This window comes from Geothrix campi (assembly GCF_024609265.1).
Taxonomy (GTDB): Bacteria; Acidobacteriota; Holophagae; order Holophagales; family Holophagaceae; genus Geothrix; species Geothrix campi.
The window spans coordinates 1,543,505-1,767,174 of the sequence record NZ_JANHMP010000001.1 but is presented as its reverse complement, the minus strand read 5'-3'; the positions used below and the strand labels follow the sequence as shown (position 1 = coordinate 1,767,174).

Annotated in this window: 206 protein-coding genes, 8 tRNA genes and 2 riboswitches (1 of these 216 cut by a window edge); of the genes, 99 read left to right on the top strand and 115 right to left on the bottom strand. The window is 66.3% G+C overall.

Annotation, left to right across the window (positions count from 1 at the left end):
* On the top strand, positions 1–717 hold the 3' portion of the coding sequence (locus NOV65_RS08185) for a prephenate dehydrogenase/arogenate dehydrogenase family protein (protein WP_257305699.1). 333 nt of this gene lie to the left of the window's left edge; only the last 717 of its 1,050 coding nucleotides appear in the window; its start codon lies beyond the left edge, outside the window; its stop codon occupies positions 715–717.
* On the opposite strand, the gene NOV65_RS08180 is transcribed toward NOV65_RS08185, so the two are convergent.
* The 18 genes from NOV65_RS08180 to NOV65_RS08095 form a co-directional block, all read right to left on the bottom strand.
* Positions 699–1,748 (bottom strand): RNA polymerase sigma factor, encoded by a 1,050-nt coding sequence (locus tag NOV65_RS08180; protein WP_257305697.1) that lies wholly within the window; start codon positions 1,746–1,748, stop codon positions 699–701. The two genes, NOV65_RS08185 and NOV65_RS08180, sit on opposite strands and share 19 nt — an antisense overlap.
* Before the next feature lie 62 nt (positions 1,749–1,810).
* The gene (locus NOV65_RS08175) at positions 1,811–2,290 is read right to left on the bottom strand and encodes a QcrA and Rieske domain-containing protein (RefSeq protein WP_257305695.1); all 480 of its coding nucleotides are present in this window, start codon (positions 2,288–2,290) and stop codon (positions 1,811–1,813) included.
* The gene (locus NOV65_RS08170; RefSeq protein WP_257305692.1) at positions 2,287–3,237 is read right to left on the bottom strand and encodes a metallophosphoesterase; all 951 of its coding nucleotides are present in this window, start codon (positions 3,235–3,237) and stop codon (positions 2,287–2,289) included. The genes NOV65_RS08175 and NOV65_RS08170 overlap by 4 nt, the downstream gene beginning before the upstream one ends.
* A gap of 126 nt (positions 3,238–3,363) precedes the next feature.
* Positions 3,364–4,065, bottom strand: a complete 702-nt coding sequence (locus NOV65_RS08165; RefSeq protein ID WP_257305690.1) for a DUF2461 domain-containing protein — start codon at positions 4,063–4,065, stop codon at positions 3,364–3,366.
* Between the two features lie 361 nt (positions 4,066–4,426).
* On the bottom strand, positions 4,427–4,519 hold the full coding sequence (locus NOV65_RS08160) for a Fe-Mn family superoxide dismutase (protein ID WP_257305687.1): 93 nt from the start codon (positions 4,517–4,519) through the stop codon (positions 4,427–4,429).
* 158 nt (positions 4,520–4,677) lie between these two features.
* Positions 4,678–5,256 (bottom strand): Fe-Mn family superoxide dismutase, encoded by a 579-nt coding sequence (locus NOV65_RS08155; protein ID WP_257305684.1) that lies wholly within the window; start codon positions 5,254–5,256, stop codon positions 4,678–4,680.
* 195 nt (positions 5,257–5,451) lie between these two features.
* A complete protein-coding gene (locus NOV65_RS08150) occupies positions 5,452–5,895 on the bottom strand; it encodes a Dps family protein (RefSeq protein ID WP_257305682.1) in 444 nt (147 codons plus the stop codon).
* 9 nt (positions 5,896–5,904) lie between these two features.
* Positions 5,905–6,468 carry a DUF3501 family protein gene (locus NOV65_RS08145; protein ID WP_257305680.1) on the bottom strand — a complete coding sequence of 188 codons (564 nt, stop codon included), beginning with the start codon at positions 6,466–6,468 and terminating at the stop codon, positions 5,905–5,907.
* On the bottom strand, positions 6,461–6,934 hold the full coding sequence (locus NOV65_RS08140; RefSeq protein WP_257305679.1) for a rubrerythrin family protein: 474 nt from the start codon (positions 6,932–6,934) through the stop codon (positions 6,461–6,463). Before NOV65_RS08140 ends, NOV65_RS08145 begins: the two co-directional genes overlap by 8 nt.
* Positions 6,935–7,101: 167 nt before the next feature.
* Positions 7,102–7,581: a HugZ family pyridoxamine 5'-phosphate oxidase gene (locus NOV65_RS08135; RefSeq protein ID WP_257305677.1), complete on the bottom strand. Its 480-nt coding sequence runs from the start codon at positions 7,579–7,581 to the stop codon at positions 7,102–7,104.
* Between the two features lie 59 nt (positions 7,582–7,640).
* A complete protein-coding gene (gene bla, locus NOV65_RS08130) occupies positions 7,641–8,507 on the bottom strand; it encodes a class A beta-lactamase (RefSeq protein ID WP_257305675.1) in 867 nt (288 codons plus the stop codon).
* Between the two features lie 68 nt (positions 8,508–8,575).
* On the bottom strand, positions 8,576–8,767 hold the full coding sequence (locus tag NOV65_RS08125) for a hypothetical protein (RefSeq protein WP_257305673.1): 192 nt from the start codon (positions 8,765–8,767) through the stop codon (positions 8,576–8,578).
* Positions 8,768–8,818: 51 nt separating this feature from the next.
* Positions 8,819–9,298, bottom strand: coding sequence for a YaiI/YqxD family protein (locus tag NOV65_RS08120; RefSeq protein WP_257305671.1), 480 nt, complete (start codon positions 9,296–9,298; stop codon positions 8,819–8,821).
* Positions 9,295–9,828 carry an NADPH-dependent FMN reductase gene (locus tag NOV65_RS08115; protein WP_257305668.1) on the bottom strand — a complete coding sequence of 178 codons (534 nt, stop codon included), beginning with the start codon at positions 9,826–9,828 and terminating at the stop codon, positions 9,295–9,297. Before NOV65_RS08115 ends, NOV65_RS08120 begins: the two co-directional genes overlap by 4 nt.
* Positions 9,828–10,052 carry a hypothetical protein gene (locus NOV65_RS08110; protein WP_257305667.1) on the bottom strand — a complete coding sequence of 75 codons (225 nt, stop codon included), beginning with the start codon at positions 10,050–10,052 and terminating at the stop codon, positions 9,828–9,830. The genes NOV65_RS08115 and NOV65_RS08110 overlap by 1 nt, the downstream gene beginning before the upstream one ends.
* Entirely contained in the window at positions 10,049–10,435 is a 387-nt protein-coding gene (locus NOV65_RS08105) for a DoxX family protein (protein ID WP_257305665.1), read from the bottom strand. The genes NOV65_RS08110 and NOV65_RS08105 overlap by 4 nt, the downstream gene beginning before the upstream one ends.
* A gap of 76 nt (positions 10,436–10,511) precedes the next feature.
* A complete protein-coding gene (locus tag NOV65_RS08100) occupies positions 10,512–10,811 on the bottom strand; it encodes a YciI-like protein (RefSeq protein ID WP_257305663.1) in 300 nt (99 codons plus the stop codon).
* 152 nt (positions 10,812–10,963) lie between these two features.
* The gene (locus tag NOV65_RS08095) at positions 10,964–11,428 is read right to left on the bottom strand and encodes a GyrI-like domain-containing protein (protein WP_257305661.1); all 465 of its coding nucleotides are present in this window, start codon (positions 11,426–11,428) and stop codon (positions 10,964–10,966) included.
* A gap of 240 nt (positions 11,429–11,668) precedes the next feature.
* Here NOV65_RS08095 and NOV65_RS08090 point away from each other — a divergent pair, with 240 nt between their 5' ends.
* Positions 11,669–12,565: a CPBP family intramembrane glutamic endopeptidase gene (locus NOV65_RS08090; protein WP_257305659.1), complete on the top strand. Its 897-nt coding sequence runs from the start codon at positions 11,669–11,671 to the stop codon at positions 12,563–12,565.
* Positions 12,566–12,575: 10 nt separating this feature from the next.
* Here NOV65_RS08090 and NOV65_RS08085 read toward each other — a convergent pair whose 3' ends face one another.
* The 6 genes from NOV65_RS08085 to folE form a co-directional block, all read right to left on the bottom strand.
* On the bottom strand, positions 12,576–12,890 hold the full coding sequence (locus tag NOV65_RS08085) for a hypothetical protein (protein WP_257305657.1): 315 nt from the start codon (positions 12,888–12,890) through the stop codon (positions 12,576–12,578).
* A gap of 26 nt (positions 12,891–12,916) precedes the next feature.
* The gene (locus NOV65_RS08080; RefSeq protein ID WP_257305655.1) at positions 12,917–13,558 is read right to left on the bottom strand and encodes a CatB-related O-acetyltransferase; all 642 of its coding nucleotides are present in this window, start codon (positions 13,556–13,558) and stop codon (positions 12,917–12,919) included.
* 21 nt (positions 13,559–13,579) lie between these two features.
* A complete protein-coding gene (locus NOV65_RS08075) occupies positions 13,580–13,999 on the bottom strand; it encodes a hypothetical protein (RefSeq protein WP_257305653.1) in 420 nt (139 codons plus the stop codon).
* Between the two features lie 241 nt (positions 14,000–14,240).
* A complete protein-coding gene (locus tag NOV65_RS08070; RefSeq protein ID WP_257305651.1) occupies positions 14,241–14,462 on the bottom strand; it encodes a hypothetical protein in 222 nt (73 codons plus the stop codon).
* Positions 14,463–14,672: 210 nt separating this feature from the next.
* Positions 14,673–15,851: a hypothetical protein gene (locus tag NOV65_RS08065; RefSeq protein ID WP_257305649.1), complete on the bottom strand. Its 1,179-nt coding sequence runs from the start codon at positions 15,849–15,851 to the stop codon at positions 14,673–14,675.
* Positions 15,852–16,332: 481 nt separating this feature from the next.
* Entirely contained in the window at positions 16,333–16,896 is a 564-nt protein-coding gene (gene folE, locus NOV65_RS08060; RefSeq protein ID WP_257305647.1) for a GTP cyclohydrolase I, read from the bottom strand.
* Positions 16,897–17,368: 472 nt separating this feature from the next.
* Between folE and purM the strand changes: the two genes are divergently transcribed.
* The 3 genes from purM to NOV65_RS08045 all read left to right on the top strand — a co-directional run bounded on the left by purM (position 17,369) and on the right by NOV65_RS08045 (position 21,507).
* Positions 17,369–18,403, top strand: a complete 1,035-nt coding sequence (gene purM, locus NOV65_RS08055; RefSeq protein ID WP_257305645.1) for a phosphoribosylformylglycinamidine cyclo-ligase — start codon at positions 17,369–17,371, stop codon at positions 18,401–18,403.
* Positions 18,404–18,562: 159 nt separating this feature from the next.
* Positions 18,563–20,317, top strand: coding sequence for an NAD-dependent malic enzyme (locus tag NOV65_RS08050; protein WP_257305644.1), 1,755 nt, complete (start codon positions 18,563–18,565; stop codon positions 20,315–20,317).
* Between the two features lie 110 nt (positions 20,318–20,427).
* Positions 20,428–21,507: an acyltransferase family protein gene (locus NOV65_RS08045; RefSeq protein WP_257305642.1), complete on the top strand. Its 1,080-nt coding sequence runs from the start codon at positions 20,428–20,430 to the stop codon at positions 21,505–21,507.
* Here NOV65_RS08045 and NOV65_RS08040 read toward each other — a convergent pair whose 3' ends face one another.
* A complete protein-coding gene (locus NOV65_RS08040) occupies positions 21,508–22,950 on the bottom strand; it encodes a helix-turn-helix domain-containing protein (RefSeq protein WP_257305640.1) in 1,443 nt (480 codons plus the stop codon).
* Positions 22,951–23,103: 153 nt separating this feature from the next.
* Here NOV65_RS08040 and aceA point away from each other — a divergent pair, with 153 nt between their 5' ends.
* Complete coding sequence (aceA, locus tag NOV65_RS08035; RefSeq protein ID WP_257305638.1) at positions 23,104–24,378, top strand: isocitrate lyase; 1,275 nt, start codon at positions 23,104–23,106, stop codon at positions 24,376–24,378.
* A 26-nt stretch (positions 24,379–24,404) separates the two neighbouring features.
* Here aceA and NOV65_RS08030 read toward each other — a convergent pair whose 3' ends face one another.
* Positions 24,405–25,298: an alpha/beta hydrolase gene (locus NOV65_RS08030; RefSeq protein WP_257305636.1), complete on the bottom strand. Its 894-nt coding sequence runs from the start codon at positions 25,296–25,298 to the stop codon at positions 24,405–24,407.
* A gap of 90 nt (positions 25,299–25,388) precedes the next feature.
* Between NOV65_RS08030 and frr the strand changes: the two genes are divergently transcribed.
* The 32 genes from frr to NOV65_RS07870 all read left to right on the top strand — a co-directional run bounded on the left by frr (position 25,389) and on the right by NOV65_RS07870 (position 56,975).
* On the top strand, positions 25,389–25,964 hold the full coding sequence (frr, locus tag NOV65_RS08025) for a ribosome recycling factor (protein WP_257305634.1): 576 nt from the start codon (positions 25,389–25,391) through the stop codon (positions 25,962–25,964).
* A 4-nt stretch (positions 25,965–25,968) separates the two neighbouring features.
* Positions 25,969–26,742 carry a TSUP family transporter gene (locus NOV65_RS08020; protein WP_257305632.1) on the top strand — a complete coding sequence of 258 codons (774 nt, stop codon included), beginning with the start codon at positions 25,969–25,971 and terminating at the stop codon, positions 26,740–26,742.
* Between the two features lie 80 nt (positions 26,743–26,822).
* Positions 26,823–27,110, top strand: coding sequence for a hypothetical protein (locus NOV65_RS08015; protein ID WP_257305630.1), 288 nt, complete (start codon positions 26,823–26,825; stop codon positions 27,108–27,110).
* 111 nt (positions 27,111–27,221) lie between these two features.
* Positions 27,222–28,607 carry an OmpP1/FadL family transporter gene (locus NOV65_RS08010; protein WP_257305628.1) on the top strand — a complete coding sequence of 462 codons (1,386 nt, stop codon included), beginning with the start codon at positions 27,222–27,224 and terminating at the stop codon, positions 28,605–28,607.
* Between the two features lie 23 nt (positions 28,608–28,630).
* Positions 28,631–29,368: a 23S rRNA (guanosine(2251)-2'-O)-methyltransferase RlmB gene (gene rlmB, locus NOV65_RS08005; protein ID WP_257305626.1), complete on the top strand. Its 738-nt coding sequence runs from the start codon at positions 28,631–28,633 to the stop codon at positions 29,366–29,368.
* Positions 29,369–29,524: 156 nt separating this feature from the next.
* Positions 29,525–29,611, top strand: a tRNA-Tyr gene (locus NOV65_RS08000).
* A gap of 48 nt (positions 29,612–29,659) precedes the next feature.
* Positions 29,660–29,735 (top strand) — tRNA-Gly (locus tag NOV65_RS07995).
* Positions 29,736–29,809: 74 nt separating this feature from the next.
* Positions 29,810–29,884: transfer RNA gene (locus NOV65_RS07990), tRNA-Thr, on the top strand.
* Positions 29,885–29,936: 52 nt separating this feature from the next.
* On the top strand, positions 29,937–31,130 hold the full coding sequence (tuf, locus tag NOV65_RS07985; RefSeq protein ID WP_257305625.1) for an elongation factor Tu: 1,194 nt from the start codon (positions 29,937–29,939) through the stop codon (positions 31,128–31,130).
* Between the two features lie 32 nt (positions 31,131–31,162).
* Entirely contained in the window at positions 31,163–31,312 is a 150-nt protein-coding gene (rpmG, locus tag NOV65_RS07980; protein ID WP_257305623.1) for a 50S ribosomal protein L33, read from the top strand.
* Between the two features lie 54 nt (positions 31,313–31,366).
* Positions 31,367–31,442: transfer RNA gene (locus tag NOV65_RS07975), tRNA-Trp, on the top strand.
* Between the two features lie 69 nt (positions 31,443–31,511).
* Entirely contained in the window at positions 31,512–31,706 is a 195-nt protein-coding gene (gene secE, locus NOV65_RS07970) for a preprotein translocase subunit SecE (protein ID WP_257305621.1), read from the top strand.
* A 13-nt stretch (positions 31,707–31,719) separates the two neighbouring features.
* A complete protein-coding gene (nusG, locus tag NOV65_RS07965; protein ID WP_257305619.1) occupies positions 31,720–32,358 on the top strand; it encodes a transcription termination/antitermination protein NusG in 639 nt (212 codons plus the stop codon).
* A gap of 165 nt (positions 32,359–32,523) precedes the next feature.
* Positions 32,524–32,955, top strand: coding sequence for a 50S ribosomal protein L11 (gene rplK / locus NOV65_RS07960; protein WP_257305616.1), 432 nt, complete (start codon positions 32,524–32,526; stop codon positions 32,953–32,955).
* Between the two features lie 135 nt (positions 32,956–33,090).
* Entirely contained in the window at positions 33,091–33,783 is a 693-nt protein-coding gene (gene rplA, locus NOV65_RS07955) for a 50S ribosomal protein L1 (RefSeq protein WP_257305614.1), read from the top strand.
* Between the two features lie 10 nt (positions 33,784–33,793).
* Complete coding sequence (rplJ, locus tag NOV65_RS07950) at positions 33,794–34,282, top strand: 50S ribosomal protein L10 (RefSeq protein WP_257305612.1); 489 nt, start codon at positions 33,794–33,796, stop codon at positions 34,280–34,282.
* Positions 34,283–34,337: 55 nt separating this feature from the next.
* Positions 34,338–34,715 carry a 50S ribosomal protein L7/L12 gene (gene rplL / locus NOV65_RS07945; RefSeq protein ID WP_257305610.1) on the top strand — a complete coding sequence of 126 codons (378 nt, stop codon included), beginning with the start codon at positions 34,338–34,340 and terminating at the stop codon, positions 34,713–34,715.
* Between the two features lie 370 nt (positions 34,716–35,085).
* Positions 35,086–39,480 carry a DNA-directed RNA polymerase subunit beta gene (rpoB, locus tag NOV65_RS07940; protein ID WP_257305607.1) on the top strand — a complete coding sequence of 1,465 codons (4,395 nt, stop codon included), beginning with the start codon at positions 35,086–35,088 and terminating at the stop codon, positions 39,478–39,480.
* A gap of 42 nt (positions 39,481–39,522) precedes the next feature.
* Entirely contained in the window at positions 39,523–43,746 is a 4,224-nt protein-coding gene (gene rpoC / locus NOV65_RS07935; RefSeq protein ID WP_257305605.1) for a DNA-directed RNA polymerase subunit beta', read from the top strand.
* Between the two features lie 114 nt (positions 43,747–43,860).
* Positions 43,861–44,838 (top strand): GumC domain-containing protein, encoded by a 978-nt coding sequence (locus NOV65_RS07930; protein ID WP_257305604.1) that lies wholly within the window; start codon positions 43,861–43,863, stop codon positions 44,836–44,838.
* Between the two features lie 2 nt (positions 44,839–44,840).
* A complete protein-coding gene (locus NOV65_RS07925; RefSeq protein ID WP_257305602.1) occupies positions 44,841–45,584 on the top strand; it encodes a sugar phosphate nucleotidyltransferase in 744 nt (247 codons plus the stop codon).
* A 2-nt stretch (positions 45,585–45,586) separates the two neighbouring features.
* Entirely contained in the window at positions 45,587–46,087 is a 501-nt protein-coding gene (locus tag NOV65_RS07920; RefSeq protein WP_257305600.1) for a dTDP-4-dehydrorhamnose 3,5-epimerase family protein, read from the top strand.
* Between the two features lie 239 nt (positions 46,088–46,326).
* Positions 46,327–46,722 carry a GxxExxY protein gene (locus NOV65_RS07915; RefSeq protein WP_257305598.1) on the top strand — a complete coding sequence of 132 codons (396 nt, stop codon included), beginning with the start codon at positions 46,327–46,329 and terminating at the stop codon, positions 46,720–46,722.
* Positions 46,723–47,347: 625 nt separating this feature from the next.
* A complete protein-coding gene (gene rfbD, locus NOV65_RS07910) occupies positions 47,348–48,196 on the top strand; it encodes a dTDP-4-dehydrorhamnose reductase (protein ID WP_257305596.1) in 849 nt (282 codons plus the stop codon).
* Between the two features lie 156 nt (positions 48,197–48,352).
* Positions 48,353–49,354, top strand: a complete 1,002-nt coding sequence (rfbB, locus tag NOV65_RS07905) for a dTDP-glucose 4,6-dehydratase (RefSeq protein WP_257305594.1) — start codon at positions 48,353–48,355, stop codon at positions 49,352–49,354.
* Between the two features lie 38 nt (positions 49,355–49,392).
* Positions 49,393–50,499 carry a DegT/DnrJ/EryC1/StrS family aminotransferase gene (locus NOV65_RS07900; protein WP_257305592.1) on the top strand — a complete coding sequence of 369 codons (1,107 nt, stop codon included), beginning with the start codon at positions 49,393–49,395 and terminating at the stop codon, positions 50,497–50,499.
* 8 nt (positions 50,500–50,507) lie between these two features.
* Complete coding sequence (locus NOV65_RS07895; RefSeq protein WP_257305590.1) at positions 50,508–51,239, top strand: WbqC family protein; 732 nt, start codon at positions 50,508–50,510, stop codon at positions 51,237–51,239.
* Positions 51,240–51,441: 202 nt separating this feature from the next.
* Positions 51,442–51,891 (top strand): GNAT family N-acetyltransferase, encoded by a 450-nt coding sequence (locus NOV65_RS07890; RefSeq protein ID WP_257305588.1) that lies wholly within the window; start codon positions 51,442–51,444, stop codon positions 51,889–51,891.
* 258 nt (positions 51,892–52,149) lie between these two features.
* Positions 52,150–53,682 (top strand): lipopolysaccharide biosynthesis protein, encoded by a 1,533-nt coding sequence (locus NOV65_RS07885; RefSeq protein ID WP_257305587.1) that lies wholly within the window; start codon positions 52,150–52,152, stop codon positions 53,680–53,682.
* Positions 53,683–53,844: 162 nt separating this feature from the next.
* Positions 53,845–54,816, top strand: a complete 972-nt coding sequence (locus tag NOV65_RS07880) for a glycosyltransferase (protein WP_257305585.1) — start codon at positions 53,845–53,847, stop codon at positions 54,814–54,816.
* A gap of 128 nt (positions 54,817–54,944) precedes the next feature.
* Complete coding sequence (locus NOV65_RS07875) at positions 54,945–55,952, top strand: EpsG family protein (RefSeq protein WP_257305584.1); 1,008 nt, start codon at positions 54,945–54,947, stop codon at positions 55,950–55,952.
* 93 nt (positions 55,953–56,045) lie between these two features.
* Positions 56,046–56,975, top strand: coding sequence for a glycosyltransferase family 2 protein (locus NOV65_RS07870; RefSeq protein ID WP_257305582.1), 930 nt, complete (start codon positions 56,046–56,048; stop codon positions 56,973–56,975).
* A 41-nt stretch (positions 56,976–57,016) separates the two neighbouring features.
* Here NOV65_RS07870 and NOV65_RS07865 read toward each other — a convergent pair whose 3' ends face one another.
* The 5 genes from NOV65_RS07865 to pnp all read right to left on the bottom strand — a co-directional run bounded on the left by NOV65_RS07865 (position 57,017) and on the right by pnp (position 64,757).
* Positions 57,017–58,318: a right-handed parallel beta-helix repeat-containing protein gene (locus NOV65_RS07865; protein WP_257305581.1), complete on the bottom strand. Its 1,302-nt coding sequence runs from the start codon at positions 58,316–58,318 to the stop codon at positions 57,017–57,019.
* A 167-nt stretch (positions 58,319–58,485) separates the two neighbouring features.
* Complete coding sequence (locus NOV65_RS15605) at positions 58,486–59,157, bottom strand: glycosyltransferase (protein WP_425250845.1); 672 nt, start codon at positions 59,155–59,157, stop codon at positions 58,486–58,488.
* Positions 59,158–60,155: 998 nt separating this feature from the next.
* Positions 60,156–61,115: an NAD-dependent epimerase/dehydratase family protein gene (locus tag NOV65_RS07860; protein ID WP_257305580.1), complete on the bottom strand. Its 960-nt coding sequence runs from the start codon at positions 61,113–61,115 to the stop codon at positions 60,156–60,158.
* 27 nt (positions 61,116–61,142) lie between these two features.
* Positions 61,143–62,321: a glycosyltransferase family 4 protein gene (locus NOV65_RS07855; protein WP_257305579.1), complete on the bottom strand. Its 1,179-nt coding sequence runs from the start codon at positions 62,319–62,321 to the stop codon at positions 61,143–61,145.
* 261 nt (positions 62,322–62,582) lie between these two features.
* Positions 62,583–64,757 carry a polyribonucleotide nucleotidyltransferase gene (gene pnp / locus NOV65_RS07850; RefSeq protein ID WP_257305577.1) on the bottom strand — a complete coding sequence of 725 codons (2,175 nt, stop codon included), beginning with the start codon at positions 64,755–64,757 and terminating at the stop codon, positions 62,583–62,585.
* Between the two features lie 553 nt (positions 64,758–65,310).
* On the opposite strand from pnp, the gene NOV65_RS07845 reads away from it, so the two are divergent.
* The 5 genes from NOV65_RS07845 to NOV65_RS07825 all read left to right on the top strand — a co-directional run bounded on the left by NOV65_RS07845 (position 65,311) and on the right by NOV65_RS07825 (position 70,822).
* Positions 65,311–66,420 (top strand): glycosyltransferase family 4 protein, encoded by a 1,110-nt coding sequence (locus NOV65_RS07845; RefSeq protein ID WP_257305576.1) that lies wholly within the window; start codon positions 65,311–65,313, stop codon positions 66,418–66,420.
* Between the two features lie 56 nt (positions 66,421–66,476).
* A complete protein-coding gene (locus NOV65_RS07840) occupies positions 66,477–69,215 on the top strand; it encodes an SLBB domain-containing protein (RefSeq protein ID WP_257305574.1) in 2,739 nt (912 codons plus the stop codon).
* 63 nt (positions 69,216–69,278) lie between these two features.
* A complete protein-coding gene (gene queD / locus NOV65_RS07835; protein WP_257305573.1) occupies positions 69,279–69,626 on the top strand; it encodes a 6-carboxytetrahydropterin synthase QueD in 348 nt (115 codons plus the stop codon).
* Between the two features lies 1 nt (position 69,627).
* Positions 69,628–70,128, top strand: a complete 501-nt coding sequence (locus tag NOV65_RS07830; protein ID WP_257305572.1) for an LEA/WHy family protein — start codon at positions 69,628–69,630, stop codon at positions 70,126–70,128.
* Between the two features lie 13 nt (positions 70,129–70,141).
* The gene (locus NOV65_RS07825) at positions 70,142–70,822 is read left to right on the top strand and encodes an HAD family hydrolase (protein ID WP_257305571.1); all 681 of its coding nucleotides are present in this window, start codon (positions 70,142–70,144) and stop codon (positions 70,820–70,822) included.
* A gap of 3 nt (positions 70,823–70,825) precedes the next feature.
* Here NOV65_RS07825 and NOV65_RS07820 read toward each other — a convergent pair whose 3' ends face one another.
* The 6 genes from NOV65_RS07820 to panB all read right to left on the bottom strand — a co-directional run bounded on the left by NOV65_RS07820 (position 70,826) and on the right by panB (position 76,085).
* On the bottom strand, positions 70,826–72,355 hold the full coding sequence (locus tag NOV65_RS07820; RefSeq protein ID WP_257305569.1) for an Rne/Rng family ribonuclease: 1,530 nt from the start codon (positions 72,353–72,355) through the stop codon (positions 70,826–70,828).
* 378 nt (positions 72,356–72,733) lie between these two features.
* Entirely contained in the window at positions 72,734–73,132 is a 399-nt protein-coding gene (panD, locus tag NOV65_RS07815) for an aspartate 1-decarboxylase (protein WP_243295665.1), read from the bottom strand.
* A 103-nt stretch (positions 73,133–73,235) separates the two neighbouring features.
* Entirely contained in the window at positions 73,236–73,772 is a 537-nt protein-coding gene (locus NOV65_RS07810) for a hypothetical protein (protein ID WP_257305568.1), read from the bottom strand.
* Between the two features lie 13 nt (positions 73,773–73,785).
* Entirely contained in the window at positions 73,786–74,154 is a 369-nt protein-coding gene (locus NOV65_RS07805; protein ID WP_257305567.1) for a hypothetical protein, read from the bottom strand.
* 133 nt (positions 74,155–74,287) lie between these two features.
* Entirely contained in the window at positions 74,288–75,169 is an 882-nt protein-coding gene (gene panC / locus NOV65_RS07800) for a pantoate--beta-alanine ligase (protein ID WP_257305565.1), read from the bottom strand.
* A 52-nt stretch (positions 75,170–75,221) separates the two neighbouring features.
* Entirely contained in the window at positions 75,222–76,085 is an 864-nt protein-coding gene (panB, locus tag NOV65_RS07795) for a 3-methyl-2-oxobutanoate hydroxymethyltransferase (RefSeq protein ID WP_257305564.1), read from the bottom strand.
* 450 nt (positions 76,086–76,535) lie between these two features.
* Between panB and NOV65_RS07790 the strand changes: the two genes are divergently transcribed.
* From NOV65_RS07790 to NOV65_RS07780, 3 genes are read left to right on the top strand one after another with little or no spacing between them, the layout of a single operon-like run.
* Positions 76,536–77,702 carry a polysaccharide biosynthesis/export family protein gene (locus tag NOV65_RS07790; RefSeq protein WP_257305563.1) on the top strand — a complete coding sequence of 389 codons (1,167 nt, stop codon included), beginning with the start codon at positions 76,536–76,538 and terminating at the stop codon, positions 77,700–77,702.
* A 3-nt stretch (positions 77,703–77,705) separates the two neighbouring features.
* A complete protein-coding gene (locus NOV65_RS07785; protein WP_257305562.1) occupies positions 77,706–78,167 on the top strand; it encodes a low molecular weight protein-tyrosine-phosphatase in 462 nt (153 codons plus the stop codon).
* Positions 78,164–80,347 carry a polysaccharide biosynthesis tyrosine autokinase gene (locus NOV65_RS07780; protein WP_257305560.1) on the top strand — a complete coding sequence of 728 codons (2,184 nt, stop codon included), beginning with the start codon at positions 78,164–78,166 and terminating at the stop codon, positions 80,345–80,347. Before NOV65_RS07785 ends, NOV65_RS07780 begins: the two co-directional genes overlap by 4 nt.
* A 60-nt stretch (positions 80,348–80,407) precedes the next feature.
* Here NOV65_RS07780 and NOV65_RS15550 read toward each other — a convergent pair whose 3' ends face one another.
* From NOV65_RS15550 to NOV65_RS07685, 18 genes are all read right to left on the bottom strand, one after another.
* Positions 80,408–83,845 carry an ATP-binding protein gene (locus tag NOV65_RS15550; RefSeq protein ID WP_341849959.1) on the bottom strand — a complete coding sequence of 1,146 codons (3,438 nt, stop codon included), beginning with the start codon at positions 83,843–83,845 and terminating at the stop codon, positions 80,408–80,410.
* A 79-nt stretch (positions 83,846–83,924) separates the two neighbouring features.
* Positions 83,925–84,812, bottom strand: a complete 888-nt coding sequence (locus NOV65_RS07765; protein WP_257305559.1) for a protoheme IX farnesyltransferase — start codon at positions 84,810–84,812, stop codon at positions 83,925–83,927.
* A gap of 173 nt (positions 84,813–84,985) precedes the next feature.
* Positions 84,986–85,939: a cytochrome c oxidase subunit II gene (coxB, locus tag NOV65_RS07760; protein ID WP_257305558.1), complete on the bottom strand. Its 954-nt coding sequence runs from the start codon at positions 85,937–85,939 to the stop codon at positions 84,986–84,988.
* A 7-nt stretch (positions 85,940–85,946) separates the two neighbouring features.
* Positions 85,947–86,273: a cytochrome C oxidase subunit IV family protein gene (locus tag NOV65_RS07755; protein ID WP_257305556.1), complete on the bottom strand. Its 327-nt coding sequence runs from the start codon at positions 86,271–86,273 to the stop codon at positions 85,947–85,949.
* A gap of 10 nt (positions 86,274–86,283) precedes the next feature.
* On the bottom strand, positions 86,284–86,886 hold the full coding sequence (locus tag NOV65_RS07750; protein WP_257305555.1) for a cytochrome c oxidase subunit 3 family protein: 603 nt from the start codon (positions 86,884–86,886) through the stop codon (positions 86,284–86,286).
* Positions 86,883–88,502 (bottom strand): cytochrome c oxidase subunit I, encoded by a 1,620-nt coding sequence (locus NOV65_RS07745; protein ID WP_257305554.1) that lies wholly within the window; start codon positions 88,500–88,502, stop codon positions 86,883–86,885. The genes NOV65_RS07750 and NOV65_RS07745 overlap by 4 nt, the downstream gene beginning before the upstream one ends.
* Positions 88,499–89,365, bottom strand: coding sequence for an SCO family protein (locus NOV65_RS07740; protein ID WP_257305553.1), 867 nt, complete (start codon positions 89,363–89,365; stop codon positions 88,499–88,501). Before NOV65_RS07740 ends, NOV65_RS07745 begins: the two co-directional genes overlap by 4 nt.
* Positions 89,362–90,072, bottom strand: a complete 711-nt coding sequence (locus NOV65_RS07735) for a c-type cytochrome (protein WP_257305552.1) — start codon at positions 90,070–90,072, stop codon at positions 89,362–89,364. Before NOV65_RS07735 ends, NOV65_RS07740 begins: the two co-directional genes overlap by 4 nt.
* On the bottom strand, positions 90,069–91,214 hold the full coding sequence (locus NOV65_RS07730) for a hypothetical protein (RefSeq protein WP_257305551.1): 1,146 nt from the start codon (positions 91,212–91,214) through the stop codon (positions 90,069–90,071). The genes NOV65_RS07735 and NOV65_RS07730 overlap by 4 nt, the downstream gene beginning before the upstream one ends.
* Positions 91,211–92,353: a quinol:electron acceptor oxidoreductase subunit ActD gene (locus NOV65_RS07725; RefSeq protein ID WP_257305550.1), complete on the bottom strand. Its 1,143-nt coding sequence runs from the start codon at positions 92,351–92,353 to the stop codon at positions 91,211–91,213. The genes NOV65_RS07730 and NOV65_RS07725 overlap by 4 nt, the downstream gene beginning before the upstream one ends.
* Entirely contained in the window at positions 92,346–93,752 is a 1,407-nt protein-coding gene (nrfD, locus tag NOV65_RS07720; RefSeq protein ID WP_257305548.1) for an NrfD/PsrC family molybdoenzyme membrane anchor subunit, read from the bottom strand. Before nrfD ends, NOV65_RS07725 begins: the two co-directional genes overlap by 8 nt.
* Positions 93,742–96,747 (bottom strand): TAT-variant-translocated molybdopterin oxidoreductase, encoded by a 3,006-nt coding sequence (locus NOV65_RS07715; RefSeq protein WP_257305547.1) that lies wholly within the window; start codon positions 96,745–96,747, stop codon positions 93,742–93,744. Before NOV65_RS07715 ends, nrfD begins: the two co-directional genes overlap by 11 nt.
* A 4-nt stretch (positions 96,748–96,751) precedes the next feature.
* Entirely contained in the window at positions 96,752–96,946 is a 195-nt protein-coding gene (locus NOV65_RS07710; RefSeq protein ID WP_257305546.1) for a hypothetical protein, read from the bottom strand.
* 17 nt (positions 96,947–96,963) lie between these two features.
* Positions 96,964–97,527: a cytochrome c3 family protein gene (locus NOV65_RS07705; protein ID WP_257305545.1), complete on the bottom strand. Its 564-nt coding sequence runs from the start codon at positions 97,525–97,527 to the stop codon at positions 96,964–96,966.
* Positions 97,528–98,036: 509 nt separating this feature from the next.
* Positions 98,037–98,660, bottom strand: a complete 624-nt coding sequence (locus tag NOV65_RS07700) for a Maf family protein (RefSeq protein ID WP_257305543.1) — start codon at positions 98,658–98,660, stop codon at positions 98,037–98,039.
* Positions 98,657–99,157: a GNAT family N-acetyltransferase gene (locus NOV65_RS07695; RefSeq protein ID WP_257305539.1), complete on the bottom strand. Its 501-nt coding sequence runs from the start codon at positions 99,155–99,157 to the stop codon at positions 98,657–98,659. The genes NOV65_RS07700 and NOV65_RS07695 overlap by 4 nt, the downstream gene beginning before the upstream one ends.
* Positions 99,157–100,659: an apolipoprotein N-acyltransferase gene (gene lnt, locus NOV65_RS07690; protein WP_257305538.1), complete on the bottom strand. Its 1,503-nt coding sequence runs from the start codon at positions 100,657–100,659 to the stop codon at positions 99,157–99,159. Before lnt ends, NOV65_RS07695 begins: the two co-directional genes overlap by 1 nt.
* 2 nt (positions 100,660–100,661) lie before the next feature.
* Positions 100,662–101,429, bottom strand: coding sequence for a TrmH family RNA methyltransferase (locus NOV65_RS07685; protein ID WP_257305537.1), 768 nt, complete (start codon positions 101,427–101,429; stop codon positions 100,662–100,664).
* A gap of 83 nt (positions 101,430–101,512) precedes the next feature.
* Between NOV65_RS07685 and NOV65_RS07680 the strand changes: the two genes are divergently transcribed.
* From NOV65_RS07680 to aat, 5 genes are all read left to right on the top strand, one after another.
* A complete protein-coding gene (locus NOV65_RS07680; RefSeq protein ID WP_257305535.1) occupies positions 101,513–103,627 on the top strand; it encodes an OPT family oligopeptide transporter in 2,115 nt (704 codons plus the stop codon).
* 104 nt (positions 103,628–103,731) lie between these two features.
* Complete coding sequence (locus NOV65_RS07675) at positions 103,732–104,073, top strand: PqqD family protein (protein WP_257305534.1); 342 nt, start codon at positions 103,732–103,734, stop codon at positions 104,071–104,073.
* 289 nt (positions 104,074–104,362) lie between these two features.
* The gene (locus tag NOV65_RS07670; protein WP_257305533.1) at positions 104,363–104,680 is read left to right on the top strand and encodes an ATP-dependent Clp protease adaptor ClpS; all 318 of its coding nucleotides are present in this window, start codon (positions 104,363–104,365) and stop codon (positions 104,678–104,680) included.
* Complete coding sequence (gene clpA, locus NOV65_RS07665; RefSeq protein ID WP_257305532.1) at positions 104,673–106,922, top strand: ATP-dependent Clp protease ATP-binding subunit ClpA; 2,250 nt, start codon at positions 104,673–104,675, stop codon at positions 106,920–106,922. Before NOV65_RS07670 ends, clpA begins: the two co-directional genes overlap by 8 nt.
* Positions 106,904–107,590, top strand: coding sequence for a leucyl/phenylalanyl-tRNA--protein transferase (gene aat / locus NOV65_RS07660; RefSeq protein WP_257305531.1), 687 nt, complete (start codon positions 106,904–106,906; stop codon positions 107,588–107,590). The genes clpA and aat overlap by 19 nt, the downstream gene beginning before the upstream one ends.
* Before the next feature lie 375 nt (positions 107,591–107,965).
* Here aat and NOV65_RS07655 read toward each other — a convergent pair whose 3' ends face one another.
* From NOV65_RS07655 to NOV65_RS07635, 5 genes are all read right to left on the bottom strand, one after another.
* Entirely contained in the window at positions 107,966–109,054 is a 1,089-nt protein-coding gene (locus NOV65_RS07655; RefSeq protein ID WP_257305529.1) for a metallophosphoesterase, read from the bottom strand.
* Positions 109,055–109,057: 3 nt separating this feature from the next.
* Complete coding sequence (locus NOV65_RS07650; protein ID WP_425250844.1) at positions 109,058–111,649, bottom strand: cation-translocating P-type ATPase; 2,592 nt, start codon at positions 111,647–111,649, stop codon at positions 109,058–109,060.
* A gap of 220 nt (positions 111,650–111,869) precedes the next feature.
* Entirely contained in the window at positions 111,870–113,141 is a 1,272-nt protein-coding gene (gene ftsZ, locus NOV65_RS07645; RefSeq protein ID WP_257305527.1) for a cell division protein FtsZ, read from the bottom strand.
* A 36-nt stretch (positions 113,142–113,177) separates the two neighbouring features.
* Positions 113,178–114,392, bottom strand: a complete 1,215-nt coding sequence (gene ftsA, locus NOV65_RS07640) for a cell division protein FtsA (RefSeq protein WP_257305526.1) — start codon at positions 114,390–114,392, stop codon at positions 113,178–113,180.
* Positions 114,393–114,485: 93 nt separating this feature from the next.
* Positions 114,486–115,268 carry a cell division protein FtsQ/DivIB gene (locus tag NOV65_RS07635; protein ID WP_257305524.1) on the bottom strand — a complete coding sequence of 261 codons (783 nt, stop codon included), beginning with the start codon at positions 115,266–115,268 and terminating at the stop codon, positions 114,486–114,488.
* Between the two features lie 88 nt (positions 115,269–115,356).
* On the opposite strand from NOV65_RS07635, the gene NOV65_RS07630 reads away from it, so the two are divergent.
* From NOV65_RS07630 to NOV65_RS07620, 3 genes are all read left to right on the top strand, one after another.
* Positions 115,357–116,604, top strand: coding sequence for an RNA polymerase sigma factor (locus NOV65_RS07630; protein WP_257305522.1), 1,248 nt, complete (start codon positions 115,357–115,359; stop codon positions 116,602–116,604).
* 83 nt (positions 116,605–116,687) lie between these two features.
* Positions 116,688–117,095 (top strand): YciI family protein, encoded by a 408-nt coding sequence (locus NOV65_RS07625; protein WP_257305520.1) that lies wholly within the window; start codon positions 116,688–116,690, stop codon positions 117,093–117,095.
* 157 nt (positions 117,096–117,252) lie between these two features.
* Complete coding sequence (locus NOV65_RS07620) at positions 117,253–117,885, top strand: dihydrofolate reductase family protein (RefSeq protein ID WP_257305519.1); 633 nt, start codon at positions 117,253–117,255, stop codon at positions 117,883–117,885.
* A gap of 57 nt (positions 117,886–117,942) precedes the next feature.
* Here the strand turns inward: NOV65_RS07620 and murB are convergent, their stop codons facing one another.
* Both murB and NOV65_RS07610 read right to left on the bottom strand, forming a co-directional pair.
* The gene (murB, locus tag NOV65_RS07615; protein ID WP_257305517.1) at positions 117,943–118,836 is read right to left on the bottom strand and encodes a UDP-N-acetylmuramate dehydrogenase; all 894 of its coding nucleotides are present in this window, start codon (positions 118,834–118,836) and stop codon (positions 117,943–117,945) included.
* Positions 118,837–118,860: 24 nt separating this feature from the next.
* Positions 118,861–119,442: a TetR/AcrR family transcriptional regulator gene (locus tag NOV65_RS07610; RefSeq protein WP_257305516.1), complete on the bottom strand. Its 582-nt coding sequence runs from the start codon at positions 119,440–119,442 to the stop codon at positions 118,861–118,863.
* A gap of 89 nt (positions 119,443–119,531) precedes the next feature.
* On the opposite strand from NOV65_RS07610, the gene NOV65_RS07605 reads away from it, so the two are divergent.
* From NOV65_RS07605 to NOV65_RS07595, 3 genes are all read left to right on the top strand, one after another.
* Positions 119,532–120,449, top strand: coding sequence for an oxidoreductase (locus NOV65_RS07605; protein ID WP_257305515.1), 918 nt, complete (start codon positions 119,532–119,534; stop codon positions 120,447–120,449).
* A gap of 97 nt (positions 120,450–120,546) precedes the next feature.
* A complete protein-coding gene (locus tag NOV65_RS07600; RefSeq protein ID WP_257305513.1) occupies positions 120,547–121,608 on the top strand; it encodes an MBL fold metallo-hydrolase in 1,062 nt (353 codons plus the stop codon).
* Positions 121,605–122,264, top strand: a complete 660-nt coding sequence (locus NOV65_RS07595) for a Rossmann-fold NAD(P)-binding domain-containing protein (protein ID WP_257305512.1) — start codon at positions 121,605–121,607, stop codon at positions 122,262–122,264. Before NOV65_RS07600 ends, NOV65_RS07595 begins: the two co-directional genes overlap by 4 nt.
* Here the strand turns inward: NOV65_RS07595 and NOV65_RS07590 are convergent.
* Entirely contained in the window at positions 122,251–122,730 is a 480-nt protein-coding gene (locus NOV65_RS07590; RefSeq protein ID WP_257305510.1) for a methylated-DNA--[protein]-cysteine S-methyltransferase, read from the bottom strand. The two genes, NOV65_RS07595 and NOV65_RS07590, sit on opposite strands and share 14 nt — an antisense overlap.
* Positions 122,731–122,747: 17 nt before the next feature.
* On the opposite strand from NOV65_RS07590, the gene ruvX reads away from it, so the two are divergent.
* On the top strand, positions 122,748–123,185 hold the full coding sequence (ruvX, locus tag NOV65_RS07585) for a Holliday junction resolvase RuvX (protein WP_257305509.1): 438 nt from the start codon (positions 122,748–122,750) through the stop codon (positions 123,183–123,185).
* A 20-nt stretch (positions 123,186–123,205) separates the two neighbouring features.
* Complete coding sequence (locus NOV65_RS07580) at positions 123,206–124,081, top strand: NAD(P)-dependent oxidoreductase (RefSeq protein WP_257305507.1); 876 nt, start codon at positions 123,206–123,208, stop codon at positions 124,079–124,081.
* Between the two features lie 46 nt (positions 124,082–124,127).
* Here NOV65_RS07580 and NOV65_RS07575 read toward each other — a convergent pair whose 3' ends face one another.
* Positions 124,128–124,778 carry an ABC transporter ATP-binding protein gene (locus tag NOV65_RS07575; protein ID WP_257305506.1) on the bottom strand — a complete coding sequence of 217 codons (651 nt, stop codon included), beginning with the start codon at positions 124,776–124,778 and terminating at the stop codon, positions 124,128–124,130.
* Complete coding sequence (locus NOV65_RS07570) at positions 124,775–126,001, bottom strand: ABC transporter permease (protein ID WP_257305505.1); 1,227 nt, start codon at positions 125,999–126,001, stop codon at positions 124,775–124,777. The genes NOV65_RS07575 and NOV65_RS07570 overlap by 4 nt, the downstream gene beginning before the upstream one ends.
* Before the next feature lie 56 nt (positions 126,002–126,057).
* Here NOV65_RS07570 and hflX point away from each other — a divergent pair, with 56 nt between their 5' ends.
* From hflX to NOV65_RS07550, 4 genes are all read left to right on the top strand, one after another.
* The gene (hflX, locus tag NOV65_RS07565) at positions 126,058–127,248 is read left to right on the top strand and encodes a GTPase HflX (protein ID WP_257305504.1); all 1,191 of its coding nucleotides are present in this window, start codon (positions 126,058–126,060) and stop codon (positions 127,246–127,248) included.
* Between the two features lie 118 nt (positions 127,249–127,366).
* Entirely contained in the window at positions 127,367–127,774 is a 408-nt protein-coding gene (locus NOV65_RS07560) for a MarR family winged helix-turn-helix transcriptional regulator (protein WP_257305503.1), read from the top strand.
* A 12-nt stretch (positions 127,775–127,786) separates the two neighbouring features.
* Positions 127,787–131,011, top strand: coding sequence for an efflux RND transporter permease subunit (locus tag NOV65_RS07555; RefSeq protein ID WP_257305502.1), 3,225 nt, complete (start codon positions 127,787–127,789; stop codon positions 131,009–131,011).
* Positions 131,008–132,111, top strand: a complete 1,104-nt coding sequence (locus NOV65_RS07550; protein WP_257305500.1) for an efflux RND transporter periplasmic adaptor subunit — start codon at positions 131,008–131,010, stop codon at positions 132,109–132,111. Before NOV65_RS07555 ends, NOV65_RS07550 begins: the two co-directional genes overlap by 4 nt.
* Here NOV65_RS07550 and NOV65_RS07545 read toward each other — a convergent pair.
* Both NOV65_RS07545 and NOV65_RS07540 read right to left on the bottom strand, forming a co-directional pair.
* A complete protein-coding gene (locus NOV65_RS07545) occupies positions 132,093–132,614 on the bottom strand; it encodes a DUF4149 domain-containing protein (RefSeq protein ID WP_257305499.1) in 522 nt (173 codons plus the stop codon). The genes NOV65_RS07550 and NOV65_RS07545 overlap by 19 nt on opposite strands.
* Positions 132,615–132,651: 37 nt before the next feature.
* Positions 132,652–133,053: a type II secretion system protein gene (locus tag NOV65_RS07540; RefSeq protein WP_257305498.1), complete on the bottom strand. Its 402-nt coding sequence runs from the start codon at positions 133,051–133,053 to the stop codon at positions 132,652–132,654.
* An 84-nt stretch (positions 133,054–133,137) separates the two neighbouring features.
* Here NOV65_RS07540 and NOV65_RS07535 point away from each other — a divergent pair, with 84 nt between their 5' ends.
* Positions 133,138–133,620: a DinB family protein gene (locus NOV65_RS07535; protein ID WP_257305496.1), complete on the top strand. Its 483-nt coding sequence runs from the start codon at positions 133,138–133,140 to the stop codon at positions 133,618–133,620.
* Positions 133,621–134,076: 456 nt separating this feature from the next.
* Positions 134,077–134,415 (top strand): hypothetical protein, encoded by a 339-nt coding sequence (locus NOV65_RS07530; protein ID WP_257305494.1) that lies wholly within the window; start codon positions 134,077–134,079, stop codon positions 134,413–134,415.
* 291 nt (positions 134,416–134,706) lie between these two features.
* On the opposite strand, the gene hppD is transcribed toward NOV65_RS07530, so the two are convergent.
* The 4 genes from hppD to NOV65_RS07505 all read right to left on the bottom strand — a co-directional run bounded on the left by hppD (position 134,707) and on the right by NOV65_RS07505 (position 141,024).
* Positions 134,707–135,816 (bottom strand): 4-hydroxyphenylpyruvate dioxygenase, encoded by a 1,110-nt coding sequence (gene hppD / locus NOV65_RS07525; RefSeq protein ID WP_257305492.1) that lies wholly within the window; start codon positions 135,814–135,816, stop codon positions 134,707–134,709.
* A gap of 179 nt (positions 135,817–135,995) precedes the next feature.
* Positions 135,996–139,067, bottom strand: coding sequence for a translation initiation factor IF-2 (gene infB, locus NOV65_RS15435; protein WP_306671951.1), 3,072 nt, complete (start codon positions 139,065–139,067; stop codon positions 135,996–135,998).
* A gap of 57 nt (positions 139,068–139,124) precedes the next feature.
* Positions 139,125–140,453 carry a transcription termination factor NusA gene (gene nusA / locus NOV65_RS07510; protein ID WP_257305491.1) on the bottom strand — a complete coding sequence of 443 codons (1,329 nt, stop codon included), beginning with the start codon at positions 140,451–140,453 and terminating at the stop codon, positions 139,125–139,127.
* A 1-nt stretch (position 140,454) separates the two neighbouring features.
* Positions 140,455–141,024 carry a ribosome maturation factor RimP gene (locus NOV65_RS07505; RefSeq protein WP_257305490.1) on the bottom strand — a complete coding sequence of 190 codons (570 nt, stop codon included), beginning with the start codon at positions 141,022–141,024 and terminating at the stop codon, positions 140,455–140,457.
* A 180-nt stretch (positions 141,025–141,204) separates the two neighbouring features.
* Here NOV65_RS07505 and folD point away from each other — a divergent pair, with 180 nt between their 5' ends.
* Complete coding sequence (gene folD, locus NOV65_RS07500; RefSeq protein WP_257305489.1) at positions 141,205–142,119, top strand: bifunctional methylenetetrahydrofolate dehydrogenase/methenyltetrahydrofolate cyclohydrolase FolD; 915 nt, start codon at positions 141,205–141,207, stop codon at positions 142,117–142,119.
* Between the two features lie 14 nt (positions 142,120–142,133).
* Here folD and NOV65_RS07495 read toward each other — a convergent pair whose 3' ends face one another.
* A complete protein-coding gene (locus NOV65_RS07495; RefSeq protein ID WP_257305487.1) occupies positions 142,134–142,892 on the bottom strand; it encodes an SDR family NAD(P)-dependent oxidoreductase in 759 nt (252 codons plus the stop codon).
* Positions 142,893–142,938: 46 nt separating this feature from the next.
* Here NOV65_RS07495 and NOV65_RS07490 point away from each other — a divergent pair, with 46 nt between their 5' ends.
* Positions 142,939–143,247 (top strand): 4a-hydroxytetrahydrobiopterin dehydratase, encoded by a 309-nt coding sequence (locus tag NOV65_RS07490; RefSeq protein WP_257305486.1) that lies wholly within the window; start codon positions 142,939–142,941, stop codon positions 143,245–143,247.
* Positions 143,248–143,322: 75 nt separating this feature from the next.
* On the opposite strand, the gene NOV65_RS07485 is transcribed toward NOV65_RS07490, so the two are convergent.
* The 10 genes from NOV65_RS07485 to NOV65_RS07435 all read right to left on the bottom strand — a co-directional run bounded on the left by NOV65_RS07485 (position 143,323) and on the right by NOV65_RS07435 (position 154,700).
* The gene (locus tag NOV65_RS07485) at positions 143,323–143,769 is read right to left on the bottom strand and encodes a hypothetical protein (protein WP_257305485.1); all 447 of its coding nucleotides are present in this window, start codon (positions 143,767–143,769) and stop codon (positions 143,323–143,325) included.
* A gap of 34 nt (positions 143,770–143,803) precedes the next feature.
* Entirely contained in the window at positions 143,804–145,624 is a 1,821-nt protein-coding gene (locus NOV65_RS07480; protein ID WP_257305484.1) for an RluA family pseudouridine synthase, read from the bottom strand.
* 133 nt (positions 145,625–145,757) lie between these two features.
* On the bottom strand, positions 145,758–148,571 hold the full coding sequence (locus NOV65_RS15430; RefSeq protein ID WP_306671950.1) for a M16 family metallopeptidase: 2,814 nt from the start codon (positions 148,569–148,571) through the stop codon (positions 145,758–145,760).
* Between the two features lie 69 nt (positions 148,572–148,640).
* Positions 148,641–149,246, bottom strand: a complete 606-nt coding sequence (locus tag NOV65_RS07465; RefSeq protein WP_257305483.1) for a uracil-DNA glycosylase family protein — start codon at positions 149,244–149,246, stop codon at positions 148,641–148,643.
* A 2-nt stretch (positions 149,247–149,248) separates the two neighbouring features.
* Positions 149,249–150,199, bottom strand: a complete 951-nt coding sequence (locus NOV65_RS07460) for a carbohydrate kinase family protein (protein WP_257305481.1) — start codon at positions 150,197–150,199, stop codon at positions 149,249–149,251.
* Positions 150,196–150,786: an isochorismatase family protein gene (locus NOV65_RS07455; RefSeq protein ID WP_257305479.1), complete on the bottom strand. Its 591-nt coding sequence runs from the start codon at positions 150,784–150,786 to the stop codon at positions 150,196–150,198. The genes NOV65_RS07460 and NOV65_RS07455 overlap by 4 nt, the downstream gene beginning before the upstream one ends.
* A 16-nt stretch (positions 150,787–150,802) precedes the next feature.
* Complete coding sequence (locus tag NOV65_RS07450) at positions 150,803–152,851, bottom strand: M13 family metallopeptidase (RefSeq protein WP_257305477.1); 2,049 nt, start codon at positions 152,849–152,851, stop codon at positions 150,803–150,805.
* 142 nt (positions 152,852–152,993) lie between these two features.
* Positions 152,994–153,389: a LysM peptidoglycan-binding domain-containing protein gene (locus NOV65_RS07445; RefSeq protein ID WP_257305476.1), complete on the bottom strand. Its 396-nt coding sequence runs from the start codon at positions 153,387–153,389 to the stop codon at positions 152,994–152,996.
* A 112-nt stretch (positions 153,390–153,501) separates the two neighbouring features.
* Positions 153,502–154,446 (bottom strand): DUF4126 domain-containing protein, encoded by a 945-nt coding sequence (locus NOV65_RS07440; protein WP_257305474.1) that lies wholly within the window; start codon positions 154,444–154,446, stop codon positions 153,502–153,504.
* A complete protein-coding gene (locus NOV65_RS07435) occupies positions 154,446–154,700 on the bottom strand; it encodes a GlsB/YeaQ/YmgE family stress response membrane protein (RefSeq protein WP_257305473.1) in 255 nt (84 codons plus the stop codon). The genes NOV65_RS07440 and NOV65_RS07435 overlap by 1 nt, the downstream gene beginning before the upstream one ends.
* 158 nt (positions 154,701–154,858) lie before the next feature.
* Here NOV65_RS07435 and NOV65_RS07430 point away from each other — a divergent pair, with 158 nt between their 5' ends.
* Positions 154,859–155,251, top strand: a complete 393-nt coding sequence (locus tag NOV65_RS07430; RefSeq protein WP_257305472.1) for a YidB family protein — start codon at positions 154,859–154,861, stop codon at positions 155,249–155,251.
* A gap of 12 nt (positions 155,252–155,263) precedes the next feature.
* On the opposite strand, the gene NOV65_RS07425 is transcribed toward NOV65_RS07430, so the two are convergent.
* On the bottom strand, positions 155,264–155,821 hold the full coding sequence (locus tag NOV65_RS07425; protein ID WP_257305471.1) for a hypothetical protein: 558 nt from the start codon (positions 155,819–155,821) through the stop codon (positions 155,264–155,266).
* 299 nt (positions 155,822–156,120) lie between these two features.
* Here NOV65_RS07425 and NOV65_RS07420 point away from each other — a divergent pair, with 299 nt between their 5' ends.
* Positions 156,121–156,351: a hypothetical protein gene (locus NOV65_RS07420; RefSeq protein ID WP_257305470.1), complete on the top strand. Its 231-nt coding sequence runs from the start codon at positions 156,121–156,123 to the stop codon at positions 156,349–156,351.
* Between the two features lie 17 nt (positions 156,352–156,368).
* Here NOV65_RS07420 and NOV65_RS07415 read toward each other — a convergent pair whose 3' ends face one another.
* The 13 genes from NOV65_RS07415 to NOV65_RS07355 all read right to left on the bottom strand — a co-directional run bounded on the left by NOV65_RS07415 (position 156,369) and on the right by NOV65_RS07355 (position 175,942).
* Positions 156,369–157,730 carry an aspartate kinase gene (locus tag NOV65_RS07415; RefSeq protein ID WP_257305469.1) on the bottom strand — a complete coding sequence of 454 codons (1,362 nt, stop codon included), beginning with the start codon at positions 157,728–157,730 and terminating at the stop codon, positions 156,369–156,371.
* On the bottom strand, positions 157,727–158,662 hold the full coding sequence (gene metA / locus NOV65_RS07410; RefSeq protein ID WP_257305468.1) for a homoserine O-acetyltransferase MetA: 936 nt from the start codon (positions 158,660–158,662) through the stop codon (positions 157,727–157,729). Before metA ends, NOV65_RS07415 begins: the two co-directional genes overlap by 4 nt.
* Positions 158,663–158,676: 14 nt before the next feature.
* Positions 158,677–159,981 (bottom strand): O-acetylhomoserine aminocarboxypropyltransferase/cysteine synthase family protein, encoded by a 1,305-nt coding sequence (locus NOV65_RS07405; protein ID WP_257305467.1) that lies wholly within the window; start codon positions 159,979–159,981, stop codon positions 158,677–158,679.
* 124 nt (positions 159,982–160,105) lie between these two features.
* A riboswitch (SAM riboswitch) is annotated at positions 160,106–160,214 on the bottom strand.
* 125 nt (positions 160,215–160,339) lie between these two features.
* Complete coding sequence (locus tag NOV65_RS07400; RefSeq protein ID WP_257305465.1) at positions 160,340–161,506, bottom strand: chromate transporter; 1,167 nt, start codon at positions 161,504–161,506, stop codon at positions 160,340–160,342.
* A gap of 71 nt (positions 161,507–161,577) precedes the next feature.
* Positions 161,578–165,000 carry a methionine synthase gene (gene metH / locus NOV65_RS07395; RefSeq protein WP_257305462.1) on the bottom strand — a complete coding sequence of 1,141 codons (3,423 nt, stop codon included), beginning with the start codon at positions 164,998–165,000 and terminating at the stop codon, positions 161,578–161,580.
* A gap of 1 nt (position 165,001) precedes the next feature.
* Positions 165,002–166,663, bottom strand: coding sequence for a bifunctional homocysteine S-methyltransferase/methylenetetrahydrofolate reductase (locus NOV65_RS07390; protein WP_257305460.1), 1,662 nt, complete (start codon positions 166,661–166,663; stop codon positions 165,002–165,004).
* Between the two features lie 66 nt (positions 166,664–166,729).
* Positions 166,730–166,833, bottom strand: a riboswitch (SAM riboswitch).
* A gap of 53 nt (positions 166,834–166,886) precedes the next feature.
* Entirely contained in the window at positions 166,887–168,320 is a 1,434-nt protein-coding gene (locus tag NOV65_RS07385; RefSeq protein ID WP_257305459.1) for a glycosyltransferase family 2 protein, read from the bottom strand.
* A complete protein-coding gene (locus NOV65_RS07380) occupies positions 168,317–169,372 on the bottom strand; it encodes a HEAT repeat domain-containing protein (protein ID WP_257305458.1) in 1,056 nt (351 codons plus the stop codon). Before NOV65_RS07380 ends, NOV65_RS07385 begins: the two co-directional genes overlap by 4 nt.
* Before the next feature lie 108 nt (positions 169,373–169,480).
* On the bottom strand, positions 169,481–169,885 hold the full coding sequence (locus tag NOV65_RS07375) for a response regulator transcription factor (protein WP_257305457.1): 405 nt from the start codon (positions 169,883–169,885) through the stop codon (positions 169,481–169,483).
* Positions 169,886–169,907: 22 nt separating this feature from the next.
* Entirely contained in the window at positions 169,908–171,605 is a 1,698-nt protein-coding gene (locus NOV65_RS07370) for a tetratricopeptide repeat protein (RefSeq protein WP_257305455.1), read from the bottom strand.
* Entirely contained in the window at positions 171,602–173,800 is a 2,199-nt protein-coding gene (locus tag NOV65_RS07365) for a hypothetical protein (RefSeq protein ID WP_257305454.1), read from the bottom strand. Before NOV65_RS07365 ends, NOV65_RS07370 begins: the two co-directional genes overlap by 4 nt.
* Positions 173,801–173,984: 184 nt before the next feature.
* Positions 173,985–174,947, bottom strand: coding sequence for an alpha-ketoacid dehydrogenase subunit beta (locus tag NOV65_RS07360; RefSeq protein WP_257305453.1), 963 nt, complete (start codon positions 174,945–174,947; stop codon positions 173,985–173,987).
* Complete coding sequence (locus tag NOV65_RS07355) at positions 174,944–175,942, bottom strand: PLP-dependent cysteine synthase family protein (RefSeq protein ID WP_257305451.1); 999 nt, start codon at positions 175,940–175,942, stop codon at positions 174,944–174,946. The genes NOV65_RS07360 and NOV65_RS07355 overlap by 4 nt, the downstream gene beginning before the upstream one ends.
* 103 nt (positions 175,943–176,045) lie before the next feature.
* On the opposite strand from NOV65_RS07355, the gene NOV65_RS07350 reads away from it, so the two are divergent.
* The gene (locus tag NOV65_RS07350) at positions 176,046–177,260 is read left to right on the top strand and encodes an amidohydrolase family protein (RefSeq protein WP_257305450.1); all 1,215 of its coding nucleotides are present in this window, start codon (positions 176,046–176,048) and stop codon (positions 177,258–177,260) included.
* Positions 177,261–177,534: 274 nt separating this feature from the next.
* On the opposite strand, the gene NOV65_RS07345 is transcribed toward NOV65_RS07350, so the two are convergent.
* Positions 177,535–178,650 (bottom strand): outer membrane protein assembly factor BamB family protein, encoded by a 1,116-nt coding sequence (locus tag NOV65_RS07345; RefSeq protein WP_257305449.1) that lies wholly within the window; start codon positions 178,648–178,650, stop codon positions 177,535–177,537.
* Positions 178,651–178,663: 13 nt separating this feature from the next.
* Positions 178,664–178,942, bottom strand: coding sequence for a cupredoxin domain-containing protein (locus tag NOV65_RS15600; protein ID WP_425250843.1), 279 nt, complete (start codon positions 178,940–178,942; stop codon positions 178,664–178,666).
* 392 nt (positions 178,943–179,334) lie between these two features.
* Here NOV65_RS15600 and NOV65_RS07340 point away from each other — a divergent pair, with 392 nt between their 5' ends.
* Positions 179,335–181,017: a DNA repair protein RecN gene (locus tag NOV65_RS07340; RefSeq protein WP_257305448.1), complete on the top strand. Its 1,683-nt coding sequence runs from the start codon at positions 179,335–179,337 to the stop codon at positions 181,015–181,017.
* 45 nt (positions 181,018–181,062) lie between these two features.
* Here the strand turns inward: NOV65_RS07340 and NOV65_RS07335 are convergent, their stop codons facing one another.
* From NOV65_RS07335 to der, 3 genes are all read right to left on the bottom strand, one after another.
* Positions 181,063–183,492: a M4 family metallopeptidase gene (locus tag NOV65_RS07335; RefSeq protein ID WP_257305446.1), complete on the bottom strand. Its 2,430-nt coding sequence runs from the start codon at positions 183,490–183,492 to the stop codon at positions 181,063–181,065.
* 387 nt (positions 183,493–183,879) lie between these two features.
* The gene (locus NOV65_RS07330) at positions 183,880–186,579 is read right to left on the bottom strand and encodes a cyclic nucleotide-binding domain-containing protein (protein WP_257305445.1); all 2,700 of its coding nucleotides are present in this window, start codon (positions 186,577–186,579) and stop codon (positions 183,880–183,882) included.
* A gap of 118 nt (positions 186,580–186,697) precedes the next feature.
* The gene (gene der, locus NOV65_RS07325) at positions 186,698–188,278 is read right to left on the bottom strand and encodes a ribosome biogenesis GTPase Der (protein ID WP_257305443.1); all 1,581 of its coding nucleotides are present in this window, start codon (positions 188,276–188,278) and stop codon (positions 186,698–186,700) included.
* A gap of 115 nt (positions 188,279–188,393) precedes the next feature.
* Here der and NOV65_RS07320 point away from each other — a divergent pair, with 115 nt between their 5' ends.
* Complete coding sequence (locus NOV65_RS07320) at positions 188,394–188,738, top strand: hypothetical protein (RefSeq protein ID WP_257305441.1); 345 nt, start codon at positions 188,394–188,396, stop codon at positions 188,736–188,738.
* Positions 188,739–189,096: 358 nt separating this feature from the next.
* On the opposite strand, the gene NOV65_RS07315 is transcribed toward NOV65_RS07320, so the two are convergent.
* Positions 189,097–189,173 (bottom strand) — tRNA-Asp (locus tag NOV65_RS07315).
* A 19-nt stretch (positions 189,174–189,192) separates the two neighbouring features.
* Positions 189,193–189,268 (bottom strand) — tRNA-Val (locus NOV65_RS07310).
* Positions 189,269–189,463: 195 nt separating this feature from the next.
* Here NOV65_RS07310 and NOV65_RS07305 point away from each other — a divergent pair.
* From NOV65_RS07305 to NOV65_RS07270, 8 genes are all read left to right on the top strand, one after another.
* The gene (locus tag NOV65_RS07305; protein WP_257305439.1) at positions 189,464–189,976 is read left to right on the top strand and encodes an ATP synthase F0 subunit B; all 513 of its coding nucleotides are present in this window, start codon (positions 189,464–189,466) and stop codon (positions 189,974–189,976) included.
* A gap of 1 nt (position 189,977) precedes the next feature.
* Positions 189,978–190,745 (top strand): ATP synthase F0 subunit B, encoded by a 768-nt coding sequence (locus NOV65_RS07300; protein ID WP_257305438.1) that lies wholly within the window; start codon positions 189,978–189,980, stop codon positions 190,743–190,745.
* Positions 190,742–191,284 (top strand): ATP synthase F1 subunit delta, encoded by a 543-nt coding sequence (atpH, locus tag NOV65_RS07295; protein ID WP_257305436.1) that lies wholly within the window; start codon positions 190,742–190,744, stop codon positions 191,282–191,284. The genes NOV65_RS07300 and atpH overlap by 4 nt, the downstream gene beginning before the upstream one ends.
* Positions 191,285–191,320: 36 nt before the next feature.
* Positions 191,321–192,889, top strand: coding sequence for a F0F1 ATP synthase subunit alpha (gene atpA, locus NOV65_RS07290; RefSeq protein ID WP_257305435.1), 1,569 nt, complete (start codon positions 191,321–191,323; stop codon positions 192,887–192,889).
* 4 nt (positions 192,890–192,893) lie between these two features.
* Positions 192,894–193,775, top strand: coding sequence for an ATP synthase F1 subunit gamma (atpG, locus tag NOV65_RS07285; RefSeq protein ID WP_257305434.1), 882 nt, complete (start codon positions 192,894–192,896; stop codon positions 193,773–193,775).
* A 119-nt stretch (positions 193,776–193,894) separates the two neighbouring features.
* Entirely contained in the window at positions 193,895–195,316 is a 1,422-nt protein-coding gene (gene atpD / locus NOV65_RS07280; RefSeq protein ID WP_257305433.1) for a F0F1 ATP synthase subunit beta, read from the top strand.
* 60 nt (positions 195,317–195,376) lie between these two features.
* Positions 195,377–195,799: an ATP synthase F1 subunit epsilon gene (gene atpC, locus NOV65_RS07275; RefSeq protein WP_257305432.1), complete on the top strand. Its 423-nt coding sequence runs from the start codon at positions 195,377–195,379 to the stop codon at positions 195,797–195,799.
* A gap of 93 nt (positions 195,800–195,892) precedes the next feature.
* On the top strand, positions 195,893–196,252 hold the full coding sequence (locus tag NOV65_RS07270; RefSeq protein WP_257305430.1) for an Hpt domain-containing protein: 360 nt from the start codon (positions 195,893–195,895) through the stop codon (positions 196,250–196,252).
* Positions 196,253–196,259: 7 nt separating this feature from the next.
* Here NOV65_RS07270 and NOV65_RS07265 read toward each other — a convergent pair whose 3' ends face one another.
* Positions 196,260–197,021: an MBL fold metallo-hydrolase gene (locus tag NOV65_RS07265; protein WP_257305429.1), complete on the bottom strand. Its 762-nt coding sequence runs from the start codon at positions 197,019–197,021 to the stop codon at positions 196,260–196,262.
* A gap of 78 nt (positions 197,022–197,099) precedes the next feature.
* Positions 197,100–197,672, bottom strand: coding sequence for a hypothetical protein (locus tag NOV65_RS07260; RefSeq protein WP_257305428.1), 573 nt, complete (start codon positions 197,670–197,672; stop codon positions 197,100–197,102).
* Between the two features lie 102 nt (positions 197,673–197,774).
* Between NOV65_RS07260 and NOV65_RS07255 the strand changes: the two genes are divergently transcribed.
* Positions 197,775–198,818 (top strand): tetratricopeptide repeat protein, encoded by a 1,044-nt coding sequence (locus NOV65_RS07255; RefSeq protein ID WP_257305427.1) that lies wholly within the window; start codon positions 197,775–197,777, stop codon positions 198,816–198,818.
* A gap of 84 nt (positions 198,819–198,902) precedes the next feature.
* Positions 198,903–199,781: a phosphoribosylaminoimidazolesuccinocarboxamide synthase gene (locus tag NOV65_RS07250; RefSeq protein ID WP_257305426.1), complete on the top strand. Its 879-nt coding sequence runs from the start codon at positions 198,903–198,905 to the stop codon at positions 199,779–199,781.
* Positions 199,782–199,821: 40 nt separating this feature from the next.
* Here NOV65_RS07250 and NOV65_RS07245 read toward each other — a convergent pair whose 3' ends face one another.
* The 4 genes from NOV65_RS07245 to NOV65_RS07230 all read right to left on the bottom strand — a co-directional run bounded on the left by NOV65_RS07245 (position 199,822) and on the right by NOV65_RS07230 (position 204,458).
* Positions 199,822–201,087 (bottom strand): M16 family metallopeptidase, encoded by a 1,266-nt coding sequence (locus NOV65_RS07245; protein WP_257305424.1) that lies wholly within the window; start codon positions 201,085–201,087, stop codon positions 199,822–199,824.
* Positions 201,084–202,754: a M16 family metallopeptidase gene (locus NOV65_RS07240; protein ID WP_257305423.1), complete on the bottom strand. Its 1,671-nt coding sequence runs from the start codon at positions 202,752–202,754 to the stop codon at positions 201,084–201,086. Before NOV65_RS07240 ends, NOV65_RS07245 begins: the two co-directional genes overlap by 4 nt.
* A 28-nt stretch (positions 202,755–202,782) precedes the next feature.
* Positions 202,783–203,688 carry a DUF4097 family beta strand repeat-containing protein gene (locus NOV65_RS07235; protein WP_257305421.1) on the bottom strand — a complete coding sequence of 302 codons (906 nt, stop codon included), beginning with the start codon at positions 203,686–203,688 and terminating at the stop codon, positions 202,783–202,785.
* Positions 203,689–203,804: 116 nt separating this feature from the next.
* Entirely contained in the window at positions 203,805–204,458 is a 654-nt protein-coding gene (locus NOV65_RS07230; RefSeq protein WP_257305420.1) for a LacI family DNA-binding transcriptional regulator, read from the bottom strand.
* A 32-nt stretch (positions 204,459–204,490) separates the two neighbouring features.
* Here NOV65_RS07230 and NOV65_RS07225 point away from each other — a divergent pair, with 32 nt between their 5' ends.
* The 4 genes from NOV65_RS07225 (at position 204,491) to yihA (ending at position 207,306) form a co-directional block, all read left to right on the top strand.
* Positions 204,491–204,628, top strand: a complete 138-nt coding sequence (locus NOV65_RS07225) for a hypothetical protein (protein WP_257305419.1) — start codon at positions 204,491–204,493, stop codon at positions 204,626–204,628.
* A gap of 68 nt (positions 204,629–204,696) precedes the next feature.
* Positions 204,697–205,869 carry a thiolase family protein gene (locus NOV65_RS07220; RefSeq protein WP_257305418.1) on the top strand — a complete coding sequence of 391 codons (1,173 nt, stop codon included), beginning with the start codon at positions 204,697–204,699 and terminating at the stop codon, positions 205,867–205,869.
* Between the two features lie 89 nt (positions 205,870–205,958).
* Positions 205,959–206,645 (top strand): cell division ATP-binding protein FtsE, encoded by a 687-nt coding sequence (gene ftsE / locus NOV65_RS07215; protein WP_257305417.1) that lies wholly within the window; start codon positions 205,959–205,961, stop codon positions 206,643–206,645.
* A 73-nt stretch (positions 206,646–206,718) separates the two neighbouring features.
* Complete coding sequence (gene yihA / locus NOV65_RS07210; RefSeq protein ID WP_257305416.1) at positions 206,719–207,306, top strand: ribosome biogenesis GTP-binding protein YihA/YsxC; 588 nt, start codon at positions 206,719–206,721, stop codon at positions 207,304–207,306.
* Here the strand turns inward: yihA and NOV65_RS07205 are convergent.
* Positions 207,303–208,373 (bottom strand): VanZ family protein, encoded by a 1,071-nt coding sequence (locus NOV65_RS07205; protein ID WP_257305415.1) that lies wholly within the window; start codon positions 208,371–208,373, stop codon positions 207,303–207,305. The two genes, yihA and NOV65_RS07205, sit on opposite strands and share 4 nt — an antisense overlap.
* A 167-nt stretch (positions 208,374–208,540) precedes the next feature.
* Here NOV65_RS07205 and NOV65_RS07200 point away from each other — a divergent pair, with 167 nt between their 5' ends.
* Positions 208,541–209,290: a cytidylate kinase-like family protein gene (locus NOV65_RS07200; protein WP_257305413.1), complete on the top strand. Its 750-nt coding sequence runs from the start codon at positions 208,541–208,543 to the stop codon at positions 209,288–209,290.
* A gap of 216 nt (positions 209,291–209,506) precedes the next feature.
* Here the strand turns inward: NOV65_RS07200 and NOV65_RS07195 are convergent.
* Both NOV65_RS07195 and NOV65_RS07190 read right to left on the bottom strand, forming a co-directional pair.
* Positions 209,507–209,581 (bottom strand) — tRNA-Glu (locus tag NOV65_RS07195).
* A gap of 17 nt (positions 209,582–209,598) precedes the next feature.
* Positions 209,599–209,673, bottom strand: a tRNA-Gln gene (locus NOV65_RS07190).
* 109 nt (positions 209,674–209,782) lie between these two features.
* Here NOV65_RS07190 and NOV65_RS07185 point away from each other — a divergent pair.
* Both NOV65_RS07185 and NOV65_RS07180 read left to right on the top strand, forming a co-directional pair.
* Positions 209,783–210,712 carry a GGDEF domain-containing protein gene (locus tag NOV65_RS07185; protein ID WP_257305412.1) on the top strand — a complete coding sequence of 310 codons (930 nt, stop codon included), beginning with the start codon at positions 209,783–209,785 and terminating at the stop codon, positions 210,710–210,712.
* Positions 210,713–210,786: 74 nt separating this feature from the next.
* The gene (locus tag NOV65_RS07180) at positions 210,787–211,263 is read left to right on the top strand and encodes a DMT family transporter (protein WP_257305411.1); all 477 of its coding nucleotides are present in this window, start codon (positions 210,787–210,789) and stop codon (positions 211,261–211,263) included.
* Positions 211,264–211,590: 327 nt separating this feature from the next.
* Here the strand turns inward: NOV65_RS07180 and NOV65_RS07175 are convergent, their stop codons facing one another.
* Positions 211,591–211,851: a hypothetical protein gene (locus tag NOV65_RS07175; protein ID WP_257305409.1), complete on the bottom strand. Its 261-nt coding sequence runs from the start codon at positions 211,849–211,851 to the stop codon at positions 211,591–211,593.
* A gap of 110 nt (positions 211,852–211,961) precedes the next feature.
* Between NOV65_RS07175 and NOV65_RS07170 the strand changes: the two genes are divergently transcribed.
* The 9 genes from NOV65_RS07170 (at position 211,962) to NOV65_RS07130 (ending at position 219,914) form a co-directional block, all read left to right on the top strand.
* On the top strand, positions 211,962–212,774 hold the full coding sequence (locus NOV65_RS07170; RefSeq protein ID WP_257305408.1) for a DUF4097 family beta strand repeat-containing protein: 813 nt from the start codon (positions 211,962–211,964) through the stop codon (positions 212,772–212,774).
* Between the two features lie 287 nt (positions 212,775–213,061).
* A complete protein-coding gene (locus tag NOV65_RS07165) occupies positions 213,062–213,907 on the top strand; it encodes a retropepsin-like domain-containing protein (RefSeq protein WP_257305406.1) in 846 nt (281 codons plus the stop codon).
* Positions 213,908–214,070: 163 nt separating this feature from the next.
* The gene (nrfH, locus tag NOV65_RS07160) at positions 214,071–214,568 is read left to right on the top strand and encodes a cytochrome c nitrite reductase small subunit (protein WP_257305405.1); all 498 of its coding nucleotides are present in this window, start codon (positions 214,071–214,073) and stop codon (positions 214,566–214,568) included.
* A gap of 72 nt (positions 214,569–214,640) precedes the next feature.
* Complete coding sequence (locus NOV65_RS07155) at positions 214,641–216,131, top strand: ammonia-forming cytochrome c nitrite reductase subunit c552 (RefSeq protein WP_257305404.1); 1,491 nt, start codon at positions 214,641–214,643, stop codon at positions 216,129–216,131.
* Between the two features lie 178 nt (positions 216,132–216,309).
* Positions 216,310–216,990, top strand: coding sequence for a hypothetical protein (locus tag NOV65_RS07150; protein ID WP_257305402.1), 681 nt, complete (start codon positions 216,310–216,312; stop codon positions 216,988–216,990).
* 16 nt (positions 216,991–217,006) lie between these two features.
* The gene (locus NOV65_RS07145; protein WP_257305401.1) at positions 217,007–218,173 is read left to right on the top strand and encodes a M48 family metallopeptidase; all 1,167 of its coding nucleotides are present in this window, start codon (positions 217,007–217,009) and stop codon (positions 218,171–218,173) included.
* Between the two features lies 1 nt (position 218,174).
* The gene (locus NOV65_RS07140; RefSeq protein ID WP_257305400.1) at positions 218,175–218,768 is read left to right on the top strand and encodes a hypothetical protein; all 594 of its coding nucleotides are present in this window, start codon (positions 218,175–218,177) and stop codon (positions 218,766–218,768) included.
* An 80-nt stretch (positions 218,769–218,848) separates the two neighbouring features.
* Positions 218,849–219,439 (top strand): hypothetical protein, encoded by a 591-nt coding sequence (locus NOV65_RS07135; protein WP_257305399.1) that lies wholly within the window; start codon positions 218,849–218,851, stop codon positions 219,437–219,439.
* A gap of 31 nt (positions 219,440–219,470) precedes the next feature.
* Positions 219,471–219,914 (top strand): hypothetical protein, encoded by a 444-nt coding sequence (locus NOV65_RS07130; protein ID WP_257305398.1) that lies wholly within the window; start codon positions 219,471–219,473, stop codon positions 219,912–219,914.
* Between the two features lie 93 nt (positions 219,915–220,007).
* Here the strand turns inward: NOV65_RS07130 and NOV65_RS07125 are convergent, their stop codons facing one another.
* Together NOV65_RS07125 and NOV65_RS07120 are read right to left on the bottom strand one after the other, a co-directional pair.
* Positions 220,008–221,066, bottom strand: a complete 1,059-nt coding sequence (locus tag NOV65_RS07125; RefSeq protein ID WP_257305397.1) for a helix-turn-helix transcriptional regulator — start codon at positions 221,064–221,066, stop codon at positions 220,008–220,010.
* 85 nt (positions 221,067–221,151) lie between these two features.
* Complete coding sequence (locus tag NOV65_RS07120; RefSeq protein ID WP_257305395.1) at positions 221,152–221,775, bottom strand: class I adenylate-forming enzyme family protein; 624 nt, start codon at positions 221,773–221,775, stop codon at positions 221,152–221,154.
* Positions 221,776–221,911: 136 nt separating this feature from the next.
* Between NOV65_RS07120 and NOV65_RS07115 the strand changes: the two genes are divergently transcribed.
* Complete coding sequence (locus NOV65_RS07115) at positions 221,912–223,573, top strand: DUF4382 domain-containing protein (protein ID WP_257305394.1); 1,662 nt, start codon at positions 221,912–221,914, stop codon at positions 223,571–223,573.
* The last annotated feature ends 97 nt before the right edge of the window (positions 223,574–223,670 follow it).

Sequence of the window (223,670 nt, the reverse complement as noted above, 5' to 3'; positions counted from 1 at the left end):
GGGCCCGTGAGCCTGGCCCGGGCCGAGCGGCCGCTGCGCGTGGTGCTCTGTCCTTCGTCCCATCATCCCGCCGCTGCTGACCGGGTGCAGGCCCTGTTCGAGAGCCTGGGCTGCGAAGTGCTGCGCCAGAGCCCTGAGGACCACGACCGGGTCATGGCCACCACCCACGCACTCACCTTCTTCATCGCCAAGGGCCTGCTGGCCGTGGGCGCCGGGGCCGAGCTGCCCTTCACGCCGCCCTCCTTCCACGCCATCGCCCGCACGCTGGAATCCGTGCGCGAGGACGCCGGCCACCTCTTCGCGGCCCTCCAGAACCAGAACCCCTTCGCCAAGGGAGCTCGCGAGGGCCTGTTGGAGGCCCTCTCCGCCATCCACCAGACCCTGGCGGAAGCCGTGGCCGAAGGCGCGGACGAGCAGCAGCTGGCCATCCCCAGCCTGGGGGAGCGGTCCCCGATCCTGCAGGAGACCCGCGACCACATCGACGCCCTGGACCAGGAGCTGGTGGCCCTGCTGGCCCGCCGCACGGAGCTGGTGCTCCGCGCCGGCCGCGCCAAGGCCGAGCTGGGCCTCCCTGTGCACGATCCCGAGCGAGAGAGCAGCCAGCTCCAGGCCCGCCGCGCCTGGGCCCAGGAAGCAGGCCTGGACAGCCAGGGTGTCGAGGACGTCTTCCGCGCGGTGCTGCGGGCCTCACGGTCCGCTCAGGGCGCCAAGGGCTGACTGCCCTCACCCGCCCAGGCCACCACCAGGGTGCCTGCGGGCCGATCTCCGGGCTGGGCTTCGCGGGTGATGCGGAGCTCCAGCGGCCAGGCCTCCGCCAGCCAGGGGGCTTCCAGGATCTGGAGGCCCTTCCCCTCGTGGTCGGGGCCCTGGAGGTCCAGATGGCGCCAGCCGGAGGCGGTCCGCACCCACAGTACAAGGCGCTCCCCGTCGGGGGCCGGCGGGAAGTGGGACAGGGTCAGTACGGCGATCCGGGCGCCGGGGGCGCTACGGTAGGCGGCGTGGAGGCCGGCCTCCGCGGCGGCCGCCCCGGGCGGCACCAGGCGCAGGACCTTCGTCTGGCTATCCGCCAGCAGGTGGATGGCCTCCTGCCCCAGGGCATCCCGCATTGTGTGCCGCTGATAGATCCAGGTTCCCGTGACTCCCACGGCGGTGGCCAGGATAGCCACCAGACCGCCCAGGTGCCGCTCCAGGATCCGAAGGCCGCTGCGGATCCGCGTCTTCGCCGTGCCCAGGGGGACCTGGAGCGCCCGGGCCACCTCCTCGTGGGTGAGATCGGCGAAGAAGGCCAGCCGCAGGGCTTTCCGCTGGGGCTCCGGCAGGGCGGCCAGAGCCTCCGCCACGGCGTCTTTCTGGTACTCCCGCCACATGGCCTCGTCGGGCAGGGGATCCTCCGCCGACAAAGCCACCTGCTCGAGCAGGGGATCGCCGGAGGACTGGGGTCGCCGGGTACGGGAGCGCAGCTCGTCCAGCATCCGGTGCCGGCTGATGCTCAGGAGCCACGTGCGGAAGGATCCTTTGGCCGGGTCGAACTCACCGGCCTTCCGCCACACCGCCAGGAAGGTGTCCTGCACGACCTCTTCGGCCGCGGCGCGGTCCAGCGAGCGGCAGGCCAGGTGGAACACCAGGCTCGCATAGCGCCGGTGCAGCTGCTGCAGGGCCTCCTCCCGCCCTTCCCGGACCTGCTGGACGAGGATCGCGTCCTCCTCGCCGAGGGGGCTGGCAGGGGAAGGGGGGACCGGGGCGGTCATCGTGGCTTCATCCTCTTCCCTCACGGGCCCCTGGGCCAGTCCCGGTGGGCCCGGAATCCGGGTCAAAGGCGGGTCTCGGGAGGCACGGTGCTGGCGGTGTCCACCAGCAGCAGCCCCTGGGGGTCGGTCTCCTTCACCTCCAGGTGCCGCAGGTGGCGCTTGGCCGGCCCATGCGTGACCTCGCCATGGCCGTCGTACTCGCTGCCGTGGCAGGGGCAGGCGAAGCCGGTGGCGCCTTCCGAATGGACGATGCAGCCCAGGTGCGTGCAGATGCCGGACAGGGCGTAGATCCCGCGTTCGTCCGCCATCAGGAAGAACGCCCCGAGCCGCCGGTAGTCCAGCACCTTGCCGGGCGTCAGGTCCGCCCGCGTGGCCTCGGTGAGCTTCAGTGGGTGGGGATCGGGCGGCAGCTCCGGCGGAGCGGGCGGCTGCGCTCCGCCCGGGAGGGCCGCGCCCGCCAGCAGGAAGCCGAGGGTGGCGCAGAAGGCGCGTCGCGGGTGGACCGAGGCATGGGGCGGGCCGTCGGGGGGCTCCGTCCTCATGCCGGCGCCCCCGCGCCCTTCAGCGAACCGGCCAGGGGCTTCTCGGCCAGCACCTGGAGTCCCTCACCACTCTTCAGCTGGGGCTGGGTGTGGATCTGCCGGAAGCCGAGGCCCCGATAAGGATGGGCCGGGTCCCAGGGCACCGGCGCCCGCTTGGGGGCGGAGCCGGGGGCCGGCAGAGGGAAGATGAGCGAGGTGGCTGCGTGGTGCTGGATGTGGCCCGTGCGGTGGTGATGCTCCTGGTGGATGTGGCCGTAGAACACCGTCACGAAGCGGTGGTCCTTCAGCAGGTCCAGGGCCTTCTGGCCGTCCGTGGTGGCCCAGTCCCAGTCGGGATAGAGGTCGAAGAGGGGCCGGTGCGCGAAGATCACCAGGGGCTCGTCCTTGGGCGTGTGGCTCAGCTCCCCCGCCAGCCACTTCAGCTGCTCGGCGCCAAGGACGGAGCCCACCTGGGAGACGTTGTCCAGGGCGATGAAGTTCACGCCCCGGTGCGCGAAGGCGTAGTGCGAGACCCCGAAGGCCTCCCGATAGGCCTCGCCGCGGTCTTCGGCCGCGTCATGCTCCCCCGGCAGGTAGCGGATCTGCCGGACCCGCAGCCGGGCCGCCTGCTGCTTGAACTCCGCCATCCGCTTGCGGCGGAGCAGCGGATCGTCCGTGTCGTGGGTGAGGTCGCCCGTGAAGATGACGAAATCCGGCTGGGGATCGAGGGCATTCACCGCGTCGATGGCCTTGCCCAGGGTTCCGGTCGCATCCGGGTTGACCTTGGGCCCCTCGAAGCCCCAGTGCGTGTCCGACAACTGCACCCAGTAGAAGTCCGAGGCCGCTGCACCGGCCTTGCTGCCCGTGGGGCCGAGCGCCTCCGCGAAGCCCGGCAGTCCCGTGGCGAACACGGCGCCACCGATGCCCATGACCTTCAGGAACGTGAGCCGATCCATCTGCGAAGCCATGCACCCCCCTCCCGGGCCCGGCCCGGCGATCCGTCCGCCCGATGGGGGACACAGAGGGATACGCCGGCTTCCGGCATCTGGATGTCGGGGGAGGTGAACTGAAGCTGGGCCGAACCGTCCTTCCAGCTACCAGGGCAGGTCCAGGGCCTTGCACAGGAAGGCGACGAGGGGAGCGGCCTGCCGGCAGGCGGCGGCCACCTGCTCGACGAAATCGGGCGCCAGCACCTGGGCATTCGTGAACCCGGTGGAGGTGTAGAAGTCCTTGAGCTTGAGGTCCTCCGCGCAGGGATGGTCGGGATCGAAGCCCTGGGGAACCCGCTTGAGCGCGTCGCCTTCGATCTCCAGACCGGACTTCCGGAGGGCCTTCCAGGCCGCAGGCTTGGCGGCGATGGCCTTACGGACCTTAAACAACGCATCGGGATCCGGGTGCCAGAGGCCGCCGCCCGCGAAGCTGCCGCCCGGCTCCAGGTGGAGGTAGAAACCCGGCCCGTGGACGCCGCCGGCCTGCGCGGTCCGGTGGGGGAAGTGGGCCGCGACATGGGTCTTGTAGGGGGTCTTGTCCTTGGCGAACCGCGTGTCGCGGTAGATCCGGAACATGGAGCCGCCCGAGGGCCGCGGGTCGGCGATGAAGTGGCGGCTGAGCGACGCCAGCGGGCCGCTGAAGGCGGCGATGAGTCGCAGCATGGGCTCCCGGGCCTCGGCCTCGTACCGTGCCTTGTTCTCCAGGAACCACGCGCGCTCGTTGTTCGCCTTCAGGTCCTTCAGGAACCGGAAGAGGCCGGGTCCCAGCGGGTTTTCCAGTCCAGAGGGAGTCATCTTTGCTGCCACGTCGCCTCCGGGAGGATGCCATCAGGTTACGCCGAAAAAAAGGCGGGCCCCCGATCCGGGGGCCCCAACCGCGAGCACGCGTTGAGAGGCGCCGAGACGCCTGCGCGCCTTACTTGTCGAATCGCTTGGAAACCTCGCTCCACTTGATGTTCTCGACAACGGGGCCCCCTCCGCGAGCCAGAGGCGAGCGGGAGGACACGCCGGGGGCGTGTCCGATCGGGGGGTAGTCCCGGCCTCGAGGTACTTCGCGCGGGCGGTGCCAGCGGGGCCCCGTCCGTGAAGCCGAGCGAAGCGAAAGCTGAACGGGAGCAGGCCCCTTGCGGGGCCTGCGATCCGGGGGGCCATGAGGCCCGCTCGAGCCTTACTTCCCGAAGCGCTTGCTGACTTCGCTCCACTTGATGTTCTCGACGAAGGCCTCGAGGTACTTCGCGCGGGCGGTGCCGTAATCCACCATGGAGGCTCCGCCTCCGCGAGCCCGCAGGGCGAGTGGGAGCACAGCGCGGGGCGCTGTGCGTCAGGCGGAGGTGTGCGACGGGAAGAAAAAAGGCGGGCCCCCGAACCGGGGGCCCAACCGCGAGCACGCGTTGAGAGGCGCCGAGGCGCCCGCGCGCCTTACTTGCCGAAGCGCTTGCTGACTTCGCTCCACTTGATGTTCTCGACAAAGGCCTCGAGGTACTTCGCGCGGGCGGTGCCGTAATCCACCATGAACGCGTGCTCCCACGAGTCCAGTACCACAAGCAGGTCCTGCTCGATGGGCAGGCCCAGGTGGTGCTCGGCCACGAAGTAGGTGTGCAGCTTGCCGTCACGGCGGTTGCGGGTGAGCAGCGCCCAACCGGGGCCGCCCATGGCGGTGGCCTTGAGGTCGGCCAGCACCTTGTCCTTGCCGCCCACTGCGTCCAGGGCGGCCTTGAGGCCCGCGCTGATGTCGCTGTCGGCGCCCAGGTTCTCGAAGTAGAGCTCGTGCAGGAAAGAGCCGTTGAAGGCCACGGCCTCGCGTCGCTTCAGTTCGCTGTACTCGTTGTAGGAGTAGTTGGGCTTGGTGTTGTCCGCCGTCGCCAGGCGCTCCTCGATCTCGTTCAGCTTGGTGACGTAGCCCTTGTAGAGGCCGAAGTGCTGATCCAGCTGGGAGTCGCTGAGCCCCTTCAGGGCGCCACCCTTCAGGTGGTCATAGTTCTTCGCGGTGTAGGCCATGGCATCTCCTTGGCAGCGCTGAGCGCGGATGATTAGTTTACTGAAAAAGTCGGAAATTGGATGAAACAGGCACAATGTTCAGGTGCGGGTCCGGTATCAGACGCGGTGGCCGGGCTTGGCCTGGACACTGCGTGGGGGTGCACGAGGGGGGACGCAGAGGACGCGAAGCGTCCGGGCGGTCCCCCCTCGTTTAGATCAGCCCAGCATTTCCCGCAGGAACCAGGCTTCCTTCTGGTGGACCTGCACGAAGCGGGTGAGGAGGTCGGCGGTACCGGGGTCGCCAGCGCCATTGGCCAGCTCGATGCCCTCGTGCATGAGGGCGATGGTGGCCTCCTCGTTGGCCAGGGCCTCCTTCAGCATGGCTTCGGGATCCAGGCGGGCGGAGGGGTTGGAGATGTCGGCTTTGGTCTGGGCCTCGATCTGCGCGGGGGCGTGGAGCGGCACGCCACCCACCATGCGGATGCGCTCCGCCAGCTCGTCCACGGTGCCGTCGGCAGCGGTGTAGAGGTCCTCGAACCGCAGGTGGTAGTCGCGGAAGTGGGGGCCGGTGACGGTCCAGTGGTAGCGCTTGGCGTTCAGGGCCAGCACGAAAGCGGTGGCCAGCTCGGCATTCAGGTGGTCGACGACGGAACGGTTCATGGCTTCTCCTCAGGAAGGCCAGGCCACCCAGGCAGCCGGCGCGGGCCAGCGGCCGGGGGCCTCGGCGTGATTGGAGACGAGGGCGGCGATGGTGCGGCCGTCCGGGATCAGGTAGCGCAGGGCCAGCACCGAGGGCAGACGGTCATCCGGTCCGGCGGTGCCGCGGTCCACGGCGGGCGGCACCAGGGAACCATCCAAAAGCTCCAGCCGCAACTGGTCCGGGAAGGTGTGGAGAAGCGCCAGGCGGCGATCCCGCACCTCATCCGGAAAACCCAGCATCAGCGTGGCGGCGATGCTGCGGGCGGCACCTTCGCGCCGGGGCGCCAGCACGGCGAAGGAGGCGCGGGCTTCGGCCAATTCGTCCGCTTCCACCGTGTCCGGTGTCTTGCCCTCGGCCCAGAGCGTTTCGATGATCTGGTCCTCCACGCTCTCCGTCGTTTCCGGCTGGAAGGTGATGCCCTCCGAAAGCTCCAGCCGCAGGGCCGCCTGGCGCGCCAGGAAGGCCTGCCGGGCCTCGAAACGGGCCCGCTCGGTGGCGGGATCGAAGGCGAGCGTCACCGGGTGCTCAGACATGCTTCGCGATGTCGGCGGCAGGTTCGGCGAACGCAGGCTTGGAGCCGGCCTGCAGCTTGGTGAGGGCCTCCTGGAAGCGGCCGGCGTGGAAGCGCTCCACCTTGGCCAGGGTCTCGAACCAGGCGGCGATCTCGCCGTAGCCCTCTTCCTTCGCGAGACGGGCGAACTCGGGGTACATATCCGTGTACTCGTAGGTCTCGCCTGCCACCGCGGATTTCAGATTGGTGAGGGAATCGCCCAGGGGCAGGCCCGTGGCGGGATCGGCGGCCTTCTCGGCCAGGAACATCAGGTGCCTCAGGGCGTGGCCCGTTTCGCCGTCGGCGCTGTGCTTGAAGAGGTCGGCCACTTCCTTCAGGCCTTCCTTCTCCGCCACCTGGGCCATCCAGGTGTAGCGGCGGTTCGCCTGACTCTCCCCGGCGAAGGCGGCTTTGAGGTTCTGGTGGGTCTTGGAATCGATGAAGGACATGGGATCTCCTCGTGGGCCGTACTCGGCGGCATCAAGGTAGAGCCATCCTCATGCCAAAGCAATAAGTCAAATCATTGAATAAATTCTGTAAATTCATACAGCCTCCGCCCCAGAAGAATCCCGACCGGCCGAGAGTCGGATTCGCGATATGCCGAGAGGCTGCTGCGTCAGCGGAGGCTGGAAAGGCTGGAGGCGATCTGGGCGGCATCCAGGCTGAGGGCCCGGCCGAAGCCGAGGACCAGACGCCCGGCCGTCGGCCGGATGAGAAAGAAGGAGAAGTCCCCCAAGCCAAGGGTCATCTCCGCTTGCGGGAACCGAGCCAGGTACGCCACGGCCGCCGTCTCGTGGCGATCCGAATCCCTGGGGATCTCCTCGGCCTCACCCTGCACGGTCACCCGGGGCAGGGCCAGGGGATCCTGCCCTTCCTCCGGCGGCACCATGAGCATCAGGCTGACCCGGATTTCCGCCAGCAGGTCGCGGGTGTGCTGGGCCAGGCGGCTCACGTGGATGAGGAAGCCCGAGCCGTCCGGCGCCGGGATCACCGGGGCCATGGACACGTAGGGGGCGCCGTCGTGCAGCGTACCCAGGGAAGCCACCGGGAGGCCGGTCAGCAGGGCATGGAGCGCGGCTTCCGTGTTCGGGTCCATGGGCGGACTCCTTCCAGGGCAGGGCAATCCATCATCCTCCATCTTCCAGCAGAGGGAGCCTAGTCCTTGAATTCGGCGGCGACGATGCGTCCCACCTCGGCCAGCACCGCGTTGCGGGCCTCCATCGGAGCGGTGGAGCCGGTGTAGTAGACCGCGACGAAGACCGGCGCCCGGTGGGGCGGGCGCAGGATGGCCACATCGTTCACGGTGCCGAGTTCCCCCGAACCGGTCTTGTCCCCGATGACCCAATCCGTCGGCAGGCCGGCCCGGATGCGGTTCTGGCCCGTGGTGCAGGCCGCCATCCAGCCCTCGAGGCGTTGGCGCGAGGCAGGGGTCAGGACCGGGCCCAGCAGCAGGGCCCGCAGGGTATTCACCATGGCGGTGGGTGTGGTCGTGTCCCGGGGATCATTGGGCAGGGCGGTGTTCAGCGCGGGTTCCGTGCGGTCGAGGCGCGTGACCGGATCACCCAGGGCGCGGGCGAAGATGGTGATGGCGCCAGGGCCGCCGAGGGTCTGGAGCAGCAGGTTGGCGGCGGTGTTGTCGCTGACCTCCACGGCGGCGGCGCAGAGGTCCGCGATCGCCAGGTTGCCCTGACCCACATGCGCCGTGGTCACCGGTGCGTACTCCAGCAGGTCCGCCTGGCCGTAGGAGAGGCGTCGGTCCAGGCTCTCCCGGCCCGCATCCACCCGGGCGAGCACGGCGCCCGCCAGCAACACCTTGAAGGTGCTGCACAGGGGGAAGCGCTCCCTGCCCCGGTGGTCCAGGCGGCGGCCCGAGCCCGTATCGAGCACGGCCACGCCAAGCCGCCCCCCGGTGCGGGTTTCCAGGGCCGCCAAACGGGCCGCGGCAGTGGGAACCGGCCCACTTGGCGCAGCCGCCTGGAGAGGCAGGATCAAAAGGACGGCCGCGAGCACGGTCCAGGTCATAGGGCCCCCGTAAAGGCTTCCCTTCTACCACGACACCGGGCGCTCGACTCCGGCTGAAAGGCGGCGGTCTACTCGGGCAGCTGGCCGCCCTCGGGGGTCTCGTCCTGACCATCAACGCCTTCCTGGTCTTCGGAGTCCGGAATGTCGTTGCCCAGGGCGTCTTTCTTCAGCGCCTTCTTCTGCAGCTTCTCTTCCTTCTTCTTCTGGCGCGCCAGGTCCTTTTGCCGCTTCTCGAAGTTGTAATTGGGCTTTCTGGCCATGGCGAGTCCGATCATGAAAAAGGTGGAAGCCGATCCAGCCCGTTTCTTAGTCTACCGCCTCGTCCGCCGGAGTGCCTGGATCAGGTCGTCCAGGCGTTGCAGGAAGGTCGAGCGGTCCCGGGCGGTGAAGGGAGCGGGGCCGGTGCCCATCTCGCCCATGGCGCGCAGGTGCGTCATCAGCTCGCGGCTGGCCAGGGCATCACCGATGGAGTCGGGCGAGTAGACCCGGCCCTTGGCATCCAGGGCTCGGGCCCCCTTCTCGAGGCAGCGGGCGGCCAGGGGGATGTCCGCCGTCACGGCGATATCCGAGGCCGTGATCTGTTCCACGATCCAGTCGTCGGCCCCGTCGAACTGCCCCTTCGCCACCACCACCGATTCGAACAGCGGGTTGCGGGGAACCCGCAGGGGCGCGTTCGACACGAGCAGCACCTTCAAGCCGCAGCGCGTGGCCACCCGGAAGATCTCCTCCTTCACCGGGCAGGCATCCGCGTCCACGAAGATGCGGATGGCGGGTGAATCGGCGCCATTCACGGGGTCATCCCGGCGGCGATCAGGGCCTGCATGGCGGTCTTCACCCGCGCTGCCTGGGCCGGATCCGCCAGATGGCCTTCAGCGTCCAGGCTGGAAGCGGCCAGGGTGAGGCAGAGCGCGGCCTCGGGCACTACCCGCGCCGACATCACCTCCAGGGTGTGGGCCAGCGAGGCCTGGGCCTTGGCGCCCCCTTCCGGCGAGGGCGAGGCGCTCCAGGCCGCCGTGGGCTTGCCCACGCAGGCGCCCGAGGAGACCACCCACTCCAGCAGGTTCTTCAGCACCGCGGGCATGGCGTGGATGTATTCGGGCGTGCAGACCAACAGCGCGTCCGCCGCCTGGATGCGGGTGCGCAGATCGGCCACCGGTTCCGGGGGCGGGTCGATATCCCGCTCGGGGCTGAAGTGGGGCAGGTCATCCAGGCGTTCCCAGAACTCGAAGGTGCAGTCCGGCGCCAGGCGGGCCGCTTCGCGGAGCAGCCGCGCGTTGAGGGAGCCGGCCCGCAGGCTGCCAGACAGGGCGAGGATCCGCATCAACCTTTCCGCCGCCAGAGGAGCACCGTGCCCACCGCCAGGGAAGCGATGGCTGCCCAGACGGGGATGCGTACGGTGTCCTTCTCCTTCAGGGTGAATTCCAGGGGGCCCAGCTTGGCATCGTGGGTGCCCTTCGTGTAACTGAACTCGGGCCAGATCAGGGCCGCGGCACCCAGGGCGATGAGGGCCAGGCCCGCGAGGGATTTGAGGGTGGCGGCTTTCATGCCGTCTTGTCCAGGCACCACTTCACGCCACCCCGGGCGGCCACGAAGAGGAACACGAAGCAGAACACCACCGCCAGCTCACCCTTGTTCACCGCGGGCCAGAAGGCGGCGCCGAACTGGAACTTCCAGTGGAACTGCATGTAGGCCACGGCCATCATACCGCTGCACAGGAAGGCGGCCAGCCGGGTCTGGTAGCCCAGCAGGATGGCCAGGCCGCCCAGCAGCTCGATCACGCCGCCGATCCAGATCTGCGAACCCATCGGGGGCCGGAAACCGCCCAGCACGCCAAAGAGTTTCTGGGTCCCGTGGAAGGCGAGCAGCAGGCCCGCCACGATGCGCAGCAGGGCGTAGGTGTGGTCGGTGTACTTCTCAAGCCACGACATGCGGGCCTCCCGGGGCGGATGTGGTGACATTTTGCCCAGATCCAACGTGGAAGGAAGTCGCCAAGGTGCTTCAGCCCTAGACATGCATGGGGGCGCTGGCCTCGGCGCCCACCACGGTGATCCAGGGGCGCACCCCCCAGCGCTGCACCAGACCGTGCAGGACGTAAGGGTCCGCCGCCGCGAACCGCTGGGCCCCGGCCGGGGAGTCGCCCTGGAAGAGCAGGACCACCATGTCCACCGGGTCCGCGACCGCTCCGTCCAGCAGCAGTTCGCCTCGGTGATGGGCCTCCCAGGCCAAGGCCAGATGCTCGTTCCGGAACTCTGCGCGGCGTTCCACAAAGTCCCGACCAACCTCGTAGATCAGGAGGAAGTGCATGGACGTACCTCAGAAGAGGGAAGGGGCCTTTGGGAGCGCCACCATCACGAACCAAGGATGGGGCCAAGCTGCTCGACGCGCCCATCGTATTTTTCCATGACCACCCGCCTCGGGCATGAGGTAGCGGGCTTCACCGAAGAAGGCCGGTGCCTTCAGGGGAGCAGCGGCCGGATCAGCTCCGTGCGCCAGGCCGCGGAATCGGGACCTAATTCCGGGCCGGTGGCGTAGCACTCCCACAGGTCTCGGGCCGGGGTGCGCCCGGCCGCCGCCAGCCAGGCGTCGAACTCGCCCCAGGCGGAGCTAAGACCCTCGTAGCCCCCGTGGTAGTTGGTCCGCGCCACTGTGCCGGCGGGCCACTGGCCGGGTTTCACGCGGCCCGCGGGCATCACCGGCGAGGGGATGGGCACGCCGATCTCGAAGTCGAACACATCGGCATGCATCCGGAAGTGGTGGGAGAACACTGGGCCCGTCGGGACGATGCCCTGGGTCGTCAGCGTGGCCAGCAACTCCTGGATGCCGGGGCCCATGACCTGCTGGATCGCCGACCGGGGGATCAGGAAGGGAATGACCGCCGTCGCCTGGGCAGTGACCTGGACGATCTGCGGCTCGTCAAGCATGGGACCTCCGTCGGGGCCAGGACGGCCCGGGCAGGAAGCATAGGGCCGGAGGCCCTGCGGGGAAAGTCAGGAGATCTGAACGGGGTTTGATTTACCCCCGAACGGTCGCCCCGAGTTCGCCGCTTCGGTGCGAAGGGTTCCGGATGCAGCTGGATGGCCCGTTCGCCCAAGGACCTTCCTCGAACGTCCGTAAACGATCTCCGGCTGAGGGCGTAACTCAGCCTCAGCCCGGAGTTCAGCATGAAGACCTTTTTTTTCAATGACGCCAAGGGCCTGCGCAACGGGTGGTGGGTGCTCATCTACCTGGCCATCCTGGTGGCCTGCATCGGCGGGTTCCAACTCCTGGCTCCGGTGCTCAAGCGGTTGGGCGTCCGCAACGGGGATTGGGTGGTGGGCCTGCTCTTCCTGTTCTCCCTGCTGGCCGCCTGGATCTGCACCCGGCTCCGCCGGGAACCCTTGTCCAGCACCGGCTGGCAGGTGAACCGCCGCTGGGTCTGGGAAGTCGCCTGGGGCACGCTGTTCGGAGCCGGGGTGATGCTGCTGGCGGCCGGTCTGCTCTGGGCGGTGGGAGGCGTCACCTGGGAGCTGGATCCTGCCCGCAGTTACCGGGCCCTGGGCCTCGGGTTCGCGCTGTTCGTGCTCGTGGCGCTGTGGGAAGAGAACCTGTTCCGGGGCTTCCTCTTCCAGCGCCTGGTGGACGGCCTGGGGGCGTGGCCCGCCCAGGTGATCCTCGCGCTCTTGTTTGCCCGGGCCCACTGGGGGAATCCTGGCATGCATGGCGCCACCAAGGCCTGGGCCACCCTCGACATCGCCCTGGCCGCGGTTTTCCTGGGGTTGGCCTATCTCCGAACACGCAGCCTGGCCCTGCCCATCGGCATCCACCTGGGCTGGAACTGGACCCAGGGCAACGTGCTGGGATTCGGCGTCAGCGGCACTTCGGTCCAGCACGGCTGGGTCCACCCGGTCTTCCAGGGGAAGCCGGAATGGATGAGTGGCGGCGCCTTCGGTCTGGAAGCCAGCCTCTTCGGTGTGATCGCGGTGCTGGTGGGCATCCTCCTGCTCTGGCGGTGGCAGGGCTCGGCCGGAGCGCGCGCCGCTGACCCGATGCCGGAACCCCGGCGCTCCGAATCAGCCTGAGGCGGGGGCCTCAGCCCTTGGAGCCGGGGGCCTTCCGGGCGGGCTTGCGGCGGCGCTCCGGCTTCTTCGGCTTGGCCGGCTGGGTGGCGCTGTCGTAGAGGCCCTCCAGACGGATGGCCTTGGCCGAGGTGTCCGCCGCCTTGTGGATCTCCTTGAGCACCGAGGCCACCAGATCCAGATCCGCCGCATCGCCCTTCAGCAGCTCCTGGAAGGCCTTGGACTTCAGCTCCTCCAGCCGCTTCGACTGCCGCTTTCCCGCCGCCCAGTTCAGCAGCTTGGAGAACAGCTCATAGCCGAGCTTGAGTTCAGGGGTGGGGAGGGACATGGGGCCATGGTACCGGAAGGCGTTGGTCAGCGCTTGTCCACACAGGCCATCAGGGCCGCCAGGCCGGCGCCCACGATGGCGTCCAGGTTCCGGGTGATCATCTCCACGGGCCAGTCCCACCAAGCCAGGGCCTCCAGGGCGGCGATGGTGGCGTCGGGGAAGCGCGTCCGTAGGGGCTTGGCCGGGTTCCCGCCCACAATCGTGTAGGCCGGGACATCGCCCACCACCACGGATCGGGAGGAAATGATGGCCCCGTTACCGATGCGCACGCCGGGCATGATGAGCGCATCGTAGCCGATCCACACATCGTTCCCCACCACGGTGTCGCCCTTGTAGGGCAGATCGCCGGGCCGGGGCGCTGCCGTCTCCCAGCCTCGCGAGAAGATGTGGAAGGGGTAGGTGGAGAAGCCGGAAAGCTTGTGGTTGGCGCCGTTCATGATGAAGCGCACGCCACGAGCCAGGGCGCAGAACTTCCCGATGATCAGCCGGTCCCCGATGAAAGGGAAGTGATAGAGCACCTGCCGCTCGAAGCCCTCCGGACCTTCCGGGTCGTCGTAGTAGGTGTAGTCCCCCACGACGATGAGGGGGTTCGAGATGAAATTCTTGAGGAAGCCCACCTGCGGGAAGCCCGGCAGGGGGTGCGGGTTCGAAGGGTCGGGGCCGTGCATGGGGCTCCAGGGGAAGGGCGGTCAGGCCGGGCCGGTCTGGAACAGGCGGCGCGTGCCCGGAAGCAGCAGGTAGATGGCCTGAAGCACCAGGACCAGCACCAGGAAGGCCAGGATCCAGGGCAGGGCGGCGGGCGGGGGATCGACGAGGAGGTAGGCGAATAGGCGGGCCTGCCCTGCGGGTCCGGTCACCGCCACGGTGGTGTACAACGCCTCCCCGGCCAACAGGATCTGGACCGCCAGAGAGGCCAGGGTGAGCCAGCGCGCCCACCGGATCCGTCGCAGCAGCCCGAGCCCTAATAGAAGGGAACCGATAGACACATCCATGCTGGGGCGGTGCTGGAGGAAGGACAGGGCCGTGCCCGCCAGGCTGAGTGCGCCCTGGACGAGCAGGAACCCGGCCGTGAGCCTCAGGGGCCAGGGAAGCTTGGGGAGCGTGGGCATAGGAGGCCTTGGGGCAGAAGGCTGAAGGGCCGAGGTGGGAGCTGCTGGGCTAGGGGGCTACGGCCAGGGAAGAGTCGGGGTTACCTTCCCCCTGATTCTACCTCTCGAAGCGAAGCGACATCCGGCCTCCGGTACGAAAGGTCGCAGCTCCCAGGCATCCACGGCCTTGTTCGAACACCACCGAAGCACGGACAGCCATGTCCTGCGACTTCTCGATGACCACGAACCTCGGGAAGGAGGTTCAGACCCGCTGCTGGTTGATGAGCTTATCGCCCAGGCTGGTGCCGAACCGATCTTTCACCGTCGCGCGGCTGTTGATGGTCTGCGTGTTGAGCTCGTTCATGGAGACCTTCCAGTAGGGCTTGAACAGGTCCAGACCCGCCTTGTAGTCCCCGCCACGAAGCTGCGTGGAGCAGCTTTCGACGAGAGTTTTAGTCTCGTATAATATTATGAGTTTACACACCTTCCCTTGGTCTATCGCGATCAAGACGGCGGCCAAGAGGAGTCACGGGATAGCTTTGATTGGCATCATTTCCCCTTTTAATATCAATGGATAACACCCCAATTTACATGTGGCGGCCGGCGGACGTCGAACACGGGAAACGTCAATTGCCCTGAGGGTCAGGGGCGGCGCTGGGTGTGGATTTTTAGGTGGGGTATTCTGATTCACTCATCAGCGCTTTCGCCCTCGCGGCCGCGTGCCGGAGACCCGACGGATCGCTGCATTCCAGCTCCGGCCGTGCAACTCAGGCATGATTGCCAATGCCCGGTGAGCGAACGCGCGATGCAGGGAGGGGCTGCTCTTCGACACCACCTCTAGGATTGTCGTGAGGTCCCGCAGGTGCTGAGTCGATAACGGCTGGTCGGGTGCGGATAGCACGCCAGGGAGTGCGGCGAACAACCGGTCCACGGCGTCACGCACCGCTGGATCGCCTGCGGCAATGCGAATAACCTCCGGGATACCCCTCCGCAACGCCTGCCACCATCGCTCCAGGCCCGGAAGAGTTTGGTAGTCCTTGGCCCGGAAGTCGCGCATGGCGGCGAGCGCGCTCGCGTGGGTATCGCCTCCGCCGATCAACCGCGAGAGCGCGTCGGCGGGGCAGGGGACAACGCCAGTGAAGGACCCTGAGATATCCCAATCCCCATCACCGGACTCATCCCCGGACCATCGCCGAGAGAACTCAATGACAGCGTTCGCAGCGAAATCATCGTGGTTGGCTGTCCAGACCTCGCTGCCAACGGTGTCGTCGTTATTTCCGAACGTGCCGTACCAGAGGAGCTGCCAGCCCGACATGGTTCCCTTGATTGCGTCGTGGACCATGGAAGCCGCGGTGTCTTTGACGGTCTGGATGGCGGCGTCGATTTCTTCCTTGGTTGGTGCGTGCGTGGCGTGCTGGAAGCCCGCAGCCACCTTCGCTACAGCGAGTTGGATGGAGTTCACGAGCGCGTTGTAACCGGTGTCGGCAAGGTCATCCGGCCAGCCGTCCTGCTCCATCAGTACGACGGCGACTCCGGCGATGCCAGGGAGGTCGTCTCCAATCAACCCCTTGATTACAGGGTCATTGATTGGGATGGGTTTCAGAGTGTTTTGCCACGTGCCCAGCGACTCCGGCACAGGAACGTCGTCGCCCGCGTCCACATCGGTGTCGCCGAGGTTGCCGTGGTGGCCGTTGCGGAATTCGATTACCGGGAAACCGATGAGCCCCGAACCGGTCTCCACGGCATAGCTGTCGCCGTCGATCTTGAAAAAGATGGGCCACAAATAGGGCTCGGCGTTGCCCCAACCATCGCCCTCGTCATAGCAGTGGACGTTTTGTAGAAAGATTTTCAGGTTCAGTGTCGCTCTTGCCATGGCTGCCCCCAGGAATGTTGAGGAAGAACATGTTGACCCATTTACCTAACGGAAGAAGTTGACCGGCTAAGGCCCTTGCACATGGTCCGGTTGAACGAGGGGTTGGACATGTCGGTGTTTGTTTGGGTGATGCAGTGAGGCGCCGAACAACATGACAATGAGGAGTAGAGTGCGCACGAGGCACTCGAAATGTACGGATCTCAAGCTCGGGTGGGGTAGAAACGGCTGAACGGTGGTTTTTAGGGTCCCAATGGATTGGAGTGGTTCTATCCAGTTCGAGAAGTACGGGCGATTAAGAGGGGCCAAGTGGGGGGGGGGTTAACCGGCAGGGCGAACGTTCGCACCTTCCCCGCCACCTTTGAACCCGACGAATACACTTAGCGTAAAGAACTGCCCGCCGTGAGGATCGGAAAAGAGGGCCCAGCGCACCTCAGTCCTGTCGACGCGAGTGCGCGGATTTGACCAGGATCGCGGGTTTGGCTCAACCTCGGAACGCCCCTGGCGGATTGGCTTCCCAGCTTCCGCCCATCAGGGTGGTGCGCACGGGGACGCCCGGGGTCTTCACGCCGCGATGGGCCATGCAGGTGTGGACGGCGACGAGCTGGACGCCCCAGGCGGCGGGGCGGAGGTGGGTCTGGAGGGCGTCGGCGATCTGCTGGGCCATGCGCTCCTGCACCTGCAGGCGCCAGGCGTAGGCCTGCACCACGCGCACGAGCTTGCTGAGGCCCACGGTGCCGCCCACGCCAGGGAGGTAGCCGATGGTGGCGTGGCCCTCGAAGGGGGCCAGGTGGTGCTCGCAGGTGCTCACGAAGGGGATGCGCTCGAGGATGACGGGGACGGGGGCCAGGTCACCGGGCAGGGGCTTCAGCTCGGCGCCCAGGTCCACCCCGTAGCCGGCCAGCCGCTCGGCCCAGAAGTCCGCCACCCGCGAGGGTGTGTCCTGCAGCTCCGGCGCGTCCGGATCCTGCCCCAGGCCCCGCAGCAGGGCGCGGACGGCGGCCTCGGAAGCGGCGCGGTCGAAGGACGGGATGCGGGAATCAGCCATGGTCCGGTCAGTCTACGCCTGGGCTCGGCGCCGGAGGAGGAAAGGCTGGAACCGCGAATGGCGCGAATGGGCGCGAAAACAAAAGCCAAAAGAGAAAAAGCTGTTTTTCCACCGATTTCAGTGATGAAGAAGGCTCTCGTCCCAACGCAGCATGGGCTCATGGGGGGTGGGGGGGGGGGGGGGGGGGGTGGGGGGGGGGGGGGGGCCCCCCCCCACAGAAGCGCCGCGGGGGCGGGGGGGGGGCCCCGGCCCGGCTCTTTTGGGCGGGGGCCCCCCCCCCACCCCCCATGACTTCCGGCGAGGCCGGAAGCCGCCTGCGGTGGGCCCATGCGGGACGCAGCCGAGGCGCAATCACCGTCAATCACCGTGCATCAGTGGCTAAAATGCCTTTCCTGGGAATGGACCGCCTCCCAAGGTTTGGCCTCGGACTCGAAAGATCCCTGTGGGATCATGGGGGATTCGGGAGTTGGCGATGAGCGAGAAGGTCAGTTACGCGTCCAGCGGCGTGGACATCAACCGCCAGGACGAGGCCCTGAAGCGCATCAAGCCCCTGGTGAAGGCCACCAAGACTCCCGGCGTCCGCAGCGACATCGGCTTGTTCGGCGGCCTCTTCGACGCCCGGTTCCCCGAGGCCAAGCCCATCCTCGTCAGCAGCATGGACGGCGTGGGCACCAAGATGAAGGTGGCCCGGCGGGCCGGCATCTGGGATACGGTGGGCCAGGATCTGGTGAACCACTGCATCAACGACATCCTCGTGCAGGGTGCGCGACCCCTCTTCTTCCTGGACTACATCGCGGCCCAGCAGCTGGAGCCCGAAGTCATCGAACAGATCGTCAAGGGCATGGCCACGGCCTGCAAGAATTCCGGCTCGGCCCTCATCGGCGGCGAGCTGGCAGAGATGCCTGGCGTCTATGCCGAAGGTGAGGTGGACGTGGCCGGCACCATCGTGGGCGTGGTGGACGAGGCGGACCTGCTGCCGCGTCTGGACGCCATGGCCGAAGGCGACGTGCTCATCGGCCTGCCCAGCTCGGGCCTGCACACCAACGGCTACTCCCTGGCCCGCAAGGTCTGTTTCGAGCTGGAGAAGCTCGACGTGCAGGACACCCTGCCCGGCACGGACCGCACGGTGGCGGACGCCCTGCTCGCCATCCACCGCAGCTACCTGGCGCCCGTCATGCCCCTGGTGAAGGCCCACCAGCTGGTGGCCATGGCCCACATCACCGGCGGCGGCCTGACCGACAACATCCCCCGCGTGCTGCCCAAGACGCTGGATGCCGAGATCGACACCGCCAGCTGGCAGATCCCGGCCCTCTTCAAGTTCCTCATGGCCAAGGGCGGCCTGGGCATCGACGATGCCCGCCAGGCCCTGAACCTGGGCGTGGGCATGGTGCTGGTGGTGAAGCCCGAGCTGGCCGGCGACGTGTTGGCCCACCTCCACGCCGACGAGGAGCCCGCCTGGGTGCTGGGGCGGCTGGTCAAGGGCGCGGGAATCGTTCGCTACCGTTAGATCGTCAATTGTTGGCCCGGCCCGAAGCCGGGACGCATATTGGGGCGTTGCCCGGGTTTCCGGCCGCCTCTTCCTGTCCGCGGAAAGGCTCTCCGAGAGGGGCGGATCGCCTGCATGGCCCGTGCCATGGAGGAGCCCTGTCCCGGCGGAGGAGGTCCTATGGAACGCTTTGGTGTGGAGTGCGAACCCAGTGGCCGGAAGCGTCTGGCCGTGCCCTTCCGCGGGGTGCGGCTCCTGCGGAACCCCATGTACACCAAGGGGACGGCCTTCTCCCAGGAGGAGCGCATGGCCCTCGGCCTGGAAGGCCTGCTGCCCCACTCGGTGACCAGCATGGAGCAGCAGGCCCGGCGGGTGTATGCCAGCATCCAGCGCAAGCAGGATCCCCTGGAGAAGTACATCGGCCTGGCGGCCCTGCAGGACCGGAATGAGCACCTGTTCTACCGGGTGCTCATCGATCACATCGAGGAGTACCTCCCCATCGTCTACACCCCCACCGTCGGGCGGGCCTGCCAGGAGTTCAGCCACATCTTCCGCCGGGCGCGGGGCATCTGGATCACACCGGAGCACCGCGGCCACATCGCCCAGGTGCTGCGGAACGCGGCCTTCGACGACATCCGGCTCATCGTGGTGACGGACAACGAGCGCATCCTGGGCCTGGGCGACCAGGGCGTGGGCGGCATGGGCATCCCCATCGGCAAGCTGGCCCTCTACACCGCGGCCGCGGGCATCCCGCCCTGGCAGACCCTGCCCGTGAGCCTGGACGTGGGCACGGACAACCTGGATCTGCTGGACGACGAGTTCTACCTGGGCTGGCGCTCACGCCGCCTGCGCGGCCCCGAGTACGACTCCCTGGTGGACGAGTTCGTGCATGCGGTGCGTCAGGTCTTCCCCAAGGCCCTGCTGCAGTGGGAGGACTTCAAGAAGTTCAATGCCTTCCACCTGCTGGACCGCTACCGGAAGGTGCTCACCAGCTTCAATGACGACATCCAGGGGACGGCGGCGGTGGGCGTGGCGGCCCTGATCGCCGGGGCGCGGGCCACGGGAACGCCACTGCGCCGGCAGCGGATCCTCTTCCTGGGGTCCGGCGCTGCGGGCATCGGCATCTCCCGCCTGGTACGGTCGACGTTGCGGCGGGAGGGCCTCGAAGGGGAGGACCTGGTGCTGGCCATGGCCAACCTGGACGTGCAGGGCCTCCTGGTGGAGGACGATCCCAGCCTGGATCCGCTGCAGCGGGACTTCGCCTGGCCAGTGCTGCTGGCCGAGCGCATGGGCCTGGGCCGCGGCCAGAAGCGGGATCTCCTCTCCGTGGTGAAGGTCTTCAAGCCGACCATGCTCATCGGCACCTCCGGCACCGCCGGCGCCTTCACCGAGGAGGCCATCCGCGAGATGGCCGCCCAGGTGGAGCGGCCCGTGGTGCTGGCCATGTCCAACCCCACCAGCAAGGCGGAGGCGAAGCCGCGCGATGTGCTGGCCTGGACCGAAGGCCGGGCCCTGGTGGCCACCGGCAGCCCCTTCGACCCGGTGGCGTACGAAGGCCGGGAATACCGCATCGGCCAGAGCAACAATGTCTTCATCTTCCCGGGCGTGGGCCTGGGCGTCCTGGTGGCCGAGGCCTGCGAAGTCACCGATGGGATGTTCGCCGCCGCCGCCCGGCAGCTGGCCGAGGAGGTCCGACCGAAAGATCTGTCGGTGGGGAGCCTCTTCCCCTCCGCCAGCCGGATCCGGGAGGTCACGGCCCACGTGGCCGCGGCGGTGGTGCGGGAGGCCCGGGAGATGGGCGTGGCGGTCCGGCCCCTGGCCGACGAGGACATCCCCGGCGCCATCGCGGCCGCCATGTGGAACCCCTGCTACCTGCCGGCGGACCCCGCCCCGGAGCCCGCCCATGAGCGGCACCAGGAGGCGACGCTGGCCTGAGGCTGGCTTGAACCTAGCCTGAACCTGGCTTGAAGCTGGCCTGACCGCACCCACCGGACGGTGGCCAAGGCGGGTCATCGGTGGTCCACTGGCTCATCACCCAGCGGAGGATGGTCCTGATCAGCGCGCCCGTGGAACCCCGTCCCACCCGCTTCGGCCTGCTGGATCCCCTCCGCGGGATTCTGGCCCTGTGCGTGGCGGTGTACCACCTGGGCGTGTGGTTCAACATCTCGCAGTCGGGCGGCGGCGCGAACATCGCCATGGCACGCCTGGGGAACTACAGCGTGTCGGGCTTCTTCGTGCTGAGTGGCTTCGTGCTGTTCCGCACCACGCCCTGGAGCCGCGTCCGGAAGGAGAGGCCGGGCCGCTTCTGGCTGCGACGCTTCCTGCGCTTGGCGCCGGTGTTCTATCTCGTCTGTGCCCTGAACGTGAGCCTGGGCCTGGGCATGGGGCCCGAGGTTTCCCTCCGGTTCATCCTCGAGAACCTGACGCTGACCTTCGGGGCCATCCATCCCAACCACGCATTGGTGACGGGCGGCTGGTACGTGGGGCTGGTGGCCCTGCTCTACTTCGCCTACCCGCTGCTGGCCTGGCTGCGGGAGAAGGCTGGGCCCCGGGGTGGACTGGTCTTCCTCGCCGCCCTGGCCCTGGGTCTCTGGGCCTGGAGCCTGCCTTCGACCCTGCACGGCGTGATGGGACAACCTCTGTGGAACCGCTTCCACACCTACGTGCTGGCCCCCAACCAGGTGTTCCTGCTGGCCTGGGGCGCCCTGCTGGCGGGACTCCACGCCGGCACGGAGAAGCGTCTGGAACCCAAGCTGGCTCTGCTGCTGGCGCTGCCGCTGGTCTGGCTGCTGATCAAGCCCACGCCGCGGTTCTTCGATCACCTGGCGGCGCTCACGGGCTGGCTGCGCTACGGCTACCTGCTGGCGGTGACGGGCCTGGTGGCCCTGGCCGCCTTCACCCGGGACGGCGAACCCGGCTGGTTCGGGAAGCAACTCACCCGCCTGGGCGCCTGGAGCTACGGGATCTACCTGCTGCACCCCTTCACCATGAAGCTGGTGGCACCGCAGGTCTCGGGCCTTCCGGGCTTCAGCCTGGCGCTGGGGCTGGCCATCCTCGCCGCCTGGGCCGTGCACCGGTGGATCGAGGAGCCCATGGGGAAGCTGGGGCGGGGCGCGAAGGGCTGATCAGCTCCCGCCGACCCGCGCGTAGAAGCTGGTGCGGCGGAGGTTCTCCTCCACCTTGAAAGCCTGCTGCAGGGGCGGGAAGGCGCGCTGCTCGCAGTCCGTGCGCTCGCAGAGGCGGCAGGTGACGCCCACGGGGATCGGCGGCTGGTCCAGGCGCAGGCCGTCGGCGTAGATCAGCTCCTTGGCGTGGCCCATCTCGCAGCCCAGGCCCAGGGCCTGCATGGCGTGCTGGCCGCGGTAGCCGCCCGTGTCCTTCTGGATGGTGCGGGCGATGCAGAAGTAGCGGCGGCCGTCGGGGAATTCGCTGATCTGGGTGCGGATGAGGCCCGGCGTGAGGAAGGCCGCGTGGGCGTTCCAGCGGGGGCAGGCGCCGGAGAAGCGGGCGAAGCGGATGCCCGAGGCGGAGAAGCTCTTGGAGATGTTGCCGGCGATGTCGATGCGCAGGAAGTGGAAGGGCACGCCTTCGGAGCCTGGCCGCCGCAGCGTCGTCAGCCGGTGGCAGACCTGCTCGAAGCTGGTCTGGAAGCGGCGGGCCAGGATGTCGATGTCGTAGCGCTCGGCCCGGGCGGCCCGCAGGAAGCGCTCGTAGGGCATGAGCACCGCCCCCGCGAAGTAGTTGGCCAGGGCCACGCGCGCCAGGGCGCGGGACGCGGGCGTGCGCAGCAGGGGGTGGGAGGCCAGGTGGTCCAGCAGGTCGCCGTGGTCCAGCAGCGCCAGCTGATGGGCGAGCTGGAAGGTGCGGCTGCGCTGGGGCAGCAGCTCCGAGAGGCTGAGGATCCGGCGGTCGGGGTCGTAGCGGCGCAGCAGGCCGGGCCCCTCGGACACGCGGTGGACGCGGATCTGGACGTTCCGGGCCTCGAAGGCCGCCGCCAGGGCCGGGTAGGGCTGGTCCGCATCCAGGCCGGCGCTGGTCCAGAGCTCCTCCGCCGCGGTCTCCAGCTCGGGGAAGTGGTTCATGGCCTGCTGGATGAAGTCGCCGACTTCTTCAGACGGGAGCCGCGTGGCCTCGGGGTCGAAGCCCTGCCCGTCGCTGAGCTTGGCGGCCAGGGTGTCCAGGCTGTCCTGGGCGTGCTGGTAGGCCCGGTACAGCTCGAAGACGCCGCGGGCCAGCTGGGGGTTGTTCTGGACCAGCTCGCGGACGTCCTGGGCCTGGAGGCCGTGGGATTCGAACAGCGGATCGCCGAAGGCCTCCATGAGGTCGTCGGACAGGCGCTGGTCCTCCTCCGGGGCGAGGGCCTTGAGGTCCAGCTTGAACTGCTGGGCCAGCCGGATGAGCAGGGGAGCCGTGAGGGGCCGCTTGTTTCCCTCGATGAGGTTCAGGTAGCTGGGGCTGATGCCCAGCGATTCCGCCAGTTGCACCTGACTGAGCCCCTCCTGGCGGCGGAGGAGGCGGATCTTGGCGCCAAGGCGGGCGGCGGGCTTGCTGGGAGCGGCGGAGGGCATGGGACCTCGTTTACATCAATTTACAAAATCAATGGAGAGAATTGACAGAAATTTTCAGTTCAACCCCTATCAAATCAGCTGTTCATTGACTCACCAAAGAATAGGTCAATCTTTGACACAACGCCACCCCCCAATCCCACCACGAGGTGCCTCATGACCCCCAAGTTCCCCATCCCGCCCATCGAGGACGACTTCGCGGCCCACCGTTGGGAGGGCATCACCCGGCCCTACGGTCCCGAGACCGTCAAGAAGCTCCGCGGCAGCCTCCGCATCGAACACACCCTTGCCAAGCTGGGGGCCCGCAAGCTCTGGAGGCTGCTCCAGAACGACGAGCCCACGCGGGCTCTGGGCGCCCTCAGCGGCGGCCAGGCGGTCCAGATGGCCAAGGCCGGTCTCAAGGCCATCTACTGCTCCGGCTGGCAGGTGGCGGCGGACGCCAACCTCTCGGGCCAGACCTACCCGGACCAGAGCCTCTACCCCGCCAATTCGGTGCCCGCCCTGGTGAAGCGCCTCAACGGTGCCCTCCAGCGGGCCGATCAGATCGAGCACGGCGAGGGTGGCGTGAGCCGCGACTGGTTCCTGCCCATCGTGGCGGACGCCGAGGCCGGCTTCGGCGGCCCCCTCAACGCCTACGAGCTCATGAAGGGCATGATCGAGGCCGGCGCCTCCGGCGTCCACTTCGAGGACCAGCTCTCCAGCGAGAAGAAGTGCGGCCACCTCGGCGGCAAGGTGCTCATCCCCACGGGCCACTTCATCCGCACCCTGGTGGCGGCCCGGCTGGCGGCGGACGTCATGGACGTGCCCACCCTGATCATCGCCCGCACGGACGCCGATTCCGCCCGCCTGATCACGTCGGACATCGACGAGCGCGACCGGCCCTTCCTCACGGGCGAGCGCACCCCCGAGGGCTTCCACCGCATCACCGGCGGCGTGCAGATGGCCATCGCCCGCGCCAAGGCCTACGCGCCCTACGCAGACCTGATCTGGTGCGAGACTTCCACGCCCGATCTGAAGGAGGCCCGGGAGTTCGCCGAGGGCGTCCACGCCGCGTTCCCCGGTAAGCTGCTGGCCTACAACTGCTCGCCCTCCTTCAACTGGAAGAAGAAGCTCTCGGACGAGGAGATCGCCACCTTCCAGCGGGAGCTGAACGCCATGGGCTACAAGTTCCAGTTCATCACCTTGGCGGGCTTCCACAGCCTGAATCACGGGATGTTCGAGCTGGCCAGCGCCTACCGCACCGAGCACATGACCGCCTACGCCCGGCTGCAGGAGGCCGAGTTCGCCGCCGAGGAACGCGGCTACACGGCCACCAAGCACCAGCGCGAGGTGGGCACGGGCTACTTCGACGAAGTCGCCCAGGCCATCAGCGGCGGCCTGGCCTCCACCCTGGCCCTGGTGGGCTCCACCGAGTCCCAGCAGTTCCACTAGGCCTTGGCGGAATGGCTGCGGGCGCCCTACTTCGGGGCGTCCGCGGCCTTCTTGTCGGCCATGGTCTGGTCGTTGATGACGCCTTCCGTCGCACGGGGGCTGGCTGCGGAGGCCCTGGCAGGGGCTTCGGAGTACCGCTTGCCGGTGTGATGGTAGGTGAGGTACTCGCCGAAGTAGACGGCCATGAGATCAGAGCAGTCCTTGAAGTAGGCGAACCCGTGGGCGTCGCCGTCCTTCAGATCCACCGCCACGCCGGGCAGGTCCTTCACGACCTGGGCGTTCTCGGCGGCGTCCTTGTCGCCACTGGAGGCCAACACCAGTACGGAGGGCCGGCTGCGGAGCACGGCGCCCTTCAGGCGGTCCCGGGCGCTGTCGCCAAAGGCGGCGGTGCCGGCGGGGCTGAGGCTGAGGACCGCCAGGGGCTTCACTTCCGGGGCGGCCAGGAGCACCGCGAAGGCGCCCACGCTGGAGCCGGCCAGGCCGATGCGGCGGCCGTCCACGCCGGGCTGCTTGCGGAGCCAGACGGCGGCCTGGGCCAGGTCGGCAGGAATCTTGTCGAAGCCCACGGCCGTGGCCGAGGATGCGAAATTGGCGGTGACCCGGGTCTCAGTCCCGTCCTTCATGACGCTTTCCCCGTGGCCGCGCAGGTCCAAGGCCAGCACGCCGATGCCCCGGGCCAGGAGCCTTTCGGTGAGGGGGGCCCAGCCTGTGCGATCAGCGTTGAACTGATGGGCGAGGATCACCACCGGCACCTTGGCCTTGGGCTTGGCGGCGGGCAGGGTGAGCGTGCCCCGGAGGGCGAAGCCGTCCGCGCTGGTGAGGGCCATGTCGGTGGAAGAGGGCGCGGTGAGTGGCGCGGCGGGCAACGCGGCGACCATGGTCATGGCCGCGAGAGGAGCCAGCAGGCGGGTTGTGCGCATGGGGACCTCGGAGAAGTGCCCCACTCTAGCACGCATGGAACCATGCATTCCTAGGGTATAAAAGAGATCTCAAGCGATTTCGAGGTGCCCATGTCCGCCCAGACCCCCGACGCCATCCTGCAGGAAACCAAGCGCCGCATGCATGCGTCCGTGGAGGCGCTCAAGAAGGAGATGGCCACCATCCGCACGGGCCGGGCCAACGCCAGCCTGCTGGACAACGTGCATGTGGAGTACTACGGGTCCATGGTGCCCCTGAACCAGATGGGCACGGTCTCGGTGCCCGAGGCCGGGATGCTGGTGGTCACCCCCTTCGACAAGAGCGCCATCAAGGCCGTCGAGACGGCCATCCTCAAGTCCGACCTGGGCATCAACCCCGGCAACGACGGCAACGTTATCCGTCTGCCCATCCCCATGCTCACGGAGGAGCGCCGCCGGGAGTTGGTGAAGGTGCTCCACCGCCTGGGGGAGGAGATCAAGACCGGTGTGCGCAACATCCGCCGGGACGCCAACGAGGATGTGAAGAAGCTGGAGAAGCTCAAGGAGGGCCACATCTCCGAGGACGCCGCGAAGAAGGCCCTGGACGACATTCAGAAGCTCACCGACGTCCACACCAAGGAGATCGACGAGGCCCTGAAGCACAAGGAAGCGGAGATTTTGAAAGTTTGAGGTGGTGATCGGCTTTCCCACCCTCGCCCTCCTGATGCTCGCCGCCCTGCTGGCGGGGTTCATCGATGCCGTGGTGGGCGGAGGCGGGCTCATCACGGTGCCGGCCCTCATGATCGGGCTGCCCGCAGGCACACCGCTGCCCACTCTGCTGGGCACCAACAAGGTGGTGGCGGTCACGGGCACGACCATGGCGGCCGGCAAGTTCGTGCGCTCCGGCGCCCTCTCCTGGCGGGAGATGGTGGTGCCGGTGCTGGCCTCGGCCCTGGGGGCGACGGGCGGGGTCTGGCTCACCTATCGGGTGCACGCCGACTTCTTGCGGCCGGTCATGCTGGGCCTGCTGGTGGCCATGCTGGCCTTCACCCTGCTGAAACCGGAGCTGGGCAGCCTGCACGCCCCCCGGTACGGCCTGCACCACCAGCGGGGTCTGGCGGCCCTGATCGCGGCAGCCCTGGGCTTCTACGACGGGTTTTTCGGCCCGGGCACGGGGTCGGTGCTGATCTTCCTGTTCGTGGCGGTGCTGGGTTTCGACTTCCTGCGGTCCTCGGCCCTGGCCAAGAGCGTGAACTGGGCCTCGAACCTCACGGCCATGACGCTCTTCGTGTGGCAGGGCAGCTGGATCCCCTCCGTGGCCCTGAGCATGGCCGCGGCCAACGGGGTGGGGGGTTACCTTGGCGCCCACGTGGCCCTCAACAAGGGCAGCCGCTGGGTGCGGGCCGTCTTCATCAGTGTGGTGGGGGCGTTGATCCTGCGCCTGGGCTGGCAGGTGCTCCTGGGCTAGCGGGTGCTCCTGGGCTTGGCCCCGGCGGGGACCTTGAACGGGGCATTCCAATTCCCCGGGCGGCCGCCTAGGCTTATGCGATGCCCTCCCGCCCCCGTCCCTTCGCCTGGGACGTCCTCATTCGAACCTTGAGATTCTTCTACCTGCTCTGGGGTGGGATGCTGCTCTCCACGCTGGCCTTCTACGGGCGGCTGAAGCTTCCCCAGGCCTTCTGGCACTGGCCGGAGCTTTGCCGCGCCTTGATGGGCCCCTGGGGGCGGGCCCTGGCCCTGGGTTTCGGGCTGGTGATGTGCCTGGCGGCCCTCCTGGAGGTCTGGGAGCTGGTGGACCGGCTGCTGGTGCGGTTCATGGGGGAGTCCGAACACTGAGCCAGAAACGCCGCTTGGTGAAACCGGCCCTTTTGGCGATCCTGGAGCCTTGGGCTTGAACCCTTCCCGGGTTCGGGCCATTCAAGAAGCGTGTCTCGGAGGCGTGGCGATATGGCGCAGGCAGTTCGTGGAGTGATCAAGGCAGGACTGATGCTGGGCGCCACCGCCCTGCCGGTGGCAGCGCAGAGCCTGGCCCTTCCGGCCGCCGATCCCGTCGGCATCGCCCGCAGCGGGGCCCAGGTGGCCTATGGCTACAGCCTGGAGGCGGCCACGGCCAATCCCGCCCTGCTGGCCTCGCTCAGAGAAAAGACCAGCTTCTACCTGACCATGGGGATGGAGTTCGCCTCTTCCCAGCAGAGCCTGGAAGCGAACCAGCACACCTCATACAGCTTCGACCGCAACCGCGTCATCGGGGGCTTCGGCCTGGCCGTGCGCCAATCGCCCACACTCACCTTCGGGTTGAAGCTGGACGAGCCGTACCTCCGCCACGGCAGGCTCCTGGACAACGCCCCCAGCCGGTACCTGGGCGACGGCATCGATCTGTCCGCCCATCGCCTGGAAGGGCAGGCGGCCTGGGCCCTCAATCCCAACATGTCCTTTGGCCTGGGCCTCGGCGTGGCCAGGCTCAGCTTCGAATCCAGCAGTGTCATGCGCCTCGGCGTGCCCCTCAACGCGCTCATCGATCCCTCCCAGCCGATCTCGGCGACCAATCCCGTGGAGGGCCTGGTGGAGCAGCGGGTCGCCCAGAGCGGGAACAAGGTGGTTCCGAGTTATTCGCTGGGCTTTCGCTGGGCCATCAACCCGCGCTGGACGCTGGGCGCTGCGCACCAGTCCGGCCTGAAGGGCGACCTGAACTTGCAGGCCGGGTTCCGGGATCCCAGCCTGGGCCTCTACGGCAACGATGGGCTGAGCCAGCCCCTGGTGGGGACCGCCCCCCGGGCCGCCGCGCTGCTGGGGGCTTCGACGGCCGTGGTGGCCGGCTCGAGGACGCTGGAACTGCCCTCGCAGACCACCATTGGGTTCCGCCATCGGGCCCATCCCATGGTCACGTGGGAGGCGGATCTCCGCTGGACCTCCGGCGGCCTGCAGGTGCCCGCCTTCGCCAGTGTGAGCACCCCTTCGGGCCTGGTGACGGCCCCTGCGGAACTGCCTCGTGGCAAGGGCCACTTTGGCGTCAGCGCCTCGGCGGAAGTCGAGCTGGGGAAGTACTGGACCTTGCGGAGCGGCCTCGCCCTTGAGCAGGGCGCGGTGGAGGAATCCATGATCGAACCCATGCTGGGCGGAGCGCGGACCGCGGCCTTCTCCATCGGCGCCGGGTACAAGATCTGGGGCGGAGAGCTGAGCATCGGCTACCAGTACCGCCAGAGCGAGGACCACGACACGAGGCGCCTGACGGGAGACTGGGCCGCCTCGGGCTTCGAGCCCACGCCCATCAACCGCGTGAAGGTGGAGGGCATGGGGCATCTCATGGCCATCGGCTATCGGAAGACGTTCTGATCATGCCTGGGCGGGAGCTCTAGATGCGCTACCTCGGTCCCCACGCGTGCGAGGAGGCCCTGGCCAGGGGTGAGCTCCACACGGTCTGGATCGCCCCCGCCGCGTTCGGACGCCTGGCAAAGTTCATCGCCGAGGCCCGCGGCGCGGGTGTGGTCATCCACCGCGAACCCATGGAAGGCCTCGATCGCCGGGGCCAGGGGCAGCGCCACCAGGGCGTGCTGGGTGAAGGCGGACCCTTCGCCTACGCCGAGTTCGACGACATCGTCACCCGCCTCAAGGCCAAGGGTGAAGCCGCGCTGGTGCTGGCTTTGGACGGCATCACCGATCCCCACAACCTGGGCGCCATCCTGCGCTCCGCCGCTGCCGCCGCGGTGGATGGCGTGATCCTGCCCGAGCGCCGCTCGGCGGCCGTGAACGAAACGGTGGTGCGCGCCAGCGCGGGCACAGCGGGTCGCGTGCCGGTGTGTCGCGTGGTGAACCTGGGCCGCACCCTCGACGACCTGAAGGAGGCCGGGGCCTGGATCTACGGCCTGGCCGCGGGCGAGGGGAGCCGCGACTACCTGCGGGAGCCCTTCGACCGCGCCACGGTCCTGGTGTTGGGCGCCGAAGGGGAGGGCCTGCACCTCAAGATCCGCGAGCGTTGCGACGGCCTGCTGCACATCCCCATGCCCGGAGGCATCGAGAGCCTGAACGTCTCTGCCGCCGCGGCGGTGACGCTCTTCCGAGTGCTGGCGTGCCGTACCCGGGAAGTTTCCCCTTGAGGCACTCCTGGACGCGTGATATCTTTCGAGTTCCCTGTCAGGAAAGCCCTGCCTCGCAGCGCCCCTGACACGGAGCCCCGGCAGGGGTTCCGAGGGGGGTTTTCCGGGTCTCCCGGGAAACATTGACAAGCCCCGGGAGGGGCGACGGACAAGCATGCCGAGATGGCCGAGTGGTTAATGGCAGCAGACTGTAAATCTGCCACGCATCGCGTTACGGAGGTTCGAATCCTTCTCTCGGCACCAGTCCTCCGGGCACCCCGGAACTCTGGAACCTGATCTCGGGTTTCCACCGCGGGAATAGCTCAGTTGGTAGAGCGTCAGCCTTCCAAGCTGAATGTCGCGGGTTCGAACCCCGTTTCCCGCTCCACCCTCCCCGTCCGCCGAATTTCGGCTGACGGCAAGGCACCCCCGCCGCGTTCCACCACGGCGGGAAGGTTCAAGGCCCACATAGCTCAGTGGTAGAGCACTTCCTTGGTAAGGAAGAGGTCACCGGTTCAAGCCCGGTTGTGGGCTCCACCCTTCGCACTGTCCAACCTTCATTCTCTCTTCCACCTTCCAGGAGGCACCCGTGGCCAAAGAGAAATTCGACCGTTCCAAGCCCCACGTCAACATCGGCACCATTGGCCACGTGGACCACGGTAAAACCACACTGACCGCAGCCATCACCTTCATCCTCGCGAAGAAGTTCGGCGGCGAGACGAAGTCGTACGACCAGATCGACTCCGCGCCCGAAGAGAAGGCCCGCGGGATCACGATCAACACCGCCCACGTCGAGTACCAGACCGAGAAGCGCCACTATGCCCACGTGGACTGCCCCGGTCACGCCGACTACGTGAAGAACATGATCACCGGCGCGGCCCAGATGGACGGCGCCATCCTCGTGGTCGCCGCCACCGACGGCCCCATGCCCCAGACCCGCGAGCACATCCTGCTGGCCCGTCAGGTCGGCGTGCCCTACATCGTGGTCTTCATGAACAAGATCGACATCGCCGATCCCGAGCTCGCCGAGCTGGTCGAGATGGAGATCCGCGACCTGCTGTCCTCCTACCAGTACCCCGGCGACGAGATTCCCATCATCAAGGGTTCCGCCCGTCTGGCCCTGGATCACGCCGAGACCCCTGAGCACCCCGACTGCGCCTGCATCCTCGAGCTCATGGCGGCCGTCGACGCCTACATCCCCGATCCCGTCCGCGCCATCGACAAGCCCTTCATCATGCCCGTCGAGGACGTGTTCACGATCACCGGCCGCGGCACCGTGGTGACCGGCCGCATCGAGCAGGGCATCGTCAAGGTCGGCGAGGAAATCGAGATCATCGGCCTCAAGGACACCGTCAAGAAGGTCGTGACCGGCGTCGAGATGTTCCGCAAGTCCCTGGATCAGGGTCAGGCTGGCGACAACGCCGGCATCCTGCTCCGCGGCGTGGAGCGCAAGGACGTGGAGCGTGGCCAGGTGCTCGCCAAGCCCGGCAGCATCACCCCCCACACCAAGTTCAACGCCCAGGTGTACGTGCTGACCAAGGAAGAGGGCGGCCGCCACACCCCCTTCTTCAACAAGTATCGTCCCCAGTTCTACTTCCGCACCACCGACGTGACCGGCTCCATCGAGCTCGAGGCCGGCCGCGAAATGGTGATGCCCGGCGACAATGTCACCCTGACGGTTGAGCTGATCCAGCCCATCGCCATGGACAAGGGCCTGAAGTTCGCCATCCGCGAGGGTGGACGTACCGTGGGCGCCGGCAACGTGGGCGAGATCCTGGCCTAAGCCAGAACCGCCCTCCGACTTAGGAGGTCCAGATGCGCGACATCGTTCACCTGCAGTGCCAAGACTGCAAGCGCAAGAACTACAGCACCACCAAGAACAAGAAGACCACCACGGGCAAGCTTGAATTCAACAAGTTCTGCCGCTTCTGTGGTGGGTATAAGATTCACCGCGAGACGAAGTAGGTCTCCGGTCGAGGGGTTTCCCACCCGGCGCTACCAACAGCCGGGTGGTCCCACAGGGGAGTAGCTCAGTTGGTAGAGCAGCGGACTCCAAATCCGCAGGTCGCGGGTTCGAAGCCTGTCTCCCCTGCCACCTTCCCGGCCCCGGCGATACAGCCCGGGGCCAGGTTTTTCTCACCGAATCCTTTCCGCGGGGTCCATCGTGATTGGCGCCATCAAGCAGCAGGCCAGGGATCTGTTCGCAGAGCTCGACCGAGTGGACTGGCCCAGCAAGGAGAAGGTCCTGAGTTCCACATGGACGGTGGTGATCGTCTCGGTCTTCACCGGCGTCTACCTGTGGGCCGTGGATTGGGTCTTCGCCAAGGGCTTCGCCTATTTCTTTTTGAAGACGCGTTGAGCCGGAGTCAGCCATGACCGATCTCATGAGCACTCCCCAGGACGCGGCGATCATCGCCGAGCCTCAGGGTCGCGAACTCAAGTGGTTCATCATCCACACCTATTCCGGCTACGAAGCCAAGGTGATGGAGCATCTCCGTCAGCGCATCAAGATGGAAGAGCGCGATGCGAACTTCGGGGACATCCAGATCCCCGAGGAGACCTACGAAGAGATGAAGGTCGACGCCAAGTCCGGCAAGAAGGAACGCGTCGTCAAGAAGCGCAAGTCGTTCCCCGGCTACCTGCTCGTGCAGATCCAGGTGGAGCGCAAGTCCGGCGGCTCCGTGGAGATGGCCGACGCCGACTGGCACCTGGTGCGCAACACGCCCAAGGTGACCAGCTTCGTGGGGGCCAACAAGAAGCGGCCCACGCCCCTGACGGACGAGGAAGTCCGCCAGATCATGCACCACACGGAAGAGACCCAGGAGAAGCCCAAGCCCAAGTACCACTTCGAGAAGGGCGAGAAGGTCCGCATCATCGACGGCCCCTTCGCCAACTTCGAGGGCGACGTGGAGGAGATCCACGAGGAGCGTTCGACCATCAAAGTCATGGTCACCGTCTTCGGCCGTTCCACCCCGGTGGAGCTGGACTTCATCCAAGTGGAGAAGAGGTAGGAACCCATATTTCCTGAAGACTTTCACAAGTCTTTCAGGTAGACTTTCACGTCCCGGTCCGTCTGGACCGGGACGTTTTCAACCCGGCTGGGCGATCCAACAGATCCCCACCCTACAAGGCGGACGTCGCCGGCATGCGCCGGAATCCTCCGCGGGAGCAGACCCATGGCAAAGAAGATCACTGGCTACATCAAGCTGCAGCTGCCCGCGGGCGAGGCCACTCCGGCGCCTCCCGTCGGTCCCGCGCTGGGCCAGCACGGCGTCAACATCATGGAATTCGTGAAGCAGTTCAATGCGAAGTCCGTGGGCTCGGTGGAAAAGGGCACGACCCTCCCCGTGGTCATCACCGTCTACGCCGACCGTAGCTTCAGCTTCATCCTGAAGACCCCGCCCGCCGCCGTCCTGATCATGAAGAAGCTCGGCCTGCCCAAGGGCAGCGCCACGCCGAACAAGGACAAGGTCGGCAAGATCACCCAGGCGCAGCTCGCCGAGATCGCCAAGGTGAAGATGCCCGATCTCACCGCCGGCAGCCTTGAGGCCGCCATCCGTTCCATCGCCGGCTCCGCCCGCTCCATGGGCGTCGAAGTCATCGATTAATGCCGATCTTGTTCGCGTGGGTCCCAGGCCCACGCGACGTTCTTTCTTGCTTTTGATTTTGTTGGAGAGCCGCGCCGTGCGGCGATCCCGGTCACCGCGACCGTCATCGCGGGAGATTGTTCGAATGGAGCCAATATGGCAAAACCTGGAAAGAAGTACCGGGCTGCCGCGGCCAAGATCGAAGATCGCCCCTACGAGCTGAAGGATGCGCTCACTGTCGTGAAGGACGCGGCTTACGCCAAGTTCGACGAGACGGTTGAAGTGCACATGCGGCTCGGAGTGGATCCCCGCCACGCGGACCAGATGGTCCGTGGCACCATCGTCCTGCCGCACGGAACGGGCAAGACGATGCGCGTGGCGGTGATCGCGGGTGGCGAAAAGATCAAGGAAGCGGAAGCGGCGGGCGCCGAGATCGTGGGCGGGGACGAGCTGGTGGAGAAGATCGCCGGCGGCTTCCTCGACTTCGATGCCCTGGTCGCGACCCCCGACATGATGAAGGGCGTCGGCCGGCTGGGTAAGGTGCTGGGTCCCCGTGGCCTGATGCCCAACCCCAAGACCGGCACCGTGACCTTCGACGTGGTCAAGGCCATCAAGGAGATCAAGGCCGGCAAGGTGGAGTACCGCGTCGACAAGACCGGCATCATCCACGCGCCCGTGGGCAAGCTCTCCTTCGGTGTCGAGAAGCTGGAAGAGAACGCCAAGGCGCTCATCGATGCCGTCCACAAGGCCAAGCCCGCCACGGCGAAGGGCAAGTACGTGAAGACGATGTATATCGCCTCCACGATGGGCCCCTCGGTCACCCTCAACACCTCAAGCGTTGAGAAGTAGGAGGCCGACCATGGAAAAGAATCAGAAGTTCGCCGAAGTCGCCGTGCTCAAGGAAACCTTCTCGACTGCCACCTCGGCTGTCGTGATCGAATTCCGGGGCCTCGTGGTGGGCAAGGATACTGCCTTCCGCAAGAGCATCCGCGAGAGCAAGGCTCAGTACCGTGTCAGCAAGAACACCCTGCTCCGCCTGGCCGTGAAGGACACCTCCTTCGCCGCGCTGGGTGATCACTTCAAGGGCGCCAGCGCCGTCGCCACCACCAGGGAAGATGTCATCGCCCTGGCCAAGGCCGTCAATGGCTTCCTGAAGGATAATCCCGCTGCCACCTTCAAGGCCGGCATCATGGATGGCAAGCAGATCGACGCCAAGCAGCTCCAGGTTCTGGCTGAGCTGCCCAGCCGCGAAGTGCTGATCGCCAAGCTGCTCTACCTCATGACCTATCCGATCTCCGGTCTGGCGGTCGCCCTCGAGGGCATCCGCAAGCAGAAGGCCGGCGAGTAAGACGCACCCTCAACCCCGAATCCAAAACCATTCATTTTGCATGTAGGAGACCATCATGGCTCTCACCGCTGATCAGCTCATCGCTGAAATCGAAACCATGACCGTGCTCGACCTGGCCAACCTGGTCAAGGCCCTCGAGGACCGCTTCGGCGTGTCCGCCGCCGCCATGGCCGCCCCCGCCGCTGGCGCTGGCGCCCCGGCCGCCGCTGCTGAAGAGCAGACCGAGTTCAACGTCATCCTGACCGACGCCGGCGCCAACAAGCTGAACGTCATCAAGGCCGTCCGCGAGATCGTCGCCGGCCTGGGCCTGAAGGAGGCCAAGGATCTCGTTGACGGCGCTCCCAAGGCCGTCAAGGAAGGCGTCGCCAAGGACGAGGCCGCCAAGATCAAGGAAAAGCTCGAAGCCGCCGGCGCCAAGGTCGAGGTCAAGTAGTTCCTTTTCCTGCACTAACGCAAAGCGTAGGGTGCGTCCCGCACCTTGCGCTTTGCGGTTTTGTCTGGACATGGTACGATTATTCCTTCCGCCCGATCCCTCGGGCGGTCCCGCCACCTTTAAAGGCCCCTGGTTGCGAAACGCCTTCCGCCGCAGCGCCAATCACCTTGTTGGGCCGCTCCCTCCACCTACGGGTGACGGGGTGGCCTTCGGTGTGCATGCCTGTCTGGTTCGCGTCGCCGACCTCTGATCCCTTCCCCGGGGCCGTGGCTCTGGGGGCACCGCCGTCTTTGCTCAAGGCCCGCAGCATAGCCTGATTCCGCCGCGTGCCGTTCATAGAAGGTTCCGCCAACTTCATCTGGAGCGAACCATGAGTGTTCAGCAGAACATCTACCGCCAGCGCCACAACTTCTCGAAGATCCGGTCCCTGGTCCCCATTCCGAACCTGATCGACATCCAGAAGCGAAGCTACGACGAGTTTCTCCAGATGAACCTGCTCCACAGCGAGCGGGAAACGCGCGGCCTCAAGGCCGTGTTCGAGTCCATGTTCCCCGTGCACAACGGCAAGAACCCGGACGGCACCGACGCCACCCTCGAAGTCGAGTTCCTCGACTACACCGTGGGCCACTGGGCCTGCAAGTGCGAAAAGTACCTGGGCCTCGAACACCTCCGCACCGCCTGCAAGCAGTGCGGCCACAGCATCGTGTCGGACCACCCGAAGGATCCCACGGTGGACTGCCCCAAGTGCGGCACCCGCAACAAGAACGCCGCCACCATCTGTGACGTGTGCCAAGAGCCCGTCTCGATGAAGCAGAAGATGGGCATGGACGAGTGCGTCGAGCGCGGCGCCACCATGGCCGCCCCCCTGAAGATCCGCGTGCGTCTCAACCAGTTCGAGAAGGACGACAAGGGCAACCGCCGCTTCAAGCAGAGCCAGGATTCGGAGGTCTACTTCGGCGACCTGCCGATCATGACCGACCGCGGCACCTTCATCATCAACGGCACCGAGCGCGTGATCGTCAGCCAGCTGCACCGCAGCCCCGGCGTCTTCTTCAGCATCGCCTCCGACAAGAGCCTCTACAGCTCCCAGATCATCCCCTACCGCGGTTCCTGGATCGAGTTCGAGCTCGATTCCAAGGGCCTGCTCTACGCCCGCATCGACCGCAAGCGCAAGTTCCTTGGCGCCACCTTCATGCGCGCCCTCGGCCTGTTCAATGAGGACCTCGGCTCCAACGAGGCCATGCTCCGCCACTTCTACGCTCCCGCCACCTTCTTCCTCAAGAAGGGCAAGCTGAGCGTGGCCCTAAGCGATCTGCTGGCGGGCCGCAAGCTCGGCGAGGCCGTGAAGCACCCCAAGACCAAGGAAGAGATCCTTCCCAAGGACAAGAAGATCACGCGCCGCGTGCTCGAGCAGATGGAGAAGGCCGGCATCAAGGACGTGCCCGTGGAGCGCGAGATGCTCGATGGCGCCGTGCTGCTGCAGGACATCGTGAACATGGGCACCGGTGAAGTGCTCATGGAAGCGAACGAGCCCTTCCTCCAGACCCACCTCGAGATGTTCCTGGCCAACGACATCCAGTCCTTCGACGTCTGCTTCCCCGAGGCCGACCTCACCGGCAAGGTCTTCTCCGAGACCCTGGCCAAGGATCACACCGAGGACAGCGAAGAGGCCGCCAAGGAGCTCTTCAAGAAGATCCGGCCGGGCGAGCCCGCCACGCTGGAATCCAGCAAGAAGCTGCTCTTCGGCATGTTCTTCGACCCCCAAAAGTACGATCTCAGCAAGGTGGGCCGCCACAAGATCAACGCCAAGCTGGGCCTGGGCACCGACCTGGATTTCCGCACCCTGGGCACGGACGACTTCGTGAAGACCGTCCACTACCTGCTGCGTCTGAAGAAGTACGACACCACCCGGCAGGACATCGGCGAGATCGCCCCCGTCCGCGCCGATGACATTGACCACCTGGGCAACCGCCGCGTGCGGTCCGTGGGTGAGCTCCTGGAGAACGGCTTCCGCGTCGGTTTGGTGCGCGTGCAGCGGGCCATCAAGGAGAAGTTCAGCATCGCGCAGGATCCCAACAGCCCCCTGCAGGCCCACGACCTCATCAACAGCAAGCCGGTCATCGCGGCCATGAAGGAGTTCTTCGGCAGCAGCCAGCTCTCCCAGTTCATGGATCAGACCAACCCGCTGTCCGAGATCACCCACAAGCGCCGCCTGTCGGCCCTCGGACCGGGCGGCCTCAGCCGCGACCGCGCGGGCTTCGAGGTGCGCGACGTGCACACCTCGCACTACGGCCGCATCTGCCCCATCGAGACGCCTGAAGGTCCGAACATCGGCCTCATCAGCTCGCTCTCCTGCTACGCCCGCATCAACGAGTTCGGCTTCATCGAGAGCCCCTACCTCAAGGTGGAGAACGGCCGCATCGTCCACTTCGCCAAGGTCACCAGCGTGGGCGACTCCAAGTTCGGCTACATGGACGTGGTCCGCCTCGACGACCTGGAAGCCGAGAACAAGAAGCTGGCCAAGGCCGGCAAGCGCGCCGCCAAGTTCGAGATGCACGCCTTCTACCTGTCCGCCTGGGAAGAGGACGAGCACGTCATCGCGCAGGCCAACGTCCCCGTGGACGCCGATGGCGCCATCCTCGACGAGGACGTGACCGTCCGCGTCGCCGGTGAGACCAAGATCCTCACCCGCGACAAGGTCACGCTCATGGACGTGAGCCCCAAGCAGGTGGTCTCCGTGGCCGCCTCGCTCATCCCCTTCCTCGAGAACGACGACGCCAACCGCGCCCTCATGGGCGCCAACATGCAGCGCCAGGCCGTGCCCCTCATCCGCACCGAGGCCCCCATCGTGGGCACCGGCATGGAATATGTGGCCGCCAAGGATTCCGGCGCCTGCGTCGTGTGCCGCCGCTCCGGCATCGTCGAGACCGTGGATGCCAACCGCATCGTGGTGCGCGTCGAGGACGATCCCGAGACCGAGGGTGTCGAATCCGGCGTGGACATCTACACCCTGGTGAAGTTCGCCCGCAGCAACCAGAACACCTGCCTCAACCAGACCCCCCTCGTGAAGAAGGGCGAGTACGTCACCGAGGGCCAGATCCTCGCCGACGGCCCCTGCACCGATCACGGCGAGCTGGCCCTGGGCCGCAACCTCGTCGTGGCCTACATGCCCTGGCGCGGCTACAACTTCGAGGACGCGATCCTGATCTCCGAGCGCGTGGTGAAGGAAGACCTCTACACCACCATCCACATCGAGGAGTTCGAGGTCCACGCCCGCGACACCAAGCTGGGCCCCGAAGAGATCACCCGCGACATCCCCCAGGTCCGCGAAGAGGCCCTCAAGAACCTCGACGACAGCGGCATCATCCGCACCGGCGCCACCGTGCGCCACGGCGACATCCTGGTGGGCAAGGTCACGCCCAAGGGCGAGACCATCCTCTCTCCCGAGGAGAAGCTGCTCCGCGCCATCTTCGGCGAGAAGGCCAGCGACGTGAAGGATGCCAGCCTGACCGTGCCCCCGGGCATCGAAGGCACCGTGGTGGACATCAAGGTGTTCACCCGCAAGGGCCAGGAGAAGGATCTCCGCACCCAGCAGATCGAGCGCGACCAGATCGCCAAGTGGGAGAAGGATCTCTCCGACGAAGAGCGCATCATCCGCGCCGAGGCCAAGAAGAAGATCGTGGCGCTGCTGAAGGGCAAGGAGCTGTCCGAGGCCCTCACCGACGACAAGGGCCAGAAGGAGCTGCTGCCCAAGGGCAAGAAGCTCACCCAGAACATGCTCGAAGCCGTGTCCTACCACCGCTTCCGGCAGATCTCCGTGGCCGCCGGCAAGAGCCGCATCGAGACCGAAGTCCTCGACATCCTCGACAAGACCGAGAGCCAGCTCAAGGTCCTGCGCAACATCCTCGACGAGCGCATGGAACGCCTGCTCAAGGGCGACGAGCTCATGCCCGGCGTCCTCAAGACCGTGAAGTGCTACGTGGCCGTGAAGCGCAAGCTGCAGGTCGGTGACAAGATGGCCGGCCGCCACGGCAACAAGGGCGTGGTCAGCCGCATCCTCCCCGTGGAGGACATGCCCTACCTGCCCGATGGCCGCCCCGTCGACATCGTGCTGAACCCCCTCGGCGTGCCTTCCCGTATGAACATCGGCCAGGTGCTCGAGTGCCACCTCGGCTGGGCCGGCAAGACCCTCGGCGTCCACTTCTCCACGCCCGTCTTCGACGGCGCCCGGGAAGCCGACATCAAGGGCTTCCTCACCCAGGCCTGGGAGAAGAACAACAAGCTGGGCCCCGATGTCACCGGCAAGACGATGCTGTTCGACGGCATGACCGGCGAGGCCTTCGAGCAGCCCGTGAACGTGGGCTGCGTCTACATGCTCAAGCTCCACCACTTGGTGGACAACAAAATCCACGCCCGGAGCATTGGGCCCTACAGCCTCATCACCCAGCAGCCTCTCGGCGGCAAGGCCCAGTTCGGTGGCCAGCGCTTCGGCGAGATGGAAGTCTGGGCGCTGGAAGCCTACGGCGCGGCGCACGTGCTGCAGGAACTCCTCACCTACAAGTCCGACGACATGCACGGCCGCACCCAGATCTACCAGGCCATCATCAAGGGCGAGACCATCAAGGATCCCGGCCTCCCCGAGAGCTTCAACGTCGTGAAGAAGGAACTCAACGCGCTCTGCATCGATGTCGAGATGCTCACCCGCGACGAGCTGGATCCAGGCCTGGTGGAGGAAGAGCCCGCGGCCTTCTCCATCGAAGGCTGATCTCCTTCCGCTTCCGTTCCCGACGAATCCTGAGAGGTCACCATGTATCCTGAGCAGCAGAACATCAACGCCTACGAGTGCATCCGGGTGTCCCTGGCCAGCCCGGACAAGATGCGCTCCTGGTCCAAGGGCGAAGTCACCAAGCCCGAGACCATCAACTACCGCAGCCTGAAGCCCGAGCGCGACGGCCTCTTCTGCGCCCGCATCTTCGGCCCCGTGAACGACTGGGAATGCCTCTGCGGGAAGTACAAGCGGCAGAAGTTCAAGGGCGTCACCTGCGACAAGTGCGGCGTCGAAGTCACCAAGAAGTCCGTGCGCCGCGAGCGCATGGGCCACATCGCGCTGGCCAGCCCGGTCAGCCACGTGTGGTTCTTCAAGGGCGTGCCCAGCCGCATCGGCTACCTGCTGGACATCCCCCTGAAGGATCTGGAGCGCGTGCTCTACTTCGAGGCCTATGCCGTCACCGAATCCGGCGGCACCCCCCTCAAGGAAGGCGAGATCCTCAACGAGGACAAGTTCCGCGAGGCCCGCAGCATCCACGGTGAAGGCTTCAAGGCCCAGATGGGCGCCGAGGCCATCAAGGAACTGCTGAAGCAGGTGGACATCGAGGCGCTCACCATCGAGCTCCGCGACCTGATGAAGAAGGAAACCTCCAGCCAGAAGCGCAGCAAGGTCGCCAAGCGCCTCAAGGTGGCCGAGTCCTTCCATCGCTCCGGCAACAAGCCCGAGTGGATGATCCTCGACGTGGTGCCCGTGCTGCCCCCCGAGCTGCGCCCCCTGGTGCCCCTCGACGGCGGCCGCTTCGCCACCTCCGACCTGAACGACCTCTACCGCCGCGTCATCAACCGCAACAACCGCCTCAAGAAGCTCCTGGAACTCAAGGCCCCCGATGTCATCGTGCGCAACGAGAAGCGCATGCTGCAGGAGGCTGTGGACGCGCTCTTCGAGAACGGCAAGCGCGGCCGCCTCCTGCGCGGCGTCAGCAACCGCCCCCTCAAGTCCCTCAGCGACGCCCTCAAGGGCAAGCAGGGCCGGTTCCGCCAGAACCTGCTCGGCAAGCGCGTGGACTACTCGGGCCGCTCCGTCATCGTGGTGGGCCCCGACCTCAAGCTGCACCAGTGCGGCCTGCCCAAGAAGATGGCGCTGGAACTCTTCAAGCCCTTCATCTTCAATCGGCTCGAGCACAAGGGTTTCGCCGCCACCATCCGCCAGGCCAAGGAAATGGTCGAAGAAGGCCGTCCTGAAGTCTGGGATGTGCTGGAAGAGGTCATCAAGGACCACCCGGTCCTGCTGAACCGCGCCCCGACCCTGCATCGCCTCGGCATCCAGGCCTTCCAGCCTGTGCTGGTCGAAGGCAAGGCCATCCGCCTGCATCCCCTGGTCTGCACCGCCTTCAACGCCGACTTCGACGGCGACCAGATGGCCGTGCACGTCCCCCTCAGCCCCATGGCCCAGATCGAGGCCAAGGTGCTGATGATGTCCACCCAGAACATCCTCAACCCCGCCAACGGCCGCCCCAACGTGGTGCCCAGTCAGGACATCGTCCTCGGCGGCTACTACCTCACCAAGAAGCGGCTCAACCGCAAGGGCGAGGGCATGGTCTTCGGCAACGTCAATGACGTGGTCGCCGCCCATCAGGCCGGCGTGGTCGATACCCACGCCATCATCCAGCTCCGCTACACCGGCGAATGGGTGGATACCGAGGCCTGGCACGCGAAGGATCCCAAGAAGAACTCCGAACAGGAAGTCTTCGAGGCCCCCGCCGAGACCGTGAAGAACCAGATCAAGACCACCACCGTGGGCCGCGTGCTCTTCAACCGCGCCCTGCCCGCCGAGCTGCCCTTCATCAACGGCCTGCTCAAGAAGGAGGGCCTGCTCTCCCTCGTGAACCGCGCCTACAAGCTCAACGGCCCCGAAGTCACCATCCGCATGCTCGACGCGATGAAGGACACCGGGTTCATGTGGGCCATGAAGGCCGGCGTGTCCGTGGGCATCGACGATCTCGTCGTGCCTGACACCAAGGCCAAGCTGCTCAAGAAGGCCACCGAGGATGTCCGCGCCATCGAGAAGGAGGCCTATGAGGGCCGCCTCGACTCGTCCACGCGTTACAACCGCATCCTGGAAGTCTGGGGCAAGACCAGCGACCAGGTGGCCAGCGACATGATGAAGGAACTGGAGAAGCGGAACGAGAACGACACGTTCCTCAACTCCATCTACATCCTGGCCGATTCCGGCGCCCGTGGTTCCAAGACGCAGATCCGCCAGGTCGCCGGCATGCGTGGCCTCATGGCCAAGCCCAGCGGCGACATCATCGAGACGCCCATCACCGCGAACTTCAAGGAAGGCCTCTCCGTTCTGCAGTACTTCATCTCGACCCATGGTGCCCGTAAGGGATTGGCGGACACCGCGTTGAAGACGGCCGACTCCGGCTACCTCACCCGCAAGCTGGTGGATGTGGCCCAGGACGTCATCGTCAACGAGGACGACTGCGAAACCCTCGGCGGCATCGAGGTCGAGGCCATCGTCAACAGCGACGGCACCATCCGCTCCCGCCTGCGCGACCGCATCATGGGCCGCGTCTGCCTCGAGGACATCGTGGATCCCTACGATCCCACGATCGTGCGGGCCCCCGCGGGCACCCTCATTTCCGAAGAATTGGCCTTCAAGATCGAGACCAGCGGCATCGCCAAGGTCAAGATCCGCTCCACCCTCACCTGCGAAGCCCGCCGCGGTATCTGCGCCAAGTGCTATGGCCTGAACCTCAGCACCGGCCGCCTGGTGGATCTGGGCGAGGCCGTGGGCGTCATCGCCGCGCAGTCCATCGGCGAACCCGGCACCCAGCTCACCATGCGTACCTTCCACGTGGGCGGCGCCGCGAGCCGCACCTCCGAGAAGAGCACCCACGAGGCCCAGATCGCCGGCATCGTCCGGTATGAAGGCCTCGATGGCCGCACCGTCGTCAACCGCAAGGACGAGACCGTGGCCCTCACCCGCAACGGCTACCTCCTGGTGACCGACACGGACGGCAACGAGCGCGAGCGCTACAAGATCACCTCCGGCGCCATCCTGAAGGTCAAGGACAAGGAGGCCGTCGAGCCCCGCACTGTGCTCGCCGAGTGGGATCCCTACAACGACGTGCTGCTCACTGAAGTGGGCGGTGTCGCGGACTTCAAGGAATTCGAAGTCAACGTCTCGTACCAGGAAGAAAAGGATCCGATCTCCGGCAACTTCCGCAAGAAGGTCATTGATCCCACCGACGACAAGATCCACCCCCACATCAACGTCAAGGGGGACAACCACAAGGTGCTCAAGCGCTACAACATCCCCACCGGCGCCTACATCGAAGTGGAAGAGGGCCAGGAACTGCTGCCCGGCGACGTCATCGCCAAGACCAGCCGCCAGCAGGCCAAGACCAGCGACATCACGGGCGGCCTGCCGCGCGTCACCGAGCTGTTCGAAGGCCGCAAGCCCAAGGAACCAGCCATCATCAGCGAAGTCACCGGCATCGCGAAGTACGGCAACCGCGTCCGCGGCAACCAGAAGGTCATCGTCGAGGCGGAGACCGGGGAGAAGGGTGAATACCTCATCCCCCGCGGCAAGCACATCCAGGTGCAGGACGGCGATGAGATCCGCGCCGGCGAGAAGCTCACCGAGGGCGCCGTCAGCCCCCATGATCTGCTCAAGGTCCAGGGCGACCGTGCCCTCCAGGCCTTCCTCGTCAACGAAGTGCAGGAGGTCTACCGGGCCCAGGGCGTGGTCATCAACGACAAGCACATCGAAGTGATCATCCGCCAGATGATGCGCTGGGTCCTGATCACCGACGTGGGCGACACCCCGCTCATCGTCGAGGAGAAGGTGGACAAGCACCGCTTCAAGGAGATCAACGAGCAGGCCCTCAAGGATGGCGGCACCCCCGCCACCTGCGAGCCCCTGCTGCTCGGCATCACCAAGGCCGCGCTCACCTCCGAGAGCTTCATCTCCGCCGCCAGCTTCCAGGAGACCACCCGCGTCCTCACCGAGGCCGCGCTGGAAGGCCGCGTGGACTACCTCCGCGGGCTCAAGGAGAACGTCATCCTGGGCCGGCTCATCCCCGCCGGCACCGGCATGGTCCACTACCGCAACCTGGAGATTGAGGAGGGCGAGTACCCCGAGCCCACCCCGAACGAGTTCCAGGGCGGCGAGGACTTCGACGACGAATACGCCCGCATGGCGCAGCACGTCGAAGAGCTCCAGGGCATGACCGAGATCGACGGCGAAGACCTGTAGCCGCAATCTTCACAGCACCAGCAAGGGCGGGAGCGATCCCGCCCTTGCTTTTGTGTCTGTCAGCACAGGCCATAAGGGGCGGTCTCTAGGGAGATTCTGATAATCTATGCGCTTATGCCCGTCCTGCCTGAACCCCCGGTCCTGAACCTCAAGTCCAGCCTGAAGAAGCCGCTCCGGTGGGCCTTTGTGGCGGGTTTACTGACGGCCCTCATCAGCCTTTTCATGCCGAACTACTACAAGTCCGAGGCCCGGCTTCTGCCGGTGGATGCTTCGGTCACAGGCAACTTGGGCAGCCTCGCCGCCGCCGCCGCGGCATTCGGAGTCGGCATCGGTGGTTCGGGCGGCAGCGATGCCAACTTCGTGGACATCCTGAACAGCCGCTGGCTGGGGGAGAATCTGCTCAAGTCCGAGTTCCGCTTCCAGGTCCGGTCCTGGCGGTTCGGTTCCGAGAAGCTTCATCAGGAGACGCTCTACACCTATCTAGATGAAAAAAATACAGATAGAGCGCTCAAATCGCTCGACAAGATCCTGAACGCGACCAAGGATCTCAAGTCCAGTGTCATCACGCTCAGCGCCGAGACCAACTCTCCCGAGTTGTCCCAGCAAATCGTCCGCCGCGCCACGGACTTGCTCAATCAGTTCGTGATTCAGAACAGTCGGACGCGGGGGAGCGAGAAAGCCTCCTTCGCTGAAGCCCGTCTGGGGGATGCCCGCAAGGAGATGGATCAGGTCGAAGCCGCGTTCCGCGTATTCCTGGAATCCAACCGCAATTATCAAATGAGTGCCGATCCAGCGGTACGCCTCCGAGGCGCCCGCCTGGAAGCAGAACTCAATCTTCGCCGACAGCTTGTCAGCACTCTTGCCATGAACAGGGAGCAGGCCCTCCTCGATGCCAAGAACGATATCCCAATCCTCAATGTGTTGGATCCAGGTAACCTACCCATCGAGAAGAGCAAACCGTCCAGATCTGTGATCGTCTTGTTGGTCACTTTCCTTGTGGGGGCGGGCAGGTGGGCATGGCTCAACCGTGAGTGGGTGCGGGCGCGGCTCCTAGCTGATGAAGTTAAAACCTTAACCCCTGTCCAGGAGTAATCATGAAGGGCGTTGTTCTCGCCGGGGGCACAGGCTCCCGTCTCTTCCCGCTGACCAAGGTGACCAACAAGCACCTGCTGCCGGTGGGGATGGCTCCCATGATCTGGCACCCGCTGTGGAAGCTCCGCGAGGCGGGGATCAAGGAGATCCTCATCGTCACCGGCACCGAGCACATGGGTGACGTGGTGGCACTGATGGGCTCCGGCAAGGATTTCGGCTGCCGCTTCACCTACAAGGTGCAGGACGAGGCCGGGGGCATCGCCCAGGCCCTGGGGCTGGCGGAGAACTTCGCGGGCGGCTCACCCGTCTGCGTGATCCTGGGCGATAACATCTTCCAGGACAGCCTGCAGCCCGAGGTCGCGGCCTTTGAGCAGCAGGGGCAGGGGGCCCGCATCCTCCTGAAGCCCGTGGAGGATCCCCAGCGCTATGGCGTGGCCGAGGTGAAGGATGGCAAGGTGTTGGGCATCGAGGAGAAGCCCAAGCAGCCGAAGTCGAACCTCTCCGTGACCGGCATCTACTTCTACGACGCCACCGTGTTCGACATCATCCGCACCGTGCGGCCGTCGGGCCGCGGCGAGATGGAGATCACCGACGTGAACAACGCCTACATCGCCAAAGGCCAGCTGAGCTTCGGCACCTTCCAGGGCTGGTGGACGGATGCCGGCACCTTCCCGAGCCTGGCCCACGCCAACGAGCTGGCCCTGGGCGAACCCACGCCCTTCCCCCAGGCCAACGGGAGGGACTAGGCATGGCATTCCAGAAAGGCCCCATCGAGGGCGTGGTGATCACGCCCTTCCGCAAGTTCGTGGACGAGCGCGGCTGGCTGGCGGAAATCTTCCGGCATGACGAGCTGCCCGCCCGGTTCCGGCCCGAAATGGCCTATGTGAGCGTCACGAACCCCGGCGTGCTGCGCGGGCCCCACGAGCACGTCGACCAGGCCGACCTCTTCTGCTGGGTGGGTCCTGGCGACTTCAAGCTCACCCTCTGGGATAACCGCCCGGACAGCCCCACTTACCGGAACCGCATGGAACTGGCCATGGGTGCCAACAACCCTGGTTCCGCCATCATCCCCAAGGGCGTGGTCCACTGCTACCGCTGCATCAGCGCCGAGCCCGGCTTCGTCATCAACTGCCCCGATCGGCTGTTCATGGGCAAGGGCAAAGCCGAACCCATCGACGAGATCCGCCACGAAGACGACCCCGAGAACCCGTTCGTGCAGGACGAGCGCGCACGAAGAGCAAGCCTGTGATAATGGGTTCTAATAACTACAATGAAAAAAGAAATTAGCCACCGATGAACACTGATGAACACCGATAAATACTGATAAGGCTATTTTGGTTGTCTTCCTTCTTTTATCTTTTGCGGTGTTCATCGGTGTTTATCGGTGGTTCCTTTCAGTTTTGTCAACAAAGTCAGCTGGCACGACATTGCTGAAACGTGCGTGCCAGCGTTCAATCGCTCTTATTTAAGGAAGCCTCTGTGGCAATCATGGATTCCCAGACCCCAGGGAGTGGCGCGAACTACGAACACGACCCTCTGTCGGAGGCTGTCATCAAGTGTGCCTTCACGGTGGCGAATGCGCTGGGCTCTGGATTTCTGGAGAAGGTCTACGAGAATGCCCTCGCCCACGAGCTCCGGAAGACGGGCCTGAAGGTCGAGCAGCAAGTGGGAATCACAGTGCATTACGACGGCACAGTGGTGGGCGACTATGTGACAGATCTGAAGGTCGAGGGGCGCCTTCTGATCGAGCTGAAGGCATGCAAGGCGCTGGAAGACATTCATGTAGCCCAATGCCTGAACTACCTCAAAGCCACCGGAATCCACACCTGCCTGCTCATCAACTTCGGCACCCCCAAACTCCAGATCCGAAGGCTCTCCCTATGAAGCCCTCCAGCCACCGACACAAACCAACGAACACCGCAAGCAAACCGCACAATAGAATGAGAACCAGATGCACTGCTTTCATCAGTGTTCATCAGTGTTCATCGGTGGCCAAAAGTCCTTTTGCAAGCCACCGATACACACCGATAAACACCGCAAGCCAACCACATAAAAGAGCAAGAACACAGCGCACCTATTTTATCGGTGTCCATCGGTGTTCATCGGTGGCCAAAAGTTCTTTTTCAAGCCACCGATACACACCGATAAACACCGCAAGCCAACCGCATAAAAGAGCAAGAACAAAGCGTACTTCTTTTATCGGTGTCCATCGGTGTTCATCGGCGGCCAAAAGCTCATTTTCAAGCCACCGATACACACCGATAAACACCGCAAGCCAACCGCATAAAAGAGCAAGAACACAGCGCACCTATTTTATCGGTGTCCATCATTGTCCATCGGTGGCCAAAAGTTCTTTTTCAAGCCACCGATACACAGCGATAAACACCGCAAACCAACCGCATAAAAGAGTAAGAACAAAGCGTGCTTCTTTTATCGGTGTCCATCGGTGTTCATCGGTGGCTTCTTCCCTCTTTCTTTCAGTGACCGCTCTTTCTTTCGGTGGCTTGTCATGAAGGTCCTCGTCACGGGCGCCTCTGGCCAGCTGGCCCATGCCATTCGCCTGATCTGGAGGGAGCACGACCTGGTCCTGCCCGAGGAATCCGTGTTGGACCTGAGCCAGCAAACCGCCATTCAGTCGGTGGTTTCCACGGTTCGCCCTGATGTGGTGGTCAACTGCGGCGCCTTCACCCAGGTGGATCGCTGCGAATCCGAAGCGGACCTGGCCCACCTCATCAACGCCACCGCCGTGGGCTGGCTGGCGGAGGCCTGCGAGGAGCAGGGGGCCATGCTCATCCAGATCAGCACGGATTACGTCTTCGACGGCATGGGCACCCGCCCCTACCGGGAGGACGACCCCACGAATCCGGTGTCGGTCTACGGCCGCACCAAGCTCGAAGGCGAGCGCCAGGCCGCCCGCTGTTCCCGGCACTTCATCGCCCGCACCAGCTGGCTCTACGATGCCTGGGGCAAGAACTTCCTCAACACCATGCTGAACGCCGCCGCCCAGGGCCGGCCCCTGCGCGTGGTGGCCGACCAGCGGGGCGCCCCCACCACCTGCCGGGCCCTGGCCCGCCAGCTCCAGGTGGCCGCCGAGCAGGGCTGGCAGGGCCTCGTCCACACCACCTGCGCCGGCGAGACCACTTGGCACGGCTTCGCCCAGGCGATCTTCGCCGCCAAGGGCCTCGCCGCCGACCTCAGCCCCTGCACCACCGCCGACTACCCCACCCCCGCCCGCCGACCCGCCTACTCCGTGCTGGATGGCGCCCACCGCCGCACCCTCGGCCCCGACCTCATGCCCGACTGGCACGAGGCCCTTCTTGAAGTCCTTGAAGAAGGAACCACCGATGGACACAGATAAAAAGTCTTTCATCGGTGTTCATCGGTGGTTTCAAATCGCTTTCCCTTGGCATTCCACGGCAAAAAAGAGGAGCCACCGATGCCCACCGATGAACACCGATAAAAATGAAAGCATTCATCTGTGGCTCCCATAGCCTTTCATCTTTTGTGAGATTCCATGTCTGAAACCATCCTCATCACCGGCGGCGCGGGCTTCATCGGCAGCAACCTGGTGCATCGCTGGCACCGCAACCACCCCGGGGACCGTATCCTCGTGCTGGACAAGCTCACCTACGCGGCCGATCCCAAGCAGATCGAAGGCCTCGAGGGCGTGGAGCTGGTGGTGGGCGACATCCAGAACCTGGAGTTGGCGCGCCACCTCCTCGAGAAGCATGGCGTCACCAAGGTCTTCCACCTGGCGGCGGAAAGCCATGTGGACCGCAGCATCACCGGCCCCGCGGCCTTCATCCAGACCAACCTGGGCGGCACCTTCGCCATGCTGGAGGCCGCCCGCCAGGCCTGGGCCGGGCAGCCGGATTGCCGCTTCCTCCACATCAGCACCGACGAGGTCTACGGCTCCCTGGGCGCGACCGGCAAGTTCCACGAGGCCATGGCCTACGCCCCCAACAGCCCCTACAGCGCCAGCAAGGCCGGCAGCGACCACCTGGTGCGGGCCTACCACCACACCTACGGCCTGAACGTGGTGACGACCAACTGCTCCAACAACTACGGCCCGCGCCAGCACCCCGAGAAGCTCATCCCCCTCGCCATCACCCGCCTGGCCAAGGGCGAGCCCATCCCCATCTACGGCGACGGCCTGAACGTGCGTGATTGGCTCTTCGTGGAAGACCACTGTGCGGCTTTGGAAACCGTCATGCTGAAGGGGGTGGCTGGCGAGACCTACTGCGTGGGTGGCGACAATGAGCAGACCAACCTCGCCCTGGTGGACCTCCTCTGCGACTTGGTGGACCAGCACCTGGGCCGTCCCCAGGGCACCAGCCGCAATCTGAAGACCTTCGTCCTAGACCGCGCCGGGCATGACCGCCGGTACGCCATTGATGCGGGGAAGATCCGGTCAGAACTCGGCTGGTCTGCAACGGTCACATTCCCAGAGGGTTTGGCAGAGACTGTCCGTTGGTACCTGGGGGCCATGGCGGCGACCATGGTTCCGCGGCCATGAGTGGGTTGGAGTCCCGCGAGATGTCTGGAGTGGACAATATGAATCGACCCATTTATGTAACGCGTCCATATCTTCCACCACTGGAAGAATTAATCCCTTCGCTTCAACAGATATGGGACAACAAGGTTCTGACCAATGGAGGTCCTTTCCATCAACAGCTCGAAACCGCTCTCTGTAGCTACCTCGGTGTGACTCATGTCTCGCTCTTCACCAACGCTACGATCGCTTTGGTCACCGCGTTACAGGCCCTTCGTGTTACTGGCGAGGTCATCACAACACCATATTCTTTCGTGGCGACTTCTCACTCCCTGCTCTGGAACGGCATTCGGCCCGTATTCGTGGATATTGATCCCGACACGCTGAATCTAAATCCGGACCTCATCGAATCGGCCATCACGCCTCACACTACCGCCATCATGCCGGTTCATTGTTATGGCCACCCTTGTGACACCGGGGCCATCCAACGCATCGCGGATAACTACAATCTCAAAGTGATTTACGATGCGGCCCATGCCTTCGGCGTGGAAGACGATGAGGGAAGCATCCTGCGCCACGGCGACCTGTCCATTCTTAGTTTCCATGCAACCAAGGTCTTTAATACCTTCGAGGGCGGGGCCATAGTCTGCCCAGATGCTAGGAGCAAGACTCGAATCGACCAGTTGAAGAATTTTGGCTATGTGGACGAGGTCACCGTGGTGGCACCTGGCATTAATGGGAAGATGAGTGAATTCAACGCCGCATTGGGATTACATCAGTTAAATTACGTCGGCCGGGCTATCGAAGAACGCAGAGTCATCGACCGGGCTTACCGGGAGCGATTGCATCGAATCCGAGGGATCCGCTGTTTGGACACTACCGGAGAACGAGTGCCGAACTATTCGTATTTCCCTATCCTTGTGGAAGCTGACTACCCCGTCAGCCGCGATGATCTTTACTCAGGCCTAAAGGCCCTCAACATACATCCTCGGCGTTACTTCTACCCACTGATTTCCAATTTCCCGATGTATAAGAGCTTATCCTCCGCCCATCCGAATAACCTTCCTGTTGCAAACTCAGCAGCGCAGAAAGTACTTTGCCTACCTATCTTTCCAGGCTTAGAAATGTCAGTCCTTGAAGAAATCACCGATTTTATTGCGACCCGTTGAGCGACATTATGAAAGGTGATTCAATACACAATCAGGAGAAATTAAGAGTTGCCATAATGCAGCCCTACTTTTTACCCTACATCGGGTACTTCCAGTTAATCGAAGCAGTGGATCTGTTTGTCATTTACGATAACATCAAGTACACAAAGAAGGGATGGATTAATCGTAATAGGTTCCTTGTAAGCGGAGAGGCTGCTGATTTCGCCATCCCGATTAAGAAAGAAAGCGATTCCCTAGATGTGAGAGATCGGCATATTGCGGAGGATTTTGATCGCAAAAAGTTGCTCAATCGGCTTCGCGAGGCGTACCGTAAGGCACCACATTTTGCCGAGATATTTCCTCTCATTGAGGGCTTGATTAATTATTCAGAATCCAATCTTTTTGGATTTATTTATCATTCGGTGGAAGAGATCTGCCGAATAACTGGAATTCATACACGAATAATTCCATCATCTACACTAAATATAGATCATACTTTAAAATCCCAAGATAAGGTGCTGGCAATCTGTAAGCATTTGGGGGCTACCACATATATAAACTCCATCGGAGGTAGACAATTATATTCCCGAGAGGCCTTCTTTGCCGAGGGCGTCGATCTCCAATTCATCCAGACTCTCTCGATCGAATATCCGCAGTTCGGGCAACAGTTTGTTCCATGGCTGTCAATTTTAGATGTCTTGATGTTTAATGAGCCTGAGAAATTAAAGAAACTTCTGACTCGGTACGATTTTATTCAATAGGGAGTCAACGGTTGTTCCACTGGAAAAAACGAAGGAATGTAGTTGGTCAGAAGGTTGTCGTAAGACAACCGGGAGTCAAGGGGATTCAATCAAGGGGCCACCACATCGGTCTCCTTAAAATCGTTTACGATATGTATTGATTGCTATCTCTCCTTGGGCGAATCCGAGGTGTATTCGGGCTGATGGTGCTGGAGTATATTCAATGACCCTCGAATTCAGATCTGGGCGAGCCACGGATGCAGACATACTTTCGCATCTCAGAGAGTGTGATGCGTCCTTCTCCTCGGCCCTTAGCGCGCGCGTAGATCTCACGAGTTACGCTGAAAAGATCAGGAAGCATGCTGTAACCTTCGAAGCATGGGATGGGACTCGGCTCGTGGGCCTAGTCGCAGCCTATTTTAATGACAAACAGTCAGCAATTGGATTTATAACTTCAGTAAGCATCGTTCCTGATTGGGTGGGAAGAGGGGTGGCGCGAGTGTTAATGGCTTCAGCCCTAGATTACGCACGAACCAATCAGTTTTTCAGAGTTAATCTCCAGGTAGAAGAAGGCAATTATGTCGCCTTGAGTCTCTACCGCAAGATGGGATTTGAGAATCAGAACTGTGAGGATGGCTTGGTGAACATGACCTGGGTGAGGCCCAAAAAATAGGAGTGAATGAGAAAATGCAATACATCAAGCTAAGTATATGAATGTATTATAGATATAAATTGATCGGATAACTAGAAATTTCTGCTATCTTCCATTTTGTGTCACACATTCCCTCCCGGAGGGATAGATCTTGGATATTGGGCACGGCCGAGAAACAAAACCCATGCTCCCCTGGGGAAACAAGACAAGATTCATCTGGCGGTCTTCATTGGCCTGAAATAACCCAATTTTATTCCATTCTGTCGCGAGCGTGTGCTGATGTCCCTCAAAAAAAATGTCGTCGCTAACTATATTGGCCAGTTCTACTTGACTGTCATTGGTATTGTTATGGTTCCAGTTTATGTAAAATATATGGGGGCCGAAGCATACGGTTTGGTTGGATTCTTCACGCTAATGCAGTCTTGGTTTCAGCTGCTGGATGTCGGACTCACCCCCACCTTGGTGCGGGAGACAGCTCGGTTCCAAGGGGGGGCGGTAGATGCACTTGGACTGCGGCGTCTGCTTCGGGCCCTTGAGGGATTTTTCATCGCCATTGCCTTTATCGGCGGCCTCTTTCTAGCGCTCGAGTCGGGTCACATCGCTCGTGGCTGGTTAAAGGTTCAACATTTATCATTAATTGAGGTTCAGCAATCCATTGTGCTTATGGCCATTATTGTGGCTCTTCGTTGGATCTGCGGGTTATATAGAGGGGCCATCAATGGATTCGAACGCCTGGTATGGCTCAATAGTTTTAATGTCATTATTGCTAGCGCACGATTCTTATTGGTGATCCTCGTATTTCGCTGGGTGGGGACGCGTCCAGTTCATTTTTTCGGGTTTCAGCTTTTGGTGGCTGGGGTAGAAGTCGTAACGCTTATATCCAAGACTTACCGATTGCTTCCTGCGTCAAATTGCGCGCCATTGGTCCCCTGGGACTGGAAACCGTTAAGGGCTAGCCTCGGTTTCTCGCTGAGTATTGCTTTCACTGGTTCGATATGGGTATTTGTAACTCAGACGGACAAGTTGGTGCTTTCAAAGTTGCTTCCACTAACCGAATACGCCTATTTCTCTTTGGCAATTCTAGTGGCAAGTGGAATCCTAGTGGTCATCGGGCCGGTAAGCGGGGTTCTCCTCCCCCGGCTAGCCCGTCTGGTTGCGGAGGGGGATGAGGGAGAGTTGGTGGCTCTTTATCGCCGCGGCACTCAGGCCGTAGCCGTAGCTGCCGTGCCAGCAGCCTTGATGCTGGCGTTTTTCCCCGAACAGGTGTTGTGGGCCTGGACGGGGCGCCCCGACATAGCCCATCAGGCTGCGCCTGTGCTGCGCCTCTACGCCCTAGGGAATGGGTTTATGGCTTTGGCCGCCTTCCCTTACTACATCCAGTTCGCCAAAGGTGACCTGAAACTACACCTGCTAGGAAACATAATGTTCGTAGTTGTTCTGATCCCTAGCCTCATATGGGCTGTTGGGCTCCACGGTGCCACGGGGGCAGGGTGGGTATGGCTTGGTTCGAATATCTTATCCTTTCTGCTGTGGACGCCCGTGGTACATCATAGGTTCCTAAAGGATATCCATGCATTATGGCTCCTAACGGACATCGTTCCGATTGTGGCTGGGCCTTTGGTCCTCGGCTATATTTTGCATGGGATGGTGATTTGGCCGGGGGGCCGATCGACGGCGTTGCTGGTCGCCATCGTTCTTGGTTCCGGCCTGCTGGTGACAGCTCTGCTAGGGTCATCCTATTTCAGAGCACGAGTTAAAGATCTATGGATTAGGCATACAACAGGCGTTCCTCCAGATTTGAAACCCAATTGAACGGGTTGATAATTAAAAACCGGATAAGGCTGTAAATTAAATAAAAATAAAGACGATATATATAATTCAATGCGACATATTTGATCGGGTCGACATGATACATTGTGACTTGTGGTTCCGTTTAATTGTGAGGATAATGTTTTTTGTGGGCGGTCTCGATATATGAATCACGGTATGAATAATTCATTGCCTGTCGTTTCTGTATGTGTGGTCACATACAATCAGGCAGCTTACATCGAAAAATGTTTACTGAGTGTCCTAGGGCAAGAGGTCGATTTCCCTATAGAGATACTTGTAGGGGATGATGCATCTACCGATGAGACTCGTCATATTATTGAGCGTATCGTTAATCGATTTCCAGATAGGCTACGTGTAATCACGGCAGCTAAAAATCAAGGAGCTAGCGCAAATTATCAGCAATTAGTGCGAATTACTAAGGGAGAATTTATTGCCCACCTCGATGGAGATGACTATTGGTTGGCAGGGAAACTGGCTGCTCAGGTGTCTTTTCTGAAGAGCCACGAGGACTGCGCGGCTGTGTACTCGAATGCGATTGCCGTGAATGAGCAAGGGGAGACCATCGGGCGGTTCTTTGATGAATCTCCCGCGATCATCGACCTAGGATACCTTCTCAGAAGAGGCAATTATTTGCCGCACTGTTCGCTAGTATATCGATCAATGCACCGCAACATTGTGATAGATGCAAATCCTCCATTTTTGGATTATTCACTACATTTAGGATTCGGTCGCTGCGGTCAATTGGCAGTCCTATCGCAGCCCTATGCCGTCTACAGAGTGGGCGCACCCCTGTCAGCAGTGGCCACTCAAACGGCTCTCACCCTTCGACTCTATTGGAATGCCATTGAGGGCTGTAACGGTATAGCGAACGAAAAAAGTATACATCGCGCCAAGGCACGATTTTTGAGTGGGTGTTTTGCCTATCTTAGCCACAAGAAACCAGGGATTTCAGTCATCCAGTGGATTCGCACAGTCCTGAAAAGCTTACCAAATAAGAAAATCAGATTGCTTGCATTCGCGATTTTTGCTGTCGTAGGTCGTAAAATCTCCCAAATCATTGACAGCCTCAAACAACCAAAAGGCCAACGTATTTTATATCGAACCCCCCGTCCGTAGCACGTATATAGTTCACCTCAAACGACATATCTTAAGAGGTATATCTGTTACCCTACTATATTGTCCTATTCCCAATTTGCATTCTGCTGATGTTTTTTCGGTACTCCCCTTGGCGTGTACAATATCGGGTGGCAGTCATCAGTATCATTATGGTCACTATTTTTGCTGGAATACGAGGGTATGTTGGCACCGATACCTATTCTTATCATATGATGTTTCGTAATGCAGAAGAAGAATCTCTATTAAATTTGGTCTGGAGCACTGAAGTATTATTTGCAGTTTTTATTAAACTTATAACCTTCGCAACAAGTAATTCATTCATATTTTTGGCATTAATTGCAGCGCTACAGGGAGTTATTTTAATTAAATTAATTAACAGAACAAAACATCCAGCGGAATTTATGGCGCTCTATATATCTTTGTTTTATTTGAACTTTCAGTTCAATATTCTTAGAGGCGGGACTGCAATTCTATTGTTGATTCTCGCTAGTAAATTATTTTATGAAAAAAATGCAAGACCCTTTTATTTAGTTGGATTGGTGGCTGTTACCACGCATTATTCAGCAATCATTGGATTATTCCCTATGTTATTAAACAAAGGAGAGGGCTTTTTAAGGAAAGTATTGATTTTTGCTTTCTCTATAATGGCGGGATTTGGGTTATATATGCTAATCGTAAATAGTAGTGTCTTGAGTGGTAAATATCTATTTCTCTTAGCTTCAATCTCTAGCTCTGAAGTTGTTCCCTATGGACTGGGGCTATTTGCGAAGATTTTGATCTATATTATTATTTTTGCCTGTGTGGTGAATCGAGTCAACAGGTTCACGCTGACGCCGGTTTTCATCGTGTTGATTAGTTTGATGATCGCGACAATTCGATTCAGTGTGGTGGACCGGATCGAAGTAATTGTGAATGCTTTATTTGTTTTTTGGGCATTGGAAGTTGATTCAGCAGGGATCAAAAGGGAGATCCGTAATATTTCGATAGTTGCCTTGGTTGCTTTGGGATTGTATTCTAGTATTTTTAAAATTGCAATGACTAGTGATAAAGATATGGCTAGGGGTGCTATATTGCTTGATGAGGCTCACGCTCGGTCGCCATTCAACCCCTACCGGTTCTTCTGGGAAGAAAAATAAACATAAGTTAATGACATCATCGTATTTTAGTGAATAGCCCGAAGTGCGTTGTTTCTGATGGTGTAAAATCTTAATCTTCGAGGTGCAAATTCAATGGATAATCTTGATATTGTGATCGTCAACTGGAATTCTGGGCAGCAGCTTCAGGAATGTCTTGATTCCATCCTACAATATGGGCAGTGCTCGACTGGCCATATTATTATTGTCGATAATGGCTCAATCGATGATTCCGCATCCCGGGTAGAAGAGATTCCTACGGTTACACTTATTCGAGCCGGAACCAATTTGGGTTTTGCTCGCGCCTGCAATATGGGAGCATTACATTCGTGCAGTGAATTTTTGCTTTTCCTCAATCCTGACACACGGTTGCTCCCTGGTTCACTGGGTAAAGTGATTGAATTTGCGAGAGCGCCTGAAAACAGGAAGGTTGGCATTTTCGGTGTACAGCTAGTGGATGAGGATGGGCATATCACAAGCAGTTGCTCCCGGTTCCCTTCTGTCAGTGGTTTTATTGCACATGCAACGGGACTGAATCGAATCTTTCCAGGACTAGGTCATTCTATGAAGGAGTGGGATCACCTCACTACTCAGCGCGTGGACCAGGTCATGGGCGCATATTTCCTGGTCCGTCGAGATCTTTTTAAAGCCATTGGAGGCTTCGACGAACAATTTTTTGTGTATTTTGAAGAAGTCGATTTTTCATATAGGGCGATGCAACTAGGATGGTTTAGCACCTATTTTTCAGGGGCACAGGTCTTTCATGCTGGTGGTGGGACCTCAAAGCAAATCAAGGCAAAACGCCTTTTTTATTCGCTGCGCAGTCGAATTCTCTATGTATTCAAGCATTTTAATATCTTTGGGGCAATAACCGTGGGATTAGTTACCTTGTTGATTGAACCAGTGTCACGATCCATGCTGGGCATGAGGAGACATTCGATTTCTTCCGTAAAGGAAACCTGGGAAGCATACGGTATGTTATTGCGGTGGCTATTTCGGCGGATATTAGTTAAGAAAACGGACTGATTTTCAACCTTCAATTGTAAAATGGATGTAAATAATTAACGCTAATGGAATATATTAAGATTTGGAGCGAATTGCTTTATTGATGCCTCGGCCCTCGGGCTGGGGTGTGATAGTCGAAGAGTGCCTTCGATAAAATTGCCCCCCGACACCTTACCCTCTAGGCCGATTATAGCCCGAGGTCGAGAATCATTCATTTCACAGTTAATAAATTTAATATTCCCAATATGTCTAATTATTGAATCTTTACTTAATTTAATTATAATGGGCGAAGTTGAAAGATGTTCGCCGTTATTTTCAAAGCGACAATTTTCGAATTGAAACAGTGCTCCTTTGTCGGATTTATCCATAATCAGTAGCCCAGTTCCTCTTGAATTTGCGATTTGGCAATCAATAAAGTTCAGCAGGCCATTTGGGCCATAATCACTAATGCCCCCGATCGCAACACCAGGCCCGAAATTACTTTCGATGTGGCAACGTCGGAGCTCAATCGAGATTTTTGGGCTACTAGATGAAAGCCTTCCTAGATATGCCAATACGCCAAATCCCTGGTTCGTGCTAAAATAACAATCACTAATTAAACAATTATAAAGGAAATCCGTAGGTTTATTTGGTTCAAAATCAATTCCAGCTGCTGGCGGCGTACCATTTGTATTTTGGAATATACAATGTACGATCTGAAGATTTTTTACACTAACGACGGAAATTCCTTGGCGTAAATTGTTATTGCTCGTCACATCCTTGATTAATACGCTTTCACAATAGCCTCGGTCTAGTGACGCCCCACCGAGGTAGATACCGTCTCCGCCGCTGTCCTGGATCAATATTCCAGTAACTTCTATATTGTTACAACCATCAAAAGAGAGTGCATGGCGCCATTCTCCTTTCACATAGGGAGTGTGTATATAGTCATATTTTCGCATTTTTAGAATAGATCCGTATCCATGAATCTGGATGTTGCTTTGCCGAACAGCCCGGAACAGGCAGTCATTCGTGCCCATGAAAAGGCCACTCTTTGCGATGATCACCACTCCTGGTTCTATAAATAATTCCAAGTTTCCCCTTAGTGTGATCGGACCTACTATCCATGGCTTGCCGGTATTTGAGACGATTACTTTCTTTGCCTTGGAATCTATGGCCTGCTGTAAGGCACGCGTGGCGTCGTTCTCATCAAAGCCCCACCAGACTGCGTTGGCTATTTGCAGCTCACCGTTGGCTACTTTGGCCACTTTCCCGGGCTCTTGTTTAGTAATTGTTTCAGAAAAAGGGGTAATTTGAGAGAATGCCTGGACAGTTCCAAAGGCCACAACCAAGACTGCGAACCATTTCGAGACCTGCGTTTTCATGGTCTACTCCATTTAGTTGCCTTGGTTCTAAAGGGCATCGGTTATGAAGAACTTTGATCATCAAAAACAATGGTCGCTTTGATTTATTGAAGGTTAATGGACGTCAATATTATTATCAACCATCATTATCTACGTTCGGTCCGATAAGGTCTCGGAAGGGCTTTAATTTAACTATTAATCAATGAAGATAGCAATGCTTCTAATTTAGGAGCTACCGCCTGAATTGTGTAATTCGAGACTAGGCAGCGCCTGCCTTGGATCCCCATGCTTGTCCGAAGACGCCCATCCATTGCGAGGGCAAGAATGCTTTTCTCCCATTCTTGAGGTGACCCTGCCAAGAATCCATTAACCCCTTGATCGACCAAGTCACAATTCGCTCCTATGGGCGAGGCCACAACGGGCAATCCTGCCCCCATGTACTGCAGGAGTTTAAACCCGCACTTTCCCCAAGACCAGGGTGTATCTGGAAGCGGCATTACACCAATATCGCAGTCGGCGAGATCAGCCACCTCAGTAGCCTGGGTCCATTGGACACTGCGGACTGGTACTCCCGGTATACTGAAATTTGCGGACCCACCGATCACCACTAATTCAATGGCAATCTGCCGATGCACTCTAGCCAGTGCATCGGATATTTCGTAAAGGTAAGACTCGTTGAGCGTGGATCCAATCCAGCCAATCCGGATGGGACCTGCTGATTGAGGCTCTGAGTTTACCGGTTCTGGATAGCGATCCAAGTCGACTACAGTCGGAAGGATCTCGACTCGTCGAGCTCCGGCAGTCCATGCTCGTTCGGCTAGATATGTATTTCCTGCTATCACAAGATTGGACGAAGCCATGATGCGATCAATCCTGTGCCCAAGAAGCCTGCGGACAAGGGGCGAGTGGTGTTGGTCGTAACGGTGGAAGATGGCATCGTCATAATCGACGGCGAAAGGATACCCCAACCTTGCGAGGATCCGCTCTGGCAAGGAGGATACCCAAGGCAGGCTCTCCTTCTCAATCCACAAGGCGTCATATCGCCCAGAAGTTGCTAAATCCTTGCATCGGGCAGCGAGCCTGGGAATGATACGGCCCATCCCCCATCTGCGGTCCGCATAAAGGTCTTTTACATAGGCTTCGCCAAGGAATGGACGAACCGTTATATCCCACCCATGGTCACGAAGGTAGGGCAGGAATTGGTAGGTGCGGTAACGGCTACTGGGACCTACCTCGCTGTACCGTGGCAATGCGAGCAGGCGATGCATAAAATAAATCCTTTGTTTTAAAATGATACCGAAGAAGGGGACCGATCCAGAGGGTGAAATGATATCTGGATTTTGCTAATACGGCCCCATCGACATTGAACCTACTGAGTACACGAATAATCCTTATCCTTCCATGGGCTCGGGGCGGTAGAGGGGCCGGGACTTGATGGACGATGGTGTGAAGGCCTGGTGAGCTTTGTCTTATGAGTTGAGGGCATTGGTACCGTCTCATTCACTACAGAGTAAGGATAGGGTAACGCTGCAAGGCGGTCCAAGTGCGAATTCATGGCTCAAGATGATGAGAGAAGGCACTTGGCTTTTTGGGCTAATATTCGCCCATTGGTCCAAACTGCCATCCGCGTATGTGAATGCTTCGCTGACCATCATGGGACGTTTAGGTGATGACATGCCCGGCCGCCGATCGCACCTAGTCTTTTGCACGATAACACTGTCCGATTTTAAAATTCAATAAATATAGCTTTCTATGGTATAATATTCAAATTATACCCTAGGTCTTTAGGTGACGATTTAGGTAGATGAAACAAGCAATCCATACCTAGTTGGAGCGAAAGCCTGAAATCAAATTGCACTTAGTGTTCGAGGTATTGATTGCTCTTTAGCCATGCGTGGTAACGAGAAAGACCATCCATCAGCAGCGTTTTAGGTGCCATGCCTAGTAGCTTGGTCGCCTTGGATGCGTCTGCCCAGGTGGCAGGTACATCACCAGGCTGAGCAGGTTCAAAGCGAATATCGAGCTTGCGATCCGATACCTCACCTATGGCTTTCACCATCTCCAGTACCGTTACCGTATGCGCACCACCTAGGTTGATAATCTCGTGTTGAAAGCGACGGTCTAGTGCTGCAGTCAAGCCGTCTACAATATCCTCGACGTAGGTGAAATCACGTTTAGCAGACCCATCACCATAAATCGTAATTGGAGTGCCATCAAAGGCGGCCCGGAAGAACTTGGCAATAGCCATCTCTGGGCGTTGCCGAGGCCCGTAAACTGTGAAGAAGCGCAGAGAACAGGTGTCAAGGCTGTAAGTTTGGTGATAACTGAAACAAAGTAGTTCGCCGGCCCGCTTGGTGATCGCATATGGACTAATTGGGCAATCAACAGGATTGTCCTCGCGCCAAGGCAGGAGAGGGCTGATGCCGTAAACAGAAGATGATGAAGCAAATACAAAATATGGTTTGCCATGCCTGACGGAGGCTTCCAGCAAATTCAACAAGCCCATGACATTGGCTGCTTCGTAAAGAGCTGGGTGTTTAAGGCTGGGACGAACACCAGCCCTGGCAGCGAGATGGATAACTGCATCAAAGTGATTATTGTGAAATAGCTTCTCAATTAGATCTTCGTCGCGAATATCGCCCTCAATAAGAGTAAATCCTCTTAGAGTCTGGGCCCTAGCGATGTTTCTTCGCTTAATGGTGGGGTCATAGTAGTCGTTGAAATCATCGAGACCTACCACCTCATCTCCTCGATCAAGAAGACGCTCGACGGTATGAGATCCAATGAACCCAGCCGCCCCAGTGACGAGGATTTTCATAAATTACTCCAGAGTAGAATTGGGTACTCAGCCTACCATGAGGTCCCGATAAATTTGAAGGGTACGTTTTATCACTGATTCTTCTGAAAATTCTGTTTCCACTAGGGTTCTACCCTGCACTCCCATGGTAATCATTTGGTCTGAATTCTTCAGTAGTTTTCGGATAGCGTCTGCTAACGCTTGAGAATCTTTTGGCTGTACCGTGAATCCATTGACACCGTCAAGAACAATTTCTCGGCAACCAGGATGGTCAGTAGCAATTAGAGGTAGACCACAAGCTGCAGCCTCAATAAGTGATCTTGGAACACCTTCCCCATAAGCAGTCGGGAGCACCATAAATGACGCCCCACGGTAAATTTGCACCATGTCCTCGACATGGCCAAGGAATTCAAGGTATGGTCGTTCTGATGAAATTTTTTTAATATCAGATATTTGAAGACTACTCGGATTACCCGCATCTGCCGATCCTGCAATCCGAAAGCGTAATGAGGGATGAGTTTTATGTAACTGTTCTGCGGCAGATATAAAAGTGAGGATTCCTTTGTCCTTCAACAAGCGCCCAACAAACAGAGCGACCGGTGGATCGGGCGAAATGAGAGCTGGTGTGAAGCGTGCTGTATTTACTCCGGATCCGCGAATTAGCGCGGCGGTGCAGGGATCAACACCAAGTTCCTTGACGGCCAGCTGGAGATCGTCTGGATTCTGGAAGATTACCCTTTGGCGATGGCCCGAAAGGCTGCGGCGAAGTAGACCTTTGATTACAGGACGGATCAGGGCGCCCTTCATCGTGTCACCGCGAAACACGGAACCCATGCCCGCGAGAGCATTAACCAGGGCAGGAATCCCTTCGGCTCTTGCCGCCCGGGTTCCCCATACCACAGATTTTAAGGTGAAATTGTGCAGGAGATCTGGTCGAGTTTCATGTAGGACCTGGCGGACGCGCTGAAGAAGTTTCCATTCAGCAATAGGGTCTGTGCCCTGACGCTCAAGTGGTGTCTCAAACCAACGGAACCCCATCGCCTCAAGTCGTGGGCGGTAAGGGCCATCTGGGCAAAGACAATGAATCTCAGCCCCAAATGTTTGTTTGGCCGCTTGAGCCAATGGGGCGCGAAAGTTGAACAAATACCAGTCAGAGTTGGCGAAGTACGAGATGGTTTTCAACGTGTGAGCAACCTTGTCAGAGGCAGTGATGCCGGTTTGAACCATCTAGTATGCCCTTGGCACATGCGATACGGATCACTATTCCCGGAACCCACTAATCCAGCCTTTGAAGTAAGTTGGGAAGTCATGGGATCGTTGTGTATTACAATAAAATTCTCACTCTAAGAAGTATTCTATGAAAATCAACTAGTAATAACACAAACTAGATGTACGAAATCTATTCGTATCACTATGAATCGATTTGCTGCAAACAGTAAACAGGGGGCCAAAGCCCCCTGTTTGTGATTTAAACTGTAAAATTAATCCTTAGCGCCGGGGCCTCGGGCGACGCTCGCGGCGGGGCTCTTCGCCACCTTCGCTGGCGGGCTCTTCTTCCATGCCTTCGGGCTTGGGGATGAGGGCCTTGCGGCTGAGCTTGATCTTGCCGCTCTTCTCGTCGATGCCGATGCACTTGACCATGACTTCCTGGCCTTCGGTCAGCTCATCGGCGGGCTCCTTCACGCGGTGATGGGCGATCTCGCTGACGTGCAGCAGGCCGTCCAGGCCGGGGAGGATGGTGACGAAGGCGCCGAACTCGACCACCTTGGCGACCTTGCCCAGGTAGGTCTTGCCAACCTCGGCGGTCTGGATGAGGTCGCCGATCATCTTGAGGGCGATCTGCAGCTTCTCCTGGGTGGGGCCGGCGACCTGGCAGAGGCCGTCGTCGTCGATGTTCACCTCGCAGCCGCTCACCTCGATGATGTTGCGGATGGTGGCGCCGCCCTTGCCGATGACGTCGCGGATCTTCTCCTTGGGGAGCTGGATGCTGTGCATCTGGGGGGCGTTGCTGGCGAACTCGGCGCGCGGGGCGGCGAGCACCTGGCCCATGAGATCCAGCAGGTGCAGGCGGCCGGCCTTGGCCTGATCGAGGGCCTTGGTGAGGATCTCGGTGGTGATGCCGCCGATCTTGATGTCCATCTGGAGGGCGGTGATGCCCTTCTCGGTGCCGGCGACCTTGAAGTCCATGTCGCCGTAGTGGTCTTCCTGGCCGGCGATGTCGGACAGCACCACGAACTTGTCGCCGTCGCTGACGAGGCCCATGGCCACGCCCGCCACCGGGGACTTGAGCTTGATGCCGGCATCCATCAGGGCGAGGGTGCCGCCGCAGATGGTGGCCATGCTGGACGAGCCGTTGCTCTCGGTGATGTCAGACACCACGCGCACGGTGTAGGGGTTCTCCTCGGGGGTGGGGAACACGGCGAAGAGGCTGCGCTCGGCCAGCATGCCGTGGCCGATCTCGCGGCGGCCGGGCCCGCGGTTGGGCTTGCACTCGCCCACGCTGTAGCCGGGGAAGTTGTAGTGGAGGTAGAACTTCTTCTTGTACTCCTCCTCCAGCCCGTCGATGATCTGGGTGTTGTTGATGGTGCCCAGGGTGGTGGTGACCAGGGCCTGAGTTTCGCCGCGGGTGAAGAGGCAGCTGCCGTGGGCCGCGGGCAGGACGCCGATCTCGATGTTCAGGGGGCGGATCTGGTCGAACTTGCGGCCGTCCAGGCGCACGCCCTGCTTGAGGATGGCGTTGCGGAAGAGGGTCTCCTTCAGCTCGTCGAAGCAGGCGACCAGATCCTTCTTCAGCTCGGGCTTCTCGGTGCAGAACTGGGCGACGGCTTCCTTCTTGAGGAGGTCGATGGTCTTGTAGCTCTCGATCTTCACCTTCATGGTCAGCGCCGCGAAGAGCTTCTCGGCGAAGGCGGCGGCGACGTCCTTGTAGAGGGCCTCGTTGCGCTCAGCCTTGGCGGCGGCGACCTTGGGCTTGCCCACCTTGGCCTGCAGATCCTTCTGCAGCTTCACGAGGGTCTTGATCTGCTCATGGCCGAAGGCGAGGGCCTTCACCATGTCGGCTTCCAGCACTTCCTTGGCGCCGCACTCCACCATCACCAGGGCGTCGGCGGTGCCGGCCACCAGCAGGTCGATGTCGCTGTCGGCGCGCTGCTCGACGGTGGGGTTCACCACCAGCTGGCCATTGACGCGGCCCACGCGGACGCCGCCCACGGGGTTCACGAAGGGGATCTCGCTGATGATGAGGGCCGCGGAGGCGCCCACCATGGCGAGGGTCTCGGGGGCGTGCTGGCCATCGTAGCTGAGCACCTGGGCGGTGATCATGGTGTCGCCGTTGTAGCCCTCTTCGAACAGGGGCCGCAGGGGGCGGTCAATGAGGCGGCTGGTGAGGGTTTCCTTGGTGGTGGGGCGGCCCTCGCGCTTGAACCAGCCGCCGGGGATCTTGCCGGCCGCCAGCACGGGCTCGCGGTAGTCCACGGTGAGGGGGAAGAAGTCGATGCCTTCGCGGGGGGTGCCGTAGCACACGGCCACGAGCACCATGGTGTCGCCCTGGCGGACGACGACGGCGCCGTGGGCCTGCTTGGCGATACGGCCGGTCTCAAGGCTGATGGGCGCGTCGCCCAGGTCCACGGAGACGGTCGTGGGGTTGAATTTCAATGCGTTCATGCAAGCTCCTGGGCCCTCGGGCCCACTGGGCTCCCCTGAGACCGGCTCACGCGTCCGGGTCTCCCGCGATCACTCCATGAAACCCGTCCGCCGAATCCTGAGCCAGGAGGGGGAGGTGGGCTTCCTGCAGAGGTCGCCGCCGAAGGGGAGCAGGTGAAAATCGGCTTGTCAGGATACCACGGGCTGGCCAGACCCGGTCCCGGGGCTTTGATCTGGCAGGCCTGGGCTTAGCCAGGGATTGAGGAGCTCCGGGGGGGCTTGGGAACCATGGAGCCTGGCGGACCTCCGCTGGCGCCGGGGAAGGGTGGGAGGCCTCGCGGGGAAGGAAGCCTCATTTTGTGATACTTGAGTGAGAGGCTAGAATGGGCGGGCCGACCTTCGGACTTGGAAGCGGAGCGACTGCGTCGCCAACCCGCTGTTGAACGACCTTGACGGGATTTAGGATCCCAGGCTTCCAGCACATAAAGATTCATAGAGGATCAACCCATCCCGAGATACCCCGGTCCAAGGGTTCAGACGGAGAACAGACCCTTCCCCCTGCGCAAGGCCAGACATGATCCAGGCACCCTACATCGCGGCATTGACAGCCCTGGCCACGGGCGGGCTCGTGCTGCTGCTTGCCCGGACCATCGGCCCCAAGGGTTGGATGGATGTGCCGACCCACCGCAAGGCCCACGCCCATCCGGTGCCGAGAATCGGCGGGCTGGCCCTGATCCTCGTCCTGCTGGCCGCCAAGGTGCTGGGCGTGCTCTCCCTGGGGCTCTCCTACCTGGAATGGTCCGTGGTGGTGAGCATGGCCACCATCGGGGTGCTGGATGATCGGCTCAACCTGAGGGCCCGCTGGAAGGCCATGGCCGGCATGCTGGTGGCGATCCCCCTGGCCGCGGTGCATACCCGGCAGCTGCTGCAGAGCGGGTTGGACGTGACCCTGTTCGGGATCGACATCCCGGATCACGCCGTCGTCCTCTTCCCGCTGCTGATGCTCTGGTACTGGGGGATTCCCCAGGCCTTCAACCTGATCGACGGGCTCAACGGCCTGTCCCTCGGGTTCTCCTGCGTGCTGCTGGGCGCGCTCAGCCTGGGCCCCGGGTCGCTGCTGGGGGCCGGGTCGGCCCCCCTCTGGGGCGCCCTGCTCGCCCTGCTGCTCCTGAACTACCCCAAGGCCCGGCATTTCATGGGGGACGCGGGTTCCCTGACTCTGGGCAGCCTCTTCGCCGTGCTGGTGATGGAGCGGGCCCTGCCGGTCCATCGCGGCCTGGGTTTCTGGCTCATGGCCTACCCCATTCTGGACGTGACCACGGTGGTGGCCATCCGCCGCTATTCGGGCCGCCCCCTCGGGCAGGCGGACCGGAGCCACCTCCATCACTGGCTGCTGGAGCGCCTGGGTGGCCGGGCGTGGCTGGTGACGCCCCTCCTGTTGGGCTTGGCCGCCCTCCCCATGACCCGCGATCTGCCCTGGGCGCATGCCAAGGCGATCTCGGTGCTGGGGCTCGGCGCGCTGGTCCTCCTCGCCCTCCGGGTGTTCCTGGACAAGGCCATTCTCAACCCCCTCTCCGCTTATGTGCCGCGGAAAGAACCCCGGCACGCGTTCCTGAACGAGCCTTCCGGCGCGCATGCACCGGCCCTCCTGAACCGGACATCAGGCACCCATCCGGCGGCCTGATCGCGTGCTAGCGTAGGGGCTGGGTTCCTTTTAACCTGCGATCAGGGGTTGTTTTTATGCGTTCGAGGATGCTCCTGGGCCTGATTTGGGCCTGCACGGCTGTTTTCGCCCAGCTCCCGCCGGGTTTGGATCTGCAGGCGCTCAAGCAGGCGGCGGCTGCCGCCGGCGTGCAGGGGACAGGCTCCCAGGGGGATGCCACGCCATCCCGGTCGACCGCCAGCCTGCCGGCTGCCACGGCCAACCCGGAGGAAGTCGCCCGGGAGCGGAGCGAAGACGAGAAGCTCGAGGCGGAGATCAAGGCCATGAAGGCCCGGGAGAAGGGCCCGCGCCGCTTCGCCGCGGACCTCTTCCTGGTGCGTCAGCGCGGCACGGCCGCCACCGAAGGCGGCATCGCCGAGGATTACGTGCTGGGTACGGGCGACCGGCTGAACCTCAATGTCTTCGGCAGCGCCACTTTCGACCTGCCCGTGCAGGTGGACGGCCGCGGCGAGATCGTGATCCCCAAGGTGGGCACGGCCAAGGTGGGCGGCCTGACGCTCGGCAAGGCCAAGGCGGCGATGCAGGGCCTGGTGAGCCGCAACTTCTCGCGCTCCTCGGTGGATCTGCAGGTGATCGAGCTCCGTGAGGTGCGGGTCTTCGTCATGGGCGAGGTCTACAAGCCCGGCAGCTACCTGGTGTCGAGCCTCAGCTCCCTGGTGAACGTCCTTGGTTTGGCCGGCGGCCCCACGGCCGTGGGCAGCTACCGCGACATCCGCGTGATGCGCGGCGGCCGGCAGGTGGCGGGCCTCGATCTGTATCCCCTGCGGGCCGAGGGCCTGGGCAATCCCAACGTGGCCCTGCAGAGCGGCGACACCATCTTCGTGCCCCTGGCCCAGAACCAGGTGCTGCTGGAGGGGGCCTTCCAGCGGGTGGCGGGGGCCAGTTACGCCCCTGGCCAGGAGTCCGAGGGCGGCCCCTATCAGGAGATGGATGCCCAGGAGGAGCAGCGGGCCCGCCTGCTGCGGGAGAAGAAGGCCATCGAGACCCAGCTTGGGATCGCCCGGGCGGATGCGCGCAAGGCCGAGGCCCAGAAGGAGCCTGAGGCCAAGCCCGGCCCCACCCTCGCCGAGCTGGCCAGCCTGGAGGACCGCCTGCAGGCCATCCAGTTCCAGCTGGAGGATCTGCGGTCCGCCCCGATCTCGGATCACCGCCTCCGCCTCAACCCGGCGAACGGCCAGCCCCTGAAGGCCAAGGATGCCTCCACCCCCGATTGGCTGCGGCAGTGGATGGAGTACGGCAATGCCCCCCAGATGCAGTTCGAATTGCGCGCAGGGGAGACGGTCCTGGATGCCCTGCGGTGGGCGGGCGGCTTCGCCCCCGAAGCGGGCGCGGGTGCCTTGACGCTGCGGCGACGGGAGCTGGATGGCACCGTGGCTGGGCGCGATGTGCCCCTGGATCGGGCGGGTCAGCTGACCCTCCAGCGGGGCGATGTCCTGTCGTCGCTGCCGCGCCGGGAACGGAAGGGGGCGGTGGTGGAAGTGGCCGGATGGGTGCGTGTGCCCGGCCTGTTCGCGCGGACCGAGGGCCTGCGGGTGGGGGATCTGCTGAAGCGGGAAGCCCAGGTGCTGCCGGATGCCTACCGGGCCCGGGGCGAGGTCGTACACACGGCCCTGGATGGCACGACGCGCCTACAGGCCTTCGACGTGGACAAGGCCCTGGCGGGGGATCCCGCCCACAACCTGGTGCTGGAAGACCGCGATCGCATCGAGCTGTTCCGGCTGGAAGAGCTGCGCCTGCCCCAGTCGGTGACGGTCATGGGACCGGTGGCCCGACCGGGAACCTACGATTTCCACGAGGGCATGCGCGCCTCGGATCTGATCTTCCGGGCCGGGGTGCTCCAGAAGGACGCGGACCATCTGGTGGCGGAATTGGCCCACAGCAAGGATGGCCAGTCCAGTGACGTGGTCCGGTTGGACCTGACCCGGCTGCTGTCCTCGGAAGCGGCGAGCCCCATCGCCCTGCTGGATGATGCGGTGAATCCGCGCATCCGCCCCGACGATCAGCTGAGCCTCTTCGCCCGGCCGGATTTCAGAGTCCATCGCACCGTCCGCATTTCCGGCCAGGTGGCACGGCCCGGGGCCTACGCCCTGGATCAGGAGCGCCCGAAGCTGTCGGACCTGGTCAAGCGGGCCGGCGGGCTGACGCCTGAAGCCATGCCCAAGGCGGGAATCTTCATCCGGCGCCTGGGCCGGGATGTCTCCCGGCAGAAGGCGGCGGCGGCGACCGGAGTGTCGCAGCAGGATCCCACGGCCCAGGGGATCAACGACATCCTGGACCGGCTCAGCGAAACCAAGCGCCAGCCGCTCACGGGCCAGCTCTTGAGGAACCCCATCCTGCACGGCCTGTTCGCCGGGGATCTCAACCGCCTGGTGGTGGACTTCGATCAGGCGCTCAAGGGCAATGCGACCTATGACGTGGACCTGCAGGACGGGGACGAGATCCTGATTCCCAGGCGGGTGGATGCGGCCTATGTGGTGGGCGAGACGGCCAGCCCCTTCGCCTCCTTCAAGGTGGTCCAGGGCCAGAAGGTCTCGGACCTGCTGCGGCTGGCGGGCGGTCTCACCCGGAATGCCGATAGCGGCGCCATCCGCCTGCTCAAGGCCGATGGCCGCATCATCGACAGCTGGGTGGAGGGGAAGCCGGTGGAACCTGGCGACACGGTGCTGGTGCCCCAGCGCTTCCGCCGCGACACCAGCTGGCAGGAGAATCTCCAGGCCCTGACGCCCCTGGCCCTCATCCTGAATGCCATCAAGTAGGGCCGCACCTGCTGATAGAATGAGAGGCCCCGCGACCGCGGGGCCTTTTCTATCGTGAGTGCCATGATCCTGCGCAAAGAGTACTGGTTCGAAGCGGCCCATTTCATCTACAACCACCCGGGCAAGTGCAGGAACCTGCACGGCCACAGCTACAAGCTGTTCGTGCTGCTGGAGGGCCAGGTGAACCCGGAGACGGGCATGATCATCGACTTCGACGACCTCTCGAAGGTGGTGGTGGAGAACGTGATCTCGAAGCTGGACCACCGCTTCCTCAACGACCTGATCCCCCTGTCCACGGCCGAGAACATCTCCGTGTGGATCTGGGACCAGCTCAAGCCCGCGCTGCCCCAGCTCTGCCAGATCGAAGTCTACGAGACCAGCGACAACTGCGTGATCTACCGCGGAGCCTGAGATGAAACGCGCCCTCGCCCTCTCTGCGCTCGTGCTGCTGGTCGGCTGCGACGCCATCAACCCGGCCCTGCAGTACCAGGAGGCGGCGCGCCAGCTGCGCTTCTCGCTGGATCGCGTGGAGCCGCAGATCGAACTGGCCTATCCGCTGGAGCGCTCGCGCCTGCGCCTGCGCCTGGACGTGGGCGTGGACAACCCCACGGACCAGCGCCTGCGCACTCGGCGCGTGCGCGGGGACCTGCGCCTGGCCGCCCAGGGTGGCGACCACGCCCTGGGGGCCATCGGTTTCCCGGAGGGCATGGACCTGGCGCCGAAGGGCCGCAGCACCCTGCACGCCGAAGTGGTGCTGAGCTATGCCGATCTGAAGAGCGCCTGGGGGCCCCTCACGGCGGCGGCCACCCGCCACGAGCCCGCCACCTGGAGCCTCAACGGCGAGGCCCGCTTCGAGGTGCTGGGCATCGAGTTCGGCGTGCCCTTCCGCACCTCGAAGGCCACCAACCGATGAACCACGGACCTGCATGATCCGCGCCGTCGTCTTCGACCTGTGGAATACGCTGGTCTACAGCCCGGCGGGGAGCCCGTTCCAGCGGCTGAAGGGCCTGCTGAGGCCGGAGCAGGAGCACCTGCACGCGGCCCTCATGCGGGATGGCATGATCCGGCCCTATGCGTCGGTGGAGGCCTTCCTCGAGGCCTGGCGCGAGCCCGCGGGGCTCGACCCGGAGCAGATGGAGGCCATGGCCCAGGCCTTCCGGGAGGCGGGGGACGAGGCGCTCTGTTTTCCCAGCGCGCCGGAGGCCGTGGCCGCGGTGCGCGACCTGGCGCGGGTGGCGCTGCTCTCCAACACGCAGAGTTTCGGCCTGGAGCTGCTGGATCGCCTGGGGATCTCCGAGCGCATCCGCCTCCAGCACCGGAGCGCCGATCTGGGTGCCCTCAAGCCGGAGCCCGCGGCCTACGAGGCGGTGCAGCGGCGGTTGGGCCTCTTTCCCGGCAACCTCGCCATGGTGGGCGACAGCTGGACCGATGATGTGCTGGGCGCCTTGGCCGTGGGCTGGACGGCCATCTGGGTGAACCGCGACGCCAAGCCGCGCCCCGATCACGACCCCGACGCCCCTCTGTACGAAGTGCGCAGCCTCGACCGGGTGCCCGAACTCATCGAGAACCTCCAGCTGGGCATGCGCTGTCCGACCTGTCTGGGCTGAAGCTCAGGCGGTGGCGCTGTTCTGGCCGGATAGCTGGACGTCGAGGACCACGGTCTGCCGGGGGGTGTCCTGGCGCTCGATCCACTGGACGCGGGCGCCGAGGAGACGGGCCAGCTGCATGAGGCCTTCCCGGGCCTCCTGATGCAGCGCGCCCGCCAGCTCGGGATGCAGGGTCAGGCGCACATCCGCGCCGCGCAGGCGTTCGCCCATGCGCACCAGCTCGCGGTAGGCCTTCAGCAGGGAGGTCTCCGGGCTCTGGGTGCGGCCCGCGCCGTTGCAGACAGGGCAGGGCTGGGTGAGCTGGCGTTCGAGCGAGGGGCCCGTGCGCTTGCGGGTGAGCTCCACCAGGCCGAACTCGGAGATGCCGCCGGCGCGCGCGTGGTTGCGGTCCCGCTTGAGCTCCTCCTGCAACTTCGCCAGCACCTCGTCGCGGTGGGCGGCGTCCACCATGTCGATGAAGTCGATGACCACGATGCCGCCCAGGTTGCGCAGACGCAGCTGGCGCACGATCTCGGGGATGGCTTCGAGGTTGGTGAGGTAGACGGTCTCCTCCAGATCCTTCTTCCCCACGAACTTGCCGGTGTTCACGTCGACGCTGACCAGGGCCTCGGTCTGGTTCAGCACGATGGAGCCACCGTGCTTGAGGAACACCTTGGGCTGGCGGGCGGATTCGATCTCGCCCTCGATGCCGAAGGCCTCGAAGATGGGCAGGTCGGAAGTGAAGTGCTTCACGCGGTTGGCCCAGTCGGGATGCAGCTTCTCGACGAAGGACAGCACTTCGCGGTAGGCCTCGGGATCATCCACCCAGAAGCTGGAGACCTCCTCGCGGAAGATGTCGCGCAGCACTTTCTGGAGCAGGTGCAGGTCATGCCAGACCAGGCCCGGTGCGGGCACGGTCTCGGCCTTGGCCTGGATCTCCTGCCAGGCCTGGCGCAGGAAGGCCACATCGCCCACCAGGTCCTCGTCCTTCTCGCCGATGGCGGCGGTGCGGACGATGAAGCCCTCGCCCGGCTGGGCGTGGCTGCGGATCAGATCCCGCAGGCGCTCCCGCTCCACGGGATCGGTGATCTTGCGGGAGATGCCGATGTGGTCGATGCCCGGCATGAAGACCAGGAAGCGGCCGGGGAAGCTCAGGTGGCGCGAAAGGCGCGGCCCCTTGGAGCCGATGGGATCCTTCACCACCTGCACCAGGGTCTCCTCGCCCTCCTTGAGGGGCGGCAGGGGGGGCGGCGGGGGCGGGAGGTCATCGGCGACGGGCTCTTCCCCCTCCTCGTCGGCGGACAGGTCGGCTCCCAGGCGCTGGGCCACGGGATCGTCCAGGTAGAGGAAGCCATCCTTGGCCCCCCCGATGCCCACGAAGGCGCTCTGCATGCCAGGGAGCAGCTTGGCCACCCGGCCCTTGTACACATCCCCCACCTGGCTTTTGTTCATCGTCCGCTCGAGGAACAGCTCGCAGAGCTGGCCGTTCTCAAGCAGGGCGATGCGCGTCTCCAGGGGGGTCGAATTGACCACCAGGGACTTGCGGACTTCCATGGAACCAACCTTTCAGAACTTTACAGGAGGGCGCCGTGCCCCGACTGCGGGCCCCAGGGCCGTACCAGGCCGAAGGGTAGGTCTTTTCTACCATGTTCTTAGGATGCCGCGCCAACGGTCGAAGGTTCCGGAGTTGGTATTTATTCCCTGAAGGAAACAAGGCGGAGACGGGATTGGCAGGATTAAAAGGTGAATTAAAAGGGTTTAAAAAACAAGATTGGCCAGTGATTTCAATGATTTCCGCCCGCAGCTCAGCCAGGGTTCATGGGGGAAGCATCCCAGGGTCGGTCACCCTCATCACAGTGCATCACCGGCAAAAAAAAGCCATTCCCCCGGCAGGCACCAGGCAGGAATCCTGTTCATCCTGTCCCGCTCTTTTCAGTCCGTGAAGGCGCTGACGCAGAGGGGGGTGCGCTCCTGGCGGCGGCGCTCGGTGATGCGGTTGCGCTCGTCCACGAAGACCACCTTGGGGGCCACGGTCTCGGCTTCCTCGGCGGTCATCCAGCCATAGGCGGCGATGATCACCAGGTCGCCCTTCTGGACCAGGTGGGCGGCGGCCCCGTTGATGCCCACCTCACCCGACCCCGGAATCCCCGGGATGACATAGGTGGACAGGCGCGACCCGTTGGTCACGTCGTAGATGTCGATCTTCTCGTTCTCCATGAAGCCGGCGGCTTCGATGAGCAACGGATCGAGCGTGATCGATCCCACGTAGTCCAGATCGGCCCTCGTCACGGTGGCGCGATGGATCTTACCGAGCAGGAAGTGGCGCAGCATGCATCCTCCGGTCCAGGCTCCGTCGGGAGTCCCGGCCAACGCATAAGGATGGACTCAGGTGTACCCTGGGTCCATCCTCGATTTTTGCCTAATCAGCCAAAGGTCAGTTGAACAGCACCACGTGGAGGTCCACACCCAGTCGGGGCGGGGCCACCGGGGGCGGGGCCACGGGCAGCCGGAAGGCTCCTTCCAGGTCCAGGCGGGCCCGGGGGTCGCGGACCTGGCGCAGCACCCACCGACCCTCGATGAAGACATAGCAGCGGGAGGGGTCCCCTGGCACGAGGGCCACGTAGCGCCGGCCTTCGCCGGGACGCCAGTAGCCGTCCATCCAGGCGGGAGCGCGGTAGTGGCGGCCCCCGCGGTCATGATCCTCGTACTCGTAGCGGTGGCGCTCGTACTTGCGCGCCTCCTTGTCCCTTTCCTTCCAGTATTTGCGCTCGGCCTTGTCGCGTTCCTTCCAGTACTTCCGGTCATCGCGGCGGTCGTCCCGGCGATCATCGCGGTCGTCCCGGCGATCGTCACGGCGATCATCCCGCTCCCCGCGGTGGCCGCGGCGTTCGTCATCGGGACGGGCGGTGGCAGGCAGGGCCGACAGGGTGAAGACGGCCACGAGGCCGGCACCCAGCAAACGTCGGAACATGGAACCTCCTTATTCAGTTGAAGAGCACGACATGGAGATCGACGCCGATCCTGGGCAGGGGCACGGGCGGCGGGACGGGAGCCAGCCGCAGGGTGTCGCGGACCTCGGCCTGGAGGCTCACGTCGAATCCACGGCGGAGTTCCCAGCGACCATCAATCAGGAAATAGGCCCGGTCGGTGTAGCGCGGATCCACGGCGATGTAGGGCCGCTCGGGGATCCTGGGGCCGAACTTCTTGGCCAGGCCGGGGGGCATGCCGCCCTTTTTGGCCAGGCCGGGGGGGACTCCGCCCTTCTTCGCGAGCCCTGGAGGGCCTCCACGGTCATGTCCGCGCCCCTGGGGCATGGCAAGGAGGGCGGCGGAGAGCAGGATCGGGACGAGCATGGAACCTCCCGGAATCGGTTCCGGTGGACTTCCCCGGAAGCACCCGACCATTCTACCCCCGCACCGGTGGAATGCCCGGGATGCGTCCAGGAATGAACCCACCGTGGGGCGGCCCGGGCCGAACCTATAGGTTTCAGGCGCTTTGGCTGCTGTTCTGCCCGGCCAGATTGGGGGAGGGAACCAGGAGCACGTTGTCGATGAGACGAGTGCTGCCCACGTAGGCGGCCACGCACAAGGCGACGGTGCGATCCACGGGCCCCTTGAAGGGTTCCATGGTCTGGGCATCCACCAGCTCGAGGTACTGGATGGAATCTGCGCCCGTCATGAGTGCCCGGGCCGCCTTCACCAGCTTCGACGACTGACGCTCCCCGGCGTCGAATGCCGCCTGGGCGGCCAGGAGGCCCTGGCTGAGGGTCGCGGCCCGGCGCCGGGCCTCCTCATCCAGATAGGCGTTGCGGCTGCTCAGGGCCAGGCCATCCGCCTCCCGCACGGTGGGCACGACCACGACATCCACGGGCAGGTTCAGATCCCGGGCCATGCGCCGAATCACCACCGTCTGCTGGAAGTCCTTCTGGCCGAAGAAGGCCAGGTCCGGCTGGACGATGCTGAAGAGCTTGGCCACCACGGTGGCGACGCCCCGGAAGTGGCCGGGTCGGTAGCGCCCGCAGAGGGTTTGAGCCAGGCGGCCCGGCTCCACATGGGTTTGGAATCCCGTGGGGTAGATTTCGGCGACCTCGGGCAGGAACAGCACCGTGGCCCCGGTCTCCAGACAGAGGTTCTGGTCCCGCTCCAGGTCCCGGGGGTAGTTGGCCAGGTCCTCGCTGGGGCCGAACTGCGTCGGATTCACGAAGATGGAGACCACGGTCACGTCGCAACGGGCGGCGCTCTGGCGGATGAGGGCCCCGTGGCCCTCGTGCAGGAACCCCATGGTGGGGACAAACCCGACCCGTTTGCCTTCGGCCCGCAGGGGTCTCAGGATGGCGCGCAGATCAGCAATGGAACGGACGACTCGCATGGACAAAAACGGGATCCTTCAGAAAGCGCCTGTCAGTTTACCAAGGGCGCGATCAGGGGTGCCACTGGGTCAGAACCGGACGAACAGCTTCTGGAAGGGTATAGGATTCCCGGCCATCGGGGAACCCTCCCGACCGCACATCCTCGGCCCAGGTCGCCAGGGCATCACGCAGGTCTTGGAATCCTTCGGCATAGCGCCGTACGAATTTCGGTGAAGTCCCGGGCAGCAGGCCAAGCACATCGTGGATGACGAGCACCTGACCCGAGCACTGGGGGCCGGCCCCGATGCCGATGGTGGGGATCTCGATGGTTTCCGTCACTTTGGCGGCCAGGTCGGCGGGAATGCCCTCCAGCACCAGGCTGAAGCAGCCGGCCTCCTGGAGCTTCTGGGCGTCCTCCAGCAGGCGCAGGGCCTCGGCCTTCTGCTTGCCTTGCACCTTGAAGCCGCCCATGGGGTTCACGCTCTGGGGGGTGAGGCCCAGGTGGCCCATGACCGGGATCTCCGCGTCGATCAGGGCGTGGATCATGGGCAGGCGCTTGGCGCCGCCTTCGAGCTTCACGGCCTGGGCCCCCCGCTGGAGGAACCCCCCGGCGTTCCGCAGGGTGTCCTCCACGCTGAGGTGGAAGCTCAGGTAGGGCATGTCGGCCACCAGCATGGCCGTGGGGTGGGTGCGGGCCACGGCTTCCAGGTGGTGGTTCATCATGGCCATGCTGACGGGCAGGGTGTTCTCGAAGCCCAGACACACGTTCCCCACGCTGTCGCCCACGAGGATGATGTCCACGCCAGCGGCATCCGCGATGCGCGCGGTCACGGCGTCATAGGCCGTGGTCATCACGAGTTTCCGCCCTGCGTGGTGCCAGGTGTGCAACTGGGGAAGGGTGACGCGGGGGCGCGCGTCCGCAGGCAGGTGGCTCATGGGGTCTCCGCTGGAAGGTCGAAGCCGTGGGCCTCCATGAGACCACCAAACAGTGGGAAAAGGATGAGCTGGATTTTCATTTCTAAGGTACCGCCCTCCCGTCGCCGATCCGGTGAAGGCAAGCCCGATCGGGTGGGGTCAGGAGTCGAACACCTGGCGGGATATTGGTTTGTACGTAGAGGATATAAATGCCTAGTTCATAGCTCAAATAGCTAGAAATGACGGAGATCACAATAGGTTTTTCCCTGCATTTTTGCGTTGAACCCAGAGGACCTGCAGGTGGAAAATCAAAGCATTCGGAGTGGTCGCGCCTTGGGTCGGAGTGGGGTGGGTCATGCCCTTCCCGTACCGGTGTCCTCAGTGGCCTTGTCCAGAGCCACCTCCGCCTGATGGCTGGAATGGGCCGTTCGACGCCAGCCACAACCCGCTTTTGATAGGAATGGAATGTCAGTGAGTCTCCCGATCTGCCCGGCCCTGGAATCTGCCACCCCATCCCACTCAACCCTCCATCGGCGCCCCCTTCAGATCTTCGTCCAGGCCTTCGCCGTCGGGCTGACCCTCCTGCTGGCGGCCTGCCGGGCGCCGGGCATGAAGTTCGATACCCGGGCCTACGACCGGGATACCCGCACCCAGGTGAATGGCCAGGACGTGACCTTGCACCCGCTGAACCCCGAGACGCTCAAGCGGTACGGCGCCCGCCCGGCGCAGGCCGGCTTCGAGGACCTGCTCGCCACGAAGATGGAGCCCTACCGCATCGGCGCCCAGGACATCCTCATGGTCACCGTCTGGGACCATCCGGAGCTGACCCTGCCCCTGGGCCAGTTCCGCACCGACGCCGCCACTGGCATGGTGGTGGACGATTCCGGATTCCTGTTCTACCCCTACATCGGGCGGGTGAAGGTGGCCGGGCTCACCGTGGTGGAGGCCCGCGACCTCATCACCGCCAAGATGGATGATGTCCTCCAGAAGCCCCAGGTGGATCTGAAGGTCCTCGCCTACCGCTCCCAGAAGGTCTTCGTCAGCGGCGAGGTGCGCAGCCCGGCCGTCTACAACATCACCGACATTCCCTTCACCCTGGCCGAAGCCGTGAACCGCGCCGGGGGCTTCCTCCCCACGGCGGATCAGAGCCGCATCATGGTGTCCCGCGGGGACCGGACCTGGTCGCTGAACTTCCTGGAACTCATGACCCGGGGCAACCGCATCGGCCAGATCCTGCTCAAGGATGGCGACTCGGTGCATGTCCACAACCGGGACGAGGAGCCGGTCTACCTGCTGGGCGAGGTCCGCAACCCCCGCTCCGTGCCCACCTATCACGGCAAGCTCTCCCTGGCCCAGGCCCTGTCCGATGCGGGCGGCATCAACCCCGCCAGCGCCGAAGCCCGGTCCATCTATGTGTTCCGGCGCGGCCAGGCCGACAACGCCGTGGAGGTGTTCCACCTGGACGCCTACAACCCCGTGGCCATGGTGCTGGCCGACCGCTTCGCCCTCCAGCCGCGGGACCTGGTCTACGTGGACGCCGGCCCCCTGGTGCGCTGGAACCGCGTGGTGAGCCTGATCGTGCCCACGGTCTCCGCCCTCACTTCCACCGCCTCCGAAGTCAAGTACCTCAGCCAGTAGCCCATGTCGATCGCCATCCGCCGCATCCTCGTCCTGTGCGAAGGCAACCACTGCCGCAGCCCCCTGGCCGAAGCCCTGCTCCGGCGGGCCCTCGGCCCCGCCAGCGACGTGCGCTCCGCCGGGCTCAGGGCCCTGGTGGGGGAACCGGCCCACGAGGAAACCCGGCGCCAGGGCATGGAACTCGGGCTCGATCTGAGCACCCACCGAGGGCGGCAGGTCACGCTGGATCTGGCCAAACGCGCGGATCTCATCCTGGTCATGGACCGGGCCCAGAAGGCCGCCTGTGAAGCCTTGGCCCCCAGCGTCCGGGGACGGGTCTTCCTGCTGGGCCACTGGCTGTCGCCGGATCGCCCCGAGATCGCCGATCCCATCCGCCGCAGCGCAGCGGACCATCGCCGGGTCGGCGCCCACATTCAGGGCGCCATCCAGACCTGGCTCCCCCGTCTCGCCAGAAGGACTCCATGAGCGCCAGCGACCCCTCCTCCATGCCCACCACCAGGGACTTTAGCGGCGCCGAGGACGGGGAGGAGATCTCCCTGGGGGAGCTGCTCGGCAACCTGTGGGAGGGCCGCATTCTCATTCTGGGGGCCACCCTGATGGCACTGCTGCTGGGCGGCTACTACGCCTGGCGCAAGAGCCCGGTCTACCAGGTGCAGGCCATGCTCCAGGTGGAGGACAAGAAGGGCGGCAAGGGTGCCCTCGGCATGGAGGCCCTGTCCAGCCTGCTGGAACAACCCACCGTGGCCCAGGCCGAGATCGAGATCCTCAAGAGCAACCTGGTGCTGGGCCGCACGGTGGAGGCCCTGGCCCTGGATGTCGTCGCTCAGCCCCGGTTCAACCCCCTGGTGGGCGATGCCCTGGTACGGGGTCGGGCCGATGCCCCGACCTTGCGCATCGAGCGCTTCGAGCTGCCCACCCCGGTGCAGGGCAAGGTCTTCCGCGTCATCGCCGGGGAGAACGGCGCCTTCCGCTGGGAGGATCCCGAGGGCCAGCTCCTGGCCCATGGCCGCGAAGGTGAGGAACTCAAGGCCACCTGGCTGGGCCAGCCCCTGGTACTTCAGGTGCGCCGCCTGGTGGCCCCGGCGGGCCAGCGCTTCAACCTCACCCGGCAGCCCTTCCTCAAGGCCATCGAGGGCCTGCGCCTGGGCCTGCTGGTCGCCGAGAAGGGCAAGCAGACCAACATCCTGGGTCTGAGCTTCGAAGATCGCAGCCCCCTCCGCGGGGCCGAGATCCTCAACGAGATCGTGGCCCAGTACGTGCGCCAGAACATCGAGCGCAAGGCCGAAGAGGCCTCCAAGACCCTGACCTTCCTCCAGGAGCAGCTGCCCCAGGTGCGGGCCAAGCTGGATGCGGCCGAGAACCAGCTGAACCAGTACCGCATGCAGATCGGTTCCGTGGACCTGCCGGAGGAGGCCAAGCTGGTGCTCAAGCAGAGCGTGGATCTGGAAGGCCAGATCCTGGGGCTCAAGCAGAAGAAGCAGGAGCTGCTGCGGACCTACAAGGAACGTTCGGACGTGGTGGCGACCCTCGATCAGCAGATCACCAAGCTGAGCGCCGAATCCCACCAGGTGGAGGGCAAGGTGCGCGGCCTGCCCCGCACCCAGCAGGAGCTGGTGCGCCTCATGCGCGAGGCGCAGGTGGGCACGGACATGTACACCGCCCTGCTCAACAACGCCCAGCAGCTGCAGGTGACGAAGGCGGGCGAGATCGGCAATGCCCGCATCGTGGACCACGCCCTGCCCAGCCTCGAACCGGTGAAACCGCAGAAGGCCATGGTGATCAGCTTGTCCGTCCTGCTGGGCCTCTTTGGCGGCATCGGCCTGGTCATGGTGCGCCGGGCCCTGCACCGGGGTGTGGAGGATCCCCGCCTCATCGAAGGCCACCTGGGCCTGCCGGTGGTGGTGACCGTGCCCCACAGCGAGCAGCAGGCGACCATCCACCGGGCCATGGAACGCCGGGAGGAGGGCCTGCACCTGCTGGCTCAGGCCAACCCTGAGGACCTGGCCGTGGAGAGCCTGCGCAGCCTGCGCACCAGCCTCCACTTCACCATGATGGATGCGAAGAACCCCGTGGTGCTGATCACCGGGCCGACGCCGACCATCGGCAAGACCTTCGTGAGCAGCAACTTCGCAACCCTGCTGGCCCAGGCCGGCTCGCGGGTGCTGCTGGTGGATGGCGACTTGCGCAAGGGGCTGCTGCACCGCCCCTTCGGCCTCCTCGAGCGCGGCCGGGGTTTCTCGGAGATCCTGTCCGGCCAGGTGGATTGGAAGGACGTGCTGCACGCGGCGGTGCTGCCGGGCCTCGACCTCATCACCACCGGTGCGCTGCCCCCCAATCCCGCCGAGCTGCTGATGACCAGCCGCCTGTCGGAGTTCATCCAGCAGGTGTCCGCGGCCTACGATCTGGTGCTCATCGACGCGGCCCCCGCCCTGGCGGTGACCGATCCCGTCATCCTGGCCAAACAGGTGGGCACGGTCCTCCTCATCGCCAAGGCCCGGGCCCACTCCCTGGAGGAACTCCGCATCGCCCTCAAGCGCTTCGAAAGTGGCGGTACCAAGGTCAAGGGCTGCATCTTCAACGATGTGTCCGCGGTGACGGTGGGCTATCAGCGCTATCGCTACGCCTACCACTACACCTACAAGTGATGGCTCTGCCCGTCGGTCATCCGCGCAGGCGCCTCGGGGTCAGCTGAGTCCAGAAGTGGTTCACTCACCTTCTGGGACAGCGGGCAGGTTCATCTGGGTGGGAGTCCAGTCCTGGAGGGGGTCGGCGCGTTCGGGAAGGATGAAGCGCAGGCCGGCGGCCTCCACGGTCTGGCGGAAGCGGTGCAGGTCCTCGCGGCCCAGGAAGGCGGTGCCCTGGTTTTCCGGCAGGTGGGACCAGAGCTCCTGGAAGCTGGGGAAGGCATCCTGCAGGCGGGTCTTGGCGCCCAGCTTCTCGCCGCGCTGGAGCAGGAGCTGGGCGCCCTCGGCGCAGGCCTCCACCACCTGGGCGGGAAACTGGAGGTCCCGGGCCGCGGCCAGCACCTCGCTCCAGGCCTCCAGCCCCTCCTCGGCCACGGTTTCCGTCGGGGGCACCGTGGACAGCAGCAGGGCGTGGGCCCGGTGCCACTCCAGCTCCAGCCAGCGCGAGCCGGAGCCCTCCACGGGGCCCTTGAGGTTCTCGAGAATGGCCCAGCCCTGCTCCGGGGCCTCCTGCCGGGTGCGCTGGGATTCCCGGGCCAGCACCTGGGCCAGGCGGAGCTGGGCCAGGCGGTGGTGCCAGAGCATGCCGGAGGCCTCGAACTGGTCCGCGGCGGCCTTGAAGAGCCGCGCCGCATCTCGCCAGGCGCCGCGGAACCGCGCCACGTCGCCCTGGAGCAGGGTGTGGTCGCCCTGCTCCTCCGGGGCCAGCAGGAGGCGCTGGGCTCCCGACGAGGGGCCCTGGGCCTGGAACTGGGCATGGTCGGCGGCTACGGGATCGCCCATGGCGGCGAAGGTGCGCGCGCGCCAGACCTGGATCATGGCCACCTGGGGAGCGTCGCCCAGCCGCTGGGCCTGGCCCAGGGCCCGGTCCAGGTGCGTCAGGGCCGGCCCCAGGAACTGCTGGAGGCTGCGCATGGCCCCCAGGGCCAGGTGGCTCTGGCTCTGGAGGCCGAGGTCGCCCTGCAGCCGAGCGGTCTGGAGGGCCTCCTGGAGCAGGGCGATGCAGGGGCCGGCCTGGCCCTGGGCGAGGCGGACCTGGGCCAAGGCGATCTGGGCCGGCACCAGGCCGCGGAAGTCCTGCCCGTGCTCCAGCAGCCGCTGGGCTGATTCGAGGTGGCCGGCCGCGCGCTGGAACTGCCCCTGGGCGGTCAGGGCCCGGCCCAGCGCGGTGAGCAGGGCCGCCTGGTCCTGGGGCTGGGGCCGGCCGCCCTGACTATGGGGCCCCTGGGGATGCAGGCCCTCCTCCAGGGCGCGGATCCCCTTGGTCAGGTGGCCCTGGAGCAGGTGGAGCTGGCCCAGGGCCAGACGCAATCGGGGCTGTTCGGGATGGAGGGGGTGGTCCTTCAGGCGCCCGGCAGCGGCCATGACGGATTCCTGGGCTTCGCCGGCCCGGCGCAGCTGGAGCTGCAACATGGCCCGCTTCCGGAAGACCCGGACTTCAGCCAGCCGGATGCCTTCGTGGAAGGCGGCCCGCCCCAGGGCATCCAGGGCGTGCTCCAGAGCTTCGAGCGCGCGTTCGGCCACGGAGTGCGGCGGGCCTTCTCCGTCGACGGGGGGGGCCTGGGAGCCTGCGGCCCAGGCATCCGCCAGGTGCTCGTGCAGGCGGGCCTCGTCCCAGGGCCGGGGCTGGAGCTGGAGGGCCTGCTCCACCATCCGCTGGGCCTCTTGCGGAGGTGCGGGGGGGTGATGGTCGAGGGCTTCGAGGACGGCAGCCAGGGCCGTGGCTTCGTCCGACGCCAGGGCCTGGAGCGTCACCGAGTGGGCCACGGGGCCGCCCTGTTCCTGGATGACGGCCAGGAGGGCCCGGGCCAGCCGCTTGAGTTCCGGCTGGGGCGTGTGGGCGAGCACCAGCTCCCGCCAGCGGGGATCGGGCATGAGGGCCTGGCCACCCTGGAGCTGGACCAGGCGGGAGCCCAGGGCGCCCTGCTGGGCATCCTCCAGCGCGTCGCCCGCGAGACCCAGCAGGCGGCCGAGGGAGCCGGCGGGCACCGGCCGGTCGGCCAGGGCCAGCAGGCGCACCAGGGTGGCGGCGGCGGGGGTGAGTCGCTGGAGGCGGCCCAGGAAGACCTGCTGCACGAGGTCGGCCTCGGCCCGCAGGGTGGCGGGGCGTCCGGGCGCCAGGGTCCAGTGATCCTGGTCCCAGGCCACGGCGCCCTCCTGCTGGGCCAGCTCCAGGACGTTCCGGAGCAGGCCCGGGTTGCCGAGGCTCTGGGTGAGCAGGTCCGTCACATAGCCGGCGGGCAGGGCGTGGCGGCCCAGCAGGTCCTCCAGGATGCGGCGGAGATCCTCGTCCTCCAGGCGGTTGACGCCCACGAGGGCGGCGGAGGCCTCCTGGCGCAGGTCGGCGAGTAGGGGCCTCAGCCCGGCCCCCTGGGCGCCCGTGGTGAGGGAGAGCAGCCAGGGCAGGTCCGAGCGGTGGACCAGTTCCCGCACCAGCGACAGCACTTCCGGCGTGGCCCGCTCCAGGTTCGAGAGGTGGACGAGGCGGGGATGCAGGAGGCGGGCGAAGTCCAGGACCTCGAGGGCGGCTTTCACCTCCTCGGGCTCGGGGCCGGCCTCCTGGCGGTTCAGGTGGCGCCCGCCGGTGAGGAAGGCGAAGGCCTGCAGGCGCAGCGACAGGGCCCGCGCGGCCTCGGGCCGCTGGGCATAGAGATCCGCCTCGCTCCCCGCGAGCAGGGCCTCCAGCAGCCGGCCGAGGAAGCGCCCCGGGGCTTCCTCCGTGGAGGCCTCCAGGTGGTGCACCCAGATGCCCTCCCCCTCGGCCACGGCGCAGGCCCAGGCGGCCAGATGGGCCTTGCCGATGCCCTCCTCGCCCTGGAGGAGGACGATGCGCTCCATGGGGATGGGCGCGCTGAGGCCCAGCATGAGGGACTTGAGGTAGGGCAGTTCCTGGATCCGCCCCCGCAGGGGTCGCGAGATGAGTTCGGCCAGATCCCGGGCGTGAGTCCAGGGCAGATCCTCGGACAGGGCCGGGGTGGGCACGGTGGTGGGCAGGAGGGCCGTCAGTCCGGGCAGGCCCCAGGGGGCATCGCCGAGGGCGCGGGGGATCTGGGTGAGGCCGGGGCGGAAGGTGATGACCTCGGGATGGAGGAAGCGCGGATGGAGGTCGCGTTCCAGCCGCTGCGCCAGGTGCTGCGCCAGGGCCTGGCGCTGGGCGGGCCCCCAGCCTGGCCAGAGGCGGGAGAGGGGGGTCCCCTGGAGGGCCTGGAGGTGCCAGACCTGCTCGCCGTCGAAGCCGAAATGGCCGATGACCGGATCCAGCGGATCGGCGTCGAGGAAGCGGGCCAGGAAGGTGTCGCGCAGCTGGTCGAGGTCGCGGTCCGCAGGCAGGGGCGACCAGAGCTGCGCGAGGAAGCGGGCGCCGTCGAGCTCCCGGCGCAGGAGCTGGAAGGTGCAGCCGGAACCCCGGCCCAGGTCCATGAGCCAGGCATACCGGTGTGTCCCGAGAAAGCGCGTCACATCCACGGACGAGGCTTTCGCGCGGGTTCAGCGGGGCGAGGAGGCATGGCCGAGAGTGTACCCCAGCGAGGCACGCGAGCTAGCGGCTGAAGAAGGGATCCAGGATGACGGCCGCGGTGAGGACGAGGGCGAAGAGGTTGATGTTCATGAAGACGCGGCGGTAGAGGGGCGCATCCTGACCCTCCTTCAGCAGCGGCAGGGAACCGGCGATGAGCCAGGCGGCGCCCAGGCCCAGCATGACTTCAGCGGGCCAGGAGACCAGCACCCGGAACAGGGGCAGCAGGCCGCAGGCGGCGGCCGTGCCGCAGGTCCAGGTGAACGTGAGCCGCGACAGCCGGGGCCGGCCGAAGACCGAGACCAGCGTGGGGAAGCCGGCCTTCTCGTAGCCTTCGGCGTGGAGCCCCACCAGCAGCCAGAAGTGCGGCACCTGCCAGATGAAGAAGACGAAGGCCAGCGCCAGGACGGAAGGATGCGCCACGCTGCCGCCCGCGGCCGTCCAGCCGATGGCGGGAGGCAGGGCCCCGATGAGTGAGCCCGGCACCACGGCGAAGGGGCTGAGGCGCTTCAGGGGCGTGTAGAAGCCGTTGTACCAGCCCAGGGCCAGGGCCCCCAGCAGGGCCGAGGCGAGGTTGTGGGCCAGCAGCAGGACCAGGAAGCCCGACACGGCCAGGATCACCGCCACGAGGGCGGCCCGGCCAGCGGAGATGTCGCCATGGGGGATGGGCCGGCCCGCCGTGCGGGGCATCATGGCGTCGAAGCGCCGCTCCTGAACTTCGTTGAGGGCGCTGGAACCCATGGCCAGGAGCAGGATGCCGATCAGGGTGGTGATCAGTCCTGCATTCGCGCCGCGAAGGAAGGCCACATAGCCCGCCGCCGCCGTGAAGGTGGAGGCCCCGGAAATGCGCAGCTTGGTCAGCTCGAGAAAGGTCGAGACCGGACTGGGCTTGGACAGGGGAAGGGCGGCCACGCTCAAATCATCGCTCCTGGTTAAGCCGGAGCCCAGCTTGGCTGGGCGAGGGCGGGGGCCCGGGGGTGTAGGGCGCAAGCCCGGTCCCCCGGGGAGTGTCAGCCGGAGCCCAGCTTGGCTGGGTGAGGGCGGGGGTCCGGGGGTGTAGGGCGCAAGCCCGGTCCCCCGGGTCGTCAGAGGGTCTTGATGTAGCGCACGACCTCGTTCAGCTCCTGCTCCGTCATCGGCGTCTGGGGCATGGCGGGCGGATAGCCGCGCACCACCTGGTCCATGGGGTTGGTGATGGCCCGGCGCAGGTAGGGCTCATCCACGGTGACCTGTCGCATGGTCCCGGCCACGAGGATTTCCTCCTGCTTGCCGTACAGGGCCTTGAGGGTGGGGCCGACCTTCGGCTTGCCGTCCACGGAATGGCAGGCGAGGCAGCCCTTGGAGGTCAGCACGGCGAGGCCGGGCGGCAGGTCTTTGAGGTCAGGATGAGCCTCGGCCGCACGGAAGCTCTTCCCGGGCTCAGGCGCATCCTCGCCGCCGAAGTACCAGGCCTTGAACTCGTCCTCGGGCACCACGATGACCTTGCTCAGCATGAGGCTGTGGTCCACGCCGCAGATGACCGTGCACTCGATGTCGTACGAGCCCAGCTTGGTGGCCTGGAACCAGGTGGTGTTGGTGCGGGCCGGCACGGCGTCGATCTTCAGGCGGAACGAGGGGATGAAGAACCCGTGCACCACGTCGGCGCTGTGGACGTCCATCTTCATGGGCTTGTTGATGGGGGCGAAGAGGACCTTGCTCTTCTTGCCATTGGGATATTCGAAGGACCAGGCCCACTGGCGGGCGGTGACGTTCACCACCATGGCGTCCCGGGGGGCCTGGCGCATGTACTCGTAGTTGGTCCAGCCGTAGTAGAAGATCGACAGGAACAGGACGAGGGGGACGCTGGTCCACAGGATCTCCAGGCCCAGGTGGCCTTCGATCTGTTCGGCGACCGGGTGGCGCTTCTTGCTGTAGCGCACCACGAAATAGATCATCAGCGCCGTGATGAAGACGAGGAACGCGACGGAGAGGCCGAACACGTAGAAGAAGACCGCATCGGACTTCTGGGCCGAAAGGGCGGCTTGATTCATCCAGTCCATGGGTGCCTCAGTGGAAAGCGACGTCGGAGAAGAGCAGGGCGAAGAAGATCAGCAGCGTGCCCAGGGTCACCAGGATCACGATCTTGAGCAGGGGGCCTTCGTATTTCAGGTGCATGAAAAAGTAGAACACCAGGCCCGCCTTGAGGGGGGTCATGGTCAACAAGCCCCAGACGGCGTAGGTCTGGCTGACGTGGCTCATGCCCACCAGGCAGGCGGTGAGGATCAGCAGGGCCACCCAGACTTTGATGAAGGTGCCGTAGCCCGGGTGCTCGGCCGGGTGCTCGGGCTGCTGGACGGTGTTGAGATCGGCGGAATGCTCGGCGTGTTGGCTCATGGTCATGCCCTTACGCGGCCAGGTAGAACAGCGGGAGGAGGAAGATCCAGATGACGTCCACCAGGTGCCAGTAGAGGCCGCTGTTCTCCAGGTGGATGTAGCGGTCCGGGCGGACGCGATCCGTGGCCACCCACCAGAGCATGACGCTCAGGACCGAGAGCCCGGCGATGACGTGGAGTCCGTGGAGGCCCGTCATCGTGAAGTAGAGGCCGAAGAAGACCTGCTCCCCCGGAGGCAGCGTGCCCAGGTGGGCGGAGTTCGGGTAGAGGCCATGGTGGAACTTGGCGGCCCACTCGAAGGACTTGATGACCAGGAAGGTGACGCCCAGGACCAGGGTGGTGCCGAGGAAGGCCATGGCCCGCTTCTTCTCGGCCCGCTGGATGGCCACGATGGCGAGCACCACCGTGAGGCTGCTGGTGAGCAGCACCACGGTGTTGATGACGCCCAGGGTGGCGTTCAGCTCGGCGCCGCCGTGGTGGAACTCCATGGGGTACTTGTACCGCATGTACGAATAGCCGATGAAGAGGCCCCCGAAGAGGACGATCTCCGTCACCAGGAACAGCCACATGCCGAGCCGGGCGCCGAAGTCGTCGCGATGGACGTGCTCACTCATTTGGACTCCTGCTCGAAGTGGTAGGGGCCGTGGGTGATGGTGGGGATCGTCTCGAAGTTCTCCTGGATGGGCGGGCTGGGCAGGGTCCATTCCAGCGTGACGCCGCCCCAGGGGTTGTCCTCCGCCTTAGGGCCCTTGAAGAGCGCGTAGAGCAGCGTCCCGAAGTAGGTCAGCAGGCCCAGCACCAGGAACCAGCTGCCAACCGTGGCCACCACGTGCATGGTGTGGAACTGGGGCAGGTGGACGTAGTAGCGGCGGGGCATGCCCATCATGCCGAGGATCAGCATGCCGAAGTAGAGCATGTTGAAGCCGATGAAGATGGGGAACCAGGAGACGTAGATGGCCGTCTTGGAGTACATCTTCCCGAACATCTTGGGGAACCAGTAGAGCAGGGCCGCGAAGAACCCCATGCCGGTGCCGCCGAACATCACGTAGTGGAAGTGGCCCACGATGAAGTAGGTGTCGTGGATGTGCACGTTGATGGCCAGTGCGCCCTGCATGACGCCCGTGAGGCCGCCGATGGCGAAGAGGAAGATAAAGGTCAGGGCGAAGAGCAGAGGCGGCTGGAAATCGATGCTGCCTTTGTAGAGGGTGCTCACCCAGTTGAAAACCTTGATGGCGCTGGGCACCGCCACGATCATCGTCAGCAGCGAAAAGAGAATGGTGGCCAGGTTGCTCATGCCGGAGGTGAACATGTGGTGGGCCCACACCAGGCTACCCACGCCGGCGATGGCCATGCTGGAGAACGCGATGGCCTTGTAGCCGAAGATCGTGCGCTTGGCGAAGGTGGGGATGATCTCGGTGATGGCGCCCATGGCCGGCAGGATCATGATGTAGACGGCCGGGTGCGAGTAGATCCAGAAGAGGTGCTGGTAGAGCAGCGGATCACCGCCCTTGGCGGGGTCGAAGATGCCGATGCCGAAGAACCGTTCGAGGATCACCAGCACCAGCGTGATGGCGACGATGGGGGTGGCGAGGAGCTGGATCCAGGAGGTGGAGTACAGCGCCCAGCACATGAGGGGCATGCGGAACCACTTCATGCCCGGAGCCCGCAGGCGGTGGATGGTGGTGATGAAGTTGATGCCCGTCAGCATGGACGAGAAGCCCAGCACGAAGGCCGCAAAGACCGCCAGGCTCACGTTGGTGCCTGTCTTCAGGCTGAAGGGGGCGTAGAAGGACCAACCGGTATCCGGGGCGCCGCCGCCGGTGAAGAGCGACAGGACGGCGAGGATGGCGCCCGCCATGAAGAAGTACCAGGAGGTCAGGTTCAGGCGCGGGAACGCCACATCCTTGGCACCGATGAGGATCGGCAGGAAGAAGTTGCCGAAGACGGCGGGCAGGCCCGGGATGACGAACAGGAAGATCATGATCACGCCGTGCAGCGTGAACAGGGCGTTGTAGGTCTGGGCGGTGATGAGCTTCTGGAAGGTGGTCAGCTGCACCAGGCGCATGACGAAGCCGACGCCCATGGCGATGAGGAAGAAGCTGATCATCGAATAGAGGTAGAGCACCCCGATGCGCTTGTGATCGGTGGTGGTCAACCAGGCCAGGAGGCCCTTGCGCTTGCCGGTGTCCACCAGATAGCTGGGCTGTGCGGTGGCAGCGTGGGTGGTCATTCGGTCTCCTCTGGCTTGGACTTGCGGCCCCGGCGGACGAGGGTCACCACGAAGATCAGGGCCGCGAGGATGATCACGGTGGCGCCGATGCTGGTGGTGTTCAGGACGTACCTGCGTCCCGCAGGGTCATAGCTGAAGCAGAACTTCAGGAACTTGTTGATGGTGGGCTGGGCCTCGCCGCGAGCGGCCTCCTGGGCGGCCAGCTGGAGGTCCGCGGGCAGGTAGGTCACGCCATACATGTACCGCGTCACCTTGCCCTGGGGGCTGATGAACATGATGGCGGCGGCGTGGACGAAGTCCTCGCCCACCTTCTTGTATTTGAACCCGACGGCATCCGCCAGGGCCCGGGTGGTGGTGCCGGGGCCGGTGAGGAAGCGCCAGGCGGCCGGGGGGAAGGGCCGGGTGAGCTCGCCCAGGTAGTTGGTGCGCTTCTGGGCGGCGATTTCGGGCTCATCCCGCTCGTCGAAGCTGACCGTGATGACCTGGAAGTCCTTCCCGGGGACGGCCTCGGTGCGGTTGAGCACCTCGACCACGCCGTTGAGCTGGGGCGTGCAGATGCCGGCGCAGCGGAAGTAGTTGAGGGTCAGGATGGTCGGCTTGTCGATGAGCTGGCGGAGGGTGATGGGCGTGCCGTCCTCGGCCTTCAGGACCAGGTCCAGGGGCAGGGTGGCGCCGAGCTTCTCGTCGATGCCCACTTCCTGGGGGGTGAAGGAGGGCGTGGCCGGACCCTCGACAGGCCTGGGAGCGGGGACCTGGGGCGGCTTGGGGGCCTGGGCCTGGGCGGGAGCACACAGGAACGCGGCGGCCAGAGCCAGGGTCAGGCCCAGGGGCGAAAGGGTGGTGCGGATCTGGCGGAGGTTCATGGCCGGGCCTCCGTCCGGGGCTGGGGCTGAGGATGGCTCTCGGCGTACTCGCGGCAGAGGAGGTCGACGGCCCGGGCGACGGGGATGCGGTTGGGGATCACCTCGCCGGCGCTGGCGAAGAGCTGCTCCATGGCCGCGATGGCCTTGGGATCGCTGGCGCCGTGATCGAAGGCGCCCAGGGACTGCACCACATGCACCAGGGCCATGCGGTCCTTCTTGGAGAGATCGTTGTAGGACACCATGGAACTGCCCTTGATGCCCTCGTTGAGGGTCTTGTAGATGTCCTCGACGCGGGTACCGTTCTTCCAGCCCGCGTTCAGGGTGAAGTTCCGGGGCTTGGGGGTGAGGCCGGTGCCGCCGGGGCCGTCGCCCTTACCGTCCGGGCCGTGGCAGGTGGCGCAGGTCTGCGCATAGATCGCCTTGCCCCGGGCCATGAGGGCGGGATTGGGCGTCATCACGGTCTTGGGATCGATGGGTGGGATGATCTGGCTGATCTGGGCGGGATAGTCCGTGGGATCCAGCCAGCCGGTCTCGCCCTGCACGGCCTTCACGGGAGCCCCGGTGGTGGCCGTGTGGGCCTGGTAGCGCAGGCCGGGCAGCACGGTGAAGCCGAAGAACGCGGCGATGAAGATGAAGCAGATCACCACCAGCAGGGCGGAGAGCAGGCGCTTCAGCTCTTCGGGGGAAAGGTAGTCGTGGATCTTCATAGGCGGAACTCCAGGCCCTCGCGCAGGAAGGGATCGCCGACCGGCATGTCCTCGCCTTTCTGCATGGCGCCGCGGATCCACAGGAGGATCCCGCCCAGGAAGAAGAGGGCGAAGCTGAACTCGGGCCAGGAGAGGCGGGGGGTACCGAGGATGGGGAAGATGAGCCAGTAGATGTCCAGCACGTGCGCCCCGAGCATCAGGTAGGCCACGCGGCGGAGGCGCCGGGGATCCTTCTTGGAATCCCGGGTCACCAGGGCGAAGAAGGGCAGGACGAAGTGCAGGCCCGCCAGGGCGAGGGTGATGAGCCGCCAGGAACCGGCCAGGCGGACCTTGTACCAGATGACCTCGTCCGGCAGGTTCGCGTACCACATGAGCATGTACTGGGCGAAGCCGATGTAGGACCAGAACACCGTGAAGGCGAAGAGGAAGCCGCCCAGGTTGTAGAGGTGGTCGCCCTTCACGCCCTCCAGCCGGCCTTCGTCCTGGAGGTGCAGGACCGCGAGGGCCGTGGCCGCGAGGCCGCTGAGGAAGGCGCCAGCGAAGACATAGACGCCGAAGATGTCGCTGTACCACTCGGGCGTGAGGCCGGAGAGCCAGTCGAAGGCGATCAGGGTGATCACCAGGGCGAAGATGGCCATGAAGGCCGGGGCGAACTTCCGTGCCCGGAAGTTGAAGGCGGGGTCCTTCGTCGCGTCCTGCTTGAGCGAGCCGCCCACCAGCACCCACAGGCCCAGGAGGCAGAGGGCGAGGCTGATGACCGTGCGCGCGGAGAAGAAGGGCAGGCTCAGCCAGAAGGCCTTGCCGGCCAGGAGCGGATGGTGGGCCGCCTCGGGCCGGGCGCCGGGGTAGAGCACGGGAATGGCTGCCAGGGCGATGAGGCCGATGGGCACCGCGGGGATCAGGAGGGTGGCCAGGCGCTCGGGGATGCGCCGCACCGGCACGCTCCACTTGGCGCTGACGAGGTGCTCCAGGGCCACGATGAACAGCGACCCCAGGCCCAGGGTGAAGAGCAGCACGAACCAGAGGATCCAGTTGGCCCAGAAGCGCTCGGGGCCCGCGGCGGCGTAGCTGCCGAGGACGCCCAGGGCGCCCAGGGCCACGGCGCCCCAGAGGAGGTTGGAGGCGTTCTTGTTCTGGCTCATCGGGTGGCCACCTTCAGATCCTCGTCCTTGGCGTTCTGGGCGCGCTGGAGGGCGCGCACGTAGTGGACCACCGACCAGCGCTCCTGCTCAGAGAGGTAGGGAGCGTGCGAGGGCATGGAATTCTTTCCATTCACGATGGCCCAGTAGATCTTGCCGTCCGGGTAGTCGCGGAACTGCTGGGCCTGCAGGTTGGCGGGCTTGGCGCCGTAGGCGGCGGTCAGGCTGCCCACGCCGTTGCCGACGGCGCCGTGGCAGACTTCGCAGCGGTTGGTGTAGACCTTGCGACCGGTGGCGAAGACTTCCCTGGTGCGGGGCAGGGGGTTCACCAGGCTGGCGGCCTCCTCCTGGGTGCCGGTGGCCGTGGGCAGGTAGCCCCGGGCCACGGTGCCGACCACCGGCTGCTGCATGCCATGGCCGTCCTTGAAGAAGGCGGAGGCCTTCTGGGCGTTGAGGCGGGGCTGATCCTGCATGTTGGCCATGGGCTTGAGCAGGGGGAACCACTTGGTGGCGAAGTACATCGCCAGGCCCGCCACCACGCAGGCGGCGAAGATGCCGCCCAGGGTGCGCAGGATGTAGTCGCTGGTGAGGAAGGGGCTGCGATCCGGCGCGGGCAGGACCTCGATCTCCGTGGCGCCGGCTTCGCGGAGGGCCTTCGAAGCAGCAACGCTATCGAAGCCTTCGTCCTCGGCCTCCAGGGCCAGGATGTAGCGATCCCGCGTGATGCCCTTGATGGACTTGGACGACAGCACCGGGTGGCCGAAGAAGGGCAACCTGTTCAGCAGGTGCAGCATCCCCAGCCCTGCCGTGAAGGTGGCGAAGAGCACCGTCACTTCGAACATGATGGGGATGAAGGCTTCCCAGGAGCCGGCCCCCTTGCCGCCGGTGATGATCGGGTAGTCGATGGCGCTGATCCAGTACTGGAAGCCGAGGGCGGTGATGGCCCCCAGGATGCCCATGACCAGCACCATGCCGCCCAGGGGGGAGCGGCGGAGGCCCAGGGCCTCCTCGATGCCGTGGATGGCGTAGGGCGTGTAGGCCTCCACGGTGCCCAGCTTGCTTGTGCGCACCTTGGGGATGGCGTGCATCAGGGCATCGGGGGTCTCGAAGACACCGAGAACCGAATAGGAGATCTCAGGCATGGTGATCGTCTCCATGGTGAGAGGGCTGCGCGTCCGGCAGGATCGCCTTCACTTCCGTGGTGGCGATGACCGGCAGGACCCGGGCGAAGAGCAGGACCAGGGTGAAGAAGATCCCGAAGGTGCCCAGGAGCACGCCGAAGTCCACCATGGTGGGTTTGTAGATGCGCCAGGCGGAGGGCAGGTAGTCCTGGTGCAGCGAGATCACGATGATCACGAACCGCTCGAACCACATGCCGATGGTCACGCCGACGGCCACCAGGATCATCCAGAAGTAGCTGGCGCGGGCCTTCTTGAACCAGAGGATCTGGGGGATGAGGATGTTGCAGCTGATGGTGACCCAGCCGGCCCAGCCGTAGGTGCCCGTGATGATGTTCATGAAGGCGTGGTGGAGGTACTCGTTCATGGAATACCAGGCCGTGAAGCCCTCCATCATGTAGCTGTAGCCCATGATGCAGCTCATGGCGAGGATCACCTTGTTCATCACATCGAGGTGCCGCATGGTGATGAGGTTCTTCAGCTGCATGGTCTCGCGCACGACCACCAGCACCATCACCACCATGGCGAAACCGGCGAAGATGGCGCCCGCCACGAAGTAGGGCGGGAAGATGGTCATGTGCCAGCCGGGGACCACCGAGGTGGCGAAGTCGAAGCTCACCACCGAGTGCACGGAAAGCACCAGGCCGGTGGCGAGGCCTGCCAGCAGGAGGTAGGCCTTCTCGTAGTGCTGCCAGTGGGTGGCGGCGCCGCGCCAGCCCATGGCCAGCACCGTGTAGATGATCTTCCGCAGCTTGCTGGTGGTCCGGTCGCGCATGGAGGCGATGTCGGGAATCAGGCCCAGGTACCAGAACATGGCGGACACGGAGAAGTAGGTGTTTACCGCGAAGACATCCCACAGCAGGGGCGAGCGGAAGTTGGTCCACAGGGCGCGCTGGTTCGGATAGGGGAACAACCAGTAGGCCAACCACGGGCGGCCCACGTGGATGAGGGGGAAGATCACGGCGCAGATGACGGCGAAGATCGTCATGGCCTCGGCGAAGCGCGCGATGGCGTTGCGCCACCGCTTGCGGAACAGGAAGAGGATGGCCGAGATCAGCGTGCCGGCGTGGCCGATGCCCACCCAGAACACGAAGTTGATGATGTCGAAGGCCCAGAAGACGGGGCTGGTGTTGCCCCAGGCGCCGATGCCCAGGTAGAAGGTGTAGCCGATGGAGATGACACCGATGAGGGCCGCGGTCAGGGTGATGGCCAGGGCGAAGTACCACTGCCTGGGGGGCTTGGTCTCCGGGAAGGCCAGCACCTGGTCGTCGAGGCTGCCGGGCGTGACCTTGCCCACGTAGAGGGACGGTTCAATCAGGCCCTCCGGGATGTCGCCGGCGGACGTGGCGGCATCAAGCTTCATGGTGACCTCCCTCGAGGGCGGGGTTCTTCAGATCGGCCAGGTAGGTGATGGCGGGCTTGACGCCCAGCTCCTCCAGCACGCGATAGGCGCGGGTGGCGGCCACCAGCTGGGAGACCTTGCTCTTGGGGTCCTTCAGGTCGCCGAACACGATGGCGTCCGAGGGGCAGCCGGCCATGCAGGCGGTGGTGATCTCGCCGTCGAGGATGGCGCGGCCATCGCCCTTGGCACGGATCTTCACGTCGTTGATGCGCTGCACGCAGAAGGAGCACTTCTCCATGACGCCACGGGGGCGGACCGTGACCTCGGGGTTGTAGGCGAGGGTCTCGGGCTCGGTCTTGTAGGCGGTGTATTCCAGGAAGTTGAAGCGGCGCACCTTGTAGGGGCAGTTGTTGGCGCAGTAGCGGGTGCCCACGCAGCGGTTGTAGGCCATCTGGTTCAGGCCTTCGGGGCTGTGGTTGGTGGCGTTCACCGGGCAGACGTTCTCGCAGGGCGCGTTGTCGCAGTGCTGGCACAACATCGGCTGGTGGACGACCTTCGGGTTCTCCAGCTCGCCCTCGTAGTAGCGGTCGATGCGGATCCAGTGCATCTCCCGGCCGCGGGCCACCTGCTCGGGGCCCACCACCGGCACGTTGTTCTCGGACTGGCAGGCGACGATGCAGGCGGAACAGCCCACACAGGCGGCCAGGTCGATGACCATGCCCCACTTGTGGTCCGGGAACCGCTGCTCCTCGTAGAGGGTCACCAGCTCAGGTGTGTGGTGGTGGCCCTGGGGGTTGTGGGCGAACTCATCCATGGTGAGGGAGCGGACGAGGTCGCGGCCCTCCATGCGGTGATGGCTCTGGGTGCGGGAGAGCTCCTTCCTGCCGCCGGCCTTGGCGAGGCGGACGCCCTTGCGCACGTTGGGAGCGGTGGGGTCCAGGCCCAGGAGCGGGAAGGCGTCGACGCCCACGCCCTTGGCGACCCCGCCGGTGGTGCGGCCGTAGCCCAGCGCCAAGGCCAGCACGCCCTTGGCCTGGCCGGGCTGGATGACGGCGGGCAGCCTGAGGGTGACGCCGTCGAGGGAGAGGGTGACCAGGTCGCCTTCATCCACGCCCAGCGCCTTGGCGTCCTGCACGGACAAGGCCACGGGGTTGTCCCAGGTCATCTTGGAGATGGGATCCGGCGTCTCCTGGAGCCAGCTGTTGTTGGCGTGGCGGCCATCGTGGGTGGCGAAGCCGGGGAAGAGCACCAGCTCCAGCCCCTCAGCCTTCGATTCGGCGGCGCGCTTGGCGGCGGCAGCCACGGAGGCACCCTTGAAGGCGGGCGAGGAAGCCTTGGCCTCGACCTTCACCAGGCCGTCATGGAGGGCCTGCTCGAAAGAGGTCCCGAGGGGCAGCTCCTTCTTCCAGCGGGCCTGGAGGTAGGCGTGATAGGCCTCGGGCACCGCGGCACCCAGGGCCTTGAGGGCGTCCAGAAGGACCTCCTCGCCCTGGCGGGTTTCATAGAGCGTGCCGATGGCGGGCTGCTGGAGGACAGCGGCGGTGGGGGTGCTGAAGTCGCCCCAGCTCTCCAGCCAGTGACTCTCCGGCAGCAGCACCTGGCACTGGGCGGCAGTCTCGTCCTCCACCTGGCCGATCCAGGCGCGGAAGGGCACCTTGGCGACAGCAGCCTTCCAGGCGGCGGCCTGGGGGAAGGTGTAGGCGGGGTTCACGTCCCAGAAGATCGCGGCGGCGTAGGCGCCGGAAGCCATCTTCTGCGCCGCGGCCTCCAGATCCTTCACGGTGGCCAGGGGCTCGGCCGGGACCGCCGCGACGGCCTCGGAACCCAGCATGGCGTTCAGCAGGTGGGCGGCCTGGTGGGCCTCGGCGGGCATCTGGGCGCCGCAGAGCACCACGGCGTTCCGGCCGGCCGCCCGGAGATCCTTCACCAGACTGGTCCAGGCCTTGGCCGGGATGTCCACGCCCTGGGGAACGCCGGTCGAGAGGGCGGAGAGGTCTGAGCCGGCGGGCAAAGGCAGGCCCTTGGCGGCCAGTTCCTTTGCCAGGGCGAAGGCGGCGGCGCCCAGGCGCGAGGGCGTCACGGGGAAGCGCTGGTCCGCGTTCGTGCCGGTGAGCGTCAGGGGGCCTTCCAGCACCCAGAGGCGGTTGATGGGGTCATGGGCGTTCTTCAGGCGGCGTTGGGCACCCCAGGCGCCAAGCGCTTCGGGATCTTCGCCGTTCAGGAAGTCCGCGCCCAGCGACAGGATGACCTTGGCCTTGGCCAGCCGGGGCTGGAGGTACACAGGCTGCCCGAAGCTGGCCTTGGCGGCCTCCTCGGCGGCGTCGCCGGCCACAGGTTCGTAGGCCAGGTGTTCCAGGGTGGGCAGGGCGGCCTTGAATTCCGCCAGCAGGGCCTTGCGGCTGGGCGAGGCCACGGCGCCGGAGATCAGGAGCACGGGTTTGCCCGCGCCCTTCGCGCCCTTCAGGGCGGCGTGGAGGCGGGATTCGGCTTCCGGCCATCCGACGACCCAGCCCTCCGACTTGGGCGCCCGCAGGCGGTCGGGGTCGTAGAGGCGCAGCACGTCGGCCATGGTGCGGGGACTGGTCTTGCCCTTCACACCGGGGTGCTCGTCGTTGCCCGTGAGGTGGATGGGGCGGCCCTCGCGCGTCTTCACCAGCACCGGGTAGACGCGGCGACCTTCCTGGTGGGCGCTGGCGTAGTAGTTGGCCACGCCGGGCACCACTTCCACGGGGCGCTTGGTGTAGGGCACCACGGTGCCCTGGCCCTTGCGGTCGCAGGCCACGGTGGCGGCTAGGGCGGCGGCAGCGCTCACCAGGCCCAGGAAGTCGCGGCGGGAGACCCCGCTCTGGGGGGGCAGGCCGTGGACGTCGTCGTAGTTGATCCCACTGGGGACACCGCCAGGCAGGAACTCGTCATGGGCGGCCTGCCGGGCCTCGGGCGTTTCGATGCGTTCTTCGAGGGTCCGCCAGAAACGCGGAGTCTCAACGGGGCCATGTTCGGGAAGTCGTGTCTTCATCGGGTCATCCGCGGCGCTTGATGGCGTGTTCAGGGGGCGTGACGGTGAGGCGGAGGGGCGTCAGGTCCGGAGGGGTCTCCGGCGGCGCGGCCTTGTCCGGCCGGAAGGCGAGGCTCACGGCTTCGCGTCCCAGCAGGAAGGGGCCCGCCACCAGGGCGGCCAGGCGGTCGAGGATGGGCTTGCGGATCTCGTCGGCCATCGTCCAGAGCTCCCGGTCTAGCGGTGGCAGGCGGCGCAATTCTCGGCGCCCCTGATGATCTTGGAGCCCGCGGGCAGCGCCGCGTGGGGATCCCGGTGGCAGGCCAGGCAGTTGCCCATGCGCATGCCCATCTCGCGAGTGACCACCTTCATGGTCTGCACTTCGCCGTGGCAGCTCTGGCAGGTGATGCCTGCGTTCACGTGGGGGCGGTGGTCGAAGAAGACGTGGTCGGGCAGGGTGTGGACCCGCTGCCAGAGGAGGGGCTGGCCGGAATTGGCGATCTGGGTCAGCTTCTGGATGGCGGGGGTATCGGTCCTGGTGACCTTGTGGCAGCCCATGCAGAGATCCACGCTGGGGATGCCCGCCGTCCGGGATTTGTCCACGCCGGAGTGGCAGTACTGGCACTGCATGCGAAGCGTGCCGGCATGCAGTTCATGGGAGAAGGGGATGGGCTGCTCGGGGGCGTAACCCTTGGCGAAGCGGTCCGGCTGCGTGAACCAGCCCACGGTCAGAACCGTGAGCAGGACCGCCACGGCCCCGGCCGGCAGGACGAAGCGGAACGCTCGATCGAATCGGTGCATGCACAACCCCATGGAAAGCGCTGTCTCACGAAGGGAGCGGGAGGGCCATCGGGAAACGGTGGGACGGGTGGACGCGGGCCGGGTCTGGAGGGTGTGGATAGCCGAGATTCTGGCACGCACCGAGGTTCGGGAAAGGGTTTCCCAGAAATCCGGCGCCTCCGCCCGGGGGGTGTCGGTGGAATGTTGTCAGGAGCAAGAAACCGGACCGCATTCCAAACCAGGGGGACCAAGCCCGCTGGGGCGACATTTCGATGAGTTGTGTCGCAGATCACGATGATAGATCAGTGGACCTAGATTGTTTACCTATTTTTTCTGAGGAAGTTCCAGACACTAAGGGGATTTTCGGGTGGTCTATCTGGGCCTCCCCGGAGGGGGCGATTTCCTCCAGGGCGGGTGCAGACGGCCCATGCCCACCCATCACCGTGGGCGAAGGGCAGCTGCCGACCGAGATTCCTGCCCGGAACCTCTTCTTTGCTAGTGATTTCGGGGTTCTCCGACCGCTCCCGGGCCTACCTCGGCAGACCCAACCAGGGCTGGAGGAGGCCCAACTGGAGGAACAGGGCGCCCATGCGTTCCACCGGCAGGCCCATGACGGTGGAGAAGCTGCCTTCCACCCCTTCGATGAAGAGGGCGCCCACGCCCTGGATGGCGTACGAACCCGCCTTGTCCATGGGCTCGCGGGTGTTGACATACCAGCGGATCTGGGCTTCGGTGAGGGGGCGGAAGACCACCTGGGCCGTGTCCACGAAGCTGTAGGTGGTGCTGTCCCGCTGCAGGCAGAATCCCGTGTGCACCTGATGGGCCCGGCCCTGGATCAGGGTCAGCATCCGCACGGCGTCCTCCACATCCACGGGCTTGTTCAGGGTGTGGTGGTCCACGGCCACCGTGGTGTCCGCAGCCATGACCCAGCGGTCGGGGTTGCGGTGGGCCACCACCTCGGCCTTCAACTCCGCCAGGCGCAGCACCAGGTCGCCGGGCTCCTCGTCCAGCAGGGGCGTCTCATCGACCTGGGGGGTCTGGATCTCGAAGGGGATGCGCATGGCCTCCAGCCAGTGGCGGCGGCGGGGGCTGCTGCTGGCCAGGATCAGGGGCTGCAGGGCCGTGGCCGGCAGGCCGGGCCGGGTCTCGGTCATCGCAGGCCCCGCTGCTCCAGTTCGGCGACTCCCACGCGCATGTGGAAGCTGTCGACCTCGTGTCCCAGGCGGAAGCCGAACCGTGGGTAGAAGTCCGCCGCGTCCCGGGTCTCGAGCACATAGCGCTGGACCTCGCCCGCCCAGGGGTGGCGCAGGGCCCACTTCACCAGCTCGCTGGCGATGCCCTGGGCCTTCAGGTCCCGGGCGGTCACCACGTCGTAGAGCTTGGCTTCGTAGGCATGATCGGACCAGAGGCGGGTGGCGCCCACCAGGCGGCCACCCCGGTGTCCCTCCGGCACCAGCCGGGCCGTCAGGAGGCGCGAGCAGGCCAGCAGCCGGCGCCACTGGCCGATGGTGCGGTCCGCGGTCCAGTAGACCTCTTCCGCCTGGAAGAAGATCTGGAGTTCGCGGGGATCCACGCTCCAGGTCTCGTCAAAAAAGGCCACGGTGCCGTGGGGGGTCGTCAACGGCTCGGGTACGAGGAAATCGCGGTCCATCAGGCCTTCCGGGGCAGGACCTTCCATCCTAGCAGCAGCGTGATGGCGGCCAGCCCGGCCATCAGCCCCGGCAGCAGCCACGCGGAGCGGGCTGGTGTGCGGACCGGGCGCCATTGCAGTTCCAGGGCATAGGCGCCTTCGCTGAGGGGTTCGCCCCAGAGTTCAAAGTGGCCGTCCTCATGGAACACCCCGGATTTTCCGGTGAGCGTCGCCCGCAGCAGGGGCACGCCCAGCTCCGGGGCCCGCAGGCGGATCTGCGCAGCGTGCAGATCCGTGGCGATGCTGCGATCGAACCAGCCGTCGTTGGTGTGGTTGCTCAGCAGGTCCGCCCGGCCCAGTTCGAAGCCCCGGCGGGTGCGCCCGGGCAGGAGGGCCTCGCTGCAGAGGAGGGGATGGACGCGCAGGTCGCCGGCGGGGGTGGGTACGGCGAAGGCGCAGCCCTCCTTCAGTTCCCCCGCTTCCTGGGAAACGAAGCCCATCTTCTCGTCCAGCCACCGGCGGAAGGCCTCGGGACCAGGTGTGCGTTCGCCGAAGGGCATGGGTTCGGTCTTGGCGAAGACGAAGGCCGGGCGTCCGGCGGCCTCGCCGCGCACCAGGTTGTACGGGCCGCCCTCGGTGCCGAAGAGCCAGGCCACGCCGCGGGAGGCCGCCTCGGCGGACAAGCGCGCATCAGGGCCGCGATCGTCCCGTCCCAGGATGGAGCTCTCGGGCCAGAGCAGCAGGGTGGCCCGCCCGGCGCGGGGCCAGCCCCGGGCTTTCAGCAGCGCCTCACTGCGCCGCCACATCTCGGCCTCCATGCCCGGCCAGCGCACCCCCGCCGGGAAGTTGGGCTGGATCATGGCGACATCCAGGGTGCGTTCAACCCCCCGCGGCAGCAGGAACCAGGCGCCCCCCAACAGGAGCATCAGGCCCACCGCGAAGCCTGGACCCGCCAGCGTCCGCCGCAGAGAAGCCCCTTCCGCCAGGCTCGCCGCCGCCCAGGCCCCCGCGCCCCAGGCCAGGGCCGAGAGGCCCGAGGCGCCCAGGAAGGCGGCCGAGCGCGCCGGCCAGGGCAGGGCGCCGAAGGCCGCGCCCCAGGTCCAGGGATAGACGTGGAAGCCCCAGGATTCCCAGCCGAGCAGGAGGAGGGCGGCCACGCAGGCCGCCCCCAGAGCTCCGAGGCGCCGGAAGGCCCAGCGGGAACCCAGGGCCACCAGCCAAAGCCCGGTGGCCTCCCAGAGGCTCAGCAGCACGGTGCCCAACACGGCCAGGCCGAAAGGCAGACCTCCCTTGGAGGCGAGGGTCTGGGGTACCCATTGGTAGAGCAGGAGGAGGCCCCCCAGGATGGCGACCCAGGTCCAGACCGCGTGGCGTCCCTTGAACAGGCCCTCCAGCAGCAGCAGGGGAAAGAGCAGCGCCAGGGCCGGCTCCAGCCAGCCTCCCAGCACGCCGGGAAAGCGGAAGGCCAGCACGAAGATCCCCGCCAGGACGGCGGTCTCGAGGGGGCGGAGGAGGGAGGGCATCTTCAAGGTCGGGACCTTCTCGCCACTTCGTAGCACGCGATGCCCGCCGCCACCGCGGCGTTGAGGCTTTCCACACCTTCGATGGGGATGGCAAGACGTTGCACGCCTGCCGGCAGGGCCACGCCGTGCCAGCCGTGGCCTTCGCTACCCACCCAGAGCCGCAGGGGGCCGGAGAGGTCGGCCTCGGCCAGGGGTACGGCACCGGGGCCACCATCGAGGGCATACCAGCGGCCGTGATCGGGTTCCAGCCTCTCCAGTCGGCGCAGGGGCATCAGGAAGGCGGCGCCCATGCTGCCCCGCAGGGCCTTGGGGCTGAAGGGGTCGGTGCACCCGGGCCCCAGCAGGGCCTCCTGGAAGCCGAAGGCGGCGGCGCTGCGGAGGACGGCCCCCAGATTGCCGGGATCCTGGATGCCCCAGGCGCCGATGACGCGATCGGCCAGCGGCCCCGCCGGTTCAGGCCCCAGTTCCATCAGCAGGGCGTGTTCCGGAGGGCTGCCCGCGTCGGCCAGCTCGCGCATGAGGCCTTCGCCCAGCACCAGGGTGCCCACGGCCAGGGCAGCCTCCAGCGGGTGGGGATCGGTCTGTTCCAACCTCAGCCAGAGGGCCGGACGCAGGCGTTTCCCGGCGGTGGTCTGTCGGGCCTCGGCCCAGGCCTCGATGAGCTTCCCACCCAGCAGCAGCGTGGCCTCACGCCGGGTGCCACTGGGCCGGAGGCGGGCCAGCAGGTCCTTGAAGCGCGGATTGGCCTTGCTGGTGAGTGTGGGAGTCATGGGATGGGGAAATCGGCAATGTATTAGACTAACCGCTCCATCCGACCTTTCTTTTCTCCCTACGTGCCTTTTCAGGAGCACCGATGCAACCCTTTGTCCCCTCCGACCAGAACCTGCGGGAGTTCTCCCTGCGGGCGGTGCTCATCGGCCTCGTCATGGCCGTGGTGCTCGGTTCCGCCAACGCCTACCTGGGCTTGAAGGCCGGCATGACCATCGCCGCCACCTACCCCGCGGCGGTCATCGGCATGGCCCTCATCAAGCTGATGAAGGGCACCATCCTCGAAGAAAACATGGCCCGAACGGTCGGTAGCATCGGCGAGTCAGTGGCCGCCGGCGCCATCTTCACCATCCCGGCCTTCGCCATCAGCGGCATCTGGCCCAAGTTCTTCACGGCCGGCAACTACGTCACCAGCGCGCTGATCATGTTCGCGGGCGGCGTGCTCGGCATCATGTTCGTGGCCCTGCTGCGCCGCGTGATGGTGGAGGACGCCGAGCTGCCCTACCCCGAGAGCGTGGCCGCCGCCGAGATCCACAAGGCCGGCGCCCGCGGGGGCAGCGGCACGAAGTTCCTGTTCGGCGCCATGGGCATCGGCGCTGTCATCCAGGCCCTGGTGCAGATCTCGGTCTTCGCCAGCACCTGGGAGCGGTTCGTGGCCTTCAAGACCACCACCATCAACCTGGTCGGCACCTGGAAGGCCAAGGTGGCGGGCGGCATGCTGCTCAGCTCCCCCGGTATCAGCCCCGCCTACATGGGTGTGGGCTACATCATCGGACCCAAGCTTGGCGCCCTGAACTTCTCCGGCGGCATCATCGCCTGGGGCCTGCTGGTGCCCATCATCACCTACTTCCTGGCGCCCGGCGTCCTGCCCGAGGGTGCTTCCCAGGGGGACTGGATCGCCCTGTCCTACTCGGTGTGGAAGTTCATCGTCCGCCCCATCGCCATCGGCGGCATGCTCGTGGGTGCCGGCTTCACCCTCTTCAAGATGCGCAAGAGCCTCGCCACCGGCCTCACCCGCTCGGTCTCCGATATGAAGAAGGCCGCCGCCGGTGAGCACGTGGTGGACCGCGTCAACAAGGACCTGCCCTTCACCAACGTCCTGTTCGGCCTCGGTTTCGCGGCCCTGGTGACCTTCTTCATCACCTGGCGCATCTTCCAGGTGAGCCCCCTGGTCTCCTTCGTGGCGGCCCTGGTGGTGGTGATCCTGGGCTTCTTCTTCGCGGCCATCAGCGGCTACCTGGTCGGCATCATGGGCTCGAGCAACAACCCCATCTCCGGCCTGACCCTGACCGCCCTGGTGATCACCGCCCTCGTGATGGTGCTCCTCGGTGTGAAGGGCAAGGAGGGCGTCGCGGCGGTGCTGGGTGTGGCCGCGGTGGTCTGCGTGAGCGCGGCCGTGGCCGGTGAGATGCTCCAGGACCTCAAGGCCGGGCATATCCTGGGCGGCACGCCCTGGCGCATGGAGATGGGCGACCTCATCGGCGTGGCCCTGGCCTCCGTGGTGCTCTTCATCCCCCTCATGGTGCTGCACGAAGGCGACATCTCCGCCCAGGGCACCAAGCGCATCGCCGAGCTGACCGCCCAGCAGGTGCAGGTCGTCACGGCGCCTGACGGCAAGACCTACACCCTGGACCAGGTGAAGCAGTTGCCCGCGGACCAGAAGAAGGCCGTGCTCTCCCTGGATGCCGGCTTCGGCTCCAAGCAGCTCGCCGCGCCCCAGGCCGGCCTCATGGCCCTGCTCAGCAAGGGCATCGTGGAAGGCAAGATGGCCTGGCCGCTGATCATCGTCGGCATGATGATGGGCTTCGCCTTCATCCTCATGCAGGTGAAGAGCCCCATGCTGGTGTCGGTGGGCATGTATCTGCCCCTGGAGACCACCTTCGCCATCTTCCTGGGCGGCCTCATCAAGGGCGCCGTGGAGATGGTCGGCACCAAGCGGGGCCTGAATGAGGCCCAGAAGGTGCGCGTGGAGAACAACGGTGTGCTGTTGGCGGCGGGCCTCATCGCCGGCGAAGCGCTGGTGGGCCTGCTCTTCGCGTCCTTCGCCTTCTTCGAGGTGAAGTACAAGATCTTCCCCGACCCGGGCATGTTCTGGATCAGTCTGCTGATCTTGGCGGCCATCGCCGTCTACCTGATCCGGGTGCCCCTGGCCAACGCCGGCGAAGCCGACGAGCCCGCACCGCCGAGTGCGAATTTCTGATGCTGTCCGGGGGTGTGCGCTAGCGCGCACGCCCCCGGGTCCCCACGAGAAGGCCCGGCCAAGCCGGGCCTTCTCTATCCTCCCCTTGAGATGCCTGGATTCCCATGACCTCCTTCCCCGATGAATCCTTCCTCGCCCTCGTGCCCGTCCAGGCACTGACGGCAGAACCCGGCGAGAACGGGAACCTGGTTTTGATCCGGCCCAAGATCCTGTCGCCACGCTGGGGCTGGGTGCTGAAGCTGATGCGGAAGCCCGTCTTCCGCGTGAAGCTCGATGCCCGCGGCACGGCCGTGTGGCAGGCCTGCGACGGGGCCCGCACCGTGGTCCAGGTGGCCCAGGTCATCGCCGCAGGCTTCCCCGGGGAACCGGACACGACCTTGCGGACCGCCCTGTTCATCCGGGAACTGGCCCGGGGCGAGTTTGTGAGGCTCAATCAGCTATCCTGATGCCCCGGAGGCATAAGGGTCTGCTTTCAAAATGGGGTGTGGCCGCGCAAGGGGCACCGCCCAAGCGAGACAAGGAAGGCGACGATGGCAATAGCGGCACTATTGACGAGGAGCTTGACGCAGTATCGCGTGGGGCGCTGCCCCTTGCCCTCCGGGACGGGCCCAACCGCGCGCCCGGCGGTGTCTGCGGCCTTGAACGACGAACCACGTCGCTCTGCGGCCGCATCCTTGCCGGATCACTCGGCTGGGCCCGTCGCGGCTCGCATCCATTTTGAAAGCAGACCCTGACATGGCCAGGCAGGTGAAGGAGGCGGGCCAGGTCCTCACCCGCCAGCGGGCTAAGGTGAAAGAGCCCGGTCTGTGGAAGGTGCTCCTCCACAACGATGACTACACCACGCAGGAATTCGTGGTGTGGCTCCTGAAGACGGTCTTCCGCAAGAGCGAACCCGAAGCCACGGTCATCATGCTGGCGGTCCACAAGGCGGGCGTGGGCGTGGCGGGCATCTACACCAAGGACGTGGCCGAGACCCGCGCCGAACGCGGCCGTCAGCTGGCCGAGCGCGAGGGCTTCCCCCTGCTGCTGACCGTGGAGGCGGAAGATGCCTGAATCCCCGAACCTCAGTGCAGAGCTGAACCAGGGTTTCCAGCGGGCCTTCGAGCTGGCCAAGTCCCGCCGCCACGAGGACGTGGCCCTGGAGCACCTGTTGCTGGCCCTGCTGGATGACGTCCACGCCGCCCGGGCCCTGAAGGGTTGCGGTGTGAAGCTGGAGGCCCTGCGGCACGACCTGGAGGCGGCCCTCGAAACCTTGTTTGAGCGCGTGCCCGAGGGTGAGGAGGTCCAGCCCCACAGCACCCTGGGTTTCGTGCGGGTGGTGGAACGCGCCCTGGTCCACGCCTTCAGCGCCGGGCAGAGGGAGGTCCGCGGCGGCGAGCTGCTGCCGGCCTTCCTGGAGGAGGAGGCCAGCCATGCCCGACACCTCCTGGAGAAGCACGGCGTGAAGCGGCTGGCTCTGCTGAAGGTGCTGAGCCATGGTCCCGCGGCCTCGAAGGCCAAGGCTCCGGCGAAGAAGCAGGTGGAGGAAGAGGAGGAAGAAGGCACCGTGGCCGAGAACCCCCTGGAAGCCTATGCCACGGACCTGGTGGCCCGGGCGGCGGCAGGGCGGCTGGACCCCCTGGTGGGTCGCGAGGCGGAAATCACGCGCATGGCCCAGGTGCTGTGCCGCCGCCGGAAGAACAACCCGCTGCTGGTGGGCGAGCCCGGCGTCGGCAAGACCGCCATCGTCGAGGGTCTGGCCCGGCGTATCCACGAAGGGCAGGTCCCGGAGCCGCTGAAGGCCGCCCGGATCTTCGCCCTGGACCTGGGCGCGCTCCTCGCTGGCAGCCGCTACCGGGGCGATTTCGAGGAGCGTCTCAAGGCCGTATTGAAGGCCCTGGGCGAGGAGCCCGGCGCCATCCTCTTCGTGGACGAGCTGCACACTCTGGTGGGCGCAGGTGCCACCAGCGGCGGCGCCATGGACGCCGCGAACCTGCTGAAGCCGGCCCTGGCCTCGGGCGAGCTCCGTTGCATCGGCGCCACCACCTTCCAGGACCTGAAGGGTTCCCTGGACCGGGATCGCGCGCTGTCCCGCCGTTTCCAGGTGGTGGAGGTGAATGAGCCCTCGGTGGAGGACACCCTCGGCGTGCTCCAGGGCCTGAAGGCCGCCTACGAATCCCACCACGGCGTGAAGTACTCGGACGAGGGCCTGGAGGCCGCGGTGCGCCTGGCCTCCAAGCACCTGCCAGACCGCCGGCTGCCGGACAGCGCCCTGGACGTGGTGGACGAGGCGGGGGCCGCCCAGAAGCTGCTGCCGAAGAAGGAACGGGCCAAGAAGGTCGGCCCGGCCGAGATCGAAGCCGTGGTGGCTCGCATGGCGCGCGTGCCCGTCAACTCGGTGAGTGCGGATGACCGAGAAGCTTTGCAGACGCTCGAAGCGCAGCTCCGGGCGCAGATCTACGGCCAGGACGCCGCCTGCGAGGCCGTCGCCGGCGCCATCAAGCTGGCCCGCTCCGGCCTGCGGGATCCGCTGAAGCCCATGGGCTGCTTCCTCTTTGCCGGGCCCACGGGCGTGGGCAAGACGGAGCTGGCCAAACAGCTGGCCAAGGCCCTGGGCATCGCCTTCCTGCGCTTCGACATGAGTGAGTATCAGGAAAAGCATACGGTGGCCCGGCTCATCGGCGCGCCGCCGGGCTACGTGGGTTACGAGGAGGGCGGCCTGCTGACGGACGCTGTGCGGAAATCCCCCCACGCCGTGCTGCTGCTGGACGAACTGGAGAAGGCCCACCCGGACCTCTTCGGCATCCTGCTCCAAGTCATGGACCATGCGGCCCTCACGGACAGCCATGGCCGCAGCGCGGACTTCCGCCACACGGTGCTGGTGATGACCACCAACGTGGGCGCCCGCGAGCTGTCGGCCCGGCAGGTGGGCTTCGCCGAGGCAGGCGGCCGGCGCTCGGCCACCGGCACCATCGAAAAGGCCTTCAGCCCCGAGTTCCGCAACCGCCTGGATGCCATCCTCCAGTTCGCGCCCCTGGGCCGGCCGGAGATGGAGCGCGTGGCGGACAAGCACCTGCGGGAACTGGAGGAGCAGCTCAAGGAAAAGGGCGTCAGCCTGACCTGTACGCCTGCGGCCCGGGCCTGGCTGGCGGAGAAGGGCTACGACCCGGCCTTCGGCGCCCGGCCCATGGCGCGGCTCATCGAGCGCGAGCTGCGCCGTCCCCTGGCGGAGGCCATCCTCTTCGGGCCCCTGGCCAAGGGGGGCAAGGCCACCGTGGACCTCAAGGACGGCCGGCTGTGCCTGTCTTTCGGCTGACGCAGGCCCTGGTCTTCCCGGACCCGGAGCTGGCGGAGGACGGGCTGCTGGCCATCGGTGGCGACCTCAGCGTGGAGCGCCTGCTGCTCGCCTACCGCAGCGGCATCTTCCCCTGGTACGGCGAGGGCGATCCGCTGCTCTGGTGGTCGCCGCCGGAGCGGGCCCTGCTGCGCCCCGGCCACCTGCACCTGTCCGCCCGCACCCGCCGGAGCCTGCGCCACCGCCCTTTCGAGATCCGCTTCGACACGGCCTTCGAGCAGGTCATCGAGCAGTGTTCCCAGGTGCCTCGACCCGGCCAGGACGGCACCTGGATCACCCCGGAGATGATGGCGGCCTACCTCGCACTCCACCACACGGGCCACGCCCACAGCGTGGAGGCCTGGCGTGGCGGCGAGCTGCAGGGCGGCCTCTATGGCGTGTCCCTGGGCCGGGCCTTCTTCGGGGAGAGCATGTTCAGCCTGGAGCCCGAAGCCAGTCGCGCCGCCCTCCAGGCCCTGGACGCCCGCTTGAAGGCCTGGGACTTCGCCATGATCGACGGCCAGCTGCCCCATGAGGGCTTGGCGGGCTACGGCTTCCAGGTCGTGCCCCGCGCCCTGTTCCTGGAGGAGCTGGCCGAGGCCCTGCGCGGGCCGGAACGAAGTGGAAGCTGGTCGGCCGAGCGGACGTGAACGTCTACGGGCCTCTTGCCTAAATAAGCGACCTGGCGATCGGCCCGGCTCAGCCGAAAAGCAATCAACCGCGAAAGACGCGAAAGGGCGCGAAACGCAGCGGAGATTGGCCGCCTGGGTCTTCGGCCCCCAGTCGCGTCATGCGCGGCTGGCCACACGCGAGGCGGGAATGTCGGCTCCAGAGTGCCGCCAGGCCCGACCCGCGTGTGGAGGCGGAAGCAGGATCGTTTGCCGTTCGCGCGCCCGCAGGGCGCTTCGCGTCTTTCGCGGTTCGATCCTTCCAGGGCGCCATCACCGCAATCGGCAAAATCGGTGGCGACATGCCTTCCTGTGTCTTCCCTCCGCGCTCTCGGAGCCTCAGTGGTGGATCCTTCCCTAGGGGAGGCTTGCCTCCGCCGACCGCAGCCGGATCAGGCTGATCTCGCCCCGCCGCCACAGCCGCATGCGCGGGCCCCAGGTGCCGGCGCCGCGGCTGACGATCAGGGTCATGTCCCCGACCTGGGCCCGTCCGGCCAAGGTGGGATAGGCCCTCGCCACGAGGCAATCGAAAGGCCAGATCTGGCCGGCGTGCGTGTGGCCCGAGAGCATGAGCCCCACGTCCGACTGGGCTGCCGGTTCCAGCTGGGTGGGCCGGTGGGACAGCAGCACCAGGGCGCCTGCGGGGCGCTCCCGGGGAACGGTCCACACGGCCCGGCGGAGGCTCCGGCCCGCATCCACCCGGCCGGCCAGGACCAACCCGGGTACGGGGCTGGCGAGCGTGTTCCGCAGGACCCGCACCCCCGCCGCTTCCAGGGGAGCTCCGGTGACGCCGTAGTGCTCGTGGTTCCCATCCACCCCCCAGACGCCCAGCGGGGCCCGCAGACCGCCCAGGGCCTGGATCGAGCGGGGGTCGGGCCGGCCGTGCCCCTCGAAGATGTCCCCGAGGAGCACCACCAGGTCCGGCCTCAGGGCCTGGACCTGCGCCACGCGGGCCGCCAGCCAATCCGGCCCCAGGATGGCGCCCACATGGAGGTCCGACAGGGCAGCCACCACGAGACCGTCCCGCTCCGGCGGCAGGCCGCGCAGGCTCACCTCGTAGGTCACGACTTCGGGCGGGCGCAGGGCCTGGAGGGTCGCGAGGCCCGCCAGGCCGAGGCTGGCCAGAAGGGCCCAGCCGCGCAGGCGGGGCGCCGCGGCGCGGAACCACAGGCCGAACCCCGTGGCCAGGTCCACAGTCAGGAGGCCGACGAAGGCGAGGAAGAGGAGGCCCAGCACGGTCATGCCCGCGAGGGCCACCCAGCCGGCACCGGGGAAGGCGGCCTCGTGGCCCAGGATCCCTCCGGCGACCATCAGGCCCCAGGCCCCCGCGAAGGTGGCCCAGAGGCGCCGTCGCGACCAGCGTGTGAACCAGGGCACCGAGGCGATGCGCCAGGCCACGTAGGCCAGCACCAGGGCCGATACCAGGAGGAGGATGCCGATGAACATGGTTCAATCCCTGGCCGGAGTCGGCCGGCGCCGCAGGACCTTGAAGGCCTCGAACCAGAGGATGCTGGCGAAGCCCGCCCCCAGGGCCAGCGGGACATCCAGGCCGTGCAGCGGGGCGAAGTGGAAGAGGCGCTGGGCCACAGGCCACGTCAGCACCAGGGTCAGGCAGGCCACGGTGCCGCCCAGCACCCACCAGAGCGCGGGGTTGGGGTTCCTCAGGCTGCCTAGGATGCTCAGGGTCCAGGAGCGATTGGCCAGGATGATGGCGAGGAAGGACATCACCAGGGCCGCGAAGGTCAGGGCCCGGGCCGCATCGTGGCCATGGGTGGGCCGGGCCAGGAGGTAGACTGCCAGGCAGGCGGCCAGGGCCGTGATCCCCTGGAGCAGGGCCAGGCCCGTGGCCTTCAAGCTGAACAGTGGCTCCTGGGGATCCCTGGGCGGCCGGCGCATGACATCCGCTTCGGCCTGCTCCGCCTCGAAGATCAGCGAGCAGGAGGGATCGATCACCAGTTCCAGGAAGACGATGTGGACGGGCAGCAGCAGCAGGGGCCACCCCGGGAAGAACACCGGCAGCAGGGACAATCCGGCGATGGGAATGTGCACGGCCAGGATGAAGGCCACGGCCTTGCGGATGTTATCGAAGATGCGCCGCCCCAGCTTGACGGCGGCCACGATGGAAGAGAAATCGTCATCCAGCAGCACCAGGGCGGCGGCTTCCCTGGCCACGTCCGTGCCGCGGCCGCCCATGGCCACGCCGATGTGGGCGGCCTTGAGGGCCGGGGCGTCGTTCACGCCGTCGCCCGTCATGGCCACCACTTCGCGGTTGGCCTTGAGGGCGGTGACGAGGCGCAGCTTTTGCTCGGGCACCACCCGGGCGAAGACATTCACCGCCCGGACCCGCTCCGCGAGGTCCGCATCGCTCATCTGGTTCAGCTCGGGGCCGGTGAGAACCTGCTCGGGGTGGGCGATCCCCGCCTGCCGGGCGATGCTTTCGGCGGTCAGAGGGTAATCGCCGGTGATCATCACCACCCGGATGCCTGCCGTATGGCATTCCGCCACCGCGGCTGGGACGGCGGGGCGCACCGGGTCCTCCAGCCCCAGCAGGCCCAGGAATTCCAGGTCCAGATCGTGATGTTCCTCAGGCAGGTCGTCCGCGCGGTACTGGCCTCGGGCGACTCCGAGGACCCGCAGGCCCTGGGCAGCCAGCTCCGCCACGCGTTCGTCAACCTTGGCCCGGCGGCCCAGGGGCAGGTGGCAGAGGTCCACGACGGCTTCGGGGGCCCCCTTGGTGGCGACGACTAGGTGGCCATCACCGCAGTCCCACGCATGGGTGACCGCCAGGAGGTCTGGCGCGAGGGGATATTCCTTGGCCAGGGACCAGTCCGGATGCAGGTGCTCCGTGTCCATCAGCCACCGTTCTCCGGCGCTGTGGAGGGCCCGCTCCATGGGATCGAAGGGATCCCGCTTGCTGGCCAGGATGGCGTATTCCATGAGCTCGTGGACCGGCTCGGGCAGCTCCGATCCGAGCAGGGCCAGATCCTGGGAATGGCTCTCCACCTCCAGCCGCTTGAGGGTCATCTGGTTGAGGGTCAGGGTCCCGGTCTTGTCCACGCACAGGACCGTGGCCGCGCCCAGGGTCTCGATGGCGGGCATGCGCCGGGTGAGCACCCGGCTGCGGGAGATGCGCCAGGCGCCCAGCGCCATGAAGACCGTGAGCACCACCGGGAATTCCTCGGGGAGCGTGGCCATGGCGAGGGCGATGCCCGCGAGCAGGCCTTCCTTCCACACCTGGGCCCCACCGCCATGGGTCAGCGGGTAGAGGACGACGACCACCGCGCAGGCGACCAGGCTGACCAGGGCGAACGTCCGCACCAGCCGACCTGTCTCCCGCTGGAGGAACGTGGATTCCGGTTCCACCTGCTGCAGGGCCTTGCCGATCTTGCCGAGCTCCGTGTGAAGGCCGGTGCCCAGGACGTCGGCCACGCCTTGGCCCGCGGTCACCAGGGTGCCGGAGAAGACGGAGGGGAGGTCATCCCCGCCCGGAGCGGCCATGGCCTCCGCCTGGGTGGACGAGACCTTGCGCACGGGCACGGATTCTCCGGTGAGGAGCGACTCGTCCACCGACAGGTTGATGCCCGCCCGAAGAAGCGCGTCCGCCGGCACCCGGTCGCCTTCGACGAGGACCAGGAGATCGCCGGGTACCACCTCACGCCCCGGGATGCGACGCTGCTGGCCATCGCGGATCACCAGGGCCCGGGGGCTGGAGAGATCGCGGAGGGCCTCCAGGGCGTGCTCCGTCCGCCGCTCCTGGATGATGGTGATGGCCATGACCACGACGACGAAGCCCAGGAGCATCAGGGCATCCTGCCGCTCCCCCATCAGCAGGTAGAGCGTCCCGGCCGCCACGAGCATGAGGAACATGGGTTCGCGAACCACCTCCCAGGCGATGGCCAGGAGGCCCCGTCGATCACGCGAGGGCAGCTCGTTGGGGCCTTCGCGTTCCAGGCGAAGCCGCGCCTCCGCTTCGGAGAGGCCCTCGAAGCCTCCCAGATCGAGGCTGGAAGGCCGATGGGTTCGAGGTGCGGCAGTCGGGATCACGGGCAGGTCCGTGGGGCCGGCGCATGGCAACCGGGCCGATTCCCCTAACCTTAGCCCCGCGCAGCCGCCGAATCCGAAGGGAATTCGGGACCAGCGCAGGCCGCAGCGTGGGAAACCCGAATCTTGAGAAACACTCTCAGCGGACGCCAGCGCGGAGGGGCAATCGCGCCTCTACCCGGCGGGCAGCCGTGCGGTTATTCGATGGGTAACCGCGCCGTCATTCGATGGGCAGCCGCCCCTGGCCCAGCCGGATGATGGCGGGGACGTGGAGGTCTTCGTTGCCGCCGGGCAGCTCACCGCTGGGGGTGGGGGCCTGGGGCAGGAGACGGGTGGGCGTGGGGCCCTGCTGCTCACCGGCGGGCACTTCGCCGTAGACCCGGCCGCTGACGCTGTTCAGGGGAAGAGCCTGGCCGTCGATGGGCGGGAAGGCCGGGCCGGAGGCCTGCGCGGGCGCGGCAGCGCTTTCCACGGCGCCACCCAGATGCAGGCTGTTCCGCCGATCCGCCAGGAGCTTCTCCTCCTGGTCGAAGCCGCTGGCCAGGACGGTGACGAGCACGCGATCCTCCATGCCCTCGCCTTCCACGGTGCAGGCCTTGATGTCGGGCCGGCCGCTGTAGTGCTCCTGCAGGTAGTTCATGGCGGTCTCGATGGCCGAGGCCTCCATGACTTCCCAGTCGGCGGTGATGGACACCATGACGTTGGCCGCGGCGCCGGTCTGGGCGCGCTCCAGCAGCGGGCAGGCCAGGGCCTTCTTGAGGGCGTCCATGACGGCCTCTTCGCCACGCCCTGCGCCGGTGCCGATGAGAGCCTCGCCGCCGTTGCGCAGTACGGCCTCCACGTCCGCGAAGTCGCCGTTGATGATGCCGGGCTTGAGGATGAGGTCGGCGATGCCGCGCACGCCCTGGATGAGCACGCCGTCCGCCACGCGGAAGGCCTCCTTCATGGTGACGCGGGCATCACAGACGTTCTTCAGGCGTTCGTTGCTGACCACGATGACGGTGTCGGCGGTTTCCCGCAGGTTGGCCAGGCCGGCCAGGGCGAGATCGCCCTTCTTCCGGCCCTCCCAGGCGAAGGGGGTGAGCACCACGGCCACCGTGAGGGCGCCCAATTCCCGGGCGTAGCTGGCCAGCACCGGCGCGGCACCGGTGCCCGTGCCGCCGCCCATGCCTCCGGTGATGAAGATCATGTCGGCGCCCTGGAGGGCTGCCAGCACTTCCTCGCGGCTCTCCTCGGCGGCCACGGCGCCGCGTTCGGCGCTGCCGCCCGCGCCCAGGCCCCGGCTGCTCTGGGGGCCCAGAGGCAGCTTCAGGTGGGCCTTGCTCTGGGAGAGGCTCTGCTGGTCGGTGTTCATGGCGATGAACTGCACGCCAGTGACGCCGCTTTCGATCATGCGGTTGATGGCGTTGCAGCCCGCGCCGCCGACGCCGAGCACCTTGATGTTGGCGCCGGGCAGGCTGTGGGGGCAGGGGAGGAAGGGGGTCTCGGACATCGGGGCTCCCGATTGGGACATGGCTTAAAACAAAGGCTAGAACAGCTTCTTGAAACGGCCGATGAATCCATCGCTCCGGTCTTGCTTGCCGCGGGTTTCGCTCATGTCCCGGGCGAGGGACTTCACTGCGCCCAGGGCGTTCACGAAGTAGGGGTTGCCGGTGGCCTGGGGCAGGCCGGAGACGCCGAGGATGCGGCCCAGTACCACGCGGGGGCGGCCCAGGATGGTCTGGGCCAGGATGGGGAGGTGGGTGAGGAGGGCGCCGCCGCCCACCAGATGCACGCCGCCGTGGATCTCATGCATGAGGCCCGTGCGGCCCATTTCCGCCAGCACGAGGTTCAGCAGCTCCGCGGCCCGGGCCTGGAGCACTTCGGCGATCTCCCGGCGGGACACCAGCCGGCCCTCCTCCTCGAGCTCGACGGATTCCTCGACGGGCACATGGCTGTGCAGCACCGTGCCGAAGCGGATCTTGATGCGCTCGGAGGCCGTGATGCCGCCCAGGTGCTTGGTGATCTCCAGGTCGCGGGTGAAGTGCATGCCGCCGATGGGGATCACCGCCGAGTGGAACAGGGTGCCGTGCAGGAAGATGCCCAGGTGGGTGAGGTGCTCGCCGATGTCCACCACCACCGCGCCATTCTCGCGGTCCTCGCGGCTCAGCACCGCTTCGGCGCTGGCCAGGGGCGAGTACATCAGCTCGGCGCCGTGGAGCCCGGCGTTCTTGAGGGCCAGGTTGATGTTCATGATGACGGGGCTGGGCGCCACGATGATGCGGACCTCCGCCTCCAGCGACTCGCCGAACATGCCCACGGGGTTGCGGATGTCGCGCTGGCCCTTGATGTGGAACATCTGGGGGATGCGGTGGAGGACCAGCTCCTCCTTGGCCAGCTTGCAGCCGTTGGTGGCCTGCTCCAGCACCCGGTCGCGGTCCGAGGCGGTGATGATCTTGTCGCCGCTGCTGATGGTGATGGAGTCGCGGAGGTTCTCGCCCTTGAACTGGATGCCGTCCACGGCCACGCGGATGCCATCCACCTTGGTCTGCCCGGCCGTGTTCATGGCCTCTTCCACGGCCCGCACGATGGCGCGGGTGCAGAGGTCCATGTCGGTGATCTGCCCCTGGGTGAACCCGCCCTGGGGCGAGGCCTGGCCGGTGCCGGTCACATTCAGCGTCCCGTCTTCCTCCTGGACGGCCACCACCGCCACTACTTTGCTTGCACCAAGGTCGAGGCCTAGGAGAACGGCACGCTGAGGCATGAAGATCCTTTTCCTTGCTCTAGGTTTACACCAGTTCCGCGCCAGGTTCGAGCATTTGCGCACGGAAAAAACGCCGCTTTCTTCCCTCGCGGGTCAGCGTGGGATCTTGGTGGAGGCCGGACCGTCCTCGGGTTCCCCCACGGCGACCTCCTCGTCCCAGCGCAGGTCGATGTAGCGAAGCCGGGCCACATCCGGCCGCTGGGAAAGGCGATCCACGAACAGACCCTGGAAATTGGGCACGTTTTTCGTCACATCCTGGCGCGACAGGTAGATCGGAGCCGGAAGGCCCTCAATGTAGGCCACAGGCCCCTTTGGGCTCCACCTCAGTTCGGTGACGCGATCATAAAAGCCGGCCTGCTTTTCCCTTAAAGTCCGGGCAGCGCTCACAAGACGGGCCAGCCCCTGGTCCGTCTGGCTGGCGGGATCCACCACCACGGGAATGGGGCTTAGGTTCGCCTGATTGACCCGATCCAGGAGGATGCCGTCGTCGGACACGAGGAACACGCCGTTGCTGCGCACCAGCCAGAGGACGGGCCGCCGCTCCTCCACCACCAGGCTCAGACGGTCCGGAGGATCCTTCCGGATCTGGAGGTTGCGCACCCAGCGCTTGGCCTCGATCTGGGCCCGCAGGTCCTCCGCATCCACCCAGAAGAGGGGCTTGCCCAGCACCAGCTTCTCCGCCAGGGCCTGGATCTCCGCCTGCCGCTCGCCCCGGCAGCCGCTCACGTTGACCTGCTCGATGGTGAGCTTCTGGAGCCCGAAGTACCGCGTGCCCAGCTCCATCAGGGCCCAGGCGCCCCCGCCCAGCACAGCTATCGTCAGCCCCGCCCGAACCCAGGGGAACCAGGGGCGCTTGGGGCGGGTGCGGGGGAGCATGGACATCGGGGTCAGTCTACCGCTTGGAGGCGACAGTCTGGATGGCCTGGAAGCCTCCTATATGCTCTATGACCTGGGAGGATGCCCCATGGCCTCGATTGCCCCCGGGGGCATTCCGGAGTTCCTCGATTCGCTCTTCCGGGAGGAGTCCCGCCGGATCCTTGCCTCATTGATACGCCTGCTCAGGGATTTCGACCTGGCTGAAGACGGCATGCATGATGCGTTCGCGGCCGCGTTGGAAGCCTGGCCCAGGGACGGGGTGCCGGACCATCCCCGCGCCTGGCTGGTGTCCACGGGGCGCTTCAAGGCGATCGATCGCCTGCGGCGCTCCGCCCGCTTCAGCACCTCACTTGAGGCCCTGGCCGAGCTGCCCGACGAGGGCCCCTCGGAATGGGTGGAGGAGGAAGGCGTCGAAGATGACCGCCTGCGGCTCATCTTCACCTGTTGTCATCCAGCCCTGTCCCTGGAAGCCTCCACCGCGCTGACGCTCCGGGAGGTGTGCGGCCTGACGACGGAGGCCATCGCCCGGGCCTTCCTCACCGCTCCATCTACGCTGGCCCAGCGGATCGTCCGCGCCAAGGCGAAGATCCGCGACGCGGGCATTCCCTATGAAATCCCCGGCCGGGCCGACCTGCCGGACCGGCTGGACGCGGTGCTGAAGGTCATCTACCTGGTGTTCAACGAAGGCTACTCCGCATCCTCGGGGGAGGTGCTGACGCGGCCAGATCTCTCGGGCGAGGCGATCCGCCTGGGGCGGCTGCTCCTTGCGTTGCTGCCGGACCCGGAGGTGCAGGGCCTCCTCGCCCTCATGCTGCTGCAGGAGTCCCGCAGGGCCGCACGGGCCACGTCGGAGGGTGACCTGGTGCTGCTGGAGGACCAGGACCGTTCCCGGTGGGACCGGGCCTTGATGGCCGAAGGGAGGGCGCTGGTGGAACAGGCGCTGGCGTCCCGCCGGGTGGGCGCCTACACGCTTCAGGCCGCCATCGCCGCCGTCCACGCGGAGGCTGCCGAAGCCTCGGCCACGGACTGGGACCGGATCATCGGGTTGTACACCCTCCTGGCCCGGATTGCGCCTTCACCCGTGGTGGACCTCAACCGGGCGGTGGCGGTGGCCATGCGGGACGGCCCTCAGGCCGGGCTGGACCTCACCGACGTCCTCCTCGCGCGGCGCGACATGGCGGAGTACCACCTGGCGCACGCGGTCCGCGCGGACCTCTGCCGCCGTCTGGGCAGGACGGAAGAGGCGCTCGCCTCTTACCGCCAGGCCCTCGGGCTCGTCCAGCAGGGGCCCGAGCGGCGGTTTCTCGAGCGGCGGATGGCCGAGCTTCAAAAATAATTCGAAGGCCCCTGTCGAAAGCAGCCCTCCCCGAACGACCAGGGTGTGAAGGCGGTCAGAACGACCCCACTTAGGAGCCACCCATGAAATACATCTGCTTCGGATACCTCGACGTCCAACAGTGGTCGACCCTCTCCCAGGGCGAGCAGAACGCCATGATCGACGCGTGCTTCGCCTACGATGAGGGCCTGAAGAAGGACGGCCACTGGGCCGGCGGGGAGGGGCTGCAGGGCCCGGATACCGCCACCATGGTGCGCTACGAGCATGGCAAGGTGGCCGTGACGGACGGTCCCTATGCCGAGACCAAGGAGCTGCTGGGCGGCCTCCTGATGCTGGAGGCCAGGGATCTCAACCACGCCATCCACCTGATCTCGAACCATCCGGGCCTGAAGATGGGGCCCTGGGAGATCCGGCCGGCAGCGGACCTGGACAAGATGATTCGCGAAAGCGAGGCACGGCGTGCCAAGGCCAAGGGGAAACCTGCTTCCTGAACAGGGCGCATCAGGCCCGCCAAATCTCCACTTCGGATTCCAACTCCCTGCCTTGGTTTGCGTGCACTTTCTTCTGCACGCGGATCATGAGTTCAACGAGTTTTTCCTTGCCGTAATCCCGAGCTTGCATGGCATCTAAACATACGAGAGGAAAATCATGAGCAAGGTATTTGTAAACATCGCGCTTAGCCTCGATGGCTACATGGCGCCGGAAGGAATGACCATGGAGAATCCCGCGTATAAGAACTGGGGTGCCAAGTGGGGTGCGCTGATGGCTTGGCTCATCAATCAACAGTACTTTCGCGAGAACCTCCTCAAGCTCGAATCAGGAGGAGAAACCGGACCGGTCAATGACCTGGTTCGCAGGACCACCGAGCGCATCGGTGCCAACATCATGGGCAAGCGGATGTTCGACCAAGGCGAGCGCGCCTGGCCAGAAGAGGCTCCGTTTCACACACCGGTATACGTTCTTACCAATGAGAAACGCGAGCCCTGGATGCGCCCCGGTGGCACGACCTTTTACTTCGTCAATGAAGGGCCAGAGCGCGCCCTAGAACTGGCTCGGGAATCCGCAGGCAGTCGTGATATTCGTGTCGCGGGTGGACCGGATGTGATCCAGCAGTATCTGAACCTAGGTGTCGTTGATGAGCTGGAAATCGCCTTGGCACCCGTGTTTTTCGGTGGCGGGCGGCGTCTCTTCGAGAACCTAAGCGAGCCCGGGCCGCAGTTTCGCATAGACAAGGTTCTTGATGGTCCAGCCGCCACACACCTGCGCTATGTCCGTCAGTGAGGGCGGCCTAACCCCGCTTAACTGGCCATCAGATCTCGAGGCGCTGGCCGTTGGAGATCAAGGGTGCTCCCGCCAGATCTCCACTTCGGGTTCCAGCTCCACGCCATGCCTTTCCCGCACCCTCGTTCGCACCTGGTCCATCAGCTCGGCGAACTCGGCGGCGGTGGCGTGGCCGTGGTTGACGAGAAAGTTGGCGTGCTCGGGGCTCACCTCGGCGTCACCCACGCGCAGGCCCTTGAGCCCCGTCTGGTCGATGAGGCGGCCGGCGCTCTGGCCCGGCGGATTCTTGAAGATGCAGCCCGCGTTGCGCTTGGAGAGTGGCTGGCTGGTGCCGCGCTTGGCCCGGTACTCGGCCACCTGGGCCCGGATGGCGGTCGGATCCCCTTCCGCGAGCTGGGCCGTGGCCGAGAGCACCACGCGGCCCCCGGTCAGGAAGCTCCAGCGGTAGCGGAACTCGCCGGACTCCGGCGCCTTCTCCACCAGCTCGCCCTCGGGCGTGAGGAAGCGGTAGCGCACGAGCACATCCACCCACTCGCGGCCATAGGCCCCGGCGTTCATGCGGATGGCGCCGCCCAGCGAGCCCGGAATGCCGCTGGCGAACTCCAGGCCCGACAGGCCCGCGGCGGCGGCGGCCTCCGCCAGGGCGATATGGCCGTGGCTGGCAGGGGCCGTCATCTGGCTGCCCTCTCGAAGCACGGTCTTCGGCAGGGCCAAGCGCAGTACGGGCATCTCGATATCGCCCAGCACCACCAGGTTCGAGCCGCCTCCCAGCACCCGCCAGGGCAGGCCCTCCCGGGCGCAGGCCCGCACGAAGGCCTGGGCCTCGCCTTCCGTCGTGGGTTCGAAAAGCCAGCGGCAGAGCCCGCCCACGCCCAGCGTGGTGAGGCGCGCGAAGGGCACGTCCCGGCGGTGGGGTACTTTCAGCAGGTCATCGGGCAGGGGGCGCGTCATCGTGTCCAGTATGGACGACCGGCTTCAGGCACCGGCGTCCGGAATGGGTCGGAGGGAAGCCAGCACCATCTCCAGCAGCCCGTCGATCATGGTGCGGAGTTCCTCGGAGCTCGTGGCAGATTCCTTGAAGCCGTGGACGGCGCGGGTGAGGACCCGGGCGATCTGTTCGGGGGGAAGCGCTTTCGCAGGCGCTGTCTCGCTCAGGGGGGCGAGGATGCCCACCAGCTCGGCCTCGAAGGTGGTGATGGCCTGGTCGATGGCCTCCCTGGCGAAGGCGAGGCCGCCGTGGAGGGGCTCGCGCAGTTCCGGTGAGGCCTCGAAGAATCCGAAGGGACGCACGGCCCAGAGGTCGAAGGCGAAGCGGAGCTTCTCCAGGGGAGTGGGGCGGGCGTCCAGGCCTTGCCGGATCTCTTCCAGCGTGCGGGCGGTGAAGGCGCGGAGGACGGCCTCGAAGACCTCCTCCTTGTTGCAGAAGACCAGGTAGAGGGCCGGCCGGGACATGCCCGCGGCGGTCGCAAGGTCGCCCATGGTGGTCCGCCGGTAGCCGAACCGCAGGAACACGGATTCGGCGGCCGCCAGCACCCGGGCCTTCTTCTCGTTTCCCATGAAAAGAGTGTTGACAAAATTTGTCCAATTGTCAATATTGGCTTTCTGACATTATTGGTCAATATGTCAAGCCCATCATGGAGAACGACATGGCGCAAAAAGATTGGACCTGGGCCCAGATCCCCGATCAGACCGGCCGGGTGGCCGTGGTCACCGGGGCCACCTCTGGCACCGGCTTCGAGGCCGCCCGCATCCTGGCGGCCTGCCGGGCCACGGTGGTCCTGGCCTGCCGGAACCTGCCCAAGGCCGAGGAGGCGGCGCGGCACATCCGGGCCCTCCATCCCGGCGCCCGGGTGGAAGTCCAGGCCCTGGACCTGGCTTCCCTGGCCTCCGCACGGAAGGCGGCCGCTGAGATCCTCGGGCGGTTCGACCGGTTGGACCTGCTCCTCAACAATGCCGGCGTCATGGTCCCGCCCTACGGGAAGACTGAGGACGGGTTCGAGCTGCAGATCGGCACCAACCACTTCGGTCCCTTCGCGCTGACCGGCCTTCTGCTGGAGCGCCTGCTGGCCACCCCAGGTTCCCGCGTGGCGACCATGAGCAGCGGGGCCCACCGCTCAGGCCGCATCTACGCCGATGACATGCACTTCGACGGCGGCTACCGGGCCTGGGCCGCCTATGGCCAGTCGAAGCTGGCCAACCTCCTCTTCGCCTATGAGCTGCAGCGCCGTCTGGAGGCGGCCGGTTCGACGACGCGCTCCGTGGCCGCCCACCCCGGCTGGGCGAGGACGGAGCTCCAGCGCCACGCGGGCTGGATCCGCTGGCTCCGGACCGCGGGCCTGGAGGCCCTGCTGAGCCAGGATGCCTTCGGTGGAGCCCAGCCGCTGCTGCGGGCCGCCACGGATCCTGCCGTGAAGGGCGGTGAGTACTTCGGCCCCTCACGCTTCCTGGAGATGAAGGGGGCGCCCGTGCGGGTGCAATCCAATGCCCTCTCCCGGGACAGGGGCCTCCAGCGCTGGATGTGGCGGCACTCCGAGCAGAGCACAGGGGTGGTCTATCCGATCTGACCGTCTCCGCAAAACCGTGGCCCTGCTCTTTGCCGCCGCGGTGGCCGGGGGCTTCTGGGTCGCCGGTTCCTCCCCCGATTTCCTCAGGAGTTCCCGCATGGACCGATCCCCGCAATCCCCTCAATGGCGCGATGGGCACTTCCGCAACCCGCAGACCCTCTGGAACGACCCCTGGGGGGCCGTCGGCAGCCTCTTCCGGCGGGACCGGAACTCGACGCCCCGGGAACCCCTGCCCGTGGCGCACCCCACCCGCGCCGACCTGGAAGCGGCCGCTCCTTCGGGCCTGCGGGCCACCTGGCTGGGCCATTCCACGGTGTACCTGGACGTGGATGGCACGCGCATCCTCACGGATCCCGTGTGGGGTCGCCGGGCCTCCCCCGTCGGCTGGGCCGGACCGCGCCGCTTCTACGCGCCCCTCATCCCCCTGGAGGAGCTGCCGATGCCCCAGGTGGTGGCCATCTCCCACGACCACTACGACCACCTGGACGAAGGCACCCTGCGCCGCCTGAAGGACTGGGACACGCGCTTCGTGGTGCCGCTGGGCGTGGGGGCCCGCCTCGTGCGCTGGGGCGTGCCCGCGGCCCGCATCACGGAGCTGGATTGGTGGGAATCAATCCAGGTGGGCGAGCTGGAGGTGGTTCTCACTCCGGCGCGGCACGCCTCGGGCCGCGGCCTGCGGGACAAGGACCGCACCCTCTGGGGTGGCTTCGCCTTCCTCGGCCCCCGCCACCGGGTCTACTTCTCCGGCGACACGGGCATGTTCCCGGGCCTGACGGACATCGGCGAGCGTCTGGGCCCCTTCGACCTGGCCATGATCGAGGCTGGGGCCTACAACCCGGCCTGGCCTGACTGGCACCTGGGGCCCGAACAGGCCGTGGCGGCCCACGGCATGGTGCGCGGCCGGGTGCTTCTCCCCATCCACTGGGGCCTCTTCAATCTGGCCGCCCATGGTTGGACGGAACCCGTGGAACGGGTACTGGCCGCTGCGGGCTCCGTCGGCGCCACAGTGGCGGTGCCCCGGCCCGGCGAGGGCTTCGAGCCTGAGGCACCGCCCCACCAGCGTTGGTGGCCCGAACTGCCCTGGAAGACCGGGGCCGAAGTCCCCATCCGTGCCACGCTGGACGGGCGGCCCATGCTCCCCCAGGGAGGTCTGCCATGAAGGTCCTGCTGTTCGGCGCCACGGGCATGATCGGCCAGGGCGTCCTGCGCGAGTGCCTGCTCGATCCGCGGGTGACCCAGGTCGTGTCCCTCGTGCGCCGGCCCACGAACCAGACTCACGCGAAGCTGAAGGAGCTCGTCCATACGGATTTCCTCGACTATGGTCCGGTCGAGAGCGATCTGGTCGGGCTGGACGCCTGCTTCTTCTGCCTGGGCGTGTCCTCGGCGGGCCTGGACGAAGCCGAGTACCGCCGCGTGACCTACGACCTCACGCTGGCGGCCGCCCAGGTGCTGTCCCGGCTCAACCCGGGCATGACCTTCAGCTACGTGTCCGGCGCAGGCACGGACAGCACCGGGCGGGGCCGGATCATGTGGGCGCGGGTGAAGGGGCAGACCGAAAATGACCTGCGGCGCCTGCCGTTCAAGGCCGTGTATCTCTTCCGTCCCGGCGTCATCCGGCCCCTGCACGGCATCCAGTCCACCACGAAGCTGTACCGCATCCTCTACCGCGTCATGGGGCCCTTCTTCCCGATCCTGAAGCTGCTTTCCCCGGACAGCTTCACGACCACGGAGCAGCTCGGGCGGGCCATGCTCCACGCCGGCCTGGAGGGAGCGCCGAAGGCCGTGCTTGAGACGCGGGACATCAACCGGCTGTGAGGTTCTCCAGTTCCAAGAGCCGCGCCTTGCGCTCCGGTGTTCCGAAGGCGCTCCAGCCGCCAGGGCCGTCCGAGGCCACCACGCGGTGGCAGGGCACGAGGATGAGCACGGGGTTCGCCTTCACCGCCTGGCCCACGGCCCGGGCCGCGCCGGGCCGACCGGCCAGCAGGGCCACCTCGCCGTAGCTGATCGTCTGGCCGGGTCGGGTGGACCGGAGCACCTGGGCCACGCTCTGCTGGAACGGCGTCAGCTCTGACAGATCCACGGGGATGCCGTCGAGGTCCTGAGGCTGGCCCGCTAGGTGGGTCATCAGGCGCCGCACGGCGTCCATGATCCAGGCCGGCGCCTGCGGGGCTTCCTCCCGGTCGGGGCCGTCCACGAAGCGCAGGCGGCAGATGCCTTCCGCCGTCCAGCCCAGGCGCAGGCGGCCGAGGGCGGTGGCGAAGGTGAGGACGCGGACCGGCATGGGGCTAGGATGGCAGGATGCGCTGGCTCGCCATTGACCACGGCACGAAGAAGATCGGCCTCGCCTTCTCGGACGAGTTGGAGATCCTGGCCTCGCCCTTCGAGGTGTGGCCCCAGGAGGAGGAGCGCACGCTGGACCGCCTGGCGCGGCTCTGCAAGGAGGAGGGCGTGCAGGCCCTGGCGGTGGGGCTGCCCCGCCACAAGGACGGGGTTGAGAGCGCCACGGCGCCGGCGGCGCGGGCCTTCGGCGAGGCCCTGGCGGCCCGCACGGGCCTGCCCCTGCGTTTCGCGAACGAGCACCTCAGCAGCGCCGAGGCCGAGCGCCTGCTGCGGGAGCGGGGCGTGAAGCCCGAGAAGCGCAAGCTCCTCCTGGATGCCGCCGCGGCGGCTGTCATCCTCGGTGAATTGCTGGAAGACCGGCGGGCCAAGGGGATTCCGGCTACCCTGCTGGACTGAGACCTTCACCCGGAGGGACCATGCGCATCGCATTCCTGGGTCTGGGACGGATGGGCGATCCCATGGCGCGCCGACTGGCGGGCGCCTTCGACCTGTCGGTGTTCAACCGGGACATGGCCAGGGCCCGGCCCTTCGCAGCCCTGGGGGTGCGGGTGGCGGCCTCCGTGCGGGAAGCCGCCGAAGGCGCCGACCTGGCGGTGACCATGCTCGCTGATGACGGGGCGGAAGAGGCGCTCGCCTTCGGCCCGGGCGGTCTGCTGGAGGTCCTCGCCCCCGAGGCGGTTCATGTCTCCATGAGCACCATCGGCATCGCCACGTCGGCGCGTCTGGCCGAGGCGCACGCCGAGGCCGGGCAGGGCTTCGTGGCTGCGCCGGTCTTCGGGCGTCCCCCCGCGGCGGCCTCGGGCCAGCTCTGGATCCTGGCCGCCGGCCCGGAGCAGCAGGTGGCCCGCTGCCAGCCCCTGTTCGAGGCCCTGGGGCAGGGCGTCTTCCCCCTGGGCGAGCGGGCCTCCACGGCCCACGCCATGAAGCTGGCGGGGAACGGCCTCCTCATCACCGCCGTGGAGGCCTTGAGCGAAGCCTTCGCCTTTGGCGAGAAGGCGGGCGTGGCGCCGGAGACCACCCTGAAGATCCTGAACACGGCCCTGCTGAAATCGCCCTTGGCCGATGCCTACGGAGGGGCCGTGGTGCGGGGCGACTTCGAACCCGCGGGCTTCGCGCTGCGGCTGGCCCTCAAGGATGTGAGCCTGGCCCTCCGCGCTGCGGAGGCCTACCAGGCGCCCCTGCCCATCACCAGCTTCCTGCGGGACCGCCTGCTGGCAGCCGTGGCCAAGGGCTACGGCGACCAGGACCTGGCCGCGCTCTCCCGCATCAGCCGCGAGGATGCGGGGATCTGAGTTCGATTGGTGGTGAACAGTCCCTAGTCTTCAGGGACGGGACCCCTCAGCCCAGCCGCACCGTCCGCATGCAGCGCTCGGCCAGGCCCGGGTTGTGGGTGACGAGGAGGGTGGTGGGGCGCAGCTCGGCGTGGAGACCCAGGAGGAAACCGAATACCTCTTCCGCCGTGGCGGGGTCGAGGTTGCCGGTGGGCTCGTCCAGCAGCCAGAGGGCGGGTTTGCGCACCAGGGCGCGGGCCAGGCCGGCGCGGGCGGCCTGGCCGCCGGAGAGCTGGCCGGGCAGACGCTCACCGAGATCCCCCAGGCCCACAGTGGCCAGCAACTGGCCGATCCAGGCTTCGGCTTCGGCGGAGCCGTCGCCGTCGATGAGGAGCGGCATGCGGAGGTTCTCCCGCACGGTGAATTCGGGCAGCAGGTGGGGCTGCTGGAAGGCCAGGCCCACGCGGCGGCGCCGATAGAGGGCCCGGGCCTCGGCGCCCTCGGGCACGGGGCCGCCCCCCACGGTGATGCCGCCGGCCTCCCAGTGATCCAGCCCCGCCACGCAGTTCAGCAGGGTGGTCTTGCCCACGCCGGAGACCCCCACGATGGCGCAGAGGCTGCCGGCCGCCACCTCGAGGGAGAAGCCGTCGAAGACTGGATGGGCGTTGCCGGGGTAGGTCTTGTGCAGGGCGGTGATGGATAGGGGCTGTCCGATCATTCGGCCCTCAGCGCGTCGACGGGGTCCAGGGCGGCTGCCTTCTTGGCGGGGTAGCGGGCGGCCAGCCAGGAGACCAGCAGGGGGAAGACGGCCACCAGCAGGACATCCAACGGCTTCAGGCGGAAGGGCATGTAGGTGATGAAGTCGTAGACGGCGGCGGGCAGCTTCAGAAGCTTCCAGTGGTCGAGGATCAGGCAGAGGGGCACGCTGGTGCCCAGACCCCAGGCTGTGCCTACGACGCCGATGCGCAGGCCCTGCAGCTCGAAGAGCCGCTGGATCTGCTTCGGCGTGGCGCCCAGGGCCAGCAGCACGCCCAGGTCGCGCCGCTTCTCCGTCACCAGCAGCACCAGGGACGCCACGATGTTGAAGGCCGCCACCAGCACGATGAGGCTCAGCACGGCGGCGAAGGCCCACTTCTCCACGGTCAGCGCGGCGAAAAGGGCCCGGTTGGATTCCCGCAGGTCCGTGGCCTGGAAGGCTGGGCCGAGGGCCTCCAGCACCCGGGGTTTCACCTCCGCGATGGCGTCGATGCTCTTGGCGCGCACTTCGATCATCTCGGCCCGGCCTTCGGAGCGGGCCATCCGCATGGCATCCGCCAGGTGGATGAAGGCCCAGGCCTTGTCGTATTCGGAGCTGTGGCTATGGAACGTGCCGGCCACCCGGAACGCCGCGACTTTGGGCTGCTGGCCACCCAGGCCCAGCTCCAGCCGGAAGACAGCCAGGGCCACCGTGTCCCCCACCCGCAGACTGAGGCGCTGGGCCAGTTCCTTGCCCAGGATGATCTCGCCCTCCTTCAGCTGATCGATGGGGGCGGGCTGCATGGAATCGAAGATGCTGGAGGTCCCATGGGCCGTGGCGGGATCCACGGCCTTCACCACCACGGTTTCCGGCGGCATCTCGCTGTCCGGGCGGCGCAGGAGGCCCTTCTCGAGCCGGATGGGCGAGGCGGCCTGCACGCCGGGGACGGCCCGGATGGCCTTCAGGGCGCCTTCGGTGTCGGGGATGTCCCCGGCCAGGTTGAACACCGTGAAATGAGCCGTGGCGCTGAACAGGGTGGCCTGGATCTCTTCGTGGAAGCCGTTCATCACGGCCAGGGTCACCACCATGGCGAAGACGCCCAGGGCTGTGCCACCGCGGGCGAAACGCACCATGATCCGGACGAAGGCCCCCTTGCGGTGGGTCTTCAGATAGCGGTCGGCGATGGTGCGTTCAAACAAGGGCATGGATCCAGGGTAGCCGGGGACTTGATTATTGCCCTCGGACACGGCAGCTTTGCCTCATGGCCGAAACCCCTCCCCGCTGTCTGCTCATCGCCCGCCAGGGCCCCGAGGACCGGGAGGATCGCATCCAGGATCACCTCCTGGAACTGGCCGAACTGGCCCGGAGCTGCGGGTTCGAGGTCCAGACCCGGCGGATCCTGAAGCGGTCCCAGATCGCCACCCGGACCTTCTACGGTTCGGGCCAGCTGCAGGCTCTGGCTGACGAGGCGGCCCGGCAGGGAGTCCAGCACCTCATCTGCGACGACGAGCTGAGCGGCAGCCAGGTGAATGCCATCGTGAAGCTCACCAACCTCATCTGTCTGGATCGCACGGGTCTCATCCTCAGCATCTTCGAGCAGCGCGCCCAGACCCGGGAGGCCAAGGCCCAGGTGGAGCTGGCCCGGCTGGAGTACGAACTGCCCCGCCTCAAGGGGGCCTGGACCCACCTGGAGCGCCAGGGTGGCGGCGTGGGCCTGCGCGGCGGCCCTGGCGAGACCCAGATCGAGGTGGACCGCCGCATGATCCGCACCCGCATCAGCCAGCTCAAGCGGGAACTCACCCACCTCGAGAAGGTGCGCGAAACCCAGCGCCAGGGCCGGCCCCAGGGCCTGCCCCGGGTGGCCCTCGTGGGCTACACCAATGCCGGCAAGACCACCCTCCTGAAGGCGCTCACGGGCGAAGGCGAGCCCCGGGACCTGCTCTTCGCCACCCTCGACACCACCACCCGCAAGGCCTGGCTGGGCCAGGACTTCGATCCCGAGACCGGCGAGGGGGATCCCGAACCCAAGCACTGCCTGGTGGCGGATACCGTGGGTTTCATCCGCAAGCTGCCGCACCAGCTGGTGGCGGCCTTCCGCAGCACCCTGGGCGAGGTTCGCACCGCCGATGCCCTCCTGGTGGTGGCCGACGCCGCCCACCCGGACCTGGAGGACCACTTGAAGGTCGTGGGGGCCACCCTCCGCGAGATCGGCTGCGCCCCCGAGGATGGCGACGCCCAGCCCCGCCTGCTGGTGCTGAACCAGGTGGACCGGCTCCACCGGCCCCAGAAGCTGGACCTGAAAAAGCGCCATCCCGGGGCCGTCCAGGCCTGCGCCTTGCATGGCACCGGCATCCTCGAGATCCGTGGATGGCTGCGGGAGCTGATCCCCGGACCGCCCACGCCCCGGGAGCTGGAGGCCTGGGAGCTGCCCGACCCGGTACCGGTTTCGTGATTGAATCTCAGGGGCTGGACAAACGGGAAGCCTGTCTTGTAATTTGTTGCTTATGCAACTTTCAACCTCCTGGAAGACCGCCAGCCTCCCCCATGTGATCACCGCGGTGAAGAGCCGCATGCGGCAGGTCGCCTGGCGCCGCCTGGCTCCGCATGGCCTCTCGCCCCAGCAGTACCAGCTCCTGATGGCGGTGGCGGAGCAAGATGGCCGCTGCCACGGGGATCTGGCCCGCTGCACCTGGATGGACAAGCCCACGGCCACCCGGACCCTCCGGACCCTCCAGGACCGGGGCCTCATCCGGGCCGAGGCCGACCCGGCCCATCGGCGGCGGATCCTGTTCCACCTCGAACCCGGGGCGGAGGCTCTCATCAAGGAGCTCCATGGCTTCCGGCAGTTCATGCGGGAAGGCATGGAGCAGGGGCTCGGCGTGGAGGAGCGCGGCCATCTTCGCGGCCTCCTGGCTTCGGTCATGGACAATCTCGACCGGATGGAGGCGGAACTCGATGCCTCCGCCGCTGGGAAGTAGGGGGGCCAGGCCATGTGGATCGTCCGGCTCGCCCTGCGTCGTCCCTACACCACCGCCGTGATGTGCCTGCTCGTGCTGCTGATGGGGACGCTCTCTATCCAGCGCATGGCGGTGGACATCTTCCCCAGCATCGACATCCCCGTGGTCGCGGTGGTCTGGCAATACGGCGGGCTCGCGCCCGAGGAGATGGAGCGCCGGGTGGTCACCATCAGCGAGCGGGCCATGTCCACCACCGTCAACGGCATCGAGCGCATCGAGTCCCAGAGCATCCAGGGGGTCGGCCTGCTGCGGGTCTACTTCCAGCCCGGCACGGACATCGGCGCGGCCATTGCGCAGATTTCGGCGGTCAGTGGCCCCATCCTGCGCATCATGCCGCCGGGCATGACGGCCCCGGCCGTCATCCAATTCAACGCCAGCAACGTGCCCGTGGTCCAGCTCGCGGCCCGCAGCGACACGTTGCCCGAGCAGAAGATCGTGGATTACGCCACCAACTTCATCCGCATCCGGCTGTTCACCATTCCGGGCCTCGCCACACCCCTTCCGTACGGCGGCAAGGGGCGCCAGGTATCCGTGGACATCGATAAGGCGAAGCTGGCGGCCCGGGGCCTCGGCCCGGCCGATGTGGTGAACGCCCTGTCTTCAGAGAACGTCATCACCCCGGCCGGGACCGCCCGCATGGGCAGCCGCGAGGTGCCGGTGCTGACGAACTCGAGCCCGGCCACGGTCGACGAGTTCCGGGGGCTGCCGGTGAAGCTGGTGAACGGCGCCCCGGTGTTCCTGGGGGATGTGGCCCGCGTCTACGACGGCTTCGCGGACCAGACCAACATCGTGCGCATCAACGGCCAGCGGGCCACGTACCTGGCCATTCTGAAGAAGGCCGACGCGTCCACCCTCGCGGTGGTGGATGCGGCCAAGGAGGCCCTGCCCGCCATCCAGGCCGCCGCGCCCAAGGGCATGGAGCTGAAGTTCGACTTCGACCAGAGCCATTTCGTGCGGGCGGCCATCCAGGACGTGGCCAAGGAGGCCCTGGTCTCGTCCCTGCTCGTGTCCTTGATGATCCTGCTGTTCCTCGGCTCCTGGCGCAGCATGCTCATCGTCTGCACCAGCATCCCCCTGGCCATCCTCGTGGGGCTCATCGGGCTGAAGCTGTCCGGTCAGACGCTGAACATCATGACCCTGGGTGGTCTCAGCCTCGCCATCGGCATGCTGGTGGATGACGCCACGGTGGAGGTGGAGAACATCCATCGCAACCAGGCCATGGGCAAGCCGCTCACCGTCGCCATTCTGGACGGCGCCCGGCAGATCGCCGTGCCGGCCATCGTGGCCACCCTGGCCATCTGCATCGTGTTCTTTCCGGTGGTGCTCCTGGTGGGCCCGGCCAAGTACCTCTTCACGCCCCTGGCCATGGCCGTGGTGTTCTCCATGCTGGCCTCGTACCTGCTGTCCCGCACGCTGGTGCCCACCATGGCCCGCATGCTCATGGCCCATGACCACCCCGAGGCCGAGAGCCTCGTCGGCCGGTTCAATGCCTGGCGCGAGCACTGGCTGGGCCGTCTCCAGGAGGCCTACGGCCGCGCCCTGGACCAGGTGCTGCACCACCGGGTCTTCGTCCTCATGGTGGCGATCGCCTTTGTCGCCGTGAGTTCAGGCCTGCTCTTCGTCATCGGCCGGGACTTCTTCCCCACGGTGGATGTGGGCCTCATGAAGCTGCACGTGCGGGCCCCCGCGGGCCTGCGCCTGGAGGAAACGGAACGGCTGGTGGCCCAGGTCGAAGCCGAAGTCCGGCGGATCATCCCGGCCGAGGAATTGCGCTCGGTGAACAGCAACATCGGCGTGGCGAACGCCTTCAACATGGCCTTCATGCCCAGTGACAACGTCACGAGCCAGGATGCGGACCTGTTCATCTCCCTGGCGCCGGAGGGCCATCACACCCGCGAGCACATGGCGAAGCTCAGGGAAGAGCTGCCCAGGCAGCTGCCCGGGGTCAGCTTCTACTTCCAGCCCGCCGACATCGTGAGCCAGGTACTGAACTTCGGTGTGGCGGCGCCCATCGATGTGCAGATCGAGGGCGCGAACCTGCAGGCCAGCGCGGACGTCGCCCAGCGCCTGAAGGCGGCCGTCCAGGGCGTGCCGGGCGCGGTGGATGTGCGCATCAAGCAGGTGACGGAGACCCCAGCCTACCGGGTGGATGTCGATCGCCTTCGGGCGGCCCGGGTGGGCGTGTCCCAGCGGGACGTGGCCAACGGCCTGCTGGTGTCCCTCTCCGGCAACGGCCAGCTGGCGCCCTCGTACTTCCTGAATCCTGCCAACGGCGTGAACTACACCGTGGTCGTGAAGTCGCCGCTCACAGACCTCGATTCGCCGGGCAAGCTCCTCGCCACGCCCTTCGGCCTCCCGGGTGCCGCCAACCTGCTGCAGGCGGATCCCTTCAAAGCCGCCGGGCCCGCGGCCCAGACCTCTTTCCAGCCCTTGTCCAATCTGGCCTCCATCCAGCGGATCAGCACGCCCAGCGAGATCAACCACGCCACGATCCAGCGGGTGCTCGACGTGATGGCGAACGTGGATGGCCGCGACCTGGGGGCCGTGGTGAAGGACATCGAAGGCCAGATCAAGGCCCTGGGGCCCCTGCCGCCTCCCATGAAGATCCGGATCCGCGGCCAGAACGAGGTGATGACCGAATCCTTCCGCAGCCTCGGCGGCGGCCTGGTGATCGCCATCGCCCTGGTCTACCTGCTCATGGTGGTGCTCTTCCAGAGCTGGCTGGATCCCTTCATCATCATCACCGCCGTGCCGGGAGCCCTGGTGGGCATCCTGTGGATGCTGGCCCTGACGGGCACCACCTTCAACGTGGAGTCCCTCATGGGGGCCATCATGGCCGTGGGCATCGCCACCTCGAACGCCATCCTCATCGTGAGCTTCGCCAATGAGGTGCGGGCCGGGAACCCGGGCCTGAGCGCCCTGGAAGCGGCCCTGGAGGCCGGCCGGGTCCGCCTGCGGCCCGTGCTGATGACGGCGCTGGCCATGATCATCGGCATGGTGCCCATGGCCCTGGCCCTGGGCGAGGCCGGCAGCCAGAACGCGCCCCTGGGCCGGGCGGTGATCGGGGGCTTGTTGATGGCCACCTTCGTCACCCTCTTCATCGTGCCCGTCGTCTACAGCCTCCTGCGGAAGAAGCCGCCCACGGCCCATCTGCTGGAAAGTCGGTTCCAGGAAGAACAGCAAGGGAGTGAAGCATGAGCGAGCGACCGGAATCCCCGACTTTCAAGCTGGGTGGCGCCCTCACCGTGGTTGTGGCCGCCCTGGGCGTGGGTGGCCTCCTCTGGGCCCGGCAGTCCGGCCTGAAGCAGGAGGCCCAGCACCGCAGGGCCGACCTGGAGGCGGGCCCACGCGTCCGCGTCGCGAAGGTGGGCAGCCAGGCCTCGGAGCGCGGTCTGACCCTCGCGGGCGAGGCGCTCCCCTATGCCAGTACCACGCTCTACGCCAAGGTCAGCGGCTTCCTCCGCAGCATCCCCGTGGACAAGGGTTCCGTCGTGGCCAAGGGCCAAGTCGTGGCGGTGGTGGAGTCGCCGGAAACCGATCGGGACACCCAGGCCCTGCAGGCCGACTTCGACAACAAGCGCAGGAATGCCGAGCGCAGCCGGTCGCTCGGGAAGGACGGCCTCCTGAGCCCCCGCGACGTGGAACAGGCCGACTCGGACGCCCGCGTGGCCGAGGCCAAGCTGGCCTCCCAGGCCACCCTGAAGGGCTACCAGGTGGTCCGGGCGCCCTTCAGCGGGGTGATCACCCAGCGCTTCGCCGACCCTGGCGCGCTGGTGCAGAACGGGGGTTCCACCAGCACGGCGCAGCCCCTCGTGACCCTCGCGGAGGTGGATCGTCTCCGCGTGACCCTGTACCTCGACGCCACGGTGGCCTCCCAGGTGAAGCCGGGCACCGAGGTGGAGATCCGCCCGGTGGAACGGCTTGACGTGGTCCGGAAGGCGAAGCTCAGCCGCGTGGCCGGGGCCCTGGATCCCCGGACCCGCACCCTCCTTGTGGAGGCGGACCTCGACAACCGCGACCGGGCTTTCCTGGCGGGCGGGTTCGTCCAGGTGGGGTTGAAGGTGCAGGTGGCCAGCCGCTTCGCCGTGCCCGTGGAGGCCGTGGTGCTGCGGGAGGGGAAGTCCAGTGCGGCCGTGGTCCAGGCTGATGGCCGGGTGCGCTTCCAGGCCCTGCAGCTCGGCGAGGAGGAGGACCAGCGCCTCCGCGTGCTGGCCGGCCTGCAGCCCGGCGACACCGTGGTGCTCAACCCGCCCCTGGGTTTGAAGGACGGGGATCGGGTTCAGGCCTCGGGCGACTGACCCTTCTTCGGCATCATCCCCACCGTGGCCGCCAGACCCAGGGCCAGCAGGATGCGCAGGAAGAAGAGGTTGCGGCTGACGCCGTGGGCCCTGTTGTAGGCCACGCGGTCGGCATGGTCCGGCGCCAGGGTCTCGATGGGCGCGCCGATCCTGGCGCGGATCGCCCGCACCTTGGGCGTCACCACGAAGGTGCTCGCCAGGCACATGAGCATGGCCACCAGCCAGGCGGCGCTCCAGAGCCGGATGGGGCCGATGAGCTCTTCCTTCAGTTCGGCCATCCAGCGGGCGCCCCAGCTGATGCCCGCCAGCCCGAAAGCCGTCCAGGCCGCCCAATCCAGGCGGCCGATGATCAATCCGGCGATGTGGCCCGCCATGTCGCGACTGGGCAGTTCCCGGAAGAAGACCGGCGCGGAGAAGACGCCGAACCCCAGGGCAGCCCCCGCCCAGAGCAGCAGGAGGGCCACCGAGATGCGATCCAGTCTGTGGAGGGTGCTTGGGCTCATGCGTACCTGGACTGAAGACTGAACACTGGGGACGGTCCTACCACTCGTTGTACGGGATGCCGTTCTCGCCCTTGTCGGTGGAACCGCTCCTCACCCGGAAGACGCCCAACTCCGCATCGGGATTGTCTGGATCCGGGGGCTCCAGCTCCAACTGCCAGGTATCCCTGGACTGGGTCATGGGATCCCAGGGGATGTCCCGCAGGTAGCCCAGTTCCCGGAGGGGGGCCAGGCTCGAGGGATACTTCCCGCGATCCGCCCGGTACTGCTCCAGGGAGTGGTTGATCTGGAAGAGGTTCTCCTTGAGGACCGCTTCCCGCGCCACCAGCGTCTTGTGCCGGTAGCCCGCCAGGCCCACCGTGGCCAGCAGGGCCAGGATGGTCATGACGGTGAGCAGTTCCAGCAGGGTGAACCCACGCTGGCGGGAGGGGAAAACGCGCATGGGACTACCTTACCCCAATGACATGCGAGCCGCCGCGCCTCGGTTCCGGAAGCTGGCAAGCTGGGGAGGATTTCCGGAGGACCCATGTCCCGTGACACGGATCTGATCCTGCTGGCCCTCGATCAGGCCTATGACCACAAGTCCTGGCACGGCACCAACCTGAAGGGGGCGCTGAGGGGTGTGAAGGTGCAGGCCGCGGCGCACCGGCCCGGTCCCGGAAGGCCCTCCATCCACGAGCTCGTGGTCCATCTGGCCTACTGGAAGTACGCCGTGCTGCGCCAGCTGGTGGAGTTGCCGCGAGGCGCCTTCCCCCTGAAGGGCTCCAACTGGTTCTCCCGGGAGGGAGCCGATGCCGCCCAGTGGAAGGCTGACTTGGCGCTGCTGGACCGCCTGCATCGCGAGCTGCGGACCGCCGTGGTCGCGCTGAAGCCGGCCGACCTGGACCGCCCCTCCGCCAAGGCCAAGTACCGCCTCCGCGACCTCCTCCTCGGCGTTGCCGCCCATGACCTGCACCACGGCGGGCAGATCCAGCTGATCAAGCGGCTGGCGGGGATCATTCCCGCCTGATAGGTCATTTACGGGGGTGCAGCTTTGGGGGATCATCCCTTCAAGCGCTTCAAGGTGGTCCCAGAGGCTTCCATGACTACTCCTGATCGCAGGGCCTTGGTGATGTCCATTGTTGTGGGCCTGTCCCTTGCACTGGGGTCTGCCTGCAAACGCCCGGAGACGGCTGCGCGGGAGCGCCCGGTGCAACGGGTCGAGCTTGTCCAGGCTGTCGAGGGGATGACTCCGGCGGAGGAAAAGGCTGCAGTGGCTCAACTCGCTGAAGGGTTTGGTGTTTCCACGGAGGCCACGGATCGGGTGGTGGGACCCACGAGGGTCTTCCGGCTCACCCTGAAGGGCAAGCCGAATCCGGCTGCTGGGCGGGGCCTTGGGAAGACTTGGCTGGTTTCAACTGGAGAGGGATTCCTGGTGGGGGTCCTGGTCCCCGGGGCGGCGGCGGCCTGGACTTCCTGGAAGTCGGTGGCCATCGGTGCCGGAGCCGGTACGCTTCTGGGCTTTGGGTACGGGCCCATCCAGTTCAAGGACAACCAGGCCCTGCAGCAAAAGCTGGGGTATCTGCCCTGGGTGTTCACTGCTGATTGGGAAGTTCTGGAGCGCAGCCCGGGAGCGGCAGAGATCGTGATCGCCAGCAGCCAGAACCGGTTTCGGCTCTTCTACAGCACGTCGTACACTTATCTTGATTTTCGGCCACACCTGCGCCCGCTCCCCCCGGAAACCCGAAGTGCGGCGGACATCCGTCAGGCCAGCCTCAGAGCCTACCTCGAAGCCCTGGAGAAACACTTCCGGGCGAAGGGATGACCCCTGGACGGGCGGGGTTAGAGCACGCCCCGCTTCTTCTGATCCAACTCAATGGAGTCGTACAGTGCCTGGAGAACGACGATGGGTGATGAACTCATCTGGCCAGGAGGATGGATGAGTTGGCTGCCGCCAACCTCCCGGGGAGAGGTCTGAGCCCGAAGGACGAAGAGATTGCCTTCGCCGAAGCCCATGGGGCGACCGGCTATCGGAGGCTCCGGGGGGGCCTTCGATAGGGAGCGCATGAATATGGGCCGCAAGGCGGCACGTTTTCGAGGGAACAGGGGGGCGGCGTTAGAGAACGCCCCGCTTCTTCTGATCCAGCTCAATGGAGTCGTACAGTGCCTGGAAATTGCCTTCGCCGAAGCCCATGTTCCCCCGCCGCTGGATGATCTCGAAGAACAGTGGCCCGACCTGGTCCTCGGAGAAGATCTGCAGCAGGTAGCCGGTTTCGTCGCCGTCGATCTGGATGCCCAGCGCCTTGGCTTCGTCGAGGCTCTCCCGCACGGTGTAGCCGCTCTTCGCGATGCGGCCGGGCAGCAGCTCGTAGTAGGTGTCGGGCACGCGGAGGAACTTGAAGCCCTGGGCCTGGAGGGCGCGCAGGGTGTGGAAGATGTCGTTGGTGGACAGGGCGATGTGCTGCACGCCCTGACCCCGGTGACGGGTGACGTACTCCTGCACCTGGCTCTTCTCATCCGTGGGCTGGTTGATGGGGATGATCACGCGGTTGTTGGCGCTCTGCACCACCTTGGAATCCAGGCCCGTGCCCAGGGCGCCACGGATGTGGAACTCCCGGGTGACGACGAAGCCGTAGACGCGCTCGTAGAAGTCCACCAGGGCATCCATCTCGGCGGGCCCGACATTGTTGGTGAGGTGGTCCACGCGGACGAGGCCGGGGTCGCAGAGGGCGGGCGCGGGATCCAGCGAGAGTCCGGGCCAGAAGGTGGCCGGCTCGTTTTGGCGCTCCACCAGGAAGTTCCACACATCGCCCACGCCCTGGATGGCGGCGAAGCGGACCGAGCCGGCGCCGAGGGCGTGAGTCTCGGGCTCCAGCATCACCCGTGCGCCCTGGGACCGGGCCTGGGCGAGGGCGGCCTCCAGGTTCTCCACCTCGAAGTTGAGGGCGCAGACCCCTTCCCCATGGGCCTGGAAATAGTGACCGGCCGGGTGGGAGGCGTCCGCCTCGAAGATGAGGATGTCCATGCGCTGCTGGCGCAGGTGGACCACCCGGCCCCAGGCGTGGGTGCCGCTGGCGATGCGGGCGAAGCCGAGGCGGCGGTAGAGGGGCTCCAGACGGGCGATGGAGCCGGTCAGCTGGAAGTGGTCGATACCCACCAGGCCCAGGGGGTTGCTGGCGGGTTTCTGATTCGAGGGGGCGGTGAGGGCGAAGCTGGGGGCGGCCATGGGTACCTCGTCGGGGAGACCGCCCAGTGTGAGGCCTTCCGGTCGTGATGCGAATCACATGAATGATGATTACCCTAGTGTAATCAATATTTAAACACCATTGAGTCGATTATGGAGTTCAATGAAAAACGGGCCCGCTATGCGGGCCCGTTTCCGATCTGCGCGAGGCGCAGATCGTGTCAGCTGAGCGAAGTCGCGATCACCTTCTCCTTGCTGAAGAACTCGAGGATGTCCCCTTCCTTCAGCTCGTCGAAGCCATCGAGGGAGATGCCGCAATCCAGGCCATTCTTCACCTCGGTCACGTCCTCCTTGAAGCGCTTGAGGTTCTTGAGGCCGCCCTCGAAGAGGACCTCCTCGCCGCGCTTCACGCGGACCCTGTTCGACTTCTGGACCTTGCCCTCGGTGACGAAGGAGCCGGCGATGACGGTCTTGCCGATCTTGAAGAGCTGGCGCACTTCGGCCTGGCCGTGGACGGTTTCCTTCTCGGTGGCATCGAGCATGCCGACCATGGCCTGTTCGATCTCTTCCGTGATCTTGTAGATGATGTCGTGGAAGCGCAGGTCCACGCCCTCTTCACGGGCGAGTTCCTCGGTCTTCTTCTCGGCCCGGGTCTGGAAGCCGATGATGGTGGCCTTGGAGGCTTCGGCGAGCAGCACATCGTTCTCGGTGACGGTGCCGGCGGCGCTGTGGATGATGCGCACCCGCACCTTGTCGGTGCTCAGGCGCTCCAGCTGGCCCACCAGCGACTCCACGGAGCCCTGGGTATCCGCCTTGATGATGAGGGGCAGTTCCTTGACCTGGCCATCCTTGAGGGTGCTGAACAAGGTCTCGAGCGTGGCGCGCTGCTTCTGCTGCGCGGCCTGCTTGGCCTTCTCCTGACGGAAGGAGACGATGGTGCGGGCCTTGCCCTCGTCCTCCACCACCTGGAAGTTGTCGCCGGCGCTGGGGACTTCCTCGAAGCCGAGGATCTGCACCGCGGTGGAAGGAGCGGCCTCGGTGACGCGCTGGCCGAGGTAGTCGAACATGGCGCGGACGCGGCCCATGGTGGCACCGGCCACGAAGATGTCGCCGGCCTTCAGGGTGCCGCGCTGCACGAGCACCGTGGCCACGGGACCGCGGCCCCGATCCAGGCGGCCTTCGATGATGGATCCGGCGGCGGGGCAGTCGTAGACGGCCTTCAGTTCCTTCAGATCCGCCACCAGGAGCAGCGTCTCGAGCAGTTCGTCGAGGCCCTGCTTGGTCTTGGCGCTGACGAGAACGGCGGGCACATCGCCACCGTAGGCCTCGGTCTGGACGCTGTACTGGAGCAGGCCCTGCTGGACCTTGTCCGGGTTGGCACCGGGCTTGTCGACCTTGTTGATGGCGACGACCAGGGGCACTTCCGCGGCCTTGGCGTGGTTGATGGATTCCACGGTCTGCGGCATGACGCCATCGTCGGCGGCCACCACCAGGACGGCGATGTCCGTGACCTTGGCGCCCCTGGCACGCATCTTGGTGAAGGCTTCGTGGCCCGGCGTGTCGAGGAAGACCACTTTGCGCATCTCGCCGGTGTTCGGATCCTTCACGTTCACGTGGTAGGCGCCCACGTTCTGCGTGATGCCGCCGGCCTCGCCCGCGGCCACCTTGGTTTTGCGGATGGCGTCCAGCAGCGAGGTCTTGCCGTGGTCGACGTGGCCCATGATGGTGACGACGGGGGGGCGGGGGAGCTTCTCGCCCTGTACTTCGCCGGATTCGTCGGAGGCGATCTGGACATCCTCCTCGAAGGAGACGATGTCGGCCAGGTAGCCGAACTCGCGGGCGATGTCCTTGGCCATCTCGGTGTCGAGGGGCTGGTTGATGGTGGCGAAGATGCCCCGGTGGAGCAGCTTGGCGACGACATCCTTGGCGGGCCGGTTGCACTTCTCGGCGAGTTCCTTGACCGTCACGCCCTCGGAGAGCATGACGATTCCGATCTCCTCTTCGATGTACTCGCTGGCCACCTGCTGGGCGCGGGAGCGGGGCTGGCGGAGCTTGAGGTCGAGTTCCTCCTCCTTGCTCCGGACGTAGCCGCCCTTCTTCTTCTTGCCGCCCACGTGGGCGCCGCGACCGGGGCCCTTCTGGCTGTTGGGATCGATGGGGCCCGAGGCCGGGATGGAGGGACCGCGACCGGGCCCGCCGGGACGGGAACCCATGCCGGGCCGGCCGGGACCGCCGGGACGGCCGCCGGGACCGCCGGGGCGTCCGCCGGGGCCGCCGGGGCGGGAACCCATGCCGGGACCGCCAGGCCTGGCACCGGGACCGCTGGGCCGCACGCCGCCAGCCGGACGGGGCTGGGGCAGCTGGATGTAGCGGGCAGGTTCCTGGGATCGCGGGGGCGGGGGCGGGGTGTCGGAGGTCTTGATGCGGCTGAAGCCCTGGTCGGGCCTCATCTCCGTGATGGCGGGCGGAATGTAGGGCCGCCGACTGGGCGTGATCGGGACAGGGGCTTCGTGGCGCACCTCACCGCGGCCGGTGTTGGTGGCCATCTGGAGCACGGCCTTCTCTTTCTGGGGCATGCCGGAGCGCTGTACGCTGCCAGGCGCGGGGGCCTGGCCGGGGCGCTGGACGATGGGACGCGCGCCCGCTTCGGGGCGGGGACCGGAGCCCGAGGGCTGGCCGGGACCCGAGGTCGGGGCCGGCCGCTGCGGGGCCTGGCCGCCCGTGGGACGGGCCGGGGGCAGCTGGATGTAGCGGGCGGGCTTCTCCTCCCGGGGGGCAGGAGCGGCTCCCGTGGACACCTTCAGACGGGAGAAGGTCTCCTGCGGGGCCTCGACAGGCGCGGGCGCCTTGGCCGCGGCTTCGGTCTCGCCCGGTGCGGGTTCGGCCGCCTTGGGCTGGGGGGGCGTGGCCGCCGGGGCGGAAGCGGCTGACGCTTCGGGTTCCACCGCAGGCTCGGGCCGCGGCTCGGGCCGGGGTTCGGCCTTCTTCACCAGCACCGCAGGGGCCGGCTTGGGAGGTTCGGGTTCAGGGCGGGGCTCGGCCTTGGCCGGCGCCGGCTGATGGGGGGCCTTCACCACCTTCACGGCGGCGGAGGGCTTGTGCAGCGCGAGGGGCGGAGCATCGCTCTCCCCCTTGTGCTTGCCCTGGAAGCCCCGGCGCAGTTGATCCGCCTGGTCATCGGTGAGGTTGGAGCTATGGCTCTTCCCTTGGAGGCCCAGACGCTTCTCGCAGGCCTCGATGACCTCCTGATTGGCGACTCCGAGCTCTTTGGCGAGTTGGTTGATACGCAGCATGTAAGCGGACTACCTCGGCCTGGGGGTGGGGAACGGGAAGGGCTGCAGGACTACAGCCTACTCCCCGAAGTGAGCCTGCACGGCATCGATGAGACGGAAGGCCAGATCCTGATCCATGCCTTCCACCTGCATGAGCTGCTCGGCAGTGACAGTGTAAAGGGATTTGGCATCGGGATAGCCCGCGGCGGCCAGCCGGTCCGCGAGGGCGGCGTCCAGACCCTCGGCCTGGATCTGATCCAGCAGGGCGGAGGCGGGGCTGGCAGCTTCGACGGCGGGGGCCTCCTCGGCTTCCAACTCGGGCAGGGCCAGGCCCATGGCGATCTCGGCCTCGCGGCGCTTGTCGGCTTCGCTGCGGACGTCGATGTTCCAGCCCGTGAGCTTGGCGGCCAGGCGGACGTTCTGGCCCCGCTTGCCGATGGCGACGCTGAGCTGCTCGTCATCCACCACCACCTCGACCCGGCGGCTCTCGGGATCGCCGAGGTTCACGCGGATGGCCTTGGCGGGGTTCAGGGCGTTGGCGATGAACTGGGCGGGATCGTCGGAATAGCGGACGATATCGATCTTCTCGTTCTTCAATTCGCGGATGATGGCCTGCACGCGGCTGCCCTTGAGGCCCACGCAGGCGCCCACGGGATCGACGTCGGGATCGAGGCTGTGGACGGCCACCTTGGCGCGGTCGCCGGCTTCGCGGACGCAGTTGCGGATGACCACGGTGCCGTCATGGATCTCGGGCACTTCATTCTCGAAGAGCTTGATGAGCAGCCGTGGATCGGTGCGACTGACCTGCACCTGGGGATCCTTGGCGCTGCGGTCCACGCTGACGATGACGACCTTGATGCGCTGGCCCTTGTCGAAGCGGTCGCCACGCAGGGCCTCGTTGCGGCGCAGCATGGCCTCCACGCGGTCGATCTCGAGGATGATGGCGCTCTTCTCGAAGCGCTTCACTTCGGCCACCACCACTTCGCCGATGCGGTCGGCGAACTCGGTGAAGATGCGTTCACGCTCGGCCTCGCGGACCTTCTGCACCAGCACCTGCTTGGCGGCCTGGGCGGCGATGCGGCCGAGCTGGCTGGTGTCCTGGGGCAGCCAGAGGGTATCGCCCTCGGCGGCGTCGGGGTTCAGCGTCTGAGCCTCGGCCAGGCTGATCTCCAGATCCTCTTCCTCGACCTCGGCCACCACCTGCTTCAGGGCGTAGACGTGGAACTCGCCGGTCTCCCGGTCCATCTGGGCCTGGAAGTTGCCGTAGAAGTCCTGGGCGTTGAAGTACTTGTCCGCGGCCTTGGCCAGGGCTTCCTCAACCGCCGCAAAGACATCCTCTTCGGGGATGCCCTTTTCAGCGGCGATCATCTTCACGCTGTCGAAAAAGGTCGTTGCCACGTTCGCCATCTCAGGCCTCCTCGTCCTCGACGGCGCTTGTCTCTACGCCGTCGGCATCAGGTACTTCGGTGAATCGGGCGGTCAGGTGCTTGGGCCGCGGGGTTTTTTCTTCGTCAAAGGGCGCCAGCCGGGCCTTTTGAATGGCTTCGATGGGGATGGTCTTGAGAACGCCATCCTCTTCCAAGGTGACGCCGTCGTCCGCCACGGGGCCGATCCAACCCTTGAAGCGCTTCTGGCCGTTGATGGGGGCGGCGGTCTGCACGCGGCAGAGCCGGCCCGCGAAGCGGCGGAAGTGGTCGGCCTTCACCAGGGGGCGTTCCATGCCGGGGCTGCTGATCTCGACGCCGAGCTTCTCCCGCAGGTCGGGGAACTCCACGTCCATCCAGAGCAGGAGGCCCTCGTTGGCGGAGGTGCAGTCGTCCAGGGTGATCTTGCGGCCGCTGGTCTCGGCATCCAGGTGATCGATGTAGAGGCGCAGCATCTCGTCCCGGCCTTCGCGGACGATCTCCAAGTGCACCAGCTCGAAGCCCAGCAGGGCCAGCTGGCGCTCAAGGGGGGGCTGCGCTTTCTTCAGATCCAAGGAGACTCCGAGCTAACAACAAAAAAGGTGGGTCGAACCCACCCAGTCTTGGCACCCGAGGAGGGTGGCCATGGCCGAATTGAATTCCAAGTCTAGCGCTCATGGCCAGGAATCTCAAGGCAACAGAATTGTTGACGGGAACCACCCCCGCCCTGGGATTCAATAGAGATGGGGGGACTCATGGCCACCATCCTGGACGGCAAGGCGCACGCGGACCGCATGCTCGAGGCGGTGCGGCTGGGAGTGGAGGCCCGGGCCGCCGGAGGGCTGCGGGCCCCGGCGCTGGCGGTGGTCCTGGTGGGCGACGACCCGGCCAGCCAGGTCTACGTCCGCAATAAGGCCGCGGCCTGCGCGAAAGTGGGCATCACCTCGATCGAGCACCGGCTGCCGGCGCACACCCCCCAGGCCGATCTGGACGCCCTCATCGACGGCCTGAACGCCGACGGCGGAGTGGATGGCATCCTGGTGCAGCTGCCCCTGCCCAAGGGCCTGGATTCCAAGCGGGCCCTGCACCGGATCAGCCCCGCCAAGGACGTGGACGGTTTCCATCCCATGAACCAGGGCCTGCTGCTGGAGGGCCTGCCGGGCCTGCGCCCCTGCACGCCATCGGCCTGCATGTCCCTGCTGGCCCACCACGGCTTGGAGCTCAAGGGCCTGCGCGCTGTGGTGCTCGGCCGCAGCGAGATCGTGGGCAAGCCCATGGCGCTCATGCTGCTGGAGCAGCACGCCACTGTGACCATCGCCCATAGCCGTACGAAGGATCTGCCCGCCGTCTGCCGGGAGGCCGACCTGCTGGTGGCCGCCGTGGGGAAGCCGGGTCTGGTGGAGGGCTCCTGGATCAAGCCCGGCGCCGTGGTGGTGGACGTGGGCATCAACCGCGTGGACGACCTGATCCTGGGCGAGCGCATCTTCGCCGCTGAGCCGAAGAAGCTGGAAACCCTGAGGGCCAAGGGCGCGGTACTTTGCGGCGACGTGCGTTTCGGCGAGGCCATGCAGGTGGCCTCCGCCGTCACCCCCGTGCCCGGTGGCGTCGGACCCCTCACCATCGCTGGCCTGCTGACCAACACCCTCCAGGCGGCGAATCAGCCCAGCTGATTCGCCGGCGGGTTTCAGGGGCAGAGCCCGCCGTCCACGTTGATGATCTGGCCGCTCATGTAGCTGGCCCAGTCGGAGCAGAGGAAGGCCACGACACCCGCCACCTCCTCGGGTTCGCCTTCGCGCTTGAGGATGGTGGGCGCCAGCATCTGGCGGCGCGCCTCCTCCGGTACGTCCTGGGTGAGTTCCGTGTGGATGAGGCCAGGGTTCACGGCATTCACCAGCACGCCGAAGGGGGCCATCTCCCGGGCCAGGCTGCGGGTGAGGGCGATGACCGCGCCCTTGCTGGCGCCGTAGTTGGTCTGGCCGGCCTTCCCGATGATGCCGGTGGGGCTCACGATGTTGACGATCCGTCCCCATTTGCGGGCCATCATGCCCCGGACGAAGGCTTTGGTGGCATAGACGGTGCCGCGGAGGTTCACGTTCATGACCTCTTCCCACTTCTCATCGCCCATGAGGATGAAGGGGCCATCCTGCCGGGTGCCGGCGTTGTTCACGAGGATGTCTACGGGCCCCAGCTCGGCCTTTACGCGATCCGCGGCGGCCTCCAACTCCGCCTTCACCCGCACATCCGCCAGCACCACCATGGCGCGGCGGCCCAGGCCCCGGATCTCGGCGGCCACGGCTTCGGCCAGGTCCTGGTTCTTCTGGGCATGCACCACCACGTCCGCGCCCCAGCGGGCGAACTCCACGGCGATGGCCCGCCCGATGCCCCGGGAGGACCCGGTGACGAAGGCGATGCGGCCTAGCAGGGGTGGCTGGTTGAAGGGCATGGCGAGACTCGAATCGAACAGACTAGGATGCCTCATGGGGGTAAGCATGTCCAAGGATCTGGTGAGTCCTGACGCCATGGAGGCCTTCCTCAAGGCGCACCCGGAGTGGGTCGCCCAGGGGGATTCCCACGGCCTCACCTTGCGCCGCAGGTACGTTTTTTCCGCCTACCAGCGAGGCCTGGGCTTCGTGATGGCCGCCGCCGAACACGCCGAGAAAGTGAACCACCATCCGGATCTGACGCTCGGCTACCGATGGGTCGTGGCGGTGCTCACCACCCACGTGAGCCGCGGCGTCACGCAGCGGGACCTGGATCTGGCCGAGGCGCTGGATCGGATGTACCTGGAGCACATCTGACCGGCTGTCGCGACCCGGCGAGGAGGCCAGGTCGCGGGGCCGCGGTGAACGGGGCTCAGGCCGAGAGCGGAGGTCCTACTCCCGCACCGGTGCGAGGCGCGGCGGTGGATTGAAGCGTTGCTGCATGGACTCGACCCTGATGAGATCCAGTTTCTGGGGGCTGGACGGGTCGGATTGCACCAGTTCGTTGAGTTCTATCTTTCCATGGCTGGGGGGTGGCGCCATGAAGGCCTGGGCGAGGCGTTCCCCCAGGGCCTTGAGGTAGAGGGTGAAAGCCTCGCGGCGCGGGGCTTCCCGGATGGCCAGGTCCCACACCTCCACCGTGGCGCCCGCCTGATTCCGACGGGAGGGTTGGGGCGGCCGGACGCTGGCTCCGAGGACCAGGCCGTCCCAGCACCCGGGAGGAACCAGACGGATCTGCGCCCCTGCAGGCGTACCCAGATCCGTGTGCAGATCCAGACCGCCCCCATCCTGCGCAGTCAGGAAGGGCACGAAGAGAAGGGTGACGAGCAGGGTGCGCATGGAAGCTGGATGATCCGGACAGGCCCGGGGTTCCTCAGGGTTTGCGCGGTTTGGGCTTCCCGGTGCGGGGTGCGGGTTTCCGCGCGGGCCGGGCGCCGGGGCCTTCGCTGCGCGGGCCCGACGGGCGTCCGGTGGCTCCGAACGGGCGGCGGGGCCGCTCGTCGCTGTCGGGGCGGGGTCGGGCCGGTCGGTCGCCAGGCGTGAAGGGCTTGCGAGGGCGTGCCTCGCCTTCTTCGCGCCGGGGCCGGGCCGGGCGCTCACCAGGGGTGAAGGGCTTCCGGGGTCGTGCCTCGCCATCCTCGCGTCGGGGGCGGGTTGGACGATCGCCGGGAGTGAAGGTGCGGCGGGGGCGCTCGTCGCTGTCGGAGCGGGGTCTGGCCGGACGCTCACCAGGGGTGAAGGGCTTCCGGGGTCGTGCCTCGCCATCCTCGCGTCGGGAGCGGGTCGGACGATCGCCGGAGGTGAAGGTGCGGCGGGGGCGCTCGTCGCTGTCGGAGCGGGGCCGGTCCGGACGCTCACCAGGCGTGAAGGGCTTACGGGGTCGTGCCTCGCCTTCTTCGCGCCGGGGGCGGGCCGGACGCTCGCCAGGGGTAAAGGGCTTCCGGGGTCGTGCCTCGCCTTCTTCGCGTCTGGGGCGGGCCGGACGGTCACCAGGGGTGAAGGGCTTGCGAGGGCGCTCATCGCCCTCCTCGCGTCGTGGGCGGGCGGGGCGGTCGCCGGGGGTGAAGGTGCGGCGGGGCCGCTCCTCGCCATCCACAGGGCGGGGCCGCGGGGTGCGCGCCGGTGCCTCGCGTTCGTCGAAGCGCTTGGCCCGGGCCACGCGCTTGAGCTTGTGATCCCGCGTTTCGGTGGGCTGGTAGATGCCCTCCTCACCCGTCACGCCGGATACGGCGCGATGCATGCGGGCCTGGTTGCGCAGGGCCTTCAGGGCCGCCTCCATGTCCGCGGGCATGGGGGCCGTGACGGTGACCTGCTCTTCGGTGACCGGGTGCTTGAAGCCCAGCAGCTCGGCGTGCAGGGCCTGGCGGTCCAGCAGGGGGCTCTCCGTGCCGTAGACCTGGTCGCCCAGCAGCGGATAGCCGCGATCGGCGAACTGCACGCGGATCTGATTGCGGCGGCCCGTCTCCAGGCGGACTTCCACCACGGTATGGCCAGGCAGTCGTTCGATCACACGGTAGTGGGTCACGGCCTCCTTGGCGCCCGCGGGCATGCGCTTGCCACCACCAGGGCCCTTGCGGGGTGTGGCCACGGACATCTTTAGGGACTTGGCATGCTCGATGAGGTGGCCCGCCAGGGTGCCGCTGTTCTCGGGCAGCTCGCCGACGAGCACGGCGAAGTAGACACGCTGGAGGCGGTGCAGCTCGAAGTGCTTCTTCAGGCCATGCAGGGCTTCCGGGGTCTTGGCGAACACCAGCACGCCGCTGGTGAAGCGGTCGAGGCGGTGGACGATGTAGAGATTGAAACGCTTGAAGCCACGGCGGCGGTAGGACTCGGTGATGGCCTCGGCCAGGCTGGGCTCGCCGCCCTGCTCCGCCGGCACCGTCAGCAGGCCCGCGGGCTTGAAGACGAAGAGGAGGTGGTTGTCCTCCCACAGGGTCTCGAAGGGGCCTGACTGGAGCTTCCGGGCCGCGGGCAGCACGTCGTAGGTCAGCTCGGGATCGAAGATCACCTTCACGGTGTCCCCGGGGTTGAGCCGGTGGCCGTGCTTCTCGACGGTCTCGCCGTTGACCGTCACGCAGTGGCCATCAATGAAGCCCTTGGCCTGGCGGTGGCTGATCACCATCACCTTGTGCAGTTCCGAGGCCAGCGCCGAGCCTTCGTGTTCCGCTTTCCATTCCCGTTCGATGCGTGCCATGGCAACGCCCTCCGTCATCGCCTCGCGTCCTGATCAACGCCAAGCGGACAACCAGAAGACCACGAAACGCTTTACCCACCTAGCAAAATGGGGAGCGGCGCGCCGCTCCCCATTTTGCTAGGCGAAGGGAAGCCTACTTCTTTTCCGCCTTCGCGAAGTCGCCGGCCTTGACGATCACGAGCTTCGCGGGATCCAGATGTTTCCGCAGCGCGGCGTTCACCCCATCGAGCTTCAGGGCCTGGACCTTGGCCTCCAGCTCCGCCTGGAAGAGCACGGACCGGCCGAGGTAGAGAGAGCTGCCCAGCCAGCCGGCGATCTGGCGATCCTCCTGGCGCTGGGCTTCCTCCCCTTGCAGCCAGGTCTTCCGGGCGAACTCGAGTTCCTCCTGGGTGAAGCCATCCTTCAGCGCCATCTGGAGCTCCTCCTGGAAGGCGGCTTCCAGCTTCGCGGCGTTCTGCGGGGCGTAGATGGCATACCCCTGCCAGGACGTGACGGGATCCTGGCTGTTCACGTTGACGAAGGAACCGGCGCCGTAGCTGAAGCCTTCTTTCTGGCGCAGGCGGTCCGCGATGCGGTTCTTCAGGGCCCCCCCGCCCAGGATCTGGTTCGCCATGAGGAAGGCGGGGTAGTCGGGATCGGTGTCCTTCATGGCCCAGCGTTCCGCGGCGACGAAGATGGCCATCTGCTTGTCAGGCGTCTCAAGGACCTTGGACTGGCCGGGGGCCTCCTTCAACCGCGCCGGGATGCGCTCGTAGGCCGAGGCGGACTGCCATGAGCCGAAGAGCTCGGTCACGAGCCCCTGGAGCGCCTTGGCGTCGAAGTCCCCGGAGGCCGCGAAGGTCGCATGATCCGCCCCATAGAAGGCGGCGTGGAAGGCCTTCAGGTCCTCGACCTTGGCGGCCTTCAGATCCTGGAGCCGGGCCTCCAGCGGCCGGTAGGCCGAGGGGTGGCCCGCCGGGTATGGATCGAAGGTCTGGCCCAGGAACTCCATAGCTTTGGCCTGGGGTTCCTGGCGCTGGGACTCGATGCCGGTGGTCTGCTGCTTCACGAGGGTCTCGAGCTCGGAGGCCGGGAAGGCGGGCTCGCGCAGCACCTCCGCCACCAGCTTCAGGGTGGCGGCCAGGTTCTCCCGGGGGACGGTGAGCCGGGCCTGCGCGGAGGTGGCGCCGCCCGTGACCATCACTTCAGCCTTCAGCTTGTCGAAGGCATCGGCAAGTTCCTGGCGGGAGTGCTTGAGGGTGCCGCGCATGAGCATGGCGCCGGTGAGCTCGGGCGCGGCCAGCTTGTCGCGCAGGGAGGTCTCCTGGCCGAAGCGCAGGGTGAGCTGGACCGAGGCCATGCTGCCCTTGGTCTTCCTGGAGAGCAGGGCCCCCTTCAGGCCGTTGGGCGCCGTGAACCGCACGGTGCGCTGGTCCACGTTGGCGGGGCTCGCGTCGAAGGCCTCGCCCTGCGCGATGACCTGCTTGCCCACGTACGCCTTCACATCGGCGGCCACATCCGGCACCCCGGGCACCTCCGTCCGATCGGGCTTCTCGGTGGGGATGTACTGCGCGAGGGTGCGGTTGCTGGGCTTGAAGTAGGCCACGGCGGCTTTCTGCACCTGCTCAAGGCTGGCGGCCATGGTGCGGTCGCGATCCAGGAACCATTCCCGCCAGTCGCCGGCGGCCATGGCCTCGCTGAGGCTGATGGCCATGTTCTTGGTGTTGGACAGGGCCTGGTCGATGCCCTTCTGGACCTGCGCCTTGGCGCGGTCCAGCTCCGCCTGGGTGAGGGGGTTGTCCTTCAGGGACTCCACTTCGCGCAGGAGGATCTCCTTCGCCTTCTCCAGGTCACCGTCCTTCGCCAGCACCACGCCGAACATCTGGAGCCCGGGCTCGTAGGTGGTGAAGGAGAGGGGGAAGACCTGGGCGGCCACCTTGGTCTCCACCAGGGCCTTGTAGAGGCGCCCGCTGGGTGCATCGGTCAGGATGGAGGCCGCCAGGTCCGTGGCGCTGCGATCCGCCTGGGCGGAGGGGGCGACGTGGTAGCCGGCGACCAGGAGGGGCGTGCCGCCCACGCGCCGGATGGTGACGAGCCGCTCGCCATCCTGGGTGGGCTCCATGGTGTAGGTGGGCTCCAGGGTGCGGGCCGGTTTCGGAAGCCGTCCGAAGGTGTCGTTGATATAGGCCAGGGTCTTCGGCTCGTCGAACTTCCCCGCCACCATCAGCACCGCATTGTCCGGCTGGTAGTAGGTCCGGTAGAAGGCCCGCAGGTGGTCGACGTTCACATGCTCGATGTCGCTGCGGGCGCCGATGACCGGCTTGCCGTAGTTGTGCCAGTCGAAGGCCGCCGACATCAACCGGAAGATGGCGGTGCGGAAGGGGCTGTTCTCGCCGGACTCGAACTCGTTGCGGACGACGGTCATCTCGCCGCTCTTGCCGTCCTTGCCCCACAGCGTCTCGGCCGTGAAGGTGCAGTTCTGCATCCGATCGGCTTCCAAGCCCAGCGCCTTCCACAGGTTCTCTTCCGAAGCAGGGAAGGACACGTAGTAGTTCGTGCGGTCGAAGTTGGTGGTGCCATTGGCATCGCCGCCCAGCTCGTTGAGGATCTTCCAGGTGTCCGGGCGGGCCTTCGTGCCCTTGAAGAGCATGTGCTCCAGCAGGTGGGCCATGCCCGTCTCGCCGTAGTGCTCGTGCCGGCTGCCCACCAGGTAGGTGATGTTGGTGGTGATGGTGGGCTTGCTCGCGTCGGGATAGAGCAGGACTCGGAGGCCGTTGGCCAGGCGGTATTCCGTGATGCCTTCCACCGCCGTCACCTTGGCGGGAGCAGTCAGCGGAAGGGCCTTCGCCGCTTTGCCCTTGGAGGCTGCCTTGGATACCGGACCGGCTGGCTTGGGGGCGTCTCCCGCCACCAGTGCCAAGGCCAGGGCCCCGCAAAGGGGCAGGATGAATCGACGGGAGAAGGGCATGTGACCTCCAGGTTGTGAAAGATTCCGCATGGAAGCCCTCAGCATACGCGGCACATCGGAAGAGGCTTGTTAAGAAATGTTAAGAAGGGCGCGGAGCCGGATCTCCCACTCGGCGCGGAGGTCCTCCAGCCGCAGGCCCTTGCCCTTGCCGGGGGCGGCCTGCAGGAGGCCCTGGGCGCTGGGATGGGGGAGGGCGTGCAGTTCGAAGGGAGGCGCGCCCGGCAACCGCCCCAGCACCCACTCCGCCCGCTTGCCGAAGGCGATGATGCGCAGGGGAGAAGGCCGGTCCGCAGCCGCCCGGGTCAACTCCTGGGCCAGACGGGTGAGGTTGGCCGGAGCCAGCAGGTCCTTGTTGGAGGGCGCGTGGAAGTGCTCGCCATCCTTGGTGGGGCAGGCGGGGTAGGCGTTGCTGAGGGCGGTGCCCACGAGGCGCGGCGCCAGGCCCAGGGCCTTGAAGCGGGCGCCGTCCCAGTCCTCCCAGGCGGCGTCGGGCACCTCGGCCCGGCCCGTGGCGGCCAGGGCGCGGTAGACCGTGATGCCCGCGCCATCGCCCCAGAAGGGCAGGCCCGACTGGTCGGCGCCCCGAGGGCCCGGGGCCTCCCCGAAGAGCATCACCGACACGGGGCCGGCGTCCGGGAACAAGGCCGGGACGGGGTGGCCGTGGATGCGGGACATGATCAGGCCTCGGGCGGCTGGAAGGCCGAGGCGAGCTGCCCCAACTGCCGGCCCGTGATCTGGTTCGAGGATGAGGCCCGTTGGGCGCAGGCATGGCGGGCCGCCAACTGGCCGCGGAGAACGGCCTGCTCCAGGGGCAGGCCCTGGAGGATGTGACTGGCCAGAAAGCCGGCAGCCAGGCTGTCGCCAGCGCCATTGGTGTCCACCACGGGGGCCGGGAGGGACACGGGGGGGAAGGTGCGGAGGCCTTGCCGGGTGCCCAGGGCGCACCCTTTGGCCCCGAGGCCGCACAAGGCCAGACGCGCCGGTCCAGCCTTCAGGAAGGCGTTGACCAGGGGGGCGGGATCAGGATGGTTGACCGACGAAAAGAAGAGGATGTCGGATTGCCGAATGAAGTCCTGCCGGTAGGGGTCCGCAGGATCCACCACGTCCTGCAGGTCACAGGCCACGGACAGGCCCAGGTCCCTGGCGATGGGAAGAAGGGTGCGGGTCCAGTTCGCCAGATGGACATGGACCAGCTTGGCTCGCGCCAGGAGCGTCCGGCAGGCGTCGAGGTCCACCGACAGGTTCAGGTGCCCCTTCCCGTCGTAGAAGTTCTTGCGGCGGCCGTCGGGGTAGATGAGGTTGACGCTGCGGGCCGTGCCGGTGGGATCCGTGCCGAGGAGGCTCATGTCGATGCCGTCGTGGGCGAAAGCATCGCGGACCAGGTGGCCCGCCCAGTCGTCACCCACATGGCCGATGAAGGCGGTCTGGTAGCCCAGGGCGGCATAGGAACGGGCTGCGTAGACGCCCGCCTGACTCGCGCAGTCGAGATTCTCGGTGAAGTTCCCTTCCACCTCGAAATCGATGTCCGCCTTCTGGAGGAAGACGTTCGTGTCGACCCCCGCATTGCCGATGACCACGACATCGAGGTCTTGGCCAGGTGGTGCCTCGCGCTCGCCCCGCACCGTCACTGGGGCTGCCCTTCCTTCATGAGCGCCGAGAGCGCCTTGAACTGGGGGTGGTTCTTGTCGCGGGCCCACTCGAAGGCCACGGACTCGTGGTTGGTGAGGACGGCCCCGGCGGCGGCCATGCGGTCCAGCGCGTGCTTTCGGTACTCCTCGCCCCGGCCGCTGACGGCATCCCAACAGAGGTGCACCTCGTGGCCCGAGCCCAGCAGCTCGAGCACGGTCTGCATCACGCAGACATGGGCTTCGATGCCCGCCACCACGATCTGGCGCTTCTCCTGGGCCAGGTGGGGCCGGGCCTGGCGGAGCAGGGCTTCGAAGCCGGCGTCGCCGCAGCATCCGAAGGCGGTCTTCTCCAGGAAGAACTTCGGCGTGGCCAGGGCGTCGTAGGTGGCGCGGATGCTCTCCTCCGTGGGGCCGATGCCCTTGGGGTACTGCTCCGTGAGCACCACCGGCACGGCAAAGAGGTCCGCCAGCCTCATGAGGCGGCGCGTGGCCTCCAGCACCAGGGCCGGCCGGTGGACCATGCCCACGAGCTTGCCCTGGAGGTCGATAACCACGAGGATGCTGTGGCTGGAATCGAGCAGGGCCATGGGAACCTCCTGGGGTCTACCAGATCTTCACGCGGTCCGCGGGCGCCAGGTAGAGCTTCTGGCCCGGCTTCACCTGGAAGGCCGGGTACCAGGCGTCCAGGTTCCGCACGGTGTAAGGCCGGAAGGAGGCCGGAGCGTGGCCGTCCGTGAGGATCTGCTGGCGCAGCAGAGGCTCGCGGGTCTTTTCGCGCCAGCTCTGGGCGTAGCTGAGGAAGAACTGCTGATCGCCGGTGAGGCCCTGGACCACGGGTGCTTCCTTGCCGTCTAGCGAGAGGCGGTAGGCATCGTAGGCGGCGGCGAGGCCAGCCACGTCCGCGATGTTCTCGCCCAGGGTCTGCCGGCCCTTGATGTGCAGGCCCGGGAAGGGCTCGTAGGCGTCGAACTGCTTCACCAGCTGATCGGCAGAAGCCTGGAAGTGCTTCAGGTCCTCGGGCGTCCACCAGTTGCTCAGTTTGCCGGTGGCGTCGAAGAGGGAGCCGGAATCGTCGAAGCTGTGGCTGATCTCGTGGCCGATGACGGCGCCGATGGCGCCATAGTCCATGACCATGGGCCGCTTCGGATCGAAATAGGGGGGCTGGAGGATGGCCGCCGGAAAGTTGAGGGCGTTCATCACGGGCAGGTTCACCGCGTTCACGAGCTGGGGGTTCATCACCCATTCGGTGCGGTCGATGGGCCGCCCGAGCTTGCGCAGGTTCCGCTGGTACTCGAAGCGCTCCGCCCGCTGGGCGTTGCCGAAGGCGTCACCCGCCACGATCTTCAGCGCCCGGTAGTCCCGCCAGTGATCTGGATAACCCACCCCCACCTTGAGGGCGGCCAGCTTGGCCAGGGCCTTGGCCTTGGTCTCGGGGGACATCCAGTCCAGATGCTCGATGCGGACGCGGAAGGCCGCCGTGATGTTGGCGACCATCCGTTCGGCCCGGGCCTTCTCGGCGGGCGGGAAGTACTTCGCCACATAGGCCCTCCCCACAGCCTCGCCCAGGGCCTGGTTGGTGAGATCCACACCGTACTTCCAGCGGTCGCGAGGTTGGGTGGCGCCGCTCAGCACCTTGCCGTAGAAGGCGAAGGACTGGTCGGCCACGGCCTTGGGCAGCACGCGCGCCCAGTGCTGCATGGCATGGAAGGTGAGGTAGTCCTTCCAGGTGTCGAGGGGGACCTCCGCGGTCAGGGCGGAGAGCCCTGTGACGGCACCCGGCTGCCAGACCACGAACACCTCGGGCTGCTTCAGGTCCGCGGCGGCGAAGAAGGCCTCCCAGTCCAGCCCCGGGGCCTTCGTGCCGAACTCAGCGCGGGTCCAGTGGTTGTTCCCCTTCTGCACATCGCCGGATTCCTCGCGGCCGAGGTGGGCTTTCGCCATCCGGGATTCCAGTTCCACCACCGCCGCCGCGCGGGTGAGGACATTCGACAGGCCCGCCAGCTTCAGCATGGCCGCCACATGGGTATTGTACTGGGTGCGGACGGCCGCCATGCCGGCCGAGGGATCCAGGTAGTAGCTGCGCTCCGGCATCCCGAGGCCGCCCTGGAGGAGGAAGGGCGCGTAGCGGGTGGGCTCGTCCAGGTCCTGGGCCACCCACAGGCCGAAGAGGTTCTCGGTGTGGTAGTTGGTGGCGTTCAGCACGTCCACGTCGGCCCGGAGCGTGGTGCCGAGGTAGCGGGCCAAGCCCTTGCGGTCCTGGATGGCGCCGATGGCCAGGAAGGTGGGCTTGAGGGGGCTGAGCCCCTTCGCTTCGATGGCCTTCTCGTTCATGAAGCTGGTGTAGCAGTCGCCGATCTTGCGCAGGTCCGAGTCGGCGGGGGCCTTGGAAGCGGCAGCCGATTTGATGAGGGCGGCCACGCGCTTGTCCGTGAGGTCGGCCACCTCGTGCCCGACACCGAAGGAGCCTCGGTCCGCGGGGATCTCCGTCCGCTTCACCCAGGCGCCGTTCGCATAGGCGAAGAAGTCGTCGCCGGGGGCCACCGTGCGATCCATCCCCGTCAAGTCGAGGCCATGGGGCTCAACCTTGGGGGGCGCCGCCACCAGGGCAGGGACCGCGAGACACAGGGAAAGAAGGGGCAAAGATCTGTGCATGGAGAACCTCGAGACCCTCCAGGGTGGACTGAAAGGCCCGCCACGGGAAGATCCCGGGTCCACCGGGGCGTTTCCCCCCCTGCCGACCCGGGATCGGGGATCCTCCAGGGCCCAGAGGAGATCAGCCGGGGCCCGTGGGACCTCAGTCGAGCGGAACGCGGAGCGTCTGGCCCACCTGGATCTGATTGGGATCGCTGAGCTGGTCTTGGTTCGCCTCGAAGATGCGCATGTAGGCGCTCGCGTCGCCGTAGAAGCGCTTGGCGATCTTGGAGAGCGAATCCCCGGGGTGGACTTCGTAGGCGGCTTCCTTGGGCGCCAGAGCCGCGTTCACGTCGATGTCGCAGGTCACGTCATCCACGTTGGGGTTCACGGATTTCAGGGCGTCCCAGACCGCGTTCTTCAGCTGCTCGGTGCCTGCGCTCGCCTTCAGGAACAGCTTGTCGTCCTGCAGGTGGAGGTTGTGGACCTGGAACCCGGGGCCGTTCACGATGCTCAGGGCCGGCGAATAGGCGGACTTCAGAAGCTCGAAGCGATCCATGGTGGGGCTCCTTGGGGAAGGGTTGGGGTGGGAGGCCAAGTGTAGTCCCGCAAGATCGCCCCCGGTCCACCCGACTTGTGAAGATCGGGATCATTTCCGGAGCGGGGATGGCTCAGGGGGTGGCCGGAACGGTGGGAAGAGCATGGCGCCAGTCCCGTCCCGTCAGCAGGATCTGGGGCCTGCCGTCCAGGAGGAACACGGCGGTGTCCCACAGGAGGCCGGGGAAAGTGCGGACGGGGCCCGGTGCCGCGTCGAAGCTGAGGCTGCGGGTGCGGAACCAGCGCCGGTAGACTAGGTGCCAACTCCCGCCCGCCTGGACGAGGAAGGCCCCGTGGAACCGCGGCAGTCCCTTCACCCGGCGGGCGAAGCAGGGCAGTACTTCCGCGGGGCGCGCAGGGGCGAACTCCAGGGCCATCAGCTCTGCCCACAGGGGGATCTCGTCGCGATCCCCCCGGCCCACCAGGGAGCGCAGGGCGCCGCGGAAACCCGTGAGCACGAAGGCCAGGGCCCGCAGCAGCAGCGGCAGGAGGAGGGCCGTGGCCACCAGCACCGCTCCGAGCACGGGGAGGGCGATGGCCGGGTGGCTGTAGGCCAGGGCCAGCAGGGCGGCCACGCCAACATCTTCCGCTACGCTGAGGACGCTGTGGCTGGCGGGTTCCGGCGCCGTGTGGGCCAGGAGCCGCACCCCCATTTTGCTGCCGTGGGTGCCCAGGGCGATGGTGCCGCCCGCCAGCAGGGCCAGCACCTTGGCCACGGGATGCAGCTCGCCTGCGGCCCCCAGGGCCAACAGGGCACCGCCCACGGGCCGGATGAAGGTGTGCAGGCCGTCCCAGATGGGCGTGATGAAGGGCACCTTGTCCGCGGCGAACTCCAGGAGGAACAGCAGGGCCGCGGCGCCCAGCACCACTGGGTGGCTCAGAATGGCCAGGTCCGAGGGCAGGCCGTGGATCCAACCAAAGCGCTGCCCCGCGCCCACCAGGAGCACCGTGAGGTAGAGGTTGATGCCGGAGACGGTGGAGAGGCCGAGGATGGCCGCCAGAGTCTGCAGCGGTCCCATCAGGCTGTGAACCGCTTGTAGAGGTGGTAGATGCCCAACAGGATCACCGCGCCCACCACGGACACGATGAAGCCGGCGCTGGCCCCCTCCTTGTAGAAGCCCATGGCACGGCCGATCCAGGTGCCCAGGAAGGAGCCGGCGATGCCGAGGACCATGGTGATGATCCACCCGCCAGGATCCTTGCCGGGCATGAGGAGCTTCGCCACGGCGCCGGCGATGAGGCCGATGATGCAGGTCCAGATGAGGTGGAGCATGGGAACCCCCTGATGGATTGAGAGATGGTGGTCCACCCTACGCCCGGTCTGGAAGTAGGGTCAACGGATTCCAGGCGGTTCCGAAATACTTTGCGATGATCCTTGCCGCGGCGACGTTCCGGGTTGACCCTGGGGCTCCACTTCCTGAGGAGGATGTCATGGGTTTGCTGGACATGGTAGGCGGTCTGCTCGGACAGGGCGGCCAGACACAGGGCGGCAATCCGCTCATGAGCGCGGTCATGGGCCTCATCCAGAACCACCCCGGCGGTCTTCAGGGTCTGCTGGGCCAGTTTCAGGAAAAGGGATTGGGCGACCAGGTGGCCTCCTGGATCGGCACGGGCGCGAATCAGCCCATCAGTGCTGAGCACATCCAAGCGGCCCTGGGCTCGGACCAGCTGCAGCAACTGGCCGGCCAGCTGGGCGTCTCCCACGATGAGGCCGCTACGGGCTTAGCGGGCATTCTGCCCCAGGTGGTGGACAAGCTGAGCCCCCAGGGCAGCCTGCCCGAAGGCGGCATCGGCATGGACCTGCTGAAGAAGTTCCTGGGCTGACGAAGCTGGAGCCTACATCCTCAGCCCAGTCTCCGCGGCCACTTCGTCGCGCACCTTCAGGTGATCGAAGATGACCAGATACCAGCCGAAGGCGGCGAGCAGCGCATGCCGGAAGCGGGCGGAGTGGGCCGAGTTCAATTCCACGTCACCTTGCTCGAGCCCGGGGGGGGAAGTGAGATCCCTCCCCGTGCGCGCATGGATGCGAACCAGGGGTGTGCCTTCCTGATCCGTGAAGGTCCCGCCAGGCCCCATTCCGTGATGCCAGGTCCAGTCGAAGACCGCGCCATCCTGGAATTCCAGCTTTCCATGCCGGAAGGCGTGGGGGTGGAAGGTGGCCAGATTCACCTTTCCGCCCTCTTCACGCAGGGTCACGACGGGGTTCAGGACGCCCAGGTGCTTGAGGGTCCAGGTTCCTTCGGCCGTCTCGACGCGGGCCAGGATGCACTCCTTGTCCAGGAAGACGAGGGTGGCGAAGGTCCCATCGTCGTTGCGCAGTTCAAAGCTGAGGGGGCTGGAGTCCCCCCTCCGCCATTCCAGGGAGTTAGTGGCGCATTCGGTGAGTGATTTCATGGCACTCCGCCTATTCCCGCGGGGGAAGCATCCGCGTACGGGAAATGTACGTCCATCGACAGAGCTTGGTCAGAGGTTCGTCACTGGAAAATACAGGACGGAGTGAGGCCTGTCATAACTGATATATTGCCTGACCTTCATGGCCATGAGCCCGGCAGGCCCGGATCCACCAAGGCGTGTTGGAGTCCCCGGTAACAAGAGACGGCCATGTCGGAGATCACGAAGTCCCTCCTTCAGGGGGGGGCTGGTGGCGCAGGGGCCTGGGCAGACCTATGTTTTAGATTCCACAGGGGAAAACGATGGCCTGCGAGACACAGGGCGACCGGCGCCATGCGTCGCAATTCCGGGAGGACGAGGGACGGGGGGGGCTCTGGTCCCTGCCAGACGGCCATCGCCTGCCCAACTTGGTGGACTCTACCCCCCTGCTGCTGGGGGATCCGGCCCATCCTGCCCGCCTGCGCCCCACGGATCTCGAACATCCCGAGGATTTCCACACACGGCTTGCCGCCTGGCTGCTCCGCCAGGTCTAAGTCCATTTATTCTTTGATCATCCGGCCTTCTGGCAGGGCGCTGCGTGAGTGGAAGGCTGCCCCACACACCGGTCGTGCAGGCGCGGGATGAGGTCCCCCAGCCGCGACTCGGGCACCAGGAAGGCGATGGAGACCGTGCTGCTGCCCGTGAGGAGGCCACCCACGGGTTCCTGCCCGAGGGCCGCCAGGTGCCGCAGGGCCGCCAGGGGATCGGCCCGCAGACCCTCGCCCACCAGGGCCACCACCGCCCAGCCGGCTTCCAGCTCGGGGCCCGAAGCGGCCAGGGCCTTCAGCACCCTGGCCGCGGCCGGCGTGTCTGGCCGCACGGCCAACAGGGTGCCGGCGGGGCTCGAGACCAGGCCGAAGCGCAGGGCTCCGGCCTCCTCCAGTTGCCGGGCGGCCTCCAATGGCGGCTCCAGACCCTCCGAAGCCGGGAAGCGCAGGAGGCTGATCCCCTCCTTGTAGGCGACCGAGGTGACGGCTCCCGGTTCCCGCAGCGGGGACACGGGCAGGATCTCCGTGCGGGAGGCCCCTGGTCTCAGGGTATTGCCCACCACGAGCCGGAAGCCCGCCCGGCCGCCGGGGGCCAGGGAATCCGCGTGGAGCACCTTGGCGCCGAAGGCGCTGAGGGCCTCGGCCTCGCCCAAGCTCATCTGGGGGATGGGCCGGGCCTCGGGCACCAGGCTCGGGTCCGCCGTCAGCACGCCGTCCACATCGGTCCAGATCTGCACCTCCTCTGCATCCAGGGCCTCGCCCAGGAGGGTGGCGCTGGTGTCGGAGCCTCCGCGGCCCAGGGTGGTTGTGAGGCCCTCGGCCGTGGCGCCCAGGAAGCCCTGGGTGATCCACAGGGTGCCGGTCGCCAGGCCCTCTCGCCAGGGGGCCGCCGCGGCGCGCAGGTCGGCCAGTTGCGGTCGGGCCTTGCCGAAGCGGGCATCCGTCCGCATCACCTCCCGGACTTCGCGGAAGGTTCCGCCGAAGCAGGCCGCCACCAGGTGAGCCGAGAGCGTCTCGCCCACGGCCAGGGCGGCATCCCGGCCTCGCGGTGTGGCTTCGCCGAGCATGCCCATGCCCGTGAGCAGCTGGTCCAGCCGCGCGAAGAGGGGCTCCCACTCCGCCGCGACGGCCGGCAGGAGCCCGAGATCCGTGGCCACCTCCCGGTGCCGATCCCGGAGCGCCGTGAGATGCGCCTGGGCTTCGGCCAGGTAGCCGCCGGCCGCGGCGACGCAGGCGTCGAGGATGCGGTCCGTGGAGCCGCGCAGGGCCGACACTACCACCAGGCCGCCTGCCGGCAGTTCCGTGTGGACGATGGCGGCAGCGCGTCGGAGCGCCTCGGCGCTGCCCACGGAGCTGCCGCCGAACTTGAGGACCTTCAGGCTCATTTCCGCCCCCCTTCCGCCGGCAGGGCGTCCGCCTGGAAGGGGACCTCCTGATAGACGGCGTAGTTCAGCCAGTTCGAGAAGAGGAGGTTGGCGTGGCTCCGCCAGCGCACCAGGGGCTCGCGGGTGGGGTCGTCCTCCGGGAAGTAGTTCCGGGGGAGGCCGATGGGCAGGCCCTTGCCCAGGTCCCGGGCGTACTCGCCCTGGAGGGTGCCGGGGTCGTACTCCGAGTGTCCCGTGACGAAAACTTGCCGCCGGTCCGCGGACTGGACCAGATAGACCCCCGCTTCGTCGGATTCCGCGAGCAGTTCCAGCCGGGGTTCGGCCAGGAGGTCCTCTCGGCGGGTCTCCGTGTGGCGCGAGTGGGGCGCGAAGAACACATCGTCGAAGCCCTGCACGATCCGCTCGTTGCGCACCTTCAGCCGATGCGGGAACACCCCGAATAGCTTCTCCGCCAGGGGATGTTTGGGAATTCCATAGTAGCGGTGGAGGGCTGCCTGGGCGCCCCAGCAGATGAAGAGGCAGGAGAAGACGTTCGTCCGCGCCCAGTCCAGCAGCTCGGCGAGTTCCGGCCAATAGTCCACCGATTCGAAGGGCAACGTCTCCACGGGGGCGCCGGTGACGATGAGTCCGTCGAAGGTCTGCCCGCGCACCTCCGCGAAGGACACATAGTGCTCCAGCAGGTGCTCCGCCGGGGTGTTCTTCGCTTCGTGGGAGGCCATGTGGAGCAGCGTCACCTCCACCTGCAGGGGGGAGTTGCCCAGCAGGCGCAGGAGCTGGGTCTCCGTGGCGATCTTGGTGGGCATCAGGTTGAGGATGGCGATGCGGAGGGGGCGGATGTCCTGCTGGAGGGCGCGGCGCTCCTCCATCAGGAACACGTTCTCCGCCTCCAGGACGCCGCGGGCGGGCAGGGATTCAGGAACCTTGACGGGCATGGGCGGGACTCCCTCTAGGCCTTCGCCAGGGCCTGGTCCAGGTCCTCGATGAGGTCGTCGATGTGCTCGAGGCCCACGGATAGGCGGACCAGGTCGTCAGTGACCCCGGTGGCTGCGCGCTCCTCCGCGGAGAGCTGCGCATGGGTGGTGGTGGCGGGGTGGATGATGAGGCTCTTGGCGTCGCCCAGGTTGGCCAGGCGCGAGAAGAGCTGCACGGCGTCGATGACGGCCCCGCCGGCCTTCAGCCCACCCCCCGATGCTGAGGGCTTGAGGCCGAAGGTGAGGATGCCGCCGAAGCCCGCGCCCTTGCGGAAGTAGCGGGCCGCGGCGGCGTGGTTCGGGCTGGTGGGCAGGCCGGGGTAGTTCACCCAGGCCACCTTGGGGTGCTTCGAAAGCCACTGGGCCAGGGCCAGGGCGTTCGCGCCGTGGCGTTCCAGCCGGAGGTGCAGGGTCTCAATGCCCTGGAGGATGAGGAAGGCGTTGAAGGGGCTCAGGGCGGCGCCGGTATCGCGCAGGCCCTCGATGCGGGCCTTGGTGATGAAGGCGGCGGGGCCCGCCAGGTCGGCCAGGATGGCGCCGTGGTAGGCGGCGAAGGGCTCGGTGAACTCCGGGAACTTGCCGCTCTTCCAGTCGAAGGTGCCGCCGTCCACGATGAGGCCCGCTACCGAGGTGCCGTGGCCGCCCAGGTACTTGGTGGCGCTGTGCACCACGATGTCCGCGCCCAGCTTGAAGGGGTTCAGCAGGTAGGGGCTGGGCAGGGTGTTGTCCACGATGAGGGGGATGCCCGTCGCATGGGCGATGGCGGCGATGGCCTCGAACTCGGGCACGTCCAGCTTGGGATTGCCCACGGCCTCGATGTAGATGGCGCGGGTCTCGGGCCGGAGGGCGGCGCGGAAGGCCTCGGGTTGCGTCGAATCCACGAAGGTGGTGATGATGCCGGCGCGGGGCAGGGTGTGGCTTAGCAGGTTGTAGGTGCCGCCGTAGAGGTTGTTCCCGGCCACCACGTGGTCGCCGCCGCGGAGCAGGGTGGTGAGCGTGAGCGTGATGGCGGCCTGGCCCGAGGCTGTGGCCAGGGCGCTGATGCCACCCTCCAGCTGGGCCACGCGCTGCTCCAGCACGGCTGTGGTGGGGTTCATGATCCGGGTGTAGATGTTTCCTGGCACCTCCAGGTTGAAGAGGGCGGCGCCATGCTCCGTGCTGTCGAACACGTAGCTCGTGGTCTGGTAGATGGGCACGGCCCGGCTCTTGGTGTCCGAATCCGGGCTGTGGCCCCCGTGGAGGGCGAGGGTCTCGAAGCGGGGCGTGGGGGTGGCGCTCATGGCGTCTCCTGAAAAAGCAAAGTTGAAAAGGCCGAGGCCTCGTCTGTCCAAGCAAGTCCAGGAAAAGCAAAAGGGGGCCCGATTTCTCGGGCCCCCTTCGATGATTGCGTCAGCTCGACACAGCTCGACATCTCTCCGCGCTTGATTGCTCAATCGCGGCAGGAATTGGCACCTTGCTTTCGCAGGTTGCCAAGGTTTCACAGGGCCCGTCCCTCCACCTTTCTGGATAACTCGCTATGGAACTGACAAGGATCTCGTAACAGAACGGCCCCGAAGGGCCGGTGAAGAACAGTAGCGCCATGGACAGGTGAATGCAACCCCTGTCGTGAAGGGAATCGGGGGAGATCGAGGCGGGCCCCTATCCCTTGAACAACAGCAGGCCCACCAGGCCCGCTCCCACCACGAGCAGGGGCTCGGGGACCTTGGTCTTCCAGACCAGCAACAGGGTGGCAAGGGCCAGGGCCGCCGTGGAGAAGTCGCGGATGGCCCCGCGGCCGAGCACGACCACCGAACCCGCGATGGCTCCGGTGGCGCCCGCCGTCACGCCCTGGACGATGGCCTTCAGGTCCGGCTGCTGCCCGTAGCGCCGAAAGAAGGGCGCCGCCAGGATCACCACGAGGTAGACGGGCAGGAACACGCCCGCGGCCGCGGCGCAGGCGCCCAGGGGGCCGGCCACCAGGTAGCCGATGAAGGCCACGGTGATGACCACCGGACCTGGCGTGATCATGGCCACGGCCACGGCATCGAGAAACTGGCGCTCCGTCAGCCAGTGGTTCTCGATCACCACGCCATGGTGCAGGAAGGGGACGATGGCCAGGCCGCTGCCGAACACGAAGAGTCCCGCCTTGGCGAAGAAGGCCAGGATGCCTAGCAGCGCGGCCCCGCCCGCGGCGCCCTGGGCTCCGGTCAGCAGCCAGGCGGGCCAGAGTCCGCCCGCGACGGCGCCTGCCCGCAAGGGCCGGCCCTTGATCAGCCAGGACAGAAGGCCCCCCAGGAGGATGAGGGAGACCCATTCCCTGCCGGTCCAGGCCGTGGTGAGGGCCAGCACGAGGAAGATGCCCCAGGCCAGGGGGTCCCGCCGCAGGGTGGATTTCGCCAGCTTCACGGCACTGCGGGTGATGAGGCCGATGACCGCCGCTCCCACGCCATAGAAGGCGGCTTGCATCCACCAAAGTCCGCCGAAAGCCAGATAGAGGGCCGCCAGACTCAGCACCATGAGGAAGGAGGGGAGGATGAAGATCAGGCCCACCAGGGTGGCGCCCACGACACCTCCGCTCACATAGCCCAGATAGATGGCGAGCTGGGCCGCCAGAGGGCCGGGGCTGAGCTGGGCCAGGGTCAGTCCTTCCCGGTAGTCCGCTTCCGAGATCCAACCCTTTGTCTCCACCAGGTCCCGGTGCATGGCCCCCGCCAGGGCGATGGGGCCGCCGAAGCCCAGGGCTCCCAGGCGCAGGAAGTAGCGGAGCAGGCCGCCCAAGCTGGGCGCCGGGCGGGTCCCCGTCGGCGGCTGGCTCGGCTCGGCCAAGGAGACTCCTGAGAAGGGTTCTCAATATAGGCTCTGGCGCGGCAGAAGCCACCCTCAAGGCCATCAGGCACTCAGGCCGAGAAGTACCGCGCCTGAGGATGCCAGGCCACCAGGGCGCTGGTGCTGTATTCGGGGTCCATCTGATGGCTGTCGCTGAGGTGGACGCCGATCTCGGCGCCGCGCAGCAGGTCGAGGATGGGGCCGTTGCCCTCCAGATCGGGGCAGGCGGGGTAGCCGTATGAATAGCGGGAGCCCTGGTAGCCCTGGGCGAAGAGGGCGCGGCCGGGCAGATCCTTGCGGTGGATGCCCAGCTCGCGGCGAATGCGGGCGTGGAGCCGTTCGGCATAGGCTTCGGTCAGTTCCGTGGCGAGGCCGTGGAAGGCGAAGTAGTCCGCGTAGCCGTCCTCCCGGTAGAGCCTGGCCGCATGGTCCGCGGCGGCCTGGCCCAGCGTGACGAGCTGGAGGGCCAGCACGTCGGTGGCGTCCGCCCGGAAGAAGTCGGCGATGCAGAGCCTCCTTCCCGCGCCCTGGCGCGGGAAGCCCAGCACCGCAAGCGTCCTGGAATGGTCGGCGGGATCCAGAACGCGCAGCGCATCGCCTTCGGCCCGCACGGGGAAGTAGCCATAGCGGGCCTTCGGCTGGAAGACGGGATCGGTCGCGAGGCGTTCCTTCCAGCGCGCCAGCTGGGGTTCCGCCTTGTCCCGCAGCACGGTGGCGAAGGCGGCATCGTCCTGGCTGCCCTGGCTGAAGCCCCAGCGGTTGCGCACCAGGGCGAACTCGTCCAGGTGCTCGAAGAGGTCTCCTGGCGCGTCCATCAGCTCCTGTACGCCCCAGAAGGGTGGTTCCGGCGGAGGCACGTCATGGCGCACCCAGCTGCTCTGTCCCGTTTCCGTGAGCGACACCGAAGCGCTGCCTCTCTTCAGGATTTTGATATCGCCAGCCGCGGAGGCGGCGGTCGCAGGCGGCGGGACACTGGTCTCTCCCGCAACCAAGGCCTGCATGTGCCGCAGCCCCTCGAAGGCGTCCTCCGCATAGAACACGGCGCCCGTGTACGAGCGGCGGCAGTCGCCCTCCACGTAGTCGCGAGTGAGGGCGGCGCCGCCCAGGATGACGGGCACCTTCAGCCCCTGCTCCGCCATGAAGTGCAGGTTCTCCTTCATGATGACGGTGGATTTAACCAGCAGGCCCGAGAGGCCGATGGCGTCCGCGGGCCAGGCCTCCAGCTCCTTGAGGATGGCTTCGATGGGCTGCTTGATGCCCAGGTTCTTCACCTCGAAGCCGTTGTTGCTGAGGATGATGTCCACCAGGTTCTTGCCGATGTCGTGGACATCGCCCTTCACGGTGGCCAGGAGGATGCGGCCTTTCTGGTAGTTGGATTCCCGGGGCAGGTGGGGCTCGATGCGCCTGATGGCCGCCTTCATGGCCTCGGCGCTCTCGAGCACGAAGGGCAGCTGCATCTCGCCGGCGCCGAAGCGTTCGCCCACCACCTTCATGGCGCCCAGCAGCACCTCATTGATGAGCGTCAGGGGGTCGTGGTCCTTCAGGGCCTCGTCCACGTCCGCGAGGATGGCCTGCTTCTCGCCATCCAGGATGCCGCGGTGCAGGCGCTCCAGCACGGGCAGGTCGGCCCGGTGGGCGTCCACCAGGGTGGCCTTTCGGTCGCTGAACCGCGCCAGGACGGCCTTGAGCGGGTCGTAGCCCTCCGAGCGCCGGTCGAAGATCAGATCCTCGACCATGCGGCGGTCCTCGGGATCGATCTTCGCGACGGGGAGCACCTTCGAGGCGTTGAAGATGGCCATGTCCAGCCCGTGCTTCACGCCGTGGTAGAGCATGAGGGCATTGACCACGTGGCGGGACGCGGGGTTCAGGCCGAAGCTCACGTTGCTCACGCCGAGGATGGTCATGACGCCCGGCAGTTCGGCCTTGATGAGCTTCAGGGCCTCCAGGGTCTCCACGGCGGAGCCCCGGAATTCCTCGTCGCCGCTGCCGAGGGTGAAGGTCAGCGGATCGATGATCAGATCGCCGGGGTCGAGGCCATACTCTCCCACGACCAGGGCGTGGAGGCGCCGGGCCACCTCGAGTTTCTGCTCGCGGGTCTTGGCCATGCCGCGTTCGTCGATGGTGAGGGCCACCACGGCCGCGCCGTAGGTCTTGCACAGCTCCAGGATCTTCCGGGCCTTGGCCTCGCCATCTTCGAAGTTGATGGAGTTCACCACGCACTTGCCCGGGGATCGCTGCAGAGCCCGCTCGATGACCGGGAACTCGGTGCTGTCGATCATCAAAGGCAGGGTGATCTGGGAGACCAGCCGGCCCAGCAGCTCGTCGGCGTCGCGCACCTCGTCGCGGCCCACGTAGGCCACGCAAAGGTCCAGCAGATGGGCGCCCTCCTTCTGCTGTTCCTTGGCCAGGGTGATCATGCCGTCCCAGTCCTCGGCGGCCAGCAGGTCGCGGAACTTCTTCGAGCCGTTCGCGTTCGTCCGCTCACCCACGATGAGGGGCGCGGGTTCCTGCCGGAGCGTGACGCTCTGGTAGAGGCTGGCGGCGCTGCGCTCGAGCTTCGGCGTGCGCTTGGGCACGTTCAGCTTCGCCACGCCGGGCGCCAGGGCCCGGATGTGGTCTGGCGTGGTGCCGCAGCAGCCGCCCACGATGGCGAGGCCGAACTCCGAGGCCGCGTGAAGAACCTTGGGGGCGAAGCCTGCCGGATCCAGTGGGTAGACCACCTGGCCGCCCACGTTCACCGGCAGGCCCGCGTTGGGCAGGCAGCTGATGCGGAAGGGGCTGGCCTCCGCCAGGGTCTGGAGGTGCATGTGCATCTCGTCGGGGCCCGTGGCGCAGTTGAGGCCCAGCACGTCGATGCCCAGGGGCTCCACGCTGGTGAGCACGGCCGAGATGTCCGAGCCCACCAGCAGAGTGCCCGTGGTCTCCACGGTGGCCTGCACCCAGATGGGCACCTTCCGTTGCTTCGCGGCCATGGCCTCGCGGGCGGCCCGCACGGCCACCTTGATCTGGCCCAGGTCCTGGCAGGTCTCGATGAGGATGGCATCCACCCCGCCGTCCAGCAGGCCGTCCATCTGCACGCGGTACGAGGCCAGCAGGTCGACGTAGCCCACGTGGCCCAGCGTGATGAGCTTGGTGCCGGGGCCGACGGAGCCGATGACGAAGCGGGACCGATCGAAGCTGCGGGCCACCTCCTTCGCGAGGGAGGCCGCCTGCACGTTCAGCTCGTAGGCCTTTTGGGCAAGCCCAAAATCGCCCAGCACCAGCGGGTTCGCCCCGAAGGTGTTGGTTTCCACCGCATCGGCACCGGCGTTGAAATAGCTTTCGTGGATCTCCCGGATCCACTGGGGCCGCCGCTCCGTGAGCAGGTCCACGCAGCCCTCCAGCGCCGCTCCGCCGTAGTCCTCCATGGTGGGCGTGCGGGCGAAGATCTGCGTCCCCATGCCGCCATCCAGCAGCAGGACCTTGTCGTGGAGGAGCGAGTCGAGGGTGGTCATGTCAGAGCCCGAGGTAGTCGATGTTGCGCAGGCTCTTGAGGGGCCAGATGCCGGCGATGATGGGCAGGCCGCCCTTGCCGTCCAGGGACTCGGTGAAGTCGAGGAAGCGGAAGAGGCTCTCGGCGTCGAAGACGGGCTGCGTGATGGCCCACTGGGCGCCGGCCTCCATCTTGTAGCGGAAGCGGGTCTTCTCCCGCTCCAGGTCCGGGGCCACGGGATTGGCACCCACGCCCACGCTGAAGGAGGTGGGCTTGCCGATGCTGGCGCCGCCGAGGTCGAGGCCCGTGTTCAGGCGCTTGAGCATGTTCACGAGGCCGATGGCATCCACGTCGAAGACCGCCGTCGCCTGGGGATAGGGCCCCAGCTTGGGCGGGTCGCCGGTGACGGCGAGGATGTTGCGCAGGCCCAGGCCCGCGGCGCCCAGCAGGTCGCTCTGCATGCCCAGCAGGTTCCGGTCCCGGCAGGCGTAGTGGAGGATGGTCTCGAGCCCCACCTGCTGCTCGATGATGAGCGCCGTGGCCAGCGCAGACATGCGGGCCATGGCGCGGGGGCCATCGGGCACGTTGATGGCATCCACGCCCAGGGCCCGGCACTGGCGGGTCTTGGCCACGAGCTTGTCGTATTCCATGCCCTTGGGCGGCACCAGTTCGACGGTGTGGACGAACTCGCCCTGGGCCAGCTTGAGGCTGAAGCGGCTGCGGTAGGCGAAGGGCACTTCAGGCTGGGGCTGCTCGTGGGACTTCAGTTCGAAACCCGCGCCCGCCTGCACGAAGGCCCGTTCCTGGCGGAAGGCCCCCCGCATGGCGCGAATGTGGGCCGGGGTGGTGCCGCTGCATCCACCGACGGCCCGGGCGCCCGCGGCCAGGGCGCGGGAGGCGAAGCCGCCCAGGTATTCGGGGCTGGCCCCGTAGATGAGGCGGCCGTCCACCTGGTGGGGCAGGCCGGGATTCGGCTGGAGGACGATGGGCTTGGCGGTGATGGCCTTCAGGCGCTCCAGGAGCCGCAGCTGCGGCGCGGGGCCGTTGCCGCCGATGAGACCCACCAGATCGGCGCCCCAGGTGTCGAGTTGTTTGATGAACCACTCGGGCTCCGCGCCGAACAGGGCCTGGCCGTCATCGTTGGTGGTCATCAGGGCCGCGACGGGCAGGCTGCCGGCCTCCTTCGCGGCGAGGATGGCCTGGTGGATCTCGTTGAGGTCCTCGAAGGCCTCCAGCACGATCAGGTCCGCCCCGGCTTGGACGAGCGCCTCGGCCTGCTCGCGGAAGAGGGCGCGGGCCTCGTCGAAGGAGGTCGGGCCCCAGGGCTCGATGCGCACGCCCAACGGCCCGATGCACCCCGCCACCCAGGCTCTGGCGCCCTGCTGGGTGATGGCCTGTTTCGCCAGGGCCACGCCTTCGCGGTTGATGGCGTCGAACTGGCCCTCCAGGCCCCGGGCGGTCAGCTTCAGGCGGTTGGCGCCCCAGGTGTTGGTGGTGAGCACCTGGGCGCCTGCCGCGAGGAACTCGCCATGGATGGCCAGCAGCAGGTCCGGCGCCTTGAGGTTGCATTCCTCGAAGCTGCGCTGGAGCGTGATGCCGCGATCATGCAGGGCCGTGGCGGTGCTTCCGTCGAAGAGGAAACACTCGCCCTCGTCGAGGGCCTGCTGGAAAGTGGGAGGGGTCATGGATGCGCCTGGAGTGGCGACAGTCCGTTATCGGCATCCAGGGGGTCTCGGGTCAGTCTGAATCGTTCGGTATCTTCCCCCCGGGCAAGCCGGGGGCAGGAGTTGGCACCTTGCTGTCGCAGGTTGCCAAGGTTTCACAGGGCCTTTCCCTCCACCTTTCTGGATAGCGCTATCGGGCTGCCAAAGATCGAGGAACCAGGATGGTCTGACCACTCGTCATCCGTCAAGCCTGAGGCGGTTCCTCCGGGGCCGGGTGGGTGGTGAGGCCTTGGCGCTTCATGTGGCCCCAGGTGTTCCTGCCGCGGATCCAGTCGAAGGTGCCCTTCAAGCGCCACCAGACCGTCAACTGGCGATAGCCGAAATTCTCGGCCACGGCCGCGAAGAGCAGCAGGCCCCAGGCCTTGAGGCCCTGGTAGCGGTGGCCGCTGATCTCCTGGAGCACCACGGCCACGACGGAGTTCAGCACGCCCAGGAGCAGGGCCACGTAGAGGAACAGGATGGCGAAGGTGCCATTGATCGAATGGGTCCAGAGGGCCCAGGCGAACATGAGATAGCCACCGACCTCGATGATGGGCGCCAGGGCCTCGAAAAAGACGAAGTAGGGCATGGAGAAAAGCCCGATGCGGCCGTATTTCGGGTTGAAGCACATGCTGCGGTGCCGCCAGAGGGTCTCCAGCAGGCCACGCTGCCAGCGGTTCCGCTGCCGCCCCAGTCCCCGGAAGTCCTCGGGCACCTCGGTCCAGCACACCGGATCCGGCACCAGGGTGATGTGATGGGGCCGCTTCCCTTCGCGCAGGTAGCGGTGCAGCCGCACGACCAGTTCGAAATCCTCGCCGATGGTGGCGGTCTCGAAGCCGCCGGCAGCCACCACCAGATCCTTGCGGAAGACCCCGAACGCGCCGCTGACGATGAACATGCTGTCCAGGGAGGCCAGGCCCACGCGAGCGAAGAGGAAGGCCCGCAGGTATTCAACGATCTGGAACCGGGCCAGCCAGGAATCGGGCAGGAAGATGCCACGGATGCCCATGGGCGTGACCTTGCACCCGTTCAGCGGACGGACCACGCCGCCGGAGGCCACCAGATCCGGCCGGTCCATGAAGGGCCGGGCGATGCGCAGGAGGGCGTCGTTCTCCAGGAGGCTGTCGCCGTCCATGCAGCAGACGAGCGGGTAGCGGGCGAGGTTGATGCCGCAGTTCAGGGCATCGGCCTTGCCTCCGTTGGCCTTGTCCACCACCACCAGGTTGGGCACGTAGGCGCTCTCATAGATGCCGGACACCTCCTTGGTGGGCAGGAGGTTGCGCACGACCCGCTGGCTCGGCTGGAGCTTGAAGGCCGAGACCAGGCGCTGCAGAGTGGCATCGGTGCTGCCGTCGCTCACCACCACCACCTGGAACTCGGGGTAGCGGAGGCTGATGAGGCTGTTGATGCTGGCCACCGCGCCGGCCTCCTCGTTGTGGACCGGGCAGATGAGGGTGATGGGCTTGTAGTGGCTGGTCTCGAAGGCGGTGTCGAGGCGGTCGATGCCAACCGCATCCAGGTAGCTTCGGATGGAGAAGAAGGCGCGCAGGATCAGCGAGAGGTGGGTCAGCTGCATCGCGAGGAAATAGACGAGGATGCCCCACTCGGCGAAGGCGGTGAGGAAGACGCGGATGGTCACAGGTGCCCCCGTTCATCCGCCCATTCGAGCCGCTCCCGGGCGATGTCGCGGGCGAAGCGATCGGCGGAGGGGTCCTCGGCCAGCCAGGTCAGGGCCGAGACGCCGGAGTGGCCAAGGTCCACGAGACTCTGGGCCGCGTTGCGGCGAACCTCGTACACGGGATCGGCCATCAGGGGCAGCAGGTCGGGGACGGCGGAGGGGCCGCCCAGCACGCCCAGGGCCCGGGCGACCTGGGTGCGGATCTCCCAGGCGGGGCTGGAGGCGAAGCCCAGCACCTTTTGATAGACGGAGGGGTCCGCGAGGATGATGAGCGCCTTGAGGACCGAGGCCCGCAGATCCACGTTCGGGATGTCCAGGAGCCACAGCAGGCGGGGCTGGGATTCCCGGTGCCGGTGGGAGCCCACCAGCAGGGCGAAGAGGATCCAGGGATCGGGGTTCTGGTCCGGGGACTCCAGGTGCTCCTTCATCCAGGGCAGCAGCGTGGGGCCGAAGCCTTCGAGCACCCGGAGCAGCCGTTCGCGCTGGTAGAGCTCCTCACGCATGACCCAGGCCAGTACCGGAGCGGCGAACTTCAGATTCCGGCTTTGCGTCAGGGCCAGGGCCGCGGTGTGGGCGACGAAGGGGACGGGATCATTGAGCAGGGGCAGCACCTGGTCGAGGTAGCCCTCCATCCGGAGGCCCGGCTTCCAGCGCCAAGGTCGCTCCGCCACCGGTGGCGGCACATGTTCCGCGGGCTCGTCCAGGCGGAAGGCCGCAATCTCCTTGGCCGCCTGGGCGCGCACCTTGGCATCGCGGTCCCGCAGCCGCCGGGGCAGGGAGGTATGGATGCCCGTGCTCAGGTAGAGTTCCCGGAGCAGCTCGGACTCCTGCCCTCCGATCGAGGACTGATAGCGGGCCAGAAAATCCCGGAACAGCCACCGGTCAGGCCAGGCGACGGGTCCGAAGCCACCCTTTTCGTAGCCCTTCTTGAAGAGGTAGTCCGTGAGCTGGGCCTCCCAGGTCTGGTAACAGGCGATGCGATGCCGGTTCCGGCGGTCCTTCAGGTGCTGCATCGTGGCGCCCACCAGCACCAACCCGACGACCAGGCCGACCAGGAGCAGGGTCGCCCACTCGAGGATGGGTAGGAGATGGCTTTGAGTCAGGTGGATGGGGAGTATGGCTCACCCCGCGCGATGGGAGCGTTCGTAGAGCCGCCACAACCGTTCCACCAGCACCTGGACCGAGATCGGCTTGGCCATGTAGTCGTCCGCTCCGGCGGCCAGGCAGCGCACCATGTCCTGTTCGCTGTGGTTGCTGGAGAGGAGCAGGATGGGGACGCGTCCCTTGGGGGGTGGGAGGTCGCGCACTTCCTGCACCAGACGGAAGCCGTTCATGGCCGGCATCATGAGGTCGGTGGTGACCAGATCGACCTTCTCGTGATCCAGGATCTCGAGGGCCTCCAGGCCATTGGCCGCCACGAGGACTCGCAGCCCCTCCATCTCCAGGCGAACCTGGATGATCTTCGCGGTCGCCTGGTCGTCTTCGACCACCAGGACCGTCGTTTGAGCTGGCCAGCGTCGGGTCATCAGGAAAAAGTCTAACGCCTTTCTACCAAATCCAGCGATTCCCACGAATCCGGAGACCGAGCCGCAGGGTGTGATCGCGGTAGCTGGAGGGATCCGTGGGATCCGCGATGGGCAGACCCGCCACGCTCTGGCTCCAGGAGGCGAACAGCGACAGGGCCGACCCACCCGGAGTCCAGGTGCCGGCGAGGGTGTACCCCCAGGTGAACTGGCTGGAGGCCTGGTTCACCGTCTGGTTCCCACCCCAGGCATCGAGGGCGAGCTCCCAGCGTTCCTCCTGGCGCACCGAGGCCCCCGCCGTGGCGCCGTAGTACCGGTACCGCTCGGGATTGAAGAAGCCGATCCGGAGGCTCCGATCCTGGTCGATGAGGCGGCTCGAAAGCCCCGCGCGCCATTCCCCTCCCTCGAAGGGGAAGCGGTGGCCGGCCTCCAGCCGGAGGCCCGTCCGGGCCGCGCCGGCGGAGATGAAGGCGCGCTCCAGCGACAGGGCCGCATGGTCGAGGGTCTGGTTGAAGACCCAGTTCCCGCCCAGCCCCCAGGCCCGGGTGTAGGTGCGGAGGTCCACGGCCATGGGTGTGGCCAGGTTCGGCGCGAAGCTGTGGGACAGCACCAGGTTCAGGCCTGGAGCCGCGCGCCAGCCGAGGGCCAAGCTGTGGAAGCCCGCCGGCTCCCCGGCCACATCATCCACCCGACCCACCTGGGCCGAGGCCGTGACCCGCGAGCCCAGGGGATGGCTGAGGCCCAGCGACCATTCCCGGGGCTTGCGCTCCGCCCGGCCGCTCTGGTCGAGCAGATCGAAGCTGCCGCCAGCCCGGAGGCTTCCATCGAAGAACGGGAGCGCCGCGTCCACCCGCTGGGCCTGGGCCCGCAGGCCCTCGTTGGAATCGGTGCGGGTCTGGGAGAGCTCGACCCAGGGCCCCTGGGCGTCGGAGAGGCCGTGCAGTCTGGCCTGGGCCTCCTCCCGTCCGTCCGGATGATCCAGCAGAGGTTCGGTCCGGGCCCGCGCCTTGCGGAGGCGGCCCATTCGCTGGTCGATCTGGGCGCGCATGAGTTCCGCCTCCGGACTGCCGGCGTCCTCGGCTCGGAGGCTGGCCAGGCGCCGGTCTGCCGCCTCGGGATTACCGGCCCAGAGGTCCAGCTGGGCGAGCCCCAGCAGCGCCTCGCGATCTCCTGGCGCCTGGAGGAGGACCTCCTGGTAGGCCTGGCGGGCCTGGCCATGCCGTCCGCGCCAGCCCAGCACCCGCCCCCGGTTGATGAGGAAGTCGCGGTCCGTGGGGTGGTCCTTCAGCCAGGCACTGGTCAGGGCCAGGCTCCGGTTTAGCTGGCCATCCCAGCTCAGGTAAGTGGCCGTATCCAGGGTGGCCTGGCGATCCCCCCGGGCGACGTGGGGCTGGAGGATCCGCACGGCCTCCTTGAACTGTCCCGACCAGGCGGTCACTCGTGCCAGAACGGGCTCGGATTCTGCCGCAAGCTCCGGATGGACCTCCCGGTGCCGCTTGAGATCGCGGATGGCCTCGTCGTACCGCTTCATCCAGCTCAGGGTCCTGGCCCGCTCCAGGAGGGCCTCCGGCTGGTCCTTCCAGAGCTCCAGCATGCGGGTGTACACCGCCACGGCTTCGGGCAGCCGCTTCTGCGAGCGCAACTCCCGGGCCTGCCTCAGAAGGGTCGCGGCATCCGGGGTCGGAGCGGGTTCCTGCAGGGCGGGCGGGGCGGGATGGATCATCGGGGCATCCTCGGTTCGTCGGGGGTGTCGGCCAGGGCCTTCTGGTAGATCGTGTAGGACTGCTTGCGGAAGCGATGGAAGGTCGGTCGTTTCCAGGTGGGCCAGGTGAAGAGCGGTGGCAGGGGAATGCGGCCATGGCTGAGGGCGGGCAGGGTCCGGTGGACAGTGCCCTGCCCTTCCTCCAGGGGTTTGTCGGCAGCCAGGGTCGCCAACACGAATCTGAACCCGGGAGTGATCGTCGTTTCCAGGGGACCGGGAGGCTTCTCCGCCGGATCGTCGAGGACTCTCCGGCTGCTGGGATCCGTGACCTGAAGCAGTGTCCAGGGAATCCGCGCTTCGATGAACCCCCGCCCATCCGGGCTTCGACCCACCTGCCACTCGGCCCGGGAATCGAAGGCGGGATCGGTGCGGTCCTGGGTGCCCTGGCGGAGCCAGCCGATGTCGGTGCTGTGGCCCGGGAACCGCGTTCCATCGCGGCCCATCCGGGGATGATTGCTCTTGGCCGTGGGCATGACGAAATGGCCCGCTTCGTTGGCAAGGCTCCGGTAGCGCTGCTGAGGCAGGGGCCGGTAATCGGGAATGGCGTAGGGCGCATCCACGAACACCCCGGTGCGGGCTCCGCCCTGGAAGCGGACCACGAACTCCAGCCCGGCGTCGCTGCGAAGGTCTGCGGTCCAGGGCAGCCGGTGATCACCTCGCCTGGGATCCACGGTGTCGATACCCACCAGGAAGGCCTGTTGCGCCAGGTCCACGGGGCCGGGCAGGAACAAGCCGAGATGGAGCCAGCCTTCGTCCGCCAACACTTTCAAGGTGAGGCCTCCATCCTCCAGGTAGATAGGAACCCGGGCCCAGTCATCGGCCTTGCCGTCAATCAGGATGGCCGGTCCTCCCGGGCCCGGCCGGTAGGCGATGAGCCCGTAGTTCTCCTCGGCATCCATGGCGTTGTACCAGAGGGGCTTCCGGTCGGAGGGAAGCTCGAAGGGCAGGGTCAGCCAATTCTTCTTGAACCACTCGTCGATCCAGGAGAACAGCACACCCCCGGCGCAACCGGCCTCGTAGATGTCTCGCTGGAGCCGGGCATCCTGCTCGCCCTGTTCGCGTTCGCTCTGGCCGCCGTGGGTCATGCCCTGGGCCTGCCAGTGCGCGACCACGCGGGAGGAGGGAACCCCGAATTCCGCGATGAGCACGGGGTGGTGGGCATGATGCTTCACCAGGTCGGCCAGGTAGCCGGCATAGTGGCTGGGTCCCAGGTGATCCCTGGCCTGGGCGTAGCCGGGATCGAGGTTCATGAAGTCGGGGTAGTACGGATAGGCGTGGTAGCTGGCGAACAGACCCGCCAGGAGCGCGGGGGTTCCCTCGAACTTCTCCATGTCGAGGCTGATGGCATCTTCATCGTCGGGTTCGGAATTGATCCCCTCGACCGGCAGGCCCAGCTTCTGGCGCAGGGCCCGCTCCTCCTGCTCCGTGGGTTCCGTGATGTGGAAGAGGGGATCCAGCGTGGGCCAATTGGTGAAGGCGATGGGCCGCTGGGCATGGAACTGGTCCCACTCCAGGGCCAGGAAGCGATCCATGCTCCGGGCCAGGAACTGTTCCATGGCGTGGCCACCCCGCAGGGTGACGAAGCGACCGGACCAGTCCGAAGTTCCCGGATGCAGACGGTTGAACGCCACGACGCTCGAGGACTCCCACTCGCGGCCCAGGACGATGGCCAGGGTCCATGGACTGACATCCGCCGAGTACACCCCGGCACTGTGCCCTGGGCGGACGGGGATGCGGGCGTGACCGTGCAGCGCCTCGGCCACGTCCCGCATCTCCCGGTCCCAGGCCATGAGCCAGGCCGGATCCATGAAGTCGTGGCGCGGGGGCAGCTCGGTCCACACGCCATGGATGAGCCAGAGCGGCTTCCGGGCGCCGAGGTTGTAGGCGCGCAGGGCTTCGTAGAAGGCGGGTGGGTGGAGGGTGTAGACCCGGATCGTGTTGACACCTGCCTCGGCCATCTCCCGGAGCCACCCGTCGTAGGTGGCCCGGTCGGGGAATTCGCTAGGATACCGGCCGGGCAGGGCCGCGCCCAGATTCACGCCTTTGGCATAGAAGGGCCGCCAGCCGCCGTGACCATCGGCCACTTCCAGCCGGCGGTCATGGGCCCGGGCCGGGATCTGCGGCCGGGCGGGCAGGGGAACCGGAGTCTGGGCCATGTTCCGGGATCGGGACGGACGGGAGGCCTGCCCCAAGGCCATAGCCTCCGTTCCCGGAAGACCCAGGGAAAGAACGAGGCTGAGAGACATCAAGGCCGGTAATGACAGAATCATTTGACCTATTAGACCGAGTTTTTCCGGGTCCAGGTCATGAAACTGGAAGTCGATGCGCGATCCGGGGGCCTCACCAGGCCAGGAGCCGTTCCACGGCGGACCGGACGGCTTGGGTGCCAGGCAGATAGGCCGCCTCCAGGGGCGGGCTGGCGGGCGTGGGGGTGTCCGCGGCACCCAGGCGCAGGACGGGAGCGTCCAGCCAGCCGAAGCAGGTCTCGCCCACTCGAGCAGCCAACTCGGCACCGGGGCCGTAGGTGAGGCTGGCTTCGGTGAGCACCAGGGCGCGGTGGGTGCGCTTCACGAGTTCGGTGATGGCCTGGTCGTCCAGCGGCCAGAGCGTGCGGAGATCCAGTACCGCCACGTCCTGGTCGGCCACGGCCTCGAGCGCCACCTGCTGTGCGGCGCCATAGGTGAGGATGCAGGCCCGTGTGCCGTCCTTGCGGAGGGCGGCCTCGCCGAGCCGGGCCGTGGGGGCTTCGTCCCACTGGTCCTTGAGACGGCGGTAGAGGTGCTTGTGTTCGAAGAACAAGACGGGGTCCGGATCGTCGATGGCGGCCCGCAGGAGGGCGTAGGCGTCCCGCACCGTGCCCGGCGCCACGACCTTCAGGCCGGGGCTGCCCAGGAAATGACCTTCTGGATTCTGGCTGTGGAAGGGGCCACCGCCGTTGCCAGCACCAGAGGGGCCGCGGAACACGGCGGGCACGGTGGCACCCCAGCGCCAGTGGGCCTTGGCGGCGAAGTTCACCATGAGGTCGGACGCCAGCAGAGCGAAGTCCATGAACTGGAATTCCGCCACGGGCCGCTGGCCCATCAGGGCCGCGCCGATGGCGGCGCCCACGATGGCCTGCTCGGAGATGGGTGTGTCGATCACGCGATCCGCGCCGAAGCGCTCCAGCAGACCTTCCGTCGCGCGGAAGGCGCCACCGTAGGTGCCGATGTCCTCGCCCAGGCAGCAGACTCGGCCATCGGCCTCCATGGCGTCGAAGAGGGCCCGGCGGATGGCCTCGAGGTAGGTGCCGGAGAAGGCGCTCATTCCGCCTCCAGCAGGCCCCGTTCCGCGAGCCAGGCGTCGTTGAAGATGCTGCTGAGGTAGCGGCCCGCGCCATCGGGGAACACGGTGACGATGCGCGCCGGGCGGGCCATGGGCGGCAGGTGCTTCGCCACTTGGAGCACCGCCCAGAGAGCCGCGCCGCTGGAACCGCCCCCGAGGACGCCCTCTTCCTTCACCAGCCGGCGGGCCGAATGGAAGGCGTCGCGGTCGGATACCTGGAACATCTCGTCGATGAGCTCGAACTCCATGGTGGGGATGAGGAACTCGTCGCCCAGGCCCTCGATGCGGTAGGGCCCGGCCTTGGGGTGCTGCTCGCCGTGGAAGTGGGGCGTGAAGACGGAACCCACGGGATCCACTGCGACAACCTTGATGTTCGGATCCTGCTCCTTCAGGTAGCGGCCGACGCCCCCGATGGTGCCGCCGGTGCCGGCGCCGGCCACCAGATAGTCGATGCGGCCCTCCATCTGCTCCCAGATCTCGGGGCCCGTGCCGTGGTAGTGGGCGGCGTTGTTCTCCTTGTTGCCGTGCTGGTCGGGGAAGAAGCAGTTGGGAAGCTCCCGGGCCAGGCGCGGCGTGATGTTGTTGTAGCTGTCCGGGTGCTCCGGCGGCAGGCTCGTGTCCACCTTGTGCACCTGGGCGCCCAGGGCCAACAGCTGGTTCAGCTTCTCCTGGGAGATGGTGTCGCGCACGACGACCTTGAGCTTGTAGCCCTTCTGGATGGCCATGAGGGCCAGGCCCATGGCCGTATTGCCCGAGGAGTTCTCGATGATGGTGTCGCCGGGCTTCAGCCGGCCGTCGCGCTCGGCGGCCTCGATCATGTGCCTGGCGATGCGGTCCTTGCTGCTGCCCATGGGGTTCAGGAACTCCAGCTTGGCGAAGGCCTCCACCGGCAGATCCGACACGACGCGGCGGAGCCGGACCAGCGGCGTGTTGCCGATGGCCTCCAGGACGCTGCCGCAGGGCTTCCGGTAGAGCATGAGATTCCTCCGGAGGCCAGTATGACCGGCGCCACCGCCAGGGTCGGCGACAATGGGGGCCAGCCACCACCGGGGATCCCCGGCGCACGGCGGACGGGGACCCATGCTGCACCGCTTTGCGCCCATCTTCGACCGCCATTCCCATGTGAGCCTCTATGCGGCCCTGGAGGGCTGCCCCGACCTCTCGGCCTGCATCGATCCGGCCTCGGCCCTGGCGCAGCTGCGCAGCCTGCCCGGCGACCGGCTCTCCCTGGTGCGGGGCTGGCACAGCGGGCGCCTGCCTCTGTCCGAAGCCGACCTCGCCGAGCTGCCACCGGTGCTCCTGGTGAACCTCAGTCTCCACGGCCTGCGCCTCAGCCCCCGGGCCGTCCGGCTGCTCCGGGATACGGACCCGGAGCTGGTGGCGCGGCACGCAGATCCCGCCTGGTGCGAGCGGAACCTGGACCGGCTCCTGGTCCTCTTCGGCCGGACGGCGGGCCTCACGGCCGCCAAGCTGGAGGCCTGGATCCAGGGCCTCGAGGCGGCGGGCGTGGGCGCGGTGGAGGACCTGCTCCTCACGGGAGAGGAGGCCTGGTGGGTGGTGCGGGCCTCCCGGTGGGCGGACCGCCTGCCCTGGAGGACGGTTCCCGCCATCTTCGACACGCTGCCTACGGAGGCCCAGGCCGAGTGCGCGGGGCTGAAGGTCTTCACCGACGGGGCCCTGGGCGCCCGCACGGCGGCACTGGATGAGCCCTTCCTGGGCGGCGGGCCGGGCCTGCTGCTGTACACCGACGAGGCCCTGCACCAGGAGCTGGCGACGCTCCATGCCCGTGGCAAGCCGCTCGCCATCCATGCCATCGGTGATCGGGCCATCGGACAGGTGCTGGCCGCGCTGGAGGACCTGGACCGGCAAGGCCTCCGCTTTCCCTCCCTCCGCCTGGAGCACGTCCAGTTCATCACCGAGACGCAGGCCCGGCGGGCCCGGGACCTGGGCCTGGTGCTCTCCATGCAGCCGAACTTCTCCAGCGACAGCGTGGACTACGCCGACCGCCTGGGCCCGGCCACGCTGGCGCGGAACAACCCCTTCCGGATGCTCATCGATCAGGTGGGGTTCCGGCCGGGCCGCGATCTAATCTTCGGCTCGGATGGCATGCCCCACGGCCTGGCCTACGCCGCCCAGTGGAGCCTCTTCCCCCCCTTCGAGGGCCAGCGCCTGGGCCTCGAGGAACTGCTGGCTGGCTATGGGCCTGCGCCGGGGGACCTTCCCGTTCGCGAGCTCGTCGTCGAGGCGGCGACGCGAGAGGTCCGGCTGATCGGGGGCTCCCGCTGGATGTCATGAGTGGGCTGGGCCGGGATTACTGGATCGGAAGGATATTGCAGATCGTGCCCGTGATATCCGGGTTCCAGTAGCCCACCTCCACGGTGCCGTCGGCGAGCGGGAGCCACCCGTAGGTGCCACTGACCAGGATGGCCCCCTGGGCGTTCTGAAAGCGGCCCGTTTAAGCTGAGGCTCGCCAATAGCCGGATAGCTGGAAATGCCTCATGCATCTTCCAGGCGGTTCGGACTTCATCGCCATTTCCGGGGTCATAGGGGGGGACCCCAGGCCCGCGCATCATTCGCCAACGCCCGTGGGAATATCAGGGCCCAGGAAGGGGGGCGTCAGACCGGTGTAATCACCGATCACCTTGGCATCATAGGGGGCGTTCAACCCTGTGGATCCTGCTCCGGACACCCCGACCCTGCCTTGGCTGAATACGATCTCTTTGGCCGGGTTGATCTCGATGACCTGGTGGTTGAACTGATCGCTGATCAACGTGTCTCCATTCTCAAGACGCACGGCACGTGTGGGAAGTGGCTGCGCCACGCTTCCGGATCGCGTATTGGTGTCGTACTCGAAGGTAACGATCCCGCTGGGGTTCACTTCGATGATGCGGTTGTTGCTGGCATCCGCGATGAGGGTGTTGCCGTTGGGCAACCGGCTTGCGAAGGCAGGGCCGTTCAGGATGCTCGGATCGTTGGGATTGCCGTAGGACCAGACGACCTGGTGATCACGCGTCACTTCGATGACGCGGTTGTTGCTTTCGTCTGCGATGAGGACGTGGTTGTTCTCCAGCAGCTCGGCGCTGTTGGGATTATTCAGCTGGTTGGCATCGGCCCCGCTCACCCCGGTGATGCCGTACTGCCAGAGAATCTGGTGCCGGACGTTTACCTCGATCACCCGCTGATTGCCCTGGTCGGTGATCAGCACATGGTGCGTGGGCAAGAAGACGGAACACACGGGCGCATTGAGTTGGTTGAAATTGGAACCTGCGATCCCCGCTTGGCCATACTGCCAAACGATCTTGCCCTGGCGATTGACCAGGATGACCCGGTTGTCCCCGCACCCATCCGGGCAGGTGGGCTCAGTGCCCGCGGGGGCGCCCGTGCCCGACATGAGGGTCATGTTGCCGACCCGCTGGACATCGTTGGGGGCCACGATCGAATGCGGACCAGCCGTGCTCGACCCGTCACCGAAACTCCACACGATCTGATGCGACCGGTTGACTTCGATGACTCGGTTGTTGAATTGATCGGCAATGAGGACATTCCCCTCGTCCGGGGCGACCCTGCCCGGTGTCTGGGCCACCAGGTTGCCCTGCCATGCGGCTAACCCCATGGCCAGGGACAAGCAGAGGGCGCTTTTCGAACCCATGAAACCGACGGAAGCACGACGTGTATTCGAACGCATTTTGCACCTCCTCCTATTGGACGGTGATGGTTCCTTTCATGCCTACTCCGCAATGCGTGGTGCAGAGGTAGGGATAGGTGCCGGCGGTGTTGAACTGATGGGTCATCGTGAACCCAGCTGCTTGCGCCCCATTGCTGGAGAATCTTCCATCTGGGGAGCAGTCAGGGCCCGAGTCGACGGTGTGTCCAGAGGTCACCCAGGTCCAGGTGACGGTCGTGCCAACGCCTACAGTCAGGTTCACCGGGGAGAATACGTTTGATGTCGTTCCGTAAGCTCCTGTTTGCCCAACCATCACCGTATTGCTAGGTGGGGGAGGCGGCGGAGAGGAATAACCACCACCGCCACCTCCTCCGCATGAAGGCATCAAGCCTAAAGCCATTAAGGGCAATAAACCTATAAACTTGAGTTTCATCGGCGGCATTCTCATCCGACACCTTTCAATGGGTGGATTCCCGACCCGTTCAAATTCGGGGCTTCTGGCCAGGTGGACAGATCCGGTTTTCAAAAACCGAGGGATCCGTTCGACCTGCTGTCCACCCCAGGGCGAGGCCCTCAGAGGCCGTATGCCAGGGTGCGGGACCACCCGGAGTCGAGCTTTCTTCCGGCCATTGAGTGGTCACCCGGAGTGGAGGGCCAGCCATGGGATTGCAGCTTCTGGTGTCCAGCTCCAGCTAGACTGATCCCATGCTTTCATCCCTCAGAATCCAGAATCTGGCCCTGGTGGAGGACCTGTCCCTGGACTGGGGGCCGGGCTTCACGGTGCTCACGGGCGAGACCGGCGCCGGCAAGTCCCTGCTGGTGGACGCGCTGTCCCTGCTGGTGGGCGCCCGGGGCGACGGCGAACTGGTGCGCCACGGAGCCGACCGGGCCACGGTGGAGGCCGTGGTGGAGGGCCGCTTCGAGGCCTGGCGGGGCTTCCTGGCCGAGCGGGGTCTGCCCGAGGAACAGCCGGTGGTGTTGCGCCGTGAGGTGGGGGCGGGTCGCAGCCGGGCCTGGATCAATGGCGCCAGTTGCGCCCTGGCCGATCTGCGCGAGGCTGGCCGGCTCTGGATGCGCCTCACCAGCCAGCATGACCATCAGTCGCTGCTGGGTGAGGACCGGCACCTGACCCTCATCGACGAAGTATTGGGCATCGATCCCGGCCTGGACACCCAGGCGGCCGCGGTGCGGGAGGCCGAGGCGGCCCTCAAGGCACGGCGCCGCAGCGAGGCCGAACGCGAGCAGCGTCTGGAACAGCTGGCGGAGGCTCTGGCAGATCTGGACAAGCTCGTTCCGAAGCCTGGCGAATGGGCCCAGCTCAAGGCCGATCGCGAACCCCTGCGCCACGCCGTCCATTTGGAACAGGCCTTCCGGGAGGCGGCGGAGGCCCTGGACGACGGCATTCCCAAGGTGGAGCTGGCCCATAAGGCCCTGGTGCGCGCCGTGGCCCACTGGCCGGACGCGGTCGCCGAGCAGGACCGTCTCCGTTCCGCCGTTCTCGAATTGGAGGACCTCCTCGCTCTGGTCCAGGACCAGGCCCTGCGCTGGTCCCAGGCTGGGGCCGACCGCATCGAGATCATGGAAGCCCGTCTGGCTCTCTACGAGCGCCTGGCCCGCCGCCACCGCTGCGAACCGGAAGAACTGGTCGCACGCCAGCAGATTCTCCGGGACGAGCAGCGGGCCCTGCTGGCCGGCGATGTCTCGGTGAAGGAATTGGAAAAGGCCCTGGCGAAGGCTGCGGAGGCCTACCGGCAGGTGGCCGAGGCTGTGCACGGGCGCCGGGGTGAAGCCATCCCCAAGCTGGAGGCCGAGGTGCAGAAGCGGCTTGGCCGCCTGGGAATGAAGGGCGCGCGGATCCAATTGCGGTTATCCCTCGCGGAGGAATCCGGCAGCCCCGTCCAGCAGAGCGGTCGCCCGGTCCGCGTGGCGGCTCAGGGCTTCTCGGCGTTGGCCATCTGGATCGAGCCGAACCCCGGCGAAGGCTTCCGGCCCCTGGCGAAGATCGCCTCCGGCGGTGAACTGAGCCGCCTCATGCTGGCCCTGGTGGGCGCGGGTTTGGCTCTGGGGGCCGGCGTGAAGGACGGCCTGACCCTGGTGCTGGATGAGGTGGATGCGGGGCTGGGCGGCGAGACCGCCCTGGCCGTGGGCAAGGCTGTGGCGGAACTCGGGCAAGCCCATCAGGTGCTGGCGGTGACGCACCTCGCCCAGGTGGCGGCTCGCGCCGATCGGCACGGGCGCCTGCACAAGGAGACGGAAGGCGGCCGAACCCGCAGCGCCCTGGGCTGGGTGGCGGGTGAGGCCCGCAACCGCGAGCTGGCAAGGCTCCTCTCCGGCCACCCCGACCGCCCGGAGGCGCTGGAGCACGCGAAGGTGCTGCTCGAAGGATGAAAAAGGGCCGCCCGGAGGCGGCCCTTTTTGTCGTGCGGATCGAGACTACTTGACGCTCACATCGTCGATGACGAAGGAGGTCTGGAGGCTGCTGTCTTCCACGGAGTAGAAGCGCAGGCGGACAGTCTGGCCCTTGTAGGCGCTGAGGCTCAGCGACTGCTGGGTGTAGCCCGTGTTCTTGTTCAGGTTCGAATAGGTGGCCAGGGTGGCCAGCACGGTGCCGGAGGTGTTGAGGACCTGCACCTTCATGGTGTCGTAGGCGGTGGAGGTGGTGGTTTCCGCCGTATCGATGTGGAGCCAGAAGGTCAGGGTGCCGGTGGCCGTGGTGGGGATGGCGATCTGCTGGTAGACGTAGTCGGTGTGGGCGGAGCCGTAGCCACACATCCAGGCATCGTAGGAACCGCCGTGGGCGGGCTCGCCGGTATAGGTGCCAATGACGCCGGTAGTCTGGGTCCAGCTGGTGGCACCGCTTTCGAAGCCGCCGTTCAGGATCAGCTCGGCGCCGGAAGTGGCGTTGGAGACGGAGAAGGTGACGGTGGTGCTGGTGCCCACGTTGCCGGCGGCGTCATAGGCCTTGGCCGTGAGCGTGTGGGAGGCATTGGTCAGCGTGGTGCTGTCCAGGGTCATGCTGTAGGGGCTGGTGGTGTCGCTGCCCTTCAGGACGCCATCCACGTAGAACTCCACCTTGCTGACGCCGACGTTGTCGGAGGCGGTGGCGGAGAAGGTGATGGTGCCGCTGGTGCCGGACTCGGTGGCCGACACGGTGGGAGCGGTGGTGTCCGTGGATCCGCTGGTCCAGGCGGCGCCCACGTTGATGCCGTGGAAGGCGTTCCAGACGGCCTGTTCCTGGGCGCTGCCGGCACCGTAGAGGTCCTTGGCGGCGCTGATGGCGGCGGTGCGGGCGCCGGCGTAGTTGGTGCTGGAGGTCATGTAGACCGAGAGGGCGCGGAACCAGATGCGGGCGGCCGCGTCGTTGCCGATGCCGGTCATGCCGCTGGGCAGGTAGGTGGTGCTGGTGTTGCCGCTGGTGGTGGCGCCCTGGCTCAGGAAGTAGTAGCAGCGGTTCATGGGGCCGCTGGAGTAGTGCACGTCCAGGCTGCCGATGGTGGAGGACCAGGCGTCGGGGCTGGAGCCGTCCAGGCTGGGCTTGTACATCCAGCGCAGGGGATTGGTGGCCAGCTGCTCGCCGATGGTCCAGTTGCCGCCGGTGTTGCCGATGGTCGAACCCGAGCCGCCGCGGGCGTAGAACTCGATCATGGTGCCGAAGATGTCGGAGTTGGACTCGTTCAGGCCGCCCGACTCACCCGAGTAGGTCAGGTTCGCGGTACGGGCGCAGACACCATGGCTCATCTCGTGGCCGGCCACGTCGAGAGCGGTGAGCGTGGTGAAGGAGGATCCGTCACCGTAGGTCATGCAGAAGCAGCTGTCGGACCAGAAGGCGTTGTCGTAGCTGTTGCTGATGTGGACGCGGCTGTAGGTGGCGGTGCCGGCCCCGTCGATGCCGTTCCGGGTGTGGACGTTCTTGTAGTAGTCCCAGGACTTGATCATGCCGAACATGGCGTCCACGGCCGCGGTCTCGCCGTTGGCGGCGGTGGTGGAGCTGCCTTCCACATAGTTGGCGCCATCGCCCCAGGTGTTGTCGGCATCGGTGTAGAGAGTGCCCGTGGCAGTGCTGGTGGTGGCGGCATGGGCCATGTTGGTGACCACGTTGTTTCCGAAGGCGCCGCCGGTGCCGCGGGTCGTGTCCCGCAGCTCGTAGGTGCTGCCGGTGTAGTTGGTGGGCAGCGAGACGGTGCCGTTGTACTGGCTATTGCCGGTGCCCGTGGCCGCGGTGGTGTGGAGGGTGTTCCATGTCTTCAGGATGGCGCCGGTGTGGGCGTTCACCAGGTAGTCGGTGTGCCGGATGCCGTCCTGCTCGTTCTCGAGCTCGGTGTGGACATGGTAGGCCAGGGTGTAGCGGAGCACCTGGCGGCTGACGTCCTCGGCGTTCAGGTCCGCGGCGGCCCGGTCGGCATGGCGCACGACTTCGGTCATCTCGGGGTAGATCACCAGCTCCGTGGTCGGGGCATAAGCGAAGGCGCCCTTGGGGGCCAGAGCCTGCTGGGCGACGGCCAGAGCCTCGGCAGCGCCGAGGGCCGGAGTCACGTTGAGCTGGATGCCCTTGAGGAGGGCGTTGGTGAGCGGGAGCTCGGCGCCATCCTTTCCCTGGTGGGTGATCGCGTCACCGCCCCACACCTTCACGCCCTTGTAGGTCTGCTGGAAGTGGGCATGGGTCTGGCCCAGCTGGTCGGAATGCGTGTCCCGAAGCAGGAACGCGTGGTCAGCGTCCAGGCCCAGCTGGGCGCGGCTGGCCAGCAGGCGCTGGGTCGCGGCCTCTCCACGCAGGGATTCCTGCGGGAGGCGGGCACTCAAGGAACCGGCGGCGAGCGCGGCGGTGAGGAAAGACAGGGCCATGCGGCCTTGGGAGATCGCCATTGGCAACTCCTTCGAAAAAGGGGGGGGGGAGGGGGGCGCAACCACAGCGGCCCATCGGGCCCATGCGGCCTCTGCTTCGCAGAAGCGAACGAGGAGCGAGGTTGCGAAGAAAGATCGGAAGGTCGCAACCAGAGTCCCTGTCGCTCGTCAACCCCTCAAGTTAAGGCTTGTTAATTTTCTTGAGAATCAATTCTATTTAATTTTTATGTGAATTTAATGCCTATCAACAGGCTATTTGATAACTTATCTATAGATCGTGTTTGATGGTTTTAGTCAAGCTATCCGACGAACGGAGGGCCATTTCCCGAAACGTTTTGGCTGGACGCCCGGGATGGCATCCCCCAGCCCAGCCGCGCTGCTGGGGCCCAGCTTCTGATACAGCTGCGTTCAGGAAGCTGGGGCGCTCTGGATCACTGAGCGCAGGCGTCGGGTCATCACCTGGAGGACGCCCTCGGCCACGGCCGGATGGTCGTGAAGCACCTCCTGGAACATCCGGCCGCCCAGGATGAGAGCCAGGACGCTGGTCAGAGCGGTCACCGTCGCCGAGCGGGGCGCCGGATCCAGTACCGCCATCTCGCCGATACAGGCTCCTGCGTCTGAATCCCCGAGCGACCGGGACTGCCCTCCAGCATCCAACGCCGAGGTGCGGACGCGGCCTTGGAGGATGAGGAAGACCTCGTCGGAATGGTCGCCCTGGCTGCACAGAGGCTCCTCGGGGCAGAACCGGCGGAGGGTGGCGGCGGAAGCCAAGGCCTCCAGTTCTTCGGGCTCCAGCTCAGCGAAGAGGGGCACGCCGTGGAGGAACATGAGCCTCTCGAGGAAGGCGAAGGAAGGTGGCTCCCCCTCAGCAGGCAAGGCTTCGGTCTTCCCCCGATGGCGGAGGGTGGCCTGTCCCGCGCGCCGATCCCTGGTTCCCGAGGGAAGGGACTGGACCGCCGCCCGCAGGAGCCACTGCTCTTCGTTCCCGGCAAGATCCGACAAGGATTGGTCCAATTCCTCCGACACGCCCAGGAGGGTCTGCGCAGTCTCCCGCACGAGCGGATCCGAATCCAGGAGGCCGTCCCGGAGCGTCGCTTCGGAGGCCCCATCCGGAAGGTAGGCCAGCAGGGTGAGGGCCGAGGCACGAAGGTAGCGGGAAGGGTCTCCGGCGGCCAGCCGCAGGGGCGGACCCGGATCTCTGGAGGGTTCCGGCGGCAGGGCCAACGGGGCGAGGGCAGCGCCCAGGGCACCCTGGTCCGCAAGGGCGCCCAGGATCAGGCGTGCCTCCTGCAGCCCATCGGAGCTGGCGCTGGCCAGCGTGAGGCGCTGATCCCGGATTCTGGGCTCCTCAAGGCCGATCCCCGCCAGGTGGAGGACATGCTCCAGATGCTGGCGCTGCCGGCCTCGGGCGACGTGGCGGAAGAAGGACAGGCGCCGCTGTCGGGCCTCATCCAGCCACTCATCGGAGAGCTCGGTCGCGGCCAGGCGATCGGTGGCCTGGAGCATGGCATCGAGCGCCCGGATGGCCGTGACGGATTCCGCCACCCGGGCCACGAGGGCGCCCCGCTCACCACGCAGGTCCGCCATGATCTGGGCGTGCTCTTCCGGCCGGATGCGGTGGACCTGCCGCAGGGAATCGATCGCGGTCGCCCCAGGTGCTTGACCCCCCAGCAGGAGGGCTTCGAGTTCCCCGCGGTACTGATCGAGCTGCAGCTGTTTCTCCAGGGACCCCTGGTAGTCGGGATCGAAGAGCCGCTTGTCCTCCAGGGAGAGTTCGGCCAGGAGGTGGTCGTGGTCCTTCTCCGAGATGCCCAGTTCCGTCCGGAGCTTCACCAGCAGGAGCAGGTTCCCGCGCGTCAGGATGCCTCCGGCGAGAAGATCCCGCACGGTGGCCTTGTAGGCCTTGAGGCGGCCTTCCCGCTGCTGGGCGCGTTCCTGGTGGAGCAGGTAGATGTCGCTGAGACCGCTGGGAGGGGCATCTCCCCATTCCCACCGCTTGAGCAGGCCCTTGGCGAATTTCTCCTGGACGAAGGTGGCTTCGCTCCGGTGCCATCGGCCCAAGAGCAGGGCGGTGGCCACCATCACGACGCCCACGGACGCAGCCTGGCGGAGCCAGCCGGGCAGGGATGCCAACGCGGACTGGCCCGCGAAGGCGTAGAAGAGGATGAAGCCTGTGAACCCCGCGAGCGACAGGCAGCGGTGTCGGAGGGCCGCCTGAGCCTGCTCATCCGGTGCGCGGGAGAGGAGGATCCTTTCCAGAAGGCGGAAGGCCAGGAAGCTGGCGAGGCCGAAGGCCAGGAACGTGAGGGGGACCGCAATCAACCTGGGCAGGGCGGGTGCGAAATAGAAGCCGGGGGCCAGCATCTTTGAAGCCAGATGCGGATCCCGCGCCCAGGAGCCGCTTACAAACGGGCCCCAATCCCCGGCGGCCAGGTAGAAGTAGGCGTAGAAGGCGAGCACCAGGCCGGGCCAGGCATAGTAGACCCGCCGCCTGGAGGGCGATGCCAACTCCTTCCAGTAGGCCTGCTCCAGGTCGATGTCCGGGCAGTTCTTCTTGCAGGCAGTGCAGGCGGTGCACTGCGAGTTGCCCTCCCTCGGCAGGAGCAGGACGGGCTCTTGATAGAGCTTCTCCACCACGCCGACGGGGCAGAGGTGGTTGCACCAGGTCTTGCCGGTGAAGAGGATTCCCACGGCCGTGGCGGCGAGCACCACGACGGAGAAGAGCCCGGCCAGAGCCCAGGGCGTGCTGTTGGCGGCGAGGTGCCGCCACAGGAGGGCGACCACCAGCAGGCCTAGTTGCACCTCGAGGCCATGGGTCGCCAGCCACTCGCCAGCCTTCTGTTTCCGCTGCACCTTGAAGCGCTGTCCGAGGGTCGCGAAGAAGGCGAGGGGGCAGATGCGACGCCAGGCGTAGTAGCCGGCCACCGTGAAGATCAGGGGCACGGTGGTGATCACCACCCCCCAGATCAGCTTCGGTCCCGACGGAGACAGAAGGGCGAGCGGAACGCAACCCACCAGGATCAGGATTCCCGTCAGGCGGGCGAATCGCCAGGGCAGGGGCTCCGATGATGCCTTGGCGGCAGGGCTGGACGGAGCGGCAGCGGGCATGGGACCTCAGGACGGCGCTGGAATCGGAATATGTCCAGACAGTAGTCTGGATGCAGTCGCAATGCCAGCCCGGAAGCGCCCCATTGGCGCCGAAGGCCTGAGGAGGCCATGGGCCTTGTCAGGGCCGCTTGGTGGATTTCTGCCGAACCCGCTTCGGAGGGGCGCCCGGGCCTCTGCGGGGGGCCTGTTTGGCGGCGGGTTTGGGGCCTTCCTTCTGCTTGGGGCGAGGGCGGGCCTTGACCTTGTCCACCCGCTGGGCCTGGAGGGACTCGTTGCTGCGGGAGGGCTTGAGACCCTCACCGGGATCGAGGATGCGGCGCACGGCGGCGACTTCAGCCTCCTCGCCCTCGCCCTTCTTCTTTTTCTGGATGCTGAGGCGCAGAGGCACACCTGCGAGGCCGAACTGCTCGCGCAGCCGGTTCTCCAGGTAGCGCACATAGCTGAAGTGCAGCCCGCGGTCGGTGTTGGCCTTCACCACGAAGCTCGGGGGTCGCACGCCCACCTGGGTCATGAAATAGAGCTTGGGCAGCTTGCCATCGATGGCATGGGGGCTCATGGCCGCGACGGATTCGCGCAGGAAGCGGTTCAACTCGCCCGTGGGGATGCGGCGGCCGTGGGCTTCCGCCAGTTCGTCGATCATGCCGAACAGTTTCGACACCCGCTGTCCAGTGAGCGCCGAGAGAAAGATCATGGGCGCGTGGTGCAGGAAGCCCAGGCTGCGGCGCAGGTCCTCCTCGGCACCGTAGATGGTGTGGGTGTCCTTCTCCACGAGATCCCACTTGTTCACCACGAGGATGACGGCGGCGCCGGCCTCCTGGGCGTAGCCCGCGATGACGGCATCCTGGTGGGTGGCACCTTCGACGGCATCCAGCAGCAGGAGGCTGACATCGGCCCGGGCCATGGCCTGCTTGGCCTTCAGGATGCTGAGCTTCTCGGCGCCCTCGTGAGTCTTGCCCTTCTTGCGGATGCCCGCCGTATCGATCATCCGGTAGACCTTGTCCTTCACGTGGAACACGGTGTCCACCGTGTCCCGCGTGGTGCCGGCGACCTCGCTGACGAGGCTGCGTTCATAGCCCAGCATGCGGTTCGTGAGGGACGACTTGCCGACGTTGGGGCGGCCGATGAGGGCGAAGCGCAGCTCGTCTGAAAGGGAGTGGCTCTCGGCCTCTTCCGGCGTCCGGTGGAAGGGCAGGCGCGCACGGATGGCGTCGATCAGCTCCGGCACGCCCGAACCGTGGGCGGCGGAGATGGCGAGCACCTCGTCGAAGCCCAGGCCATAGAAACCAGCGTCCGGGGCGCCGCCCTTCATGCCATCCAGCTTGTTGATGACGAGGATGATGGGCTTGCCCTGGCGCCGCAGGCGTGCGGCGATCTCCTCGTCCCCGGCAGTGAGGCCGTCGTGGCCGTCCACCAGCAGGATCGCCACATGGGCTTCGCCCAGCGCGGTCTCGGCCATGCGGGTGATGCCCTGGGTGATGACATCGTCGCCCTCGAAATCGAGGCCGCCCGTGTCCACCAGCTCGAAGACTTCTTCGGCCTCCCCTTCCTCGCTGAGGCAGGTGACGCGGCCGTAGCTGCGGTCCCGGGTCATGCCCGGCAGGTCGTGGACCAGGGCCGCGCGGCTGCGGGTGAGCCGGTTGAAGAGGGTGGACTTGCCCACGTTCGGGCGTCCGCAGAGGGCGATGAGAGGCAGTTTCATATCTGTTCCAAGCCTTCCAGTCTATCGGTTCAGGCGGGAAAAGACAGGGAAGGAATGAAGACAGCCTCCTTATTCCGCCGTAAGCTGGGGCGGAGAAATCCGACGAGGTGTTTTCGTGAAGAGGATTTTGACTGTCTTCCTGGTTGTGGCGGGCCTGTTTACCGGAGGCTACTACTTCCTGACGGGTCGCCTTCCGTGGGTGGCCCTCTCGGAGGAGGAGCAGCAGGTGATCGCCCTGGGCGAGCAGTTCCAGCGGGCCCGCCAGCAGTGGCAGGAGGCGGGTCGGACCCAGGCCCTGGGGGTGGATGCGTCTACCCAGGTCGAGACGCCGCTGGCCACCCTTGAACGCGTCGACCGGGAACTGGAGGAGTTGGCCCCTCACCTGAAGTCGACCGAGGCCAAGAACCGCGCGACGATCCTGCGGCGGGACCTGGCGGTGTTCAAGAGCGAGATGCGATAGGGACGGGTCCTGGTGTCGTCGTACTCCGCCCTCTGCGCCGACGAATGCGATCACGGGGCTCGACCATTCGACTGCAGCGAAGCGGAAGGAGAATAGGACGGCATGACCGTAGGTCATGGCCGCCCGAAGGGCGAGGGCGGAGCCCGAGTCAACGCGTCCCCCGTCGCCCTTCGGGCTAGGGTCCGCCGTGTAGCCGGCGGCTACTTCGGCCCTCCACTGGAGGGCCTTCGCTGCCTCTGCCGACTCCGCACTCGACGCTGGATCCCGGCCGCGCATGCACGGCCGGGACGGGGTTCGAGCTCCGCTTGTCAGTTCTGCCAGAACGAAAAAGGGCCCCGCGTGGGACCCTTTTTCGTTCTGGCGGGGCTGACGGGGCTCGAACCCGCGACCTCCGGCGTGACAGGCCGGCACTCTAACCGACTGAGCTACAACCCCTTGCTTTTCACCAGCGAGCTGGTGGGCGATGACGGGCTCGAACCGCCGACATGCTGCGTGTAAGGCAGCTGCTCTACCGACTGAGCTAATCGCCCGAATCGCCGAATCACGATCCTCACACGGGACGCCGGAAGGGTCAAGGCCAAAGGTCTGCGTTGAGGGTTTCAGGCAGATCTGGTAAGGTTTTCAGACTTCCGTGCCAGGGGTTCCCGCGGACCTTTCGCTGGTGTCGGTGTGACCCTGGCCGATCCATTCGGCCTTGGCCTTGGGATGTTTCTGGAGGGTGGCCTGTGGCGCTGCTGGAACTGGCGAATCTGACGCTCCGATCACCGGAAGGGGACGGCCCCGTCGCGCGCATCCTGGCTCAGATGCCGGATCCCATGCGCCCCGACCTGCCGGCCATCCTGTTCGTGATCGTCCTGCTCGTGGTGCTCTACCTCTACCTCCGCGTGGTGTTCTTCAAGCCCATCACCCAGGTCATGGACGATCGGGAGCGCGACCTGAGCGCCGGTGGGGATGCCAAGGCCCAGGCCGCGGCCCAGTTGGACGCCCGCCAGAAGGACTACCAGGGCCGCCTGAAGGACCTTCGCGCCCAGGCCTTCGCGCGCCGGAAGGCGCTGGCGGATGCCGCTGGCAAGGATAAGCAGCTGCTGCTGGATGAGGCCCGCACCAAGGCCCAGGCCGAGCGCCAGGCGGCGGTGACCGCCCTGAAGTCCCAGCAGGCCGAGGCCAGGCAGAACCTGCTGGCCCAGGTGGACGCCCTCTCCGAGTCCATGGCCCAGACCCTTCTGAAGCAGGCCTGAGATGAAGACGCTGACCCGACTTTCTCTCGCCACCGCCCTGGTCCTCAGCCCCCTCGGGCTGGTGGCGCAGGCGCATGACGCCCATGCCGCCCCCGCGGCTGAGAAGCACGAGGCCCCTGTCGGTGGGCACGAAGCCCAGCCGGCCGAAGGCCATGCACCGGAAGCGCACGGGACTGAAGCCGCCGGCCACGAAGCGACTGGCCACGAGGCGGCCGGTCACGAGGCCAAGGGCGGCGCCCATCACGGCCCCGCCATGAAGCTCTTCGGCAAGGACTACGGCAAGGGCGGGGCCTTTCTGGTCCAGCTACTGAATTTCGCGATCTATGGTGCTGCCCTGTTCTTCCTGCTGAAGGGCGCGCTGTCTGCCATGTTCAAGTCCCGCAAGGAGGAGCTGGAGACCCTGCTCGCCCAGGCGGAGAAGGACAAGGCCGAGGGCGAGGCCCAGATGAAGGAGATGGAAGCGAAGATGGCCGGGCTCGAAGGTGAGCTGGCGGGCATCCTCGCCAAGGCGGAGACCGATGCCGAGGCCGAGAAACAGCGCGTGCTGGAGGCTGCCCGGGCCGAAGCCACCCAGATCCTGGCCCAGGCCCAGGCCGAGATCGGCTTCCAGAAGCGTCAGGCCGAACTGGAACTGCGGGCCCTCGTAGCCGAGTTGGCCGTGGAAGGCGCTGCGAAGCGCCTCGAATCCAGGATGCAGGGTCCGGACGCCGCCAAGGCCCTCGATCGCGCCATCCAGCAGATCGGCCAGCAGACCGGAGGAGTCCAGTGAGCAACCGCCTGACCGCCCGGCGCTACGCCAAGGCTCTCCTCCAGATCGGCGACCAGCAGGGCAACGTGCCCCAGCTGCAGCAGGAACTGGACACCGTGGCCGCCACCGTGGCCGCCAATGCCGATCTGTCCCGCCTGGTGGCCTCGCCCCTGGTGCTGCCCACCAAGAAGGCCGAGGTCTTCGAGACCATTCTCGCCGCCGCGCAGGTGAGCCAGACCCTCCGCCACTTCTTTCGGGTGGTGGCCGAAGCGGGCCGTCTGAACCTGCTGGCGGACATCCGCCGCACCTTCGCGGAGCAGGTAGATGAGCGCGCCGGCATCGTGGAAGCCAAGGTGGCCAGCGCCCAGCCCCTGAGCGAGGCCCAGACCAAGGCTCTGGTGGCTTCGCTCACCGCCCGCACGGGCAAGACCATCCGCCTTTCCTGGCACCAGGATTCCGCCCTCCTCGGCGGCCTGAAGGTCCAGGTGGGTTCCACGGTCCTGGACGCCTCGCTCCAGGGCCAGCTCCGCCAGCTCAAGACGCAGCTTCTTTCGGCCTAATCCCCTTCGCTTTCACTCGCAGGTTTGGAGGACTTCATGGACATCCGCGCGGAAGAGATTTCCCGCATCATCCGCAGCCAGATCGAAGGCTTCGACGCCCAGGTGGACGTGGCCGAAGTCGGCACCGTCATCAGCGTGGGTGACGGCATCGCCCGCGCCTACGGTCTCGAGAAGGCCATGGCCGGCGAGCTGCTGGAACTGCCGCACGGCGTGATGGGCCTCGCTTTCAACCTGGAGGAGGACAACGTCGGCATCATCCTGCTGGGCGACGCCGCCGCCATCAAGGAAGGCGATACCGTCAAGCGCACCGGCAAGATCATGTCCGTGCCCGTGGGCCCTGCCTTCGTAGGCCGCGTGATCGACGCCCTGGGCAATCCCATCGACGGCAAGGGGCCCATCCAGGGCGTCCAGACCAACCCCATCGAGCAGATCGCCCCCGGCATCGTGGACCGCAAGAGCGTGCACGAGCCCATGCAGACGGGCCTCAAGGCCATCGACAGCCTGATCCCCATCGGCCGCGGCCAGCGCGAGCTGATCATCGGCGACCGCCAGACCGGAAAGACCGCCGTCGCTGTGGATACCATCATCAACCAGCGCGATACCGGCGTGATCTGCATCTACGTCGCCATCGGCCAGAAGCGCTCCACCATCGCCCAGGTGGTGAAGACCCTGGAAGAGTACGACGCCATGAAGCACACCATCGTGGTGGCCGCTTCCGCTTCCGAAGCCGCCCCGCTGCTCTTCCTGGCCCCCATGACCGGCGCGGCCCTGGGCGAGTACTTCATGTGGCATGGCAAGGATGGCAAGCCCGCGGGCAAGGACAACCCCGGCGGCCACGTCCTCTGCATCTACGACGATCTGTCCAAGCAGGCCGCGGCCTACCGCGAAATCTCCCTGCTGGTGCGCCGCCCTCCCGGACGTGAGGCCTACCCCGGCGACGTGTTCTACCTACACTCCCGCCTGCTGGAACGTGCCTGCAAGCTCAGCGACGAGCGCGGTGCGGGGTCCATGACCGCCCTGCCCATCATCGAGACCCAGGCCGGTGACGTGTCCGCCTACATCCCGACCAACGTCATCTCCATCACCGACGGCCAGATCTTCCTCGAGAGCGACCTCTTCAACGCGGGCGTCCGTCCCGCGGTGAACGTGGGCATCTCCGTGAGCCGCGTGGGCGGTTCCGCCCAGGTGAAGGCCATGAAGTCCGTGGCCGGCACCATCAAGCTCGACTTGGCCCAGTACCGCGAGCTGGCGGCCTTCGCCCAGTTCGGTTCCGACCTGGACAAGGCGACCCTGGCTCAGCTCAACCGCGGCCAGCGCCTGGTGGAGATCCTGAAGCAGGGCCAGTACCAGCCCATGCCGGTGGAGAAGCAGGTGGTCATCATCTGGGCCGCCACCAACGGCTACACGGACGATCTGCCGGTGCCCCAGGTGCGCCGCTTCGAGGTCGAGCTGATGGCCTACCTCGACGTGAACGCCCCGGAAGTGCTCCGAAGCATCCGCGACACCAAGGTGCTCAGCGACGACGCCAAGGGCCAGCTCAAGACCCAGGTGGCGGCCTTCAAGGAGACCTTCCAGGCCTCCCTGAACCAGACCGCGGGAGCCTAGTCCGATGGCCGGTCTCCAGGACATTCGCCGCCGCATCCGGTCGGTGAAGAACACCCAACAGGTCACCAAGGCCATGAAGATGATCTCCGCAGTGAAGCTGCGGAAGTCTCAGGAGCGCCTGGTGGCCCTGCGCCCCTACGCCGGCAAGATGATGGAAGTCGTCCGCCGGGTCGTGAGCCGCATCAAGGGTGATTCCGAGATCCAGCCGGGCCCCGCCGCCCAGGCTTTCCTGTCCCCCCGCGAGGAGAAGCGCATCCGCGTGGTCCTCGTGGCTTCGGACAAGGGGCTCTGCGGCGGTTTCAACGCCAACGTGCTCAAGGCCGCCAACACGTTCGTGGCGGAAACCACCGCCGAGATCGTCCACCTGGATGTGGTGGGCAAGCGCGCGGCCGAGTGGGCGCGCAAGCGCCAGCTGACCGCTGCGGGGGAGTACCTTGGCATTCCCCTGGCCGGCTTCCAGCGCGTGGTGACCGAGATCTCCGAAGGCGCCGCCGCCCAGTACCACGCCGGCGAGATCGACGCGCTCTACGTGATCTACAACTACTTCAACAGCCCCATGTCCCAGACGCCCACGGTGTTCCGGGTCTTCCCCATGGAACTGGACCGGCGCGCCGAGGGCCGCGAGGCCCTCGAGGTGTCCCACCTGCTGGAACCCGATCCCAACTCGGTGCTGGAGACCCTGCTGCCCCGCTTCGTCGAGACCGAACTGCTCCGCAACCTGTTGGAGAGCAGCGCTTCCGAGCATGGCGCCCGCATGGCCGCCATGGACAAGGCCAGCAACAACGCCGGCGAGATGATCGCCAAGCTGACCCTGACCATGAACAAGATCCGCCAGGCCGGCATCACCAACCAGATCATCGAGATCGTGTCCGGAGCAAATGCTTGAAACCGCGAATTTCGCGAATGTTCGCGAATGAAACGGTCCTTTGAACCACCCGCAGTCCTCACCAGCTCTTCTTCGCGTCCATTAGCGTCATTCGCGGTTACTTCTTTTCCGAGGTCCCCATGTCAACCACCCTTCAAGGCCGCGTGATCGCGATCGTCGGTCCCGCCGTGGACGTCGAGTTCGGCAGCCACCTGCCGGAAATCATGAACGCGCTGCTCACCGAGATCAGTGGCGTCACCGTGACGCTGGAGGTGCAGCAGCACCTCGGCGAGAACCGCGTGCGCTGCGTCTCCATGCAGCCCACCGAGGGCATGATCCGCGGCCAGATCGTGACGGATACGGGCAAGCCCATCAACGTGCCCGTGGGGCCCGAGACCCTCGGTCGCATCATCAACGTGGTGGGCGACCCGGTCGACGAGCGCGGTCCCATCGGCCACAAGATGACCCTGCCCATCCACCGCGAGGCCCCCAAGTACGAGGACCTGAACACCACGTCCGAGATGTTCGAGACGGGCATCAAGGTCATCGACCTGCTGGAGCCCTACGCCAAGGGCGGCAAGACGGGCCTCTTCGGCGGCGCCGGCGTGGGCAAGACCGTGCTGATCATGGAGCTCATCAACAACATCGCCAAGGGCCACGGCGGCTACTCCGTGTTTGCCGGCGTCGGCGAGCGCACCCGCGAAGGCAACGATCTCTGGCACGAGATGATGGATTCCGGCGTCATCGACAAGAACGACCTGTCGAAGAGCAAGGTGGCGCTCATTTACGGCCAGATGACCGAACCCCCCGGAGCCCGTGCCCGCGTGGCGCTCACCGGCCTCACCGTCGCCGAGTACTTCCGCGACGTGGAGGGCAAGGACGTGCTGCTCTTCGTGGACAACATCTTCCGCTTCACCCAGGCCGGCGCCGAAGTGTCCGCGCTGCTGGGCCGCATGCCCTCCGCCGTGGGTTACCAGCCCACGCTGGCCACGGAGATGGGCGAGCTGCAGGAGCGCATCACCTCCACGAAGAAGGGGTCCATCACCTCCGTGCAGGCGGTGTACGTGCCCGCGGACGACTACACCGATCCCGCGCCCGCCACCACCTTCGCCCACCTGGACGCCACCACGAACCTCTCCCGTGAGATCGCGGCCTTGGGCATCTACCCCGCCGTGGATCCCCTCGCGTCCACCAGCCGCCTGCTGGATCCCCGCATCCTGGGCGACCACCACTACAACACCGCCATGCGCGTCAAAGCGATCCTGCAGAAGTACAAAGAGCTGCAGGACATCATCGCCATCCTCGGCATGGACGAGCTGAGCGACGATGACAAGCTCGTCGTGGCCCGCGCCCGCAAGATCCAGCGCTTCCTCAGTCAGCCCTTCTTCGTGGCCGAGCAGTTCACAGGCATGGCCGGCAAGTACGTGAAGCTGGAAGACAGCATCAAGGGTTTCAGTGAGATCTGCGACGGCAAGTGGGATCACCTGCCCGAGCAGGCCTTCTACCTCGTCGGCACCATCGAGGAAGCCGTCGAGAAGGCCGAGAAATTGGCGGCGGTATAGTTTCGCTTTCCCCCGCTCGGAATCCGCTCTGCGGATTCCGAGCCTTGAAAAGAGCCTGCCATGTCTCAATCCATCAAGCTGGAAGTCGTCACCCCGGAACGGCCGGTCTTTTCGGCCGAGGTGGCCGAGGTGCAGTTCCCCACGGCGGCCCGCGGCTACTACGGCATCCTGCCCGGTCACACGCCCCTGATGACCGAGGTGGGCGACGGCCTGCTCTACTACATCCGGGACGGCCAGAAACACTGGCTGACGGTCTTCGGCGGCTTCGCGGAAGTGGGCCCCGACCGGGTCACCATCCTGGCCCGGGAAAGCGAGACCGTGGACATGATCGACCTGGAGCAGGTCGAGGCCCAGCGCCAGCGTGCGCTCAAGCTCCTGAAGGAGGCCCACACGGAGCATGACCTGGCCACCGCCCAGGCCGCCCTCGACGCCAGCCTCATCCGCCTCCAGGCCGCCGGACACCCCGCGGGCCACGGGTTCTGATCTTCGGCCATCGCCCCGTTCCAACCTCCCAACTTCAAGGACTCATCCCACTCCGCCGATGAGGGTGGGTGAAGATCGCTCATGGGAGGAGCCTTGCCCGATCCGCTGCCAGTACTCGATCCCCAGCCCCTCCAGGACCTTCTGGAGATGGGGGCGGAGCCAGGACTGGTGCGGGAACTGGTCGGGCTGCTCGAGGCGGACGCTCCCGCCCGGCTGACGGCTTTGCGAAAAGCCCTCGCGGATGAGGACAAGGGTGTGGCGAGCCCGGAAGCCCACCAGCTGAAGGGGGCCCTCGGCACCCTTGGGCTCATGCGGTTCGCGGACCTGACCCGCCAACTGGAGGAGTACCTTCAGGAGGGCCGGTGGAACGAGGCGCGGAGCCTCTCGGAAACGTTTCCGACCGCCTACGAAGAGGCCCTGGCGGCGCTTCGGTCCGCCTTCCCGGAAAACTGAAGACGAATCACCAGGACAGCCGCTCGTTCTGGGCCAGCAGGCTGATCCGCGAATCGCCCAGGGCCTGCAGCTGGGGGAGCATGATGGCCTTGTCGCCCGGCGTGAGGTGGTAGACCCGCACCGGCACGTCGCGATGGAGCTTCCGCAGCTCCACGCCGAGCTTGGCGGGTGTGAGGTGCTTGGAGGCTTCGGCCAGCCAGGCCTGCTCGTTGGGGAAGCTGGCCTCGGTGATGACGAGCCGCAGGTGGGGCGTGGCGTTGGCCACCTCCCAGATCTGGTCGGTCTCAGCGGTATCACTGGTGAAGATGAAGGCGTCCTTGCCGTCCTCGACCTTGTAGCCCACGCAGGGCACCAGATGGTTCACCCGGATGGGCGTGATGTGGAGGCCGCACACATGGTAGGTGTGTTCCGGCTCGATCTCGGTGTAGCGAATGGTGGGATCGTTGGGGCTGGGAATCACGCTGAAGTCGGGCCAGAGCTCGTCGTTGAAGAGATGGCGGCGCAGCGCGTCGAGGGTCTCGGGCAGGGCGTGGATCTCCACCGCCTCGTGAGTGTGCCCGAAGATGTTCTTGGTGAAGAAGGGCAGCGTGCAGATGTGATCCAGGTGGGAGTGGCTGAGGAACACGTGCTGGATCTGCACCTGTTCCTCCACGGTCAGCGCCGCGGTGATGGAACCGGCGTCGATGGCCACGCAGCCGTTCACGAGGAGCCCGGTCAGGCGCTCGCCCTCGGCCTCCCCGCCGCTGCAGCCCAGGATCCGGAGTTCCATCGTTCCTCGGTGAATGAGCCTTCATCATACGGAAAAGGGACACCCGGAGGTGTCCCTTTCACGCATGGCAGCCGGGGCTCAGAACCGGATGCCGCCGTAGATGCCGATCTGCAGCTTGGGCGCGAAGGACTTCAGCGCGTCCTCCTGACCGAGGGAATCGCTGTAGTCCTTCTTGACCAGGGGGGCTGCCACTTCGATGCCGATGAAGGGCTTCACCAGCGGCGTGGGGAAGGCATAGCCGGCATTGACCCGGGCCCAGGGCCGGCCGTACGTGGTGCTGAGGCCAGGGGTGGACAGCTTTTCCGAGCGGTACTCGACGCCGGCGCCCACGGCCACCAGCGCCTTGAAGTTGAACATGGCGCCCACGCCCCAGTATTCCTGGCCGAGCTGCACTCCAGTGTTGGCGCCGTTCACCTTGAATTCGGTGTCGGCCTTGGGCTGGTAGGCGGCGGTGACCTGGAAGAGCGCGGGGCCAAGATCCACGAAGGAGTAACCGAAGCGTCCAGCGACCACCGTCTTGTCCTGGGGTTCTCCAGTTGCCAACCCCGAGGTGTGGCTGGGGTACTGCTGGCGGGAAACATTGAGCCCCACCTCGAAGGTCTGGGCGGCGAGGGGTGCCACTAGGAGCACGGGCAGCAGGAACCTCTTCATGGCGGTCTCCTTAGGCAGATATGGCATCATCGGGCCTGGAGTGGGCGCGGTCAACCTCCAATGGTGCCGGCAAGGGCGACCGGGGCTTGTTAACCTCAGGTCATGCGGGCCCACCTTCGCTTCCTGATCCTGGACGGTTTCGACCCCGATACGGGCGAGCTGGCCCTGCGGGTGGCCTTCCAGTCCGGACCGGAACCGGGCCTGGACCTGATCCGGCTGCGCCTCCACCTGGGAAGAACCGGGAACCCGCTGGAGCCCCTCAGCCGCCAGCTGCGCACGCACGTGCAGATGCCCGTGCCGCCGCTCTGGGAACACGGCCTCCGGACCATCATTCACGCCATCGAGGAGGAGCTGGCCGGGCCGGAGGGGCGGAATCCCCTCCGTTACCTGTGGGTGAAGACCCAGTTGCTGCACCCGGCCGAGGCCGCGCGCTCCACGCCGAACCATCCGGTGGCGCGGCAGGTGGAGATTCTGCGGGACTGGGCGAACCGGCTGGACCAGGAGGGCCAGACCCTCCGGGCCGCCGAAGTCCTGGATCGCCTGTTGCTCCTCGCGCCCAAGGACGTGGCCAGCCTCGCCTACCTGGCCGGCTTCTTCCGCGCCCAGGGCATGGCCGAGGAAATGGCCGCGGTGGCGGAACGCTGGACCAAGGCCGAGCCAGGCCGCATCGAGGCGCACCTGCGCCAGGGCGAGGCCCTGCTGCGCCTCGGCCGCGCCCAGGAAGCCCGGGCGGCCTTCGAAACCGTCCTCAAGGCCCACCCCGTCCACCTGCTGGCGCACCTCGGCATGGCCCAGGCCCTGGGATTGCTGGGGGGGAATCCGTTCCCCCACCTGGACGCGGCCCAGGAGCTGGATCCCGCCGCCACGGCCTCCGTCCTGCGGGAGACCTTCGACTATCGGCTGCTTGCCCCTCCCGCCGGGGACCGGACCCACAGCCTGGAAGCCCTGCCGCCCCTGCTGGGCGTGTCCGGCGCCGAGGTCCAGGACTTCCTCCAGTTCCTGGGCCTGCCCATGACGGGGCCCGAGGGCACTGTGCGCGAGGCCGAACTGGCCCGCTGGACGGGGGTGATGAACCGCTATGCCCTGCTGCCCGGGGGCCTCAACTGGTCGGCACCCACGCCCCGGCGGTTGCCGGATCTGGTCTAGGAACTGTCAACCATCGGCTTTCGGCTGTCAGTGACCGACCGGTGACGGCCGACAGCTAAGATGGATTTCCATTTCGGGGGCCCCATGTCCGTTCTGCTCAGCACCGACCTGCCGTTTCCCATCTTCCGTCGAGGCAAGGTGCGCGATGTATACGACCTGGGCAAGCAGCTGCTCATCGTGGCCACCGATCGCATCAGCGCGTTCGACTGCGTGATGCCCGACGGCATCCCGGACAAGGGGCGCATCCTCACGGCCGTGGCCTCGTACTGGTTTGCCGCCACGGAGGACCTGGTGCCCAACCACTTCCGCGGCAATCCCGCCTGGCCGGCGGCCCTGGAACCCTACCGCGAGGCCCTGGCCGGTCGCGCCGTGGTTGTGGAGAAGACCCGGCCCATGCCCGTGGAGTGCGTGGTGCGCGGCTATCTGGCGGGGAGCGGCTGGAAGGAATACCAGAGCGTCGGCTCCGTGTGCGGCGTGCCCCTGCCTTCGGGCCTGCGCCTGGCCGATCGCCTGCCCGAGCCCATCTTCACGCCCGCCACCAAGGAGGAGGAAGGGCACGACGAGAACATCAGCTTCGAGCGCATGGCCGAGATCGTGGGCGCGGATCTGGCGACGCGGCTGCGGGACCTGAGCCTGGCCCTCTATCGTCGCGGCGCGGAGCTGGCTGCCCAGCGGGGGATCCTGCTGGCGGACACCAAGTTCGAGTTCGGGCTCAGCGACACCGATGAACTGATCCTCATCGACGAGGCCCTCACGCCGGACAGCAGCCGCTACTGGTTGGTGGACACCTGGGCCCCGGGTAAGAATCCCCCGAGCCTGGACAAACAGTTCCTCCGCGACTACCTGGAGACGCTCCCGGGCTGGGACAAACAGCCGCCGGCGCCGCATCTGCCAGAGGCTGTCATCGAAGGGATCCGGGCCCGGTACCTGGACCTGGCCTCGCGCTTTGGTGTGCAGGTCTGAAGGAGCCTTCGGATCCGGCCTGATCCGCGCCGCCCCGAGTTCAGGGGCGGGCGGAAGCTCTCACCGCCTGCGGATCGGCCAGCACGCCGGTCCGCAGGCGGGAGGGATCCAGCCAGCGCCGCAGCGCCTCGTTCAAGGCTTCGATCGTGAGGGCCTCCATGCGAGCCGGGGAGACCGCCCGCTCGCGGGCTTCGGCCACGGCCTCGTCCACCAGGGCCCACGGATGGAGGCCCACGAGGGCGCGACCCGCGGACCAGGCGGACCGCGCCTGGCGGAGGTCCGTCTCCGTGAAGCCGCGCTGAGTGAGTGCTTGGAGGCGCTCACGCAGGGAGGCCTCGACCGCGGCGGTCCCGGGGGCCTCCGCTTCCAACGTGGCCACCAGATCCATGCCCTCCAGCCGAAGCTGCGCGGGAAACAGGACCGGATCTCCGGGCAGGAGCAGAGCCAGCAGGGCTCGGGCTTCCGGGCTCAGATCCGCCGGCTCGGACGCCACCGCCAGTGCCCGCAGGATGGCCCCAGTGGCAGGCGCCTGGCTTGGCCTGGCCTCTGCGGGGGCCCCTGCGGCTGGCCCGGGAACCGTGACGGGAGCCGGTGTGGCGATCGTCGTCGTGGGGGCTGCAGGTTCCGGCCGGACCGTCCAGGTCCCGAAGCTGAGCAGCACGAGGCGCTTGGCCTGCTCCTGGCCCAGATCGCCCTGGAGGACCAGCACGGCCCGGTCGGGTCGCAGCACGCGGGCGAAGAAGGCCAGGAGGTCCTCGTAGGTGACGGCCGTCAGACTCTCGAGGGTGGGGGCCTGGAGTGTCCAGTCTGATTCCAGGGTCTGCCGCAGCTTGCTCTGGGGCGAGGCCTCCAGCCGCTCCGTCTCCCGCCAGCAGGCAAGGCGTTCGGCCTCGAGGGTGGTGGGGTCGATGATCGAGCGGAAGGCACGATCTGCGAGCAGGCCCAGGGCCAGATCCTGATCCCGGCTCCGGGCCAGCAGGCTCCAGGAGAGACCATCCGCACGCAGGTTGGGGGCCAGTTCGATTCCCGCGCCTGCCAGGAGTTGCTCGAAATCCCCGAGGCGGAACGCGCCGGCGTCAGACTGCCCGAGTACGCGCATGGCCAGGGGCGCGAGCCCGGGACGGGCGACGCCGGCCTCGCGTTCCAGGGACAGGTGCAGGCGGGCCCGCACCAGAGGGCGATCGTGGTCCTCCAGCAGGATCACCCGCAGGCCGTTGGGCAGGCTGAATGTCTGGGGCCGGATCCGTGGCTGCGCCTGGATTTGCAGCGTGAAGGCCAGGGCGGCCAGGATCGCCAGGAGTCTCATCGCTTCTCCGGGGCTAGCTGGGCTTCCAGCAGTTTGAGAGTCCGGCGGCGCTCTTCGAGGCTGAGCATGCGGAGCTGGCGGAGCGCTTCGGAAACCATGTGTTCGCGCTGGGCCAGGTCCTCGATGCGGGTGGCGGCGAGGGCTTTCAGCACCCGGGCCGTCTGGGCCTCCAGGGGATCCTGCCCCTCGTTGGGCCCGGCCTGCAGCCAAAGGGTGGTGCGGTGGCTGGGGTTCAGCCAGGTTCTCGCCGCCGCCTGGATGGCCTCGGGCCCGACATTCCGGAGGCGCTGAAGCTCCTGCTCCGACTGCCGCCAGTCACCGGCCTCGACCCAGGCCAGGCCCAGGGCCCGGGCCAGGGCAGCAGGCTCGTCCTGGATGCGGAGCTGATCCACGTCGAATTGGGTGAGGGCACGCTGCCATTCATCCGCGGGGATGGGTTCCTGCTGGAGTCGCAGGATCTCTGTGTGAAGCGCGCCTTCGAGTTCTGCGAGGCTGTGTCCTTCGGCGGGGATCGCACGGATCACCAGCAGGCCCGGCAGCCGCCCTCCCGGCACATCCATCCGGACCTCGACGGACTGGGCCAGGGTCTTCTGCCGCACCAGCCGCTGGCTCAGCCGGCCGGATGGGCCTCCCCCGAGCAGGCCGGCAGCCAGGCGCAGGACCAGATGATCACGGTCCGGACGGGAAGGGATGCGCCAGCTCACCAGCAGCTCCGGCGTTCCCCCCAGCGTCGCCTGGATGCGGCGGTCCCCGAGGTCGGCTGGGATTTCAGGGAGGAGGGGATCCTCGGTATCTCCGTTTGTGGGGCCTGCGGGCAGGGCCCCCAGGTGCCGCTCCACGAGAGGCAGGGCCGCCTCCATCCCGAGCCCCCCGACCAGCACCAGGGTGAGCCGGTCGGGTCGGCAGACACGTCGGGCCCAGGCCTGGAGGTCCGAGCGGCGCATGGCTTCCAGGGCCGGGAGGTGGTCGGCCAGATCCCGGCCGTAGGGATGACCGGGCAGGGCCGCGCCCTGGAGCAACGCCGGTCCCTGGTGCCCCTGGGTGCGGAGTTCTGTTGTCAGGGCGGCCCGGACCTCGGAGAACCGGCTGAGCTGGAGGAGCGTCAGCCGCTGGGCTTCCGTGCGGCACCAGAACTCGAAGGCGGCCGTGGGGAGCTCCGTCTGCACCAGCAGCGCGTCCGCGCTGGCCTGGGCCGTCTGCCGCCCACCGCGGGCAGCATAGACATCCGCCAACGGCGAACCGGAGAACCGGGCCCGCACGGCTTCGTGCAGGGTCCATAGGCTGGCATCCAGGGCCGGGATCTGGCCGACGGTCCCCGGATCCTTCCGCTGGCGGAGCCGCTCCAGCCGCAGGGCTTCGAGCAGGCCATCCTCTTGTTTGAGGAGGGCGTCGAGGGAACCGGCCCCCTTCGAGGCGTCCAGATCCTCGGGCCAGGTGGCACCGTAGAGTGCCCGGGCCAACAGGTCGGTGGCGCCCGCCAGGGTCGGGGGTTCTTCCGCCCGTCCGCCCCGGAAGACCATGGCCGCGTGGAAGGCGTCCAGGCCACGCCGCTCCACCACGACGAGCCGGATCCCGTTGGCCAGCCGCCGCTCCTGCACCTCCGCCGGGTGCGGCGCCTGGGCCTGCAGGCTCAGCGTGGCGAGGAGGACGGGGACCAGGATTCGCATGGCCCCAAGGGTACTACTGGAAAGGGGGCTACTTGACGCGGATGCTGCCGTTGGTGGTTTCGAGGCGGATCGGCTGGGTTCGGCCGGGTACCTTCACGTGGGCGCTGTGCTTGGTGATCTCGATGACCTGGGCGCCGGGGATCTTGATCTCCATGGACCCGTTGCTGTTCTCGGCCATCAGCTCACCGCTGGCCTTGCCCAGTTCCACCTCGATGCTGCCGTTGGTGGATTCCAGGTGGATGCCCTCGCCCCAGCCATCGAGATTGCGGGCGCGAACGCTGCCGTTCGTCGTCTCCAGGTGGATCCCGCCCGCCACGCCCTCGAGGACGATGCGCCCATTGGTGGTGCCGCCCTTGATCCGCGCCACCAGGTTCCGGGCCTCGATGGGGCCGTTGGTGGTGTCCACCAGGACTTCACCGCGCACATCGGACACCATGATGGCGCCGTTGGTGGCCTCGCACCGGGCGTAACCTTCGAGGTTCTCCACCGCCACGGTGCCGTTGGTGGTGCGGAAATGGCCCAGCAGCTTGTGAGGCACCTGGAGCGTCAGTTCACAGCGCGGGCTGATGTAGAGGCCAAAGCTCCAGGAAGGCTGCTGGAACACCGCCTCGATGTCCAGATCCTGGCCCTTCCGCTGGAGCACCAGCTCGACGCGGCGCTTTTCGCTGTCGCGGATCTGGGCGGTGAGGAAGACTTCTTCTTTGTCCCAGCCCGTCACCCGGATGCCGCCGTTGCGGTTCTTCACCCAGAGCTTCGAGCCATAGACCAGCTTCTCCGTCCGCTGCTCGGTCCGGGAACCCGAGGGGACGTCCACTCCGATCATGGGCGCTGGAGGGGCTGGCGGAGCCGGAGGGGCGGGCGGAGGCGGGGGAACCTGGGCCAGCAGCGCACTCCCGACCAGGAACAGGGGGATCCATCGGCTGGAAACGGTCATGATGACTCCCGTGGGAGAAAGAACCAGGGCAGGCCTGGATGTGAAGTTCACGGTAATGCCTCGGAGGCGTTTAGTCATCAGGGCTTGTCCCGGACCCGACCGGGGGCGACTGGGACTCAGCGTTTCCTCGGGGCGGGCCCCAGCGTGGCTCCCTCGATGATCTTCACCGGGACCACGACGTGCCGGATGGCATCCCGCTCGATGGCTCCGAGGGCCAGTGCGACGGCCTCGTGGGCGATGGCGGGGATGTCCTGGGCCACGGAGGCGAGCCCCGGGTAGAGGTCCACCAGGCCGTCGAAACCCAGCACGGAGACCTGCTCGGGGACGGCCACGGAAAGGTCGGCCAGGGTGCCGAGGGCCCCCACGGCCATCTCGTCCGTCGCGCAAAAGATGCCGGTTGGGCGGTGGCCCTGGTGCCAGGCATCCCGCATGAGCCGGTAGCCACCCAGCACCGAACCTCCTCCCCGCAGGATGACGGGGGCCAGGGACTGGCCGCCGTGTTCGGCCAGGGCGGCGGTGAGGCCGGCGGCGCAGTCCACAGCCCACTGGTGCTCATCGGCCACCGTGAGGTGCAGCAGGTCGCGGTGGCCCAGGGCGAGGAGGCGCATGGCGGCGAGGCGGCCGCCGCCGATGTCGTCGGGCGCCACACAGGACACACCCGGGTGATGGCCGATGAGGGCGCCCGGGACCCCGCGCCGCCAGAGGGTCGCCAGCCGCTGGTCGATGTCGGTGCAGTGGAACATCACCACCGCGTCCAGCCGTCGTCGCACCGGGGGCACCGGCTTCCCAGGCAAATGCGCCCGTGGCCCCGAAACCCGACCAGGATTTCTACGACCTCCAGTACCAACGCCTCAAGGCCCTGAAGCGCCTGCGGGACGAGAACCTGATCTCCGAGGCTGAATACCAGGAGAAGCGCGGGGCCATCCTGAAGACGCTGTGACCGGAATACCGACCGGTCCTGAATGATGCGGCTTCGCGATACCCTGGTGCGATCCATCGGAGCCGGCCATGTCCACCTTCATCCTGTCTGCGACCCGCACCGCCGTCGGTTCCTTCGGAGGCGGCCTGAAGCCGCTGAATGCCGTGCAGATGGGTGCCCTGGCCATCACGGAGGCCCTCAAGCGGGCCGGCGTGGCGCCGGAGGCCGTGGGCGACGTGGTCATGGGCAACGTGCTCCAGGCCGGCAGCGGCCAGAATGTCGCCCGCCTGGCGGCCCTCAAGGCCGGCCTGCCCTTCTCGACGCCCGCCCACACGCCGAACCAGGTGTGCGGCTCGGGCCTCAAGGCCATCGCCCTGGGGGCCCAGTCCATCGCGATGGGTGATGCCGACCTAGTGGTGGCCGGTGGCACCGAGAGCATGTCCAACGCGCCCTACCTGTTGCCCGCCGCCCGCTGGGGCGCCCGCATGGGGAACGCCCAGCTCATCGACAGCATGATCCAGGACGGCCTCTGGTGCGGCCATGGCGACACGCACATGGGCATCACCGCCGAGAACGTGGCCGCCAAGCACGGCATTACCCGTGAAGCCCAGGACGCCTTCTCCCTTCAGAGCCAGCGGTCGGCCTTCGCCGCCCAGGCCGCGGGCGCCTTCGACCGCGAGGTGTTCACCGTCACCCTGGCGGGCAAGAAGGGCGACGTGCTCTTCAACCGCGACGAGTACATCAAGGCCGACGCGTCGGCTGAAGGCCTAGCCAAGCTCAAGCCCGCCTTCAAGAAGGACGGCACCGTGACCGCCGGCAACGCCAGCGGCATCAACGACGGCGCCGGTGCCCTGGTGCTGGCCTCCGAGGCCGCCGCCAAGGCCCACCAGCCCATCGCCCGCATCCTCGGCTTCGCCCAGGCCGGTGTGGATCCCGCCACCATGGGCCTCGGCCCCGTGCCCGCCATCCAGAAGCTGCTGGCCAAGACCGGCGTGAAGCTGGCGGACATCGACCTCTTCGAGCTCAACGAGGCCTTCGCCGCCCAGAGCCTGGGCGTGCTGGCGGAGCTGCCCGAGATTGATCCCGCCAAGGTGAACCTGCGCGGCGGCGCCATTGCCATCGGCCACCCCATCGGCGCCAGCGGCACCCGCATCCTCGTCACCCTGCTGCATCTGCTCCAGGACCAGGACAAGAAGCTCGGCCTCGCCGCCCTCTGTGTCGGCGGTGGCCAGGGCGTGGCCATGCTGGTGGAGCGGCTCTAAAGACTGGAACCGCGAAAGTCGCCAAAATACGCGAAAATGAACCCACCTCTTTCGCGTGCTTTCGTGTTTTTCGCGGTTACTTTTTTTCTATGATCACCCTCACCCACGTCGGCAAACAGTACGACCGCATCCACACCGCCCTGTCGGATGTGAGCTTCGCCATCGAGTCCGGGGAGTTCGTGTTCCTCACGGGGCCCAGTGGCGCGGGGAAGTCCACGCTGCTGAAGCTGCTCTTCCGCGAGCAGGTACCCAGCAGCGGTGATATCCAGCTGGCGGGACACCGCCTCGCCGCCATGCCCGAGAAGGAGATCCCCTTGTTGCGCCGCAAGCTGGGCGTGGTGTTCCAGGACTTCAAGCTCATCCGCAGCCGCACCATCTTCGAGAACGTGGCCTTCGTCCTGCGGGTGCTGGGCGTCAGCGCCGCCGAGCAGAAGCAGCGCACCTTCCGGGCCCTGAAGATGGTGGGCCTCCAGCACAAGCTCAGCAGCTACCCCCTGCAGCTGTCGGGCGGCGAGCAGCAGCGCGTGGCCATCGCCCGGGCCCTGGTGAACGACCCCCTGGTGCTGCTGGCGGACGAGCCCACGGGCAACCTGGATCCCGACCTGGCCCAGGAGATCATGGCCCTCTTCGAGCGTATCAACGGCCAGGGCACCACCGTCGTGGTGGCCACCCACGACCGCAGCCTCATCCAGCGCATGAAGAAGCGCGTCATCGGCCTCGACCACGGCCGCATCGCCTTCGACCAGCCGGCACCGACAAGCCTGGTGACGGTGTAGAGCAGTCCGGACTGTCCGGAAGGGCGCTAATCTTGAATCTGCCTCGACCTTCGTCGTAGCCACCCGAGGTCCCATGGCCCAGCCCCTCACCGATGCCCGTTTCGTCACCTCCGCGGCCGACGCGAAGAAGCTTGGCATCTGCCACGCGGAAGTGGCCTTCGTGGGGCGCAGCAACGTGGGCAAGTCCTCCCTGCTGAACGCGCTGGCCAACCAGAAGCAGCTCGCGCGGGTGTCGAAGACGCCTGGCCGCACGCGGCTCATCAATGTGTTCCTCACGGGTCCGGACCGCTGGATCGTCGATCTGCCGGGCTACGGCTTCGCCACCGGCCCCGCCGCCGAGCGCGCCACCTGGCAGAAGATGGTGGAGGGGTACCTGACGGGCCGCAGCACCCTGCGCATGGTCTTCGTGCTGGTGGACGCCGAGGTGGGTCCCACGAAGCTGGACCACCAGATGATCGACTGGCTCCGCTCTGAAGGCCTGCCCCATCGCATCGTGGCCACCAAGGCCGACCAGGTGAAGCCCAGCAAGGCCCTCAAGCAGCGCAAAGACGTGGCCGCCGAGCTGGGCCTGCACGCCAGCGACATCGCCTGGGCCAGCGCCGCCAAGGGCACCGGCATTCCCGAGCTGCGGCGCGAAGTGGCGGATCTGCTGGGGCTCTAAAGGTCCTCCACCTTGCCGTTTCGCCACACCATGAACCGGCCCTCATGCGCCCAGGGCAGGGCAATGCCGTTGGCTTCCACCTCGTGGGTATGGAAGTGGCCGGTCAGGAAGGTGGCGCCGGGATGGGCCTGGGCGGCGGCGCGGAAGGCCTCGCGAGGGAAGGTCAGCTTGTAGGCGGCATTGGTGGTGCGGAGCTTCCGCTCCATCCAGGCGGAGACCCGGCGGGCCGTGCCGCCGGGCATGAGGCGGAAGAGCAGCCACAGGGCGCCGGACCGTGACACCAGATTCCACAGCCGGTACTGGCGGTCCGCCGTGTTGATGAGGTCTCCATGCTCCCAGACGAGCGCTTCGTCTTCGAGCATTCCGCCGATGCCTTCGCCCATGAGGTCGAAGCGCGCGGCGTGGCGATCCAGGAAGTACTCCCGGTTGCCCAGCCAGAGGCCCACCCAGCGGCCCGCCGCGCGGCGGGCATCCACCCAGGCGAGGAAGGCCCGCTGCGGGTCGGTCTCCATGCCGGGGAAACCCACCCAGACATCGAACACATCCCCGAGGAAGAGCCAGTCGGCTTCAGGTTGGGCGGTGGTGGCGGCCTCCAGTCCCGTGAGCGTGGCGCCCCAGTGGGGATCCGCCACGAGGATGAGGGCGCGGGCGGGATCCGGGCGCCGCAGCCGGCCCCGCCACCAGGAGAGGGCTCCCAGGCGCCGCGTCGTCAGCAGATGGAGAGAACCCGCCGTCAAGGCCAGGGCTCCGCCCAGGGCATCGGCCGCCCAGTCGCCGAGGTCGCAGTCGCGCCCAGGAACGAAGCGCTGATGCAGCTCGTCAGACACGCCATAGAGGGCCACGGCAGCCAGTATCAGCAGGTGGCGGCGATAGAGCGGCAGGCCAGGGGTCGTGTGCCGCAGGGCCAGGTCGATGGCCAGCGCCAGGATGCCGAACACGGTGGCGTGAGCGAACTTGTCCAGGGGCGAGGGCAACTCGATCCCCCCCGGGTAGTGCGATTGCGCACTCAGCCAGAAGATCGTCCCGGCCACGGCCAGGGGAAGGAGCCAGAATCCACGAAAGCGCATGATCCATCCAAGCACAGGCGGTGTGGAGATGCGAGCGGGCCTGGCGCGGGCTGGCCTCCAGCCGCGGAACTTCAAAAGAGACGAGTGCGGGACCTTGCCATCAGCTATGAAGGCCCTATCTTCCGTACGTAGGGCCCTGGCTTGGCCGTGCAGAAGCCGGAGGTTCCATGACCAAGACCTTCGAATCTCTTATTCCAAGCATCGAGGAGCGGGAATCCGGCTGGATGCGAATACGGGAGCGCCTCGCGAACGCCCACAAGGCGCCGGCCCACCCCTCCGTCACCATCTCCAGGCAGTACGGGTGTGAGGGCTACTCCCTCGGTCAGCGCCTCAAGGTGCTCCTGGAAGAGGCCTCAGGCCAACCGTGGACCTTGTTCGACAAGGCCCTCGTGGACAAGGTCGCTTCGGACGAGAGTCTGTCCCGCCAAATCCTGGGCCATCTGGGGGATGAAAGCCATGCCCAGGATGTCCTCAGGACCCACTTCGGCCACCTCACCCACGATGACGCCTACGCCAAGCTGGTGAAGCACCTCGTGCAGATCGCCATGTCCGGTTGCGCGATCATCGTCGGTCGCGGCGGCGCCGTCGCCTGCCAGGATCTGAAGAATTGCTTCCATTTCCGGCTGGAGGGCAGTTTCGATTTCCGGGTCGCGACCATCGCCCGCCGGCTGGAATTGCCCCTGGTGGAAGCAGAGAAGCTGGTGCGCACCCAGTCGAAGTTGCGGGAGAAATTCATCAGCGAGTGTCTCCACACCGACATCACCTCTTCCCGCTGGTACGACGGCGTGTTCAACAACGAACGCCAGAGCGTGGCGACCATCGCCCAGGCCTGCGCGCGCATCGTCATCTGCGCCTGGCCCGACAAGGACTTCTTCAAGCACGATCCGATGCAGGTGTCCCTGGTGACCCGGGGCTGACCCTGCCCACGGCGTGGGCTTGGCAGGTCGGGCAGTGCCCCAGGCATGTCCAGGAGCAGACGGGACGTGTCGCCTTCGGCGCCGGGGCGGGAATGCTGGTCGACATGTCTAGAAGATACGCCCCTCGGGGGGCCTCAAGCCTGCCGGCGGCCCCGCCATGGCGGAAGTCGAGATCCTTTCGGCCATGAAAAAGGCCCGGCTTGCGCCGGGCCGTGTTGGTAGTCCCAAGGGGAATCGAACCCCTGTTCCCGCCGTGAGAGGGCGGTGTACTAACCGCTATACGATGGGACCATCGAACAAGTTGTAAGTGGTTGGGGAGGAAGGACTCGAACCCTCACCTGACGGTACCAGAAACCGTTGTCCTACCATTAGACCACTCCCCAACGAGTGGAAGATTCACTGTACCAGGTGTTGGGCAAAAGACAAGAGGTGCTTCTGGCGGTGGGGATGTAGTCTTCCGGACAGATACAGAGGAAACCTCCTGGAGGATTCATGGCGCGCAAACGTCCTGCCTCGCCTCCCCCCCCGCGGCCGCCCGTCACCGCGGACATGCCCACGATGGCGGGAATCGGCGCGGGCAGCGACGATGCCGTCATCCCGTCGGAATGGGCGCTGGTGGCCTATGCGGGCGCCGCGCTGGGGCGGATCTTCCCGCTGCGCTCCGGCGCCTCGCTCATCGGCCGGGCCCCGGATGTCCAGGTGGCGCTGCTGGACGGCGAAGTCAGCCGCCATCATGCCCGGATCGCCCTGACCGGCGGCCAGGTGTGGCTGGAGGATCTGGGGTCCACCAACGGCACGCTGGTGAACGGAGAGCGCACCGACGGGGTTGTGATCCTGCGGGCGGGCGACCGGCTGACCATCGGCGGGCACGTGCTCAAATTGGTGGCCATGGATCCGCTGGAACGCGCCTTCCACGAGACCCTGCTTGATCTCAGCACCAAGGACCCGCTCACGGGCCTGGCCAACCGGACCCGCGCCCTGGGGGAATTCCAGACCCGCTTCGGCTTGAGCGTGCGCTACGGCCGGCCCTTGTCGGTGCTGATGTGCGACCTGGACCACTTCAAGCAGATCAACGACACCCATGGCCATGGCGCCGGGGACTTTGTACTCCAGGTCTTCGGCGAGCGCCTTCGGGCCACCCTGCGCGAGGCGGATCTGGCCGGCCGCATCGGCGGGGAGGAGTTCCTGGTGATCCTTCCAGAGACGGACCTGCACGGTGCCCTGCCGTTCGCGGAGCGCCTCCGGAGGGCCATCGCCAGCACCACGGTACCTCTGCCCGGGTGCGACCTGGAGGTCACGTGCAGCCTGGGCATCGCGGAACGAATTCAGGGGGATCTGGATGCGGGCCACATGCTCGCCCGGGCCGATGCGGGTCTCTATCGGGCCAAGCTGGAAGGGCGGAACCGCGTGTGCGTGGGCTAGCGCGCAGACTGTGCCCGGAGTGCTGCAGACACCCGCTGCGGGACTACCATGGGCCCTTCCCGGCGGAGGTGTGGATGCTGCTGCTCTTCCTCATCATGGCCTTCGCCATCGGGCTGGCCATCCCGCTCCAGGCGGCGGTCAACAACGCGCTGCGGGCCTCGCTCCACAGCGGGTCGCTGCTGGCGGCCCTCGTCTCCTTCGCGGTGGGGACCCTGGCGCTGCTGACGGTGTCGGCCCTCACCGGGCAGCCCTTCGCGGCGCTGGGCGGGCTGCCGCGGGTGCCCTGGTGGCAGTGGCTCGGCGGCTTTCTGGGGGCCTATTTCGTGTTCGGGTCGACCCTGCTGGCGCCCCGCATCGGCCTGGCCGCCATGGTGGCCCTCATCGTGGCGGGACAGGCCTGCTCCTCGCTGGTCTTCGACCGCTTCGGCCTGCTCGGCCTTCCGGTACGGGGCCTGTCCTGGATCCGCCTCGTCGGTGCCGCGCTGATCCTGGTGGGCGCGGTGCTGGTGAACTTCGGTGACCGCTGGCTGGGGGCCTGGCAGAAAGGCTGAACCTCGATTCCGGCGGCTTTCAGTCAAAAAAGGATCTCCACGAAGAACACGAAGGCACCCTGCGGGTGCATCAAGGGCGCGAATGGGGCTCGACGCACCGCGGACATCCCTTCGCGGGGGACGGCCATGGCGGCTCCTGGAAGCCGCCCGGAGCCGCAGCCCACGAAGTCGGTCGCGCCATGCGCGATCGGGGGTCGGAGGCCCGGATGTCCTAATGCGGAAGGCTGGTAGCTGCCTTCGTGGCCTCTGCCTTCTTCTTCGTGTACTTCGTGGAGGCTTTTGAAACCTTTAATCAGGTTGAGGCTCGCCGAAACTGGAAAGCTGAACTCAGTCCTTCCGCACGCGCTCCGCCACCCGGTCGAGCATGTCCCAGATCTGGTGGCAATCTTCGCAGGAGGACCGGGGGTCGCCGCAGGGGAAGCCCTCGATGCCGATGCCCTGGCAACGGGGCGTGCGGAAGAAGAACAGGAGCTCGCCGATGGAGGTCTGCATGCGGTCCCGGAGGGCCGCGTCCGGAAGGGAACGCAGATCCTGGATGAGCTTCCACTCGGCGGGGCTGAGTTCGGGGCGGTCGATGGTCTGGGACATGGGGACTCCGCGCGCCCCCAAGTATACGGAGAACCCTGAGGGTGCCCCTAAACTCCCTCCGAAGGCCTTCGTATCACTGGTCACGATCTCTGACATCACAGGAGGCTTCCATGTCCCTCATCCGTCCCTTCGCCGCGGCTGTGGCCGCCGTTCTCCTCTGGGCCCCGCTCGCGGCCCAGACCCAGGTGATCCAGCCCGCCAAGGCGGAAAAGACCACCGAGACCCGCACGGTGCCGCTGGCCTTTGGCTCGACGCTCAAGGTGAAGAACGTCAATGGGTTCATCCGCGTGGAGGCCTGGGACCGGGAGGAGGTCCAGTTCACGGGCGAGTTCAAGCCCAGCAGTCAGGATGAGCAGGTCAAGGTGGTCCTCGAATCCGGGACCAACAGTCTGGAAATCCGCGGCGTGTACCCCAAGCATGATGGCTGGGGTGCCTACCGTGGGCCCCAGTGCCAGATGACCCTCAAGGTACCGCGCAAAGTGGTCGCCACTCTGGAGAGCATGAACGGCGAGGTGACTCTCAGCGGAACCCGGGGTGCCGCCAGCCTCACCACCGTCAACGGCGAGGTGCGCGCCACGGATCTCGGGGATTCCCTGAAGGCCACCACGGTGAATGGCGCCGTCACCCTGGAGCGGGTGCAGGGCGGCCTCTCCCTCCAGACTGTGAACGGCGGCATCAAGGGCACGGGCCTGGACGGGCAGGGCCACGGGGTCAAGGCCGAGACCGTCAACGGCGCCATCCACCTCCAGATAGCGGGTCTGAAGGGGCGCCTCACCGCCACCACGCTGAACGGTGGCATCACCTTCAACGCCAAGGGTGCCGAGCAGGTGGAAGTGACCAAGCGACGCGTCAAGGCCACCTTCCCCGGAGGGGATCAGGACATCCACCTGAGCACCGTGAACGGTGGCATCACCCTTGACTAGGGTCTGTTTTCAAAGTGGATGCGAGCCGCGACGGGTCCAGCCGCGTGATCCAGGAAGGCGGTGGCCGCAGGGCGATGCCGGACATCGTTCAAGGCCACCAACGCACCTGGGCGCGCGGCTGGGCTCGTCCCGGAGGGCAAGGGGCGGCGCCCGGCGCGATGTTGCGTCAAGCTCCTCGCCGATAGTGCCGCTATCGCCTTCGTCGCTTTCCTGGCCTCGCTTGGGCGGCGCCCCTTGCGCGGCTACACCCCACTTTGAAAACAGACCCTAGGTTGCCCGGAGCCTTGATGCGACGCTGGATCGCCCCCCTTCTCCTCGCCTGCGCCCTGGCTCCTGTGCAGGCGCAGGCTCCCGCTCCTGAAGCGGTCCTGGCCCTGGAGCCCTACCGGAAGACCATCGCCCTGCGCGCCACCGTGGGGGGCAGGGCGGGGTTGTTCCTCTTCGATACGGCGGGAGGGCTCTCCCTGATCTCACCCGCCTTCGCGGAGAAAATCGGCCGGAAGCCCTGGGGCCGCTTGACCGGCCATCAGATGATGGGCCAGCGCCTGGACACCCCGCGCTGCGACGACCTGGAGGTGAAGGTGGGCCGGCTGCAGCTGAAGGCGCCAGTGGTAGGGGTCCTGGACATCATGACCCTCTTTCCCAAGGATGCCGCGCCTGTGGAAGGGAGCTTGGCCCTGGACCTTTTCGACGGGAAAGCCATCACCCTCGACTTCGCGACCGGCCGGCTCATCGTCGAGACGCCCGCGAGTCTGGAAGCCCGCGTCGGGAAGCGCAGTCCCATCCCCCTCCGCCTGTCCCGGGAATTGCAGGGGCGTGCCCTGTCGGCCCATGTGGGTGTGCCCACCTCCAAGGGGTTGGTGTGGATGGAACTCGATTCGGGGAATGGGGGGACGATCCTCGTGTCCAAACCCTACGCGGCGCTCTTCGGATTGGATTCCGACAAGGAGGGCCCCCAGCAGGCCTCCTTCGAGGTGGCCCCAGGCCTGCGCGCCACCGGACCGGCTTTCGCGCCCGACATGATCCTTGACGGAAACCTCGGCATGCCTTTCCTGAAAGACAAGATCGTTACACTCGACCTGGCCTCGGGCCGCCTGTGGATCGTCCCATCCCCCGCGCCACCGCCTCATTGATCGGCGGTCATTCCAGTCACGAGAGCCGGTGGGACCGGCCCTCGTTGTCAATAGGTACCCAAAGAGTCGTAAAAGAAATTTTGATATCGGATTGACAGGTCCTAATTTTATCTCATCCTGTTCCGGTCGGAGGACGGACCCTCGGACATCGGATGGATACCTCGTGAGCGGAAAGCGTCGCCTGATCCTGTTGAGCGTCCTGGCCAGCGTCTTCGCGGGGGTCTTCCTCGGCTCCGGGGCCTACACCTTCGTGGCGGCCCACGGGACGTCCTACCTGTCGAACGATCCCGAAGTCTGCGTGAACTGCCACATCATGCGCGGCGAGTACGACAGCTGGCGCCATGGCTCGCACCACGCCGTGGCCGTGTGCAACGACTGCCACCTGCCCCACGACAACGTCGTGAACAAGTTCTTCGTGAAGGCCAGCAACGGGTACCACCACTCCAAGGCCTTCACGCTGCTGAATTTCGCCGAGCCCGTCCGCATCAAGCCCGGCAACGCCAAGGTGCTGGAGGACAACTGCCTCCGCTGCCACGGCGAGCTGACGGGCGAGATCACCGCCCACGGCACGCTGGGCGTGCCCACGGATCCGACACAAAAGGCCGACCTCTACGGCTGCGTGCGCTGCCACCAGGAGGTGGGCCATGGGCCCATGGGCTGATTTTCTGACCATCCATCCAGCACCTGCTCCCACCCCTAGGCGCGTGGCCCCCCACGCGGGAGGAACCCCCCGATGACCGACAACCCCACTCCGCTGCTCTCCCGTCCGCTGGTCCGGATGGGTCTCATCGCCGCCGGCGCCGCCCTGGCGACGGTCCTCGTGATGTCCCTCTACGCCAGCATCTCCAACCGCAAGGCCGAGGCGAAACAGACCAGCTTGAAACTCGTGGACCTCGACGAGAAGGTCGTCGATCCCGCCCAGTGGGGGAAGAACTTCCCCCGCGAGTACGAGACCTACCTGAAGACCTCCGAGAAGTACAGCACCAAGTACGGCGGCGCCGGTAGCGAGGCCCTGCCCAAGAGCCGCATCCAGGAGGATCCCCGCCTGGTGACGATCTTCGATGGCTACGCCTTCTCCATCGACTTCAACCAGCGCCGGGGCCACGCCTTCATGCTGGACGATCAGCGCAACACCAAGCGCGTCACTGAGCGCAAGCAGCCCGGCTCCTGCCTCCACTGCCACGCCTCGAACACCGTGGCCTTCCGGGAACTGGGCTTGCAGGGCGGCGCGCCCGGCACGCTGGAGGAAGCCTTCACCAGCCCCAACGCCCAGGCCCAGTTGATGGCGGGCTTCGAGGCCATGTGCAAGCTCCCCTACGCCGAGGCCACCAAGCTCGTGAAGCACCCCGTGGCCTGCATCGACTGCCACGATCCCAAGAACATGGCCCTGCGCGTCACCAAGCCTGGCTTCATCCGGGGCATCGTGGCCCTGGCCAACAGCCCCGAGCCCGTGCCGCACCTGCCCTCCATCGAGAAGTGGCGCAAGGGCGACCGCTCCGTGGCCTACGATGCCAACCGCGACGCCTCCCGCCAGGAGCTGCGATCCATGGTGTGCGGCCAGTGCCATGTGGAGTACTACTGCGGACCCAAGGTCACGCTGTTCTTCCCCTGGAACAAGGGTCTGAAGGTCGAGCAGATCGAAGCCACCTACGACGAGTACAAGTTCCCCGACGGCCACCGCTTCTTCGACTGGCAGCACGCCAAGACCGGCGCCGAGGTCCTCAAGGCCCAGCATCCGGAGTTCGAGATGTGGAGCCAGGGCATCCACGCCCGTTCCGGCGTCTCCTGCGCCGACTGCCACATGCCCTATGTCCGCGAGGGTGCGCTCAAGATCAGCGACCATCAGGTGCGCAGCCCGCTGCTGAACATCTCGCGGTCCTGCCAGACCTGCCACCGCTTCCCCGAAGAGGAACTGAAGGCCCGCGTGACCTCCATCCAGGACCGTACCAAGGCCTTGATGGATCGTGCCGAGGACGCGGTGGTGAACCTCATCGACGACATCGCCGCCGCCAAGAAGGCCGGGGTGGATGAAGGCAAGCTGAAGCCCATCTACGAACTCCAGCGCAAGGCCCAGTGGCGCGTGGACTTCGTCAATGCCGAGAATTCCATGGGCTTCCACGCACCCCAGGAGGTCGCCCGCATCCTCGGCGAGGCCATCGACTTCGGTCGCCAGGGCCAGGTGGCCCTCCGTGACCTGAGCGCCCCCAAGGTGGCCCGGAAGTAGGAACCAGCAAGCGCAATCAGCAGCGGAACCAGCGGGGCCGGCGTGACCGGCCCCGTTCGCTTGATGGCAACATGGGTTTGTCGGATCGCCTGGAAACGGCTTGTTCTATATGTCATCACAGATGAAAAAAAATTGACACAAAGGCGAGAATGAAGCTGGTTCATCCCTGAGGTGTCCCATGATCCGCCTTCGTTCGATCCTCCTGGTCGTGGCCTGGACGCTCGGTGGAGGCGCGTTCGCCCAATCCCACCTCGCCGAGGGGTTCACGCGGTTGCCCGCCGGGGCGACCATCGCGGTGATGCCCCTCGATGTGGAGCTGTTCTCCGTGACCGCCGGCGGGGTCCTGGAGCCCCAGGCGGAATGGACGACCAAGGCCGTCGCGAACCTGAAGGAGGCCCTCCAGCTCCGGGGCGCGGGGCAGGGCGGGAAGTTCGTACCCCTGCCGTCCGGGGACGGCGAACTCCTGGCGGAACTGAATCACCTTCACAGCGCCGTGGCCCGGGCCATCACGATCCACCATTTCGGGGGCTGGAAACTCCCCAGCAAAGCCGGGCGGCTGGACTGGTCCCTGGGCGAGGAAGTCGCCGAGATCCGGAAGCAGGGGACCGCGGACTATGCGCTGTTCGTCTACCTGCGGGATAGCTACGCCACCGGGGGCAGGGTGGCGACCATGGTGCTCTACGCGGCGCTGGGCGTGGGCGTGGGTGGCGGCGCGCAAGTGGGCTATGCCTCCCTGGTGGACCTGCGGACGGGCCGCATCCTGTGGTTCAACCGGGTCGCCAAGGCCAGCGGTGATGTCCGCGAACTGGAGCGTGCGAAGAGCACCCTCGAGAGCCTGCTGCAGGAATTCCCGGGGTAGCCCCCGAAGGTGACCCATGGAGCGCCGGCATTTCATCGAAACCTGCGGCTGCTGTAGTGCCGCGGCCCTCCTGGGGCCGGCGCTCCGGGCGGCGCAGGGCTGGGTTGTGCCGCCCAGGCTGGCGCGGCCCGCCCCGAAGACCGACGAAGGAGGCCTCTGGGCCCTGATGGACCGGGAGGAGGAGCGCCTGCGGCAGAGTCCCTTCCTGATGCGGGATGCGGCCCTCACCGGCTATGTCCATGCGATCACGTGCCGCCTGGCCCAGGCCCACTGCCCGGATATCCGGACCTACGTGGTCCGCTCCCCGTACTTCAACGCGAACATGGCCCCCAACGGCATGATGCAGGTCTGGACCGGGCTGATCCTGCGGGCTGAGAACGAGGCCCAGCTGGCGGCGGTCATCGGGCACGAGGTGGGGCACTACCTGGCCCGGCATTCGCTGGAGCGCCTCCGGGACGCCAAGTCGCGCTCTGCCTTCGCCAGCGTGCTGGGCCTGGTCCCGATCGCGGGTCCGCTCGCGGGGCTGGGTGTCCTGGCGGGCGGCTTCGCCTACAGCCGGACCCACGAGCGGGCGGCCGACCAGATCGGTCTGGAGCTGATGGCCGCCGCCGGCTATCCGCCCCTGGAGGCCGCCAAGGTCTGGACCCACCTCCTGGAGGAGCTGCAGGCGGAGAAGGACTGGACAGGCGACGCCTCCACCCGCAGCGTGCTGTTCGCCACCCATCCCACCGAGAAGGAACGGGAGGCGAAGCTGGAAGCCGCGGCCCGGGCCTTGGGGAAGGCGGATCTGGATCCCCAGGCACAGGCCCTCCGGCGGGCCATGACCTCCTGGCGGCGAGCCTGGCTGGAGGACGAACTCAAGCGGCGCAAGTTCGGAGAGAGCCTGGCCCTGCTGGGACGCCTCACGGCGGCGGACCCCCAGGACGGTGAGGCGGCCTACTTCCTGGGCGAGACCTACCGCCTGCGGGCCTCCCAGGGGGATGCGGAGCGCGCCCTGGCGGCTTACCAGAAGGCCGCGGCCCTGCCCAGCGCGCCACCCGAAGTCCACCGGGCCCTCGGGGTGCTCCACCGCAAGGCCGGGCGGCTGCCCGAGATGCGGGAGGCCTACGGCCGGTACCTGGCCGCCCGCCCGGAGGCCGAGGACGCCGAGATGATCCGTTCCTATCTGAAGGAAGGGGGTTGAGATGAACCCGAAGGTGCTGCTTCTCACGCTGCTGGTGGTCCTGGTTGGCTGCACAAAGCCGGCCACCTGGGTGGGCCTCGCCCCCGGCGAGGTGGTGGTGCACGAGCGGTTGGCGGTCCGCATCGACGGGGCCTGGAGCCGCCTCGATGGCCTCCAGGAACCGAAGCACGATGTCTGGACCTCGGATGGCACCCCCCTGGACCAGCTGCACTTCCATACGGGCATCGCCGAGGGCGAATCCCTGGTGGTGGTCAAGGACCGGCCGGCCGACAAGCCGATCCCCCGTTTCCGCAAGGACATGCAGGCGCAGGATGTGGTGGAGCTGTACGAGTCCTTTGCCAGCCGCGATGGCAGCGTCTTCAAGCTGGAGAAGCTGGCCCCGGCGCGGTTTGCGGACGAGGATGGGTTCCGCTTCGAATTCAGCCGCGTGCGGAAGAGCGACGAAGTGCGCATGCGCGGCGTGGGCTATGGCGCCATCCACCACGGCGAGCTCTTCCTCATGGTGTTCGAGGCCCCCCGCATCCACTACTTCGCCAAGCACCTGCCCCGGGTCGAAGCCATCGCCCAATCGGCGCATCTTCGCGAAAAGGCTTGAGCGCCTGACGGAACCGCTTGACGGAGGCCGGCTGTATCCCGAGGCTGGAGCCATCGATCCCACGCCATCCCGGAGGTTCCATGCCGAAGTTTCTCATCGTGCCGGCTCTGCTCCGCCTCATCTCCGAGGGCAGCTTCTTCAAGCAGGTCTTCGCCTGGCTGCTGAGGCTGTGGACCGCCGCTGCCGTCGTGGCAGGGATCTGGCTCTCCATCGAGCTGTGGCGGGGCGGAGGTACGAGCAGCCAGGCGATCTTCGGCCAGCTGGTCTTCCAGGTGGCCCTGGTCGTGGCCCTCTACCTGGTGGCCCACCTCAGCTGGGTGCGCTCCCAGGATGTGGCCGCCATGCCCCAGATCGCGGGGGAGGTCATCATCCCCCTCACCCGCCTGCTCCTGCGGCTGGGCGGGGAGCTCTACGCCAGTTTGATCGCCGTGGCGAGCACGGGCGGAGCCCTCATGATCTGGATCAGCGCCGGCGAAGCCCGTCCCGAGCTGGCGGAGCTGCGGGTCCTGCTGCCCGGCACCGGCGGTGACCCCTTCCCCGCGGGCCTCGCCATGCTGCTGACGGGTCTGGCCTCCGCGGCCCTGGGCCTGCTGGGCGGCTACCTCGCCTCCGAGTTGCTGGGCCTGCTCTGCGCCATCGAAAGCAACACGCGGCAACCCCCCCGAGCCTAGGAACCAGGCCAGGTCCAAGAGAGGAGACCCCATGCTCGGTTCCCGGCATGTCCTTCCCATCGCCGTGGTACTGGCGGCGCAGCCCGTAGGGGCTCAATCTCCCCCAGAGAGGATCCAGGCGGGGTTCAAGACGCTGAGCACCGGCAGCTGGGAAACCGCCCTCAGGGAGTGGATCCGTGATGGCGTCTGGGTGGATGTGGACGGGAAACTCCAGACGAAACTGGAGGGCGCGATCCCGGGGCCCCGCAGCGTCGGGGACTGGGAGTCCGTGAACTCTCCCTACCTCACCCACACTTGGCAGCGGCACTGGCTGGTGGCCAACTTCGATCAGGACGCCATGTTCTTCGTGTTCGATTACATGCGCCACAAAGGCCAGTGGCGCCTGGTGGCGCTCCGGGCCAGCCAGGATCCCGCCGAAGTGCTGCCCCATCTGGATCTGCTGCCCGGTGTGCTGGCCACACGCAACAACCAGTAGGCCCATGCGCGCCATCCCAAGTGGTCCTTGGCACGAGGCGCTTGCCAGGCAACTGGCTTCACCTGAAGCCAAAGGGAATTGAACAGGAGGCGGTCAACGGTACCTGGCGGCCATGCCCTTCAAGGTAGACGCGAGGTGGCTCCTGAGTGTGTTGGGCGCCAGCACTTCCGCATCCGCCCCGAACTGCAGGACGAACCGCGTCGGTCCGGACAGCTCTGTGGCCAGGAAGCTGAGCAGCACGGTGCCGCCCTTCTCCCTGCGGACCTCGACGCGGGGCAGGGCCGGGGGGGCGTCCTGCAGGGCCTGGGGCCAGTTGGAGCCACCCACGCGCACCTGCACCTGGAAGGGGGCCGCAAGGCTGAACCAGCCGCCGATCTGAAGGTCCCGGGCCTGTTCCAAGGGGCGCTTGTCGGGGATGAGGCCACGCTTGGGGAGGGTCTTCGCCTCGACGATGCGGGCCAGGCGGAAGTGCCGGGGCTCCTGCTTGGCCGGGTCCCAGGCCAGCAGGAAGGCGCCGCCGGAGAACACATCGTGGGTGAGGGTGAAGGGCACCACCGTGCGGGTGCCGGTGCGGCCCGTGGAGGCGGCGGCGTAGGTGAGTTCCAGCTCGCGGTGGCCCTCGGGATGGCCCAGGGCCATCAGCACCTGGGACAGCATCTTCGTGTCGAGAGCCTGCTGGTCATCGGCCCCGCCCCGCACGCAGACATGGGACTGGAGCGCATCGAAGAGGCTCCGGTCACGGCTGCTGAGGTGGCTGTCCGCCAGGGCGCGCAACCCCTCCAGCTGGTCGTACCACATCTCCGTGGCCGTGCCCTCCAGGGCCATGAGCGCCACCTCCAGGGCTAGCCGGGCGTGGGGCGTGATCTTGCTGTCCCAGTCCGGGGCCTTCTCCAGGGTGAAGTGGATGACGGCGGGCCGACCCTCGCGTTCCTTGCCGAAGCGGGCGCCCTGCTCCTCCAGCAGCGCGATGGCGCGGTCCACGGTGCGCATGGCCACCCCGCCCAGCTTCCGGGCCAGTCCGGCCTTGGTGATGCCCCGCTCCCCGGCGTCCCGGATGGCCTCCAGCACCGCCTGGAGCCGCTCGGGCTTCACCAGGCTGCCGCCGTCGGGGCGGGGGGATTCGAGGGCCTTGCGCGATCCGATCCGGGCCATGGCAGCCTCCTTGGGTTCATGATTGGCCAGTGAATGTCCAGAAGCAAGCTGTGGCTATCAGCTATCAGCTATCGGCTGTCTGCGGTCAGGGGGAAGGCGACCAGAAGGTTTCGAAGGGGGCGGAGTCCCAGGGAGATGGCGGGCGCCGAGGGCGGGTCAGCAGGCCTCGGGCGGGAGGCGCCTCGACCACCAGCACCGCGTGGCCGCCGGCGTAGAGGGCGCTCCACAGGGCTGCGCGGAGGGCAGGCTCGCCCAGGCGGGCCAGGGGCAACTCCACGCGGGTGTCGTGGTCCCAGCCGAGGATCGCGTTCAGCCGCCGCAGGCGCAACATGAGCTCGCCGTGGGTGAGGTCCGCGCTGAAACGCGTGGCCCCGGTGACGGCCTCCTCGCGGGCGTGGTAGGCGCCTCGGCCTTCCTCGGCGTTGAACCGGGGACCGCCCAGCACCTCCGAGGGCACGGATGGCCCAGTCGGGTCCCAGATCAGGCCGGAGGCCGCCACGGCCAGTTCCGCAGCCCAGTCCCAGGCCGTGCCGGTGGTGCTGCAAACGGCCGGCGGCGGCTGGGCGGCCAGCAGGCCCAGGGCCACGCCTTCGGCGCGATTGCGCAGCTGGGCGTAACTCAGGGTGCCCCAACCGGGGGTCGTCAGGGCCGGGCGGCCCTGGAGTCGCGCCGCGCGTTGGATGAGGAGGTCCCGGAGGGTGGAGGCCATGAAGCAGTGTCGCAAGATCGGGGAGCCGAGTCGCAAAATGAAGGGGGGCCATCAACCCTTTTCCCGGGGGCTGGGTCAGAGGGGTATCCGCTTTCCCATCCCGTCCGGAGCCTGGCTCCGTCTCTTGGAGAATTCCATGCGTCCCGTCCTCCGCACCTTCTCTGTGCTGGCCTTGCCCCTGGGGCTCACCGCTCTGGCCCTCAGCGTGGCTTGCGGCGGGAGTTCCTCCGCCAGCTCCACCGCTCCCGCCGTCCCCATGGGCACGGCTTCCATCATCCTCACCGACGCTCCCTCGGACCAGTGGTCGGCCGTCGAAGTGGTGGTGACGAAGGTGGCCTTCCTGAACAAGGCCGACCACACCAAGGAAGTGGTGGCCTTCCAGGGCGCCAGCGCCAGGATCAATCTGGTGGACCTGGACAGCGTGGGTGAGCTGCTGGCCTCGGCCCAGATCCCCGCGGGCACCTACGATGCCCTGCGCATCACCATCGATCCGGCCAGCGTCAACCTCGTGAAGGCCGACGGCACCACGGTGGCCGCCAACCAGATCCATGTGCTGGGATCCAGCGTCCTCGTGGGTCTTAGCACCGACCTGGTGGTGACCGCCAACGGCAGCAACGCCGTGCAGCTCGACTTCGACCTGGCCCATCCGCTCTTCCTCGTGCAGCTACCCGATGGCAGCTGGGCCATGAACCTGCAGGTGAGGCACCGGCCCAATGCGAACGGCATGATGGGCATGGCCCAGTTGATGTTCCGCCACCGCAAGGGCACCATCGCCTCGGTGGGTGCGTCCAGCTTCGTGTTCCACACAGACAGCGGCAACGACCTCACGGTGAATGTGGATGCCGGCAGCTGGTTCTTCGATGCCGACACCAGGACGCTGGGCAGCTTCGCGGGGCTCGCGGCCGGCAAGCATGCGCTGATCTCCCTGCGCATGCAGTCCGACGGCAGCCTCTGGGCCGTGCGGGTGTGGTACAGCGTCAACGCCCTGCCGACCTGGACGCCGGAAGGCCACCTCTATGGCGTGGACCGGGTCAACAACCGGCTGCTGGTCAGCACGAGCACGGGCGCCCCCCGGGCCATCACCATCGACTCCGATACCACCTTCACCTACCGCACCAGCCTGAGCCTTGGCACCGGGACCGCCACCCTGGCCAACCTGTGGTCCGGCTTCAAGGTGCAGGTCCAGGTGAAGGATCCCCTGGCCACGCCCATGCATGCCCAATCCGTGAACATCCAGCGCGCGGTGGATGGCGGCCAGATCAGCGCGGCGGATGCCACCCAGCTCACCTACGCGCACCCCGTCGCCGGCGATCGCAGCTACGCCTACACCAGCTCCTTCTCGTGGTGGTACGTCGGGCTCCCCGGCCTGGCCTCCACCAGCACCAGCGCCTTCGCCAACGCCGTCACGGGCGCGGGGGATGTGCGGGTGCAGGGCGTGAGCGACCTGGTGTGGAACGGCGGCACCGGCGCCTGGAATGCCGCCAACGCCATCTTCCTGCCCGTGGCCCTGCCCCAGGGGACCATCAGCGGCTCGTACAGCGGCGGCCAGTTGGGCTTCACCTTCACCAATTCCACGGGGGCCAGCCAGGCGATCTCCGTCAGTCTCAACCCCACGACCGGCCTGCAGCCCGCGGTGCTGGAAGTGGCCAACCAGTCCGGCGTGGTGACCGTGGCCCCCATCCCCGTGACCGACTGGGCCGCGAAGCTCGTGTCCCCCGCCAAGGCGCGTGTGGCCGTGGTGCCCAAGCCCGACGGCAGCTTCGCCGCCTATGCGGTGGTGGTGTTCAGCGGGTTCTGAGGCTTTCGGTCCTCCCAAGAAGAGAAGCGGGGGCCCCGGGGGCCGGGGGGGGTTGGTTGTGGGGGGGGGGGGGTGTGGGGCGGACGGGGGGCTGGGG

What these genes read in the sequence shown, in the direction of transcription:
- NOV65_RS08180 (WP_257305697.1), bottom strand. Translation starts at nt 1,748, where the DNA reads ATGACCGCCCCGGTCCCCCCTTCCCCTGCCAGCCCCCTCGGCGAGGAG.
- NOV65_RS08175 (WP_257305695.1), bottom strand. Translation starts at nt 2,290, where the DNA reads ATGAGGACGGAGCCCCCCGACGGCCCGCCCCATGCCTCGGTCCACCCG.
- NOV65_RS08170 (WP_257305692.1), bottom strand. Translation starts at nt 3,237, where the DNA reads ATGGCTTCGCAGATGGATCGGCTCACGTTCCTGAAGGTCATGGGCATC.
- NOV65_RS08160 (WP_257305687.1), bottom strand. Translation starts at nt 4,519, where the DNA reads ATGGTGGATTACGGCACCGCCCGCGCGAAGTACCTCGAGGCCTTCGTC.
- NOV65_RS08155 (WP_257305684.1), bottom strand. Translation starts at nt 5,256, where the DNA reads ATGGCCTACACCGCGAAGAACTATGACCACCTGAAGGGTGGCGCCCTG.
- NOV65_RS08150 (WP_257305682.1), bottom strand. Translation starts at nt 5,895, where the DNA reads ATGAACCGTTCCGTCGTCGACCACCTGAATGCCGAGCTGGCCACCGCT.
- NOV65_RS08145 (WP_257305680.1), bottom strand. Translation starts at nt 6,468, where the DNA reads ATGTCTGAGCACCCGGTGACGCTCGCCTTCGATCCCGCCACCGAGCGG.
- NOV65_RS08140 (WP_257305679.1), bottom strand. Translation starts at nt 6,934, where the DNA reads ATGTCCTTCATCGATTCCAAGACCCACCAGAACCTCAAAGCCGCCTTC.
- NOV65_RS08135 (WP_257305677.1), bottom strand. Translation starts at nt 7,581, where the DNA reads ATGGACCCGAACACGGAAGCCGCGCTCCATGCCCTGCTGACCGGCCTC.
- bla (WP_257305675.1), bottom strand. Translation starts at nt 8,507, where the DNA reads ATGACCTGGACCGTGCTCGCGGCCGTCCTTTTGATCCTGCCTCTCCAG.
- NOV65_RS08125 (WP_257305673.1), bottom strand. Translation starts at nt 8,767, where the DNA reads ATGGCCAGAAAGCCCAATTACAACTTCGAGAAGCGGCAAAAGGACCTG.
- NOV65_RS08115 (WP_257305668.1), bottom strand. Translation starts at nt 9,828, where the DNA reads ATGCGGATCCTCGCCCTGTCTGGCAGCCTGCGGGCCGGCTCCCTCAAC.
- NOV65_RS08110 (WP_257305667.1), bottom strand. Translation starts at nt 10,052, where the DNA reads ATGAAAGCCGCCACCCTCAAATCCCTCGCGGGCCTGGCCCTCATCGCC.
- NOV65_RS08105 (WP_257305665.1), bottom strand. Translation starts at nt 10,435, where the DNA reads ATGTCGTGGCTTGAGAAGTACACCGACCACACCTACGCCCTGCTGCGC.
- NOV65_RS08100 (WP_257305663.1), bottom strand. Translation starts at nt 10,811, where the DNA reads ATGCACTTCCTCCTGATCTACGAGGTTGGTCGGGACTTTGTGGAACGC.
- NOV65_RS08095 (WP_257305661.1), bottom strand. Translation starts at nt 11,428, where the DNA reads ATGCTTGACGAGCCGCAGATCGTCCAGGTCACTGCCCAGGCGACGGCG.
- NOV65_RS08090 (WP_257305659.1), top strand. Translation starts at nt 11,669, where the DNA reads ATGAAGACCTTTTTTTTCAATGACGCCAAGGGCCTGCGCAACGGGTGG.
- NOV65_RS08085 (WP_257305657.1), bottom strand. Translation starts at nt 12,890, where the DNA reads ATGTCCCTCCCCACCCCTGAACTCAAGCTCGGCTATGAGCTGTTCTCC.
- NOV65_RS08080 (WP_257305655.1), bottom strand. Translation starts at nt 13,558, where the DNA reads ATGCACGGCCCCGACCCTTCGAACCCGCACCCCCTGCCGGGCTTCCCG.
- NOV65_RS08075 (WP_257305653.1), bottom strand. Translation starts at nt 13,999, where the DNA reads ATGCCCACGCTCCCCAAGCTTCCCTGGCCCCTGAGGCTCACGGCCGGG.
- NOV65_RS08065 (WP_257305649.1), bottom strand. Translation starts at nt 15,851, where the DNA reads ATGGCAAGAGCGACACTGAACCTGAAAATCTTTCTACAAAACGTCCAC.
- folE (WP_257305647.1), bottom strand. Translation starts at nt 16,896, where the DNA reads ATGGCTGATTCCCGCATCCCGTCCTTCGACCGCGCCGCTTCCGAGGCC.
- purM (WP_257305645.1), top strand. Translation starts at nt 17,369, where the DNA reads ATGAGCGAGAAGGTCAGTTACGCGTCCAGCGGCGTGGACATCAACCGC.
- NOV65_RS08050 (WP_257305644.1), top strand. Translation starts at nt 18,563, where the DNA reads ATGGAACGCTTTGGTGTGGAGTGCGAACCCAGTGGCCGGAAGCGTCTG.
- NOV65_RS08045 (WP_257305642.1), top strand. Translation starts at nt 20,428, where the DNA reads ATGGTCCTGATCAGCGCGCCCGTGGAACCCCGTCCCACCCGCTTCGGC.
- NOV65_RS08040 (WP_257305640.1), bottom strand. Translation starts at nt 22,950, where the DNA reads ATGCCCTCCGCCGCTCCCAGCAAGCCCGCCGCCCGCCTTGGCGCCAAG.
- aceA (WP_257305638.1), top strand. Translation starts at nt 23,104, where the DNA reads ATGACCCCCAAGTTCCCCATCCCGCCCATCGAGGACGACTTCGCGGCC.
- NOV65_RS08030 (WP_257305636.1), bottom strand. Translation starts at nt 25,298, where the DNA reads ATGCGCACAACCCGCCTGCTGGCTCCTCTCGCGGCCATGACCATGGTC.
- frr (WP_257305634.1), top strand. Translation starts at nt 25,389, where the DNA reads ATGTCCGCCCAGACCCCCGACGCCATCCTGCAGGAAACCAAGCGCCGC.
- NOV65_RS08015 (WP_257305630.1), top strand. Translation starts at nt 26,823, where the DNA reads ATGCCCTCCCGCCCCCGTCCCTTCGCCTGGGACGTCCTCATTCGAACC.
- NOV65_RS08010 (WP_257305628.1), top strand. Translation starts at nt 27,222, where the DNA reads ATGGCGCAGGCAGTTCGTGGAGTGATCAAGGCAGGACTGATGCTGGGC.
- rlmB (WP_257305626.1), top strand. Translation starts at nt 28,631, where the DNA reads ATGCGCTACCTCGGTCCCCACGCGTGCGAGGAGGCCCTGGCCAGGGGT.
- rpmG (WP_257305623.1), top strand. Translation starts at nt 31,163, where the DNA reads ATGCGCGACATCGTTCACCTGCAGTGCCAAGACTGCAAGCGCAAGAAC.
- nusG (WP_257305619.1), top strand. Translation starts at nt 31,720, where the DNA reads ATGACCGATCTCATGAGCACTCCCCAGGACGCGGCGATCATCGCCGAG.
- rplK (WP_257305616.1), top strand. Translation starts at nt 32,524, where the DNA reads ATGGCAAAGAAGATCACTGGCTACATCAAGCTGCAGCTGCCCGCGGGC.
- rplA (WP_257305614.1), top strand. Translation starts at nt 33,091, where the DNA reads ATGGCAAAACCTGGAAAGAAGTACCGGGCTGCCGCGGCCAAGATCGAA.
- rplJ (WP_257305612.1), top strand. Translation starts at nt 33,794, where the DNA reads ATGGAAAAGAATCAGAAGTTCGCCGAAGTCGCCGTGCTCAAGGAAACC.
- rplL (WP_257305610.1), top strand. Translation starts at nt 34,338, where the DNA reads ATGGCTCTCACCGCTGATCAGCTCATCGCTGAAATCGAAACCATGACC.
- rpoB (WP_257305607.1), top strand. Translation starts at nt 35,086, where the DNA reads ATGAGTGTTCAGCAGAACATCTACCGCCAGCGCCACAACTTCTCGAAG.
- rpoC (WP_257305605.1), top strand. Translation starts at nt 39,523, where the DNA reads ATGTATCCTGAGCAGCAGAACATCAACGCCTACGAGTGCATCCGGGTG.
- NOV65_RS07930 (WP_257305604.1), top strand. Translation starts at nt 43,861, where the DNA reads ATGCCCGTCCTGCCTGAACCCCCGGTCCTGAACCTCAAGTCCAGCCTG.
- NOV65_RS07925 (WP_257305602.1), top strand. Translation starts at nt 44,841, where the DNA reads ATGAAGGGCGTTGTTCTCGCCGGGGGCACAGGCTCCCGTCTCTTCCCG.
- NOV65_RS07920 (WP_257305600.1), top strand. Translation starts at nt 45,587, where the DNA reads ATGGCATTCCAGAAAGGCCCCATCGAGGGCGTGGTGATCACGCCCTTC.
- NOV65_RS07915 (WP_257305598.1), top strand. Translation starts at nt 46,327, where the DNA reads ATGGATTCCCAGACCCCAGGGAGTGGCGCGAACTACGAACACGACCCT.
- rfbD (WP_257305596.1), top strand. Translation starts at nt 47,348, where the DNA reads ATGAAGGTCCTCGTCACGGGCGCCTCTGGCCAGCTGGCCCATGCCATT.
- rfbB (WP_257305594.1), top strand. Translation starts at nt 48,353, where the DNA reads ATGTCTGAAACCATCCTCATCACCGGCGGCGCGGGCTTCATCGGCAGC.
- NOV65_RS07900 (WP_257305592.1), top strand. Translation starts at nt 49,393, where the DNA reads ATGAATCGACCCATTTATGTAACGCGTCCATATCTTCCACCACTGGAA.
- NOV65_RS07895 (WP_257305590.1), top strand. Translation starts at nt 50,508, where the DNA reads ATGAAAGGTGATTCAATACACAATCAGGAGAAATTAAGAGTTGCCATA.
- NOV65_RS07890 (WP_257305588.1), top strand. Translation starts at nt 51,442, where the DNA reads ATGACCCTCGAATTCAGATCTGGGCGAGCCACGGATGCAGACATACTT.
- NOV65_RS07885 (WP_257305587.1), top strand. Translation starts at nt 52,150, where the DNA reads ATGTCCCTCAAAAAAAATGTCGTCGCTAACTATATTGGCCAGTTCTAC.
- NOV65_RS07880 (WP_257305585.1), top strand. Translation starts at nt 53,845, where the DNA reads ATGAATCACGGTATGAATAATTCATTGCCTGTCGTTTCTGTATGTGTG.
- NOV65_RS07870 (WP_257305582.1), top strand. Translation starts at nt 56,046, where the DNA reads ATGGATAATCTTGATATTGTGATCGTCAACTGGAATTCTGGGCAGCAG.
- NOV65_RS07865 (WP_257305581.1), bottom strand. Translation starts at nt 58,318, where the DNA reads ATGAAAACGCAGGTCTCGAAATGGTTCGCAGTCTTGGTTGTGGCCTTT.
- NOV65_RS15605 (WP_425250845.1), bottom strand. Translation starts at nt 59,157, where the DNA reads ATGGCTTCGTCCAATCTTGTGATAGCAGGAAATACATATCTAGCCGAA.
- NOV65_RS07860 (WP_257305580.1), bottom strand. Translation starts at nt 61,115, where the DNA reads ATGAAAATCCTCGTCACTGGGGCGGCTGGGTTCATTGGATCTCATACC.
- NOV65_RS07855 (WP_257305579.1), bottom strand. Translation starts at nt 62,321, where the DNA reads ATGGTTCAAACCGGCATCACTGCCTCTGACAAGGTTGCTCACACGTTG.
- pnp (WP_257305577.1), bottom strand. Translation starts at nt 64,757, where the DNA reads ATGAACGCATTGAAATTCAACCCCACGACCGTCTCCGTGGACCTGGGC.
- NOV65_RS07845 (WP_257305576.1), top strand. Translation starts at nt 65,311, where the DNA reads ATGATCCAGGCACCCTACATCGCGGCATTGACAGCCCTGGCCACGGGC.
- NOV65_RS07840 (WP_257305574.1), top strand. Translation starts at nt 66,477, where the DNA reads ATGCGTTCGAGGATGCTCCTGGGCCTGATTTGGGCCTGCACGGCTGTT.
- queD (WP_257305573.1), top strand. Translation starts at nt 69,279, where the DNA reads ATGATCCTGCGCAAAGAGTACTGGTTCGAAGCGGCCCATTTCATCTAC.
- NOV65_RS07830 (WP_257305572.1), top strand. Translation starts at nt 69,628, where the DNA reads ATGAAACGCGCCCTCGCCCTCTCTGCGCTCGTGCTGCTGGTCGGCTGC.
- NOV65_RS07825 (WP_257305571.1), top strand. Translation starts at nt 70,142, where the DNA reads ATGATCCGCGCCGTCGTCTTCGACCTGTGGAATACGCTGGTCTACAGC.
- NOV65_RS07820 (WP_257305569.1), bottom strand. Translation starts at nt 72,355, where the DNA reads ATGGAAGTCCGCAAGTCCCTGGTGGTCAATTCGACCCCCCTGGAGACG.
- panD (WP_243295665.1), bottom strand. Translation starts at nt 73,132, where the DNA reads ATGCTGCGCCACTTCCTGCTCGGTAAGATCCATCGCGCCACCGTGACG.
- NOV65_RS07810 (WP_257305568.1), bottom strand. Translation starts at nt 73,772, where the DNA reads ATGTTCCGACGTTTGCTGGGTGCCGGCCTCGTGGCCGTCTTCACCCTG.
- NOV65_RS07805 (WP_257305567.1), bottom strand. Translation starts at nt 74,154, where the DNA reads ATGCTCGTCCCGATCCTGCTCTCCGCCGCCCTCCTTGCCATGCCCCAG.
- panC (WP_257305565.1), bottom strand. Translation starts at nt 75,169, where the DNA reads ATGCGAGTCGTCCGTTCCATTGCTGATCTGCGCGCCATCCTGAGACCC.
- panB (WP_257305564.1), bottom strand. Translation starts at nt 76,085, where the DNA reads ATGAGCCACCTGCCTGCGGACGCGCGCCCCCGCGTCACCCTTCCCCAG.
- NOV65_RS07785 (WP_257305562.1), top strand. Translation starts at nt 77,706, where the DNA reads ATGTCGATCGCCATCCGCCGCATCCTCGTCCTGTGCGAAGGCAACCAC.
- NOV65_RS07780 (WP_257305560.1), top strand. Translation starts at nt 78,164, where the DNA reads ATGAGCGCCAGCGACCCCTCCTCCATGCCCACCACCAGGGACTTTAGC.
- coxB (WP_257305558.1), bottom strand. Translation starts at nt 85,939, where the DNA reads ATGGACTGGATGAATCAAGCCGCCCTTTCGGCCCAGAAGTCCGATGCG.
- NOV65_RS07755 (WP_257305556.1), bottom strand. Translation starts at nt 86,273, where the DNA reads ATGAGCCAACACGCCGAGCATTCCGCCGATCTCAACACCGTCCAGCAG.
- NOV65_RS07750 (WP_257305555.1), bottom strand. Translation starts at nt 86,886, where the DNA reads ATGAGTGAGCACGTCCATCGCGACGACTTCGGCGCCCGGCTCGGCATG.
- NOV65_RS07745 (WP_257305554.1), bottom strand. Translation starts at nt 88,502, where the DNA reads ATGACCACCCACGCTGCCACCGCACAGCCCAGCTATCTGGTGGACACC.
- NOV65_RS07740 (WP_257305553.1), bottom strand. Translation starts at nt 89,365, where the DNA reads ATGAACCTCCGCCAGATCCGCACCACCCTTTCGCCCCTGGGCCTGACC.
- NOV65_RS07735 (WP_257305552.1), bottom strand. Translation starts at nt 90,072, where the DNA reads ATGAAGATCCACGACTACCTTTCCCCCGAAGAGCTGAAGCGCCTGCTC.
- NOV65_RS07730 (WP_257305551.1), bottom strand. Translation starts at nt 91,214, where the DNA reads ATGAGCCAGAACAAGAACGCCTCCAACCTCCTCTGGGGCGCCGTGGCC.
- NOV65_RS07725 (WP_257305550.1), bottom strand. Translation starts at nt 92,353, where the DNA reads ATGCCTGAGATCTCCTATTCGGTTCTCGGTGTCTTCGAGACCCCCGAT.
- nrfD (WP_257305548.1), bottom strand. Translation starts at nt 93,752, where the DNA reads ATGAAGCTTGATGCCGCCACGTCCGCCGGCGACATCCCGGAGGGCCTG.
- NOV65_RS07715 (WP_257305547.1), bottom strand. Translation starts at nt 96,747, where the DNA reads ATGAAGACACGACTTCCCGAACATGGCCCCGTTGAGACTCCGCGTTTC.
- NOV65_RS07710 (WP_257305546.1), bottom strand. Translation starts at nt 96,946, where the DNA reads ATGGCCGACGAGATCCGCAAGCCCATCCTCGACCGCCTGGCCGCCCTG.
- NOV65_RS07705 (WP_257305545.1), bottom strand. Translation starts at nt 97,527, where the DNA reads ATGCACCGATTCGATCGAGCGTTCCGCTTCGTCCTGCCGGCCGGGGCC.
- NOV65_RS07700 (WP_257305543.1), bottom strand. Translation starts at nt 98,660, where the DNA reads ATGACCGAGACCCGGCCCGGCCTGCCGGCCACGGCCCTGCAGCCCCTG.
- NOV65_RS07695 (WP_257305539.1), bottom strand. Translation starts at nt 99,157, where the DNA reads ATGGACCGCGATTTCCTCGTACCCGAGCCGTTGACGACCCCCCACGGC.
- lnt (WP_257305538.1), bottom strand. Translation starts at nt 100,659, where the DNA reads ATGCCCTCCCTCCTCCGCCCCCTCGAGACCGCCGTCCTGGCGGGGATC.
- NOV65_RS07685 (WP_257305537.1), bottom strand. Translation starts at nt 101,429, where the DNA reads ATGACTCCCACACTCACCAGCAAGGCCAATCCGCGCTTCAAGGACCTG.
- NOV65_RS07680 (WP_257305535.1), top strand. Translation starts at nt 101,513, where the DNA reads ATGCAACCCTTTGTCCCCTCCGACCAGAACCTGCGGGAGTTCTCCCTG.
- NOV65_RS07675 (WP_257305534.1), top strand. Translation starts at nt 103,732, where the DNA reads ATGACCTCCTTCCCCGATGAATCCTTCCTCGCCCTCGTGCCCGTCCAG.
- NOV65_RS07670 (WP_257305533.1), top strand. Translation starts at nt 104,363, where the DNA reads ATGGCCAGGCAGGTGAAGGAGGCGGGCCAGGTCCTCACCCGCCAGCGG.
- clpA (WP_257305532.1), top strand. Translation starts at nt 104,673, where the DNA reads ATGCCTGAATCCCCGAACCTCAGTGCAGAGCTGAACCAGGGTTTCCAG.
- NOV65_RS07655 (WP_257305529.1), bottom strand. Translation starts at nt 109,054, where the DNA reads ATGTTCATCGGCATCCTCCTCCTGGTATCGGCCCTGGTGCTGGCCTAC.
- ftsZ (WP_257305527.1), bottom strand. Translation starts at nt 113,141, where the DNA reads ATGTCCGAGACCCCCTTCCTCCCCTGCCCCCACAGCCTGCCCGGCGCC.
- ftsA (WP_257305526.1), bottom strand. Translation starts at nt 114,392, where the DNA reads ATGCCTCAGCGTGCCGTTCTCCTAGGCCTCGACCTTGGTGCAAGCAAA.
- NOV65_RS07635 (WP_257305524.1), bottom strand. Translation starts at nt 115,268, where the DNA reads ATGCTCCCCCGCACCCGCCCCAAGCGCCCCTGGTTCCCCTGGGTTCGG.
- NOV65_RS07630 (WP_257305522.1), top strand. Translation starts at nt 115,357, where the DNA reads ATGGCCTCGATTGCCCCCGGGGGCATTCCGGAGTTCCTCGATTCGCTC.
- NOV65_RS07625 (WP_257305520.1), top strand. Translation starts at nt 116,688, where the DNA reads ATGAAATACATCTGCTTCGGATACCTCGACGTCCAACAGTGGTCGACC.
- NOV65_RS07620 (WP_257305519.1), top strand. Translation starts at nt 117,253, where the DNA reads ATGAGCAAGGTATTTGTAAACATCGCGCTTAGCCTCGATGGCTACATG.
- murB (WP_257305517.1), bottom strand. Translation starts at nt 118,836, where the DNA reads ATGACGCGCCCCCTGCCCGATGACCTGCTGAAAGTACCCCACCGCCGG.
- NOV65_RS07610 (WP_257305516.1), bottom strand. Translation starts at nt 119,442, where the DNA reads ATGGGAAACGAGAAGAAGGCCCGGGTGCTGGCGGCCGCCGAATCCGTG.
- NOV65_RS07605 (WP_257305515.1), top strand. Translation starts at nt 119,532, where the DNA reads ATGGCGCAAAAAGATTGGACCTGGGCCCAGATCCCCGATCAGACCGGC.
- NOV65_RS07600 (WP_257305513.1), top strand. Translation starts at nt 120,547, where the DNA reads ATGGACCGATCCCCGCAATCCCCTCAATGGCGCGATGGGCACTTCCGC.
- NOV65_RS07595 (WP_257305512.1), top strand. Translation starts at nt 121,605, where the DNA reads ATGAAGGTCCTGCTGTTCGGCGCCACGGGCATGATCGGCCAGGGCGTC.
- NOV65_RS07590 (WP_257305510.1), bottom strand. Translation starts at nt 122,730, where the DNA reads ATGCCGGTCCGCGTCCTCACCTTCGCCACCGCCCTCGGCCGCCTGCGC.
- ruvX (WP_257305509.1), top strand. Translation starts at nt 122,748, where the DNA reads ATGCGCTGGCTCGCCATTGACCACGGCACGAAGAAGATCGGCCTCGCC.
- NOV65_RS07580 (WP_257305507.1), top strand. Translation starts at nt 123,206, where the DNA reads ATGCGCATCGCATTCCTGGGTCTGGGACGGATGGGCGATCCCATGGCG.
- NOV65_RS07575 (WP_257305506.1), bottom strand. Translation starts at nt 124,778, where the DNA reads ATGATCGGACAGCCCCTATCCATCACCGCCCTGCACAAGACCTACCCC.
- NOV65_RS07570 (WP_257305505.1), bottom strand. Translation starts at nt 126,001, where the DNA reads ATGCCCTTGTTTGAACGCACCATCGCCGACCGCTATCTGAAGACCCAC.
- hflX (WP_257305504.1), top strand. Translation starts at nt 126,058, where the DNA reads ATGGCCGAAACCCCTCCCCGCTGTCTGCTCATCGCCCGCCAGGGCCCC.
- NOV65_RS07560 (WP_257305503.1), top strand. Translation starts at nt 127,367, where the DNA reads ATGCGGCAGGTCGCCTGGCGCCGCCTGGCTCCGCATGGCCTCTCGCCC.
- NOV65_RS07555 (WP_257305502.1), top strand. Translation starts at nt 127,787, where the DNA reads ATGTGGATCGTCCGGCTCGCCCTGCGTCGTCCCTACACCACCGCCGTG.
- NOV65_RS07550 (WP_257305500.1), top strand. Translation starts at nt 131,008, where the DNA reads ATGAGCGAGCGACCGGAATCCCCGACTTTCAAGCTGGGTGGCGCCCTC.
- NOV65_RS07545 (WP_257305499.1), bottom strand. Translation starts at nt 132,614, where the DNA reads ATGAGCCCAAGCACCCTCCACAGACTGGATCGCATCTCGGTGGCCCTC.
- NOV65_RS07540 (WP_257305498.1), bottom strand. Translation starts at nt 133,053, where the DNA reads ATGCGCGTTTTCCCCTCCCGCCAGCGTGGGTTCACCCTGCTGGAACTG.
- NOV65_RS07535 (WP_257305496.1), top strand. Translation starts at nt 133,138, where the DNA reads ATGTCCCGTGACACGGATCTGATCCTGCTGGCCCTCGATCAGGCCTAT.
- hppD (WP_257305492.1), bottom strand. Translation starts at nt 135,816, where the DNA reads ATGGCCGCCCCCAGCTTCGCCCTCACCGCCCCCTCGAATCAGAAACCC.
- infB (WP_306671951.1), bottom strand. Translation starts at nt 139,067, where the DNA reads ATGCTGCGTATCAACCAACTCGCCAAAGAGCTCGGAGTCGCCAATCAG.
- nusA (WP_257305491.1), bottom strand. Translation starts at nt 140,453, where the DNA reads ATGGCGAACGTGGCAACGACCTTTTTCGACAGCGTGAAGATGATCGCC.
- folD (WP_257305489.1), top strand. Translation starts at nt 141,205, where the DNA reads ATGGCCACCATCCTGGACGGCAAGGCGCACGCGGACCGCATGCTCGAG.
- NOV65_RS07495 (WP_257305487.1), bottom strand. Translation starts at nt 142,892, where the DNA reads ATGCCCTTCAACCAGCCACCCCTGCTAGGCCGCATCGCCTTCGTCACC.
- NOV65_RS07490 (WP_257305486.1), top strand. Translation starts at nt 142,939, where the DNA reads ATGTCCAAGGATCTGGTGAGTCCTGACGCCATGGAGGCCTTCCTCAAG.
- NOV65_RS07485 (WP_257305485.1), bottom strand. Translation starts at nt 143,769, where the DNA reads ATGCGCACCCTGCTCGTCACCCTTCTCTTCGTGCCCTTCCTGACTGCG.
- NOV65_RS07480 (WP_257305484.1), bottom strand. Translation starts at nt 145,624, where the DNA reads ATGGCACGCATCGAACGGGAATGGAAAGCGGAACACGAAGGCTCGGCG.
- NOV65_RS15430 (WP_306671950.1), bottom strand. Translation starts at nt 148,571, where the DNA reads ATGCCCTTCTCCCGTCGATTCATCCTGCCCCTTTGCGGGGCCCTGGCC.
- NOV65_RS07465 (WP_257305483.1), bottom strand. Translation starts at nt 149,246, where the DNA reads ATGTCCCGCATCCACGGCCACCCCGTCCCGGCCTTGTTCCCGGACGCC.
- NOV65_RS07455 (WP_257305479.1), bottom strand. Translation starts at nt 150,786, where the DNA reads ATGGCCCTGCTCGATTCCAGCCACAGCATCCTCGTGGTTATCGACCTC.
- NOV65_RS07450 (WP_257305477.1), bottom strand. Translation starts at nt 152,851, where the DNA reads ATGCACAGATCTTTGCCCCTTCTTTCCCTGTGTCTCGCGGTCCCTGCC.
- NOV65_RS07445 (WP_257305476.1), bottom strand. Translation starts at nt 153,389, where the DNA reads ATGGATCGCTTCGAGCTTCTGAAGTCCGCCTATTCGCCGGCCCTGAGC.
- NOV65_RS07440 (WP_257305474.1), bottom strand. Translation starts at nt 154,446, where the DNA reads ATGGGACCGCTGCAGACTCTGGCGGCCATCCTCGGCCTCTCCACCGTC.
- NOV65_RS07435 (WP_257305473.1), bottom strand. Translation starts at nt 154,700, where the DNA reads ATGCTCCACCTCATCTGGACCTGCATCATCGGCCTCATCGCCGGCGCC.
- NOV65_RS07430 (WP_257305472.1), top strand. Translation starts at nt 154,859, where the DNA reads ATGGGTTTGCTGGACATGGTAGGCGGTCTGCTCGGACAGGGCGGCCAG.
- NOV65_RS07425 (WP_257305471.1), bottom strand. Translation starts at nt 155,821, where the DNA reads ATGAAATCACTCACCGAATGCGCCACTAACTCCCTGGAATGGCGGAGG.
- NOV65_RS07420 (WP_257305470.1), top strand. Translation starts at nt 156,121, where the DNA reads ATGGCCTGCGAGACACAGGGCGACCGGCGCCATGCGTCGCAATTCCGG.
- NOV65_RS07415 (WP_257305469.1), bottom strand. Translation starts at nt 157,730, where the DNA reads ATGAGCCTGAAGGTCCTCAAGTTCGGCGGCAGCTCCGTGGGCAGCGCC.
- metA (WP_257305468.1), bottom strand. Translation starts at nt 158,662, where the DNA reads ATGCCCGTCAAGGTTCCTGAATCCCTGCCCGCCCGCGGCGTCCTGGAG.
- NOV65_RS07405 (WP_257305467.1), bottom strand. Translation starts at nt 159,981, where the DNA reads ATGAGCGCCACCCCCACGCCCCGCTTCGAGACCCTCGCCCTCCACGGG.
- metH (WP_257305462.1), bottom strand. Translation starts at nt 165,000, where the DNA reads ATGACCACCCTCGACTCGCTCCTCCACGACAAGGTCCTGCTGCTGGAT.
- NOV65_RS07390 (WP_257305460.1), bottom strand. Translation starts at nt 166,663, where the DNA reads ATGACCCCTCCCACTTTCCAGCAGGCCCTCGACGAGGGCGAGTGTTTC.
- NOV65_RS07380 (WP_257305458.1), bottom strand. Translation starts at nt 169,372, where the DNA reads ATGCAGCACCTGAAGGACCGCCGGAACCGGCATCGCATCGCCTGTTAC.
- NOV65_RS07375 (WP_257305457.1), bottom strand. Translation starts at nt 169,885, where the DNA reads ATGACCCGACGCTGGCCAGCTCAAACGACGGTCCTGGTGGTCGAAGAC.
- NOV65_RS07370 (WP_257305455.1), bottom strand. Translation starts at nt 171,605, where the DNA reads ATGATCCATCCCGCCCCGCCCGCCCTGCAGGAACCCGCTCCGACCCCG.
- NOV65_RS07365 (WP_257305454.1), bottom strand. Translation starts at nt 173,800, where the DNA reads ATGGCCCAGACTCCGGTTCCCCTGCCCGCCCGGCCGCAGATCCCGGCC.
- NOV65_RS07360 (WP_257305453.1), bottom strand. Translation starts at nt 174,947, where the DNA reads ATGAGCGCCTTCTCCGGCACCTACCTCGAGGCCATCCGCCGGGCCCTC.
- NOV65_RS07355 (WP_257305451.1), bottom strand. Translation starts at nt 175,942, where the DNA reads ATGCTCTACCGGAAGCCCTGCGGCAGCGTCCTGGAGGCCATCGGCAAC.
- NOV65_RS07350 (WP_257305450.1), top strand. Translation starts at nt 176,046, where the DNA reads ATGCTGCACCGCTTTGCGCCCATCTTCGACCGCCATTCCCATGTGAGC.
- NOV65_RS07345 (WP_257305449.1), bottom strand. Translation starts at nt 178,650, where the DNA reads ATGCGTTCGAATACACGTCGTGCTTCCGTCGGTTTCATGGGTTCGAAA.
- NOV65_RS15600 (WP_425250843.1), bottom strand. Translation starts at nt 178,942, where the DNA reads ATGGTTGGGCAAACAGGAGCTTACGGAACGACATCAAACGTATTCTCC.
- NOV65_RS07340 (WP_257305448.1), top strand. Translation starts at nt 179,335, where the DNA reads ATGCTTTCATCCCTCAGAATCCAGAATCTGGCCCTGGTGGAGGACCTG.
- NOV65_RS07335 (WP_257305446.1), bottom strand. Translation starts at nt 183,492, where the DNA reads ATGGCGATCTCCCAAGGCCGCATGGCCCTGTCTTTCCTCACCGCCGCG.
- NOV65_RS07330 (WP_257305445.1), bottom strand. Translation starts at nt 186,579, where the DNA reads ATGCCCGCTGCCGCTCCGTCCAGCCCTGCCGCCAAGGCATCATCGGAG.
- der (WP_257305443.1), bottom strand. Translation starts at nt 188,278, where the DNA reads ATGAAACTGCCTCTCATCGCCCTCTGCGGACGCCCGAACGTGGGCAAG.
- NOV65_RS07300 (WP_257305438.1), top strand. Translation starts at nt 189,978, where the DNA reads ATGAAGACGCTGACCCGACTTTCTCTCGCCACCGCCCTGGTCCTCAGC.
- atpA (WP_257305435.1), top strand. Translation starts at nt 191,321, where the DNA reads ATGGACATCCGCGCGGAAGAGATTTCCCGCATCATCCGCAGCCAGATC.
- atpG (WP_257305434.1), top strand. Translation starts at nt 192,894, where the DNA reads ATGGCCGGTCTCCAGGACATTCGCCGCCGCATCCGGTCGGTGAAGAAC.
- atpD (WP_257305433.1), top strand. Translation starts at nt 193,895, where the DNA reads ATGTCAACCACCCTTCAAGGCCGCGTGATCGCGATCGTCGGTCCCGCC.
- atpC (WP_257305432.1), top strand. Translation starts at nt 195,377, where the DNA reads ATGTCTCAATCCATCAAGCTGGAAGTCGTCACCCCGGAACGGCCGGTC.
- NOV65_RS07265 (WP_257305429.1), bottom strand. Translation starts at nt 197,021, where the DNA reads ATGGAACTCCGGATCCTGGGCTGCAGCGGCGGGGAGGCCGAGGGCGAG.
- NOV65_RS07260 (WP_257305428.1), bottom strand. Translation starts at nt 197,672, where the DNA reads ATGAAGAGGTTCCTGCTGCCCGTGCTCCTAGTGGCACCCCTCGCCGCC.
- NOV65_RS07255 (WP_257305427.1), top strand. Translation starts at nt 197,775, where the DNA reads ATGCGGGCCCACCTTCGCTTCCTGATCCTGGACGGTTTCGACCCCGAT.
- NOV65_RS07250 (WP_257305426.1), top strand. Translation starts at nt 198,903, where the DNA reads ATGTCCGTTCTGCTCAGCACCGACCTGCCGTTTCCCATCTTCCGTCGA.
- NOV65_RS07245 (WP_257305424.1), bottom strand. Translation starts at nt 201,087, where the DNA reads ATGAGACTCCTGGCGATCCTGGCCGCCCTGGCCTTCACGCTGCAAATC.
- NOV65_RS07240 (WP_257305423.1), bottom strand. Translation starts at nt 202,754, where the DNA reads ATGCGAATCCTGGTCCCCGTCCTCCTCGCCACGCTGAGCCTGCAGGCC.
- NOV65_RS07235 (WP_257305421.1), bottom strand. Translation starts at nt 203,688, where the DNA reads ATGACCGTTTCCAGCCGATGGATCCCCCTGTTCCTGGTCGGGAGTGCG.
- NOV65_RS07220 (WP_257305418.1), top strand. Translation starts at nt 204,697, where the DNA reads ATGTCCACCTTCATCCTGTCTGCGACCCGCACCGCCGTCGGTTCCTTC.
- ftsE (WP_257305417.1), top strand. Translation starts at nt 205,959, where the DNA reads ATGATCACCCTCACCCACGTCGGCAAACAGTACGACCGCATCCACACC.
- yihA (WP_257305416.1), top strand. Translation starts at nt 206,719, where the DNA reads ATGGCCCAGCCCCTCACCGATGCCCGTTTCGTCACCTCCGCGGCCGAC.
- NOV65_RS07205 (WP_257305415.1), bottom strand. Translation starts at nt 208,373, where the DNA reads ATGCGCTTTCGTGGATTCTGGCTCCTTCCCCTGGCCGTGGCCGGGACG.
- NOV65_RS07200 (WP_257305413.1), top strand. Translation starts at nt 208,541, where the DNA reads ATGACCAAGACCTTCGAATCTCTTATTCCAAGCATCGAGGAGCGGGAA.
- NOV65_RS07185 (WP_257305412.1), top strand. Translation starts at nt 209,783, where the DNA reads ATGGCGCGCAAACGTCCTGCCTCGCCTCCCCCCCCGCGGCCGCCCGTC.
- NOV65_RS07180 (WP_257305411.1), top strand. Translation starts at nt 210,787, where the DNA reads ATGCTGCTGCTCTTCCTCATCATGGCCTTCGCCATCGGGCTGGCCATC.
- NOV65_RS07175 (WP_257305409.1), bottom strand. Translation starts at nt 211,851, where the DNA reads ATGTCCCAGACCATCGACCGCCCCGAACTCAGCCCCGCCGAGTGGAAG.
- NOV65_RS07170 (WP_257305408.1), top strand. Translation starts at nt 211,962, where the DNA reads ATGTCCCTCATCCGTCCCTTCGCCGCGGCTGTGGCCGCCGTTCTCCTC.
- NOV65_RS07165 (WP_257305406.1), top strand. Translation starts at nt 213,062, where the DNA reads ATGCGACGCTGGATCGCCCCCCTTCTCCTCGCCTGCGCCCTGGCTCCT.
- NOV65_RS07155 (WP_257305404.1), top strand. Translation starts at nt 214,641, where the DNA reads ATGACCGACAACCCCACTCCGCTGCTCTCCCGTCCGCTGGTCCGGATG.
- NOV65_RS07150 (WP_257305402.1), top strand. Translation starts at nt 216,310, where the DNA reads ATGATCCGCCTTCGTTCGATCCTCCTGGTCGTGGCCTGGACGCTCGGT.
- NOV65_RS07145 (WP_257305401.1), top strand. Translation starts at nt 217,007, where the DNA reads ATGGAGCGCCGGCATTTCATCGAAACCTGCGGCTGCTGTAGTGCCGCG.
- NOV65_RS07140 (WP_257305400.1), top strand. Translation starts at nt 218,175, where the DNA reads ATGAACCCGAAGGTGCTGCTTCTCACGCTGCTGGTGGTCCTGGTTGGC.
- NOV65_RS07135 (WP_257305399.1), top strand. Translation starts at nt 218,849, where the DNA reads ATGCCGAAGTTTCTCATCGTGCCGGCTCTGCTCCGCCTCATCTCCGAG.
- NOV65_RS07130 (WP_257305398.1), top strand. Translation starts at nt 219,471, where the DNA reads ATGCTCGGTTCCCGGCATGTCCTTCCCATCGCCGTGGTACTGGCGGCG.
- NOV65_RS07125 (WP_257305397.1), bottom strand. Translation starts at nt 221,066, where the DNA reads ATGGCCCGGATCGGATCGCGCAAGGCCCTCGAATCCCCCCGCCCCGAC.
- NOV65_RS07120 (WP_257305395.1), bottom strand. Translation starts at nt 221,775, where the DNA reads ATGGCCTCCACCCTCCGGGACCTCCTCATCCAACGCGCGGCGCGACTC.
- NOV65_RS07115 (WP_257305394.1), top strand. Translation starts at nt 221,912, where the DNA reads ATGCGTCCCGTCCTCCGCACCTTCTCTGTGCTGGCCTTGCCCCTGGGG.